The 230,686-nt window shown below is 47.1% G+C and carries 204 protein-coding genes, 1 tRNA gene and 3 riboswitches (1 of these 208 running past the window's edge); of the genes, 119 read left to right on the top strand and 86 right to left on the bottom strand.

Features of this window, described 5'->3' with window-relative positions; all coding sequences use genetic code 11:
- A protein-coding gene (locus E1919_RS04115; protein WP_162052060.1) for a class I SAM-dependent methyltransferase crosses the window boundary here: on the bottom strand, positions 1 to 528 show its 5' portion. It extends 390 nt beyond the left edge of the window; the window shows 528 of its 918 coding nt (coding positions 1-528); its start codon is at positions 526 to 528; the stop codon falls past the left edge of the window.
- A gap of 90 nt (positions 529 to 618) precedes the next feature.
- Positions 619 to 1,485: a DUF2911 domain-containing protein gene (locus E1919_RS04110; protein ID WP_162052059.1), complete on the bottom strand. Its 867-nt coding sequence runs from the start codon at positions 1,483 to 1,485 to the stop codon at positions 619 to 621.
- Positions 1,486 to 1,780: 295 nt separating this feature from the next.
- Positions 1,781 to 1,878, top strand: a riboswitch (TPP riboswitch).
- Positions 1,879 to 1,951: 73 nt separating this feature from the next.
- Between E1919_RS04110 and E1919_RS04105 the strand changes: the two genes are divergently transcribed.
- The 4 genes from E1919_RS04105 to E1919_RS04090 are packed head-to-tail and all read left to right on the top strand — an operon-like array spanning position 1,952 to position 4,654.
- A complete protein-coding gene (locus E1919_RS04105; RefSeq protein WP_162052058.1) occupies positions 1,952 to 2,677 on the top strand; it encodes a class I SAM-dependent methyltransferase in 726 nt (241 codons plus the stop codon).
- Positions 2,674 to 3,738, top strand: a complete 1,065-nt coding sequence (locus tag E1919_RS04100) for an AIR synthase-related protein (protein ID WP_162052057.1) — start codon at positions 2,674 to 2,676, stop codon at positions 3,736 to 3,738. Before E1919_RS04105 ends, E1919_RS04100 begins: the two co-directional genes overlap by 4 nt.
- A complete protein-coding gene (locus tag E1919_RS04095) occupies positions 3,735 to 4,391 on the top strand; it encodes a thiamine phosphate synthase (RefSeq protein ID WP_162052056.1) in 657 nt (218 codons plus the stop codon). Before E1919_RS04100 ends, E1919_RS04095 begins: the two co-directional genes overlap by 4 nt.
- On the top strand, positions 4,388 to 4,654 hold the full coding sequence (locus E1919_RS04090) for a Trm112 family protein (RefSeq protein ID WP_162052055.1): 267 nt from the start codon (positions 4,388 to 4,390) through the stop codon (positions 4,652 to 4,654). Before E1919_RS04095 ends, E1919_RS04090 begins: the two co-directional genes overlap by 4 nt.
- Before the next feature lie 23 nt (positions 4,655 to 4,677).
- Here E1919_RS04090 and E1919_RS04085 read toward each other — a convergent pair whose 3' ends face one another.
- From E1919_RS04085 to yihA, 15 genes are all read right to left on the bottom strand, one after another.
- Positions 4,678 to 5,205 carry a hypothetical protein gene (locus tag E1919_RS04085; protein ID WP_237143986.1) on the bottom strand — a complete coding sequence of 176 codons (528 nt, stop codon included), beginning with the start codon at positions 5,203 to 5,205 and terminating at the stop codon, positions 4,678 to 4,680.
- Positions 5,206 to 5,344: 139 nt separating this feature from the next.
- The gene (locus tag E1919_RS04080; protein WP_162052054.1) at positions 5,345 to 7,162 is read right to left on the bottom strand and encodes an ABC transporter ATP-binding protein; all 1,818 of its coding nucleotides are present in this window, start codon (positions 7,160 to 7,162) and stop codon (positions 5,345 to 5,347) included.
- Positions 7,163 to 7,363: 201 nt separating this feature from the next.
- Positions 7,364 to 8,287 (bottom strand): ribosome small subunit-dependent GTPase A, encoded by a 924-nt coding sequence (gene rsgA / locus E1919_RS04075; RefSeq protein WP_162052053.1) that lies wholly within the window; start codon positions 8,285 to 8,287, stop codon positions 7,364 to 7,366.
- Positions 8,288 to 8,292: 5 nt separating this feature from the next.
- Positions 8,293 to 9,534 (bottom strand): 3-deoxy-D-manno-octulosonic acid transferase, encoded by a 1,242-nt coding sequence (locus tag E1919_RS04070; RefSeq protein WP_162052052.1) that lies wholly within the window; start codon positions 9,532 to 9,534, stop codon positions 8,293 to 8,295.
- 343 nt (positions 9,535 to 9,877) lie between these two features.
- Entirely contained in the window at positions 9,878 to 10,558 is a 681-nt protein-coding gene (locus E1919_RS04065; protein ID WP_162052051.1) for a TetR/AcrR family transcriptional regulator, read from the bottom strand.
- A 16-nt stretch (positions 10,559 to 10,574) separates the two neighbouring features.
- Positions 10,575 to 11,207 carry a carbonic anhydrase family protein gene (locus E1919_RS04060; RefSeq protein ID WP_162052050.1) on the bottom strand — a complete coding sequence of 211 codons (633 nt, stop codon included), beginning with the start codon at positions 11,205 to 11,207 and terminating at the stop codon, positions 10,575 to 10,577.
- Between the two features lie 37 nt (positions 11,208 to 11,244).
- Complete coding sequence (locus E1919_RS04055) at positions 11,245 to 12,810, bottom strand: SulP family inorganic anion transporter (RefSeq protein ID WP_162052049.1); 1,566 nt, start codon at positions 12,808 to 12,810, stop codon at positions 11,245 to 11,247.
- Positions 12,811 to 13,105: 295 nt separating this feature from the next.
- Entirely contained in the window at positions 13,106 to 13,744 is a 639-nt protein-coding gene (locus E1919_RS04050) for a peroxiredoxin (protein ID WP_162052048.1), read from the bottom strand.
- Positions 13,745 to 13,776: 32 nt separating this feature from the next.
- Positions 13,777 to 14,244 (bottom strand): Fur family transcriptional regulator, encoded by a 468-nt coding sequence (locus E1919_RS04045; RefSeq protein ID WP_162052047.1) that lies wholly within the window; start codon positions 14,242 to 14,244, stop codon positions 13,777 to 13,779.
- 250 nt (positions 14,245 to 14,494) lie between these two features.
- Positions 14,495 to 14,725: a hypothetical protein gene (locus tag E1919_RS04040; protein WP_162052046.1), complete on the bottom strand. Its 231-nt coding sequence runs from the start codon at positions 14,723 to 14,725 to the stop codon at positions 14,495 to 14,497.
- A 126-nt stretch (positions 14,726 to 14,851) separates the two neighbouring features.
- Positions 14,852 to 16,126 (bottom strand): aspartate kinase, encoded by a 1,275-nt coding sequence (locus E1919_RS04035; RefSeq protein WP_162052045.1) that lies wholly within the window; start codon positions 16,124 to 16,126, stop codon positions 14,852 to 14,854.
- Positions 16,127 to 16,391: 265 nt separating this feature from the next.
- Positions 16,392 to 16,697: a hypothetical protein gene (locus E1919_RS04030; RefSeq protein WP_162052044.1), complete on the bottom strand. Its 306-nt coding sequence runs from the start codon at positions 16,695 to 16,697 to the stop codon at positions 16,392 to 16,394.
- A gap of 68 nt (positions 16,698 to 16,765) precedes the next feature.
- On the bottom strand, positions 16,766 to 17,227 hold the full coding sequence (locus E1919_RS04025; protein WP_162052043.1) for a DUF5606 family protein: 462 nt from the start codon (positions 17,225 to 17,227) through the stop codon (positions 16,766 to 16,768).
- A gap of 22 nt (positions 17,228 to 17,249) precedes the next feature.
- Positions 17,250 to 17,657, bottom strand: a complete 408-nt coding sequence (locus tag E1919_RS04020) for an energy transducer TonB (protein WP_162052042.1) — start codon at positions 17,655 to 17,657, stop codon at positions 17,250 to 17,252.
- 79 nt (positions 17,658 to 17,736) lie between these two features.
- Entirely contained in the window at positions 17,737 to 18,342 is a 606-nt protein-coding gene (gene yihA / locus E1919_RS04015; protein WP_162052041.1) for a ribosome biogenesis GTP-binding protein YihA/YsxC, read from the bottom strand.
- Positions 18,343 to 19,179: 837 nt separating this feature from the next.
- On the opposite strand from yihA, the gene E1919_RS04010 reads away from it, so the two are divergent.
- From E1919_RS04010 to E1919_RS03990, 5 genes are all read left to right on the top strand, one after another.
- Positions 19,180 to 21,165 (top strand): OmpA family protein, encoded by a 1,986-nt coding sequence (locus E1919_RS04010; RefSeq protein WP_162052040.1) that lies wholly within the window; start codon positions 19,180 to 19,182, stop codon positions 21,163 to 21,165.
- Between the two features lie 148 nt (positions 21,166 to 21,313).
- The gene (ubiE, locus tag E1919_RS04005; RefSeq protein ID WP_162052039.1) at positions 21,314 to 22,036 is read left to right on the top strand and encodes a bifunctional demethylmenaquinone methyltransferase/2-methoxy-6-polyprenyl-1,4-benzoquinol methylase UbiE; all 723 of its coding nucleotides are present in this window, start codon (positions 21,314 to 21,316) and stop codon (positions 22,034 to 22,036) included.
- Positions 22,037 to 22,050: 14 nt separating this feature from the next.
- Positions 22,051 to 22,755 (top strand): type IX secretion/gliding motility protein PorT/SprT, encoded by a 705-nt coding sequence (porT, locus tag E1919_RS04000; protein ID WP_237143985.1) that lies wholly within the window; start codon positions 22,051 to 22,053, stop codon positions 22,753 to 22,755.
- Between the two features lie 2 nt (positions 22,756 to 22,757).
- Entirely contained in the window at positions 22,758 to 23,507 is a 750-nt protein-coding gene (locus E1919_RS03995) for an SDR family NAD(P)-dependent oxidoreductase (protein WP_162052037.1), read from the top strand.
- 103 nt (positions 23,508 to 23,610) lie between these two features.
- The gene (locus E1919_RS03990) at positions 23,611 to 23,874 is read left to right on the top strand and encodes a hypothetical protein (protein WP_162052036.1); all 264 of its coding nucleotides are present in this window, start codon (positions 23,611 to 23,613) and stop codon (positions 23,872 to 23,874) included.
- A gap of 113 nt (positions 23,875 to 23,987) precedes the next feature.
- Here E1919_RS03990 and E1919_RS03985 read toward each other — a convergent pair whose 3' ends face one another.
- Complete coding sequence (locus E1919_RS03985) at positions 23,988 to 25,580, bottom strand: hypothetical protein (protein ID WP_162052035.1); 1,593 nt, start codon at positions 25,578 to 25,580, stop codon at positions 23,988 to 23,990.
- Between the two features lie 187 nt (positions 25,581 to 25,767).
- Positions 25,768 to 26,055 carry an OmpA family protein gene (locus E1919_RS03980; RefSeq protein WP_262888690.1) on the bottom strand — a complete coding sequence of 96 codons (288 nt, stop codon included), beginning with the start codon at positions 26,053 to 26,055 and terminating at the stop codon, positions 25,768 to 25,770.
- A 444-nt stretch (positions 26,056 to 26,499) separates the two neighbouring features.
- Between E1919_RS03980 and E1919_RS03975 the strand changes: the two genes are divergently transcribed.
- A complete protein-coding gene (locus E1919_RS03975) occupies positions 26,500 to 27,546 on the top strand; it encodes a hypothetical protein (RefSeq protein ID WP_162052033.1) in 1,047 nt (348 codons plus the stop codon).
- A gap of 92 nt (positions 27,547 to 27,638) precedes the next feature.
- Here E1919_RS03975 and typA read toward each other — a convergent pair whose 3' ends face one another.
- A complete protein-coding gene (gene typA, locus E1919_RS03970; protein ID WP_162052032.1) occupies positions 27,639 to 29,444 on the bottom strand; it encodes a translational GTPase TypA in 1,806 nt (601 codons plus the stop codon).
- 214 nt (positions 29,445 to 29,658) lie between these two features.
- On the opposite strand from typA, the gene msrB reads away from it, so the two are divergent.
- The 4 genes from msrB to E1919_RS03950 all read left to right on the top strand — a co-directional run bounded on the left by msrB (position 29,659) and on the right by E1919_RS03950 (position 32,327).
- Positions 29,659 to 30,207: a peptide-methionine (R)-S-oxide reductase MsrB gene (msrB, locus tag E1919_RS03965; protein WP_162052031.1), complete on the top strand. Its 549-nt coding sequence runs from the start codon at positions 29,659 to 29,661 to the stop codon at positions 30,205 to 30,207.
- A gap of 136 nt (positions 30,208 to 30,343) precedes the next feature.
- On the top strand, positions 30,344 to 31,120 hold the full coding sequence (locus tag E1919_RS03960; RefSeq protein ID WP_162052030.1) for a DUF3050 domain-containing protein: 777 nt from the start codon (positions 30,344 to 30,346) through the stop codon (positions 31,118 to 31,120).
- Positions 31,121 to 31,285: 165 nt separating this feature from the next.
- On the top strand, positions 31,286 to 31,552 hold the full coding sequence (locus E1919_RS03955; RefSeq protein ID WP_237143983.1) for a hypothetical protein: 267 nt from the start codon (positions 31,286 to 31,288) through the stop codon (positions 31,550 to 31,552).
- A 433-nt stretch (positions 31,553 to 31,985) separates the two neighbouring features.
- Positions 31,986 to 32,327 carry a hypothetical protein gene (locus E1919_RS03950; protein ID WP_162052029.1) on the top strand — a complete coding sequence of 114 codons (342 nt, stop codon included), beginning with the start codon at positions 31,986 to 31,988 and terminating at the stop codon, positions 32,325 to 32,327.
- A 73-nt stretch (positions 32,328 to 32,400) separates the two neighbouring features.
- Here the strand turns inward: E1919_RS03950 and E1919_RS03945 are convergent, their stop codons facing one another.
- Complete coding sequence (locus E1919_RS03945) at positions 32,401 to 32,619, bottom strand: hypothetical protein (RefSeq protein WP_162052028.1); 219 nt, start codon at positions 32,617 to 32,619, stop codon at positions 32,401 to 32,403.
- Positions 32,620 to 32,757: 138 nt separating this feature from the next.
- Between E1919_RS03945 and metG the strand changes: the two genes are divergently transcribed.
- Complete coding sequence (metG, locus tag E1919_RS03940; protein WP_162052027.1) at positions 32,758 to 34,797, top strand: methionine--tRNA ligase; 2,040 nt, start codon at positions 32,758 to 32,760, stop codon at positions 34,795 to 34,797.
- A 289-nt stretch (positions 34,798 to 35,086) separates the two neighbouring features.
- On the opposite strand, the gene E1919_RS03935 is transcribed toward metG, so the two are convergent.
- The 7 genes from E1919_RS03935 to purL all read right to left on the bottom strand — a co-directional run bounded on the left by E1919_RS03935 (position 35,087) and on the right by purL (position 42,210).
- Positions 35,087 to 35,488 (bottom strand): hypothetical protein, encoded by a 402-nt coding sequence (locus E1919_RS03935; RefSeq protein WP_162052026.1) that lies wholly within the window; start codon positions 35,486 to 35,488, stop codon positions 35,087 to 35,089.
- A 307-nt stretch (positions 35,489 to 35,795) separates the two neighbouring features.
- Positions 35,796 to 37,061: an MFS transporter gene (locus E1919_RS03930; protein ID WP_162052025.1), complete on the bottom strand. Its 1,266-nt coding sequence runs from the start codon at positions 37,059 to 37,061 to the stop codon at positions 35,796 to 35,798.
- A 59-nt stretch (positions 37,062 to 37,120) separates the two neighbouring features.
- Positions 37,121 to 37,684, bottom strand: coding sequence for an aminoacyl-tRNA hydrolase (gene pth, locus E1919_RS03925; RefSeq protein ID WP_162052126.1), 564 nt, complete (start codon positions 37,682 to 37,684; stop codon positions 37,121 to 37,123).
- A gap of 250 nt (positions 37,685 to 37,934) precedes the next feature.
- A complete protein-coding gene (locus E1919_RS03920; protein ID WP_162052024.1) occupies positions 37,935 to 38,522 on the bottom strand; it encodes a 50S ribosomal protein L25/general stress protein Ctc in 588 nt (195 codons plus the stop codon).
- Between the two features lie 192 nt (positions 38,523 to 38,714).
- Positions 38,715 to 39,644, bottom strand: coding sequence for a ribose-phosphate pyrophosphokinase (locus E1919_RS03915; RefSeq protein ID WP_162052023.1), 930 nt, complete (start codon positions 39,642 to 39,644; stop codon positions 38,715 to 38,717).
- Between the two features lie 161 nt (positions 39,645 to 39,805).
- A tRNA-Gln gene (locus E1919_RS03910) sits at positions 39,806 to 39,878 on the bottom strand.
- Positions 39,879 to 39,987: 109 nt separating this feature from the next.
- Positions 39,988 to 42,210 carry a phosphoribosylformylglycinamidine synthase subunit PurL gene (gene purL, locus E1919_RS03905; protein WP_394351745.1) on the bottom strand — a complete coding sequence of 741 codons (2,223 nt, stop codon included), beginning with the start codon at positions 42,208 to 42,210 and terminating at the stop codon, positions 39,988 to 39,990.
- Between the two features lie 244 nt (positions 42,211 to 42,454).
- Between purL and E1919_RS03900 the strand changes: the two genes are divergently transcribed.
- The 3 genes from E1919_RS03900 to atpC all read left to right on the top strand — a co-directional run bounded on the left by E1919_RS03900 (position 42,455) and on the right by atpC (position 44,963).
- Positions 42,455 to 42,679: a hypothetical protein gene (locus E1919_RS03900; RefSeq protein WP_162052021.1), complete on the top strand. Its 225-nt coding sequence runs from the start codon at positions 42,455 to 42,457 to the stop codon at positions 42,677 to 42,679.
- 433 nt (positions 42,680 to 43,112) lie between these two features.
- A complete protein-coding gene (gene atpD / locus E1919_RS03895) occupies positions 43,113 to 44,624 on the top strand; it encodes a F0F1 ATP synthase subunit beta (protein ID WP_162052020.1) in 1,512 nt (503 codons plus the stop codon).
- Between the two features lie 93 nt (positions 44,625 to 44,717).
- Positions 44,718 to 44,963: an ATP synthase F1 subunit epsilon gene (gene atpC / locus E1919_RS03890; RefSeq protein WP_162052019.1), complete on the top strand. Its 246-nt coding sequence runs from the start codon at positions 44,718 to 44,720 to the stop codon at positions 44,961 to 44,963.
- Between the two features lie 111 nt (positions 44,964 to 45,074).
- On the opposite strand, the gene E1919_RS03885 is transcribed toward atpC, so the two are convergent.
- Positions 45,075 to 45,386, bottom strand: a complete 312-nt coding sequence (locus E1919_RS03885) for a putative quinol monooxygenase (RefSeq protein ID WP_162052018.1) — start codon at positions 45,384 to 45,386, stop codon at positions 45,075 to 45,077.
- Positions 45,387 to 45,670: 284 nt separating this feature from the next.
- Between E1919_RS03885 and E1919_RS03880 the strand changes: the two genes are divergently transcribed.
- Positions 45,671 to 46,801, top strand: a complete 1,131-nt coding sequence (locus E1919_RS03880; RefSeq protein ID WP_162052017.1) for a trans-sulfuration enzyme family protein — start codon at positions 45,671 to 45,673, stop codon at positions 46,799 to 46,801.
- A gap of 62 nt (positions 46,802 to 46,863) precedes the next feature.
- On the opposite strand, the gene E1919_RS03875 is transcribed toward E1919_RS03880, so the two are convergent.
- Positions 46,864 to 47,997: a DegT/DnrJ/EryC1/StrS family aminotransferase gene (locus E1919_RS03875; protein WP_162052016.1), complete on the bottom strand. Its 1,134-nt coding sequence runs from the start codon at positions 47,995 to 47,997 to the stop codon at positions 46,864 to 46,866.
- Positions 47,998 to 48,371: 374 nt separating this feature from the next.
- On the opposite strand from E1919_RS03875, the gene ispE reads away from it, so the two are divergent.
- Positions 48,372 to 49,181, top strand: coding sequence for a 4-(cytidine 5'-diphospho)-2-C-methyl-D-erythritol kinase (gene ispE / locus E1919_RS03870; RefSeq protein ID WP_162052015.1), 810 nt, complete (start codon positions 48,372 to 48,374; stop codon positions 49,179 to 49,181).
- Here ispE and E1919_RS03865 read toward each other — a convergent pair.
- The 3 genes from E1919_RS03865 to tgt all read right to left on the bottom strand — a co-directional run bounded on the left by E1919_RS03865 (position 49,137) and on the right by tgt (position 52,379).
- Entirely contained in the window at positions 49,137 to 50,078 is a 942-nt protein-coding gene (locus E1919_RS03865; protein WP_162052014.1) for a DMT family transporter, read from the bottom strand. The two genes, ispE and E1919_RS03865, sit on opposite strands and share 45 nt — an antisense overlap.
- A 1-nt stretch (position 50,079) precedes the next feature.
- Entirely contained in the window at positions 50,080 to 51,156 is a 1,077-nt protein-coding gene (locus E1919_RS03860; protein ID WP_162052013.1) for an LptF/LptG family permease, read from the bottom strand.
- 92 nt (positions 51,157 to 51,248) lie between these two features.
- Positions 51,249 to 52,379: a tRNA guanosine(34) transglycosylase Tgt gene (tgt, locus tag E1919_RS03855; protein ID WP_162052012.1), complete on the bottom strand. Its 1,131-nt coding sequence runs from the start codon at positions 52,377 to 52,379 to the stop codon at positions 51,249 to 51,251.
- A gap of 266 nt (positions 52,380 to 52,645) precedes the next feature.
- Between tgt and E1919_RS03850 the strand changes: the two genes are divergently transcribed.
- The 4 genes from E1919_RS03850 (at position 52,646) to rsmG (ending at position 55,382) form a co-directional block, all read left to right on the top strand.
- The gene (locus E1919_RS03850) at positions 52,646 to 53,749 is read left to right on the top strand and encodes a glycosyltransferase (RefSeq protein ID WP_162052011.1); all 1,104 of its coding nucleotides are present in this window, start codon (positions 52,646 to 52,648) and stop codon (positions 53,747 to 53,749) included.
- Positions 53,740 to 54,348: an RNA polymerase sigma factor gene (locus E1919_RS03845; protein WP_115567331.1), complete on the top strand. Its 609-nt coding sequence runs from the start codon at positions 53,740 to 53,742 to the stop codon at positions 54,346 to 54,348. Before E1919_RS03850 ends, E1919_RS03845 begins: the two co-directional genes overlap by 10 nt.
- Positions 54,349 to 54,518: 170 nt before the next feature.
- Positions 54,519 to 54,716: a hypothetical protein gene (locus E1919_RS03840; RefSeq protein ID WP_162052010.1), complete on the top strand. Its 198-nt coding sequence runs from the start codon at positions 54,519 to 54,521 to the stop codon at positions 54,714 to 54,716.
- Positions 54,717 to 54,752: 36 nt separating this feature from the next.
- Positions 54,753 to 55,382, top strand: a complete 630-nt coding sequence (gene rsmG / locus E1919_RS03835) for a 16S rRNA (guanine(527)-N(7))-methyltransferase RsmG (protein ID WP_162052009.1) — start codon at positions 54,753 to 54,755, stop codon at positions 55,380 to 55,382.
- Between the two features lie 58 nt (positions 55,383 to 55,440).
- Here rsmG and E1919_RS03830 read toward each other — a convergent pair whose 3' ends face one another.
- Entirely contained in the window at positions 55,441 to 56,403 is a 963-nt protein-coding gene (locus tag E1919_RS03830; protein WP_162052008.1) for a YheT family hydrolase, read from the bottom strand.
- Between the two features lie 127 nt (positions 56,404 to 56,530).
- Between E1919_RS03830 and E1919_RS03825 the strand changes: the two genes are divergently transcribed.
- Together E1919_RS03825 and rpsT are read left to right on the top strand one after the other, a co-directional pair.
- A complete protein-coding gene (locus E1919_RS03825) occupies positions 56,531 to 56,950 on the top strand; it encodes a hypothetical protein (protein WP_162052007.1) in 420 nt (139 codons plus the stop codon).
- 169 nt (positions 56,951 to 57,119) lie between these two features.
- Positions 57,120 to 57,380 carry a 30S ribosomal protein S20 gene (gene rpsT / locus E1919_RS03820; protein WP_115567336.1) on the top strand — a complete coding sequence of 87 codons (261 nt, stop codon included), beginning with the start codon at positions 57,120 to 57,122 and terminating at the stop codon, positions 57,378 to 57,380.
- Here rpsT and E1919_RS03815 read toward each other — a convergent pair.
- The 3 genes from E1919_RS03815 to E1919_RS03805 form a co-directional block, all read right to left on the bottom strand.
- Positions 57,377 to 57,532, bottom strand: coding sequence for a hypothetical protein (locus tag E1919_RS03815; protein WP_162052006.1), 156 nt, complete (start codon positions 57,530 to 57,532; stop codon positions 57,377 to 57,379). The genes rpsT and E1919_RS03815 overlap by 4 nt on opposite strands.
- A gap of 83 nt (positions 57,533 to 57,615) precedes the next feature.
- Positions 57,616 to 59,046 (bottom strand): pyruvate kinase, encoded by a 1,431-nt coding sequence (pyk, locus tag E1919_RS03810; RefSeq protein WP_162052005.1) that lies wholly within the window; start codon positions 59,044 to 59,046, stop codon positions 57,616 to 57,618.
- Positions 59,047 to 59,048: 2 nt separating this feature from the next.
- Entirely contained in the window at positions 59,049 to 59,477 is a 429-nt protein-coding gene (locus E1919_RS03805) for an IPExxxVDY family protein (RefSeq protein ID WP_162052004.1), read from the bottom strand.
- 153 nt (positions 59,478 to 59,630) lie between these two features.
- Between E1919_RS03805 and E1919_RS03800 the strand changes: the two genes are divergently transcribed.
- From E1919_RS03800 to nadE, 4 genes are all read left to right on the top strand, one after another.
- Positions 59,631 to 59,867: an acyl carrier protein gene (locus E1919_RS03800; RefSeq protein ID WP_018477241.1), complete on the top strand. Its 237-nt coding sequence runs from the start codon at positions 59,631 to 59,633 to the stop codon at positions 59,865 to 59,867.
- Between the two features lie 70 nt (positions 59,868 to 59,937).
- Positions 59,938 to 61,191: a beta-ketoacyl-ACP synthase II gene (gene fabF / locus E1919_RS03795; RefSeq protein ID WP_162052003.1), complete on the top strand. Its 1,254-nt coding sequence runs from the start codon at positions 59,938 to 59,940 to the stop codon at positions 61,189 to 61,191.
- Between the two features lies 1 nt (position 61,192).
- Positions 61,193 to 61,933 (top strand): ribonuclease III, encoded by a 741-nt coding sequence (gene rnc, locus E1919_RS03790; RefSeq protein WP_162052002.1) that lies wholly within the window; start codon positions 61,193 to 61,195, stop codon positions 61,931 to 61,933.
- A gap of 219 nt (positions 61,934 to 62,152) precedes the next feature.
- Positions 62,153 to 64,039 carry an NAD(+) synthase gene (gene nadE / locus E1919_RS03785; RefSeq protein ID WP_162052001.1) on the top strand — a complete coding sequence of 629 codons (1,887 nt, stop codon included), beginning with the start codon at positions 62,153 to 62,155 and terminating at the stop codon, positions 64,037 to 64,039.
- Positions 64,040 to 64,114: 75 nt separating this feature from the next.
- On the opposite strand, the gene E1919_RS03780 is transcribed toward nadE, so the two are convergent.
- The gene (locus E1919_RS03780) at positions 64,115 to 64,444 is read right to left on the bottom strand and encodes an SdpI family protein (RefSeq protein ID WP_162052000.1); all 330 of its coding nucleotides are present in this window, start codon (positions 64,442 to 64,444) and stop codon (positions 64,115 to 64,117) included.
- A gap of 103 nt (positions 64,445 to 64,547) precedes the next feature.
- Between E1919_RS03780 and lgt the strand changes: the two genes are divergently transcribed.
- Positions 64,548 to 65,411 carry a prolipoprotein diacylglyceryl transferase gene (lgt, locus tag E1919_RS03775; RefSeq protein ID WP_162051999.1) on the top strand — a complete coding sequence of 288 codons (864 nt, stop codon included), beginning with the start codon at positions 64,548 to 64,550 and terminating at the stop codon, positions 65,409 to 65,411.
- A gap of 60 nt (positions 65,412 to 65,471) precedes the next feature.
- Here lgt and E1919_RS03770 read toward each other — a convergent pair whose 3' ends face one another.
- Positions 65,472 to 66,335, bottom strand: a complete 864-nt coding sequence (locus tag E1919_RS03770) for an SdiA-regulated domain-containing protein (RefSeq protein ID WP_162051998.1) — start codon at positions 66,333 to 66,335, stop codon at positions 65,472 to 65,474.
- A 126-nt stretch (positions 66,336 to 66,461) separates the two neighbouring features.
- Here E1919_RS03770 and E1919_RS03765 point away from each other — a divergent pair, with 126 nt between their 5' ends.
- Positions 66,462 to 66,857: a VOC family protein gene (locus tag E1919_RS03765; protein WP_162051997.1), complete on the top strand. Its 396-nt coding sequence runs from the start codon at positions 66,462 to 66,464 to the stop codon at positions 66,855 to 66,857.
- A 75-nt stretch (positions 66,858 to 66,932) separates the two neighbouring features.
- Here the strand turns inward: E1919_RS03765 and E1919_RS03760 are convergent, their stop codons facing one another.
- Together E1919_RS03760 and cdd are read right to left on the bottom strand one after the other, a co-directional pair.
- Positions 66,933 to 67,589, bottom strand: a complete 657-nt coding sequence (locus E1919_RS03760) for an alpha/beta hydrolase (protein WP_162051996.1) — start codon at positions 67,587 to 67,589, stop codon at positions 66,933 to 66,935.
- Between the two features lie 53 nt (positions 67,590 to 67,642).
- Entirely contained in the window at positions 67,643 to 68,125 is a 483-nt protein-coding gene (gene cdd, locus E1919_RS03755; RefSeq protein ID WP_162051995.1) for a cytidine deaminase, read from the bottom strand.
- A 127-nt stretch (positions 68,126 to 68,252) separates the two neighbouring features.
- Here cdd and E1919_RS03750 point away from each other — a divergent pair, with 127 nt between their 5' ends.
- Positions 68,253 to 69,599 carry a saccharopine dehydrogenase family protein gene (locus E1919_RS03750; protein ID WP_162051994.1) on the top strand — a complete coding sequence of 449 codons (1,347 nt, stop codon included), beginning with the start codon at positions 68,253 to 68,255 and terminating at the stop codon, positions 69,597 to 69,599.
- An 88-nt stretch (positions 69,600 to 69,687) separates the two neighbouring features.
- On the opposite strand, the gene E1919_RS03745 is transcribed toward E1919_RS03750, so the two are convergent.
- From E1919_RS03745 to aroQ, 5 genes are all read right to left on the bottom strand, one after another.
- Entirely contained in the window at positions 69,688 to 70,404 is a 717-nt protein-coding gene (locus tag E1919_RS03745; protein ID WP_162051993.1) for a tRNA1(Val) (adenine(37)-N6)-methyltransferase, read from the bottom strand.
- Between the two features lie 137 nt (positions 70,405 to 70,541).
- Entirely contained in the window at positions 70,542 to 71,006 is a 465-nt protein-coding gene (gene rnhA / locus E1919_RS03740) for a ribonuclease HI (RefSeq protein ID WP_162051992.1), read from the bottom strand.
- A gap of 64 nt (positions 71,007 to 71,070) precedes the next feature.
- On the bottom strand, positions 71,071 to 71,631 hold the full coding sequence (locus tag E1919_RS03735) for a MarC family protein (protein WP_162052125.1): 561 nt from the start codon (positions 71,629 to 71,631) through the stop codon (positions 71,071 to 71,073).
- A 148-nt stretch (positions 71,632 to 71,779) separates the two neighbouring features.
- Entirely contained in the window at positions 71,780 to 72,841 is a 1,062-nt protein-coding gene (locus E1919_RS03730; protein ID WP_162051991.1) for an aminotransferase class V-fold PLP-dependent enzyme, read from the bottom strand.
- A gap of 86 nt (positions 72,842 to 72,927) precedes the next feature.
- Positions 72,928 to 73,380 carry a type II 3-dehydroquinate dehydratase gene (gene aroQ, locus E1919_RS03725; protein WP_162051990.1) on the bottom strand — a complete coding sequence of 151 codons (453 nt, stop codon included), beginning with the start codon at positions 73,378 to 73,380 and terminating at the stop codon, positions 72,928 to 72,930.
- 178 nt (positions 73,381 to 73,558) lie between these two features.
- Here aroQ and xerD point away from each other — a divergent pair, with 178 nt between their 5' ends.
- The 4 genes from xerD (at position 73,559) to E1919_RS03705 (ending at position 79,007) form a co-directional block, all read left to right on the top strand.
- Positions 73,559 to 74,458, top strand: coding sequence for a site-specific tyrosine recombinase XerD (gene xerD / locus E1919_RS03720; RefSeq protein WP_162051989.1), 900 nt, complete (start codon positions 73,559 to 73,561; stop codon positions 74,456 to 74,458).
- A gap of 155 nt (positions 74,459 to 74,613) precedes the next feature.
- The gene (locus E1919_RS03715; RefSeq protein ID WP_162051988.1) at positions 74,614 to 75,645 is read left to right on the top strand and encodes a quinone-dependent dihydroorotate dehydrogenase; all 1,032 of its coding nucleotides are present in this window, start codon (positions 74,614 to 74,616) and stop codon (positions 75,643 to 75,645) included.
- A gap of 75 nt (positions 75,646 to 75,720) precedes the next feature.
- Positions 75,721 to 78,339, top strand: coding sequence for an FtsK/SpoIIIE family DNA translocase (locus E1919_RS03710; protein WP_162051987.1), 2,619 nt, complete (start codon positions 75,721 to 75,723; stop codon positions 78,337 to 78,339).
- Between the two features lie 23 nt (positions 78,340 to 78,362).
- On the top strand, positions 78,363 to 79,007 hold the full coding sequence (locus E1919_RS03705; protein WP_162051986.1) for an outer membrane lipoprotein periplasmic chaperone LolA1: 645 nt from the start codon (positions 78,363 to 78,365) through the stop codon (positions 79,005 to 79,007).
- A 156-nt stretch (positions 79,008 to 79,163) separates the two neighbouring features.
- On the opposite strand, the gene E1919_RS03700 is transcribed toward E1919_RS03705, so the two are convergent.
- A complete protein-coding gene (locus E1919_RS03700) occupies positions 79,164 to 79,556 on the bottom strand; it encodes a hypothetical protein (protein WP_162051985.1) in 393 nt (130 codons plus the stop codon).
- 126 nt (positions 79,557 to 79,682) lie between these two features.
- On the opposite strand from E1919_RS03700, the gene pyrF reads away from it, so the two are divergent.
- The 8 genes from pyrF to E1919_RS03660 all read left to right on the top strand — a co-directional run bounded on the left by pyrF (position 79,683) and on the right by E1919_RS03660 (position 86,918).
- Positions 79,683 to 80,510 (top strand): orotidine-5'-phosphate decarboxylase, encoded by an 828-nt coding sequence (gene pyrF, locus E1919_RS03695; protein ID WP_162051984.1) that lies wholly within the window; start codon positions 79,683 to 79,685, stop codon positions 80,508 to 80,510.
- Between the two features lie 77 nt (positions 80,511 to 80,587).
- Entirely contained in the window at positions 80,588 to 80,746 is a 159-nt protein-coding gene (locus tag E1919_RS03690; RefSeq protein ID WP_162051983.1) for a hypothetical protein, read from the top strand.
- A 148-nt stretch (positions 80,747 to 80,894) separates the two neighbouring features.
- Positions 80,895 to 81,362, top strand: a complete 468-nt coding sequence (locus E1919_RS03685; RefSeq protein ID WP_162051982.1) for a YehS family protein — start codon at positions 80,895 to 80,897, stop codon at positions 81,360 to 81,362.
- Between the two features lie 53 nt (positions 81,363 to 81,415).
- Positions 81,416 to 82,705, top strand: a complete 1,290-nt coding sequence (locus tag E1919_RS03680; RefSeq protein ID WP_162051981.1) for a DUF2851 family protein — start codon at positions 81,416 to 81,418, stop codon at positions 82,703 to 82,705.
- Positions 82,702 to 83,988 (top strand): hypothetical protein, encoded by a 1,287-nt coding sequence (locus E1919_RS03675; protein ID WP_162051980.1) that lies wholly within the window; start codon positions 82,702 to 82,704, stop codon positions 83,986 to 83,988. Before E1919_RS03680 ends, E1919_RS03675 begins: the two co-directional genes overlap by 4 nt.
- A gap of 59 nt (positions 83,989 to 84,047) precedes the next feature.
- The gene (locus E1919_RS03670; RefSeq protein ID WP_162051979.1) at positions 84,048 to 84,683 is read left to right on the top strand and encodes a NeuD/PglB/VioB family sugar acetyltransferase; all 636 of its coding nucleotides are present in this window, start codon (positions 84,048 to 84,050) and stop codon (positions 84,681 to 84,683) included.
- A gap of 227 nt (positions 84,684 to 84,910) precedes the next feature.
- On the top strand, positions 84,911 to 85,879 hold the full coding sequence (gene trhO, locus E1919_RS03665; RefSeq protein ID WP_162051978.1) for an oxygen-dependent tRNA uridine(34) hydroxylase TrhO: 969 nt from the start codon (positions 84,911 to 84,913) through the stop codon (positions 85,877 to 85,879).
- A gap of 181 nt (positions 85,880 to 86,060) precedes the next feature.
- Positions 86,061 to 86,918 carry a nucleoside phosphorylase gene (locus E1919_RS03660; RefSeq protein WP_162051977.1) on the top strand — a complete coding sequence of 286 codons (858 nt, stop codon included), beginning with the start codon at positions 86,061 to 86,063 and terminating at the stop codon, positions 86,916 to 86,918.
- A 118-nt stretch (positions 86,919 to 87,036) separates the two neighbouring features.
- On the opposite strand, the gene E1919_RS03655 is transcribed toward E1919_RS03660, so the two are convergent.
- Both E1919_RS03655 and E1919_RS03650 read right to left on the bottom strand, forming a co-directional pair.
- On the bottom strand, positions 87,037 to 87,336 hold the full coding sequence (locus E1919_RS03655; RefSeq protein WP_162051976.1) for a hypothetical protein: 300 nt from the start codon (positions 87,334 to 87,336) through the stop codon (positions 87,037 to 87,039).
- 84 nt (positions 87,337 to 87,420) lie between these two features.
- Positions 87,421 to 88,431, bottom strand: a complete 1,011-nt coding sequence (locus E1919_RS03650; RefSeq protein WP_162051975.1) for an acyl-CoA reductase — start codon at positions 88,429 to 88,431, stop codon at positions 87,421 to 87,423.
- A gap of 112 nt (positions 88,432 to 88,543) precedes the next feature.
- On the opposite strand from E1919_RS03650, the gene E1919_RS03645 reads away from it, so the two are divergent.
- Entirely contained in the window at positions 88,544 to 88,894 is a 351-nt protein-coding gene (locus tag E1919_RS03645; RefSeq protein WP_115564494.1) for a 4Fe-4S dicluster domain-containing protein, read from the top strand.
- Positions 88,895 to 89,144: 250 nt separating this feature from the next.
- Entirely contained in the window at positions 89,145 to 91,778 is a 2,634-nt protein-coding gene (locus E1919_RS03640) for a valine--tRNA ligase (protein WP_162051974.1), read from the top strand.
- 139 nt (positions 91,779 to 91,917) lie between these two features.
- Here E1919_RS03640 and E1919_RS03635 read toward each other — a convergent pair whose 3' ends face one another.
- Positions 91,918 to 92,529 (bottom strand): hypothetical protein, encoded by a 612-nt coding sequence (locus E1919_RS03635; RefSeq protein WP_237143981.1) that lies wholly within the window; start codon positions 92,527 to 92,529, stop codon positions 91,918 to 91,920.
- Between the two features lie 120 nt (positions 92,530 to 92,649).
- On the opposite strand from E1919_RS03635, the gene E1919_RS03630 reads away from it, so the two are divergent.
- Both E1919_RS03630 and tal read left to right on the top strand, forming a co-directional pair.
- Complete coding sequence (locus E1919_RS03630; protein WP_162051973.1) at positions 92,650 to 93,381, top strand: ROK family protein; 732 nt, start codon at positions 92,650 to 92,652, stop codon at positions 93,379 to 93,381.
- A 232-nt stretch (positions 93,382 to 93,613) separates the two neighbouring features.
- Positions 93,614 to 94,729 (top strand): transaldolase, encoded by a 1,116-nt coding sequence (tal, locus tag E1919_RS03625; RefSeq protein ID WP_162051972.1) that lies wholly within the window; start codon positions 93,614 to 93,616, stop codon positions 94,727 to 94,729.
- 222 nt (positions 94,730 to 94,951) lie between these two features.
- Here tal and E1919_RS03620 read toward each other — a convergent pair whose 3' ends face one another.
- The 3 genes from E1919_RS03620 to E1919_RS03610 all read right to left on the bottom strand — a co-directional run bounded on the left by E1919_RS03620 (position 94,952) and on the right by E1919_RS03610 (position 98,427).
- Positions 94,952 to 95,467 (bottom strand): CBS domain-containing protein, encoded by a 516-nt coding sequence (locus E1919_RS03620; protein ID WP_162051971.1) that lies wholly within the window; start codon positions 95,465 to 95,467, stop codon positions 94,952 to 94,954.
- 188 nt (positions 95,468 to 95,655) lie between these two features.
- Entirely contained in the window at positions 95,656 to 97,020 is a 1,365-nt protein-coding gene (locus E1919_RS03615; RefSeq protein WP_162051970.1) for a dihydrolipoamide acetyltransferase family protein, read from the bottom strand.
- A gap of 147 nt (positions 97,021 to 97,167) precedes the next feature.
- Positions 97,168 to 98,427: a competence/damage-inducible protein A gene (locus E1919_RS03610; protein ID WP_162051969.1), complete on the bottom strand. Its 1,260-nt coding sequence runs from the start codon at positions 98,425 to 98,427 to the stop codon at positions 97,168 to 97,170.
- A 67-nt stretch (positions 98,428 to 98,494) separates the two neighbouring features.
- Between E1919_RS03610 and E1919_RS03605 the strand changes: the two genes are divergently transcribed.
- Together E1919_RS03605 and E1919_RS03600 are read left to right on the top strand one after the other, a co-directional pair.
- Positions 98,495 to 99,226 carry a DUF4197 domain-containing protein gene (locus E1919_RS03605; RefSeq protein WP_162051968.1) on the top strand — a complete coding sequence of 244 codons (732 nt, stop codon included), beginning with the start codon at positions 98,495 to 98,497 and terminating at the stop codon, positions 99,224 to 99,226.
- 146 nt (positions 99,227 to 99,372) lie between these two features.
- Positions 99,373 to 100,653 (top strand): erythromycin esterase family protein, encoded by a 1,281-nt coding sequence (locus tag E1919_RS03600; RefSeq protein WP_162051967.1) that lies wholly within the window; start codon positions 99,373 to 99,375, stop codon positions 100,651 to 100,653.
- A gap of 141 nt (positions 100,654 to 100,794) precedes the next feature.
- On the opposite strand, the gene E1919_RS03595 is transcribed toward E1919_RS03600, so the two are convergent.
- From E1919_RS03595 to E1919_RS03565, 7 genes are all read right to left on the bottom strand, one after another.
- Complete coding sequence (locus tag E1919_RS03595; protein ID WP_162051966.1) at positions 100,795 to 101,763, bottom strand: calcium/sodium antiporter; 969 nt, start codon at positions 101,761 to 101,763, stop codon at positions 100,795 to 100,797.
- Between the two features lie 127 nt (positions 101,764 to 101,890).
- The gene (locus E1919_RS03590) at positions 101,891 to 102,598 is read right to left on the bottom strand and encodes a YebC/PmpR family DNA-binding transcriptional regulator (RefSeq protein ID WP_162051965.1); all 708 of its coding nucleotides are present in this window, start codon (positions 102,596 to 102,598) and stop codon (positions 101,891 to 101,893) included.
- Between the two features lie 196 nt (positions 102,599 to 102,794).
- A complete protein-coding gene (locus tag E1919_RS03585) occupies positions 102,795 to 103,427 on the bottom strand; it encodes an ABC transporter ATP-binding protein (RefSeq protein WP_162051964.1) in 633 nt (210 codons plus the stop codon).
- Positions 103,417 to 104,208 carry an acyl-ACP--UDP-N-acetylglucosamine O-acyltransferase gene (gene lpxA, locus E1919_RS03580; RefSeq protein ID WP_162051963.1) on the bottom strand — a complete coding sequence of 264 codons (792 nt, stop codon included), beginning with the start codon at positions 104,206 to 104,208 and terminating at the stop codon, positions 103,417 to 103,419. The genes E1919_RS03585 and lpxA overlap by 11 nt, the downstream gene beginning before the upstream one ends.
- Positions 104,205 to 105,599: a bifunctional UDP-3-O-[3-hydroxymyristoyl] N-acetylglucosamine deacetylase/3-hydroxyacyl-ACP dehydratase gene (locus E1919_RS03575; RefSeq protein ID WP_162051962.1), complete on the bottom strand. Its 1,395-nt coding sequence runs from the start codon at positions 105,597 to 105,599 to the stop codon at positions 104,205 to 104,207. Before E1919_RS03575 ends, lpxA begins: the two co-directional genes overlap by 4 nt.
- 178 nt (positions 105,600 to 105,777) lie before the next feature.
- The gene (gene lpxD, locus E1919_RS03570) at positions 105,778 to 106,806 is read right to left on the bottom strand and encodes a UDP-3-O-(3-hydroxymyristoyl)glucosamine N-acyltransferase (protein ID WP_162051961.1); all 1,029 of its coding nucleotides are present in this window, start codon (positions 106,804 to 106,806) and stop codon (positions 105,778 to 105,780) included.
- 219 nt (positions 106,807 to 107,025) lie between these two features.
- The gene (locus tag E1919_RS03565) at positions 107,026 to 108,258 is read right to left on the bottom strand and encodes an HD domain-containing protein (protein WP_162051960.1); all 1,233 of its coding nucleotides are present in this window, start codon (positions 108,256 to 108,258) and stop codon (positions 107,026 to 107,028) included.
- Positions 108,259 to 108,447: 189 nt separating this feature from the next.
- Here E1919_RS03565 and porX point away from each other — a divergent pair, with 189 nt between their 5' ends.
- The 3 genes from porX to E1919_RS03550 are packed head-to-tail and all read left to right on the top strand — an operon-like array spanning position 108,448 to position 111,677.
- Positions 108,448 to 110,010, top strand: a complete 1,563-nt coding sequence (gene porX, locus E1919_RS03560; RefSeq protein WP_162051959.1) for a T9SS response regulator signal transducer PorX — start codon at positions 108,448 to 108,450, stop codon at positions 110,008 to 110,010.
- Entirely contained in the window at positions 110,003 to 110,449 is a 447-nt protein-coding gene (tsaE, locus tag E1919_RS03555) for a tRNA (adenosine(37)-N6)-threonylcarbamoyltransferase complex ATPase subunit type 1 TsaE (protein ID WP_237143980.1), read from the top strand. Before porX ends, tsaE begins: the two co-directional genes overlap by 8 nt.
- A 1-nt stretch (position 110,450) precedes the next feature.
- Positions 110,451 to 111,677 carry an alanine dehydrogenase gene (locus tag E1919_RS03550; protein WP_162051958.1) on the top strand — a complete coding sequence of 409 codons (1,227 nt, stop codon included), beginning with the start codon at positions 110,451 to 110,453 and terminating at the stop codon, positions 111,675 to 111,677.
- 64 nt (positions 111,678 to 111,741) lie between these two features.
- On the opposite strand, the gene E1919_RS03545 is transcribed toward E1919_RS03550, so the two are convergent.
- Positions 111,742 to 112,971: a glycoside hydrolase family 2 TIM barrel-domain containing protein gene (locus E1919_RS03545; RefSeq protein ID WP_237143979.1), complete on the bottom strand. Its 1,230-nt coding sequence runs from the start codon at positions 112,969 to 112,971 to the stop codon at positions 111,742 to 111,744.
- A 693-nt stretch (positions 112,972 to 113,664) separates the two neighbouring features.
- Between E1919_RS03545 and E1919_RS03540 the strand changes: the two genes are divergently transcribed.
- The 35 genes from E1919_RS03540 (at position 113,665) to E1919_RS03375 (ending at position 152,662) form a co-directional block, all read left to right on the top strand.
- On the top strand, positions 113,665 to 114,357 hold the full coding sequence (locus tag E1919_RS03540) for a hypothetical protein (protein ID WP_162051956.1): 693 nt from the start codon (positions 113,665 to 113,667) through the stop codon (positions 114,355 to 114,357).
- 346 nt (positions 114,358 to 114,703) lie between these two features.
- The gene (locus E1919_RS03535; RefSeq protein ID WP_162051955.1) at positions 114,704 to 114,865 is read left to right on the top strand and encodes a hypothetical protein; all 162 of its coding nucleotides are present in this window, start codon (positions 114,704 to 114,706) and stop codon (positions 114,863 to 114,865) included.
- A gap of 176 nt (positions 114,866 to 115,041) precedes the next feature.
- Positions 115,042 to 115,836 (top strand): polysaccharide biosynthesis/export family protein, encoded by a 795-nt coding sequence (locus E1919_RS03530; protein WP_162051954.1) that lies wholly within the window; start codon positions 115,042 to 115,044, stop codon positions 115,834 to 115,836.
- A gap of 53 nt (positions 115,837 to 115,889) precedes the next feature.
- On the top strand, positions 115,890 to 118,223 hold the full coding sequence (locus E1919_RS03525; protein WP_162051953.1) for a GumC family protein: 2,334 nt from the start codon (positions 115,890 to 115,892) through the stop codon (positions 118,221 to 118,223).
- 88 nt (positions 118,224 to 118,311) lie between these two features.
- Complete coding sequence (locus E1919_RS03520; RefSeq protein WP_162051952.1) at positions 118,312 to 119,619, top strand: nucleotide sugar dehydrogenase; 1,308 nt, start codon at positions 118,312 to 118,314, stop codon at positions 119,617 to 119,619.
- Between the two features lie 65 nt (positions 119,620 to 119,684).
- A complete protein-coding gene (locus tag E1919_RS03515) occupies positions 119,685 to 120,689 on the top strand; it encodes an SDR family oxidoreductase (RefSeq protein ID WP_162051951.1) in 1,005 nt (334 codons plus the stop codon).
- Between the two features lie 69 nt (positions 120,690 to 120,758).
- On the top strand, positions 120,759 to 122,201 hold the full coding sequence (locus E1919_RS03510) for a lipopolysaccharide biosynthesis protein (protein ID WP_162051950.1): 1,443 nt from the start codon (positions 120,759 to 120,761) through the stop codon (positions 122,199 to 122,201).
- Positions 122,202 to 122,710: 509 nt separating this feature from the next.
- A complete protein-coding gene (locus tag E1919_RS03505; RefSeq protein WP_162051949.1) occupies positions 122,711 to 124,141 on the top strand; it encodes an NDP-hexose 2,3-dehydratase family protein in 1,431 nt (476 codons plus the stop codon).
- An 8-nt stretch (positions 124,142 to 124,149) separates the two neighbouring features.
- Positions 124,150 to 125,130, top strand: coding sequence for a Gfo/Idh/MocA family protein (locus tag E1919_RS03500; RefSeq protein WP_162051948.1), 981 nt, complete (start codon positions 124,150 to 124,152; stop codon positions 125,128 to 125,130).
- Positions 125,127 to 126,212: a DegT/DnrJ/EryC1/StrS family aminotransferase gene (locus E1919_RS03495; RefSeq protein WP_162051947.1), complete on the top strand. Its 1,086-nt coding sequence runs from the start codon at positions 125,127 to 125,129 to the stop codon at positions 126,210 to 126,212. Before E1919_RS03500 ends, E1919_RS03495 begins: the two co-directional genes overlap by 4 nt.
- Before the next feature lie 245 nt (positions 126,213 to 126,457).
- Positions 126,458 to 127,042 (top strand): acyltransferase, encoded by a 585-nt coding sequence (locus E1919_RS03490; protein ID WP_162051946.1) that lies wholly within the window; start codon positions 126,458 to 126,460, stop codon positions 127,040 to 127,042.
- A 38-nt stretch (positions 127,043 to 127,080) separates the two neighbouring features.
- Entirely contained in the window at positions 127,081 to 127,953 is an 873-nt protein-coding gene (locus E1919_RS03485; RefSeq protein ID WP_162051945.1) for a glycosyltransferase family 2 protein, read from the top strand.
- Between the two features lie 146 nt (positions 127,954 to 128,099).
- On the top strand, positions 128,100 to 128,501 hold the full coding sequence (locus tag E1919_RS03480; RefSeq protein WP_162051944.1) for a MaoC family dehydratase: 402 nt from the start codon (positions 128,100 to 128,102) through the stop codon (positions 128,499 to 128,501).
- 3 nt (positions 128,502 to 128,504) lie between these two features.
- Positions 128,505 to 129,071 carry an acyltransferase gene (locus E1919_RS03475; protein ID WP_162051943.1) on the top strand — a complete coding sequence of 189 codons (567 nt, stop codon included), beginning with the start codon at positions 128,505 to 128,507 and terminating at the stop codon, positions 129,069 to 129,071.
- 83 nt (positions 129,072 to 129,154) lie between these two features.
- Positions 129,155 to 130,063, top strand: coding sequence for a glycosyltransferase (locus E1919_RS03470; protein WP_237143978.1), 909 nt, complete (start codon positions 129,155 to 129,157; stop codon positions 130,061 to 130,063).
- Between the two features lie 292 nt (positions 130,064 to 130,355).
- Positions 130,356 to 131,018 (top strand): NeuD/PglB/VioB family sugar acetyltransferase, encoded by a 663-nt coding sequence (locus tag E1919_RS03465; RefSeq protein ID WP_162051941.1) that lies wholly within the window; start codon positions 130,356 to 130,358, stop codon positions 131,016 to 131,018.
- 429 nt (positions 131,019 to 131,447) lie between these two features.
- Positions 131,448 to 132,344, top strand: a complete 897-nt coding sequence (locus E1919_RS03460; RefSeq protein WP_162051940.1) for a polysaccharide deacetylase family protein — start codon at positions 131,448 to 131,450, stop codon at positions 132,342 to 132,344.
- Complete coding sequence (locus tag E1919_RS03455) at positions 132,341 to 133,483, top strand: glycosyltransferase family 4 protein (RefSeq protein WP_162051939.1); 1,143 nt, start codon at positions 132,341 to 132,343, stop codon at positions 133,481 to 133,483. The genes E1919_RS03460 and E1919_RS03455 overlap by 4 nt, the downstream gene beginning before the upstream one ends.
- Positions 133,483 to 134,361, top strand: a complete 879-nt coding sequence (locus tag E1919_RS03450) for a GNAT family N-acetyltransferase (protein WP_162051938.1) — start codon at positions 133,483 to 133,485, stop codon at positions 134,359 to 134,361. The genes E1919_RS03455 and E1919_RS03450 overlap by 1 nt, the downstream gene beginning before the upstream one ends.
- A gap of 272 nt (positions 134,362 to 134,633) precedes the next feature.
- The gene (locus E1919_RS03445; protein WP_162051937.1) at positions 134,634 to 135,512 is read left to right on the top strand and encodes a GNAT family N-acetyltransferase; all 879 of its coding nucleotides are present in this window, start codon (positions 134,634 to 134,636) and stop codon (positions 135,510 to 135,512) included.
- Positions 135,513 to 136,619: a glycosyltransferase gene (locus tag E1919_RS03440; RefSeq protein ID WP_162051936.1), complete on the top strand. Its 1,107-nt coding sequence runs from the start codon at positions 135,513 to 135,515 to the stop codon at positions 136,617 to 136,619.
- Between the two features lie 138 nt (positions 136,620 to 136,757).
- The gene (locus E1919_RS27880; protein ID WP_262888687.1) at positions 136,758 to 136,883 is read left to right on the top strand and encodes a hypothetical protein; all 126 of its coding nucleotides are present in this window, start codon (positions 136,758 to 136,760) and stop codon (positions 136,881 to 136,883) included.
- 18 nt (positions 136,884 to 136,901) lie between these two features.
- The gene (locus E1919_RS03435) at positions 136,902 to 137,078 is read left to right on the top strand and encodes a hypothetical protein (RefSeq protein ID WP_162051935.1); all 177 of its coding nucleotides are present in this window, start codon (positions 136,902 to 136,904) and stop codon (positions 137,076 to 137,078) included.
- A 186-nt stretch (positions 137,079 to 137,264) separates the two neighbouring features.
- Positions 137,265 to 138,509 carry a glycosyltransferase gene (locus tag E1919_RS03430; RefSeq protein ID WP_237143977.1) on the top strand — a complete coding sequence of 415 codons (1,245 nt, stop codon included), beginning with the start codon at positions 137,265 to 137,267 and terminating at the stop codon, positions 138,507 to 138,509.
- A gap of 205 nt (positions 138,510 to 138,714) precedes the next feature.
- Positions 138,715 to 139,677 carry a GNAT family N-acetyltransferase gene (locus tag E1919_RS03425; protein ID WP_162051934.1) on the top strand — a complete coding sequence of 321 codons (963 nt, stop codon included), beginning with the start codon at positions 138,715 to 138,717 and terminating at the stop codon, positions 139,675 to 139,677.
- A 100-nt stretch (positions 139,678 to 139,777) separates the two neighbouring features.
- Positions 139,778 to 140,908 (top strand): hypothetical protein, encoded by a 1,131-nt coding sequence (locus E1919_RS03420; RefSeq protein WP_162051933.1) that lies wholly within the window; start codon positions 139,778 to 139,780, stop codon positions 140,906 to 140,908.
- A 25-nt stretch (positions 140,909 to 140,933) separates the two neighbouring features.
- Positions 140,934 to 141,923: a polysaccharide deacetylase family protein gene (locus E1919_RS03415; protein WP_162051932.1), complete on the top strand. Its 990-nt coding sequence runs from the start codon at positions 140,934 to 140,936 to the stop codon at positions 141,921 to 141,923.
- On the top strand, positions 141,920 to 143,113 hold the full coding sequence (locus tag E1919_RS03410; protein WP_162051931.1) for a glycosyltransferase family 4 protein: 1,194 nt from the start codon (positions 141,920 to 141,922) through the stop codon (positions 143,111 to 143,113). Before E1919_RS03415 ends, E1919_RS03410 begins: the two co-directional genes overlap by 4 nt.
- Positions 143,073 to 143,687, top strand: coding sequence for a sugar transferase (locus E1919_RS03405; RefSeq protein ID WP_317168183.1), 615 nt, complete (start codon positions 143,073 to 143,075; stop codon positions 143,685 to 143,687). Before E1919_RS03410 ends, E1919_RS03405 begins: the two co-directional genes overlap by 41 nt.
- 168 nt (positions 143,688 to 143,855) lie before the next feature.
- Positions 143,856 to 145,007 (top strand): DegT/DnrJ/EryC1/StrS family aminotransferase, encoded by a 1,152-nt coding sequence (locus E1919_RS03400; RefSeq protein ID WP_162051929.1) that lies wholly within the window; start codon positions 143,856 to 143,858, stop codon positions 145,005 to 145,007.
- A gap of 35 nt (positions 145,008 to 145,042) precedes the next feature.
- The gene (locus E1919_RS03395; protein ID WP_162051928.1) at positions 145,043 to 146,053 is read left to right on the top strand and encodes a DUF2334 domain-containing protein; all 1,011 of its coding nucleotides are present in this window, start codon (positions 145,043 to 145,045) and stop codon (positions 146,051 to 146,053) included.
- A 10-nt stretch (positions 146,054 to 146,063) separates the two neighbouring features.
- Positions 146,064 to 146,987: a GNAT family protein gene (locus E1919_RS03390; RefSeq protein ID WP_162051927.1), complete on the top strand. Its 924-nt coding sequence runs from the start codon at positions 146,064 to 146,066 to the stop codon at positions 146,985 to 146,987.
- 800 nt (positions 146,988 to 147,787) lie between these two features.
- Positions 147,788 to 149,719: a polysaccharide biosynthesis protein gene (locus E1919_RS03385; RefSeq protein ID WP_162051926.1), complete on the top strand. Its 1,932-nt coding sequence runs from the start codon at positions 147,788 to 147,790 to the stop codon at positions 149,717 to 149,719.
- Between the two features lie 538 nt (positions 149,720 to 150,257).
- Positions 150,258 to 151,742, top strand: coding sequence for an MBOAT family O-acyltransferase (locus E1919_RS03380; RefSeq protein WP_162051925.1), 1,485 nt, complete (start codon positions 150,258 to 150,260; stop codon positions 151,740 to 151,742).
- Between the two features lie 5 nt (positions 151,743 to 151,747).
- Complete coding sequence (locus tag E1919_RS03375; RefSeq protein ID WP_162051924.1) at positions 151,748 to 152,662, top strand: DUF1574 family protein; 915 nt, start codon at positions 151,748 to 151,750, stop codon at positions 152,660 to 152,662.
- 63 nt (positions 152,663 to 152,725) lie between these two features.
- Here E1919_RS03375 and E1919_RS27875 read toward each other — a convergent pair whose 3' ends face one another.
- Positions 152,726 to 152,848, bottom strand: coding sequence for a hypothetical protein (locus tag E1919_RS27875; RefSeq protein ID WP_262888686.1), 123 nt, complete (start codon positions 152,846 to 152,848; stop codon positions 152,726 to 152,728).
- 273 nt (positions 152,849 to 153,121) lie between these two features.
- Between E1919_RS27875 and E1919_RS03370 the strand changes: the two genes are divergently transcribed.
- From E1919_RS03370 to E1919_RS03300, 15 genes are all read left to right on the top strand, one after another.
- A complete protein-coding gene (locus E1919_RS03370) occupies positions 153,122 to 154,300 on the top strand; it encodes a Pycsar system effector family protein (protein ID WP_162051923.1) in 1,179 nt (392 codons plus the stop codon).
- 702 nt (positions 154,301 to 155,002) lie between these two features.
- Entirely contained in the window at positions 155,003 to 159,142 is a 4,140-nt protein-coding gene (locus E1919_RS03365) for a hybrid sensor histidine kinase/response regulator transcription factor (protein ID WP_237143976.1), read from the top strand.
- A gap of 296 nt (positions 159,143 to 159,438) precedes the next feature.
- Positions 159,439 to 161,280 (top strand): 3-keto-alpha-glucoside-1,2-lyase-like domain-containing protein, encoded by a 1,842-nt coding sequence (locus E1919_RS03360; RefSeq protein ID WP_162051921.1) that lies wholly within the window; start codon positions 159,439 to 159,441, stop codon positions 161,278 to 161,280.
- Positions 161,281 to 161,298: 18 nt separating this feature from the next.
- Positions 161,299 to 163,266, top strand: coding sequence for a c-type cytochrome (locus E1919_RS03355; RefSeq protein ID WP_162051920.1), 1,968 nt, complete (start codon positions 161,299 to 161,301; stop codon positions 163,264 to 163,266).
- A gap of 111 nt (positions 163,267 to 163,377) precedes the next feature.
- On the top strand, positions 163,378 to 164,142 hold the full coding sequence (locus tag E1919_RS03350) for a 3-keto-disaccharide hydrolase (protein ID WP_162051919.1): 765 nt from the start codon (positions 163,378 to 163,380) through the stop codon (positions 164,140 to 164,142).
- Positions 164,143 to 164,244: 102 nt separating this feature from the next.
- The gene (locus E1919_RS03345) at positions 164,245 to 164,907 is read left to right on the top strand and encodes a GDSL-type esterase/lipase family protein (protein ID WP_162051918.1); all 663 of its coding nucleotides are present in this window, start codon (positions 164,245 to 164,247) and stop codon (positions 164,905 to 164,907) included.
- 1,057 nt (positions 164,908 to 165,964) lie between these two features.
- Positions 165,965 to 169,171, top strand: coding sequence for a SusC/RagA family TonB-linked outer membrane protein (locus tag E1919_RS03340; protein WP_237143975.1), 3,207 nt, complete (start codon positions 165,965 to 165,967; stop codon positions 169,169 to 169,171).
- Positions 169,172 to 169,190: 19 nt separating this feature from the next.
- Complete coding sequence (locus E1919_RS03335; RefSeq protein WP_162051917.1) at positions 169,191 to 170,852, top strand: RagB/SusD family nutrient uptake outer membrane protein; 1,662 nt, start codon at positions 169,191 to 169,193, stop codon at positions 170,850 to 170,852.
- Between the two features lie 33 nt (positions 170,853 to 170,885).
- Positions 170,886 to 172,052 (top strand): glycan-binding surface protein, encoded by a 1,167-nt coding sequence (locus tag E1919_RS03330; RefSeq protein ID WP_162051916.1) that lies wholly within the window; start codon positions 170,886 to 170,888, stop codon positions 172,050 to 172,052.
- A 25-nt stretch (positions 172,053 to 172,077) separates the two neighbouring features.
- Positions 172,078 to 174,129 carry an IPT/TIG domain-containing protein gene (locus tag E1919_RS03325; RefSeq protein WP_162051915.1) on the top strand — a complete coding sequence of 684 codons (2,052 nt, stop codon included), beginning with the start codon at positions 172,078 to 172,080 and terminating at the stop codon, positions 174,127 to 174,129.
- A gap of 291 nt (positions 174,130 to 174,420) precedes the next feature.
- Positions 174,421 to 176,037: a glycosyl hydrolase gene (locus E1919_RS03320; RefSeq protein WP_162051914.1), complete on the top strand. Its 1,617-nt coding sequence runs from the start codon at positions 174,421 to 174,423 to the stop codon at positions 176,035 to 176,037.
- 166 nt (positions 176,038 to 176,203) lie between these two features.
- The gene (locus E1919_RS03315; protein WP_162051913.1) at positions 176,204 to 178,615 is read left to right on the top strand and encodes a T9SS type A sorting domain-containing protein; all 2,412 of its coding nucleotides are present in this window, start codon (positions 176,204 to 176,206) and stop codon (positions 178,613 to 178,615) included.
- Positions 178,616 to 178,775: 160 nt separating this feature from the next.
- Entirely contained in the window at positions 178,776 to 182,135 is a 3,360-nt protein-coding gene (locus tag E1919_RS03310; RefSeq protein WP_162051912.1) for a VCBS repeat-containing protein, read from the top strand.
- Between the two features lie 2 nt (positions 182,136 to 182,137).
- A complete protein-coding gene (locus E1919_RS03305) occupies positions 182,138 to 183,487 on the top strand; it encodes a vanadium-dependent haloperoxidase (protein WP_162051911.1) in 1,350 nt (449 codons plus the stop codon).
- Between the two features lie 467 nt (positions 183,488 to 183,954).
- Positions 183,955 to 185,664, top strand: a complete 1,710-nt coding sequence (locus E1919_RS03300) for a glycoside hydrolase family 9 protein (RefSeq protein WP_162051910.1) — start codon at positions 183,955 to 183,957, stop codon at positions 185,662 to 185,664.
- An 83-nt stretch (positions 185,665 to 185,747) separates the two neighbouring features.
- Here E1919_RS03300 and E1919_RS03295 read toward each other — a convergent pair whose 3' ends face one another.
- The 9 genes from E1919_RS03295 to E1919_RS03255 form a co-directional block, all read right to left on the bottom strand.
- A complete protein-coding gene (locus tag E1919_RS03295; RefSeq protein ID WP_162051909.1) occupies positions 185,748 to 186,368 on the bottom strand; it encodes a DUF3347 domain-containing protein in 621 nt (206 codons plus the stop codon).
- 56 nt (positions 186,369 to 186,424) lie between these two features.
- Positions 186,425 to 186,607: a hypothetical protein gene (locus E1919_RS03290; RefSeq protein WP_162051908.1), complete on the bottom strand. Its 183-nt coding sequence runs from the start codon at positions 186,605 to 186,607 to the stop codon at positions 186,425 to 186,427.
- A gap of 114 nt (positions 186,608 to 186,721) precedes the next feature.
- Positions 186,722 to 187,927: an efflux RND transporter periplasmic adaptor subunit gene (locus tag E1919_RS03285; RefSeq protein WP_162051907.1), complete on the bottom strand. Its 1,206-nt coding sequence runs from the start codon at positions 187,925 to 187,927 to the stop codon at positions 186,722 to 186,724.
- A 76-nt stretch (positions 187,928 to 188,003) separates the two neighbouring features.
- Positions 188,004 to 189,311, bottom strand: coding sequence for a heavy metal-binding domain-containing protein (locus E1919_RS03280; protein WP_162051906.1), 1,308 nt, complete (start codon positions 189,309 to 189,311; stop codon positions 188,004 to 188,006).
- An 86-nt stretch (positions 189,312 to 189,397) separates the two neighbouring features.
- A complete protein-coding gene (locus E1919_RS03275; RefSeq protein WP_162051905.1) occupies positions 189,398 to 190,573 on the bottom strand; it encodes a TolC family protein in 1,176 nt (391 codons plus the stop codon).
- A 115-nt stretch (positions 190,574 to 190,688) separates the two neighbouring features.
- Positions 190,689 to 192,587, bottom strand: coding sequence for an efflux RND transporter permease subunit (locus tag E1919_RS03270; protein WP_162051904.1), 1,899 nt, complete (start codon positions 192,585 to 192,587; stop codon positions 190,689 to 190,691).
- 130 nt (positions 192,588 to 192,717) lie between these two features.
- Positions 192,718 to 194,004, bottom strand: a complete 1,287-nt coding sequence (locus tag E1919_RS03265; RefSeq protein WP_162051903.1) for an efflux RND transporter permease subunit — start codon at positions 194,002 to 194,004, stop codon at positions 192,718 to 192,720.
- A gap of 170 nt (positions 194,005 to 194,174) precedes the next feature.
- The gene (locus E1919_RS03260; RefSeq protein ID WP_162051902.1) at positions 194,175 to 194,612 is read right to left on the bottom strand and encodes an HYC_CC_PP family protein; all 438 of its coding nucleotides are present in this window, start codon (positions 194,610 to 194,612) and stop codon (positions 194,175 to 194,177) included.
- A 155-nt stretch (positions 194,613 to 194,767) separates the two neighbouring features.
- The gene (locus E1919_RS03255) at positions 194,768 to 195,586 is read right to left on the bottom strand and encodes an SDR family oxidoreductase (protein ID WP_162051901.1); all 819 of its coding nucleotides are present in this window, start codon (positions 195,584 to 195,586) and stop codon (positions 194,768 to 194,770) included.
- Between the two features lie 311 nt (positions 195,587 to 195,897).
- On the opposite strand from E1919_RS03255, the gene E1919_RS03250 reads away from it, so the two are divergent.
- Positions 195,898 to 196,566 (top strand): GDSL-type esterase/lipase family protein, encoded by a 669-nt coding sequence (locus E1919_RS03250; RefSeq protein ID WP_237143974.1) that lies wholly within the window; start codon positions 195,898 to 195,900, stop codon positions 196,564 to 196,566.
- Positions 196,567 to 196,703: 137 nt separating this feature from the next.
- Here E1919_RS03250 and E1919_RS03245 read toward each other — a convergent pair whose 3' ends face one another.
- The 6 genes from E1919_RS03245 to E1919_RS03220 all read right to left on the bottom strand — a co-directional run bounded on the left by E1919_RS03245 (position 196,704) and on the right by E1919_RS03220 (position 203,506).
- Positions 196,704 to 198,095 (bottom strand): alkaline phosphatase family protein, encoded by a 1,392-nt coding sequence (locus E1919_RS03245; protein ID WP_162051900.1) that lies wholly within the window; start codon positions 198,093 to 198,095, stop codon positions 196,704 to 196,706.
- On the bottom strand, positions 198,040 to 199,323 hold the full coding sequence (eboE, locus tag E1919_RS03240) for a metabolite traffic protein EboE (RefSeq protein ID WP_162051899.1): 1,284 nt from the start codon (positions 199,321 to 199,323) through the stop codon (positions 198,040 to 198,042). Before eboE ends, E1919_RS03245 begins: the two co-directional genes overlap by 56 nt.
- A gap of 76 nt (positions 199,324 to 199,399) precedes the next feature.
- Positions 199,400 to 200,590, bottom strand: a complete 1,191-nt coding sequence (locus tag E1919_RS03235; protein WP_394351743.1) for a 3-dehydroquinate synthase — start codon at positions 200,588 to 200,590, stop codon at positions 199,400 to 199,402.
- 128 nt (positions 200,591 to 200,718) lie between these two features.
- Positions 200,719 to 201,627 (bottom strand): UbiA-like protein EboC, encoded by a 909-nt coding sequence (gene eboC, locus E1919_RS03230; RefSeq protein ID WP_162051898.1) that lies wholly within the window; start codon positions 201,625 to 201,627, stop codon positions 200,719 to 200,721.
- Complete coding sequence (locus E1919_RS03225) at positions 201,627 to 202,571, bottom strand: TatD family hydrolase (RefSeq protein WP_202915832.1); 945 nt, start codon at positions 202,569 to 202,571, stop codon at positions 201,627 to 201,629. Before E1919_RS03225 ends, eboC begins: the two co-directional genes overlap by 1 nt.
- Positions 202,572 to 202,615: 44 nt before the next feature.
- Positions 202,616 to 203,506 carry an EboA domain-containing protein gene (locus E1919_RS03220; protein WP_162051897.1) on the bottom strand — a complete coding sequence of 297 codons (891 nt, stop codon included), beginning with the start codon at positions 203,504 to 203,506 and terminating at the stop codon, positions 202,616 to 202,618.
- A 261-nt stretch (positions 203,507 to 203,767) separates the two neighbouring features.
- Between E1919_RS03220 and mug the strand changes: the two genes are divergently transcribed.
- The 7 genes from mug to E1919_RS03185 all read left to right on the top strand — a co-directional run bounded on the left by mug (position 203,768) and on the right by E1919_RS03185 (position 212,976).
- On the top strand, positions 203,768 to 204,313 hold the full coding sequence (mug, locus tag E1919_RS03215) for a G/U mismatch-specific DNA glycosylase (protein ID WP_162051896.1): 546 nt from the start codon (positions 203,768 to 203,770) through the stop codon (positions 204,311 to 204,313).
- Positions 204,314 to 204,743: 430 nt separating this feature from the next.
- Positions 204,744 to 205,034 carry a hypothetical protein gene (locus E1919_RS03210; RefSeq protein ID WP_162051895.1) on the top strand — a complete coding sequence of 97 codons (291 nt, stop codon included), beginning with the start codon at positions 204,744 to 204,746 and terminating at the stop codon, positions 205,032 to 205,034.
- A 667-nt stretch (positions 205,035 to 205,701) separates the two neighbouring features.
- A riboswitch (SAM riboswitch) is annotated at positions 205,702 to 205,804 on the top strand.
- Between the two features lie 498 nt (positions 205,805 to 206,302).
- Entirely contained in the window at positions 206,303 to 208,435 is a 2,133-nt protein-coding gene (locus E1919_RS03205; protein WP_162051894.1) for a nitrite/sulfite reductase, read from the top strand.
- 156 nt (positions 208,436 to 208,591) lie between these two features.
- On the top strand, positions 208,592 to 209,425 hold the full coding sequence (gene cobA, locus E1919_RS03200) for a uroporphyrinogen-III C-methyltransferase (protein WP_162051893.1): 834 nt from the start codon (positions 208,592 to 208,594) through the stop codon (positions 209,423 to 209,425).
- A 29-nt stretch (positions 209,426 to 209,454) separates the two neighbouring features.
- Complete coding sequence (locus tag E1919_RS28015; protein WP_162051892.1) at positions 209,455 to 211,011, top strand: TSUP family transporter; 1,557 nt, start codon at positions 209,455 to 209,457, stop codon at positions 211,009 to 211,011.
- A 107-nt stretch (positions 211,012 to 211,118) separates the two neighbouring features.
- Positions 211,119 to 212,306, top strand: coding sequence for an O-succinylhomoserine sulfhydrylase (locus E1919_RS03190; protein ID WP_262888689.1), 1,188 nt, complete (start codon positions 211,119 to 211,121; stop codon positions 212,304 to 212,306).
- Between the two features lie 223 nt (positions 212,307 to 212,529).
- Positions 212,530 to 212,976 carry an OsmC family protein gene (locus E1919_RS03185; protein ID WP_162051890.1) on the top strand — a complete coding sequence of 149 codons (447 nt, stop codon included), beginning with the start codon at positions 212,530 to 212,532 and terminating at the stop codon, positions 212,974 to 212,976.
- Positions 212,977 to 213,207: 231 nt separating this feature from the next.
- Here E1919_RS03185 and E1919_RS03180 read toward each other — a convergent pair whose 3' ends face one another.
- The 7 genes from E1919_RS03180 to E1919_RS03155 all read right to left on the bottom strand — a co-directional run bounded on the left by E1919_RS03180 (position 213,208) and on the right by E1919_RS03155 (position 218,458).
- Positions 213,208 to 214,488, bottom strand: coding sequence for a sulfate adenylyltransferase subunit 1 (locus E1919_RS03180; RefSeq protein ID WP_162051889.1), 1,281 nt, complete (start codon positions 214,486 to 214,488; stop codon positions 213,208 to 213,210).
- Position 214,489: 1 nt separating this feature from the next.
- Entirely contained in the window at positions 214,490 to 215,398 is a 909-nt protein-coding gene (cysD, locus tag E1919_RS03175; protein ID WP_162051888.1) for a sulfate adenylyltransferase subunit CysD, read from the bottom strand.
- 145 nt (positions 215,399 to 215,543) lie between these two features.
- Positions 215,544 to 216,263, bottom strand: coding sequence for a phosphoadenylyl-sulfate reductase (locus tag E1919_RS03170; protein WP_162051887.1), 720 nt, complete (start codon positions 216,261 to 216,263; stop codon positions 215,544 to 215,546).
- A 348-nt stretch (positions 216,264 to 216,611) separates the two neighbouring features.
- Positions 216,612 to 216,715, bottom strand: a riboswitch (SAM riboswitch).
- Between the two features lie 146 nt (positions 216,716 to 216,861).
- Entirely contained in the window at positions 216,862 to 217,341 is a 480-nt protein-coding gene (locus tag E1919_RS03165; protein WP_237143973.1) for a hypothetical protein, read from the bottom strand.
- A complete protein-coding gene (locus E1919_RS27460; protein ID WP_237143972.1) occupies positions 217,292 to 217,585 on the bottom strand; it encodes a hypothetical protein in 294 nt (97 codons plus the stop codon). Before E1919_RS27460 ends, E1919_RS03165 begins: the two co-directional genes overlap by 50 nt.
- A gap of 114 nt (positions 217,586 to 217,699) precedes the next feature.
- Positions 217,700 to 218,251 (bottom strand): hypothetical protein, encoded by a 552-nt coding sequence (locus E1919_RS03160; RefSeq protein WP_162051886.1) that lies wholly within the window; start codon positions 218,249 to 218,251, stop codon positions 217,700 to 217,702.
- Between the two features lie 66 nt (positions 218,252 to 218,317).
- Complete coding sequence (locus E1919_RS03155; RefSeq protein ID WP_162051885.1) at positions 218,318 to 218,458, bottom strand: hypothetical protein; 141 nt, start codon at positions 218,456 to 218,458, stop codon at positions 218,318 to 218,320.
- 349 nt (positions 218,459 to 218,807) lie between these two features.
- On the opposite strand from E1919_RS03155, the gene E1919_RS03150 reads away from it, so the two are divergent.
- From E1919_RS03150 to E1919_RS03120, 7 genes are all read left to right on the top strand, one after another.
- Positions 218,808 to 222,236 (top strand): ThuA domain-containing protein, encoded by a 3,429-nt coding sequence (locus E1919_RS03150; RefSeq protein WP_162051884.1) that lies wholly within the window; start codon positions 218,808 to 218,810, stop codon positions 222,234 to 222,236.
- Positions 222,237 to 222,385: 149 nt separating this feature from the next.
- Positions 222,386 to 223,165 (top strand): glucose 1-dehydrogenase, encoded by a 780-nt coding sequence (locus tag E1919_RS03145; RefSeq protein WP_237143971.1) that lies wholly within the window; start codon positions 222,386 to 222,388, stop codon positions 223,163 to 223,165.
- 47 nt (positions 223,166 to 223,212) lie between these two features.
- Positions 223,213 to 223,857, top strand: a complete 645-nt coding sequence (locus E1919_RS03140; protein WP_237143970.1) for a DsbA family protein — start codon at positions 223,213 to 223,215, stop codon at positions 223,855 to 223,857.
- A gap of 193 nt (positions 223,858 to 224,050) precedes the next feature.
- Positions 224,051 to 224,410 carry a DUF1801 domain-containing protein gene (locus E1919_RS03135; protein ID WP_162051882.1) on the top strand — a complete coding sequence of 120 codons (360 nt, stop codon included), beginning with the start codon at positions 224,051 to 224,053 and terminating at the stop codon, positions 224,408 to 224,410.
- A gap of 360 nt (positions 224,411 to 224,770) precedes the next feature.
- Entirely contained in the window at positions 224,771 to 225,442 is a 672-nt protein-coding gene (locus E1919_RS03130) for a response regulator transcription factor (RefSeq protein ID WP_162051881.1), read from the top strand.
- Between the two features lie 9 nt (positions 225,443 to 225,451).
- A complete protein-coding gene (locus tag E1919_RS03125; protein ID WP_162051880.1) occupies positions 225,452 to 226,834 on the top strand; it encodes a HAMP domain-containing sensor histidine kinase in 1,383 nt (460 codons plus the stop codon).
- Positions 226,835 to 226,977: 143 nt separating this feature from the next.
- Positions 226,978 to 228,546, top strand: a complete 1,569-nt coding sequence (locus tag E1919_RS03120; RefSeq protein WP_237143969.1) for a SulP family inorganic anion transporter — start codon at positions 226,978 to 226,980, stop codon at positions 228,544 to 228,546.
- Positions 228,547 to 228,713: 167 nt separating this feature from the next.
- Here the strand turns inward: E1919_RS03120 and E1919_RS03115 are convergent, their stop codons facing one another.
- Complete coding sequence (locus tag E1919_RS03115) at positions 228,714 to 229,322, bottom strand: porin family protein (RefSeq protein ID WP_162051879.1); 609 nt, start codon at positions 229,320 to 229,322, stop codon at positions 228,714 to 228,716.
- Positions 229,323 to 229,550: 228 nt separating this feature from the next.
- The gene (locus E1919_RS03110) at positions 229,551 to 230,597 is read right to left on the bottom strand and encodes an SWFGD domain-containing protein (RefSeq protein WP_162051878.1); all 1,047 of its coding nucleotides are present in this window, start codon (positions 230,595 to 230,597) and stop codon (positions 229,551 to 229,553) included.
- Positions 230,598 to 230,686 lie beyond the last annotated feature (89 nt).

The raw sequence follows: 230,686 nt of genomic DNA, 5'->3' as shown, positions 1-230,686 counted from the left end.
GAGCTTTACTTCCAGCACGTCCAGCATGCCCTCCACGTTGAAGTCTGTTTCGCCGTAGCGGTCGAACATCAGGTTAGGTACCAGGTTATTGGGTTCCAGAGCCAGCACCCAGCCTCCTGGCTTCGTTACCCGAATCATTTCCTGTATCACGCGCTGCGGGTTTTTCACGTGAATCAGCAGCGTTTGGCAAAGTGTTACATCGGCGGTGTTGTCGGGTAAGGGAATTTCTGTGGCATTGCCTACTTTAAACTCGTAGTCGATACTGTTCGTTGAATACTGGCTTTGCGCCCTCTGCCGTGCCTCCTCAATGTACCCTGGCTCGTAATCCACGCCGTACACTTTGCCGCCGGAGGGCATGTACTTTGAGAACTTAAAGCCCATCATACCCTTGCCGCAGCCAATGTCCACGAGGGTGCCGCAGTACTCTATATACAGACGCTGTGCGAGCAGCTCCAGGTAGTCCTCGTTCCACCAGTATTCCCGGGCGGGTCCTAAATGCTCTTCTGAATGCTGTTTTTCCTCTTGCACGTTCTCTTTTCTCTAAAATATAAAGGATAAAAAAGCCTCCGGGAGTTATTTCTCCCGGAGGCTTTTTATACGGTAAAAGCGGTCTAAGCTTTACTTCTGCTTTTTCCAGTCAGCAATTGCTTTTTGGTTCAGCGCTACATAATCCTGGTTTTGAGCCTTTTGTGCCTCTGCCATGGATCTCTCAGCTGTTTTCACAGCACTCTTATAATCTTTGAGCTGCGCCTCAATTTTGGCCTGGGTGTGCAGGTTCCAGAATTTCGGTTCGTTTGCATTGGCTTTCTTCATCCAGTTCAGCGCCTGCTTCAGGTCACGGTTTGTCTGGAGGTAGTAGCTGGCAGCGGCTGCATACACGTTCGGGTCTGCGTTCGCATTGTCGATGGCCTCTTTCTTAATCTGACTCATCACCTGGCTGTCTATATCCGTTTTGATAGTGAAAGGCACGATGGTGTTGTCCCACAGTATCTCTACATCAGCTGCATCGGGCTGCAGGTTGGTGAAGTTGACGGTGAAAGACTCCACCTTGCGCGGGTTCTGCTGTGGTTTTACGGTGAAGCGCGCCTGGTCTTCCTCCTGCTTGTAAGCAGCCACATTTCCTCCCAATTTGGTGTTTTTAGAAAGGATAACTGTCCATTCATCCTTATTCGGGATTGTCAGGATAGCGTACTCACCGGCAGGAATCTGCTTGCCTTCAATGGTGACATCATCCGTAAATTTGATAACAGTAGATGCATTAGCACCGGTGCGCCATACTTTGCCGTAGGGTACCAGGTCACCGAAAACAGTGCGGCCTTTTACAGACGGGCGGGAGTAATCAACAGATACTGTAGAAAGGCCTACTGCCTGCTCTACTTTTTGAGATGGGCTTGCGGCTGGCATTTTGATGCCCTGCGCCTGCGTTGCTCCTGCACCTAACAGGAGGGCAGCAGAAAGTACAAAACCAATAAATGTTTTCTTCATGATAAACCTATTATAAATAAGGGTGTTTTGATGCTGTGAAATTACACATTAAATCATGATTTAGCCAATCTTATTTATTTACAGAAAAGCCTGCCCTTATCCTTGCACGAGAATAATAGAAGGATGTTGAACTCTTAGTTCGGAACATAAGGCTGTAAAATCATTCACACGGGTTAGCTTGCCTTGTTGTGTTGTTTTCCTGCATCAAGTAAAGCATGTGCCAAAGGTGTAGCCAAGCAGATTACCATAGTAAATAAAATGATTTCTCATTTCATATAAAGTTTTGTACCTTGGCCAGTATTACACGGGGTGCTCAACAAAATGTTGGGCTGAGAACATACCCGAAACCTGATCTGGATAATGCCAGCGTAGGAAATGTAAGTCTGCACAGCACAATATTCAGTGCTTTCCCGCTATTCCCTATCTGCTTTGTAAAGTCAGGATATTTTAATCTAAAATACCTGCTGTGAGCAATCTCGAAAAACAAAAATTTGATCTCGTAACGAAGGATTTACGAAAGTGGCAAGGCCGTGAGGAGTGGTTCTTTAACAGGGACCATACCGATACGTACGAACTTTGGTATGAAGGCCGGTACAAACGAGCCGAAGTATGGCAGAAAAAAGTAATCGGCCAGCTAATCACTAAAGATGCACGCGTAAAGACCTTGCTGGAGTTTGGCTGCGGAACCACCCGCTTCACCAGATGGTGGAAGGAAATAGGCATTGAAGCCAGCGGCGGCGACATCTCCCCCTTTATGCTGGGGCAGGGCGTGCATCTTTTCAACGGTGACCTTGTGTTAGCCGACTCCCACCACATGCCCTTCAAGGACCACACCTTTGATGCTCTGGCATTCATCACCACTTTTGAATACTATAAAGATCCTGTTAAGGTCATTCGTGAAGCTGCTCGTGTCGGTAAATACGGCATTGTATTCGGCATGATGAACAGGAACTCCCCGAAGGTTGCCAGAAGAAGGATTCAGGAAATGTTCGGGAAGAACCCTTTTTATGTGACTGCTACCTTTTATACTCCTAAAAAACTGATAGCACTCATTCAGGAAGCACTGCAGGGGAGGGAGTATACGATAGAATGGACGGCTACCGGCCTTCCGAAGTGGTTTCCTGTGCAGCAGTGGAACCAGCCCTATGGTGATTTTTTTGGTTTACATGTTCGGCTAAATGATGTACAATGAGCGCGTTTAAAGATAACTCAGGAAAAATAGCCGGTTCAACATTCAAGGATGTTTTGTTGCCGCACTGTGGTTACAGCCGGGAAGAAGTGCTGATTGGACCTGCTTTTGGCGTAGATACCGCCGTCATTGATTTAGGGAACAACATGGGAATGGCAGTCTCAAGCGACCCTCTTACGTTCATACCTTCCATAGGCCTCAAGGAATCAGCTTGGCTTTCTGTCCATCTGCTGACCAATGATATGGCCTCTACCGGCTTTGCGCCCATGTATGCGCAGTTTGTGCTGAACCTGCCGCCCAGCCTTTCTTTGCAGGCCTTTGAAGAATACTGGAAGTATATACATCTCTTCTGCAAGGACATTGGAGTAGCTATTACAGGTGGACATACCGGCCAGATAGAAGGCCAGAACTCAACCATATCAGGCGGAGGCACTATGTTTCTGACGGCCCCTTTGCAAAAAATCATAACGAGCAACAAAGCTGAACCCGGCGATATAATTGTGGCAACCAAGGAAACTGCTCTTGTAGCCTCTTCCATCCTGGCCATGAGCTTTCCGAAAACGCTGAAAAACGAGTTGGGGAAGGAAGTCTATGAAAAAGGATGTGAAAATTTTTACCAGACCTCTTCTCTGAAAGATGCTCTGTCCGCTACAGAAGTACTCCAGCGCAATGTAGAGTTAAAAGCTATGCATGACGTGACCGAAGGTGGCGTGGTAGGAGCCATTTGCGAGATGGCGAAGGCCTCTGGCTGTGGGTTCAGGATTGATGACAAGGCTATTCCTGTAGGAGAAGTTCAGCGCCAGATAACGAAGTATTTCGACATTGATCACCGTTTTTGTGTGGGTGCAGGCTCTATGATTATGGCGGTGAAAAGAGGCAGGGAAAGTGATCTAATCAGCCATCTTAACTCCAAATCAATAAAGGCAACTGTGGTAGGTGAAATGACGCCTAAGGAAGACGGCTTCAAAATCATTGAAAATGATGAAGAAAAAGACCTCATCTTCAACGGAAAGGACCCTTACTGGGAGGCATTTTTCAAAGGAATAAAAGCAGGGCTAAAATGAGAAGGGATTCACAGACAATCGGAGGAATATACCTTGTCCTGGATCCAGGTATGGAAAAGGAAACATTGCTGCACAAGCTAAAAGAAGCATTGGAAGGAGGAGTCAGTATCGTACAGGTGTGGAACAACTGGCCTGCTTCTTTTAATCTTTCAGCAAAACAGGATCTTATTCAGTCCATACTGCAAGTCGCTGCTGATTACCATGTACCTGTGCTGATAAATGAGGAGTGGGAACTGCTAAAAGGTACGGGGCTTGCTGGCGTTCATTTCGACAAGATTCCTGAAGATTATGAGGCCATTAAGGCGGACATCAAAAGAGACTTTATTTGCGGTATTACCTGTAGCAACAGTTTGGAAGTAGTCCGTTGGGCCGAGCATAACCAACTGGATTATGTTTCATTTTGCTCCATGTACCCATCAGGTTCAGTGGGCAGCTGCGAGATTGTAAGGCCTGAAACGGTAAAAAGAGCGCGAGATATCACCCACATGCCATTTTTCCTTTCAGGAGGGATAACAGCAGAAAACCTGGTTAGGCTCAAGGAACTCCATTTTGCCGGCGTTGCTGTTATTTCAGGGATTCTGAGTGCAGCGTCCCCAAAAGAATCCACTGCTGCTTATAAAAATGCTTTATCGAACTTGAATTCTAAAATATGAACACATCACTTCTAAAGAAACTATGTTGCCCCATAGATAAGCATGACCTTATATCTAAAGTCTTTGTGAAAGATGAAAATGAAGAGATAATCGAAGGCCTGCTTACATGCCCGGAATGCAAAAGATACTATCCCATTGTGTATGGAATACCAATTATGACTCCTGACGAATACAGAGAAAAAACACTGGAGGAGCCTATATTAAAAAAGTGGGAGATAAGTACAGAAAAAAAAGACACTACGTCTTTCTTATTAGAGGAATGAAATTCTTCAGCCTCTTATAAGAACTACCGGAAGCTTTTGCCCACGCTAAGGCCAAAGCGGGGTATTACCCCGACACCGGGTGTTCTGGAGTTGGGGTCGGGAGAGATGAAAGGAGTGAAAGCCACCCGTACTAACAAGCCTCCACGTGGCACCTGATACCGGAAACCCAGCCTGGCAAAATACATGCTTTGTAAGAGATCCGGGTCATCGGTTAGGCGGCGGGTGTAGCCCAGGCCACCCTCAAAGTGTTTACGCCTGTTGCCTACCATGGCCGTTACTTCCAAAGGCACCACAGGATATACACCTGCATCATCTTCCAGAAAGAAAAGGTTGGTGCCTAAACCTGCTCTAACTGCTGTTTTAAACTTTTCCCGCTGGTATATTATCCGGTCATAGTTAATGGAGTAGACGTCACTGTTGCCGCCCACTTCCACATACATGGCACTAAGCGCTCTGAAATTTTGAGTGAACTCCTGTGCATAGAGCTGGCACGGAAGCAAAAACAGTAGAAGACAAAGGATGTGGAGTGCCTTGGGGTTAACGTGTGGCATAATATAAATCAGGGCGAAACATCAATTTTAATAAGTTCTGGCTTCTCTACGTAAATTGCACAAAGTAAGAAGTAAAATCATGAAAATAAATAACCTGCCGGTGTGGGCCGGCAGGTTATTTATTTAGAAGGCCTTTCGCTTAGCTCAGTTCGAACTGGAGCTTCAGCAGATTTGCATAGATGCCTTCCGGGTTCATGGAGAGCATATCGTGGGAGCCTTCCTCTACAATCTCGCCATTATCAATTACCAGTATCTTATCTACTTTGCGAATCGTTGCCAGGCGGTGGGCAATCACAATGGTGGTGCGTTCCTGCATCAGTACGTCCATTGCCTGCTGCACCAGTTGCTCCGATTCGGAATCGAGGGCGCTGGTGGCTTCATCCAGTATAAGGATAGATGGGTTCTTCAGGATAGCCCGGGCAATGGCAATACGCTGCCGCTGCCCACCTGACAGTTTTATACCCCTCTCACCAACCAGCGTCTCAAACCCTTCCGGAAAGGACACGACAAAGTCATAGGCGTTGGCTTTACGGGCCGCCTCTATAATTTCTGCTTCTGTTGCCTCCGGCCGGCCATAGGCAATGTTTTCCCGGATGGTGCCGCCAAAAAGCAGCACCTCCTGGGGTACAATACCGATGTTGCCGCGCAGGGTGGTCAGGTTTATATCGCGGATGTCTTTTCCGTCCACGGCGATGCCGCCTCCGGATACATCGTAGTAGCGCACCAGCAACTGTGCAATGGTAGACTTACCGGCACCGCTTGGGCCGACAAGGGCAACCTTTTCACCGGCTTTCACACTAAAGCTAATGTCGTTGAGCACCTGCACATCGGTGCGGGTAGGGTAGGAGAAGGCCACTTGGTTGTACACAATATCCCCGTGCAGCCTTGGCACCTCGCTCAGCGCTTTCACGCTTTTATCAGTCGGCTCTTCCTGCTCCTGCAGTATCTCCAGTATACGCTCCGTAGAACCCAATGCAGACTGCACCTTGCCATAAATTTCACCCAGGCCACCTACGGAGGCACCAATAAAGACCGTATAAAGCACAAACGATATCAGGTCGCCCGGCTCAATCTCACCGTTGGCCACCAGCGTGGCACCATACCAGATCACGAGGATAATGCCGCCAAACAAGCCGATGATAATGAACGTGATAAAAGCACCCCGGTAATAGGCAGCAGATAAAGCCGTACTCACCGCTTTGCCCAGCGTAGTTCTGTAGCGGGCAACTTCATGCATCTCGTTCGTAAAAGCCTTCACTGTGTTAATCGCCTGCAGCGTTTCCTCCACAATCACGTTTGTGTTTGCCAGCTCGTCCTGTGTCTTTTTAGAAAGGGTTTTTATTTTGCGGCCAAACACCAGCGCCAGCGCCACCAGCACTGGAAAAGTAGCCAGCATAAACAGCGACAGTTTGATGGATACCCACATGATAATGATAACACCTACAAGTAAGGTAGTGGTTTGCCGGAAAAGCTCTGCCAGTGTAATAGACATGGCATCCTGCACCTGCGCCACATCTGTGGTGATGCGGCTGGTGATTTCACCCACGCGTCTTTTCTCGTAAAAGGAAATTGGGAGCAGCACAAACTTGCTGTAAAGGTCGCGCCGGATGTCGGCCACGGCGTTCTCGCTTACCTGCGCAAAAAAGTATACTCTGAAAAAGGAGAAGATGCCCTGCAGTATGATAATAGCGAAAAGCCCCATAGCTATCAGGTTAATGTCCTGCAGCAGGCCCTCTGCGTTGCCGATGGAAGAGTCCACGAGCTTGCCTACCAGGTACGGGAATGCCATAAAGGTCAGGCTCGAGAGTACCAGAAAAACAAGGCCAATAATGAATTTGTACTTGTAAGGAAGAACGTAGCCAAAAATTTGCAGGCTTCGCCGGAAGCTCTCTTTGCTAATCTTTACCCTGCCTTCTTTTTCCTGCTCTCCGCTTGGCCCGAATCTGCGTTTTGCCATTAATAAAAATCTGCTTTAAAATAGGTTATAGAACAGCTTTAGCCTGTTTAAGCCTCTGCTGTGCCGGTCTATCTGTGGTATAACAGTTAGTTGGCCTGAATGATGCCACAGTGCCGGGAAATCTTACAAAGGTAAGGATTCTGATGAATTTTGGTGAAGTCTGTTTAAAGGAAAGCAGGTGTTAATTAGCGGTATAAGGGCTTACCTTCTGTTATCCCCGCCGTGCATCATGCTGAGGTAGCTTTCGTAGCGGGTCAGGGATATTTCGTTCTGGCGCACGGCCTCTACCACAGCGCAACCCGGTTCGTTGAAGTGGGTACAGTTGTTAAAGCGGCACTGGTTCATCCGTTCGCGCATTTCAGGGAAAAAGTGGCTCAGTTCTGCAGCCGGAATGTCCACAATGCCCAGTTCTTTAATACCAGGCGTGTCGATGATATAGGTGTCGTCACTTACCTCAAACATTTCGGCGTATGTGGTGGTATGAACCCCTTTATCCGAAAAGTCTGAAATCTCAGATGTCTTCAGTTCCAGGTCCGGCACAATGAGGTTGATGAGGGTGGACTTTCCTACACCGGAGTGGCCGGAGAGGAGGGTGGTTTTACCCTGTAGCAGCGCCTGCATTTCTTCAATGCCCTCGTTGTCTTTGGCAGATACAGAAAGGCTCTGATAGCCCACCTGCTCGTACATGTGGCTGATCTGGCGCTGGTAATCCCGGACATCCTCATCATAGAGGTCCGTTTTATTGAACACGAGTGTAGCGGGAATATCGTAGGCTTCTGCTGTTACCAGGAAGCGGTCTATAAAACCAAAGGAGGTGCGCGGCGACACCAGCGTTACAATCAGCAGGGCCTGGTCGAGGTTGGAGGCGATGATGTGGGAGTAAGCGGTTTTGTGGGTAGACTGGCGGATGATGTAGTTTTCGCGGTCCTCTATCTTGTGAATTACAGCGGTGTCTTCGCCGGTTTGCTCTATATCAAACTCCACCCGGTCGCCCACAGCCAGTGGGTTGCTGACCTTTGAGTCTTTCTGCTTAAACTTACCGCGCAGGCGGGCACGGTGCATTTTGCCTTCTGCGTCGCGCACCAGGTACCAGGATCCTGTCGATTTTACTACTACTCCTTTCATGCCACCTACTTTAGCAGTTGCTGTATGTCTGTCATAATTTTGGCTGTAGCCCCTGCCTGCTGTTTTACGTATCGTTTTTCGTTCTCGGTTATTCTTTGCCTGAAAACAGGGGATGTACACACCTTTTCAAACGCCAGGAGCAGGTCCTCCGCATTACTTACCGGGAAAGCACAATTTAACTCCACCAGTTCCTTCGCCTCCTGAAACCTGCTGTAACGGGGGCCAAAGAACAAGGGCAGGCCAAACACAGCAGCCTCCAAAGTGTTATGCAGCCCTTTGCCAAAAGCTCCGCCTATATAGGCGTACGTGCCGTAGCTGTAGAGAGAAGAGAGCATGCCGACGTTATCAATCACCAGCACATTGTAGCCGGCCACATCTGCCGCTGTTGCTTTAGAAAAACGCACAGCACCCTCACCAATCTGCTGCATAATGGCGGTAATGCTGCTCTCGTATACCTCGTGCGGCGCAACGATAAACTTTATGCTGCTGCGGTATTTCCGGATAATGGGCTTCAGGACTTCCATGTCAGCGGGCCAGCTGCTGCCTATAATAAACACCTGCTGTTGCTGCACAAAAGCCTCCACCAGCGGCAGAATCTTAACAGCGGCAGCCGTTTGCAGCACTCTGTCAAAGCGGGTGTCGCCGGCGACGCTTGCCTGTGGCACGTTAATGCGCCGGAGCAGTTCCAGTGACTGCTTGTTTTGGGTATAAATATGGGTAAAGCGCTGCAGGATATGGCGGTAAAACTGGCCATATGGCTTAAAAAACAGCTGCTCTTTCCGGAAGATGGCTGAAATGGAAAGCACCGGAATCTGCTGCTCCTGCAGTTCTTGTAAATAATAATGCCAGAACTCATACTTCACAAACACAGCCAGCTTTGGCTGCACCAGCTGTATAAACCGAGCTGCATTATGTGCGCTGTCTAAGGGCAGGTACAGGACGTAATCTGCGCCACTGTAGTTTTTGCGAACCTCGTAACCGGAGGGGGAGAAGAAAGTCAGCAGGATTTTATACTCCGGGAAAGCTTCCCGAAACGCCTCTATTACCGGTCGCCCCTGCTCAAACTCGCCTAAAGAGGCGCAATGGAACCACACCACCGGCGACTTATTTCCCTGCAGGGCCTGCTCCAACCGCTCAAACTGTTGTTCGCGCCCCTGCTGCATCTGTTTCGCCTTTTCGTTAAAGGGCGTAGCCAGGGCAATGGCTGTTTTATAAGCCTTTAGGCCAATGTCGTAGAGTAGCTTCAATAGGTAAATTTGTAGTACAGGTGCTGTGGCGAAATGCCCACATGGACTCTGAAAGTGCGGACAGCCTTTGTCATATGGCTGCACGTTTCCTGCTGCAAATATAAGGTATTGGCTTGTCTTGTGGCAATTTAGTTTTAGGGAAGGCACTAGCTCAGCAGGCTATTGCTGCTTTATGTTCTGCACTGGTTACCACTTACACAGTTAGCCAGTATGTATGGCTGAAAAAACCTTCGTTTGTTAATGAGCGACTTCTAAAACAGTACTCCCTTGCATGCATGGTATCCATTAGCACATACAGCGTAATGATTAACTGAAGCAGCACGTAAAAAAATGGTAGCGAGTGTTATTTGCCAATGGTTTTAAACACCATTTCTGTCAGGAACTCCATCAACTGACTTTCTTTGTTATCTGAAATATTGGTGAGGGAGGGTAGGTGCAGCGAAAAGAATTTCTGGGAGTGGGCTGTTTCTGCTACTGTGGAAACCAATGAAGCAGGAAACTTATAGGCAGGGTTTATCTCTTTGATAATTTCTGCAACACGCTTACAAAAACGCTTATAGGAATAAAAAAATCCTTCTCTGTTGTTATCGTCCACCTCTTTTGTGAGGTAAACCTTTGCAGATTCTGCCACTACAATTTTTTGCAGTGCCACCTCATCCACATGTACAAAATTCATGTCAAGTTCTACCTTTCCTGACAGGATGCCAATGGCAATCTTTAATCTTTCTTCCGCAGACCGGATATTATTAGTAGCAAACACTAGCCGGTATTCCAGCCAACTCCAATACCAGGAGATCAGGTATGAGAGCAGCATATGCTTGCTCTCAAAATACCTGTATATAGTTGCCTCCGTTGTACCTATCTTCTCCGCCAGCTTTTTAAATGTGAAAGACTCTAGTCCGAGTTCATCTATGAGCAGTATACTTTGTTCCACGATGTGCCGCCCTTTCTCAGATGTATCCGGGTCTTTCAGGTAGACTTTCTCATCTACTTTTATTTTTAAGTTCGCCAGCAGATTTTTCATTCATGTAGGGCTCGCCTTATTGCAACGAATGATCATAGAAATTCACGACACCGGTTCCTACGTCATACATGCCTCCTGCAATTCCTATCTCTCCGTTCTGAATCATTTCCTTCAGTATACTACTTCTGTTCTGGATATCATCTATCGTTCTGTGAACATTTTCTTCAGCTACCTTGTCCACAAATTCTAAATTTTTAGAACTTCTATCTCCATCGTAATTAACACCTTCAACAGAAGGCTTTATTTTATCTAAAAGCACTGTCAGGTTGCCGAGTTCTACATTGTCGCAGGCACCTTTTACGGCCCCACAGCTTGTGTGCCCTAAAACTACAATCAACTTTGAGCCGGCTACCTTACAGGCAAACTCCATGCTTCCCAATATATCCTCATTCACAATGTTGCCGGCAACCCTGGCATTAAATATATCGCCCATGCCCTGGTCAAAAATAAGCTCTGACGAAGTTCGGGAGTCGATACAGCTCAATATAATAGCAAAAGGATTCTGACCTTTAGACGTTTCGTTTACCTGTTGCAAGAGGCCATGGTCAAGCTTCTGATTGCTAACGAACCGCTTGTTTCCCTCTTTCAGTCGCTCTAATCCTTTTTCCGGCGTTATCTTTTCTTGTTGTTCTTTTGTTAATGCTCTCATTTTCTATTTGGTTTTTATTAAAATGTAATGTTTCTATCTAGATTAGAACCTTACCTGCCTTAACATCTTCACCTTCCGCCACTTCTTTTATAGTTAGATTGATGTTCTTTCTCCGGGCATTATGTTTAAAGTCTTCGATAACCTCTTTCACGTCCGGGTCAACATAGGCTGACTTTGAATAATCAATTTCTAGGTCCACATTGTCGGGGAGCCTCCTTAGCGTCTGCAGGATGTTCCCCTTGTTCAGAAAAGATATCTCTTCTGCCAATATCATATGGTACTGTTCCCGGGCACCTTCAGTTTTGTTTTTGTACAGGTTATGTGAGACTTTGTAGTTATTGCGCAGGACATTAACAATTGCCACAGCCATACCTATACCTATTCCAGTAAGAAGATCTGTGAAAACAATGGCTACGATGGTTACAATGAATGGCAGAAACTGATTCCAGCCGCTTCTGTACATGCTTTTGAAGAGAGCGGGCTTTGCCAGCTTAAATCCAACAATTATAAGAATAGCTGCAAGGCTAGCCAGCGGGATCATGTTCAGAACACTTGGAAGAAGGATAACAGAGATCAGAATGAGCACCCCATGAATAAGGGAGGCAAGCTTTGTTCTTCCGCCGGATTGAATGTTGGCAGAACTCCTGACAATTACCTGTGTTACAGGTAAACCGCCGATAAAACCTGAAACCATGTTGCCTACACCCTGCGCTACTAACTCTCTGTTTGCAGGGCTTATGCGTTTGTAAGGGTCCAGTTTGTCTGTTGCTTCAAGGCACAGCAATGTTTCAAGACTTGCCACAATGGCTAAGGTGGCTGCCAGGAAGAGTACATCATAGTCGAGCACACGGCTAAAGTCAGGAGTGGTGAATTGCTGAAGGAAACCTGTAAAACTATCGGCAACTGGGAGCTCTACTAAATGGTTGATGCCCAGTGCCAGTTGCGGGTAGAAATCGCGGAAAACCACATTAAGTATAATGCCCAGCACCACAACAACCAGCGGCCCCTGTATAAGTTGAAACACTTTATGCTTCTTTGTGAGCACCTGATCCCATAAAATGAGAATAGCCAAAGACAGCACACTTATTATAACCGCCCCGGGCGTGATATAATTGAAAGCATTAAATAGTGAAGAGAATGTAGTGCCGCCATCAGGCTCAATGTAATGCACATTTCCCTCAAAATTAGAATCATAACCGAAGGAATGGGGAATCTGCTTTAGAATAATGATGACCCCGATACCCGCAAGCATTCCCTTGATGACAGAAGTAGGGAAGTAGTAGCCAATGCTCCCTGCTTTCAGGAAACCCAGTCCAAGCTGAATGGCACCTGCCAGCACAACGGCAGAAAGAAAAACTTCGAAGTTTCCGAGACTTTGTATCGCCTGCAACACGATAACAGCCAGTCCGGCCGCAGGCCCACTGACGCCCAGTTGCGAGCCACTGATAAGCGTTACCACTATACCACCTACAATACCGGCAATAATCCCGGAAAACAACGGTGCGCCCGAGGCCATGGCAATACCTAAGCACAGCGGAACTGCCACCAGGAAAACCACAATTCCTGCTGGCAAATCGTTTTTGATTTCTTTCAGGCTGATCATCTCTTTTAAGTTTAGGTCATTAAGCTATAGTATTACTATCGTTATTAAATGTATGCATAAATTTTCCATTTGGTTTACATTTTATGTGTTTTTTTTCCTGTTTTAAACCTGCACCCGGGCTTTGGGTATAAAGCTTTGTTTAACGCAGGGCTGTGGAAGAGACTAATCTTTGTGAAAATCTGACGTATAAAGGAGACTTATAAACGATAGGAAGCATGTTTCGCTAACCTTCCAAAAACAGAAAAGCCACTGCAAAGCAGTGGCTTTTCTGTTTTATTCTTAAATTTGGTTTAACTTAGTTTGCTCTGTTTGCAAGGTAAGCAGAAACCCCTTCTTTAGTCGCCTGCATAGCTTCTTCACCTTCTTCCCAGTTGGCTGGGCAAACTTCGCCTTTCTCTTCGAAATACTGCAGGGCATCTACCATACGCAACGCTTCATCGATGCTGCGGCCAAGCGGAAGGTCGTTTACTACCTGGTGGCGAACCACACCTTCTTTATCTATCAGGAACAGGCCACGGTAAGCAACAGGCTCACCTACAAAAGTAACCTCACCTTCTTCGTTATAGTCGTAGTGGCCGGCCAGTACGTCGAAGTTCTGAGAGATTGTTTTAGCTGCGTCAGCAACCAATGGGTATGTAACACCCTGAATTCCGCCTTGGTCCTGTGGTGTGTTTAACCAGGCGAAGTGCGATACATGCGTATCAGTGGAGCAGCCAACTACAGCCACGCCTTTACGCTCAAAATCAGCTATTCTGTCCTGGAATGCTAGAATCTCCGTTGGGCACACGAATGTGAAGTCCATTGGGTAAAAGAAGAACAGAACGTGCTTCTTACCGAGGTACTGCTCCAGCGAAAAGTTTTCTTCGAAATCTTCACCGTTTACAACGGCTGTTGCTTTAAATGAGGGAGCTTTTTTACCTACTAATACTGCCATTATTAAATCGTGTTAAAGTTTATGAATCTAATTTATTTACTTACTCTTGAAATACTTACTTGCTTTTCCGGCTCCACTTTATTTCCCGTTAACTGCACTGAAAAACTCCTGATTTCGAAGTTGGAGAGGCTTCTTTTCTGAAAGAACTCCTGTAGCAGTTGTTCCAACTCCTCGTCTTCGAAATCTATTATTTCTTTCGTGTTGCTACAGTAAATATGGCTGTGCGCCATGGTGTTGGCATCGAAACGTTTTCCGCCTTCTTCCGACAACACTTTATGAACAAGGTTTGTCTCTGCAAAAGTGTCGAGGGTTTTGTACACAGTGCCTAAGGAGATACTGGGATTAGCCGGTTTTAGGTGCAGAAACACTTCTTCTGCCATAGGGTGTTTTCCTTGCAACTCCATCAGTGCCTCATACACCACAATGCGCTGGTGCGTCGCCTTCAGGCCACTTTCCACAATGCGCTCTCGCAGAGTATGTCGGTTCGTAACGTGCTGCATCCTTTGTTAAGAAAACTTCTTATCTAGTAATATTTCTCACAAAGCTAAAGCATAAATGTTACGCCTGCAAATGGGGATTGTTATTTTAATGTTAAAACATAGTATAGGCGGAGGCAAAGCTGCCTCAAAGGGAAAGAAGGAGCCTGGAGAATAATCCTCAACTTACTCTTTCCTCTATATTGTTAACCTAACAGAGAAAAAAAAGCCCGCCTTTACAGGCGGGCGACATATTATTAAGATTAGATGTCTTTCAAAGAGCAGCAGACGTGGCTCCGAAATTGGCAACCCGAAAGTAATACCGCTGAATTTGCCGGGAAGAATCCGGTTCTGAAGCCAAAGCAGGAGGAGAAACCTTTAGGTTTTTTGCCTCTACTACTGCCACTGAATCGGGAGTTTTGAACACTACGCCTGTAATGAGAAGAACAAAGAGTAGCAGCAACTTAAAAAAAGTTTGGGTGGTAAACGTTTCAGCAGTTTGCATAGCGGTTAAGGCGGTAAATTTGTCTTCTGGAGAGACTTATATGTGTACAAATAAAGCACAAAGTTTCTATAAAAGAAAATAATATATTAAACTTTTAGTATAAATTAAAATAACGGAAAAATACAATTACCGGCTCACAAACTGGTAAGTTGTGCGGGTGCGCTGTTCTAAAAGGATTTCTTTGTTTTCTGTTAACTTGTTTACACTTTCTAAATCGTAATTTTTAACGGTGAAAAGAGACAAGGCTGTGTTATAATGGATGGTAAACTGGTCGTGCAATTTCTGAATGAGGCGGTGCAGGCGCTCTTCATGGTAGTCGGAACACACGGAAAAGGAGATGGCTGAGTTTTGCATCATGTTTATTTTAATGCGCAACTCTGACAGCGCATTAAAGATCGCTTCCAGGTTTTTCTCTGAGATGAACGTGAAATCCTTTACACTGAATGAAATGAGGCACTGGTTTTCTTTGATGATATAGGCAGGTGCTGGTTTATCAAAGCGGCAGTCGCATATCTTGGTTCCTTTGCCGGTGGGGTTTAGGAACGATTTTACATAGAGCGGGATTTGCTTGTTAGCCAGGGGTTTTATGGTTTTGGGGTGAATAACGGAGGCGCCGTAGTATGCCATTTCCACCGTCTCCTGATAAGATATTTCCGGGTAGCATACTGTGTCTCTAAAGTGTTTTGGGTCGGCGTTAAGCAGGCCTTCCACATCTTTCCAGATGCACATTTCTCCGGCATCAAGACTGTAGGCAAAAATGGCGGCACTAAAATCAGAGCCTTCACGGCCCAGCGTGGTAGTGAGGCCGGCCTTGGTGCCACCCAAAAAGCCTTGTGTAACCACAAACTGCTGTTCCAGTAGTGGCAGCAGGTCACGTTTTATCAGGTGCTCTGTGCTGGGCCAGTCTATCTTTGCCTCGCGCCAGGTATCGTCTGTTTGAATATACTTCCGGCTATCAACCCACGTGTTTGCCAGTTGCTGCTCCTGCAGGTAGTGGTGCAGAATGGTGGATGAAAGCAATTCCCCATAACTTACCATCTGGTCGTAAGCTTTGTCGTAGTTGTCAGTCGGGAGTAGCTGCTGGAGGTCGCTGTGCAGGTGCAGGAACAGTTCTTCCAAGCGGTGGTAAACAAGGCTGTCGGGTTCCGGGAACAGTTCCTGCACTACCTCCAAGTGATAGGCCTTGTTCTGCTGGAAAGCCGCCTCAAAATCCTCCTGTTTGTAGGCTTGGTCCATAACCAACTCTAACGCATTGGTCATTTTACCCATTGCGGACACAACCAGCAGCAGTTGCCGCTGGCCACCATGCGTTTTAACAATGTTTGCCAGGTTCCTGAATGCCTCAGCATTTTTTACAGAGGCGCCTCCGAATTTGTATATCTTAATACTGTCTGTAGTCATAGGGAGTAAAAATAGCTATTATTGCCTAAAGATGACATCCTTTGCTATATAGCTAACTTAGTTTTCAGTCTGTGCGGCTAACCCAAAGGATGGCGAGTATATTAAAACTGGTAGGAGAGTATAAGGCGCCGCGACTATGGGAGGAAGGTTCTATATGAAGAGTAGGTTCTGAGGTAACTGAGGCTATGGCTGGTGGAGGATGCGCTTTGTTTCTCTAATGGTAAGCATACTAGCCGGAAATGATAATTACTAAACAGAAATGAAATTACTGGCTGTACCTGAAGCGAATCTCTGCCTTTTGCAGTTCTCTTTTAATGATGAGGCGCGAGATGCGTTCAGCTATGATTTCAGGCTCTTCTGCCATCATGGCCTCTTTTACCTTTCTTTCATCCACATCAATCCGGTAGAGGATGTGCAACAGGCGGTTAAAGTCAGAATAAAGCAGCTTTTGTATGAGGTGGGCAAGCCTGTAGTGCAGTGTTTCTAGGTCTTTGGCAGGTAGGCTATCCACTTCAAAAACCTTTTGCAGGTGGTTTGTGGCGCTGGTGAGTATGGCGGGCGAGTACTGCATAGTAGGTTAAGGCCTTTACATCTTTTAATTAAACAAAGAAGCCCTCCATTGGTGGAGGGCTTCTTTGTTTAGGCTTTCTCTTCTTTACCTTCTTCGGTTTCTGCCTCTGATTCAGTGGTTGCTGTTTCTTCCACTTCTTTGAAGCCTACATAGTCTTTTACAATGTAGTACCAGTTCACCAGTTTTTTCATGTCTGACACATACACGCGCTCCTCATCGAACTCTGGTAGTACGTCGGCCATCAGGTTTTTATAGTCTTCGTTGACTGGCTTGTCACTGATAGGTAACTTATCCCCGTATTTCTGGTGCATCAGGTCAAAAACCTCCGAAAGTGGCACAGTGCCTTCCTCATCTGTTGTATAGATAGAGATCTCATCCAGCAGCGACATGCGGTGGCGCGCCTGTGCTACCAGGTTTTTAGGGTTCTCCTCAAGGCTTTCTACAATAACACCAGTGCGTGTTGGTTTCACTACACGGTACAGGCCGCTCATGCCAGAAATGGCTGCAACTTGTCTTAAATCAATAGGCATAATAAAAAAATAAGCTTACTTGTTATAGTTTAAACAAAATGGGCAGGCTTGCATTCAGACTGTAGCCCGGAGACTTAAACTTCAGCAGTTTAATTACCCGAGCGGCTTCCTCGCCTGTTCCGGCACCAGGGTTGCGCAACACTTTAATGTTAGAGGTAGAGCCATCTTCGTTTATGATGAAGGAAACAATACTTTCTCCCTGCACGCGGTTTCGTTTTGCCATTGCAGGATACTGAAGCTCCTCGTCAATAGCTTTATACAACTCTTCAATACCACCTTCATAATGCTCAGCCGCTGGGATTACCTGGTCCGGTACCCATACCTTTTTTTCTTGCTGTGCCTCATCAGGATTGCTTTCGCTGGTCTGAGCCGATGCCGTTAAGCTTGCGAAGGCAAAGAAAAGAAACAAAATTGAGATTCTGGTTTTCATAAGGGTAAACATTTAGAGTTTCAACTTCACTTGGTTCGCTCCGGCACGTGCTTCAATGCATACCTTCTGTGCAGGGTGATTACTGATTCTGTACTTGCGCGTTTACTTCTTCTATGAAGTTCAGAATCTCTTCACGGCCTGTTTTTAACTCTGCAGAGGTACGGAACATCTGCGGCAGCTCATCCCAAGTTTCACGCAGTTTACGCTGATAAGCAGCTATGGTTGAGTCTGTTTTTGTAGCCGATTGTTTGTCAAGTTTTGTAAATACAAGTACAAAAGGCACGCCTAAGGTTCCTAAGTGGTTGATAAAATCGAGATCCTGCTTCAGCGGCTCGTGCCTCGAGTCAATCAGGGCAAACACACAGGTCAGGTTTTCGCGCTTCTGGAAGTAGTAGTTTATCATCTTGCGCCAGCTCTCGCGCGAGTCTTTGCTTACTTTGGCATACCCGTAGCCCGGCAAGTCTACCAGATACCAGTTGTCGTTTATAAGGAAGTGGTTGATAAGCTGGGTTTTCCCCGGGGATGATGAGGTCTTGGCGAGGCCCTTCTGCTGCGTCAGCATATTTATAAGCGAAGATTTGCCTACATTTGACCTTCCGATAAAGGCGTATTCCGGCTTATCCGGCACCGGGCAGTCTTCTACCCGGGTGTTACTCATCAAAAATTTCGCTTCTTTTATATTCATGTTGCAGTTGTAGGTTTGCTGGCTCCATTCCAGATACCTAAATGTAAGTATAAGGATTTTATGCACAGAGCCGTAAATCCAAAGTTTGCCTCCGTTCCGGCAGGTCTTAATGGTGTACAAAGGTACAGATTTATTTTCCCAAACACGGATGAGGAGCGGACGAACCTTTGCTGATGCCAGCATTATTTGTAATATAACGGTTAAAAATAGTGAAGAGTATAAGCCTTTATCAGAGTTGCAGCAGCAGGATGATACCTTGCTTACCAGAAAATTGTGCATCTGCCTGATATCGAACATATAGGGTGGGTGGAGTAACAAGAGGGAGCGACCTCTACTGGTTATTGAAGTAGATTTCTCTGGTAAGCGGAGAGGCTTTTTAAAAGCGCATCTGGCTAAGAAGAAATAAACTAGATGTTAAAATTATGATTAGTAGTGAGTTGTGTTTTTTTTAAGCTTTTAATCAACCGGTTTTGCCAGACGCCTCCTATAGATTACCGGGTAAAATTTTAAAGATTTTCGGGGTTGTAGGAATTAAATAAAAACTTACAAAACATTTATTATTTTATATATTTGTACGTTCAAATTTTTGTTCTTAATATTATACTTAGGGTAGTACGCCGGATGAAGTCTTGAACACCAACATGGCTTTAAATTTTAGGATGTGCACTGTAAACAATTCAATAATAGTTTAGCGATGAGGCAGGAATTATATATACTAAATTTGATATCAAACGTAAAGAAGCGGAATCAAAGTTTATGGTAGACCCAACTTGCCCATCTGCTTATTCATAACAGTTCAAACCAAACTCAAGCAAAGTATAACAAACCCTTTTACACATGAACCAATTAGCCAAATCGTTCTCACGGTTTACTATGCTGCTGGCCTTTATCTGCCTACTGGCAGCTTCTGCGTCGGCACAAAGCACTAGAAAACAACTGCGGACAGCGAACAGATTTTTTGATAGAGAAAATTACAGAGCAGCAATTCCTATGTATGAGGAAGTGCTGGCCCAAAACCCCGATAATGCGACGGCACTTTACCGTGCCGGTATCAGCTATTTAACCTTTGATAAGGAAAGAGCGGCTGATTACCTTTATCGTGCACAGGCTTTGAAGCCTAACGTAGACCGGGATTTAAATTACTGGTTGGGAAGAGTGGACCACATTAACTATCGCTTCGATAGCGCAATTGAAAACTGGCAGAAGTACCAGCAGGAAATACCGAGACGGAATGAATATCGCCGCGAAGAGGTGGCACAGCTGATACAGCAAGCCCGTAACGCAAAGCGTGAGACTGCTAACCCCAAAGACGTTTTCGTGAAGAACCTTGGAGGAACTGTAAATACAGCTTACTCTGAGCACAGCCCGGTTATTTCATCAGATTACAATTACCTGCTTTTTACCTCGCGTAGCGAAGGAGCAGGTGGAGCCAAGGCAGCAGAGGACGGCGAGTATTACGAAGACATTTTTGAGACAACCCGTACAGGCGAGGATGAGTGGGCGCCGACACGCATTGTTTCGGGGGTTCTCAACAGCCCCGGTCACGACGCCTCTATTCAGCTTTTTGACAATGATACAAAGTTGTTGCTGTACCAATCTGTCAATAATGGTGACATCATGGTGTCAGAGCGCCAGGCAGATGGTACCTGGGGCGCGCCCCAAAGTATCAGTGACAAAGTGAACACGCCTGACTTTGAGTCTGATGCCTTTATCACGCCAGATAATCAAACATTATATTACTCCACCAGCCATAACTCAGAAAATGGTGACTTGGATATATACGTTGTCCAGCGTAATGCAAACGGCACATGGGGTACCCCTAGAAGCTTAGGCAGATCCATTAACACCCCTTATGATGATGACAGCCCTTACATAGACAGCGAGGGTTCGCTTTACTTTGCGTCACGAGGCCACAACTCAATGGGAGGGTATGATATCTTCTATGCTAAGTACGACTCTGTTGCCAGAAGATGGGCACGTCCTGTAAACCTTGGCTATCCAATTAACACTCCGGATGATGATACTTACTACCGGTTGGCTCCAGATGGTACTTATGCCTATCTGTCCTCTTACCGCATTGGTGGTTACGGCGAAAAAGATATCTACACCATCAACTACATTAAAAGTGCAGGAGTAGAAGGCCAGGTATTTACCCAGGCTGATAGCCTGCTTATTCCAGGTGTGGAGTTGGTGTTTAATGGCCTACAGGCTGATAAGCGTCCTATATCCTACCGCGATGTAACAAAACCTGATTCGGCTAATTATGATGTGCAGGTCCTTTCAGGCAGAACATACCAGGTGCAGCTATCGCTGGATAACCAGGTGATTGAAACGCAGGAAATTGAAATACCTGTGGTGCTGGATGATACCACTACTGTTAGACGAAACTTCTACATTGCTTTGTCTGACACGGCAACTGCTACGCTTATTGCAAGAGGTGGAACACGCGGCACCAGCAGTTCAACAGTTTTTGCGATGCAGCCGGTCTATTTTGATACCGACGAGTACGATCTGCGTCCTGAGTCAATCCAGGAGCTGGATAGCATTGCCCGTATCATGAACGCAAACCCAAACATCAACATTAGTATTGAAGGCCACACAGACTCACGTGCAACAGATTCGTATAACGAGACGCTGGGGCAGAACCGTGCGGGTGCAGCCTATGATTACCTTGTTAGACAGGGAATATCTCCACAACGCTTAGTAACTGTAACGTATGGTGAGCGCAGACCTGCTGTGCCGAACACATCCGCTGAAAACATGCAGTTGAACAGAAGAACAGAGTTTAAGGTGCTTCCTCGTCAGGACGATGTCGCACAGTAACTACAAGGCCATAAGGCCGCTGAGTAAATAATTTAGAAGCAGGCTGGGTATTTAATCCAGCCTGCTTTTTTTATATTTCGCAACATAAACCATGCTTTATAGTTTTAGTAGCAGTATTTTTGCCGAAACTATTATTTACAATCAACCCATGGCGGTAATACCTTACAAAGACCAGAACGACGACAAGAAGTCGCAGGTAGCCAAGATGTTTAACAACATTGCCGGCAAGTATGACTTCCTGAACCACTTTTTGAGTGCTGGCATTGATATTATCTGGAGAAAAAAGGCCGTTAGCCTCCTGGCTCCTGAAAAACCTAAACTAGTGCTGGATATTGCCACTGGTACCGCAGATTTTGCTATAGAGACGCTGCGCCTGAACCCGGATAAGATCATTGGGGTCGATATTTCAGAGGGCATGTTAGCCGTAGGACGTGAAAAGTTAGTTAAGAAAGGCCTGGCAGATAAGATAGAACTGCTGTATGGTGATTCAGAGAACCTGCCTTTCGAAGACAATACCTTCGATGCCATTACCGTGGCGTTCGGCGTGCGCAACTTTGAGAACCTGGAGAAAGGTCTGGCAGATATGTACAGAGTGCTGAAACCAGGTGGAACCGCGGTGGTACTGGAGTTTTCTAATCCCCGCAGCTTTCCGATGAAGCAACTGTATCATTTTTATTCCAGCAACATACTACCGATGGTAGGTAAACTCGTTTCTAAGGACAATGCTGCCTATACCTATCTGCCGGAATCGGTGCAGGCATTCCCGGATGGGCAGAACTTTCTTAATATTTATTCAAAAATAGGATTCAGAAACACGAAATGGCATTCACTCACATTTGGAATCAGCTCTATATATATAGGCATAAAATAACCTTAGCCGGAGTAATGGCCCTGCTGCTTATGGGGGGCAACACCGTGCAGGCGCAGAAGAAGGTACATGACCTGAATAAACCGGGCTACGATGAAAGGCCGGTGCATTATGGTTTCTACCTGTCGATGCCGCTCACCAGGTATGATGTGCAGCACTCTCAATCGTATGCCGACAGACTGGCGCAGGGTGGGGATGAAGCCGTAAATGCCAAGACCGACTTCGGTTTCTATACCGGCCTTGTACTTAATGTTCGCCTGGTTGACTATCTTGATGCCCGCTTTGTGCCTGGCGTTGGCTTTTACGGCCGTACGCTCGCTTTCAGCAATGTGGAGGTACCGGGACTGGAAACACAGCCAGTGATGAACGAAACGATTAGCAATGTGATGATAGAACTGCCGGTTCTGTTAAAATATAAAGCTAAACGCCGTTCCAACTTCAGGCCATATATCGTGGCAGGTGTAAAACCTGGAATAGATTTAGGAAAAGGCACAAACGGAACAATCGCAAATGATATAAAGCTTGAAGTGGAGAATTTTGACTTGGCTTTAGAGTATGGGATAGGTCTTGATATATTTTATCCTTACTTCAAATTTGCACCTGAACTGCGCTTTTCTCACGGCCTCATCAACCAGCACAGGCCAGTAGCCAACAGTGTGTACAGCAATTATATTCAGAAGCTGACAAACCATAACGTTTCATTGATTTTCTTTTTTGAGTAGAAATGACAAAAGTGGCATTTGTTACCGGAGCCACCTCCGGCATAGGTCGCGCTACGGCTTTTGAACTGGCCAGGCAAGGATACCGCATCATCGTTACTGGGCGCAGGGGCGAGCGATTGGAGGAACTGAAACAGGAACTGGAGGTGCCGGTGTATACTCTAGAGTTTGATGTGCGCGATAAAGAAGCGACACAGCAGGCGGTTAATTCCCTGCCAGAGGATTGGAGGCAGGTAGAGGTGCTGGTGAATAACGCGGGGAATGCTCATGGCCTATCCTCTATTCAGAATGGCTCCTTGGACGATTGGGATGCAATGATTGACATAAACGTAAAGGGCCTGCTATATGTGAGCCATGCAGTGCTGCCACTCATGCTGCAGCGGAAGAAGGGCCATATCGTGAACATTGGCTCTATTGCCGGCAAGGAAGTATACCCGAATGGTAACGTTTACTGCGCCTCCAAGTATGCAGTGGATGCTATTTCACAGGGTATGCGCATAGACCTTGTGCAGGAGGGAATACGGGTGTCTGAAGTAAACCCGGGTTTGGTGGAAACAGAGTTTTCAGAGGTGCGCTTTAAAGGTGATAAAGAGCGGGCTGCCTCTGTTTATAAGGGCTTTCAGGCACTGCAGGCGCAGGACATTGCAGAACTCATCAGCTTTATCGTAACAAGGCCTGCACATGTAAATTTGGCGGAGGTGCTGGTGCTGCCGACAGCACAGGCAGCCGCGACTATCTTACATAAGAAACAGTAGGTTTACTTCTTCCGGAACTCGCTTGCCGTAGCTTCGTAACAAATAGGGAGATGCTTGTAAAAAATGCAGGCCTTTAACTTTTACAAATAATAACGGAATAGCTATGGCAAACGATAAAGAAGCACAACACGAAAAGAAGAATGATGCCAAACCAGAAAGCAATGCTAATTCACAGCCCATGCCGGATGAGTACTCTAACACAGCCAATCATAAAGGCGCAGTAGACTTAGGTACGGATGGCACAAAGGCAACTGCAAGCCAGCAACAGGGGCAGGGAGCCTGGGACCCGAAGGATAACGATGATAACCGTAATGGCAGCAGGAAGAGTGGCAATGGCCAGGGTGGCAGTAACTCAACCGGTGAATAAACGAAAAGACTCAGTATAAACACAAAGCGGCGGCACCCAAGGGTGCCGCCGCTTTGTGTTTATGAAGCTGTGTGTCGTTCAATGTTACTGCGGTAGCTGGCAGCGCAGCAAAGTTAGAACCCCTCCCTGTCGAAGGCATGTACGCGTACATCGTTCGTCAGCTTGTCTTTTGTTTCCGGTCCTGCCTCCAGTTCAGTGCCGCGCTTGGTGTCGTATACCCAGGTTTTCTTGCCCCAGCCGCCTACTTTAGAGGTATCTTTTATCTCGTCTTCGCCGCGCCCGCCGTAAATCTCTATTTTAATTCCTTTGCCTACCTCGCCGCTCACTTCGAAGTCGTCGTCTGCAGCCAGGCCATGAAGGGTAATCAGGTCTGTTTCAGAGCGGTAAAAGATGCGGTGGTAGGTAATCTTGTCGTCAGACTTACGGCGTACAGTTACTTCCGTCTCCTCATCGTTCAGGCGCTTTACTTCAAACTCATCCTCCTGATCAGTCCCCACCACCAGCACTTCCTCAGCCAGTATCTCATAAAACTCTTCAGCGGCTTTCGGTAATTGGTTGCGTCGGGTAATGAGCCTATGCTTAGTGGTTTCTCCAATCAATTCGTACACAGAGTCAGGGTACTGCCGCACTGCCCGCTCTATCACCTCATCGGTAATGGCAGTTTGCAGTTCCTTTGCCAGGGAGTCAAATTGCTGCCGCGTCAACTCAGAGAGAGTACGCTTATCTATGAATTCTGAATTAACGGTAAGCGCTTTCACATCGTTGATTTCATCATCGAACGATTCAAACTTGCGGATACCCCAGTTGCGGCTGAAGAGCCAAGGGATAATACCATCCTGAAACCTATAGTAGGCATTGTCCCGGTCCTTCGGGATGGGACGGTAAATGCGCTCGCCGTCTTCAGCATACTGTGCCCATTCCCACTGCCCTTCATGACGGTCCCAGTCGTGAATAAGAATATCAAAAAGGCGGGCCTTGGCAAACGCCACCTGATCTATAAAGACATCGTCCTCGTTAAACCGATTGTTCAGCACAGTACCTGAGCCGTCAATATCCACAGCATCTCCCAAGGCAGGGGTGAGGGTATTCTTATCATCAAATTTCTCCTCCAGCATATAAAGCCTGTCGCTGAAGCGATCTTCGTACTCACCCAGGTTCTTGTAATTTGGGGGAATATAGTAAAGCTTCGGGGTGGAGTGCGGTATGCCTGCAGCGGCAGCCATGGGAGGCACTGTTAAAGCGGCATAGGGGTTGATGGCAGAAATCTGATCCCTGATAACATTAGTCACAAAAGTTTTTTGCCAAAACTTAGGCAGAATACCTATAGGGTCTTTGTCCAACGTGCGAAGCGCATAGGTAAAGCCGGTTGTGTCAACCAATGTCAGACTAGTGGTTTGCTGCCCGCCACCTAACTTTTCAAACTCCAGTCCACCCTTTAGCGTGTCCATGTCGAACAAAGGTACGGTAACAGGCGCGTTCCAGATAGGGCGGTGGTGTGTGCCCCAGAATATGCGGTGCAGAAAACCGCGTTTATAATGTTTTCCTGCTTTCACAGTAACACTATCAACTGGTTCAGGTGATACTTTTAGCTGCTCATATACAGCAGGGTCCACAACCGGGGTTTTAGCGAAGAAGTTTTTTTTAGCGCAGCCGGTTGAAAACAGTAGGAGTAGTACAAGTAAGCCTTGCACAGAGCGTATGTTCATAAAGAAATCTCGATATTTAATGCATCTATCTAACGTAAATCCGCAATAATGTTTTCACGTGATAGACGCTCATCCATTAGGCAAAGGTACATTTATGATAGGAGAGGGCATTAATAAAAAAGCTTGGTTGCAAACCAGGCTCTTCAAGAAAAGGTTATTTAAACTGTTGTGCTTATTTCAAACTTATCTAAAGCTTTACAATCTCTACCCGTCTGTTGTTAGATTTTGCCCCTGCGGTGGTGTTCTTGTCCAGAGGTTTTAATTCTCCCCATCCCTTCGATGAAAGGCGCTCGACTGTTATGCCCTGGCTTACAAGATAGGCTTTAACGGCTTCCGCCCTTTCCTGGCTCAGTTTCATGTTGGTGTTGTCATCGCCGTCACTATCTGTGTGACCCTCCACGCTGAATTTTAACGCTGACTGCTCCTGCAGCAGTTTCACAATGCTGTTAAGCGTGCCGATAGATTCCGGCTTTATGGAAGCTTAATTCACATTAAACCTAATACCATAGGAAACGATTTTTGCCGTCGGCCATTACCTGGTCGTACAGCTTTTTGCCTCCTTCAACTGTCAATACTAGCTATAGATTAGCCAAGATAAAGCTGTGAGTATCTGGAATTGCGAGAGTCTTAGCAACGTTAAAGTATGCTTTTAACATACATTTTGCCAGTTGTAGCCTTCAATGTGATGTGAATGTTCTTAAACCTGTTGTATAGTTTTTCTGAAGTGTCTTTATACCTGAATGTTCTCGTAGCCCGGATACTAACCACTAATCGAGGTCCCGGAAGCATATAATGGCATGTATATTATCCAATTTTGTGCCCGCATTTCTGGTTTATAAACCTCTGATTTAGCGGAAATTAAAACCTGCTGAAGCTATAGTCGTTATATAGTACATCAAAAATACAATTATATAAAGCTATGAAAGACGACTTACACAACGAAAGAGATTACAGAGCACCTTATGCAGGAGTAAGACCTGCTGCAGGGCTGAGTGCTATAAAAAGAATATCCTGGGGAGCTGTGTTCGCAGGACTTGTTGTGGCCCTGGTTGTACAACTTACATTAAGTTTGCTGGGACTTGGTATCGGTATAGGTTCTATTGATCCTGTAGAGGAGCAGAACCCTATGGCTGGTCTTGGTACAGGTACCCTAATCTGGTGGGTTGTTAGCATGCTGATTTCGCTGTTTGCAGGCGGATGGGTTGCAGGACGCCTTGCCGGTATGCCTACTTCATTTGATAGTATACTGCACGGTATCCTGACCTGGGGCCTGTTCACGTTACTTTCCTTTTACCTATTAACTACTGCTGTTGGAAGAATAGTGAGTGGTGTGGGAAGTGTGGTAGGAAACACGCTCTCTCTTGCCGGGCAAGGAGTGGCAGCAGTCGCTCCGCAAGCTGCGGATGCGATTCAATCAAGGCTGGAAGAGAGTGGAGTCAATTTCCAGTCACTGAAGCAGGAGGCGCGACAGATTCTGCAACAGACGGGCAAGCCAGAACTACAGCCTGAAAACATTGAGCAGCAGGCAAGGAGTGCTGGCAGTCAGGCACAAGGAGCAGCAGGAGAGGCTGCCGCAAATCCGCAATCGGCTGGTTCTACATTTGATGAGGTCATGAACAGGCTGTATGGCCAGGGAGCAGAGGTGGCAAGCGCTGCAGACCGCGAGGCGGCTGTAAACGTGATTATGGAGCGTACCGGCAAAAGCAGAGAAGAGGCCAATGAAATTGTTGACGGCTGGATTTCCACCTATGAGCAGGCGAAGGCGCAGTACAAAGAAACCAGAGCACAGGTTAGCCAACGTGCACAGCAGATTGGTGGGAACGTGGCTTCGGCAGTATCGAAGGCTGCCATTTATGCTTTTTTCGGACTTTTGCTTGGAGCAATTGCGGCAGCTGTTGGTGGCAAAGTAGGAGAACCGCATGACTTAGTTTCTACGGGCAATAATGCAGTAGTAGAAAGAGATTAAGTGTCTTTTATACTAAAACATTAAACAAAACGGCCAGCTGTAAATTTACAGCTGGCCGTTTTGTTTAATGTTAAGGATATTATCTCTATTAGTTAGTCCGACGCTCTTGACATACGGTTACGCTCGTTCTCGTCGAGGTAAATCTTGCGCATGCGGATGCTCTTCGGTGTTACCTCCAGGTACTCATCCTTCTGGATGTATTCCATGGCTTCTTCCAGAGAGAAGTTCTTGGCAGGAGCGATCTTCACGTTATTATCAGAACCGGAAGCACGCATGTTTGTCAGTTTCTTCCCTTTCTGAATGTTCACCGTGATATCGTTCTGGCGGCTATGCTCTCCGATTACCTGGCCCATGTATACATCAACGCCCGGGTCAACGAAGAAGAAACCGCGGTCCTGAAGTTTATCAATTGAATAAGCAGTACCAGGGCCTGTCTCCATCGAGATGATAGAACCGTTATTACGGCCAGGGATGGTGCCTTTGAAAGGCTCGTACTGCAGGAAGCGGTGGTTCATGATAGCCTCACCAGCAGTGGCAGTCAGTACGTTGTTACGCAGACCAATCAGGCCACGGGCCGGAATGTTGAATTCCAGGTGCTGCAGATCGCCTTTCGGCTCCATAATCGTCAGTTCACCTTTGCGCTGCGTTACCAGTTCAATTACCTTTCCGGAGGTTTCTTCCGGTACGTCCACTACCATGTGCTCAATCGGCTCATGACGGACACCGTCTATTTCCTTGAAAATTACCTGAGGCTGACCAACCTGCAGCTCGTATCCTTCACGGCGCATGGTTTCAATCAGTACAGACAAGTGCAGAATACCGCGGCCGAACACCAGGAAAGTATCTTCACGGTCTGTCTCCTGCACACGCAGGGCCAGGTTTTTCTCTGTTTCTTTAAATAAGCGGTCACGCAGGTGGCGTGATGTCACGAACTTGCCCTCTTTACCGAAGAAAGGAGAGTTGTTGATCGTGAAGAGCATGTTCATGGTAGGCTCATCTATAGAGATGCGCTTTAACGGCTCAGGGCTCACTGCATCAGCGATTGTGTCGCCAATGTCAAAACCTTCTATACCTGTTACCGCGCATATTTCGCCGGCTGATACCTCCTGAACACTCTTTCTGCCGAGTCCTTCAAATATCTGTATCTCGCCGATTTTGCCTTTCTTGATGGTACCGTCTGCTTTGCACAAGCTGATGGGCATACCTTCTTTCAGGGTGCCACGGTGCACACGCCCGATAGCGATACGACCTACGAAAGAAGAGTAGTCAAGCGATGTGATCTGCATCTGTGGAGTTCCTTCCAGATATGGAGCAGGAGGAATCACGTCAATGATAGCGTCCAGCAATGGCGTGATGTTATCTGTCGGCTGCTGCCAGTCCGTACTCATCCAGCCGTTTTTGGAAGAACCGTAAAGCGTTACGAAGTTCAGCTGGTCCTCAGAAGCATCCAGGTTAAACATCAGGTCAAACACCTGCTCGTGCACCTCATCCGGGCGGCAGTTTTCTTTGTCTACTTTGTTTACCACCACAATTGGCTTCAGGCCAAGTTGTATGGCTTTGCCCAACACGAAACGTGTCTGTGGCATGGCTCCTTCAAAAGCGTCTACCAGCAGGAGTACACCGTCGGCCATTTTCAGCACACGCTCTACCTCACCACCGAAGTCGGCGTGACCAGGAGTGTCGATGATGTTGATTTTAACTTCTTTATAACGAACCGATACGTTCTTTGAAACGATTGTGATGCCGCGCTCGCGCTCCAGGTCGTTGTTGTCCAGAATAAGGTCATCGAAGTGCTGGTGCTCAGCAAAAAGCTTAGAAGCGTGGATGATTTTGTCTACGAGCGTTGTTTTGCCGTGGTCTACGTGTGCGATAATCGCAATATTTCGAATGTTCTGCATTTAATTGGTTTTTCGAGCCGCAAAATTACTAAAAAGCGTTCATACTTTTAGTATGCTGCTCGAAATAAACATGTTATGTATGTAAATAAATTCCCGCAGCTCTAAAAAGCAGCGCTCAAGGGGCAAACATTATCGGCTTGAAGTTTGTTTCTTAAGCTGTTACAATTAAAAGGAGGCAGAAAGCCGAACGTGCGTTTGTCTCGTATCTATACTTATGAAAACTATATATTTGATTTTACTTACCGGCCTTTTTCAACTTGGAGCCTGTGCACAGCAGGAAAACTCTACTGACCGGGCAATTTCCACAGCCCTTGCCGGAGATGATCCACTACCAGATGAGGTGGTGAAAGAACTGAATGATCAGGAGCTGGGAGACACTATTGTGAAGACAGAAGAAGAGTGGCGACAGGAACTGACAACTGAAGAGTTCTTCGTGCTGCGGCAGGAGGGCACTGAGCGGGCATTTGAAAACGAATTTGACGCCAACAAAAGGAGAGGCGTGTATGTCTGCGCTGCCTGTGGCAACCCTATGTTTACATCTGATACAAAGTTTGATTCGGGCACCGGTTGGCCAAGTTTTTATGCGCCTATATCTGAGAAAAGAGTAAAGGAAGTTGACGACAGAGCCTTAGGCATGGTGCGAACAGAAGTAGAATGCGCCCGGTGTGGTTCCCATATTGGCCACGTTTTTCCTGACGGCCCCAAACCGACTGGCCTGCGTTACTGCCTTAATTCCATTGCTCTCGATTTTGAGGAGAGATAAATAAAACCACCTTCAGTATTTCTTTTTTTCTGATTTTTGTTGCCGAACAGGTAAAGGCTTGTTCGGCAATATTTGTTTTATTGTAGGCGATTTGCTTTTACTTAGCTTTTTGAAACCTGACTTAATAGCATACCTCATGAATAACCGTATAGAGGCGCTGCAGCAAGCGCTAAAAGAGCACAGGCAGCGCCTTCTGCTTCACAACGTATACCAGTCGTTAGAGACCCTCGACGATCTGAGGCTTTTTATGGAACACCATGTGTTTGCCGTTTGGGACTTTATGAGCCTGCTGAAGACCCTGCAGCGCGACCTGACCTGCGTGACGCTGCCTTGGGTGCCGAAAGGCAGCCCTAGCACCCGCCGCCTGATAAACGAAATTGTGCTGGAAGAGGAAACAGACGTGGACCAGGAAGGTAATCCCATTAGCCATTTTGAACTGTACCTGCGAGCTATGGACGAAGCCGGTGCTGACAAAAGCCTCATAGAGCAGTTGCTGCAAAGCATCAGTGAGGGTAAGAGCGTGAACAATGCCTTGGATCATATTCGGATCGATGCCAGTGTCAAATTCTTTGTGCGCAACACATTCAACATTATCAACTCTGGGAAACCACATGTTGTGGCCGCTGCCTTTACCTTTGGCAGAGAAGACCTGATTCCGGACATGTTCCGAAACCTCATCGAAGACCTGAACAAACGTTTCTCCGGCAAACTCGAAACGTTCATCTACTACCTCGACCGCCACGTGCAGTTGGATGAAGAGGTGCATACTCCTCTTGCCTTGCAGATGGTAGCGGAGCTTTGTGAGGATGACGATGAGAAATGGCAGGAGGCGTTAGAAGTGTCCCAGGCATGTATCGGGCAGCGCATAGAACTCTGGAACGGCATCCGTAATTTGCTGCCTTCAGAGGCGTAGTTTTAATTGTTAAATGTATGAAGGGTTAAATGGTGGTTGGATCACATGGAGCAAAATAAATATAACCGGTCATTATAAAACAGCCATTTAACAATTCAACAAGCAACAACTAACAATCCTCTACCGGCTGCCGTATCTTTTAACTCAACAATTAAAGACAGAATAATGGCAGAATTACATTCAGAAGCTGAAAACATAGAAAAAACCGCACAATGTATTATAGAAGCCTTTAAAGAGATGGATGTACGGGAGGGTAACGTGCTGCCTTACCAGCAACTGTACCCTTTCCTGCAGGACCGCTACCCACACTATAAAGATGTGCAGAAGGAAGCGGAGCATCATCTCGCCAAAGAAGGCTTTATTAACCCCGCCCCGGATGGCCTGATGCTGACCCAGGTTGGACATCAGCATGTGTATGGCGACAAGGCGTAGTGTAAAGAAGTATTGGTATCAATAGCATATACATAAGGGCAGAGGCAATAGCTTCTGCCCTTTTTACATAGATTATATGTAAAACTCCTAGTCAATTTTGAGGCCCAGCGGGACGTGCTGTTGATAGAAAACAGGTATAGTGTTTTTTAGCTCCAGCGGAGCGGCCTGCTTGTGTTATGTTGATAGTTCACTCCACAGGAGCTAGAGCTCCTGTGAACCTACAGGTTATAAACAGGGCGTCCCGCTGCGACTTTTGGGGAAACATCTATATCTGGGGAAACATCAGTTACAGTAAAAGAGAGGATTTTCTCTCCTTTTAATAACCTCTTTACTGCAAATACCCCCATTAAATCTCCATGCTCCAGTTTTCATCCGTATACAAGTATAAAGGCTCTGGAATGAGAGGAGCGTGTATAATAAGTGTATGAGGGAAATGGAGAGATATAAGATTTATATAATCGGAATAATATTTATTGGTGCGGCCAGCTGTACGTCGCTTTCGGAGGGGCAGGAAAGCTTGCCGCCCGATGTTGATTTAAGAAAGCGGGTGACGCTGCGGCCTACTCCTGTAGGTACGCTGGGAAGACAGATGGGAGGAATGGCCAGTGAAATTAACCGAAAAAGAAACATCGAACAGTTTGACAGAAATGGCCCGGCCATGACACCCAATGCCCTGCGCCCTCGCCAACTGCCATTTGCCCCCATTGATTCAACAAGGCATAATATTTATTGGCCCATCAGGCCTGTTATAAGGCCAATACAGGTGATCCAGTAAGTATGTGCAAAGCACAGAGGCCTCCGCTTTATCTAAAAGCGGAGGCCTCTGTGCTTTGCAGCAGTTAGCGGATTTAACTCTTCTCGTTTGCATCGTCTGCCTCTTCATCTTCGCCCAGATGCAACTCATCCGGCTCCAGGTTCACGTAAACTTCATTCTCCGGTGGAGTGTTTTCAGATTCACGGTCTACTTTTTTGGGTGCAGGGTTTTTAGACAACTCGTTCTCATGGTCCTTCTTTCCCAGGTTTTCTCCGTCGTCTCTTCTCGTTTTCTGACTATCGTTATGTCTCATATTTGAAAATACTTTAGGTGATGCCTTTTCTTACGGAAAAACGCCCTAGAGGTCAGGCATTGTCTCAGATTTTGGCATTTGCACCTTGTTTGCGGTGCAATACGTTCTCTATTTGTATATTTGTATTTTAGATAAGACATGACAACTACTCCAAAACGATATACTGTAACGGCTGCATTGCCGTATGCCAATGGCCCCGTGCATATTGGCCACCTGGCAGGCGTATATTTGCCTGCTGATATATATGTGCGCTACCTGCGTTCCCAGGAACGGGACGTGAAATTTGTATGCGGCTCTGATGAGCATGGCGTGCCGATTACCATCCGCGCCAAAAAAGAAGGTATTACACCGCAGCAGGCTGTAGATAAGTACCATGAGCTAATCAAAAAGTCCTTTGAGGATTTTAACGTCTCTTTTGATATATACCACCGCACCTCTTCGGAGGTGCACGCAGAAACTGCTGCTGACTTCTTTAAGAAACTGTACCAGGAGGGTAAGTTTATAGAGCAGACCACGCAACAGTATTTCGACGAGGGGGCGCAGCAGTTCCTTGCTGACCGTTACATCGTGGGCACCTGCCCCAAGTGCGGCAACGAGAACGCTTACGGCGACCAGTGTGAGAGCTGCGGCACTTCCCTGAATGCAACAGATTTGATTAACCCAAAAAGCACGCTGAGCGGCTTAAAGCCTGTAATGCGCGAAACAAAACACTGGTACCTGCCCCTGAACGAGTATGAGGCATGGCTGCGCGAGTGGATTGTGGAAGGCCACAAGCAGGACTGGAAGCCAAACGTGTATGGGCAGTGCAAAAGCTGGATTGACCAGGGGCTGCAGCCGCGTGCCGTAACCCGCGACCTCGATTGGGGCGTGCCAGTGCCAATAGAAGGCGCCGAAGGCAAAGTGCTGTACGTATGGTTCGATGCCCCCATCGGCTATATCTCTGCCACCAAAGCCCTGACAGATGAGTGGGAGAAGTATTGGAAGGACGAGGAGTCGAAGCTGGTGCACTTTATCGGCAAGGACAACATCGTGTTCCACTGCATCATTTTCCCGAGCATGTTGAAAGCGCATGGAGACTATGTGCTGCCGGATAATGTGCCTGCCAATGAGTTCCTAAACTTAGAAGGTGATAAAATCTCCACATCCCGCAACTGGGCCGTGTGGCTGCACGAGTACCTGCAGGACTTCCAGGGCAAAGGAGATGTGCTGCGCTATGTGCTGGCCGCCAATGCGCCGGAGACAAAAGACAACGATTTCACATGGAAAGACTTCCAGGCCCGTAATAACAACGAGCTACTGGCCATCCTGGGTAACTTCATCAACCGTGCGGTGGTGCTCACGCAGAAGTACTACGAAGGTGCTGTGCCCGCCCGTGGCGAACTGCAGGATATTGACAGGGAGACGCTGGAGCAACTGGCAAAGTACCCTGGAATTATAGCGGATTTGATAGAGCGCTACCGATTCCGGGAGGCGCTGAGCGAACTTATGAACCTGGCCCGCCTTGGTAATAAATACTTGGCGGATACAGAACCGTGGAAACTGATTAAAACAGATGCTGAGCGTGTAAAAACCATCCTGAATATTGCGCTGCAAATCTCTGCCAGCCTCAATATTCTGATGGAGCCTTTTCTGCCAACTTCATCTGCTAAACTGAGCAACATGCTGAACAAGCCGGTTGGCAAGTGGGCGGAAGCCGGTGCCGCAGATTTGCTGCAGGTTGGCCATACAATCGGCACGCCTGAACTGTTGTTCGAGAAAGTAGAAGACGCTGCTGTGGATGCGCAGGTGCAGAAACTGCTCGACACGAAAAAGGCGAACGAGATAGCCAACGCTGTGGCCGAACCAGCTAAAGAGGACATTACTTTTGAAGATTTCACAAAGATGGATATCCGCATCGGTACCATACTGGAAGCAGAGAAAGTAGCCAAAACCAAGAAGCTTCTGAAGCTGAAGATAGACACGGGTATAGACCAACGCACTGTAGTAAGCGGCATTGCGGAGTACTATAACCCGGAGGACATCATTGGGCAGCAGGTAAGTATACTGGTGAATCTGGCTCCGCGAGACATCAAAGGCATCATCAGCCAGGGCATGATGCTGATGGCTGAGAACGCTGACGGTTCTTTAGCCTTTGTGCAGCCAAGCAAGCAGATTGTGAACGGGGGTGGGGTTAGCTAAACGCTTCGGTAGAGAAAGATCTTCTGAAACGTCCAGGATTTCTAAAGTTCTGGACGTTTCTTTTGATACAGTCATCCTCGTTATACCGAACTTCCTAATGTAGGGCATAACGCCTGTCCCTATGTAAAGGATTCGCTAGGTTTACTGGACTGGCTTTTTGCTCAAAAGCGTAATTAAGTAAAACAGGCAGAAGTGAATGGGCAGGCGGAAGTCTCATAGTTCACGAAAAGACTTTCTAGTCCTTAAAACTATTGATAAAAAGCTAACCATCTGAATCAGGACAACCTATCTATAGCTTTTTTACCCCCATAAGCTCATAAACTGCAGAATCAAGACCATACGTTATGTTTAATATGTCTTTTTCAAATACTACAACAGTTGCGAGAGCAACATAAACAGGGCGAGCTTCGTTGCCATTATGATATTTAACTTCTGGCATTTGAACATTTTGCAGGTTATTTATGGCCAGCTTATCTTCACCAAGTTTTACTACTTCTATTGTATCTGTATAAGAACCAAGAAGAACCTTCGCCTGATAATTAGTTTTCTTTACTTCACAAATATATTGGCCTACATATAGATCCCTTATATCTACATCAGCCTGAGGAGGTTGTTCGTCTTTCTGGCATGCTATAAAAAAGATGGCTGCAGAACAAAAGGCCAGGATGACTTTATTCCGAAATCTTTTCATGTCGTTAAATTTATTATTACTGATTAGCCACCATTCTAATAATCGGTAAGCTGCGCTAAGAAATAAACCTATAGTTACTCTACGAGAGTCTAAAATAAGTATAGCTAATATTTCTTAATAATTATTAGAAAAGTTAAATTATATTCTGAAGATAGCTATAAACTCTTTTTTAGTTCTTATACTAGCTAAAGATTTTCAAAGTATAGAAACAGATGATATGCTGTCTCTGAACAAACTGAACATAGACTTTATTTTCAGAATTTTAAAGAAAAGGTATACAATGAATACTAAGTTGAGAAACAGCTTTTCACTTTGCTACCATACTTCCGCCTGCAGCTACAGTGAGCTGTGACTCTTTCCGCTCATTCTCTATTTTCTGCACTACCCAGTAAAGTCCGATTGCTGTGATAACAGCCATGACACCTATTACCCACCAGAGTGTGGCAAAGCTGTAGGTGGAAATAATGGTGGTGCCTAAAAGTGGCGCTATAACGTGCGCCGCAGCATAAGAGATGGTATAAAGTCCCATATAAGCCCCACGGTTAGCAATGTTAGAGCGCTCCACTGTGATGGTGGCCATATAGGGCATCGCAAAGATTTCAGAGATGCTTAGCAGCAGCATAGAGAGGTAGAGCACACTCAGGTGCTGCATCATGTTCAGGACAATAAAGGCAACGCCCAGAATAAGAAGACCAACTAAAATCAGTACCTGCTTCTTGATGCGTTCGCCAATCAGGTACACCAGCATCATCTCCAGTAGAAAAACAATTACACCATTGAGTGCCATCAGCAGGCCAATCTGGCTTTCAGGCAGTGCATATTCTCCCCGCCAATACAAAGGCATCGTGGTGAAGAGCTGGAAGAACATCACGGCAAAGCTGCAGCAAAACAGCACGAACAGCAGAAAGTAGCCATCACGGTATGGCGAGCGGGCAGTTGCTACCTTTACAGCTAATGTAACCTGCTGCTGTGGTGCCGGCCGGTGCCCCTGCTGGTTGCGGAAGTATAAAAAGAAGAAAATACCTGCTGCTATACAAGTGGCCCCATCGGCAATAAAGAGCCATTGGTAGGACAACGCCGCCAGCATACCGCCAATAGCCGGACCCACAGAAAAACCGAGGTTAATGGCCATGCGGTTCAGCGAAAATGCGCGCGTCATGTTTTCCGGCTTGGCATAATGCGCAATAGAGGCCGAATTAGCGGGGCGCAGGCAGTCATTTACCAGGCTCAGGATAAAGACACCGGCCGCGAGGTACTCGAATTGCCGCAGGTTGAGCAGCAGAAAGTACAGGCTGCCACCCAATGTGAGGCTCACAAACTGCACCTTAAAATGCCCGATCTTATCTGTAAGCCAGCCTCCTAAAAAAGACCCGCATACCGAGCCCATGCCATAGATGCTGAGAATGATACCCGCTTCGCGCAGGTTATACCCCAGCATGTCGGTCACGTAAAGGCTCAGGAAAGGCGTTACCATAGAGCCACTGCGGTTTATCAGCATCACCACAGACATCATCCAGGCAGGCTTCGAGAGCCCGCCGAAGGCGTTGCGATAGAGGAGGAGGACCCGTTTCATTGTAAACGTAAAAGACGCAAAAATTTGCGTCTCTACAAATCACAGATGACGCAGCTTTTTTACTTTGTATTGAACTGGTTCATTGTGCGCTCCAGACCAATCGTGCCAAAAGCAACAGTAGCTTCCGCCGCTTTTTCTATCAGCGTCTGAAGTTCAATTTGTTCATCTTCGCTGAAGGTGCTCAACACATAATCAACCTGTTTTCCTTTAGAAAAAGCATCGCCGACACCAAAGCGGAGGCGGGGGTAGTTGTTGTTTCCAAGTGTCTGCTCTATGTGCTTGAGACCGTTGTGGCCGCCGGCGCTGCCTTTGGCCCGGATACGTATTTTGCTGAAAGGCAGGGCAAGGTCGTCCGTGATTACCAGCATCTGCTCCGGCGACAGTTTGAGGCTGTTAAGGTAATGGCCAACAGCTTTGCCGCTCAGGTTCATATAAGTGGTAGGCTTTACCAGCACAAAAGTGCGGCCTTTCGTTTTTATCTCTGTCACAAAGGCGTGGCGGCTTACGTCAAAGTTGCCTTCATACTTCTTCGCCAGGTAGTCGAGCACCATAAAGCCGATGTTGTGACGCGTGTCAGCATATTCGGGGCCTATGTTGCCCAGGCCCACTATCAGGTATTTCATACTTGTATCTTCATCAGGAGTAGCGGGAGCAAGGCCCAGCCACTGTTTTATGCTTTCAATTGTTGAATGGCTCAATTGATAAGTAGTTTAAGGAATGAATTGCAAATGATTTGTTTGCGTCATGGTAACAGCACCATCTAACAAAGCAGCAATTTAGCCATTTAAGAGGTTAACCATCCAGCCAAAACACAAAATCCTGCCCCGCTTAAAGGCAGGACAGGATCTTGTGCTATAAAGCTGTATGAGCTTATTACTTCTTGCCTCCGCGGGCTTCTTCCATTTGCGCGCTCTTCAGGGCACGTGGAACAGTTACAGTCGCGATTGGGGCACTTGGGTTGTTCAGGATCTCGTAGTTATCAGGTTTCACCCTTGCTACCTTAATTGACTTACCAAGTTCCAGGTCAGAGATGTTAACCTCTACGTAATCCGGCAGGTTAGCAGGAAGCGCTTTCACTTTCATCTTACGCAGGTTTGTTACCAGTTTACCACCAGCAATCACACCAGGAGAAGTTCCAACAAACTTCACAGGAATTTCAATTTTCACTGGCTTGTCGTCCTGCAGCTGAAGAAAGTCTACGTGCAACAGCATCTCGTTCACTGGGTGAAACTGTGCATCCTGCAGTACAGAACGGTAGTGTGTGCCTTCAATGTTAAGATCTACTTCGTATACTTCTGGCGAATAGATTAAGTCTCTGAACAGGATAGCTGGCGCATAGAAGTGCACTTGCTCTCCGTTGCCATACAACACACCTGGTACAAAAGACTGATTGCGCAGGTCTTTTGCCTGCTGCTTACCGAGATTTGCTCTTTTAAACCCTATAATCTCTAAAGTTTTCATAAAATGAATTAATTAAAATATATATCGCTACAAAAGTATAGCCTTGGTTAATTGTTAAATTGTTGATGGTTGAATTGTTGGTTCTGATAATTTTAAAATTAACCATCAAACAATTTAACCATACAGCCATTTAACAGTGATGTTGTTCGCTGGATGAAGTCTGAAAAACAATCGACAACCAGCAAGCAACAATTAAATAAACAGCGAGCTTATCGACTCGTGGGTGACCACGTTGTTGATTGCCCGGGCGAACAGGTCTGAAAAAGACAGCACCTTGATCTTGGAAGACTCCTGCTTTAGCGGAATCGTGTCCGATACAACAAGTTCTTCCAGCACAGAGTTCTCTATACGCTCATAAGCCGGACCCGAGAGTATCGGGTGTGTGGCAATAGCGCGTACTGATTTTGCACCTTTTTCTATTAACAGTCCGGCTGCTTTTGTGATGGTACCTGCTGTATCCACCATATCATCCACCAGTACTACATCCATACCTTCCACGTCACCGATTACCTGCATCGAAGCAATTTCGTTAGCACGCTTCCGGTACTTATCGCAGACTACCATCTCAGCGCCAAAGTTTTTAGCGAAGGAGCGGGTTCTTACCACACCTCCCACGTCAGGAGAAGCGAAGATAAGGTCGGCACCCAGGTTCAGGCTGCGCAGGTAGGGTACGAAGATGGCCGAGCCATCCAGGTGATCTACCGGGATATCAAAGAAGCCCTGTATCTGGCCTGCATGCAGGTCGCAGGTCATCAGGCGGTCAGCTCCGCATGACTGTATGGCGTTTGCCACTACTTTAGAGCCTATAGATACACGCGGCTTGTCCTTCCTGTCCTGGCGTGCATAGCCATAGTACGGCATCACCACAATCACCTTATGTGCCGAGGCGCGCTTGGCAGCATCCACCAGCAGCATGAGTTCCATTAGGTTATCAGTCGGCGGAAACGTAGACTGTACAATAAACACCTCTGCTCCACGGACTGACTCGTTATAGTGAACGCCTATTTCGCCATCGCTGAAACGGGAAATAGTTACATCACCTAGCTTGGTGCCATATGCGGCAGCTACTTTCTCAGCTAAATATTGAGATGCAGATCCGGAAAAAATTTTAACCTGTGGCATAACGGGGACTGAATACTATCTATTAGGTTTCGTTTATTATGCCTGCAAAGCTACCAAAATTTCAGATGGCTCCCATCACCTGGTGCTGATTTTAAATTACTTACGGCTGCTCCATAAGCAAAAAAGAACAACACCCAATGCGAGTGTTGTTCTTTTGATTGTTGTCCGACCAGGGCTCGAACCTGGACTCTTCTGAACCAAAATCAGACGTGTTGCCAGTTACACCATCGGACAATCTCCCTACTTAACTTCAGAACTTTCGTCCCTTTGTTGTTTGGTGATGCAAAGATAGAGAGACGATTTTAAACTGCAAACTATTGCTGCAAAAAATTTTTAGAAAACTTTAGTCTAAAATCTGCTCCAGCGCTGTGTCATAGTGCTTTTTGGCCACTGTAATGCCGCCGAACAGGTCACCGTCTATATGGCAGTCATGCGCTGTTACCTTACCTAATTTAGTGAAATTCACTCCTTTATTTTGTAGCGCTTTCTCAAATTCCGCCTGCTGCCCTGGTGCAACAGAGGCCACTACGCGGCCCTGGCTCTCGCCGAATAAAAAGGCGTCTTTTCTGAAATTTTTATCTGTATCGATATCAAAGCCTAGTTCTTTCGGCATGGCAGACTCCAGTAACGCGATGTATAAACCACCGTCTGCCACGTCGTGAGCCGACTTTATAAGCTTTTGCTCGATAACGGCCTTCACGGCTGCATGCAGCTTCAGTTCCTCGTCCATATTAAAGTATGGGGAAGGGGAGAGCTTTATTTTATGGTAGGAGTATACATACTCCGAAGAGGCAATATCGTTCTGCGCATTACCAATCAGATAAATAAGGTCGCCGGGGTTCTGGAAAGCCAGCGTCATCTTATTGTTCTTATCCTCTAGTATACCCAGCATACCAATGGTCGGCGTCGGGAAAACCGGGCCTTCGTCAGAAGACTGGTTGTAGAAGCTCACGTTACCGCCTGTTACCGGAGTACCGAACGCCTCGCAGGCTTTGCCCATACCTTTAATGGCGCCTACAAAGTGCCAGTATACTTCCGGCACATAAGGATTGCCGAAGTTGAGGCAGTTGGTAATAGCCACGGGCTCAGCGCCAGAACAAACAATATTGCGGGCAGCCTCTGCCACCGCAATCGCTGTTCCTTCCTCAGGGTCAGAGTACACGTAGCGGCTGTTGCAGTCTACTGTTACGGCAATGGACTTGTCCGTTCCTTTCACTTTCACGATGGCCGCATCAGAAGGGGCATTCGTTGTCATAGTGGCTGTGCCTACCATCGAATCGTACTGGCGGTACACCCAGCGCTTAGAGGCGATGTTCGGGTGCGTGGTCAGGAATTCGGCTACGGCCTGGTAGTCTTCCGGCTCCTGTACCTGGTCTATGTTGAATTTCTTTGACTCTGCAAAGTAGGCAGGCTCACGGTACTCGCGGTGATAGACCGGTGCGCCGCCTCCCAGTACTAAGTCTTCGGCAGGTACCTCGGCTGCCAATTCGCCATTCATATAGTAGCGTAGCGTACCGCCTTCCGTTACCACGCCAATCTGCTCGCAGTACAGGTCCCACTTGTCGCAAATGGCCTTTATGGTCTGCTCAGATCCTTTCTTCATCACAATCAGCATCCGTTCCTGGCTCTCTGACAGCAGAATCTCGAACGGTACCATGTTTTTCTGACGCGTTGGCACTTTGTCCAGCCAGATGTCCATGCCGTGTTCGCCTTTGGCACTCATTTCAGAAGTAGAGCAGGTGATACCCGCGGCACCCATATCCTGCATCCCAATCACCTCACCCGATTGGATTACCTCCAGTGTCGCCTCCAGCAAAAGTTTTTCCTGGAACGGGTCACCCACTTGTACGGATGGCAGGTCGTTGGCTGAGTCTTCAGTTATATCTTTAGAGGCGAAGGCAGCACCGCCCATACCATCTTTACCTGTGGCAGAACCTACGATAAATACCGGGTTGCCTACTCCATAAGAGGTGGCAGAGGCTGTTTCGCCCACTCTTACGATACCTGCTGAGAAGGCATTTACCAGCGGGTTTATATTGTAACACTCGTCAAAGAAAAGTTCGCCACCCACGGTAGGTATACCGAAAGCGTTGCCGTAGTCGCCGATACCTTTTACTACACCGCGTAACAAGCGCTGTGTTTTTTCTGACTTTATGTTGCCAAAGCGAAGCGAGTTCAGCTGCGCGATAGGGCGGGCGCCCATCGTGAAAATATCCCTGTTGATACCACCTACACCTGTAGCAGCGCCCTGGTAAGGCTCAATGGCAGAAGGGTGGTTATGTGACTCTATTTTGAAGCTGCAGGCATAGCCGTCGCCAATGTCTACTAGCCCGGCGTTTTCTTCACCAGCCTCGGCCAGTATGCGCGGCGACGACTTCGGAAGTTTTTTAAGCCAAACGATGGAGTTCTTATAAGAGCAGTGCTCCGACCACATCACTGAGAAAATACTCAGTTCCGTAAAGTTAGGCGTGCGTCCTAGTATTTGCTTTATTTTTTCGAATTCCTCTTCCAGAAGGCCGAGCTTCTGGGCTGTTTCTACTGTTGTCAGTTCTTGTTCCACGTGTATCTGGTTTGTAACGGATTAGCAAAAGTAGGAACTTATAGCGTAAGAGTACAGCAGAACTTCAGCCTTTTTATATTGATGCCCTGTTCACAAAGCCTTAACCTCTCTGGAAGTGTATGGCTGCCTCTCTTGTAACACAATTTGCTACACAAAAAAACACGGTTTATGAATTTTTGGTGTCACATGTATTCTGTTTATGCGTAAAGAATTTTGCAGTATCCATTTACCCTCTGTTTCCCACTTTACTATGATGACCATTAATCCCGAAGTTGTTGTTACCACCTGTGGACGTGAGTTAAATTTAAGTAACACTGAACTGGTGATAGAGCGGTCTAACAGTCTGTTCAGTTACAACATCCACAAATTACAGTCCGGTGAATACATAATTGCCGAGAAGTTTTACGCCAACCCCTTTAACAACAGGTATATCCTCCTCAACGACGAGCAGATAGAGTTGCTGAAGAACCTATAGGTGCTGTCTGAGATTCTCTGAGTTGATTTGCCAGAATAGCCGTTGCAGGTATACAAGTGTTCGGCGGCATTAGGCCTATATATAAAAGAGCTGATTCACTAAAAAACATCCATATCTTGGCTTTAGTCCCAGCGGGACGACCTGTTGATAGAAAACAATTCTCATAGCTTCTTTAGCTCTAGAGGAACGACCTGTACTGTGAATGTGAACAGGTCGTCCCGCCGGGACTTTTCTTATGCCTGATAGAAACGAACTTATTGGGTATTATGCTTGTCCGCGCTTTTTGAAGCTCTTGTGATTCCTGTGTTTGTGCATAATATATAAATGTGCGCTCAAAGTTTTTAAAGCCTCGTATGGTTTTAACCTTTTTATGCATTAGTTTTGCAGCTTGAAATAACTCCATAACAATAGTTAGTTAATTTAACAAAGTCAAATGGCGAATATTGGCAGAATTACCCAGGTTATCGGTCCGGTAGTGGACGTTAGCTTTGTGGGTGACAACATTAAGCTACCAAATATTTTGGATGCCCTGCAAGTGACCAAAGAGAACGGTCAGGTAATCGTGCTGGAAGTGCAGAACCACCTTGGGGAAGATCGTGTGCGTACCATCGCCATGGACTCTACCGAAGGTCTTAGCCGTGGTATTGAGGTAATTGACCTGGGTTCTCCTATTCAAATGCCGACAGGTGAAGGCATTAAAGGGCGTCTTTTCAACGTGATCGGCGAAGCCATTGATGGTATTCCGCAGCCTGTAAGTACGGGTGGTTTGTCAATTCACAGACCTGCCCCTCGTTTCGAAGACCTGGCTACTTCTTCTGAAGTGCTTTTCACAGGTATCAAGGTAATCGACCTGATTGAGCCTTATGCAAAAGGTGGTAAAATCGGTTTGTTCGGTGGTGCCGGTGTAGGTAAAACAGTTCTTATCCAGGAATTGATTAACAACATCGCGAAAGCACACGGTGGTCTTTCTGTATTTGCCGGTGTGGGTGAGCGTACGCGTGAAGGAAATGACCTGCTGCGTGAGATGATTGAAGCCGGTATCGTGCGTTACGGTGCAAACTTTATGGAGTCGCTGGAGCACGGCGGATGGGACCTTTCGAAGGTAGACCCTGAAGAACTGAAAGAGTCGAAGGCTACATTCGTGTTTGGCCAGATGAACGAGCCTCCTGGGGCACGTGCCCGTGTGGCGCTTTCCGGTTTGACAATGGCGGAGTATTACCGCGATGGTGAGCCTGGTTCAAGCGATGCTGGTCGTGATATCCTATTCTTCGTTGACAACATCTTCCGCTTTACGCAGGCAGGTTCTGAGGTATCGGCTCTCTTAGGTCGTATGCCATCAGCGGTAGGTTATCAGCCAACGCTGGCAACGGAAATGGGTGCCATGCAGGAGCGTATCACGTCTACCAAGCGTGGTTCTATTACGTCTGTGCAGGCCGTTTACGTACCTGCTGATGACTTGACTGACCCGGCTCCGGCAACAACGTTTGCCCACCTGGATGCTACAACTGTACTTTCCCGTAAAATATCCGAGCTTGGTATCTACCCTGCGGTAGACCCACTGGACTCTACTTCCCGTATTCTTTCAGCGGACGTTGTGGGCGAAGAGCATTACAATACTGCGCAGCGTGTGAAAGAGATTTTGCAGCGTTACAAAGAACTTCAGGATATCATCGCCATCCTTGGTATGGACGAGCTTTCTGAAGAAGACAAGCAGGTTGTACACCGTGCGCGCCGCGTGCAGCGTTTCCTGTCTCAGCCGTTCCACGTAGCAGAGCAGTTTACAGGTCTGAAAGGTGTGTTGGTTGATATCAAAGACACCATCAGAGGCTTCAACGAAATTATGGATGGCAAGCATGACCACCTTCCTGAATCAGCTTTCAACCTTGTAGGCACCATCGAAGATGCAGTTGCCAAAGGTGAGAAAATGATGGCCGAAGCAAGATAGATTTAAATTAGTTCTGAGTCTCGAATTCTGAGTTCCGAGTTGTTCTACAGCTGTGACTCAGAATCCGAGACTCAGAACTCAGAACTAATATAGATGTATTTAGAAATAATCACGCCTGATAAAAAGGTTTTTGCCGGTGAGGTAGAAGCAGCAAAATTCCCCGGAACGAATGGTTCTTTCGAGGTGCTTGACCTGCATGCGCCGCTCATCAGCACACTGGATACAGGGCAAATCCGCATCACAACCAACGCAGGACAAGAATTCTTTACTGTGGATGGTGGTGTGGTGGAAGTGCTCAATAACCGAATCATCGTACTCGCTGAGTCTGTTTTAGCATAGCCTAAGACTTTTTAAAGTATAACAGCAGCGCCTTCTGTTCTTTTGAGCAGAAGGCGCTGCTGTTTACCAGGAGTTTTAATGTTGTATAGTTAGAAAACAAGCAGGTTTAGCTTATTCCAGACCTGCTCCACCCTGAATTTCAAGTTCTTGCCCTGGTTCAGGTCTCCCACTAAGAATTGGCATTGCCTGCGCTATCAGCTCTCTTACTCCCTCAACATTCAAGGAATTGTCGTGGTCTTCCTTACTGTCCCATACTTCAGTCACCCACACAGCATTTCTATCGCTTTTGTCTTTGCTGACCATGTATAAGTGGCAGCCTTTTGCTGTTGAAACCAATTCAGATGCCTGAAGCAGGATAGAGGAAAGCTTTTCTCCGTTTCCTTCTGTTGCCATTAATTTGCCATGGAGGCCGTATCTATTCATATAGTTTTATTGTTGGTTTCTGTTCTAATCCTGCTGCTATCTTCTTGGCTAAGATACGTTTAAACTTCCTTCTTTTCGTGACGCTCAATCAATTTCTACTGTAGTTGGCAAGTTGTGACTTTACAGGAGTCAAGACATACATAACAAACTGAAACTTCAAGCTAAAGCAGCAGCTTGTTTTAACCTGAACATTGTGAGAGGAAGCAACATCCTATCCTGTTGCAGATTAATTTCAGATAAGTATAAATCCTGCTTAACTTTAAGCTAAAATCTTATATCAAGTCATGCCGCACATCCATCCGAAAACCACTCCTATATACCAAACCTCTGTGTTTACTTTCGATGACCTGAATGCTTTGGAACAGTATTTCGAGCAGCAGGACCAAAGTTACATGTACACGCGCTACAGCAATCCGAACTCGGATGAACTGGCAGAGCAGGTGAATAAGCTGGAAGGTGGGGCAGGTGCCGTGATAACCTCATCGGGAATGTCGGCTATATTGGCGGCGGTGCTGGGGCTTTGCGAAGCCGGAGACCACGTGCTGTGCGCGGAGGAAATATATGGCGGCTCATCTGCTTTGCTGACAAAAGAGCTGACGCGCATCGGCATTGAAGTAACGCTGGTGCCTACAGCCGACATATACACGCTACAGCCTTATGTGCAGCCTAACACACGCCTGCTGTTGTTAGAAACCATGAGTAACCCGCTGCTGCAGGTGTTTGATATAGCGCAGCTGGTGAAGCAAACGCAGCAGCACCAGATTAAATTGGTGGTTGATAATACATTCGCTACCCCCATCATCACGAAGCCGCTTTCTTTGGGAGCTGATATTGTCATGCACAGCGTAACGAAATACCTCTCAGGCCATAGCGATGTAACGGCAGGAGTAGTGGTTTGCAAGCAGCAGGAAGACTTACAGCGCGTAAAGCAGGTGATGATGGTGTATGGCCTGAACCTAAGCCCTTTCGAGAGCTGGCTGGCGGCACGCGGGCTTAAAACGCTCCGGCTGCGCATGCGGGAGCACAGCAGCAATGCCTTAGCTGTAGCCCAATTCCTGCAGTCGCACCCAAAGGTGGAGAAGGTATGGTACCCAGGACTGGAGGAACATCCACAGTATGAACTGGCGAAGAAGCAGGGCCGTGGAATGTTTGGCGGCATGCTCAGCTTCCGCATTCAGGACGATAAGGAGGCGGTAAACCGTTTTATGCGGGCGCTGCAGCATATTCCTTTTGCTCCATCGCTGGCAGGAGTGGCCACCTCTATTTCTTATCCGCTGGGCACATCCCATCGATCATTGAGCCCGGAGCAACAGCAGCGGATGAACATAACGGCGGGTGTGATTCGCTTGTCGGTTGGCATTGAAGAGCCGGAAGAGCTCATTGCCGACATTGACCAGGCACTATCGCAGGTGTAGGGGTGAATACAACATACGGCATTGCTTAAATACACCGAAGCAGGTGCTTTTGCAACGTCGTTCTAAACGTAATCCAGAATTCGCTTCAGGTGTTTCACCACCTTGTCCAGCTCTTCTTCAGTTAAGCTGCTGCTGCTTGGTAAGCATAAACCCCGCTCAAATAAGTTGGCGCTCAGGTTATTGCCATAGTATGGATAATGTGCGAACAATGGCTGCAGGTGCAGCGGTTTGTAGAGGGGGCGCGTCTCAATATTCTCCTCTTCCAGCGCCAGCCTTACCTTTTCAGGGTGGTGGCTCTCCGGTAGCAGTACTGTCGTGAGCCAGCGGTTGGAGAAGCAGGTTTTAGGTTCCTGCAGAAACTGGAGCCCCTCTATGTGCTGTAATTGATTTTTATAGTATGTGAATATCTCACGGCGCTGCTTGACACGCATCTCGAGCATCTCTATCTGGCCACGGCCAATTCCTGCGCTGATATTACTGAGGCGGTAGTTGTAGCCCATCTGTGAGTGCTGATAAAACGGGGCCGCATCTCTGGCATGCGTCGCTAAAAACAGGGCCTGCTCCGCCAACTGCTGGTCTTCTGTTACCAGTGCACCGCCGCCTGAGGTCGTAATTATCTTGTTGCCATCAAAGGAGAATACCCCGATGCGCCCCAGCGTGCCAACCTGATGACCGCTATAACGGGAGCCAAGTGATTCCGCCGCGTCTTCCACCACAGGTATGCCGAATTCATCAGCCACCGCCATTATGTTACTTAACTTTGCAGGCATACCGTAGAGGTGCACCAATACAATAGCTGCCGGTCGTTTACCTGCTTTTAAGCGGGCTGTAATTGTTTCGTGTAAAGTGTCCGGGCACATGTTCCAGGTCTCTTCTTCGCTCTCCACAAACACAGGTGTAGCACCCAGGTACAATATGGGGTTAGCCGAGGCTACAAACGTGAAGGTAGAGCAGAGTACTTCGTCGCCGGCTTTTACGCCTACCAGGCGCAGCGCAAGATGGAGAGCCGCAGTACCCGTGTTAAGGGCTACTGCATGGCGCGCATTGGTATGCTGGCAGATGTCATGCTCAAATCCGGGCAGGTTCGGGCCAGTAGAGGTGACCCAGTTGTCTTCCAGTGCTTTCTGCACATAGTTTTTCTCATGCCCGCCCAAGTGCGGCACCGAAAGAAAGATTCGTCCTGGCCTGTAGTTCATGTTGCTTCTAAATCTGTGCTGAATCCCGGTGAGTGTGTACCCCAACGGCAATAATTTTGTAGAACGGCATTTACCCGAATTGGGTGCTATACACGTTTACCTTCCAGGTAATTGGTCTGATAAATATACACTTTATATCTACCACCACGTCAACGTATAGTGCCGGATGCGAAAAAAAATATGCCATCTTGTTCTCTTGAAGTGCATGAGTTTGCGTTGAAAGTAAGTGCAATTCTCAGTCGTCTCGATTTACAATTTTCACCCTTCCCTTAATAGCCATAGTATGTACGAAATTTAGAAATGCAAATAGCTACAGCAGCTGTTTCCTAACAATTTTATAGATTGCATTCCATCAATTAGCACAATTGCCTTTTATGCTCGACTTCCCAAACGCGAAAATCAACCTAGGTTTGTACGTTACCGAAAAACGCCCTGACGGATTCCACAATCTGTTGTCGTGCTTTTACCCGGTGAAGTGGACAGATGCGCTGGAGATTTTGCCTGCACCGGAAATGCGGTTTGACATGACTGGATTACCCGTGCCCGGTGACCCGGAAACGAACCTGTGCCTGAAGGCTTATTATTTGCTGCAGCAGAATCATGATTTGCCGCCCGTGCACATGCACCTGCACAAGGTGCTTCCGATGGGCGCTGGCCTGGGCGGAGGTTCAGCGGATGCCGCTTTTACGCTGCGTATTCTCAACAAGCTGTTTGAACTGAACCTGACGGCGGCGGAACTAGAAAACTATGCGCGCCAGTTAGGTAGCGACTGTGCCTTCTTTGTAAGGAACAAACCCGTGATTGCCACCGAAAAAGGGGATGTATTTGAGCCGCTTACCTTGGACCTGAGCGGCTATATGTGCGTAATCGTGTACCCTAACATACACATTACAACAGCGGAAGCATATGGAAGCATTACTCCGAAAGAGCCGACTTGTACCATGAACCTGCTGCTGAAGCAGGATGTGAAGGTATGGAAAGAGGTACTAGTGAATGATTTCGAGGCCGCGCTGTTCCCGAAGTATCCGGAACTGCCCCAGGTAAAAGAGAAACTATATGCCGCAGGGGCAGACTATGCTTCCATGACGGGCTCCGGCGCTGCCATATACGGTTTGTTTGAAGGAGGGGCTCCGGATAACTTAGTCTTTCCCGGCCATTACCTCATCTGGAAAGGTTTGCTTTAGCTTTTTGCGGCGCTCCGCATAGGCATCTATAATCGGGTAGATGAAAACGCTCATCAGGATAATAGCCGCACCATAGTAGAAGCCTGCAGACATCTGTTCGCCCTCGTTAAAAATAAACCAAGCCAGCACAATGCCATACACCGGCTCCAGATTCACGGTCAGGTTCATGGAGTAGGCGGAAATGCGCTTCATCAGGCGTACGCCGGCAGTGTAGGCATAAACGGTACATGCCAGCGATAGCACCAGCAGGTATGTCCAATCCATCGCCGACAAAGTAAAGTCAAGCGCACCTCCTTCAGCAAAAACCGCTGTATAGACAGGGAAAAACAGTACCGTGCCCAGGCAGGCGCCAGCCATTTCGTAGCAAGTGATGGTGGTAGAAGGTACTTTCTTTACCAGCTTCGCGTTGATGATGGTGAAGACAGAAGCCAGCAACGCAGACCCTATGGCCATGCTGATGCCAAGGATGCTGTTGAACTCTGTTTCATGTTGAAAAATGACGTATAGCCCCATAATAATGAGCAGGGCCAGTAAAATTTCGTGCGGCTTTACCCTTGTTTTTGAAAACAGTGGCTCTAGGAAAGCAGTCCAGAGGCTGCAGGTGGCCATACCTATCAGGCAGATAGATACGGAGGCTACCCGTGCCGCTGCAAAGAATAGTATCCAGTGCGCCGCAATCAGGAAACCTACGCCCACAATTTTCAGCACCATCTGGCGGCCCAGCCAAAAGGCGGTGCGGCGTCTGTAAATAATAAAGCCCAGGGCCACGGCTGTTATAAGAGTGCGCAAGGCCACCAGTTCCACAGCCGGTATGCTGATAAGCTTTCCGAGGATGGCAGTGAAGCCCCAAAGGAAAATAACAAAATGAAGCTCCAGGAAATCTTTAAGACGTGGCATGTTAGCGCGGAACGTAACGGTATAGTATGAGGCCTATTCCAGTGAAGATAGTGGTGGGAATCCAGGCGGCAACCTGCGGCGGTATATCACCCACCTGGGCCAAACTCCGGCTGGCAATCACAAAGATGATGAAAATGAACGCTAAGAAAAAGCCTATCGCTATCTGCAGACCTACGCCGCCACGCGCTTTCCGCGCACTCATAATTACCCCGATAACAGTTAAGATGATGATGGCAAAAGGGTAGCTGAACCGCTCATACTTCTCGATGAGGTATATCTCAATGTCATCGGCACCACGCTCTCTTTTTTCATTGATGTACTCGTTCAGCCTCGTAAGGGTCATTGTCTGCTCCAGTTTATAGGTGCTTTCAAAGTCTCTGGGCCACATGTTCAGGGTAGTATCCAGGGAGGAGCCTTTATCAATCGTTTCCTCTTCCCCGTTAAAGGTGCGAAGCGTATAGTTGTCTATGCGCCACTTTTCTGCTTCAGCGTTCCAGGAGATGCTGTTAGAGGTAAGTTTGCGTTTCAGGGTAGTGCCCTCTATGTTTTCCAGGGCAAAGTTATAACCTACGTTAGCGATGTTGTTATAGCTCTCCATATACACATAGGTTTCCGGGGCTATTTTAATGTGAATATTGCGGCTGTCGTAGGTGAAAGGGCTTTTAATGTACTTCACCTGGAACGCCACACTTTCTTTGTTCGCATTTGGGATCACCCAGCCAATCAGCACAAAAATAACCACAGCAATCAGCGAGGAGCCCATCAGGTAGGGAACCAGCATTCTTCTGAAGCTCACGCCGCTGCTCAGGATAGCCACAATCTCTGTGTGCGCTGCCAGTTTCGCCGTTACAAAAACCGTGGCGATAAACACCGTAATCGGGCTGAGCAGGTTAGCGTAGAACGGGATCAGGTTCAGGTAATAGTCGAAAATAATCTCGCCTACGCTGGGGTTTGTTTTGATAAAGTCGTCATTCTTCTCCGTGAAGTCAATCACCAGAATAACAGACACCAGAATCAGCACCGTAAACACAAAGGTGGTCAGGAACTTCTTTAATATGTATTTATCGAGGAGCTTCACTTATGTAAGTTAGAGAGTTTGGGAGTTAGAGAGTTTGGGAGTTAGAAAGATAATAACTCTTTAACTTTCTAACTCCCAAACTCTCTAACTCTTTACAACCTTGTCATCAGTTTCTTTACCATTAAATCTTTCCAGTCACGGAAAGTTCCGTTTATGATTTGCTGGCGTGCCTGCTTTACCAGCCAAAGGTAAAATGTAAGATTATGTATACTTGATATTTGGGCTCCCAGCATCTCGTTAGCGCGCACGAGGTGGCGCAGGTATGCCTTGCTGTAAAAGGTGCTGGCATAGCCTCCAAGTTCCGCATCAATCGGGTTGTGATCGTTCGCCCACCTTTCGTTCCGGATGTTCACGATGCCCTGCGTAGTGAATAGCATGCCGTTTCGGGCGTTGCGGGTTGGCAGCACACAATCGAACATGTCCACACCGAGCGCAATGTTCTCTAAGATGTTTGCCGGCGTACCCACTCCCATCAGATAACGGGGCTTGTCTGCCGGCAGTATATCACACACCAGGTCGGTCATCTCATACATCATTTCGGCTGGCTCACCCACCGATAAACCGCCAATGGCATTTCCCTCGCGTCCGAAGCTGGCAATGGTCTCTGCCGACTTCACCCGCAGGTCTTTGTAGGTGCTGCCCTGCACAATAGGGAAAAGTGTTTGAGAGTAGCCGTACTTCGGTTCGGTGCTGTCAAAGCGATCCACGCAGCGCTGCAGCCAGCGGTGCGTGCGCTCCATCGAGTTTTTGGCGTAGGTATAGTCGCAAGGGTAGGGGGTGCACTCGTCGAATGCCATAATAATGTCAGCACCAATAATGCGCTGCGTATCCATGACATTTTCCGGAGTAAAATCCAGTGGGGAACCGTCAATGTGCGATCTGAATTTTACACCTTCCTCCTTGATTTTGCGTGTGCCAGCCAGGGAGAAAACCTGGTAGCCACCGCTGTCTGTTAGGATGGGGCGGTCCCAGCCATTGAATTTGTGAAGGCCACCTGCCTGCTCCAGCACATTCAGGCCCGGGCGCAGGTATAAATGGTAGGTGTTGCCCAGGATGATCTCCGCTTTCACATCTTCTTTCAACTCGCGCTGGTGCACTGCTTTTACAGTTCCGGCCGTGCCAACAGGCATAAAAATAGGTGTTTCTATGGCGCCGTGGTCGGTTTGCACTACGCCGGCGCGCGCTTTTGATTGTGCGTCTTTTGCTATAAGGTTAAACTGCATGATCTTCGTATGGCCGGTGCATCAACTATAAAAAACAACACCAATGTGCCGGCTTTGCCGCGAGGGTTTGTAGTTCTTTAAGTTCTTAAAAAAATATAACCTGCAAAGATACAAACTGCCGTGGCACAAACCATAAACATTGAATAAATCGTGGGGTGCTTCGGAAATGCCTATAGTTTAACTAATTTTGAAGGCGAAACGATCGTGGTGACTCTGTTTCGGGAATTGCCCACACAACATTTCAACCCTTAACCAAAACAATTAATTTGATTACAATTGTACTCCTAGTGCTGCTGGCGTTGTGTGTGCTGGTGCAGCTTTATTTTTCTTTCATTTATTTTCTGCCCCTTTCCAGGTATGAAGATCCTGAAGCCGGGGCCGGGTGGCCGGTTTCCGTTGTAGTGGCTGCGCACGATGAGTTGGAGAACCTCATGGAACTGTTGCCCATGCTGCTGGACCAGGAGTATCCGGAGTTTGAAATAATAGTAGTGAACGACCGTTCTGAAGATGATACCGAGTTTTACTTGTATGAGTTGGAGAAGCAGTTTCCACATTTTCGGATAGTTACTATAAAAAAGACGCCGGAATACCTGAATCCGAAAAAATATGCGCTGGCTTTGGGCATAAGAGCGGCAAAATATGAGCACCTGCTGTTAACAGATGCAGACTGCCGGCCATTAAGTAAAAATTGGATAGAAAAAATGCAGAGTGGCTACAAAAGTGGCTCTGAAGTGGTACTGGGCTATTCTCCGTATGCACAATTAAAAGGATTTTTAAATCACTTGGTGCGTTATGAAACCTTACTCACCGGAATTCAGTATTTGTCTCATGCAAACAAGGGTAATGCCTATATGGGTGTTGGCCGAAACTTATCTTATACGAAAGGGTGTTTCTTTAAAAACAAGGGGTTTGCATCGCATATCAAAACTATAGGCGGCGACGATGATCTTTTTGTTCGGGACGCCGCGAACAATAGTAACATTAGCATTGTTATCGACAAGGAAGGACAGACGGTCAGCATTCCAAAAAAAACGTTTCGGGAATGGATAGTTCAGAAACGAAGACACATGTCTGTTGGCGGACGTTACAAAGCGTCGGATAGAAGAAGAATTGGAATTTTTGTAGTATCAAATATACTTTTTTACATTATTTCCATTATTATTCTTGTTCTGAATACCCATTTAGCTATCTTAGGAGCGCTTGTTGGTGTTCGGTATCTGTCGGTTTTCCCGGTTTATATGATGGTCGCCCGACGACTAAACGACACGATATCCTTGCTGATGCTACCTTTACTAGACGTAGTTTATTTTTTAAACTACTTGTTCCTTGGGATATCTGTAATACTGTTTAAAAAATTCAGATGGAAGTAAACAAACAATTCTCTGCGAAAGCAAAGCACGACTTCAAACTTATTCAGGCTGCAGTTGAGGAGAACGACGAAAAAGCGTACGCCGAACTGATGAGCATCTATAAGAAGCCCGTATATCACGTGGTTCTGAAGATGGTGCGCAACGCCGATGATGCAGAGGACCTAACGATAGAAGCTTTCGCGAAAGCTTTTCGTAACCTGCACAAGTTTAATCCAGAGTATGCCTTCAGTACCTGGCTTTTCCGGATTGCCACAAACAACTGTATCGACTTCATCCGTAAGAACCGGATTAAAACAATGTCTATCGATTCGGCCATCAAGATTGATAATGGCGATGAGATTACAATCGACTTCAAAGACAAAAATTTGAATCCGCAGGAAGAGGCGATTAAGAACCAGAAGATCGAGATCATGCAGTACGTGGTGGCGAAGCTACCAGATAAGTACCAGCGCCTGGTAACGCTCCGTTACTTCAACGAACTGAGCTACGAGGAAATCGCGACAGAGCTAAACGCACCGCTTGGTACCGTTAAAGCCCAACTGCACCGCGCCCGTGAGTTGCTCTATGACATGGTGAAAAACAAAAAGCACCTCATTTAAAGAAGAGATTAGATTAAGGTTAATGATTGATTACGTTCAAAGCCCCTGCTGCCTGAGTGCAGCAGGGGCTTTATACATTAAAGCTATTCCCGTTCTTATTTTATACTTTTGCAAAAGCAACTATGGCTACAATTTAGCTTTTACAATAACAGCGTTTTATTAAGTGATGTATGCTTTCCTTTTTAGGTAGAAGTTATCTGTATCTCCGCTTCAGAAATACAGAAAAGGTGCAGCAGGAGCTTACCAGGAAGTATGAAGGGCAGTTTAAAAATGCGGGACTTGTGCTGCTGGCTGACATCCTTATGGCCCTGGCCGTAGTAACTGTAGTAGCCTTGATAGCCGCTGTTTTATACTTGCTTGTCGCTTGATAACCCATTAATAATTTTTATAATTCGTAATTAAATATGACTGCCATACGCACTTTACTGTCTGGTTACTTTCCGAAACTTACCGAAGACCAATTGCAAAAGTATGAACGGATGGGCGAGCTGTACGAAGAGTGGAACCAGAAAATCAATGTCATCTCCAGGAAAGATATGGAACAGCTGGGCATGCACCACATCCTGCACTCGCTGGGCATTGCCAAAGTAGTTCAGTTCCCGGAGCATACGTCGGTGCTGGATGTGGGCACAGGAGGTGGCCTGCCGGGGCTTCCGCTGGCGGTGATGTTTCCGGAGGTGAAATTCCACCTGGTGGATTCTATCGGCAAGAAAATACACGTGGTGCAGGAGATTGTGCGTGAACTGCACCTGCAAAACGTGACAGCCTCCCATGTGCGTGCGGAGCAGGTTCGGGAGAAGTTTGATTTTGTAGTAAGCCGCGCCGTTACCCGCCTCGCCAACTTCTATCCCTGGGTTGCAAGCAGCTTCAAGAAATCAAGCGTACCCGCCAAAGGCTTATATTATCTGAAAGGTGGCGACTTAGCCGAAGAAATTGCCGAATCCGGTCTTATCACCCAGGTGTATGACCTGAAAGACTACTTCAATGAAGAGTTTTTTGAGACGAAGAAGGTTGTATACGTGCCGTTTAAATAAACAAGAGCAAACTGACGAATTGCTTCATCTGAATTTGTTTAAGCTTTGTAGCGAAGGTTCATCCAGCATCCTTATCCCCTAATAGAAAATTAATCGCTCTTGCCTCTGAGTAATACAGGTCTTTCCTGAAGTCTTCGGCGAAGCCTACATGACCGCCCTGTTCAGGCATTTCCAGGAAAAAATTAGTGTTCTCCTGCGCTTCCTGCACCGGGTAGCATTCCTCAGACAGAAACGGGTCGTTCTTCGCATTCACCAGCAGCGTCGGGAGCTGTATGTTTGGTATGAACTGCTTTGAGCTTACACGGGCGTAGTAATCTTCTGCATCTTTGAAACCATGCAGTGGAGCCGTATACTTATCATCAAACTCTGGAAAAGACCAGAGTACGTTGTAATCGGTAAGGTCTACCTCACTGGCATACACTTGCTGCTTCTGCTCCAGTTTAAGCTTCAGCGATTTCATAAAGCGCCGGGTGTAGATCTTCGAAATTTTCTGGGCAGAACCTTTCAAGTCTACGGGGGTAGAAAACACTGCAGTGCGCTTTACCTGCGGTGGTACCTGCTCAGGGGCTTCGCCCAGGTATTTTAGGGTGATGTTGCCGCCCGCACTAAACCCGACAAGATATACCTTACTGTAGCTGTTATGCTGTAGGGCATGCCGTAGCACAAAGTCCAGGTCATCGGATGCGCCCAGGTGGTAGGAGCGGAGAAGCTTGTTAGGCTCGCCGCTGCAACTGCGGTAGTTCCAGGCCATGGCATCAATTCCCCGCGTATTAAAGGCTTTCACCATACCCGTAATGTAAGGTCTGGCGGTGTCTCCCTCCAGCCCATGCGACAGGATGATTAGTGAATCAGATCCAACCCTGGACCAATCCACATCAATAAAGTCTTCGTCAAGTGTAACAAGTCGCTCCCGCTGATACTGCACGCCCGCTACCTGTCGAAATAGGCTGGGGACAATAGTTTGCAGGTGGCCGTTGAAAAGGTAGAACGGAGCTTTATGTTCGGAAGGAATGATAGGCATAGTATGAGGTAAATCAGGAGCTACTGCTCTTTAGTGCATATAGCGTGCTACACTTTGTTTAAAGTGCTCCTGAACCATTAATATTTTCTTTTGCGTATATACTCGGACAAACCAACAAAATAACAAAATGAATTTTAGATCAACATATAAATCAATTGCATTTGCATCTCTGTTGGGTACCTTCACAGCTGCCTGTAGTCAGGAAACGGCGAACGACGTGAACCAGGGTATTAACGAGGCGCAAACGGAGGTTACAAATGAGTCGGTGGAGGCCAACCGTGACATAGAGGAATTTGAGGCTTGGGTGCAGGACAGGTCAGGTCGTGCAGAGACAGCCACAAAAGAGGAGTGGGCTGAGACAAGAGCCGAATACCGCCGCCGCGAAGCAGAGCTGGAGGCGGAGAGTGCTGATTGGGACCAGGAGACAAGGCAGGCATGGGATGAGCTGAAGGCTGACTGGAATGAAACTGAGAACACAGTGAGAGAACGTTTAGGTGAAATTGATGATGTGGAAGTGGATGTAGACGTGGAGCGACAGAATAATTAGCGCGCTCCCTTTGCCGAAACTAGTGAAGAGGGCAATGTTTTGCTATATTTGTGCTGCTCAGGCGTAAAACAATATTTTTATTATCTGACTTTGGAAATTATATGTAAAGGTTATACCTTTGCAAACTCATTCTAAGAACAGATCAAAAGATTTAAATACATAAGATAATATGGCTAATCACAAGTCGGCATTAAAGAGAATCAGAGCGAACAACGCTAAACGTCTTCGTAACAGGTATCAAGCGAAAACTACTCGTACTTTCATCAAGAAATTAGAGAAAACAACTGATCAGGCAGAGGCGCAAGAGCTTTACAAGACAGTTTCTTCTATGCTTGACCGTCTGGCTAAGAAAAACATCATCCACAAAAACAAAGCTGCCAACAACAAGTCAAGACTGGCTAAGCTTGTAAACGGCCTGGCTGCAGCTTAATTTTTTTGCTGGAAAAGCGCTTCAAAAGCCTTGCACATAACGTGTAAGGCTTTTTGTGTTTTATAAATTTCTAACCCGGGTTCGGGAGTGTTCTGCTTTACCGCAATGTAAAGCACCAGCGTTGTGATGGAGTGTTTTATCTTGTCAGCCAACCATACTTCATACCGGTTTAAAAACAGGAAGGCCCCTGCAGAAGCTTCTGCAGGGGCCTTCCTGTTTAAGATAGAGGAGAACGCTAAGCTATGCTTAACTTAATCATGTTGGTGCGTTTCTGCTCGTTTATCGGCATGCTGGCTGTGTTGATAAACACATCACCTTTCTCAATATAGCCACCATCTAACAATGTGTTTTTGATATCCTCAATAGTAGCGTCCGTTGACTCAAACTTATCATAGTGGAAGCCACGTACGCCCCACACCAGGTTCAGTGTATTCAGCAGTTCATGGTTTTCAGTAAAGATAAAAATGTTTGCTTTCGGGCGGTACTTTGCCAGCTGGAATGCCGTGTATCCTGACTTTGTCATACCTATTACTGCCTTGGCATGAGTGTCATGGGCAAGGCTGCAGGCGTTGGCTACAAGGCTGTCGCTATAGAACGTCTTGGTCTGTGGGTTCAGCACATAGCTCTTGTCAAATATGTTGGTAGCGTTGGCCTCTACCGTACGGATAGTAAGGCTCATGCTGCGGATTGTCTCGATAGGGTAGGCTCCAACAGCCGTCTCGGCACTTAACATCACGGTATCAGCACCGTCAATCACTGCGTTTGCTACGTCATTTGTCTCGGCACGGGTCGGTCGTGGGTTCGTGATCATGCTCTCCATCATCTGAGTGGCCACAATCACAGGCTTGCCTGCTCTGTTGCACTTCTCCACCAGCATTTTCTGGATCATCGGCACTTTCTCCATACCCACTTCAACACCGAGGTCACCACGCGCCACCATAATGGCGTCTGTCGCTTCTATAATTTCATCGATGTTTTCGATGGCCTCAGGCTTTTCGATTTTAGCGATCACACGGGTCCTTTTTCCCCGCTCTTTGATCATTTGTTTGATTTCTTGGATGTCCTCTGCTTTGCGTACAAAAGAAAGCGCTACCCACTCCACATTGTTATCTAAGCCAAACTGCAGGTCTTCTATATCTTTTTCGGTCATGGAGGGAGCGGACACCTTAGAGTCAGGTAGGTTAATTCCTTTACGTGGCTTAACTGTGCCACCGTAAATAACTTCTGCCTCCACTTCCATGTGGTGGTCTGTGCTGATAACTTTAACTTCCAACTTGCCGTCATCCAGAAGAATAGCATCGCCTGGTTTAACGTCTCTAGCCAGATTCTCATAAATAGTGGAAAGCCTTCCTTCCGTTGTGAGAGAGCCGTCACAAACAAGTTTGATTACCTGGCCTTCTCTTATCTCAATCGCACCGTTTTCTACATCGCCCAGTCGAATCTTAGGTCCCTGAAGGTCCTGCACCAGGCAAAGGTTTCTGTTGTGTTTCTTATTTAAATCACGAACGTAATCAATTACTTTCTGATGTTCTGAATAGGCACCATGTGAGAAGTTAAGGCGAAAAGCGTTTACACCTGCATCAGCTAAAGCCAAAAGGCGCTCAGGGGTATTGCTTGCGGGGCCAACGGTAGCCAGAATTTTTGTTTTGTTGAAGGATAAGTCCATACTTAGAATATCAGGTTATCTTTTAGTTTAAGTGTAAGTGGGTCAAATTGTTTCACATACTGTACCAGCGGAATACGGAGAAGCCTCTGTATAAACTCCTTCGGGTACAATTGGCGCAGAGGACCATTTATCTGCAGTACGTAGTCATACTCTTTTATTTCAGGCAGTAAGAACGGATCTTTTGCCGGGGCAGTACCAACTGCCTTGTTCTTCAGAAGGCGTACTATACTATAGTCGGTAAGATACTCATAATTAGATATAATTATGTGATCCTGCCCAACTAAGTCGTAACAAAGGTCCTTCTGCTTGATGAGGCGGAAGCCCAGTAACTTGTTCAGAGCCCAGGCTAATTTGTGCTCTTTTACCGTCGACACCAAGCCATACAGATCAAAGTCGTACTCATACGCTATGTCCAGCCGGAGTGTCTTCATGATTTTAGTTCAGCGCCAAAAATAGCAAGGGATCTTGGTATAATGGCAATTGCAGGGTAAAACTTTTGCAAAAGAGGGAATAGAGTAATTTTTTTTGACATTGTCTGCCTAATTACATTTCTTTGCACAGTGTTTTAATTAACTATAAGAAAAATGTCAGAAATCGCAGAAAAAGTAAAGGCTATCATTATCGATAAGCTTGGTGTGGAAGAGTCAGAGGTTACACCGGAGGCTTCCTTCACGAATGACCTTGGCGCTGATTCATTAGATACTGTTGAGCTTATCATGGAATTCGAAAAAGAATTCAACGTATCTATTCCAGATGATCAGGCTGAAAATATCGCTACTGTAGGTCAGGCTGTAAGCTACCTTGAAGAGCACGCGAAGTAATTTTCCTCTCTTTTTATTTAGTATCCCTATCAGAACAAATTTTCTACTATCTATCCTCTACTAGTAGCTTATGGAGCTTAAGAGAGTTGTAGTTACTGGGTTAGGCGCACTCACGCCACTTGGCAACACTGTTTCAGAATATTGGAACGGGTTAAAAAATGGCGTGAGTGGTGCTGCCCCAATCACGCGCTTTGATGCGAGTAAGTTTAAGACACAGTTTGCCTGTGAAATAAAAGGATACGATCCTGAGAACTACTTTGACCGTAAAGAGGCCCGTAAAATGGACCTGTTTTCTCAGTTCGCTATGGTAGTGGCCGATGAGGCCGTTAAAGACGCCAGGCTGGTAGAAGATAATATTGATCTTGACCGTATTGGGGTTATCTGGGGTTCGGGCATTGGTGGCCTGCGTACCTTTCAGGAAGAGTGCGTTAACTTCGCCAATGGCGACGGCACCCCACGCTTCAATCCTTTCTTTATCCCGAAGATGATTGCCGATATCAGCGCAGGCCATATCTCTATTAAGCATGGCTTCCGCGGTCCTAATTTTGTCACTGTATCTGCTTGTGCATCTGCTACAAACGCCTTGATCGATTCTTACAACTATATCCGTCTGGGTATGGCTGATGTGATTGTTTCCGGTGGTTCAGAGGCAGCTGTAACAGAGGCAGGTGTCGGTGGCTTTAATGCTTTAAAAGCCCTTTCAGAGCGCAATGATTCTCCAGAAACAGCCTCCAGGCCTTTTGACGCGGACCGTGACGGTTTTGTGTTGGGTGAAGGAGCAGGAGCCATCATTCTGGAAGAATATGAGCATGCCAAAGCACGCGGCGCAAAAATTTATGCTGAACTCATCAGTGGTGCCATGTCTGCTGACGCTTATCATATCACGGCGCCACACCCGGAAGGCCGTGGTGCATTTATGGTGATGAAGAATGTGCTGGAGCAATCTGGTATTAACCCGGAGGAGGTTGATTACATCAACGTGCACGGAACATCCACTCCCCTTGGTGACTTGAGTGAGGTAAAAGCAATTAAGCAGGTGTTCGGCGAACACGCCTACAACCTGAATATCAGCTCGACTAAATCCATGACCGGGCACTTACTGGGTGCTGCTGGTGCCATCGAGGCCATTGCTTCTATTCTGGCTATTCAGCATAATGTGGTGCCACCTACTATCAACCACTTCACTGACGATGAGAACCTTGACAGCCGTCTGAACCTGACGTTTAACAAGGCGCAGGAGCGTGAAGTAAAGGTTGCCCTGAGCAATACATTTGGATTTGGTGGTCATAATACCTCCGTTTTATTCCGTCAACTGAAAGATTAGTGTGTTTGGGCCTATAAAACCAGTTCGGCGCGTATACCACAGGCTATTTAATAAAGACAGGGTATTAGTACGCGCTCTTGCTGGAGTTATTGGCAGTACACCGGATAACATCCGACTGTACAAGCTTGCTCTTACGCATACCTCTTTTGCACGCCAGACAGCGGCGGGCAAACACGAGACAAATGAGCGCCTAGAGTTTTTAGGCGATGCTGTATTGGGTGCTGTTGTGGCAGAGCATCTTTTTAGAAAGTTTCCATATGAAGATGAGGGCTTCCTGACTGAAATCCGTTCACGCATCGTGAACCGGGAGTCGCTGAACTTCATTGCCGTTAGAATTGGTTTAAACCTGCTGGTGAAAGTAGATACCGGCAGCCACGGGACCCACCATAAATCTGTGAATGGCAATGCTCTGGAGGCGCTGGTGGGTGCCATATACCTGGATAAAGGCTACGATAACACCCGTCGCTTTATCCTCTCCAAACTGATTAAGCCGCACGTAGACCTGCACAGCCTGACTACTACTACCGCCAACTTCAAAAGCAAACTGATTGAGTGGGCGCAGAGTCAGAACATGGATATCCGCTTTGAGATTGTGAAGCGGAAGCAACAGGGCAACACTACCGAATTCACCTCTGAGGTAACCATCGACGGCAAAGCCATTGCCGTAGGCGTAGGTCTTTCCAAGAAAAAAGCCGATCAGGCCGCCGCCGAAAAAGGACTCACTTTCCTTAAAATCTCCTAAGTCTAATTATTTATTGTTGGTTGGTAATAGTTCGGAGCCGATACAATTAAGTTATTGTATAGCTGTGTTACTACATCCTTTTTTCAAGGCTGAACATGCCTATAAAAAGCGTACAACAATCAACAATTAACAGTCAACAACAAACAAGCGGCAATTCACACTGCCAAAACTGCTCATCATCCCTTAACTTGCCTCCACAATGTTGCGTTAAACAACTCTATGGAAGAAACAAGATTAATGCTTGCCGCCGCTGCCCTTAACCAAACCCCAATGGATTGGGATGGCAACATGCAAAATATAAAGGACGCTATTGAAGAAGCGATTTCAAACAAGACCCACCTGCTGCTGCTGCCAGAACTTTGCATTACCGGTTATGGTTGTGAGGACATGTTCCTGAGCCCCTGGCTGTCTGAGGTGGCATTTGAGAAACTGCTCCAGGTAAAGGAGTGGTGTGATAACATAACAGTAGCCGTTGGTTTGCCGGTTTTCCTTGACAAAAAAGTGTATAACACTGCCTGCGTCATCAAAAACAAAGAAATTATTGGTATCACGGCAAAGCAGTTTATGGCCAACGACGGCGTGCACTACGAGCCACGTTGGTTTACACCCTGGCCTGCTGATGTGGTACAGGAGTTCGAGAAGTTTGGCCAGACCTACCGCATCGGCGACATTATTTATGAGGAGCAGGGTGTAAAGTATGCCTTTGAAATATGCGAGGATGCCTGGCGGCCGAACAGGCCCGCCGAACGGCACATGCCGAAAGGCGTGCAACTCATCCTGAACCCGAGCGCCAGCCACTTTGCCCTTAGCAAGACCGATGTACGGCACCGCTTGGTGGTGGATGCCTCTAAAAAATACCAGTGTGCCTATGTGTATGCTAACCTGCTGGGCAATGAGGCAGGACGCATGACGTATGATGGTGAGGTGTTGATTGCCCAGAACGGTAAACTTATCCGCAGAAATGAACTGCTATGCTTTAAGAATGTGGATATGGAGTGTGCAGAAGTCTGCTTCTCCAAGAGTCCTACTATAGAGGAAGTGATAGAGTACCTGCCCCCGATAGATGAGAACAAAGAGGTGATAGATGCCCTGAGCCTTGCCTTGTTCGATTATATGCGCAAGAGCCGCAGCCGTGGCTTTGTGCTGTCGCTAAGCGGGGGTGCCGATTCGTCATTATGTGCTGTGGCTGTAGCGGAAATGGTGCGGAAAGGGATTGAAAGCCTGGGAGTTGTGCTGTTTGCAGCCAAAACCCAGATGTTCCCGATGAAAGATGTCGCCTATTTTGAGTCTCTGCCTCCCGAACAGGCTCAAAAGGAACTGGTAGGCAGACTACTTACCTGTGCTTACCAAGGAACTGTAAACTCGTCCGACGAAACATATAACTCAGCGAAAGGACTTGCAGATTCAATAGGAGCCAAATTCTTTAACTGGACGATAGACGATGAGGTGAGGGGCTACATTTCAAAAATTGAAGATGCGTTGCAGCGCCCGTTAACATGGGAACAGGATGACCTGACGCTTCAGAATATTCAGGCACGGGTACGCGCCCCCGGCATCTGGATGCTGGCGAACATCAACAACGCACTGCTCATGGCTACCTCAAACCGAAGCGAAGGCTCTGTGGGCTATGCCACCATGGATGGCGACACCGCAGGCGGTATTTCACCCATAGCAGGTATAGACAAAGCCTTTATCAGGCAGCTGTTAATCTGGATGCAATTAGAGTTGGGTTACGAGGGGCTACAGTATGTAAACAAACTGCAGCCAAGTGCCGAGTTGCGCCCATCAGAGGACGAGCAGACAGACGAGAAGGACCTGATGCCGTACGAGGTGCTGAACCAGATCGAGCGCCTGGCCTTTCACGACCGCTTTGCACCACTTGAGGTATACAACATCCTGCTGGAGCAGCAGGTGGCGGAGCCAGAGATGCTGAAGTCCTGGGTGAACAAGTTCTATACACTGTGGTCAAGGAACCAGTGGAAACGTGAGCGGTACGCCCCGTCTTTCCACCTCGACGATTATAACATAGATCCACGCAGCTGGCTTCGTTTCCCTATTTTAAGCGGAGGCTTCCAGGCAGAACTTGCCAAGGTTAATGAAGCCTGACAGGCTTTTAGTAAATTAATGTAGACCGGCAGGCGTTACTTTATACAGTTTTATACAGTAGCGCCTGCCGCTTTTTTACCAGTCACCGTACTTGCGTTTCAGGTGTTCGTTTGTGAGCACAATGCTGCCCATGAAGAACAAAAGCATGAAACCGAGGGGCACCAGCAGGCTCGCAAAATAAGGCAGCGTATAATAACAGACAAGGCTGATGAAAAGCGAGACAAAGCCTATTCCGAGGATTGATCGGGCATAAAAACGATTGCCTTCGTGCCAGTTTTCCTCATTCCGCATAGAGTAGTGGGTACGGAAGCCGTAAAACCAGTTCACCTTTTTAGGTGGCCAGTGTTGTAGCACAAAGCCAATGAGAATTACCAGCAGGGCAGGCAATAAGTGTAGGAAAAGCATTTGGTTCAGTTAAGTTTCACGCTATAGTAACACGCGCAGTAATCTTCTTTCGTTTTTTCCGTTCCTGATTTATCGTAACTTTGGCAAGAACTGAAACACCTGTATGAGCTTTTTAAATTACATTCCCTGGAATGTCGACCCAGACATATTCAGCATAGGCCCCTTAACCATTCGTTGGTACGGCCTGCTCTTTGCCTTAGGTTTTGTGATAGGGCAGCGCATCCTCACCAAAATTTACGTAGCCGAAGGCCGCACAGAAGGCGATGTGGATGTTATTACCCTCTACATGATCATTGGTACAGTAGTAGGTGCCCGTTTAGGCCATACCCTGTTCTACGCCCCTGACTATTATCTGAGCAACCCCATCGAAATTTTGAAGATATGGGAAGGCGGTTTAGCCAGCCATGGCGCCACCGTCGGTATTCTTTTTGCGCTGTGGCTGTTCAGCCGCCGCCAGAAATTTGACTATATGTGGGTGCTGGACCGCATCGTAATAGTGGTGGCTTTGGGTGGAGCGCTTATCCGGCTGGGCAACCTGATGAACTCAGAGATATTCGGCCGACCAACTGATGTGCCGTGGGCATTTATCTTCTACCAGAACAATCAATATTCCCACGTGCCACGTCATCCAACACAGTTATACGAGTCGCTGAGCGTTTTCTTGCTCTTTGTGGTGCTGTACTGGCTGTGGAACAAGTATAAAGCTGCGCTGCCACGCGGATTGCTTTTCGGCCTTTTTGTGACATTCCTCTTCAGTTTCCGCTTTCTAGTAGAGTTCCTGAAAGAGAACCAGGAGGCCTTCGAAGATGAAATGACTTTGAACATGGGGCAAATCTTAAGTATACCGCTTATCCTGGTTGGCCTGTTTATCCTATTTAGGGTATGGCAAAATCCAAAGCCTGCTCTGCCCGGAGGTAGACTGGTGGATGATACAAAAGCTGATACAAGAAAAGTACGAAAAGGATAAGAATGAAGCAGGCCTTTCTCTAACGGAGAAAGGCCTGCTTCATTCTTATCCTATAGGATGCTATAAGCTGTAACGGTAGAGGTTGCCGCCCTCACTTGTAATTATCAACGTGTTGTTGCTTTCAAAGGCGATGCCTTCTGTCTGTCCAGCCCCTTTGATGTTAACCTTGTCATAATCTCCTTCAAAAAAAGTGTCTGGCGAATCAAAGTTTCGGAACAGGTGTATCTTCTCTTCACTTAATAGTGCCACGGTATTCCTGTCCGGGCTGATATCAGCACCTGTTATTTCTGTTTCTGTTTTGTAACTGCCAATCAACCTGGCCTTGTGATTCCCTGCCTTAGCAGGTATCTGGTACACATTGGCTGTTTTGCCCTGGCCCCTGTCTTTAGTGATAATGTAGAGGTTGTCATTGTGCCAGAAAAGCGCCTCAGAATCAAAATTACGTTCTTTTTTAGAGGGCGGAAATTTCTTCTGGTCCTCAAAAGTAAAGTGGATAGCCTCCGGCTGTTGCGGGCTTTGCAGGTCCAGTTTGTACACTGTCAAATCACGGCGTCTGTTGTTGTTGTTGCCTGTGTCTGCAATGTAAATGTTGCCGGCGGCGTCCTGCGCCAGGTCTTCCCAATCTACATTTTTTATATCCAGCTTTAGTGTCTCCACCAGTTCCCCTTGTTTGTTTAATATATAGAGGTGTGGTCTGTTACCTGCATCGTTGTGCGTGAGGTAATGGCCTTCTTGTGGTAGTACAGCAACACCTGAGCTTTCTCCGACAGCACCGGGCAGGCGGGCCAGTTTTTCAAAAGAGGCTGCTGTTGCAGGAGGTGCTTCCGATGTGGTTGGCGCTTCCAATAATGTGTCGCGCATAAAGAAGAACAGCAGTGCCGTTACAGCCAAAAAAACTGCTGCTACTTTTATCGTCAGGTTCATTTGTTTTGGATTGAAAATATTGTAGTGTAATTCTTATTTAACGAGAAGACCCTACCCGACGTTAACAATGAAGGTGAATAAATATTTTGACAGTATGTGTTATGCCTCCCGCGAGAAAGACAAAAGATGAACATCAAAAAAATAAAAGAAACCTGCCTTTACGTCGCAGATTTAAAAGAGAGCAAGGCCTTTTACGCAGGCAAACTGGGGTTTAAGCAAATCGGTGAAGTGAAGGACCGTCACGTTTTCTTCCGGGCGGGAGCTTCAGTACTTTTATGCTTTATAGCAGAAGCATCTAAACAGGGAGGTAACTTACCTCCGCATTATGGTACAGGGCAGTTGCACCTCGCGTTTGAAGTAGAGCAGGAGCAGTATGAAGCGTGGAAGGAGAAAGTAAAAAGCGCCGGCATACCCATTGAGCAAGAGTATGACTGGGGCGGAGGCTTCCTGTCGTTCTACTTCCGTGACCCCGACCAGCACCTGCTTGAAATCGTGATGGAAGGAATGTGGGAGAGAAGTTAATACTGAATAACTAAAATTTATATGACTGAATCTTTATGTGGTGTACGCCCACTTTATAGTTATTAAGCTTTCCGCTTACTTTGAAAGAAGCCTTTTGTTTACCTTTGATAGCGTTTCCGGATGTATAGTATGTCCGCCATCAAAGGTGTACACCTGCGGAACAATTCCCAGTTGTGACATCAGCTGCTTCTTTTGCTCCAACTTCTCTGCAGTGATGAACTCATCCTGCGTGCCATAGACAACAGCCACAGGCAAATCCTGAAAGGCAGCTTTGCCTGCTTCAAAGGCTATATCCTCCGGAAAGGAAGCGGCCCATAGTACAAGCCGCTGCACAGGCACCTGCCCGGTGGCTAACCAACGGCAAACGGTAGCGCCGCCCTGTGAAAAGCCCAGTACCGTTACCTGCACATCCTGCGGTAGCTGCCTGAGTTGTTCGGTTAGCAGTAAGCTCAGGTAAGCCGCCTGGTCCTCAATCTCCGAAAGCCTGTCCTCTTTTGTCATCCAGGTAGCGCCGACACGCCCCGAGAAGCCATCCAGGTAAAACCGCGACAGCGCCTCCGGTGCCACCACTAGGGTTTTGCCATCATCCAAGCCGCTGAAGTGGCGCAGAAAAAAGCGACCCAACTGCCCGTACCCATGGCACACTATCCAAAGATGTTGGATGTCATCAGAAGGAGTACCCAAGGTATAATAGCGGGCAGTGCGCGGCACAATAAGTTGATGTTCAGTCAAAATTTAATGTATATCTAAACAGTTTATCGTTAAAGAAGTACAACTCTAACTCTCTACAGGCTGTCTTTGGTAAACTGGAAAGGAAGCAAGTCCGCTACTCTCTGGAAACGATAAAACTTACCATCCGGCGCCTGTAGCAGCACCGGTATGTCCTCCTGCTGTTTGTGCTCGTATTCTCCCATTACCTGGCGACAGGCGCCGCAGGGCATAGCTGGCAGAAATGCAGTATCTTTTCTGCGGCGGGCGGTTACAGCCAAAAGCATTATCTTTTTGTTTGGATAATGGGCACTCAGGGCGAATAGCGCTGTGCGTTCGGCACAGAGTCCAGAGGGGTAAGCAGCGTTTTCCTGATTGCTGCCCTTAAACATACTGCCATCTTCTAGCAGCAGGGCAGCACCTACTAAAAAGTTAGAGTAGGGAGCATAAGCATCATTGGCGGCTTCCTGCGCCAGTTGCATGGCCTGCCGCTCCTGCTCAGTCAGTTCTGCAGGCTCAAGTACGTCTACACTAATATTTATATCTAATTTACTTGCCATTTCGTCTGGAGTAATTCAAAAATTAGAAAAGGGCTATAAATTTAAGTTTATTATCTGACAAAACCATCTAAAGGGTTTTCCTTACAGATACGATTGTCTAAATTAAACCTGAACCATACCTATCACTATGAAAAGAATCCTCCTTCTTGGTGCCGGTCGCTCGGCGGCTTCTCTTGTAAAATATTTGTGTGATAACGCTGCGGCAGAAATGTGGCGCATCAGAATCGGCGATATTTCGGTTGCCAACCTGCAGCCTTTAATGCAGTCAGTTACCTGTGTAGATATTATGAATTTTGATGTGCATAACGAGCGACAGCGGGCGGAGGAAGTGCAACAGGCAGACCTGGTTATTTCGCTGCTGCCAGCGGCGTTTCACATAGTTGTAGCGCAGGAATGCCTGAAACAAAACAAAAGCCTGATTACAGCCAGCTATGTGACTCCTGCTTTCAAGGCACTGCACCAGGAGGCAAAGGAGAAAAACCTGACTATCCTGATGGAATCCGGCCTGGATCCGGGTATTGACCATATGTCGGCAATGGCGGTGATACAGCATATTAAAAATGCTGGCGGCAACATCACCTCCTTTAAGTCTTTTACCGGTGGATTAGTGGCGCCTGAATCTGATACCAATCCGTGGCAATACAAATTTACCTGGAACCCGCGCAACGTGGTGCTGGCAGGGCAGGGCACTGCAAAGTATATTAACAACGGAGCTTATAAGTATATCCCATACCACCAGTTGTTCAAGCGCACCGATGAATTTTTTGTGGAAGGCTACGGGCATTTTGAAGGATACGCCAACCGTGACTCCCTGAGCTACCGCGAACCCTATGGTCTGGCTAACATCCCAACAATGCTGCGCGGTACGCTGCGCCGTCCGGGCTACTGTGCCGCCTGGGACGTGTTTGTGCAACTGGGCTTAACAGACGACAGCTACACACTGGAAGACGCTGAAAACATGACTCACCGTAGCTTTATAGAAGCCTTTCTGCCGTCTGCCACTATGGAAGGCCAGAGCTTAATGGAACGTCTGGCGGCTTATGCAGGCATTCCGGCGGATGGAACTATAATGGAGAAAATAACTTGGCTGGGGCTGTTCGAGGAGAAACCAATAGAAATGACAGGAGCCACACCAGCGCAGGTGCTGGAGAAAATTCTGAAAGATAAATGGACGCTAAGCCCAGGCGACAAGGATATGATTGTGATGCAGCACCTGTTCGAGTACGAGCAGGATGGGAAAAAGCGCGTAATTTCCTCTACTTTAGTGACATTAGGTGATGATGAAATACACACTGCCATGGCCAAGACAGTAGGTTTACCTGTGGGCATATTAGCGAAACTGCTGCTGCAGGGCAGAATCAATCGGCGCGGCGTTGTTATCCCAATATACCCAGAGTTGTACGAGCCTGTGCTGGATGAGCTGAAGCAGTATGGAATTGACTTTGTGGAGACGGATAGAGTACTGCAGGAATAGGCGTGCAAAAACCTGCTTGCTCCTGGTTAGCTTCTGCTACAAAGTCCTCGCAGCGTGCGCAGCTCCTGCGAGCGTCTGCACCAGTAGCTTAAAACTGTAAATAATACTCCCGCAGCAACGCGGCAAACTCATTGGTATAAGTCGCCTTATCTTCCTCCCGAATATAAAACTGCTTTGTAACGTGAGCTGATGGTGCAGAAAAAGTATAGCGCTGTATATGCCGAATGCACTTGCCGCCCCTATACGTGAAAACTTCTGTTGTTTCTGCCAAGCTAAAACCATGTGCCAAGGCTGATTCCTCAAACAAAGCTGCCTCGGCGGGAGGAAGGAGCAGGTACAGCTTTCCATTCTGAGTAAGATGCTGTTGTGCAAAAAGGAGTAAATCCTGGAACAACAGCTCTCCCGTGTGCTTGGCTGCGTTCTTTGCTGCATCAGGAGACTTTAAGGAGGAGAGAAAGAAAGGCGGGTTCGACAGGATGATGTCATAGGGCACCTGGCAGCTTTCTGCATACGTTTGCAAGGAAACAGGATGCAGGTGAAGCCGCTCCCTCCACGGACTTATAGCAAAGTTCTCCGCTGCCTGTACCTGTGCATCCTGGTTGATCTCTACCGCATCTATGGTGGCATTGCTCCGCTGCGCCACCATGAGCGAAAGTAAACCAGTGCCTGCCCCGATATCCAGTATCCGCTGTGCGCCTGCTACTTCTACTGCAGCCCCAAAGACGCAGGAATCAGTGCACACTTTCATTGCGCACTTGTCCTGCTCTACCCGGAACTGCTTAAATTGGAAGTAAGTGTTAGGCATGTATTAATTTTGAATGATTGAATAACTGAATAATTGAATGGGAATTTTAGAATTACTCAGAATACTAGTGTCATAGTAACACAGCAACTTTGCTTATTTATTTAGTCATTCATAAGTCAGTTATTCAAAATTACAACCTAACTCGGCTGCGAGGCTCCGGACTCAAACCCCTCATCGATGAGGAGGTTAGGTGAAAGCGCACTGGCTACTGCCAGCTCATCGCAGCGTTCGTTTTCGGCGTGGCCGGCGTGGCCTTTCACCCATACAAATTTTACCTGGTGCTTGGGGTAAATGCGCAGAAAACGTGCCCAAAGGTCGGCGTTTGCTTTACCTTTGTAGCCTTTCTTCTGCCAGCCAAATACCCACCGCTTCTCCACCGCGTCCACCACATATTTAGAGTCGGAGTAGACGGTAACGGGCATGCCTGGTTTGGTAATAGTCTCCAGCCCCACAATCACGGCCAGCAGTTCCATGCGGTTATTGGTTGTTTTGCGGTAGCCCTGGCTTAGCTCTTTTACATGCTGCTTCCAGCGCAGTATCGTTCCATAGCCACCAGGACCAGGATTTCCACGCGAAGCACCATCTGTGAACAGTTCGATCATATTTTAGATTTAAAGAGCTGGAAATGTGGAGATTTAGAAATGGATCTTCAAATTTCGTAGTTTATTAGAGATTAGTTTTGAAAAGCTTAATGGCGATAGCCAGCAGAATAACACCGAATATCTTGCGGAGCACGTTGGCACCATCCTTCCCTAGCTTTTCCTCTATCCAGGCCGACGACTTCAGCACTATAAACACAAATGACAGATTCAATACAATGCCTACGAGCACATTAGGGAGGGAGTAAGCGGCGCGTAACGAGAGGAGCGTGGTCATAGTGCCTGCACCTACAATCAACGGAAACGCCAGCGGCACGATAGAGCCTGTTCTGACTTCAGGATCAGTATGGAAAAAGTCTTTTCCCAATATCATTTCCAGACCAATCAGGAAGATGATAATGGCACCGGCCATAGCAAAGGATTGGAAATCGATGCCAAACAAGCTTAGGATAGACTGGCCCAGAAAAAGGAACGCAATCATCAGGATTCCGGAAACTATTGTTGCCTTACCGGATTCAATCTTGCCTTCCCGTTTGCGGAGGTCAATAATGATAGGAATAGAACCGACGATGTCGATGACGGCAAAGAGCGTGAGCGTAACAGAGGCTATTTCTTTAAAGCTGAATATAGAGTTTAAGTCCACTTCTTTTCTTAAGGTCAGATGCTGTGGTGGTACAGCAGAAGATACGGCTGATAAGGTACGGAATGTACATCCATCCTGCTCTGGAAAGCTGGATGCGCCCATAACGCTTAATCAGGCTGCAAAGGTAGCAGACTTAAGCGTAATAGTGCAGGAAAAAGCGCTTCAGTTCTTCGTATTCCTCATCAGTGATGGCAGGGAAGTTCGCGATGCGGAAGGTAGTACGCGCCCAGGGACCATAGCCGTTGCCGAGGCGCATGTTGTGGTGCAGTGCACGCTTCTTGATGTCCTCTACCAGTTTTTCGCTTGCCTGCAGCGCCAGAACTGTTTTAGAACGCACTTCCTCGTTCTCGACCAGCAGCTTAAAATCATTAAATTGCCCGAAGAAGTTGTACAGGCTCTGTGCCCGCGCCGTTAGCTCTAAATCGATTGTCTTGATGAAAGGGCGGTCTTCCAGCACACGTTTTAGGAGGTAAATATTGACTACGTTGGGCGTATGTGTGGTCTGGTAATTCAGCATTTTTTCATACATCGACACCATGCTGTTATAGTGATTCTTTTCCCCAATCTGTTTTGCCCGGAAAATGGCACGAGGGGAACAAGCCATCACGGCTAGTCCGGCTGGCAGTCCAAAGTTCTTTTGTACAGAGGAAAACCAGATATCAGCCTTAATCATTTTCAGGTTCAGCCCGGCCATAGAAGACGTCGCGTCCACGGCAATCAGCGTGTCGCGGAAACGGTTGTGCAGGTTCAGGATGCAGGCAGGAGATACCTGTGTGCCGTTAGAGGTCTCGTTATGGGTGAAGCAGATCAGTTCTGTATCCTTACTGATGTCCAGCTCGCTCACCGGCATCGGGTTGTTCAAATCAAACTGAAAGCCCTCCGATTTAGGACGCAGCTTCTGCGCATACTGGCACCACTTCTCGCCAAACGAGCCATTGTAAATGTGATAGCTCTTGTGTTTGGTAAGGCTCTGAATAAGCACCTCCCAACATTCTGTGGCCGACGATGTGAAGAAGATATGATAATCCTGCGGAATATTGAGCCGGCGCTTTATGGAGCCCACCACCGCACGTGATAGCTGCACGAATTGCTCTCCTCTATGCGGCGTGCTCAGTATACCCTCATCATACGCATCTACCAGGTAGTTGCGCACATCAGGGTATAGTTTTGACGGGCCGGGAAAGAAGTTGAGCATACGTGTAATAATACAGAAAATATAGTATATATACTATATAACAGTAATTTTAATAGTAGACGAATATATAACGCCCCTTGTTACGGTTACTTTATACCAAATCCGATTTGTTTTGGCTTCATGCGCTCAAAGTATTGGAGAGCAAGGCGATAGCTTTCCAAGCCAAAACCTGTTATCACACCGGTGCAGTAGGCGGCTAGCATGCTTTTGTGGCGAAAGGCTTCACGCTTATACACATTAGAGATATGCACCTCTACCACCGGTGTGTCAATGGCTTTAATGGCGTCAGAAATAGCCACAGAAGTATGCGTATAAGCACCAGCATTAAATACAATTCCTTTGTAGTCGCTGAATCCCACTTCATGCAGTTTATCAATGAGCGTGCCTTCGGTATTCGACTGAAAATAGGAAAGTTCCAGCGCCGGGAATGCCTCTTTCAGCTCTTCAAAGTAGTCTTCGAAGGAGCGGCTGCCATAAACGGATTTTTCACGGGTACCTAACAGGTTGAGGTTAGGGCCATTGAGGATGATGATCTTCATAGTATGGTCTTGTTATGTGTTCTTGCAAATTTCCGAGGATACAAAGGTACAGATTAACTATCTTTGCTTGTGAAAAATTGTTTAATTGTTGGATGGTCAAATTGTTGTTTGTTGGTTAGTTTTTGTTGTAAACGCCACTCTCTAACTTTCTAACTCTCTAAATCTCTAACTTACAAAAATGAACTGGCCCATCTGTATTAAACAATTCGAAGAGTACCTGAAGCTGGAGAAGTCGCTTTCGCGCCACTCTGTGGAAGCCTATCGCCGCGATATCCGAAAGCTGACGGAATTCCTGGATATAGAAATGCTACAGGTGGCTCCGGAGAACATAACACCTGCAATCCTTCGTGACTTTCTGGAGTGGATAGGAGAACTGGGTATGACGGCACATTCACAGGCCCGCACTTTGTCCGGCATCCGGGCCTTCTATAAGTTTCTGATTATGGAGGATATGGTGCATGCGGACCCTACTGATACTATTGAGGCTCCGAAGCTGTCCCGGAAGCTGCCTGACACCTTGCATTTTCACGAGATAGAGCAGCTGCTGGATGCCATTGACCTCTCCACGCCCGAAGGCACCCGTAACCGCGCCATGCTGGAGACGCTGTATTCCTCTGGGCTGCGTGTGTCAGAGTTGCTCGACCTGAAAGTCAGCCACCTGTACGAAGACATGGGCTTTCTAAAAGTGGCAGGTAAGGGAGATAAGGAGCGCCTGGTGCCAGTTGGGCGCGATGCGCTGAAGCACATCAAACTGTACCGCGAGGGTATACGCTGCCACCTGACCATTAAAAAAGGCCACGAAGACATTCTGTTCCTCAACCGTCGCGGAGCTAGAATGACACGCGTAATGGTGTTCACCATTATCAAAGATTTAACTGCCAAAGCAGGCATCCAAAAGACCGTCAGCCCCCACACGTTCCGTCACTCCTTCGCCACACACCTCATAGAAGGCGGTGCCGATCTGCGTGCCGTGCAGGAGATGCTGGGCCACGAGTCCATCACCACCACCGAAATCTACACCCACCTCGACCGCGATTACCTGAAGCAGGTGATTAAGGATTACCATCCGAGGAGTTAGTCTATTTTAAAGACCTCGCAGCGTGCGCAGCTCCTGTGAGTGCCTGACCGCTGGTGCTAAAGCCTACAATATACATTTCCCGAGCATGGTATAGTTACACTTTCTATCTTTGCTGACATCAAGTACAACCAATCCAACCATCAACTATAGCTGCTGTGTACAAAAGTCTCCTGCGCCCGCTCCTTTTCCAGTTTGATCCAGAAAATGTTCATTACCTGACAACAGGTGCGTTGCGTGCATCTATGAAGTTGCCTTACGCAAAAGAAACCACCAAAAACATGTTTCAGGTGCAAGACCCGCGGCTGGAGCGTGAGTTGTTTGGCTTGAAATTTCCAAACCCAGTGGGCTTGGCCGCTGGGTTCGATAAGGATGCCATGCTGGTGGATGAAATGGGAGACCTCGGCTTTGGTTTTGTGGAGATTGGTACACTCACGCCTAAACCGCAGTCCGGTAACGAGAAGCCGCGCCTGTTCCGGCTCCCGAAAGACCAAGCCATCATTAACCGCATGGGTTTTAACAACAAGGGCGTGGACGCGGCAGTGAAACGGTTAAGAAAGCGCAAAAGCAACGTCATCGTGGGCGGCAACATCGGCAAGAACAAAGTGACGCCGAACGAGGAAGCGCTGAACGACTACATCTACTGCTTCAAGGCGCTATATGATGTAGTGGATTACTTTGTGGTGAACGTAAGCTCGCCCAACACTCCGGACCTGCGGGCGCTGCAGGATAAAGAGCCCCTGAAAAGGCTGCTGCTGGCGGTACAGGAGCAAAACGCTAAAATGCCGAAGCCCAAACCGCTGCTGCTGAAAATAGCGCCGGATTTAAATATGGCTCAGCTCAACGACATCATAGAAATTGCTGTGGAGGCAAAGCTGAGCGGTATTATTGCCACCAATACAACAGTTAGCCGCAAAGGACTGAAAACACCAGAGCAAGACGTGACAGAAATGGGCATGGGAGGCCTAAGCGGTAAACCTCTTCGGCAGCACGCCACGCAGATTATCCGGCACCTACGCACTTTCCTGCCGCCCGAAATTCGCATTATTGGCGTAGGCGGCATCATGACGGCAGACGATGCGGTGGAGAAGCTGCAGGCGGGGGCAGACCTGGTGCAGCTGTATACTGGCTTCATCTATGAGGGACCGGATTTGATAAGTAAAATCAATAAAAAGCTGCTCGCCAGATAATTTACAATGCCTCCAGATTTACACACGCAATGATGCGAAAAATTGTAAATTTGGAAATCAACTTTAGTCAAGGGTATGGCGAAGAACACTTACAGAGAAGATACGCTGCAAGCAGCGCGGAAGAATGAGGTGCGGGGTAAGAACGAGCCACGCGGAGCAAATGTGCCGAAAGGAGCAAAGTCGAAGAAAGAGAAGCGGAACTGGTCTTTCAAACTGCCTACGATGCCCAGTTTCAGGATTGGGTTTCTGCATGACCCACGCTTAAAGCTGGCCGTTGGCTTTACTTTTCTGCTGCTTTCCTTATTCCTGACGATTGCTTTTGTTTCTTACCTCTTCACGGGTAATGCTGACCAGAGCGTGGTGGAAACCGTCAATGGCACCGGATTAAAGGAGTCGGGGCAGGAAGCGGAGAACTGGCTCGGTTTGTTTGGAGCCTGGCTGTCGCACATTTTTATATATGACTGGGTAGGACTTGGTGCCTTCTTTTTTATACCTGTTCTCTTTTTTGCAGGCCTGGGCATTGTGTTCAAGCGTGTGAACATCTCCATGACCTATGTGCTGGGGCTCTGCAGTTTCTCTATGTTGTGGACCAGCCTGATGCTGGGCTATATCGTTTTCGCCGCTGATGCCATCGGTGAATTAGGTTTTCTGGGCGGTGGCATTGGCATTGAGGCAGCCATCTGGCTTAACAGCCTCATTGGCTGGGGTTCCTGGCTGTTGCTGGGTTTCCTGCTGCTACTCTTCCTGGTGAGTTTCTTTAACATCACAAGTTTAAGTTGGAGCACGGAGTCTGCTGCAGTGACGGAGGATACGGATGCTGCCCCGGAAAGAAACCATGCTTCTTCTTTAGGCGATGTGCTTGGTACCGATGCGCGTGGCATCAACCACAACGCTGACCCAACTGCTTCACTGGAAATGGAGGAGGAAGAAGAGGAGGTGCCTTTTGAAGAAGATGACGCTGATGAAATAGAACGTGCGCTGGAAATGGAGCTGAATTCCATTCCGCCAAAAAAAGAAACACCACCTGCACCTGCCAAACCCGCTGCACCTTCCCTTGAACTGGACATAGAGCCGAGTGAGGAGGTAGAACTGGAGGAGAGCTTTGCTGAGGAGCCAGCAGAAGACGAAATGCAGTTGCAGATTGCGGAAGCGCCTGAAGAGGAAGAGGTAGAAGTAGTTGCAGGCGAAAACTATGACCCAACCCTGGACCTGGCCCGCTATCAATATCCACATATCGACTTATTGACGGATTACGGCATCAATAAAATACAGGTAAGCAAAGAAGAACTGGAGGCGAATAAAGACAAAATTGTAGAGACACTTGGGCATTACAACATCAGTATTGCCAGCATCAAGGCTACTATCGGCCCTACAGTTACCCTCTATGAAATTGTGCCGGACGCGGGGGTGCGCATCTCTAAAATCAAGAACCTGGAGGATGATATTGCACTTAGCTTAGCGGCTTTGGGTATCCGTATTATTGCTCCGATTCCGGGTAAGGGCACGATTGGTATTGAAGTGCCAAACACGAAGAAGGAGATGGTGTCCATTAAGTCTATTCTGGCCACCGAGAAGTTCATGAAAAGCGACATGGACTTGCCGATTGCCTTTGGTAAGACCATCACCAACGAAGTATTCATCACGGATTTAGCGAAGATGCCGCACTTGCTCATGGCTGGTGCTACTGGTCAGGGTAAATCAGTTGGTTTGAACGCTATCCTGACTTCATTGCTATACAAGCGCCATCCATCGCAGCTTAAGTTTGTATTGGTCGATCCGAAGAAGGTGGAATTGTCCCTTTTTAATAAGATTGAGCGCCACTTCCTGGCTAAGTTGCCGGACAGCGAAGAAGCCATTATCACTGACACAAAAAAGGTGGTGAACACGCTGAACTCGCTTTGTATGGAAATGGATATGCGCTACGACCTCTTGAAGGACGCCGGATGCCGTAACCTGAAGGAGTATAACCGTAAGTTTGTAGAGCGTAAGCTGAATCCGAAAAAGGGACACCGCTTTATGCCGTTCATCGTGCTGGTGATAGATGAGTTGGCCGACTTAATGATGACAGCGGGCAAAGAGGTGGAAACGCCAATTGCGCGTCTGGCGCAGCTGGCCCGAGCTATTGGTATTCACCTGGTAGTAGCAACGCAGCGTCCGTCTGTAAACGTGATTACAGGTATCATCAAAGCCAACTTCCCAGCGCGTATTTCCTTCAAGGTGACCTCCAAAATCGACTCCCGCACCATTTTGGATGCCGGTGGAGCGGACCAGTTGATTGGACAGGGGGATATGCTGTTCTCCATCGGCTCTGATATGATCCGTATCCAGTGCGCCTTTGTGGACACGCCGGAAGTAGACCGCATCTGCGAATTCATTGGGGACCAGCAAGGTTACGATGATGCATACTTGCTGCCGGAATTTGTGGGCGACGAGAGCGGCAACGAGAAAGCGGACTTCGACCCGTCTAACCGTGACCCGTTGTTTGAGGAAGCAGCCCGTATTATTGTGCAGCACCAGCAGGGAAGTACCTCGCTGTTGCAGCGCCGCCTGAAGCTGGGGTATAATCGTGCAGGCCGTCTGATTGACCAGTTAGAGTCTGCGGGTGTAGTTGGAGCGTTTGAGGGAAGCAAGGCCCGGGAAGTTTTGATTCCGGACGAATACAGTTTGGAACAGTTATTGAATACACTCGGGTAGAACTTTAAACGAGTACCTAAGAAATGAAAAAATTACTATCTCTATTAGTTGTTGCCCTGCTGTTCGTTAACCTGGCACAGGCACAGCAAGACCCTAAGGCAAGCAAGATTCTGGATTCTATGAGTCAGAAATACAGAACGATGAAAGCTTTTAAAGCTGACTTCGCTCAGACACTGGAGAACCCATCTGCCAAAGTAAAAGAAACAATGGCCGGTAACATTCTGGTGAGTGGCGAAAAGTACCGCCTGGGTGTGAGCGGACAGGAAATTATCAATGATGGTAAACTAATGTGGACTTTTCTGAAGGATGCGAACGAAGTAACCATCATGGAAAGTGACGAAGAAGCTGAGTCTATGTCGCCGAGCAAGATTTTCGACATGTATAAGAAGGGTTACAAGTACTCTTATGCCGGAACCGAGACAAAGGAAGGTGCTACATACGATGTGATTGAGCTAGCGCCGGAAGACCGTAAGAACCCGATTTACAAAGTGCGCCTGTTCATCAACCAGAAAGATAAGAGCCTGAAGAGTTGGGAAATGTTCCGTAACAACGGCAACCGTTATACCTATACCATCCAGAACTTCCAGGCGAACCCAGCACTTGCCTCTGATGCCTTTATTTTCAATAAAGCGAAATATAAAGGTGTTCAGGTGGTAGATTTAAGATAATGTAACTATACTTCCCTATATATATAAGCGGCTGTTCTGGATAAGAACAGCCGCTTTTCTTTTGATAATTTTTATCGGCTATAATGATAAATCAAGTTTATATAAAAGGGGCGCAGTTCAGGCAAACAGGTTGTGGCTTTGCCATTAAGCCTTTGTCTATTCTATTACAATAGTCTTGGTGATGAACTGGTCCTCGCCTGCCCAGAATTTAAACGTATACGTGCCTGCTTCTTCAGGTTTGTAGGTATAAATGACTTCGCGGGTCTCCAAAGCCTGCGTGCAGAAGCCTTCCCGATAATGAGGGTAAACCTCCACGGTAATTGTATTCCCGCTTCTGGTGGCTTCGAAACTGCCAAACTCTCCACAACCGTTATTCACCAAAAAGTAAACGGTCACGGTCACATTTTCTCCAAAGGAGGCAGTTTCCGGCGCATCCACCTGCACTACCGGAGCAGGACGTGCGTTCAAAGGCGAAACAGTTTGCTCCTCTTTAGAGCAACTCATTAGGATAAATCCTATCAGGGCAAATAGAACAGGTATAGTTTTCATCGGCATGTCTTTCTATTATGACCCTATTTGGGCAAAATTAGTTGCAAAGGCACGAAAGCAGAATTATATTTTACTGCCTGCCGCAAATTCATACTTTTGTATGAACCTTTACCTCATCCCAAGCCTATGACGAGAGAGCAGCTTTTCGAGCAGATTTTACAGAAGAAATCTTACCTGTGCGTCGGCCTCGACACTGACCCCAAAAAACTGCCGCAGCACCTGCTGGACACAGAAGACCCCGTGTTTGAATTTAACCGCCAGATAATAGAGGCAACTGCTGATTTATGTGTGGCCTATAAACCAAACATTGCTTTTTATGAGGCACAGGGACCACAAGGTTGGATTAGCTTACAGAAAACACTGCAGGTAATCCCAAGAAATATATTCACCATTGCTGATGCCAAACGCGGGGACATTGGCAACACCTCGGAGCTTTATGCCCGTGCTTTTTTCGACACAATGCAGTTTGATTCCGTAACGGTGGCACCTTACATGGGAGCCGATTCGGTGAAGCCGTTTCTGGTGCAGGAAGGTAAATGGGTGATTCTGCTGGCCCTCACCTCCAATGCCGGGAGCCAGGATTTCCAGATGCTGCGCCTCAAGGACGGAAACGAAGAATACCTGTTTGAGCAGGTGCTGCGTACCAGTGCCACCTGGGCCACCGCCGACCAGATGATGTATGTGGTAGGCGCAACGCAAGCAGAGTATGTGCAGCGGGTAAGAAAACTGGTGCCGAACCATTTCCTGCTGGTGCCGGGCGTAGGAGCACAGGGCGGAAGTTTAGAGGACATTTCCAGGTTAGGTATGAATCAGCAGTGCGGCCTGCTCGTAAACTCCGCCCGGGGCATTATCTACGCCTCCTCCGGCCGCGACTTTGCAGAAAAAGCCAGAGAGGCAGCTCTCGCCGTACAACGCGAGATGGAGGCACTGCTGGAAGAACTTGTAGTAAAGTAAGGAATTTAGAATTTCTTATTCCTGTTAGCAACTGGATGAGGGAGCATAGCAGGAATATCACCCCTGCTACATGATAGTTGGCAGCAAGAAAAATTATAGAAGAAATGGTAATGATTGATAAAAATGGAGTCTGTGCACCTCATAAATTACTGGCAAAGGTTAAATTCTTTGACCAAATCGATAGCTATGACTTAAATGAATTTGCCAACAGCCCTCTTATCACCAAAATGGTATAGATAATTTTAACGCATCCTGCCACGCAATATCTCAATCTTCTGCTTTTTTTAAGCCTTTAAGCTCATAAACTGCACTGTCACGACCGTAAGTAATGTTCACTAAATCTTTTCAAAAATTTATTCATCAACAGCACGAATAAAAACCACGATGAACAACAACGATATTATCCGCCGGATCAGGTATACCTTCAACTTCAACGACTCAAAAATGATAGAGCTGTTTGGTTTGGCAGGGTATCAGGTAACGCGGGCCCAGATCAGTGACTGGTTGAAGAAAGAGGACGACCCGGAGTGTCAGGCACTGGATGATGAGCACTTAGCTGTCTTCCTGAACGGGCTGATAAATGACAGGCGGGGTAAAAAAGATGGACCACAACCTGAGCCGGAAAAACAGCTGAACAACAACATTATTCTACGGAAGTTAAAGATAGCCCTCAACCTGAAGGACGAGGATATCCTAAGTATACTTGAACTGGCGAGATTCCGGCTGAGCAAGCCTGAGCTTAGCGCTTTTTTTCGTAACCCAGGCCACAACCATTACCGCGAATGCAAGGACCAGATCCTGCGTAATTTCCTGCACGGCATGCAGCTGAAATACAGCGAAAGCCAGAATTAAAAAACTTCACGAAGCGTTTCACCGGCAAAATCATCAGCTCAAAACCCTAACAAGTGAAAGAAGACTTTTTACACTACATCTGGCAGCACCAGTACTTCAGCAAGGTAAATCTGGCAACTACAGAGGGAGAGCCCTTACAGGTGTTGCGTATTGGCTACTACAATACAGATGCCGGTCCTGATTTTAAAGAGGCGCTGCTGAGAATTGGGGAGGTGGAGTGGTCAGGAAGTGTTGAAGTACATTTGCAGTCCTCTGATTGGCACCGCCACCAGCATCAGCTCGACGAGAAGTACGACCAGGTTGTGCTTCACGTGGTATGGGAGGCGGATGTTCCTGTTTACCGGATTGATGGCACACTGGTGCCGGTGTTGGCGCTGAAAGGGCGGGTAGATTTGGCGCTGTTGCAGACCTACGAGCGGCTGCTACAGGCAAAAGATGCCGTGCCCTGCGCTGCTTTCTGGCCTGCTGTGCCCCACATCACAAAAATGCTAATGCTAGAGCGGGCGCTGGTAGAACGGCTGGAGGCAAAAGGAGATGAGGTGCTGCAAACCCTACAGCGCTACAGTAACGATTGGGAACAAACCGCTTACCATACATTACTGCGCGGCTTTGGCTTTAAGGTTAATCAGCAGGCATTTGAGGAATTGGCCAAAGCACTTCCGCTGTCGGTGGTGCGGCGGCACCAGCAGAGCATACTGCAACTGGAGGCGCTGCTGTTTGGGCAGGCTGGGTTTTTAGAGAAAGCTCAGGATGCCTACGCAGCACAACTGCTGAAGGAGTACGGCTTCTTGAGTCATAAATATCATATAGCACCGAAGGCTATGCCGCGCCACCGGTGGAATTTCCTGCGCATGCGCCCAGCCAATTTTCCGACAGTACGGCTTGCCCAACTGGCAGCAGTCCTGCAACAGCAGCAGGCCTTTTTCTCAAAATTATTAGAAGCACATACCGTAAAGCAGTATGAGGTTCTGTTTCAGGCACCGGTATCAGAGTACTGGCAAGCGCATTACCTCTTAGGGAAGCCGGGCAAGGGCCTTCAGAAAAGCATGGGCAAAAGCAGTGTGCAAAATCTCATCATCAATGTAGCTGTACCGCTACTGGCTGCTTATGCCAACTACAGCGATAACCGACTGTACCTGGAAAAAGCAGTTTCTCTGCTGGAAGGATTAAAAGAAGGAAGCAATAAAATTACGCGCCACTACGAGAACCTGGGCTGGCAGGCGAAATCAGCTGCCGACAATCAGGCTGCACTTAGCCTGTACAAGCGTTATTGCGCGCCGGTAAATTGCATGCACTGCGCCATCGGAAATAAAGTGATGAAGCAAAGCAGTTCTGCCGCGTGAGTATACTAGTTTACGTGCTGAACTTCCTGCTGATAGGAGGACTTGTGTGGTGGATGCAACGGCAGGAGTGGGCAAAAACACTGAGGCCATATTTCTTTCCCGCACTTGGTTTAAAGATGATATGCGGCGTACTGCTGGGACTGCTATACACCTATTATTACGCTGGTGGTGACACTACAACCTACCATAGTGCCTCTCTTATACTCACAGCATATGCCAGGCAGGATGTAGCGGGGTACCTCAGGCTTTTGTTCTTTAATGAATTTGAAAGTGATGCATTCCGGGCAACACTGCCTTTTACAACCTACGCAGATTTCTCGAATTCTTTTTACTTTATCAAACTGCTGAGTGTCCTCAATTTAATCACCTCCGGCTTCTATTACCTGAATGCGCTTTACCTGTCGCTTTTTAGCTTTTGGGGTGCTGCACGGTTAACGGCTGTGTTATGCCGGCTGTTCCCGCAGTGGCGTTCGGCAGCGGCAGTTGCTTTTCTTTTTTTTCCCTCTGTTGCCTTCTGGAGTGCGGGTTTGTCCAAAGATGCGTTGATGTTCGGGAGTATGTGCTGGGTTATTTCCTTTGCGCTTTCCGTGGCACATGGGGAGCGCATTTCTTTCTGGCAACTCCTCCTATTGCCTTTGATGCTGTACATCTTCATCAAAGTGAAGCTTTTTTACAGCGCCGCTATCATACCCCTGCTGCTTTTATATATCACGATTAAGAGTGCCGCAGAGAAGGTAAACGTGCTGAAGCAGCAGCCGGGACAGGTGGGCGCTTTTGTGTTTGCTGTTGCAGGTGGGCTACTGCTGGCCGTGCTGCTGCAGGATTTTTTGCCAATAGATTTCCTCCTGGAACACAGCACACGAAGCTACTATGCCTTGCTGGAGATGTCGGTGCACGGGCCGCACATGGTGCTTGAAAGCATGGAGCCCTCCATCAGAGGCATTGTATATAGTTTTCCTGAGGCTATGGCAAGTGCTGTTTACCGGCCTTTCATAGGTGAGGCCCGGGAGCCGTTATATGTGCTTCTCGGGTTGGAGAACCTGCTGCTACTGCTATTGTCTGTCATAGTTTTGGCTTCTCTTATAAAAGGAACTGGCTTGAGAATAGAGTTGATACATGTCCTTTTCCTGCTGTTCGTGCTGTTACTTGGAGGGATTGTAGGGCTCACTACGCCAAACTTCGGCACCCTAAGCCGCTACCGCATCGTGTTTTTACCTTTCCTGGTGTACTTGCTGCTTCAGAACAGGTTTGCGCAGCGCCTGTTAGCATATTTCAGGCTGTAACCGATACTTTTAAACTCTCTTACAAATTCGTACCTTTGCGCCTTATTTAAGATGGAGCTATGCAAAATCCAGTAATCATATTAGGCGCCCAGAAATTGGGTACAGCCGCTTTAGATATCTTTAACAGCAACAGCGTTGTAGTATACTGCTTCCTCGACGACAGCGGGAAACTACAGCAGGAGGAGGTGAACAACGTGTCGGTGATGAGCAGCACGGAAGACAATGAGTTTCTAAAACTCATCGGAAACAAGTGCGATGTGTTTGTGGCTGTAGAAGACGCTGCTGCCCGTAAAGGCCTTATCAAGATGCTGAAGGAGGAATACAAGGTAGTGCCGGTAAATGCCATCCACCGCTTCAGCTCTGTATCGGAGTATGCGTGGCTGGGGCATGGGAACATGATTGCCGCAGGTGCAGTGGTAAACAACAATGCTAAACTCGGAAACTATTGCGTAATCCAATCGCGGGCTGTAGTAGACACCTATGCCGAAATCAGTGATTTTGCTCAGATTGGGGCCGGGGCCATTATCAACTCTGAAGTAGAAGTAGAAGAAGGTGCTTTTATCGGTTCAGGTGCTGTAGTGGTTTCTGGCGTTAAAATCGGAAAGAATGCCCGTGTAGGTGCAGGCTCTGTAGTGGTAGCCGATGTACCGGCGAAAGCCACTGTATTCGGTAACCCGGCTGCGCCTGTAAAGTAAACTTTTCTGTTTACCAAAGCTGTTACGATACTGATAAAAATCATTTTTAGGCTGGAAAGCAGTTGTTTCCTTTGCCGCCTGAATGGTTAAATGGCTAAACTATTTGACTATTAGAAAAGGATGAACAACGCAGTCAAGTAATAATCTAAAGCAGCAATTAATTAATTTAACAATAGCTCCAGAGGAGCGAACAATTAAATCAAACACTTAGCTGAAACTAAGCCGTTATGAGCAAACCATACAATATCCTTCTTTATTACTGCTATTCCCCGATAGCAGACCCGGAAACGTTCCGCGAGGAGCATCACCTGCTGTGCCTGGAGCTGAACATGCTCGGCCGCATTATTGTGTCCAACGAGGGCCTTAATGGCACGGTATCAGGCTCAAAAGAAAACTGCGAGAAATATATGCAGGCTTTGAAGTCAGACCCGCGCTTCGCTAAAATCGACTTCAAGGTGGATGAGTCAGACATCCATGCTTTTACAAAGCTGCACGTACGCACCAAAACTGAAATCGTGCATTCCGGTATGCTGCACATCGACCCAAATGCGAGCACGGGTGTGCATCTGTCGCCGAAGGAGTTTAAAGACATGAAAGACCGCGAGGACGTGGTGGTGCTGGATGTGCGCTCTGATTACGAGCACAGCGTGGGCCGCTTCAAGAACGCGGTGACGCTGGACATCGAGAATTTCCGTGAGTTTCCGGAGAAGGTGGAGGAGCTGAAGGAAAAGTATAAGGACAAAAAGATTCTGACGTACTGCACCGGCGGCATCAAGTGCGAGAAAGCCAGTGCTTTCCTGCTGGAGAAGGGTTTCGAGAACGTGTACCAGCTGCATGGAGGCATCATCAAGTATGGCATGGAAGCCGGCGGAGAGGACTTCGAAGGCAAGTGCTATGTTTTTGATAACCGTATAGCCGTAGATGTGAACCACGTGAACCCAACGGTGGTGTCGGAGTGCCATATATGCAGCACCAAAAGCGACCGTATGGTGAATTGTGCAAACCCAAGTTGTAACCTGCACGTGCCTATCTGCGAAAAGTGTGGCTGGGAGATGGATGGCGCCTGCTCTACGGAGTGTAAAGAGCACCCGGAGAAGCGCCCTTACGATGGCACCGGGTACTACCAGAAAGCTACAAATGGCTATAATCCCCTGAAAGGATTCAACCGTCGGAAGAATACTGATGTACAGCTATAAAGTATTCTCTAAAGCTAAGAAGGAGCGTGTGGCAAAAAAGCCCACGCTCTTTCGCTTTCTTATACCTTTGTAAAAAAAACACCTAAGACATATAATATAGCTCCGAAGGCAGGTATTATTAAGTTTATTTTTTAAGTCCTTTGTCTTAAGTCAAATGTCTTTTGTCCTGATAAATTAAATTATGGCTGCAATTCCAGAATCAGAGTTGATTATAAACCCCGACGGCACCATCTATCACCTGAACCTTTTGCCGGAACATATTTCAGACACCATCATCACGGTCGGTGACCCTGAGCGCGTGGCCAAAGTCAGCAAGTATTTTGATGAGATAGAGGTGGCCATTGCGAAACGTGAATTTGTGACGCACACGGGCTACTACAAAGGTAAACGTCTGACGGTTATTTCTACGGGTATGGGTACCGACAATATTGACATCCTGATGAATGAACTGGATGCGCTGGTTAACATCGATTTCCAGTCGCGGGAACCTAATGAGGAGAAGATTAAACTGAATATTATCCGAGTCGGTACCTCTGGTGCCTTGCAGGAAACGGTACCGCTGGGAAGCCACCTGGCTTCTCACACCGCAGTAGGATTAGATACGCTGATGGAGTTTTACCAGCTGGAGCAAAGTGAAGAAGAACTAACGCTTGTGAAGGCACTGCAGGAAGCGCTTGGAATAGGCTTCAGGCCTTATTGCGTAACCGGCTCTCAAATGCTGATTAAGAAAGTGGCCTATGATATGATTTCCGGAAACACGCTTACCTGCCCTGGTTTTTATGCGCCGCAGGGCCGCGTGCTCCGTGCTGGTTTGAGCAACCCTAACCTGCTGCAGCGCTACCATGACTTCCGATTAAACAACTTTAAGTTTACAAACTTCGAAATGGAAACTGCCGGCTATTACAGTATGGGGCGCCTGCTGGGGCACGAGGTGCTGTCGTTGAATGCGATGGTGGCCAACCGTGTAGCACATACTTTTGCTGCTAATGCAGATGAGGTCATTGATGATTTGATTGTGAAAGTGCTGGAGAGGGTGTAGCAAATAAACTTGTAGGCTTCTAATAAAGCAGATAGCCCCGGCAATTGTGTTGCCGGGGCTATCTGCTTTATTAGAAGCCTACCATGCTTTGTAAGATTCTCCTAAATTGATGAGGTTATTAAAAAAACTCCACTCCTAAAACTGAATTAATCGGGATATATCTACCCGCTTTCAGTACCATAAACTGATCATCTACAGTCCAAACGGTGGTGTCCACTCTCTTCTTCTCTCCATCAGCGGTTTGAAAGGTAATCTCAACTTTCCCGCGGTATGCGTTACCAAGAGAGGTCGCTCTGCTTAAATCCCACCGGCGCTTATTGCGTGCTGCCAAGTCAGCGAGCACATCTTCCTGCGCAAAACTAAAAGAAGGTAGTTGTTCTTTCTCTACCAGTGGAATCGGGTTTGTCATGGTGTTCATATATTTGTTAAGTTGTTTGAAGTGATTAAACACTCAACTAATATATGTTTTTTATGAGTAATAGTAAAGGGTAAAGTGTGTTTTTTACAGTTTCTGCAAAAAAGCCAGCGTATCCACGCCATCTGCATAATCCCAAACCATCGGCCGCTGTGCTTCGCCAAATGGGATGCTGCCCTCCAGCCAGCCATGTGCCGACGCAACTACCTGCGTTTTATCTTTTATTACCTTTAGCTTCTGCCGCAGGTCCTTCAATGAGCTGAAGGTGTCGTAGAAAAGCACGCAAATAGGAGACACCAATGCCTCGCTCTTTTGTACCAGCATAAAGCCATTATCAAAGTGCGGCACACGGTTTATCAGCAGGATAGACTTGTTGTAGTCGTAGTTGTTATGGTATTTGTGGTGGTCCAGCAGGCTAACCCGGTGAGCGTTTGCTTCGAAAAACTTATCAAAAGTATATCCCTCCGGCACAAATACTTTGGAAACATTGCGGCAGCCGAGACCATAGTAGCGGAACACATCTTCTCCCAGCGCCTGCAGGTCGTCTTTTTCTTCGTGGCCGGTGAGCACGCCGATGCTGCTGCGGTTTTTGCGGATAATGTGCGGACGCTTTGTAAAGTAGTACTCAAAGTAACGGGCAGTGTTATCAGAGCCAGTGGCTATGATGGCATCAGCTTCCTTCAGCATATCAACAAATTCAAACTGGTTGGCAAAAGCGGGTTCGATGCCTACCAGCATGTTGGCGAGCCGTTTCATAAGCAGTTCGTCACCTGAACTTAGTTTCGCGAGGAGAAAATGCCCGCTCAGCAGCACCGACAGAAAATCGTGGAAGCCCACCATCGGAATGTTGCCTGCCATCACCACGCCAACCTTTTTAGGTTTAACCTGTTTAAGGTGGTAAGGGTAAAGCCATTCACGGAGGTACTGTTCCTCCAGCATCTGTATAATGCCGTTTAAGGCACAGGAGACATTCTCTTCGGTGAACCAGTTGTTGCGTGACATAGCTGCCTGAGACCACTCTTGCCGGTCTTCCGACGACAATTTTCGCAGCTGTTTCCCAAGTTCTACGAAAGCTTCAATCCTGTTCTCTAAAGTCATGGCAAATACGTGCGTTGAAAATTTATTTGATAGGAATACTTAATGTTCCTAATTTTGTTGTTGAATAGACTAGGAAATACAAAAGTAAAGAAAATATACAGGAGATACGACTATGGCGATAATGATAACCGATGAGTGCATAAACTGCGGCGCCTGCGAGCCCGAATGCCCAAACACTGCCATCTACGAAGGTGGCATGGACTGGACATGGGGCGGCGGTACCGAACTGAAAGAGGTGGAGATTGATGGAGGAGAAGTCATTCCGGGTGATGCACCGCAACAACCTATTTCAGATGAGTTCTACTACATCGTTTCAGATAAGTGTACGGAGTGTATGGGCTTCCATGAGGAGCCGCAGTGCGCTGCCGTGTGCCCTGTGGATTGCTGCGTCGATGACCCGGACTACCGCGAGACAGAGGAGGAACTGTTGGCTAAAAAAGACTGGCTGCACCAGGTGGCCTAAATTTTAGCTGCTAAAGCTGAAAGCCTGCCTCTCCCGGCAGGCTTTTTTTGTTGTCTGAATCAGGATTTACAGGATGAGAGAGATGAACCGGAGCTAAAATCTCATCAATGAAATAAATTAACATCTGTCAACAGTTCTGACAAATAAATCCTGTGTATTCTCCAAATCCTGTAAATCCTGATTCAGACAGGCAACAATTGACACAAATTTCCTAATTTTGTGTTCCCAATTCACAGGAAAACAGTATACGATGTCGATTTCAACGAAATATAACCCCAAAGAAATAGAGCAGAAGTGGTACGACAGCTGGATGCAGCACGGCTTCTTCCACTCTGAGCCTAATCCCAATAAAGAGCCTTATACTATCGTGATTCCGCCGCCAAACGTAACCGGCGTGCTGCACATGGGCCACATGCTCAACAACACCATACAGGATGTGCTGATACGGCGCGCACGTATGCAGGGTAAAGAGGCCTGCTGGGTACCGGGTACTGACCACGCTTCCATTGCCACAGAGGCCAAGGTGGTAGCCATGTTGAAAGAACGCGGCATCAGCAAAAAAGACCTTACACGGGAGGAGTTTCTGACCTACGCTTGGGAGTGGAAAGAGAAGTATGGCGGCATTATCCTGGACCAGCTGAAGAAACTGGGCGCTTCCTGCGACTGGGACCGCACCCGTTTCACGATGGAAGACGACATGAGCGCTGCCGTAACAGAAGTGTTTGTGGACCTGTACCGCAAAGGCCTGATATATCGCGGCGTACGCATGGTAAACTGGGACCCGCAGGGAGGCACTGCGCTGTCTGATGAAGAAGTGGTTCCGAAAGACACTATGGCTAAAATGTACCACCTGCAGTACGAGGTGGTAGATGGTGCAACCTCAGAACCGACCTATATAACAGTTGCCACATCCCGACCAGAAACAATTATGGCCGATGTGGCTGTGGCTGTTAACCCGAATGATAAGCGCTACACGCACCTGCACGGCAAAAGTGTACGCATTCCACTTTTGGGCAAAGAGATTCCGGTTATCCTGGATGAGTACGTGTCGATTGATTTTGGTACCGGCGCCTTAAAGGTAACACCGGCTCACGACCTGAACGACTATGAACTGGGGCAGAAGCACCGACTGCCGACCATCGACATACTGAACAACGATGGAACACTAAACGAGCAGGCGCAGCTGTATGTGGGCCAGGATCGGTTTGCCGCCCGCCGGAACATTGTGAAAGACTTGCAGGAAGCTGATCTGCTGGTAAAGATAGAAGAATACCAGAGCGTGCTTCAGACATCGGAGCGTACGGGTGCCGTGATTGAGCCGCGCCTGTCCATGCAGTGGTTCTGCAAAATGGACGCTATGGCGAAGCCGGCGCTGGAGGCGGTAATGAACGATGATATTCGCCTGCACCCGCCGAAGTTCAAGAACATGTACCGCTCCTGGATGGAAGGCATCCGCGACTGGTGTATTTCGCGCCAACTGTGGTGGGGCCAGCGCATTCCGGCCTTCTACCTGCCGGACGGAACGCACGTGGTGGCTACTACGGCTGAAGAGGCTTTAGTACTTGCCCGCAAAGAAAGCGGGAATGACAAGTTGCAGGCCTCTGACCTGCGCCAGGATGAGGATGTGCTGGACACATGGTTTTCGTCGTGGCTGTGGCCAATCTCTGTCTTTGACGGCTTCAAAGACCCGGATAATAAGGATATCCTGTACTACTATCCAACAAACGACCTGGTAACGGCTCCGGAGATTCTCTTCTTCTGGGTGGCGCGTATGATCATGGCCGGTTATGAGTTCCGCAAGGAGATGCCGTTCAAGAACGTGTACCTGACAGGCATTGTGCGGGATGCGCAGGGCCGTAAAATGTCAAAGTCGCTGGGTAACTCCCCCGATCCGCTGGATTTGATGGAGCAGTTTGGCGCCGACGGTGTGCGTGCCGGTATGTTATTCAGTTCACCAGCGGGTAACGACTTGCTGTACGATGAGAAGCTGGTAGAGCAGGGGCGTAACTTCACGAACAAAATCTGGAATGCCTTCCGGCTCATCAAAGGCTGGGAGGTAGATGAAAGCCTGCCTTGCCCGAACGAAACGGCTATCAACTGGTTTGAGTCCCGGTTTAATGAGGCTTTTGTGCAGATAGAGGATCACTTCAGCAAGTTCCGTATTTCAGATGCACTGCTGGCGGTATACAAGCTGGTGTGGGATGATTTCTGCTCGAATTACCTGGAGATGATAAAGCCTGCCTACCAACAGCCCATCGACAAGCAAACGATAGATGCGACGGTGAAGCTGCTGGAAAGCATACTGAAGGTGCTGCACCCCTTCATGCCATTCATCAGTGAAGAGATCTGGCATGAACTGAAGGAGCGTAAGAAGAAGGAGTACCTGATTGTGGCAGCTTGGCCAAAGAAGAATAAGTTCGACAAGGATATTATTCCGAAAATGGATAACGTGCTGCATGTAGTAGGTGCAGTTCGCAACATTCGCAACTCCAAAAATATCCCAAACAACAAGCAGCTGGATCTATACATGAAAGTGGCGAACCAGGAAAGCTATAGTGCCTTCATGGTCATCCTGCGCAAACTGGCTAATCTCAACGAGATTAAGTTTGTAGAAGAACCTTTGGAGGGTGCTATCAGCTTTATTGTGGGCAGCGACGAGTTCTTCATTCCGATGGAAGGCAGCATCGACGTGGCCGCTGAGCACGAGCGCCTGACAAAAGAGCTGGAGTATACCAAAGGTTTCCTCAATTCAGTGGATAAAAAGCTGAGTAACGAACGTTTTGTAAACGGTGCCCCGGAGGCTGTGATTGCAGGCGAGCGCAAGAAAAAAGCTGACGCTGAAGCCAGGATAAGTGCCATTGAGCAAAGCCTGGCAGCATTATAATCCTTGTGTTAAAGTACAAGGATACTAAAAGCTGAAGGTTTAGACATATAAAACAGCAACGGCCGCTCTCTGTCAGGGAGCGGCCGTTGCTGTTTACATCGTTTCGCAGTTTTGAGGCTGCTATATTTTACGGGTTATCTCACTCTGACTTCAGGTGCGTTGTCAGCAACTGATTTATTTCTTTTCTATACCCCGGCAGCACATCAGCAAGGCCTTCTTTAGTGGCGGCATACGTTATCTTTACCTGTTTATCCCCCAGATGGTAAGACAGCAGTCCCTGGTCTTCCTCCGTCAGGTAATAAAATTTAAGTGGGGTAGAGGCTGTTGAAATAGCATAGCTCCTGAAGGTGAAGCCGTTAGCGATGCGCTGCTGCGTGGGCGAGCGGTTGTCGAGGTAGCGCTGCGTTACAACGGTGTCCAGCTGTATGCGGCTTTCAATCTGATAGATGCTTTTTACATCTCCTTCGGCGAATTGCCATACATCCACCTGGTGCTTCCCAATGGTATTGCCGCTATAGGTCGCTTTTGAAAGATCGAGGCTGGCAGCAAGATGGAAAAGTTGCAGGTCATTGGCCACTGTCTGTACCGATGGAGTTAGAGTGCTGTTGTCGCTGATAAAGTAGCGGCTGTCCTTCATGAGCTGGTCTAGGTCCTGTTCAAGGTCCTGCTGCAAGCGCAGGGTTGGCGCAAGCGTTAGCATATAGGTAAATAAAAGCGGAAACAGGAGAAATAAAAGATTTAACATAGCCATAGTGTTTGCTTCTACTACTCAAATGTTATGCCTATTGTTATTTCTGGCTTAAAGCGGTTGTGCTGTGGCTATAAGTGGCATTATATTTATCCTTACTTTGCTCTTCCCGTAAGTAATTTTATGAAAGAAATTATAAGCGAACTCAGCATTTTAACTATTGATATTGGTGGCTCGCGCATCAAAGCAACTGTTCTTAACCAGGCAGGGCAACTTCAAACAAGCTACATTAAAACGAACACCCCTTCACCGGCATCACCGGAAAACGTAATGGATGCTATCAAAAATCTGGTAAAGGAATTCTCTGATTATGATCGGGTATCGGTTGGATTTCCGGGGTACGTGAAAGATGGCATTGTGATGACTGCCCCGAATTTGGGCACAGACAGCTGGAGGGGATTCGACCTGCGCCAGCAATTGATAAGCTTGCTTGAGAGACCGGTTAGAGTGGTAAATGATGCTGACCTGCAGGGCCTGGGGGTAGTGGGTGGAAAAGGGCTGGAAGTAGTAATTACCTTAGGAACTGGCTTTGGTACTGCTTTGCTACATAACGGCTATCTGTTGCCCCATCTTGAGCTAGCCCACCATCCTGTAACCAAGAGCAAAGACTATGACCAGTACATTGGTGACAAAGCGAAGAAAAAAGCCGGGTTAGAAAAGTGGAATACCCGGATGCAGCATGTGCTGCAAATCCTGCAAACTGTTTTCAACTACGACCATCTATACATCAGCGGGGGAAATGCCGATGAGATTACCTTCAAGCTTGATGAGAATATCACGGTTGTAACCAATGTAGATGGTATTAAAGGAGGGGCCATGCTATGGCAGGACGAATTTGTTATATCAGCTAATTAAACTAAAAGATCTTACTGGTACAGTCATACTCTCCAATAATGCGAACAAAAGGCAGAAACAGAAAGAGTGGTCAAAACCATTTTTTTGATGCACTAGTACGTAAAGGTGTTGACATGACTTGAAGTAACGTAATGAGTTAAAAGCTGCTGAAGAACTGATTTCTGTTTTCATACAAGCACAGTTCGCAGACGCAGAAAGCATATCGAATTTAAATCAACTAAAATATCAAACTATGGAAAAGAATAATGTAAAGCGAATCCATGATTTCAAGCAAAGTATATGGCTTGACTTCATAGATCGTAAAATAATGGATACCGGTGATCTGCAGAAGCTGATTGACGAGGATGGCGTACGGGGGGTTACCTCTAATCCGGCCATTTTCGAAAAAGCCATCAGCAGCAGCTCCGACTACGATGCGGATATAAAAGAGCTGAGCCGGCAGGAAATGAGCAACGAAGACATTTTTTACGGCCTGGCAGTGCGTGACATCAAGCGTGCAGCAGATCTGTTCAAACCAGTGTATGAGGAAGAAGTGAAGGGAGCCGACGGCTACATCAGCTTAGAAGTGTCGCCGCACCTGGCCCGTGACACAGAAGGAACTATCAGTCAGGCGCGGGAGCTATGGAAGGCTGTTGACCGGAAGAATGTGATGATCAAGATACCCGGTACGGCAGAAGGCCTGGCTGCGATCCGTACCTGCATCAGCGAAGGTATAAATATCAACGTCACCCTGCTTTTCAGCCTGGATCGCTACGAAACTGTGGCGAACGCCTACATCTCCGGATTAGAGGACCGCGTGAGAACCAATAAGCCGATTGATCATATCGCTTCGGTGGCAAGCTTCTTCCTGAGCCGCATTGATGTGATGGTCGACCCGGTGCTGAAAGAAAAAGGACTGGACCAGCTATACGGTGAAGTAGCGATTGCTTCCGCCAAAAAGGCTTATGAAATCTATAAGAGAGTTTTCAGCAGCGATCGCTTTAAAAAGTTGGAAATTGATGGGGCGAAACCGCAACGCCTGCTATGGGCCAGCACCAGTAGCAAAAACCCTGATTTCCCTGACACCAAGTATGTAGAAGCACTGATAGGACCTAACACAGTAAACACTGTGCCGATGGAAACCTTGGAAGCGTTCCGTGATCATGGGCAGGCGGAGAACACGCTGGAAGATGGTCTGGGCAAAGCTTCCAACACTTTATCGCAGTTAAAAGAAGCCGGAATTGATCTGGATGAGATGACGCAGAAGCTGGAGGAAGAAGGAATTGAGAAGTTTAACCAGCCTTACGATAAGCTGCTTGATGCGATAGGACAGCAAAAGAAAAAAGCACTGGCTTCAGGCAACTCCTGACAGTAGTTGCAAATAAGAAGCAGTTGAAGTTACCCAATGATAATACTGCCTTAACAGGTAGTTTATTTTGAGTGATTGTGCAGGGTATTATAAAATGCTTTTTTGTCATTTCGAACGCAGTGAGAAATCTGGGTTATTTCATGGCCCCGGAATATTTCAGATTTCTCACTGCGTTCGAAATGACATTTTTTTTAATATATGCTTTCCGCAGCCACAACAGGATTACAAGCGAGAGTTATCTACTACTGTCCAGTTGATGTTGCCGTTGTTAACAGTATATTTCAAAATCATGTACCCGCCGGTGTGTCCGTCTTCATAGTAGGCCATGGCATAGCGGTCGTTCAGGATACGGGTATCGCGGATAGCCATGGTACCGCCTAAAGTGCCTTCTGCAGAGATTAGTTGGCGCTGCTTACGCTGCAGGTCGTTCATGAGGTCTGTTTCGGGGTTTTCAAGTCCTTTTTGCTTTAGCCGCCGGACATCAGATTCGCTCAGCGTGCCCAATTCATCCACAAAAGCAGCACCGCCCGGAGGCACCATTCCCATGGTGTCAGGAGGTAGCATATAATCTTCTAAAGAGTCCATAGCCTGAGCCTTCTGCTCCAGTTCTGAATCAACTTCTTCCAGCTGATTATCGGCGATGGCTAAGCGGCTTTCAGCTTCATTCTTCTGCCAGTAAAAATGTATGGCCAGAAACAGGAAAACGGCTATTAATATCCAGGGAAGAATAGCTTTCATGTATTTGATGTAAAATGCTGCTCAATAGTTTGAGTTGTGAAGATAGGCAAATGTACACACTGTAGGGTGTAGTGGTGCTGAATTTTGCTTTTGCCTGGAAAACAAAACCGCCTGCCTCTTTGCGGAGGCAGGCGGTTAAGCTTATGTCAGAAGTCCTTTACTCTTTGTCGATATATCTTTTGTCTCAACTAGATCGTCTGATCCACGTCGAAGTTCTCCAGGTAATCAGCAACACGGCGTACGAACATGCCTCCCAGCGAACCGTCTACCACGCGGTGGTCGTAGGAGTGCGACAGGAACATGAAATGGCGGATACCGATCAAATCACCTTGCGGTGTTTCAATAACGGCTGGCTTCTTCGTGATTGCACCCAGGGCCATAATGGCTACTTGCGGCTGCATGATGATTGGCGTGCCCATTACGTTTCCGAAAGAACCTACATTAGACACCGTATAAGTGCCGCCCGACAAATCGTCTGGCGTCAGTTTGTTGATGCGGCCACGGTTTGCCAGGTCATTCACCTTCTTCGTCAGGCCGTTGAGGTTCATCTGGTCTGCATTCTTGATGTTTGGCACGATCAGGTTACCACTTGGCAACGCTACTGCCATACCAACGTTGATGTCCTTGTGGCGGATAATTCTATTTCCGTCTACTGACACATTGATCATAGGGAAGTCTTTAATTGCCTTCACCACCGCCTCGATCATGATGGGGGTGAACGTCAGGTTTTCGCCTTCACGTTTTTTATACTCATTCTTCCACTTGTTGCGCCAGTTTACAATGTTGGTTACATCGGCTTCCACAAAAGAGGTAACGTGCGGGGAAGTCTGCTTGCTTTCCACCATGCGGTCGGCAATCATCTTGCGCATGCGGTCCATTTCTATTATCTCCACGTTTCCGCTGTAGGAGGCAGCGGGCTTCACGGAAGCCGCCTGAGGCTGTGGTGCTGCGGCAGGTTTTGGTGCTGCAGGAGCGTGTGTCTGCGCTTGCTGAGGGGCATTGTTAACCTGTTCGGTGGCTTGCTGTGGCGCTTCGGAACGATTATCTACGTACGCCATGATGTCTTTTTTAGATACCCGCCCTTCTTTGCCTGTACCCGGAATATACTCCAGCTCCTGCATAGAAATGCCTTCTTCGCGAGCTATATTCAGTACCAGCGGAGAATAAAAGCGGCCCGATGCAGGCTGGTCTAGTTTTGCTACAGCACTTTCAGTTTGTGCAGAAGCAGCAACGGTTTGCTGTGGAATCTCCTCCTCAGTAGCAGTAGCAGGGGCTTCAGTGGTAGCAGGATCAGAAGAGCCAGTGTCCTCTCCGTTAGTGGAGATAATGGCTATAGGAGCACCAACGGCTACTACATCTCCTTCCTGTACCAGAATTTCTTTCAGTACGCCAGCCTCTAAGGCCGGTACCTCGGTGTCCACTTTATCTGTAGCTACTTCCAGCACCGATTCATCCTGCTCAATGGTGTCACCCACGCTTTTAAGCCATTTCAGAACGGTACCTTCCATGATACTCTCGCCCATCTTGGGCATAACCATTTCTACAAGTGCCATATTTGTCGTTATTCGTTGTGCGTTATCTGTTAGTGGGCATAAAGCATAAAATACAGCAACAAAGGCTTTTAAGTTAAAAAGAGTGAGTCTTCACTTTTTTTAACATATCTTTTCGCTCAATACCCGGACAAAGTTATGAAATTTAGCCTATTCCTCAACGGCGGCCGTCAAACTTTGGCGTACCAGGTTCAATACAGCCGTGGCAGTATACTCAATGTTGAGCAGCCTGTCTTTGTTATAGTTCAACAGCCTTGCCACTGTTCTGTCCTTATCGGCATAGGCAATCCAGATGGTGCCTATCGGCTTTTCTGCTGTGCCTCCGTCAGGTCCGGTGATGCCGCTGGTAGCTACACCAATATCAGTACTGAACTTTTGGCGCACGTTTTCTGCCATCTCCCTCACTGTGGCTTCACTTACGGCGCCATGCTGCTGCAGGGTTTCCTGATTCACGTTTAGCTCTCTTGTTTTTACCTCGTTGTGGTAGGCGATTACACTACCCTGGTAATAAGCAGAGCTGCCGCTGATGCTCGTGATTTTGTGCGCCAGGTATCCGCCAGTGCAGCTTTCGGCGGTGGCAATCGTCAGCCCCCGTTCTTTTAACAGCTGCCCAATGGCTTCTTCTAACTTCACCTCTCCAAATGCGAAAATGTGGTTCGGGATAATGTGCGGCAGCTTTTCCACTTCCGCCTGCAGTTCCTGCTCAAGCTTTGTAGCATCGCTGCCGGTGCCTGTCAGGCGCAGGCGAACGCCTCCCAGGTTCGGGAGGTAAGCCAACTTCAGGTGCTCCGGCAGGTTGGTTTCCCATGCTTCTAACCTGTCTGCCAGTATAGATTCTGGCATGCCCACGGTCTGTACTACTTTATGTATGATTTCAGGTGTTTTATAATAGGTTTTCAACTGGGGCAGCACAATGTCCGTCATCATGCGCTTCATCTCAAACGGCACCCCCGGCATCGATACAAACACTTTACCCTCCTGCTCAAACCACATGCCCGGTGCAGTGCCCAGCACATTCCGGACAGCTGTACAGGCCTCGGGCAGAAATGCCTGCTGCCGGTTCAGCTCTGTTACTTCAATGCCCCTTTTTTTAAAGATTTCTGCAATATCATCCAGCGATGGTTCATGCAACTTTAAGGTGGTATTAAAATACTCTGCCAGCACGTGCTTGGTCAGGTCGTCTTTGGTGGGGCCGAGGCCGCCGGTTATCAGGATAATGTCTGCTCTTGTTCTGGCATCGTCCAGGGCCTTTACAATATGGTCAGCGCTGTCGGAGATGGAGGTAATCTGCTTTACCCGTACCCCTATCTTTGTAAGCTCTGTCCCCATCCAGGCAGAATTGGTATCCACAATCTGGCCGTACAGAATCTCGTCGCCTATGGTGATGATTTCAGCAATAACTGCTTTCATATATATTTTTGGTCTGATTTATGTTTAAGTTTGGAAAACCGTTTTAAGTTAAAGATGTTCTGTTGATATGAAAAAACTACTCTACACTTCTCTTTTCGCCCTCACCCTGGGGGCCTCTGCCTGCACCGTGGCGGATGTTCAACGCACTATGGACGGCGTGTTGGCCGGCACAGCGGGTGCTCCTGTCACTCAATCTGAAGTTGCCTCAGGCCTGAAGCAGGCGCTGGAAGTAGGAATCAGAAAAGGTTCTAACCAGGCTTCTCAAACAGACGGCTACTACAGAAATCCACTTATCCGGATTCCTTTTCCGGAGGATGTGCAGCGTGTAGAGAATACGTTGCGCCAGGTAGGCTTGGGTAACGAAGTAGATAAATTTATACTTCAGCTGAATCGTGGCGCTGAAGATGCTGCCAAAAGTGCAGTGCCTATTTTTGTGAACGCCATTAAGCAACTGACCATTGCGGATGCCTGGGCTATTCTGCGGGGCGATAAAGATGCGGCCACTCAATACCTGAAGCGCACCACCTCACAGCAGTTGTACAATACATTCAACCCGATCATGGTAACCTCGCTGGAGAAGACCAACGCTACCAGGTATTACACTGATATTGTGAACCAGTATAACAAGATTCCTCTGACACAGAAGGTGAACCCTGACTTGGATGATTACGCGACTCAAAAGGCCATTGACGGACTTTTTGTGATGATTGCGCAGGAAGAGGCGGAGATACGTGAAAACCCGGTTGCCCGCACCACCGAACTGCTACGCAGGGTGTTTGCGAAAGAAAACCAATCGTAGGCCAAATATATATGGTCCTGTGAAATCACCCGCTCTACATATAAGTAGGGCGGGTGATTTTTTTTGTGGAACATAAACCTCTGAACGAAAGTACAATACAGCAAGCTGCAAAAAGCAGGCACAGCGCCCCTTAAAGCGGACATAAAATGGAAGACAGACGATTCAATTATACGAAACTCACAAAAGAGAAGGACTTAGATGTGTTGATGGAGGAGATAGGAGCTGCCCGGGTAGTGATGCTGGGGGAAGCCTCCCACGGCACCTCTGAATACTACACTTGGCGCACCGCCATCTCAAGAAGGCTGATACAGGAAAAAGGCTTCAGCTTTGTAGCCGTGGAAGGCGACTGGCCGGAGTGTTACGCGGTAAACCGGCTTATAAAAGCTTACCCTAATGCGGGTAGCAAAATTGCCGATGTGCTGCAGGTTTACAGGCGCTGGCCAACCTGGATGTGGGCCAACTGGGAAGTAGCGGCTTTGGTAGAGTGGCTACGCGATCATAATCATCTGAAAAGCGGCAAAGAGAAAGCCGGTTTCTATGGTCTGGATGTGTATAGCCTATGGGAGTCACTGGACCAGATCGTGAATTACCTGGAAAGCACCGACGGACAAGCTGCAGAAGCTGCCCGTAACGCTATTAATTGTTTTGAGCCTTTCAAACGCGACCCGCAGGAGTATGCGCGAGCTACTGCTTTTGTACCCACAGACTGTGAAAATGAAGTAATTGAGATGCTTCAGCGGGTACAGTCGCGGAGAGTCTACTCCGAGGATCCAGAAGGCGAGTTCAACACAAAGCAGAATGCGCTGGTGGCGGTAAATGCAGAGAAGTATTACCGGGCTATGATGCGGGGAGGCGGGGAATCCTGGAACGTGCGCGATAGCCATATGATGAAAACATTGGAACGTCTACTTGAGTTTCATGGGCCGGAGTCGAAAGCTATTGTCTGGGAGCATAACACGCACATAGGTGATGCCAGCTATACAGATATGGCGGATGATGGGATGTTTAACATTGGGCAGCTGGCCCGTGAGCGATATGGCCGGGATCAGGTGAAGCTGGTAGGCTTCGGAACCTACCAGGGCACCGTAATTGCGGGAAAGGCCTGGGGTGCCCCGATGCAGAAAATGGACGTGCCGCCAGCTGTGGAAGGCAGTTGGGAAGACATGCTTCACCGCATGAGCACCGACGATAAGATTATTATCTCCAGTGACATGCGCTACGTGCCGGAGCTACAGCAGCGCATCGGGCACAGAGCCATAGGAGTAGTTTATGAGCCAAAGTATGAAGCGTTTGGCAACTATGTGCCCACCGTTATCCCGGAACGCTATGATGCTTTTATTTACTTTGACGAAACAGAAGCCGTTCACCCACTACGCATGAAGTCACGCGGCGCCAAAGAACCTGACCTCTATCCATGGAACTACTGAGCGCGCAGCTTTCCATTATGAATGATGAATTTAGAATCATGAATCGGAATGAGGATAGGTGAATGAGAAAAAGATACTTTCTGGGTTTGTGTAGAATTATATTAATTGCATGAGAACTTTTCATTAATAATTCTAAATTAATCATCCTCTCATTACCAGAAAAGTAATATAGCTGACGTAGACTATCAGGAAAAAGACGCCGTTCCAGCGGTCGATGGCGTTTCTTTTGCCGATGGGCATTGCCACAATAAGCAATGTGCTGGCAAAAATCATCATCACGATATCAGAGTTGCTCACCACATCAAAAGGCAGGGGATTGATGAGGGCACTGATGCCTAAAATCCAGACGAGGTTAAAGATATTCGAACCCACCACGTTGCCTACTGCTATGTCGATGTTGCGGCGGAAAGCAGCCATGGCAGAGGTAACGAGTTCAGGCAAGGAAGTGCCGATGGCTACTACTGTAAGTCCGATAAATGACTCGCTCAGCCCAAACGACTGCGCGATGTGCACTGCTCCGTCCACCACCCATTTTCCCCCCAGAAATAATCCAACAACTCCCAGCAGTATAAGCAGCACCGATTTCTTTACCGACAGAAGCGGGGCATCGCCCTCGGCATGCGGTATCACCTCATCTTTGTTTGTCTTGGCAATGTTGTAGATGTAGACCATAAACAGCACGAAGAAGAAGAGTAGAATGGCGCCATCCAGCCGGCTGATATATAGTTCGTCCGTCTTATTCAGCAGCGTGGCATTGGCAAGAAAACCAACCAGCAGGGTAGCTATCAGCGAAAAGGGAATTTCGGTAAGGATGGTGTTACGCCTGATAGGTAAGGGGCAGATAATAGCTGTTACTCCTAGTATAAGCAGCAGGTTTGCTACATTACTGCCAAACACGTTCCCGATTGCCAGCTCCGACTGCCCCTGTAAACTCGACAGCACGTTGATGATGAGCTCCGGGAGTGAAGTGCCAAAGGAGACAATCGTAAGCCCAACTATCATATCTGAAAGACCGAAGCGCTTGGCAATAGAGGTGGAACCTTTGACCAGCACATCGGCACCTTTTATGAGCAAGAAGAAGCCTATTACAAATAAGAAGTATAAAAACATGAATGGGGAGACGTGTTTGTCTGTTTTCTTGCTACTTGATGGCAAGTATTCAGACGAAGGTTAAAAAAAGATGGCTGCTCATAGCCTCTGAAGCTTTGAGCAGCCATTGATGCTGATGTACGCAGGATTATTGCATGTTGTGGTAAACCGCCTGTATGTCGTCGTCTTCCTCGAAACGCTCAATCAGGTTCATCACCTCTTCTTCCTGCTCCTCCGTCAGTTCGGTTCTAGTGGTCGGGATGCGCTGCACATCGGCACTTACTACCTCCAGCCCTTTTTCCTCCAGCCCTTTCTGCATATTACCGAATTCAGTAAAAGGTGTTTCAATAATGATTTCCCCCTCATGCTCGTATATCTCCTCGGCGCCAAAATCAATCAGTTCCAGCTCCAGTTCCTCCAGGTCAACGCCTTCTGCGGAGATTTTAAAGATGCCTTTGCGCTCAAACAAAAAGTCAAGGGAGCCGGTCTTTCCTAAAGTGCCGTTTCCTTTTGAAAAATGCATGCGCACGTTCGCAACGGTACGGTTCAGGTTATCGGTGGCGCACTCCACTACCACAGCAATGCCATGTGGGGCGTAGCCTTCGTATACTACTTCTTCATAATCTTTCTCTTCTTTAGAAGAAGCCCGTTTAATAGCTGCCTCAATACGGTCTTTCGGCATGTTCACGCCTTTGGCGTTCTGAATAGCCGTGCGCAGGCGTGAGTTGGTGTCAGGGCTCGGACCGCTTTCTTTCACGGCCATTACTATCTCTTTGCCGAGGCGCGTAAAGGCCTTCGACATTTTATCCCATCGTTTAAACTTTCGGGCTTTTCGGAATTCAAATGCTCTTCCCATGGTATGAGTTAAGTGTATACTACAAAGTTAGGCAGCTTACACGTAAATTGGTAGTTGTTTGATTGCTTAATTGTTGGATGTTGGTTTAATGATTAGCTTATATGGTTACAATGCCAGATGGCTGCCGCTTCTGTTAAAATACTATACATACATGGGTATACTGCTAACAATAAACAATCAATTATCAACAATAAACTCATTTTCTTGAAGCGGGGTGATAGTCCGAGATGCGGAGGTGGTGTTGGCAGAAGCTGTACTCGTGCTGAATGTTGGAAGCTACGATGATCAGGCGGCCCTCCTGGTTCTGTGACACATGCTCCTGGTACCAGGCGACGCCTTCCTGATCGAGGTTGGTGGTTGGTTCGTCTAACAGCAGGAGGGGAGTGTCAGAGTATATTGCCAGACCTAACTTCAGGCGCTGCTTCATGCCGGAGGAGAAATCCTTCACAAACTTGTTTTTTGCTCTCTGCAGCTCCAGGCGGTCTATGAGTTCCAGGTGGGAGAGCTGGTGGCGCAGGGGCTTAAAGTGGGTGTGGAACTGGAGCATCTCCAGCAGCGTAAACTCCTCCACCAGTTCCAGGTAAGGGGCTGTAAGCGACAGCTGCCGGTAAGCCTGGTCAGGGGCTAGCCTATTATCTTTTAAAGTATAAGTGATTTCTCCCTCGCTGTGCAGGTTGTACCCGGCAATGGTTGTAAGAAGAGTGGATTTCCCGGACCCGTTACGCCCCAGTATGGCATAAGAGCTCCCCGACTCAAATGTATAAGTCAGGTTCCGGAAAATCCACTCGTAATTATAGCGTTTACCTAATTTGCTTAGGTTAATTTGCATCTTTGGCAAAATAGCTCTTGATGATACCGCGACCCGAATTCCGCACAAAGTTCAGTATCTCATCGCGCTCATTGCTAGGTGCCAGTTCTAGCTCAATCTTATCCAGCGCCTCAGTATAGTTCATGCCACTCATAAAAAGGAGCCTGTACACATGCTGTATATCATTGATTTGCTCGCTGCTAAAGCCCCTGCGGCGCAGGCCAATCGAGTTGATGCCTGCATACGTAAGCGGCTCGCGCGCTGCTTTCACGTAAGGAGGAACATCTTTCCGCACCAGAGAGCCGCCGGAAATCATGGCGTGTGCGCCAATCTTCACGAATTGGTGTGCTGCACTGGAGCCGCCGATGATGGCGTATTCGCCCATCTCCACGTGCCCACCTAGCTGCACGGCATTCACCAGGATACAGTTATTGCCAATAATGCAGTCGTGGGCAATATGGGCGTAAGACATTACCAGGCAGTTGCTGCCCACTACGGTCTTCATTTTATCAATCGTGCCCCGGCTAACGGTTACACATTCCCGGATTACGGTATTGTCACCGATAACGGCGGTCGTGTCTTCGCCGGCAAACTTCAGGTCTTGGGGAACAGAGGAAATAACCGCACCCGGGAAAATTTTACAATTTTTGCCGATGCGGGCGCCTTCCATAATAGTTACGTTGGGGCCTATCCAGGTGCCTTCGCCAATCTCAACGTTTTTGTAGATAGTTGAAAAAGGCTCTACTACTACGTTCTGCGCGATTTTAGCCTCTGGGTGGATGTATGCTAATGGCTGGTTCATGCGTCTTTTTTTACTATGCTTGCCGACATTTCAGCTTCCATTACCAGCTGCCCGGCTACGAAAGCCTGGCCAGACATTTTGGCAATACCGCGCTTTATAGGCGCCAGCAGTTCACATTTAAATATTATAGTATCGCCCGGAATTACTTTGCGCTTAAAGCGGCACCTATCTACTCCGAGAAAGTATGTCCAGTATTCCTCCGGGTTATCTACTGTACTTAAAACAAGAATACCGCCGGTCTGTGCCATAGCCTCTATTTGTATAATACCTGGCAGCACCGGATTTCCGGGGAAGTGGCCCTGAAAGAAGGGCTCATTCATGGTGATGTTCTTCACACCTGTAACAGTGGTCTCGTCTAAATGTATGATTTTGTCAATCAGCAGGAACGGGTACCTGTGTGGCAAGGTGGCCGCAATCTGGTTGATATCCATTACCGGCTTCTTCTTTGGGTCGTAAGTAGGCACGTTCTTGATGGCCGCTTCGCGGATCATTTTCTTTACCTTTTTAGCGAAAGCCACGTTGGCGGCATGGCCTGGGCGAGCCGCTAATATCTGGCCCTTAATTGGCCGGCCGATCAAAGCGAGGTCGCCCATCAGGTCGAGTAGCTTGTGGCGGGCTGGCTCGTTTTTGAAGCGCAGGTCGGTGTTGTTGAGCACCCCTTCTGCTTTTACCTGCACCTTTGGCTTTTTAAGCAAGTCCGATAAGTAAGAAAGCTCTTCATCCTTCACTACCCGATCCACAATCACAATGGCATTATCTAAATCACCTCCCTTGATCAGGTTCTGCTTATACAGTGCCTCCAGTTCATGCAGGAATACAAACGTGCGGCATGGCGCTATCTCCCCTTCAAACTGGGAGAGGTTTGTGATGGAAGCGTGCTGGCTGCCCAAAACAGGGGAGTTATAGTCCACCATTGCTGTCAGGCGGTAGTCATCCAGTGGCAAGGCAACAATTTCTACGCCCCGGCTTTCATCTTTGTAGGTGATACCTGAGGGTATTTCAAAGTAATTACGGAGAGCATTCTGTTCCTGAAACCCAACACTTAGCAGCGCCTTCACAAACTCAATAGAGGAACCATCCATTATCGGTGGCTCTGGTCCGTCTAGCTCTATCAGTACATTGTCGAGCTGAAGGCCGACCAGTGCCGCAAGGGTATGCTCCACGGTGTTTATGCGTGCGCCGTTCTGCTCAAGGGTAGTGCCACGCGACAGGTCTACCACATTGTCGGCATCGGCGTCTACCACCGGTTGGTCAGGCAGATCGATGCGCTGAAACTTATAGCCATGGTTAATAGGTGCTGGCTTAAAGGTCATGTTGGAAACCACGCCTGTGTGCAGCCCAATGCCCGATACAGTTACCGGTGCGTTAATAGTATGCTGTTTATCGTTCATTCACGTATCTTAGTCGTGTTAGGTGCTTGCTATAAGAGCAAGAGCGCTAGCCTTTTGCTGCTCTTGTTAGGAGGCAGGGTGGGCCTATTAATATCTTTTGCCATTGCAAACTTAAGATATTATATAAGCTATTACCACTTTTTATTCTGAAAGTAGCAGGAGCATAAGCTGCTTGCTTCTAAATAGCCGTTTTCTCTTTCAGAAGTTCGAGTTCCCGTTGCAGCTCAGGTAATTTACGGAATACTGCCATGGCGCGCAGGTTCTGTTTATAGTCGAAAGCAGGGGAGCCTTGTATAATCGTGCCTATATCTTTCACAGACTTGGATACACCTGACTGGGCGCCGATGGTTGTTTTGTCGGCGATACTGATATGCCCTACAATGCCCACCTGGCCCGCAACAACACAGTTATTGCCTATTTTAGCAGAGCCGGAAATTCCAGTCTGTGAAGCGACAACAGTGTTAGCGCCAATCTCCACATTGTGTGCAATCTGCACGAGGTTATCTATTTTAGTGCCCCTGCGGATAATGGTAGAACCCATAGTGGCGCAATCGATGGTGGTGTTGGCTCCGATGGATATATCGTCCTCCAACACGACATTCCCAATTTGGGGTATTGTCTTGTAGGTGCCGTCAGGCTGAGGCGCAAAGCCGAAACCATCGCTGCCGATTACAGCTCCTGAATGAATGGTACAGTTACTTCCTACAACTGTATTGGCGTACAGCTTAACCCCTGCAAAAATAGTGGTGTTGTCGCCTATCTGCACATTATCCCCAATGTATGCCTGCGGGAAGATGCGCACATTGTCTCCTATTTTACAGTTGTGGCCAATATAAGAGAAGGCGCCACGGTAATGATTGTCGCCTATCTGGCTGTTCTTTCCCAGAAAACAAGGCTCTTCTACGCCTGTCTTAGCGGCAATCAAGGCTTGCTGGTAGTACTGTAACAGAGAGGAGAAACTGGAATAAGGATCAGCAACACGTATAAGAGCAGCAGAAACAGCTTTTTTTATTTCCAGCTTATCAGATACAATAACAGCGCTCGCGTTCGTGGAATATAGGTATGCTTCGTATTTCGGGTTTGCTAAAAATGCCAGAGCGCCTGTGTTGGCCTCTTCTATTTTAGCTAATGTGTTGACTTTCGCTGACTTGTCTCCTTCTACCGTGCCCTGCAGCAGGTCAGCTATCTGTTGAACAGTAAATTCCATTTTGTAAAATTAGAGCAAAAACTTAAAAAGGCTAATGCCTGGGGGGTGCAAACTTAATAAAAAAACACGTTGGCCTTTATCAGGAAGAGAACATTTATACCCATAAGGTTGCACGCGCAGCATTTAAAAGAAATAGCACCTTAGGAAGTAAAATTCAGTCTGGATTTATAAAGCATTGATTTCTTGCACCAACCACTTCCTTTGGTGCTGAACAGGATTTTACAGTGTAGCCACTTCCTTCGGATAACACACGTAGTATTTCTCTACCTTCGTGCTCAGGGCCCGGATGCTAGGCAGGTCGGAGGCATCGGCTACGTCAACCACATAACCAGATTTGGTGAGCATGTTAATGGTCTGGCCCTCTACATCGTAGGCGTTATTGCTTATTTTGCCCGATATCATCAGGTACTTTACCTCGTCCTCACTCACGTCAAACTTTTCCTGCACCAGTTCGCTTATCCCCAGCAGCATGTCCTCTTCAATAGGTTTGCTCGAGATAATTACTTTAAAGAGCCGGCGGCTCAGGATGCTGTTAGACAGGAAGGAGAGGACCTTGTCCGGGTGTGCAGCCCACACTTTAATGCCGCCCCATACGTCGTGATCATCCAGACTCACGAAACGCTCTAAAATGGTGATGTCCTCCTTAAAATCCTGCATCGTGAGGTCGGAGGCCAGAAAGAACTTGAGGCTGGGGCTGGCAGGCACTTCCACGCCCTGCTGCATGAGTTCACGCGCCCGCTGCACCACGCGCAGCACCATGTATTCAGCGCTTATCACTGTTTTATGCAGGTATACCTGCCAGTACATCAAGCGGCGGCTCACTAGGAAGTTCTCTATGCTGTAGATGGCTTTTTCCTCTACCACCAGCTGGTCATTGGCCACATCCAGCATTTTTATGATGCGGTCGGCACCGATTTTCCCTTCATACACGCCCGTATAAAAGCTGTCTCGGTTCAGGTAGTCGAGGCGGTCCACATCCAGCTGGCTCGACACCAACTGGTGAAAGAATCTGCGCTCGTACTTGTCTTGGAAGATATCGATCGCCAAGCTCAGTCTCCCATCAAAAGCCTCGTTCAGCATCTGCATGATGTGCAGGGAGAGGTCCTCGTGGTGTACATTTTTGAAGATAGCCGTTTCCAAGGCATGTGAAAAAGGACCATGCCCGATATCGTGCAGCAAAATGGCAATCAGTGACGCTTCAAGCTCTTTATCATTTATTTCGTTATTTTTACTTTTTAACGTTTGCAGCGCCGTGTCCATCAGGTGCATGGCACCCAGCGCGTGGTGAAAGCGTGTGTGGAGCGCGCCCGGATATACCATCTCCGTCAGCCCCAGTTGCTTAATGCGGCGCAGGCGCTGAAAGTAGGGATGGTTGATGATATCGAAGAGAAGGTCAGAGGGAACGGTGATAAATCCGTATACAGGGTCGTTGAGTATTTTTTTCTTGTTCACCTATTAAATTGCTGATTGTTCAATGGCTTGATTGTTGGTATCGTCATGCAATGCTTGCTGTAAATTAACTCGATTATAGATTGGTTCCTTTTTTTCGTAAGTATCAAGTATAACCATGTAGCAATTCAACCATTTAACAACACTGATAAAACAGTCAACTATTACCAATTAACAACCAAAGAGAAAACTATGCAAAGATACGATATTTTATGGGCTGATGATGAGATTGATTTACTCAAGCCGCACATTCTGTTCTTAGAGGAACGGGGCTATAACATCACACCAGTGAACAGTGGCACTGATGCCATTGAGGTTTTTCAGGAGAGAACGTTTGATATTGTATTTCTCGATGAGAACATGCCCGGGATCAGTGGCCTCGAAACTCTGACAGAGCTGAAGAACATACGTCCGATGGTGCCGGTAATCATGATTACCAAAAGTGAAGAAGAGCACATAATGGAGGAGGCCATTGGGTCCCGCATTACAGATTACCTGATTAAGCCCCTCAACCCAAACCAGATCCTGCTGTCAGTAAAGAAAGTGCTCGATAACAAGCGGCTGGTGTCAGAGAAGACGAATATGAGTTACCAGCGAGATTTCAGGCAACTGGGTATGGCTTTTGGCGAGCGCCTGAGTTCGCAGGAGTGGGCTGATATCTATAAAAAGCTAGTCTACTGGGAGCTGGAGATAGACGAGACAGAGAACAAAAGCATGGCCGATGTCATCAATATGCAGAAGGATGAGGCCAATTCCAACTTCGCCAGGTTCGTGATGGAGAACTACGAAGACTGGATAAACCAGGACTCAGACGATACGCCGCTAATGTCGCACCGCTTGTTTAAGGAGCGGGTATTCCCAATCATGAAACAGACGGATCGCCCGGTATACTTTCTGCTGATAGACAACCTACGCTATGACCAGTGGAAGGTGCTGGAACCGCTTATCTCTGATTATTTCAGCGTAGACCAGGAGGAGATGTTCTATTCCATTCTCCCGACCACTACAGCTTATGCCCGCAACGCCATTTTCTCGGGCATGCTGCCAACCGAAATAGTCAAAAAATACCCCAACATGTGGGTGGGCGATGATGAGGAGGAAGGCAAAAACCTGCACGAATCCGATTTCCTGGATATTCAGTTTCAGCAAAACAAGGTAACGGACAAGCACAGCTACCACAAAATAACCAATGTGGCGGCGGGCCGTGATCTGCTCAGCAAATTCAGCAACTTAGACAATAATAAGCTCAACGTTATTGTGTATAACTTTGTGGACATGCTCTCGCACGCCCGCACCGACAGTAACATGGTGCGCGAACTAGCTCCTGACGAGTCGGCTTACAGATCCATTACAAAATCCTGGTTCATGCACTCGCCACTTTACGACACGTTGCGGATGATTGCGGAGAAAAAAGGCAAGCTTATTATCACCACCGACCACGGCACCATCCGGGTAAAGCGCCCTTTCAAGATTATAGGAGACCGTAACACGAACACCAACCTGCGCTATAAACACGGTAAAAACCTGGGCTACACAGATAAAGATGTGTTCACGGTGCGCAAACCCGAACGATTTTTCTTGCCTAAAGCCAATGTTTCTACTACGTTTGTGTTCGCAATAGGGGATTCCTTCTTCGCGTACCCGAATAACTATAATTACTACGTAAACTTCTATAAAGACACTTTCCAGCATGGGGGCGTGTCGCTGGAGGAGGTTATCATACCATTTGTTACGCTTTCGCCTAAGAATGTATAAAACAGGAGCTCATAAAGCACAAATCCGGATGTCGTCGTTGGCTGATTTGCCAGCGGCGGCTTCTGTGCTTATAGAGGCAGCCGGCCAGGAGCCGATTATTCTTTTTGAAGGGCCGATGAGCGCCGGAAAAACAACTTTGATAAAAGAAATTTGTTCTCAGCTGGGTGTACAGGAGAACGTTAGCAGCCCTACCTTTGCGCTTGTAAACGAGTATGAAGCCGCTGAAGGGAACCTTATTTACCATTTTGATTTTTATAGGATAAATGAGGAGCGTGAGGCGCTGGATATAGGTGCACTCGAATATTTAGAATCGGGCAGGCTGTGCCTGATTGAGTGGCCCTCGATGATACCGAATTTGTTGCCGGAGCACTATTTGCTCGTAGAGCTGCAACCTGCTGCTGATGGCGAGGTGCGCACCATGACCATAAACCAAGTATAGTATGACGGATAAGTTCGCCGTAGCATTAGAGAAGTTAGCAAACAATCCTGCTCTTTACCCAAAAGAGTCGATGCTGGCAATAGAGGAGAGGCGCCGCAGCTTATTTATCGGCATTCCAAAAGAGTCTTCGTTTCAGGAGAACAGGATTGGGCTTACCCCCGATGCTGTAAAACAGCTCACCGACCAGGGGCATCGCATCTGGGTGGAGACCGGGGCCGGAAGCCCCTCCAAATACTCTGACCATGAGTACTCCGAGGCAGGCGCCAAAATTGTTTACTCTACACAGGAGGTATACGAGGCGAATATTATCCTGAAGATAGCACCGCCTACTTACGATGAGATTGAGTACCTGCGTCCAGCCCAGACGCTGATCTCAGCCCTCCAGTTCGGTAACCTGACAGCCGATTATATCAATGCGCTTCTGGCAAAAAAAATAAACGCTATTTCTTTTGAGCTGATCCGTGATAAATCGGAAGCCAAGCCGGTGGTGCGTGCCATGAGCGAGATTGCGGGCAGTACGGTGATGCTAGTGGCGGCAGAGTACCTGAGCAGCAGCAACGATGGCAAAGGAGTTATCTTAGGCGGAATAACCGGGGTGCAACCCAGCAAGGTGGTCATACTTGGCGCCGGTACCGTGGCAGAGCATGCGGCACGCGCTGCGTTTGGCTTGGGCGCCGAAGTAAAGGTGTTCGACAATCATATCTATAAATTGCGCCGCCTGAAGCAGAATGTTGGTACACAGCTGTTTACCTCCACCTTAGATAAAACAGTGCTTTACAATGAAATAAAGCAAGCCGATGTCGTGATTGGTGCATTGGTGGCAGAAGAGGGGCGTATTACCTGCATGGTAGAGGAAAGCATTATTGCCCAGATGAACCCGGGGTCTGTTATCATAGACGTATGCATCGATCAGGGAGGCTGTTTTGAAACGTCAGAGTTAACCTCCCATTCCCGCCCGGTCTACCGTAAATACGATGTGATTCATTATTGTGTGCCAAACATCCCATCCAGGGTGCCACGCACGGCTTCGCAGGCGCTAAGCAATATCTTTACACCCATTTTTACAGAGTTCTCAAAATATGGCGGCATAAACGAAGTGCTGTTTACCTATGAGCATTACCGCAGTGGCGTTTATATTTATAAAGGCAGCCTGACGAATGGCCACATTGCCAAAAGATTCGGAATGCGATACAAGGAGTTGGGGTTGATGATTGCGGTAAGAAACTAAAAAGTATCAGAAGGCATTCATTTCTGTTTCTATCTCCACGCTCTATCAGATTGATTTAAAGTACTCAGTGCAGCGGGTTCTTCGACACATAAAAAGGAATGTTGCCGGTGGCAACATGGCCCTGCCCATCGTATATGTAGGCGTATAGCCGGTAAGGACCTGTCTTTTGTGGTGCGCGCAGGCTTATGTTGTTCCCTGATGCTTCACCAAGCACGTTGGGAACAGGATCGGGTTTCTCTGCATTTACGTTGCCGCTGAGTTCTGTGAACGTCTCCGGCAACATCTCCCACTCAACACGGAGGGAATCCCCGTCGGGGTCGAAGGCATAAACAGCAGCATTGTATTCCTGCTGGGGTTTTAGGTAAGCATTTTGGTAGTCAAAGACGCCATTCAGCTTCACATAAGCTACATAGGGGGCCTTGTTTGTGCTGGTGTTACCAGTCCATAGCTCACGCATTACTCCCACGGTTTCAGTTTCTTCACCTGTTTCTAGTATAAGGCTGAACCAGGTTGGGGTAGCCTCATGCTTTTCACCCCAGTAAAAGACATACCCCCCAAGGCTCCTGTCTCTGTCAAAGGTCACGATGCTACTATAACGATCCCTTGTGTACAAAGCCTTCATAGAACTTGTCTGTTCCAGGGGGGCATTCCACCAGGTGGTATACACCTCCCAGTAACCCTGTGCGCCGAATTCCGAGATAATATAAGGGCCTTCCCAATCTATATTTCTTAACTTCTCATCCATATTATCCTTGCCGCCGAACGTGTTAAAGGAAAGTACATCAATGGCGGGGCATTTTTTCAGCACTAATTTAATGATGTCGTCGGGAACTCCTATCAACGTCGTGGTGGTAGGGTGATCCGGATCGACCTCATGTATCATTTCGGCAATTTCATTCACCGCATCCCACACCTCTACGTTGGTACCACCATTATTTACCTCGTTGCCCACTCCCCACATGAGCAGTGCGGGATGGTCCTTGTACCTGTGCACAACCTTCCGGAGCCTCTCCAGTTGCTGTGCCACCTGCTTTTTGTCGTAGTAGTTAAATCCTTCCTTTTCGCGGGTCACCCACAATCCAAGCGTCACAGATAAACCGTTCTCATGTGCCTCGTCCAGAATCCGCTGGGCATCCTCCTCATGCCACACCCGGACTGAGTTTCCTCCGTTTTCTTTTATTTTTTCGAAATGCGTATAGCCACCTGCTCCTTTAATAAAGTAAGGTTCCCCGTTGCGCAGCAGGGTATATTGACCGTTTTGCCAAACAACTTCAACCTTTCTTCCCTTGGGCATATACTTTTCCTTTGCATTGGTGCGCTCACCACAGCTGTTTAGCATCCAACACATAGCAACTAAAGAAACGGAAATTATATAAAGAATACATTTATTAAAGATGGGCATGTCAATCTTTTAGGTAAAGACTACTTCTGGGTAGAAAATTTGAGCTAAAACGGACTAATTTTTAGCAGCTTATTATAAACTAAACTTTCGAAGCAAGGTACGGGTAAATCAGCAAGCATGTTCTTATCAATAAGGTTCCCAACACCACTTAAGGCTTTAACGGTTCTGTACCTGTCGCACAAACGAATTAGCCCATGCCTCTCCTTCTGTAGGATAAACTTATTCGCTAAAGTGGTTAATTGTACAACCACTTAACCGGCCACCCACCATTCTGCCTTTCAGTCAATAGTTCCATCACATGGCGGTAGAAGGCTATCCTTTGTTTTGAAACAAGGCTTATCCAGAAAAAAATATAGTCAAGAGCTAATGTATTATTGGGGAGCAATCTAATAATAAAAAAAATAGATTAAATATTACTACTGTTAAGTAACCTCGCTCCCATCATTCCGTTCTAAGTTTTATGCAAATGTTATATTTCTATTACTAGATTGTTATTATATGATAAAGTATCTATACAATTACCAAAAAAAAGAATACAGGGAAAAAGCAGAACAGTATCCTCGAGCTCTTTATATTTTGTACGCTTTGTTCCTGGTTGACATCTTCTTTGTTGTTCTTCACTTTTATAGCCTCACACTGCCTTTAACAGAAAGCACAGGCTATCTCCGCCTTGATAAGGATGGAGGATATGCAGAGGTGTTTCAGTATGCCCAATATGTGCTAATTGCTGGATTTCTGACTGTGTTGTTCTTTAAGCAGAAGAAGGGAGTTTACTTGATATGGGCACTGCTGTTTCTCTATTTTTATGTCGATGATGCTTTTAGCATTCACGAGTCATACGGAAAGGCGGTTGTTATCTATTTTAGCATTCAGAACTTTATGGGGCTGCGGGGGCAAGACTTCGGAGAACTAGCTGTTTCAGCAGTAACGGGTTTGTTCTTTCTATTGCCTATTGCTAATTATGCTGTGCGCGGCTCCTCTGAGTCCAGGCACTTTTCTATTCAGTTCCTGCTCCTGCTAGGTGTTTTCGTGTTTTTTGGTGTCGGTGTGGATATGCTGCACAGCTTGTTAAACTTTCTGCCTGGCAGCGGCATACTGACAGTTATAGAAGACAGTGGGGAGATGTTTTCCATGAGTGCGATGGTATGGTATGCTTTAACGTACACTTTGTCACTTTTTGGGGTAAAGAAACCTGAAGCATCTATAGTGCAGCACCAGGGAGAAAGCCTAATCATTGAAAAACGACTGATACCTAAGTCAGAGGGGCAGCGTGCATAGTAACAATTGAGCAGGTAAACAGAAGGTGTCTAAGAAGGTAAACGACCCCACCTGAAAATTGAATATTTGAATTTGCTAGGTAGGGAGGTACGAATAAATTAATAAAAAGAGGCTGTTCCGACTTTTCGGACAGCCTCTTTTTACCTGCGTTTTGCTTAAACTAAGAACAGCAGACAGAAGCCCTTTAGGTTATGTCAGGATAGCTTCTGGCGAATAGGTGGATTGGTATTTTCCGTATCTAGGACTGCAATTGTGTATAATGCCTGAAGTTTTGGCTCCTTAACAACTTAGGTGTCAGGAATGTTTTAAAAGACAAGTAACAAAACCAGTTTAAAGGGAGTAAGAAGTGAAGGCATATGACCAGTTAGGGAATAGCATTAAAAAAGAAGGGAGCAGTGTCCCTTTGGCTGCTGCAAAAAGAAGAACACAAAGTTGTCTTTGTTATTTTGTCGCTTTTGAACAACAAAAATTAAATCAGATTGACAATGCTGGAGAAAGTCAGGTGTAGCTTTCAGATAATACCAAAACCTATTATTCGCTAAGCGGGTGAATAGTTTGATAATGTTTAAATAGAATTGCCGTTAAACCTTTCTATAGCACTTAGAGCAAATTCCTTTATATCTTTTTTTGAAAATTTGCGTCTAAATGTTCTGAAATATTAGCCCTTATACCAATTAAATCATAATGAGAATCAGTATTTATTGCATTATTCTATTGTTTATGACAGCCTCATGTGGCTTTTTAAGAACAAGAAATATTGTCTATTTCAGTGACCTCCCAAAAGATAAACCTATCATAACAGAAAAGATAGAGCAAGATAAAGGTCCGGTGATAAAACCTGAAGATCTGCTGAGCATCACAGTAATAACCCTTAATCCGGAGTCTAACATGTTGTTTAACATGGGTATTCTTCAGCCGCTTGGTGGTAGTGGCAACTCCAACGTGAGACAACAGCAACAAGGAAACAATGAGGCTGGCCAGGGATACCTGGTAGATGATCAAGGATATATAGAGTTTCCTGTTTTAGGTAGAGTGAAGTTAGCTGGTTTAACCCGGGAAGAAGCCAACAACAAGTTAACAGCTGACCTTAAGGAATATTTGCAGGACCCCATCGTTAAAGTTAGATACTTGAACTTTCGTGTTACTGTAATTGGTGAAGTTGGAAGCCCTACCATTATAACAGCAATGGATGATAATCTGAATGTAATAGAGGCACTGGGAATGGCGGGTGACATGACACTTTACGGCAAAAGAGAGGATGTGCTTATTATACGGGAAGAAAACGGTATAAGGACGATGGCCAGGCTAAACCTCAATGACAGCAAATCACTTGAATCTCCCTTCTTCCATCTTCATCAAAACGATGTTGTCTATGTAGAGCCCGATAAGGCCAAAGTGGCTGGAACGGGTTTCATAAGACGAAATTGGGGATTTGCAGTCGGAATCATATCCACTGCGTTGCTACTATTTACCCGGTAATACGTTTTTTTAATACTTACTTACCTAAACTTATTTAAAAAGGACTAAAAAGAATGTCTGAATCTGAATTTGATCTTTCGGAAAACGAATCTGAGCCAATTAATATTAAAAGTATTTTATCTAAATACTTGCGCTACTGGTATTTGTTTGTACTGAGCATTATCCTTTTTTTAACGGCGGCCTATATCTACGTGCGTTATACCACCCCTCTTTATGATATTAGCAGCACCTTGTTAGTGAAAGACAACAAACAAGGTCCTAATGTGGCTTTGGACGATATGGGTGTGTTTAAGACAACAGAGGGTATTGAAGACGAGATTATCATCCTACAGTCAAAGAGCCTGATGCAGCGGGCGTTGTCTGAACTGTCTTTGAACACCACGTACTACATGGAAGGAAGAGTGAAAACCGTTGAGGTTTATGGAGATGATCTACCAATTAAGGTGTTAGTCAATCAATTAGACTCAGCGGCATTTGGTAAAATGCTTACTATCCATATTGAAGATAATAACACCTTCGGTCTGGAAGATGGCGAGGGTAATGCTAATAAGTATAAATTCGGGCAGCAAATTATAAAGCCGTATGGGACTTTTACAGTAACGGCGGCTCCCGGAGCCTCCGGCAGTGAAAAAACGATTATGGTTATTCTTCATGATATCCGCAAACTTGCTGACAGTTACAATAACAAACTGAGTGTGGCACCTTATGGTAGTAGCGGACGTGTACTGTATTTAAGTCTGACTGATCCTGTGCCAGAAAAAGGAGTGGACATTATAAATAAAGTAACAGAAGTATACAGCAAGGAAATCGTAGATGAGAAAAAAGTATTGGCTACCAATACTATAAAGTTTATAGATGATCGTCTGGCATATCTCACGGAAGAGCTTTCCGAGGTGGAGAAGGATGTGGAAAGTTATAAGCGGGAAAATGTAATAGCTGACGTTACCACCGCTGGTGGGATGTATACTGCCAACCAGGATGCTTATAACAAGCGCCTGGCTGAACTGGCGATTGAAATCGATATACTGGAATCGATAGAGTCATACTTAAGCAAGGAGGAGAATGAGTATGGAGTGGTACCTACCACCCTTAGTATAACTGATCCTACTTTAACGGGTTTGATAGCGAGCTTCAATCAACTACAAATGGAGCGCGAGCGCATAATGCGTACTGTAACGCCAAGTAACCCTATCGTCGGAAATACAGACGAACAGTTGGAGAACCTGCGAAGCAACATTCTTGAAAACATTCGGAATATCAGCAGAGGGCTTTCCATTTCTCAGGAGAACTTACAGGCCAGTGTTTCTCAATCCAGGGCAAATATTCAGCAGGTGCCTACCATGGAGCGGGAACTGCTGGAAATTAACAGGGACCAGGCCATCAAGACAAACGTTTACCTGTACCTCTTGCACAAGAGAGAGGAGGCCGCCATATCGCTTGCTGGCACAGTGTCTAACTCGCGGGTTATAGATGCTGCAACTGCACATGGGCCGGTGCATCCACAAACAGAAATGGTGTACCTGATAGCCTTATTGGCAGGTATCGCGGTGCCTTTTGCAGGAATCACGATCAAGAATGCCATGAACGATAAAATAGAAGCGACACGTGATGTAGAACAGGCTACTTCTACTCCTATACTGGGAGAACTTAATAACAGCGGCCTGAACGACACACTTGTTGTCACGAAAGACAGCAGAAGCCCGATAGCGGAGCAATTCAGGTTAATTCGTTCAAACCTGCAGTTTGCCACCGCAGGAAAAGAAAACAAGGTCATTATGGTTACCTCCAGCATGAGCGGGGAGGGGAAGACCTTTTTCAGTATTAACCTGGCAGCCAGCTTAGTGCTTACCGGTAAAAAGGTAGTGGTGCTGGGCTTTGACCTCAGAAGGCCGGCCCTGACGGGAAGGGTAGACCTACCAAATACCACCGGAATAACGAATTACCTTATGTCGGAAACGATGCCTGTAGAAGATATTCTACAACCATTACCAGAGGTGCCGGGGCTGTTTGTTATAGGTGTGGGACCTGTTCCGCCAAACCCCGGAGAATTCATTATGCTGCCGGAAGTAGGAAAGTTGATAAATGAGCTAAAGGAGAGGTTTGATTACATCATTGTGGATACAGCGCCTGTGGGGCAGGTGGCCGACGCACTGGCACTGGCACCTTATAGCGATTCATGTATTTATCTGGTCCGGTACAATTATACCAGCAAAGGGCAATTAGCGATTGTGGATGACCTTTATAAGAATAAGAAGGTGAAGCACCCTATGATTGTGCTGAATGACGCTAAAAAAGAAAACGGCAGCTACGGATACGGTTATGGGTACGGTTACGGAGAGGTAAAGGAAAATAAGAGCTGGCGGAATAAGTTTGCAAAAATGTCTTAAAGCTGAAACTTCTTCATAAGTGTTCGTAATTTGGAGCCGTTTATTGAACTGAAAATATTGTTGTCCGAAATATAAATCTAAATATAGAATGTCGTTAGTCAAAACCGAATCAGAAGATACTATTATAGCAGTTATTGGCCTGGGATACGTTGGCCTACCACTTGCAGTTGAATTTGCAAAAAAATACAAAACATTTGGCTTTGATATTAATGCACAACGTGTAGCAGAACTCACCAAGGGGCATGATCAGACACTGGAAGTATCGGAGGAAGAACTTCAGAAAGTTATAGCAAACGACGGCGCTGCTGATAAGGGACTGCTTTGCACAGACAGGTTAGCAGATATTGAAGAAGCAAATTTCTTTATTATCACAGTGCCTACTCCGGTAGACAAACATAACCGGCCAGACCTCACGCCCCTATATAAAGCCAGTGAAACAGTAGGCAAGGTGCTGAAACGTGGCGATATCGTAGTTTATGAATCTACGGTATACCCAGGCGTAACGGAAGAGGAGTGTGTGCCAGTACTGGAGAGAGTATCCGGTCTGGAATTTAATGTTGACTTTTTTGCCGGTTATTCACCAGAACGCATCAATCCGGGCGACAAAGAGCATACGGTTGCCAAGATACTGAAAGTAACCTCGGGCTCTACACCTGAAGCGGCAGAAAAAGTCGACAAGCTGTACAATTCTGTGATTGTTGCCGGCACATACAAAGCAACATGCATAAAAGTAGCAGAGGCTGCTAAAGTAATTGAAAACGCCCAACGCGACATCAATATCGCTTTCGTGAACGAATTGGCTAAAATCTTCAACCGTATAGGTATTGATACGGAGGAAGTATTAGCGGCGGCAGGCACCAAATGGAACTTCCTCAATTTCAAGCCAGGGCTGGTTGGGGGGCATTGCATCGGCGTAGACCCCTATTACCTGGCGCAGAAAGCACAGGAAGTAGGCTATCACCCGGAGATTATACTGGCAGGTCGTCGGTTAAACGATGGCATGGGTGCTTATGTGGCGCATGAAGTAATTAAACTCATGGTGAAAAAAGACATACCGGTAAAAGGAGCAAAAATTCTTGTACTTGGTGTTACTTTTAAAGAGAACTGCCCTGATGTGCGAAATACTAAAGTAGTTGATATCCTGCGTACCTTAAAAGAGTACGATACCAATATCACGATCTATGACCCATGGGCTGATCCTGCTGAAGTAAAGCATGAGTATGGCTGGGAATCAGTAAGAGAGCTTGGCAGTGTGTCAGATTGTGACGCCATCATTCTTGCTGTTTCTCATAATGAGTTCAGGCAACTTGATCTGAAGAAACTGTGTAAGGAAAGCGCGGTTATTTACGATGTAAAGGGTGTCTTACCCAAAGAACTCGCAGCTTCCAGGCTGTAGCAAACAAGGAAGCCGGGGGCATCACTAAAAAGTAATTTTCATCACACAATATATTTTAACATATAATGTACGACGTACCATACCATACCAAAGTTTTAAATAAATACACCTTCTTAGTAACAGGAGGAGCTGGTTTTATAGGCTCTAACATAGTGGGGTATCTTCTGAAGTATGGCGCAAAAAAAGTACGTGTCCTGGATAATTTTTCTACCGGTTCTCTGGAAAACATAAAAGAATTTAATAACAATCCTGCTTTCGAACTTATAGAAGGAGATATCAGAGACTTAGAAACATGCCATAAAGCTATAGCGGGAGTTGATTACGTTACCCACCAGGCGGCCTTGGGGTCTGTGCCTCGTTCTATCAACGATCCGGTTACCAGCAATGAAGTGAACATCAGCGGCTTTCTGAACATGTTGTTGGCTGCCCGTGATGCCGGAGTGAAGCGTATGATATACGCCGCCAGTTCAAGCACCTACGGCGACCACCCCGGCTTACCGAAGGTGGAAGATGAAATCGGGAATCCGCTGTCGCCTTATGCAGTCACCAAATATGTGAATGAGTTGTACGCCAGTGTTTTTTCAAAAACCTACGATTTTCATACCATTGGTTTGCGCTACTTTAATGTGTTTGGACCTAAGCAAAACCCAGAAGGGCCTTATGCCGCTGTCATTCCCTTGTTCATAGAGGCTGCGCTTAAAAGAGAGGCTCCTTATATAAATGGCGATGGAGAGACCAGCCGCGACTTTACCTTTGTGGAAAATGCAGTTCAGGCTAATGTAAAAGCCATGCTTGCAGGTGAAATAAAGCAACACGAAGTAATAAACATTGCTTACGGGGAACGCACGACATTAAATCAGCTTTGGAAAAAGATCTGTAGCATCACAAACGTAGACATAGCGCCAGAATACCGCGAGGAGCGCAAAGGGGATGTAAAACACAGCCTGGCGGATATCAGTAAGGCAAAAGAACTGGTTGGCTATAACCCACGTTTCTCTGCATTAGAAGGCTTGTACCTGGCCGTTGAATGGTACTCTGAAAATCTGAAGACTGCAACAGGGCAGGCATAGGCTGATAGCATACTGCCCTGCCATAACAGAGTACAAATCTATGTTCCAGCAAGGGCCGCAAACGTGTAGATGAGTCTAAAACAAAAAACACTGTCTGGTCTGATCTGGACCTTTAGTCAGCAATTTGGAGTACAGTTTATAAACTTTATTGTGTCCATCGTGCTGGCCAGACTCCTGATGCCATCAGACTTTGGCCTGATAGGTATGCTTGCTGTATTTATCAGTATAGGCACTACGCTCATGGACAGCGGCCTTACTTCTTCTTTGATCCGTACCACAGAACCAGACCAGAAGGACTATTCAACAGTGTTCTTCATCAATTTGATAGGCAGTGTTGTTGTTTGCCTGATTCTGTTCTTCTGTGCCCCTCTCATCGCATCGTTCTACGATCAGGAAATTCTGACAAGCCTGATCAGGGTTTATACCTTATCTTTCATTATAAATGCTTTTGCCGGTGTGCAGAAGGCAAAGCTAACGAAAGAGATGAACTTCAAAATGCAGATGACGATCCAGATCCCGTCTATTATATGTGGGGGGCTGCTGGGCGTTGCGATGGCTTATATGGGGTATGGGGTGTGGAGTCTGGTCTGGATGAACATCTGCCAGTCTTTTATAGCATCAGCGCAATTGTGGGTTCGGTCAGGCTGGGCTCCAAGCTTCGTTTTTGATATGGAACGACTGAAGTACCATTTTAACTTCGGGTATAAGCTCACGCTGTCAGGCTTGCTGAACTCCATCTTTAACAATGCATACAAACTGGTTATCGGAAAGTATTTTTCTGCTGCGCAACTAGGTTATTACACTAGGGCCGACTCTTTAAAGCAGTTACCGGTTCAGAACATTTCAACTGCACTGAATAAGGTTACTTACCCTTTGTTTTCTTCTATTCAGGATGACGAAGTGAAGCTTAAAGCAGCTTACCGGCGGCTAATGCAGCAGATTATTTTCTGGCTGGCTCCTGCCATGATTGTGTTGGCTGTGGTAGCAGAACCGCTTTTCCGGTTTCTTCTGGGAGAAAAATGGTTACCTGCGGTTCCCTTCTTTCAGATACTATGTGTTGTAGGTATTATGTACCCCTTAAACTCTTACAACCTGAACATTTTAAAGGTAAAGGGGAGGAGTGATTTATTTCTTAGGTTAGAAGTTATAAAAAAGGTTTTTATAACCGTAGGTATAATAGTTTCTGTGCCTTTTGGCATCTATGGCCTATTATACTTTCAGCTTATTTTCTCTATTGTAGCTTTTTTCATCAACAGCTGGTACAGCGGCAGAATGATAAACTACACGGTGTCAGAGCAACTGAAAGATATCGTGCCTGAGATGATGCTAGCCGTTCTGGTTGGTGCTGTAGGATGGGGACTGGACACTTACTTGTTTGCGTACGCCTTGCCATACGACGTAGTAAGAGTAATACTGGTGGGTGTCATATCCTTTGTACTTTACCTGGGAGTTAGCTATATGTCAAAGATGCCTGCCATTTTAGATTTCAGACAGTTAGTTTTTAAAAAATAGTCAAATAAGAGATCCCCCTTCTCGCTAGACTAGTTCAGCGGTGGGTTCTCTTCTGCTGCTCTAACAGGAACAGCCTTAAGTTATTCCTGTTATGATTCATGCTTTAGTGTAAAATGAGCTTTTTCCGCGCCCTAAGCAATAAAAGTTTAACAGGGCTTAAGTCAGTGCAATGACACTATAGTTTTATGTGCTAATCTGACGCTATTAGACTTGGCATATTATAGTATTATTTTTGGAGGCTTATCAAAAATAATACCAGTTGCAAAACCTCCTCTTTCGAACATGGTACGGGAATATTGTTTTCTCTGGCGTCTGCACTGTTCAGGAGGTACTTGCCGATTTAGACTTTAAGTAGTTGTGCTTTATACAGAAAAGCACCAGCAGGTGAAACTTTTTTTTAGCAATCCATGAATACAATGGTCAGATACTTCGTACTTCCTACAAGCAGTGGTTTACAGGCCAGGTCAAGCTACTAACTGAGCGGGGTAGGCCATTCACAAAACAAATCTATGAAAGAGCAGAATTTAAATTTAAAATTTATTAAAAGTGCTTTATCTGTAAATAACCCTTTCAATGATATAACTCAGGTAAGAGAATGGGTTAAAGAACAAAACTCGAAGGTATCAGTCAATATAAAGCGAATAACATTCGACCAGCTGGAGCAGTGGCATTTCTCAGAGAACGGTGCAAACCTGCAACACGATAGTGGTAAGTTCTTCTCTATTGACGGCATCAAAGTCCACACAAACTGGGGAGGTGTAAGCGAATGGGAGCAACCTATTATTAACCAGCCTGAAATAGGTTATTTAGGCTTTGTAACAAAAGAGTTTGATGGTGTCTTACATTTTCTGCTGCAGGCAAAAATAGAACCCGGTAATGTAAATAATGTGCAGCTGTCTCCTACGCTGCAGGCAACAAAGAGCAACTATACCCAGGTGCATAAAGGGAAGGCACCGGCTTATTTAGACTTGTTCGTGAACGCCAGGCCAGAGCAAGTGCTTCTCGACCAGCTTCAGTCGGAGCAGGGGGCCAGGTTCCTGAAAAAAAGAAACAGAAACATCGTTATCAAGGTAGACCATGATATCCCGCTCTACGACAACTTTATCTGGCTTACGCTGGCGCAAATAAAGCTTTTGATGGTAGAGGACAACCTGGTGAACATGGATACCAGAACTGTAATCTCAGGGATTCCTTTTGGTGACTTAGAGGAAGATATTGTTGACTTTTATAACGATACAAATCCCTCTATCAAGGAAAACCGGATCGCCTCAAAGCTGTTAAAGTCCACGCTGGTGCAGGACAAAGCACTGCATACTTCCGACGATATAATTAGTTTTATCACAAAGCAGAAAAGCTTCTTTGAACTGCATGTTGAAAGAGTCCCGTTATCATCGATTAGTGACTGGAAGATTGAAGCCGACAGCATCAGGCATGTTGATGACAAGTACTTTAAAGTGATTGCTACAAAGGTGGAGATTGAGAACCGGGAGGTGGTGAGCTGGTGCCAGCCCATGGTGGAGCCTGCTCAGGAAGGCATATGTGCATTTGTATGCAAGGAAATAGACGGCATGCTGCACTTTGCAGTACAAACAAAGTTAGAGGCTGGGAATTTCGACATCATCGAGTTTGCTCCAACCGTGCAATGCCTGACAGGTAACTATAGGACATCAGGTATAGAAAGCCTTCCGTTTCTGGCTTATGTGTTAGATGCAAAGCCCGATCAAATTATTTTTGACACGATTCAATCTGAAGAAGGGGGAAGATTTTATAAAGAGCAGAATAGAAACATGCTGGTGTTGGCAGGCGACGATGTGGAACTGCAACTTCCGGAAAACTACATCTGGATGACGCTGAATCAACTGCAAACCTTCATCAAGTTTAATAACTACGTAAATATTCAGGCCCGAAGCCTGATTGCAGCTGTTTCTTTTATGAACTAAAAAGTGAAATGAACGAAAACAAAGTAAAAATAGGTGTTCTTAGTACAGCCAACATTGCAGTCAGATCCATCATCCCCGCGATTATAGAACTACCAGATCAATTTGAGCTGGTAGGTATCGCAAGCAGGACCCTCCAGAAGTCTGAAGAAGTTGCCAGAACATTTAACACGAAAGCTTTCGGTGATTATGATGCTATTCTGAAGCCAGAGCTGCTTGACGCGGTTTATATCCCGCTACCCAATTCTATGCATTATGAGTGGGTGAAAAAAGCGTTGGATGCAGGTATTCATGTACTGGTCGAAAAATCGCTGGGCTGTAATCTGCAGGAAGTGCAGGAGTTAAACGAGTTAGCTGAATCTAAGGGCTTGGTGTTGCTGGAGAACTTCCAGTTTCGCTTTCACAGTCAGTTAGAGTTTATCAAAGAACAGGTCGAATCAGGTAAAATCGGGGCCATGCGTTGCTTGAGAAGCTCCTTTGGCTTTCCTCCGTTTGCGGATAAAGATAATATCCGGTATCAGGCCGAACTAGGAGGAGGAGCCTTGTTAGATGCCGCGGCTTATCCGACAAAGATAGTCCAGCTTTTTTTAGGAGAGGAACTGGAGGTGGCTGCTTCTAACCTAAATCATGAAGCAGACTCATCCGTTGATATATGGGGAGGAGCTTATCTGAAGCAGAAGAAAGGAAATCTGTTTGCCGAAATAGCCTTCGGTTTTGACCACTTTTACCAGTGCAACATTGAATTGTGGGGAAGCGAAGGCAAGATTTATACTAATAGAATCTTTACCGCGCCTCCCGGGTATAAACCCGAAGTCATTATAGAAACAAAGGAGGGCAAAGAAACAATAGAGTTGGAGCCAGACCACCACTTTAAGAAGATGCTGCTGAATTTTTCCCGTTTAATGCAATCTCCTGGGGCAAAATCCTCAGAATACAGGGGCAACATCAATCAAGCAAGACTACTAGAACAAATCAAAGCAAAGGCTAAATGAGCAATAAAAAGATATTTGTGACGCAACCGTCACTGGCACCGCTGGAAGAGTATGTGGAGATTCTGAGAGGAGTGTGGGAGAGGGGAATACTGACACATAACGGGCCTTTGGTTCAACAGCTGGAAAAAGACTTAGAGTCTAAATTAGGACTTGATTATTTTACAGTGGTTTCTAACGGCACCATTGCTATACAAATGGCAATCAAAGCCTTGGAGCTGAAAGGTGAGATCATTACAACACCATTTACTTGGGTAGCGACAGTAAGTGCTATAAAGTGGGAAGAATGTACCCCCGTGTTTTGTGATATCGATCCGGATACGCTAAACATGGATCCGGCAAAGATTGAGGCGCTGATTACAGATAAAACAGTGGCGATTATGCCGGTACATGTGTTCGGAAACCCCTGCGATGTAGAGGCGATAGCTGCCATTGCTCAAAAGCATGGTCTTAAAGTAATTTATGATGCAGCACATGCCATAGGTTCCACTTACAAAGGCAACAGCTTGTTAACTTATGGTGATATATCGGCAACAAGCCTGCATGCTACCAAGCTATTGAACACAGCCGAGGGAGGAGGATGCATCACCACCGATGCTGCGCTGGATGCCAGGCTAAAAAGAATCAGGTTCTTTGGCCACGATGAGAACAAAGACATCGTGGAAGATGGGTTTAACGGCAAATTAACAGAAGTGCACGCTGCCCTTGGTCTTGCCAACCTCAAGTATTACGATGAGGTTTTAGAGGACCGAAAGAATAAATACCAGTATTACATAGAGCGACTACAGGAGGTAGAAGGAGTGCGGTTTCAGGAGGTTAAAGGCGGTGAGACCAACTACTCCTATTTCCCTATCATTTTTGAAAGCGAGGAACAACTGCTGCAGGTTGAGAAAGCGCTGAATGCAGCCGACATATTTCCCCGCAGGTACTTCTACCCCTCAGTCAACACTTACACTAAGGTTGTGGCATACCAGGCGTGCCCTGTGTCGGAGGACATATCGGAGCGTATCCTGTGCCTGCCGCTGTACCTGAACCTGAAAGAGGGGGAGCAGGATAAAATATGTGAAATTATAAACACCTTGTAATGTATTTCCTCTTCATATCCTCAGGAGCTTCCTCCTGAGGATATGAAGAAATTTAGCAAACAGACAAGCGCCAAACCGGTACACATAGACGTGCGCTTAATTAGCGTATAATATATCTTGCACAGCATTTTTGTAGGTGTATGTTATGAGCGCCAGGCACGCTGGGGATTACTTCGCCTGGTGCATAAACGCTTCAGGCATGGTAATTACAAACAACAGTTAAATTATTAAATTTTATAAAAAATATGGGTTTTCTATCGGAAGAAGAACTACAGAAAATTGGCTTCAAGCACTTGGGCAAAGACGTGCAGCTGTCGGACAAATGTTCGATCTACAACCCCGGTAACATCGAGATAGGAGACAACTCCCGAATCGACGATTTCTCTTTTCTGTCGGCAGGCACCGGAGGTATTAAGATAGGGAATTACGTGCACATTGCCACTTACTGTTCTATAGTTGGCAAGGAACTGATAGAGTTTAAGGACTTCTCCGGCCTTGCGTCAAAAGGTTCAGTCTATTCCAGTAATGATGACTACAGCGGTGAGTTTATGACTAACCCCCGCGTACCTCAGGAATTTACAAACGTAACACATGGTAAGGTGATATTCGAAAAGCACGTAATTGTTGGTGCAGATTGTGTTATTCTGCCAAATGTCACCATCGGGTATGGTGCTGCAGTGGCAGCCTTTTCTCTCGTTTCAAGGGATGTGGAGGAGATGGCAATTGTGTCAGGGGTGCCGGCAAAGTTCCTTAAAAAGCGAAAAGACGGGTTTGCTCAAAAGGAAAAGGAGTTCATGAGTAAGTATAACCTGAAATTCGATAACCAGTAGTTCAATTGATGCATCGTATTCCTTTCGTAAGTGTATGCATGATCACCTACAACCACGAAAACTATATTCAGGATGCTATCGAAGGTGTTCTGATGCAGGAAACAAGTTTTCCGTTTGAGGTGATTATTCATGATGATGCTTCAACAGACAGAACCGCTGACATCATAAGGAAGTATGCTGCAGATGACGCACGTATTAAAACGATTTATCAAACCGAAAATCAGTATTCTAAAGGTATAAGGGCCTTTCCGCATTATGTGTGGCCTGAAGCTAGGGGCAAGTACGTCGCAGTGTGTGAAGGAGACGATTACTGGACAGACCCGCATAAACTTCAGAAGCAGGTGGATTTCCTGGAAAAAAATCCTGACTGCTCCCTTTGTTTCCATGCCATTGAAGTAAAGTCCTGCAGTGGAAAGGTTGAGCAGAGCCGGGTGATGCGGTATGCGGCTGCGCAGGGAACCGGCAAGTTTAACCCGCAGAAACTGCTAAAAACAGGGGCACCTGTTGCAAAGTTAGCTTCTTTTGTCTTGCCCTCCGAAATAGTGAAAAACTTGCCGAAGTGGTACTATGATGCCCCCATCGGAGACATTCCTTTAAAGTTTATCTGCGCCAGCAAAGGCGACTTCGGCTATATAGATGAGCCCATGGGGGTGTACCGGGCAATGGTGCCAGGTTCCTTTACTTCTAAAAAGGCTACGATGCCATATAGGCATATAGTGAAGCACTATCATGACACTGCTGACTATGTCAACTCGTTCAATGTGTATTCTGGCGGAAGGTATAAGCAGGAGGCCGATTCTTTTTTGAGAAGCAAGAAAAAGGGAAGTGCAGCCGCTATTATGAAACGGTTTGGACCGGTTAAAACACTAAAGTTTTTGTGGGAGAGCAGAAACAACTATATTCAATTATAAGTAGGATGTATGGATTGCTGTGTTCAGTGCTTTTTTATGTGCACTGCAGGTTCAGTTCGTGCTTCTGTACAGCTCAGGCCTGGATCAGCACAACAATCATAACCCAACATAGATAAATAACAGCATAATCATAAACAAAATATACTATGAAAGAACTACCCGTAACAGGACAGGAAGCCGAAAGTACAAGAACCTACTCTTCAGAGGATGTCACGGCCTTTGCCAATATTTCAGGCGATAAGAACCCTGTGCACCTGGATGAGGAATTTGCTGCGGGCTCTATTTTTAAGCAACGCATTGTACACGGCATGTTTGTGGCTTCCCAGATATCGGAACTTGTGGCTGCTAAGTTACCGGGGCCCGGCTCCATTTACCTGAACCAGACGCTTTCCTTTAAGCATCCTGTTTACCACGGAGACGAGATTAGGTGTGTGGCTAAAGTTGTAAACGTGAAGGAGGAGAAACGTATCGTGGAGCTTTCTACCCAATGTTTCAATACATCAGGTACTATTGTAATAGATGGTACAGCAATCATAAAACTTCTATAGACTATGGCTTTTTTATCAGAAGAAGACCTGCATAAAGTTGGTTTCAAAAGCGTTGGCAAGAACGTTCGCATATCAGACAAATGCTCCATATTCAATGCCGCCAACATCGAGATAGGAGATAACTCCCGGATAGATGATTTCTGCCTGCTTTCAGCTGGAAGCGAAGGAATCAGAATCGGACGGTATGTTCACATTGCACCCTACTGCTCCCTGATAGGAGAGGCCCTCATAGAGTTGCAGGATTTCTCCGGCCTCTCGTCTAAGGTAGCCATATATTCCAGCAGTGACGACTACAGTGGCGCGTCGATGACAAACCCATGTGTGCCGAAAAAGTTTACAGACGTACACAGTGGTAAGGTAACACTTGAAAAACATGTCATTGTGGGTGTAGGCAGCGCTATTTTGCCAGATGTAACAATAGGGTATGGTTCGGCAGTTGCAGCTTTCTCGCTTGTCTCAAGAAACGTGGAGGAGATGAAGATTGTGTCCGGCGTGCCGGCGAAACCGATGAAGGATCGAAAAGATGGGTTTATAGAAAAAGAAAAGGAGCTCCTGCGGGAGTCTCAGTAGTGCCTCATAACCTGTTAAAAAAGGAAAAAACCAACTATAAACAAAGATTTCGAATGCGGAGTAGTTTACTAGTGAGCGTATGTATGATCACTTATAACCACGAAAATTATATTCGTGATGCAGTAGAGGGGGTGCTTATGCAGGAGACTGACTTCGGGTACGAACTGGTAATAGCGAATGACTGCTCCCCTGATAATACAGATAGCGTTGTAGAAGACTACCTTCAGAATCACCCGAAAGGGAACAGCATCAGGTACTTCAGCCATAAAGGCAACTTAGGAATGATGCCTAACTTCCAGTTTGCCGTGCAGCAGTGCACCGGCAAGTATATTGCCCTCTGCGAGGGAGATGATTACTGGACAGACTCCCGCAAACTGCAAATGCAGGTAGACTTTATGGAAGCCAATCCCGACTGCTCCCTTTGTTTTCATGCCGCTGAGATTGTGCAGGAAGGTTCAGACGCTCCTATAAGTGTTAGGCGATGTGACATTGGGTCAGAGAAAGGCAGAGTGAATGCGCGGGAACTGTTAGACACAGGAGCTTCTGATGTGAGAACACCTGCCATCCTGGTGCGTGCCGATATACTGAAGGCTTTGCCGCAATGGTACTACCAGGCTCCCATCGGGGATATTTTCTTGAAATTTATCTGCGCCAGCAAGGGCGATTTTGGCTATATAGACGAACCCATGTGCGTATACCGGACCATGGTGCCCAACTCCTTTACCACCTCAAAAACCAAAATGGGCTACGAGAAAGTAGCGAACCACTACTACGAGACAGCTAAATTCATTGGTTTATTCAATGCATATTCTCAGAACAAATTTAAGCAAGAAACCTCCGCTTTCCTGAAGAAGAAGCGAAACGGAAGCGCCTCTGTTATCAGGAAACGCTTTGGATTGCTGAAAGCTTTGCAGTTCATGTTTGAAAGCAGATCAGGAGCTAAATTCAAAGAACCTTACATTGGGTCTAAGAGCATAAAAGCCATTGGATAAAGCGGAAGAGGTTTTTGTAAAAACGGAGATACCTTCCATGTCATTTACTGAACCTGCGCGTGGAGAATACGAAGCAAAGGCGCAATGAATTATTCCAGAAGTTTTTACAAACTTTTTTACCGCGCAAAAGCCCGTGCCACTGCTACACCTGGCAAACAGGCAAATCCATTGCAGCTGCCTTATAAGGCGGAACCATCCGGAGAAGTACCTTAACTGGGTTCAGTGCCATTGCAGTACAGGAGTATAGAAAAACAAGTACCTGCATGTATCAAAGACCTTAAAGAACAGGACGATGACTGATATATTTTTATGGGGGGCTTCCTCGCATGCACAGTGTGTTATCAACATTATACATAAAGAGAAGAAGTATAACATTAAATTTCTATTCGACCCAACGCTGCCTGAAAGAACCTCTGTTTGCGGGTATGATGTGTTCTGCGAACTGGAAGAGCTTAAGAGCGAGATTGCCAGCCAAAAAATCAAAGGCTATATCATAGCGATAGGAGATAACTATGTAAGGCGGAAAATGCACGATCAGCACAGGGACATTCTCGCAGACCTGGAATTTGTCACGACAGTAGATCCTACTGCACACATTCAGGCTGATGTAAAATTAGGGAAGGGAGTGGTAGTAATGGGAGGCGCGTATCTCGAGCCGAGTGCAGTGATGGAAGATGGCGCTTGGATTGGCATCTATGCCGTGCTGGGGCATGACTGCCAGGTCGGGAGCTTTTCCAGTGTGGCCATGAACTCCGCACTCGGTGGAAAAGTAGTGGTTGGCAATACCACGGCAATAAGTATGTCAGTCACTATCGTAAATAAACTACACATTGGTCATAACACCCTCGTAGGCGCTGGGAGCCTTGTTACCCGCTCTATAGGAGATGGCGTACTGGCGTTTGGCTCTCCGGCAAAAGTTATCAGAGAAAGAGCTTTAAATGAAGTGTACCTCTAAGAGCATGTTTAAATTTTGTTTTTGTAAGCGAAAATTGACCATAAAGGGTTCTGTCGAAACGGTTTTGGAGCTTCATAGCAGCGCTATGGAGCGAGAAAACTATGAAGTCATGTTCCTTTAGGGGCGGCTTGCAGCGCAAAGGATGAATTTTAAACATGCTCTAAGGGAGGCGCCAGCAAGAGATGGCACCGGAACAGCTATAGCGACCAAAAGCTGACAGAGAGCCAAAGGAGCAGGAACAACCATAAGCTGCCATAAGTCGTTACGTGCATTAGAAGGCCAGGAAGCATATGCCAGGCGCTGTATTAAAATACACGCCCCTGAAAACGCAAAGTGCTGGCCTGTATGATCTGTTCTTACACCTGCCTTAAAAGAGAGGAAGGTGCTTAAACTACCTGATCAGTTCTGAATATTGTTCCACATCATTAAATGAGATTGAATAAAGAAGCGATTAGAAATAGCCTGTATGGTACACTCAATGTACTGCAACCACTTTTCAGAAGGTTTTATAAGCGCGATAACCTTAGGGTATTAGCCTATCACACTATTCCAGACCCAGCTGCCTTTGAAAAGCAACTGGTTTACTTAAAGCGCCACTATAACCTTATCTCTGTTTATGACCTGATTGATCATATGGAGAAAGGCAAAAAGCTGCCAGACCGCCCCTTGCTGATTACTTTCGATGACGGCGACATGTCTATGTACACCCATGGCCTGCCGCTCTTTAAGAAATACAAGGTACCAGCGTTGCTGTTTATCATCACTGGACTAATCGGCACGGACACCCCTTTTTGGTGGAACACGGTGCAGGAGTATTATGGCAGCAGGGGTGAGGCAAACATTAGCTTAGCTAAGAAAAATGAGCTGAAGCGCATCCCCAACAAGGAGCGGCTGGCGGCCCTGGATAAGATGCAGGAGCACATTCCTGGGTTTCGGCAGGAGCAGCTAAGCAGGAAACAACTTGAAGAACTGAGTGGGCACCACATCACGATGGGAAATCATAGCCACACGCACCCTATGTTCGATCAGCTAACCGACGAGGAATGGGAGAAGGAGTTTGAACTGACAGAGGCTTTCTTTAAGATGGAGAACCTCCCGGGCTATCAGTGGTTTGCCTACCCTAACGGGAACTATGATGCCACCCGCGAGCATATTCTAAAAGAGCATCAGATCAAAGCGGCTTTTCTTTTCGATCATCATATAAATGATGCCTCCATTTCGCCACTTAGAATATCCAGAATAAAAGTAAACACCTACGATCCGTTGGCGGAGTTCAAAGTCAAGGTTTCAGGGTTACATGGTTATATCTCAAGAACACGTTCATGAAAATTTTTTATCTCATAAATACGCTTGGCGCAGGAGGGGCAGAGCGCTCTACAGCAGAAACTGCAAAGTATGCGCTGAAGCACGGGCACCAGGTTACTATCATCTACCTGCACAAAAAGCCTATCAGCATAGAGGAGGAGATAAAAGATGCTGGTATAAGGGTTATCCATTTAAGAGCCTCCAATTTTGTAAAGAGGGTATTTGCGCTCAGAAAGCTGCTCAAAGCAGAACGGCCTGACATTGTGCATTCCGTTCTCTTTGATTCCAATGTACTGATAAGAGTCGTGAAGTTCTTCTTGCCCCGGCAAAAGGTGATCCAGAGCTTGGTGAACACTCCCTATTCTGAAATAAGGATAAAGCATGCGGGCCTGCCCAGGTACAAGTTCAAGATCGTGCAGTTGGCAGATATGCTGACTGCCCGCCTGTCGCAGTCTCACTACCATGCCATTACCACAACGGTGCTGGAGCATTACAGACCCATGTTCAACATAAAGAAAGACCAAAGCTTTCTAGTGTACAGGGGCCGTGGCGAGAACAGGCACAGGGATTCCAGAGCGGCCATCAGGGAAAGGCTGAAGTTTGGAAATGACTTTGTGTTTGTCTCGGTTGGCAGGCAGGAGTTTGCCAAAGGGCATATCCTGCTGCTGCAGGCAATAAATAAGCTTGTGAAGGAAAGTAATGGCCCTGTGGCGGCAAAACTTATTTTTTTAGGGCGGGAGGGCTCCAAAAGCAATGAACTGAAGCGGTTTGTACAAGCGCATGATCTTTCGGCCTATGTTAGCTTCCTGGGTTTCAGGAGCGATGTGGAAGAAATACTGGTAGCCGCAGATGCCTTTGCCTTTCCATCTTATTATGAAGGTTTGGGCGGGGCACTGGTAGAAGCTTTAGCAGCTGGTTTGCCAGTCATATGCTCTGATCTGCCCGTGCTCAAAGAGGTGATAGGAAGCGAAGAGGGGGCTTTGTTTGTGGAAACAGGCAATAGTCAGGATCTAGCGAAGGCCATGCAGCGAATGATGGCGGATGAGACTTTAAGGGCCCGACTTTCACAGTATAGTATTGCCAGGTACCTTGAAGCGTTCCGGCAGGAAGATATCTACAGCCAAATGTTGTCCATGTATTCATCTGTTAGCGCATACTGATGGAAATAAGAGCACTAGAAAAGGAGAAAGACCTGGATGAGGTACTGGAGCTCCTCGCCCTGTCGTTAACAAACCCCGGCGATAAAGACTGGTATTATTGGAAGCACGTCGAGAACCCTTTTGGAGAATCTCCTGGCTTTGTGGCGGTGGATGAAGGAAAAGTGGTGGGGGTAAGGCTGTTCCTGAGGTGGAACCTGAACTATAATGGGAAAAAGATAAAAGCCCTACGGCCTGTAGACACAGCCACGCACCCTGATGCCCGCGGTAAAGGCATATTTAAGAAGCTGACACTGCATGGGCTCTCTGTTGCCAACGCAGATAACACCCATCTCATTTTTAACACGCCCAACAGTAACAGCTTACCCGGATACCTCAAAATGGGATGGCAACAGCTGCATGAGCCCATCCCGCATAGCTATTTTTTAGTAAATCATTTCAGAACCTGTTTACAGGTAAGACAGCACAATAACTTTGATTCATTCCAGTTTGCCTCAACCGACAGCAGCAGCTTTGTAGAGACAGAAAAGACACAGGAATTCTACAAGTGGCGGTACAAAGATAAAAGGTACGAAATAGCCAGCCTGGTGGATAACCACAATACCTTCATCGTCTATCAGATGCTGAAAGTGAAAGGAGTAAGAGTTTTATCAGTGACAGACTTTTACGGTGATGCAGCTTTATTTCAAATCTTGATCAGGTCCTTGGCTAAAAAGCTAAATGTATACATATGTCATTGCCTGGAGTACCCAACAGTGTTCTCAACGGCAGGCATAACAAAAGTTAAAAGAGGAAGTAGCCTGGTGGTTTACAAAGGGCCAACAGTTTATCTGGAATCACCCTGGAAGTTCTCGCCCGGAGATCTCGAGGGAGTATTGTAGTTAAAGCAGAAATCCAGAAGCTGATGAAAGTGTTATAAGACAATTAAACTTAATTATTTCATATTCTTATAGAGGTATAGTTGTTATATTTTATACTTTTTATTATTTTCGTCATAATACTAAGTGGCGAAGACAATCCTGTACCCTTCTAGCTATAATACTGTTTTATCGGAAAGCAAACGAGAGTAGAAGCTGCTCTGGCAAAGGATGTAATGTAAACAGGCGCTAACGCTACATTAGTGAAATTCATTCGTGCATCTAAATGAGGAGCTATGGAAATTCGAGCATTTGAATTAGAAAAAGATTTGGAGGGAGTATTGCAGCTTTTATCCATTTCACTTAAAAACCCGAAAGGTGAAGAATGGTTCCGGTGGAAACACCTTGACAATCCCTTTGGAAAGTCGCGTGGCTATGTAGCCATAGACAAAGAAAGAGTAGCTGGGATCAGGCTCTTTATGAATTGGAAGCTTACGTATGAAGGGAAAGCCGTAAAAGCACTTAGACCGGTTGATACGGCAACCCACCCGGAACATCGCCTGAAAGGGGTTTTCAAACAATTGACTGCTTTTGGTTTGTCAGATGCTAATGCAGATGATTCACACGCCATTTTTAATACGCCAAATAACAACAGCCTGCCCGGCTTGCTGAAAATGGGATGGCAGCAACTGCACAAGCCTATCCCGCACAGCTATTTTTTGATAAACCATTATAGAATTAGTTTACAGGTAAGGCAGCACAATAACTTCGATTCGTTCTTATTTGCCCCTGCCGGTAACCATAAACTGGTTGAGACAGACAAGACAGAAGAGTTCTATAAGTGGCGGTACAAAGACAAAAAGTACGAAATAGTGAGCCTGGTAGATGACAACAGTACCTTCATCGTCTACCAGATGCTGAAAGTGAAAGGGGTGAAGATAATAGCTGTTGCAGACTTCTATGGTCACCTTGACGTATTTCCTATCCTGCTCAGGTCTCTGGCCAAAAAGATGAACGTGTTCATTTGCCATTGTACAGAGTATCCTACGGTGTTTTCAACGGCAGGCATCACAAAAATTAACCGAGGAAGTAGTTTCGTCGTTTACAAAGGGCCGGAAGCTTTTCGGGAAGTACCCTGGAAGTTCTCCCCCGGCGACTTGGAAGCTATAATATAGATGAAAATATTACAACTTGTTACAAAGCGCCAGTACCGTGGCGCAGAGGTTTTTGCGGCCAATCTTAGTAAAGAATTAATAAGAAATAATGTTGAAGTAGTGTTTGCAGGCCTTTACAATGCCCCTGAAAACCCGCTTGAGGTTTCAGGGGCAAAGAACGTGGATTTAAACGGGAAGAAAGTCTTGTTCTCGCTGCAAACCCTAAAGCGCCTGAAAGAACTTGTGAAGCGTGAAAAGCCCGCAGTGGTACAGGCCAATGGCTCTGACACACTCAAATATGCTGTAGCCCTGCGGGTATACTTTCCTGGTTTACCAATCGTGTATCGTAACATCAGTATTGTAAGCACCTGGTTTGGGAACAGCCAGCTGAAGCTTATGCTCTACAAAAAGCTTTTTACCCAGGTGCAACACGTCAGTTCTGTCGGAGAAGAAGCCAAAAACGACTTTGTACACACTTTGGCGTATCCGGCAAAGCAGGCCTCTGTAACGAGAAGGGGTATACCCATGGAGCAGGTAGACAAACAGGAAGCCAAGCAAGCACTGTGCGCCATGTTCAACTTGCCCCTGGAGAGTCATATCATCATGCATGTGGGAAACTTCTCGCCGGAAAAAAATCACCGCTTCTTACTGGAGGTACTTAAAATGCTAAAGAGGCAGGACCCAAAGATAAAGCTTGTAATGGTAGGGGAGGGTGTTTTAGCTGAAACCATTCAAAAAGAGGCTGTGCAGGCTGGCCTTGATGACACGGTCTATTTTGCGGGCTTCAGGAGCCAAGTGCAGCAGATGTTGGCGGCGGCAGACCTGTTTGTGCTGAGCAGTACAGTAGAAGGGGTTCCAGGCGTTATTTTAGAAGCGGGAGCACAGAAAGTGCCAGCGGTAGCCGTAAACGTTGGCGGTGTGGGCGAAGTAGTGGTAGACGGTGAAACAGGAGTTCTGGTGCCGGAGCACGATGTACAACTTTTTGCAGAAAAAATTAGCAGCCTCTTAAATGACCAAGCTGAGCGGGAGAGGCTGGGGAATGGAGCTTACCGTCTGGTAACCTCAGAATATAACCCGGACAAGAACGCCAAGAGCTTTATCGACCTGTACCACTCTTTGTCTAAGTAAACATAAGCAAGGGTACAGCGCCACCTGTAACCTGCATAAGCTTTTCAGTTATTGATGTCCAGTATTGCAGAGTTGTTTCCCCCTAAATTTATTTTCTGAGAAATGGCCGCATCTTGCTGCATAGATTGTAACTGGTTAATGGACGATGTTCTTACCCCCTTCGACTCCAGCCGGAAGACGCTTATGCATGCTAAAGATGCGCAAACCGTTGCTCTCCCTTACCTGAGACGCAAAGCCTTCGCGCCCCACAACCAACCCGGGTAGTGGGGCGTACTAGTTCCTATGGCTGTTGTTCATGATGTGGACTACCTTGTGAAAGAGTTCTCCTTTGCCGGAGGACGCAGATTACTTTCAGGCCCGGACATGGCAAGTTCAACTATAGCAGTACTTATACACCGGTTGCCAAAGGAGTATACTCTACTGAATGTAAAGCGAACGCCTACAGCCACAGCGCAATAAAATGAGAACAGGAATGGAACCTATAGGCGCATGTTAGTATAGAAGCGCACCAGGTCCAGCATATAAAAGCTCCTGAAGGGTTGGGTGCAATTGGCAGTAAGTACATTAAATTAAAGTAAAATGCTGCCAGGTTGCTGCGCTAGACCTGACAAGGCATAAAAAAATCAAGTAAAACGATAGACTCACATGCAGGATAAACTAAAAGTCCTACACCTTATTAAGTCACTTGGCAGAGGTGGTGCAGAAATGCTGCTGCCGGAAACCCTAAAACTGCACAACCAGTCAGAATTCGAATTTCATTATGCTTACTTCCTGCCCTGGAAAGACCAGATGGTGCCAGCCCTGAAGGCGCAGGGCGTGAAGACGGTTTGCTTCGAAGCGAATGGTACCCTGCAGATGCTGACAAAGATAAGGAGCATCTGCCAATACGTGCGGCAGCACCAGATACAGATGATCCACAGCCATCTGCCCTGGGCTGGCATTGTGGCCAGAATAGTGGGGCGGCTCACAAATGTACCCGTAGTATATACAGAGCATAACAAGTGGGAACGCTATCATAAGATAACATTTTGGTTAAACAAGCTGACTTTTAAGTGGCAAAATGTGGCGATAGCCGTTTCCGGAGATGTAGAAGAGTCCATCAGGAAAAATGCCCCTGACATTGATTTTACGTCCCTTTCTTTAGATAGCTCCCAAGGAGAGACTGTAGAGGACGGTGGAATAATGGTGCAGGAAAGGGTGTCGACGCTTAAACTGAGTCGTTCACAAGTTTACCTCACAACCATATTAAATGGGGTAAACACCACGTTCTTTACAAGAGACATAGCAGGAGGCTTAGAGATAAGAGAAGAACTGGGTATACCAGCGAATGCCCCGGTAGTTGGAACAGTGGCAGTATTCCGGTTTCAAAAGCGGCTGGATCTCTGGCTGGAGATTGCCGCTGAAATTTTGAAACAGGTTCCGGAAGCACATTTCATAATCGTAGGTGACGGTCTTTTAAGAGAAGAGCTTGTTCAGAAAAGAAACGCATTGGGCTTAGAAGGACGTGTGCATATGCCAGGCCTAATAACAAAAGTAAAGCCTTACTTCAGCGCAATGGATGTTTATATGATGTCTTCTATTTTCGAGGGGCTGCCTATTGCCCTTTTGGAAGCCATGAGTTGCTCCTGTGCTGTAATAAGTACTACAGCCGGCGGTATAAATGAGTTAGTGGAGCATGACAAGAGCGGATATCTCTGCGAAGTAGATGACTATATGGTCTTGGCAGGTTTCGCGGTAGAGCTTTTTCAGAATCCATCCAAGCGGCAGTTACTGTCAGAAGGCGCGAGGTGGCGAGTACAGCAGGATTTTAGCATTGATAAGATGGTGGGGCAGTTGGAACAACTTTACATGGCCCTGCGTAGCCCTAACGAAAACCAGCAAACAGTTTAAAACGATTTTCCTCCAAAGTTTGGGTGGTTTGAAAATTTTCATTTCTGATTTAAAAGGCAAAGTGAGGGATGTCAGTTTCTGGTATTACTCATTTTGAGTTAAAACAGAGTTTTAGCAGAAATCTCTGAAAGCATGCTCAAAGGAAATAATTTATTATAAGCTCTGTAGTAAAGGGCTGCAAAAAAATAGCATACATACTTTACATATGAAGATACGAAAAGGACAAGAGGCAGATTTACCTGCTGTCGTTGATCTTTTAAAAGCATCCTTAGGTGATAGCCTGGTTCCGAAATCAGTAGAACTGTGGAAATGGAAACATGTTGACAATCCGCATGGCGCTTCTCCTGTCCTGGTGGCAGAGGAAGATGGGCGGATAGTAGGGGTAAGGGCCTTCCTGAAATGGCAATGGCTGCACAATGGTGTGCAGCATGAGGCGGTTAGGGCTGTGGATACGTCCACCCATCCTGATTTCCAGGGCAAAGGCATCTTTAAAAAGCTAACGCTTCAGAGTGTGGAGGATGCAAAGGCCGCAGGGGTAAGTTTTGTGTACAACACACCAAACGAGAACAGTAAACCCGGCTACTTAAAAATGGGTTGGGTGGAGAAAGGGCGCATGCCTTTAAAGCTGAAGATAAACCCACTGGCTTATAAAAACACCAAACTGCCCGGCATACCGGCACAGGATTGGGAAAAGCTAGACGAGCTGCTACCGCACCTGCGCAACCCCGTGGCTTCGTCGGGCCGTCTGCACACCGTGCTCAGCCCGGAGTATATCCGGTGGCGGTACAAGGATATTCCCCTTTTTGATAACTACTTCCTGACTGACTATGCTTCCTATGCTTTGTTTTACCGCTTCAAGGAGCACAGCTTTGGCCTTGAGTTCAGAATATTAGACCTTCTTACCAAACCCTGGGATTTCGATGGCGCGGCGCGGGCACAGTTGCAGGACCAACTGCAGGACGCTTCTAAAGGCTGCTTCCTTGTGTCTGCATCAGGCCGGCAATATGAGCTGCTGCGCGATACTTTCCCGGGCATGGGGTTGCTGCCAGTTGTTGCCAGAGGGCCCATCGTTACGCTCCGCAACCTGACATTACCCGAGGCAGCGTTCAAAGACCTGCAGAACGTGAACAGCTGGGGATATTCGATAGGGGACATGGAGTTATTTTAGTATGGCAGCAGCAATATTTCTATTAATCGTATTATACTTCGTTAACCAACCGATCATCAGGTACTTTAAGAATAAGCACCGGGTTCTGTCAACTAGTTTGATGAACTGGCTTTATCTGTACCACATGCTGTTTTGGATGATATATTATATTGTCGCTTCCTTCAACCCCTCTGACTCAAAAAAGTATTTCGGCGTATCTTCTACCTATACCCAGTCCTGGTTCAGTCTTTTTGAGGCTGGTACCAGTTTCATGTATTTTCTGGCGTACCCGTTTACCAACGTCTTAGGCCTTAACTATGCAGTGGCGATGGTGCTGTTTGCATGGTTTGGGTACATAGGCTTTCTGTACTTCTATGCTTTTTTCGAGGAAAACTTAAAAGTTCCTGTAAAAATAATGGGCTACAAGCTGGTCACGCTGCTTCTCTTCCTACCTAACATGCACTACTGGACATCCTCGCTGGGTAAGGGAGCTGTTGTCTTTGTAGGTATAGCGATGTTTGCTTACGCTTTGAAAGAACCTCAGAAGCGACTGCTGACATTGCTTGCTGGTTCTTTTATTGTTTACTTCGTCAGGCCGCACGTGTTCCTGTTTTTAGCGTTAGGTGCTGCCGTCGGTTATTTTACCGGACGAAAAAACGTGCCCTTCTATCAGAAAGCTGTTGTTTGTGTAGGCTTTATAATAGGAGGTGTGGTGCTTTATGATCAGGTGGTAGCCTTTGCGGGTCTTAATGAAGACAACGTATTGAGCAGCTTTGAGACCTATACCTCAGAACAGTCAGACCGCCTGGAAGAGGGTGGCTCAGGGGTAGACATTGACAGTTACCCGCTACCACTCAAGCTTTTCACGTTCTGGTTCCGCCCCTTGTTTTTCGATGTGGGTAACCCGCTGGGCTTTTATGTCTCTATCGAGAACGTTTTCTACCTGTACCTGACCGCACAACTACTTGACAAAGACTTTATCCCGTTTCTGAAGAGATCTTCCTCATTGGTTAAAATGAGTTTGGTAACGTTTCTTTCCTCGTCTGTAGCCCTGTCTTTTGTAATGGGTAACCTGGGTATTGTGATCCGGCAGAAAAGCCAGGTAATGTATTTCCTCTTCTTTGTGATTATTTCTTTTATGGAGTATAAGAGGCGGAAAATGATATATAAACGAAAGATGTTAAAGGAGAAGAAATTACAAGAGATGAAGCTACAAGAGCAACTAGCCCTAAATGAGCAACAGGTAGCGTAGTGCTCCGTATACAACATCAGCAAAGATGAAAGATATACCTGTATTTACCATTTCCCTTGATTTTGAGCTTTACTGGGGGATTTTTGATAAAGTACCCTTAGAAAGCCGTTACACATATTTCGATAATACACGGCAGGTTATCCCACAGATCCTGTCGCTGTTTAAGCAGAACAACGTACATGCAAGCTGGGCAACTGTAGGCATGCTGATGGCAGCAGACTGGGATGACTGGCGTTCTTTTACACCGGCAGCGCTCCCAGACTATACAAACAAGAAGCTCTCTGCTTACCGGCTTGACAAGGACTTTGCGATGGAGAACGGCCAAGTGAGCCGCTACTTCTTTGCCCCGGACCTGGTGAAGGCTATCCGCGACACGCCCTGCCAGGAAGTAGGGACACATACCTTCAGCCACTATTACTGCCGTGAAGAAGGGCAGACAGTGGCGCAGTTCAAAAGTGACCTGCAAGCTGCCAAACGTATCGCCGAAAGAGATAACATCTCGCTTCAGTCTCTTGTGTTTCCCAGAAACCAGTATAACGAGCCGTATTTAAGCGTATGTTTTGAAGAAGGCGTAAAAACAGTTCGCGCGAACCCCGTAGACTGGTGGTGGAAGCAGGGTGTTAAAGATAACCTGCTGCGAAAAGTGTTCCGCGCCGGGGATTGCTATACCCCTCTAAGCCAAAAGACCTCTTTTAAGCTGTCATCCCTGGTTTTACAAGATGGGATGCCGCTGTCGATTCCGGCCAGCAGGTTGCTGCGGCCCGTGCATTCGGGAAATTTCCTGAACCAGCTACGCCTTAAAAGGGTGCTGAACGAAATGACAGTTGCAGCTAAAACCAATTCATGCTACCATCTGTGGTGGCATCCGCACAACTTTGGTGATAACCCGGAAAGGAGTATGGCGGACCTGAAAACCATAGTAGCACATTTTAAAATACTTGAAAAGCAGTATAAGATGGAGAGCATGCATATGACAGACATCTACACCTATACAAAAGAACAGGCAGCTTCATGATAAAATTATTCCGTGTAACAACCATACCGGCCTCTTTACAAAAGCTTATAACAGGACAGTTGCCGTATATGAAGTCCCATGGGTTTCAGCCGCTGATGATATCGGCTGGAGGCCCGGAAGTAGAGGCACTGAAAGCAGAGCAGGACTCCCCGCATGTAGCGCTGCCTCTTACCAGAAAAGTATCCCCTGTAAAAGACTTGTTGGCTTTGTGGCAGTTCTATAAACTATGCCGGCAGCACCGGCCTACCATCATACATTCGCATACACCCAAAGCAGGTATCGTAGCTATGCTGGGCGGCTGGCTGGCTGGCGTTCCGATCCGTTTGCACACGGTAGCCGGTATGCCCCTGATGGAAATGAAAGGGGGCATGTATTTCTTGATGGAGCAGGTGGAAAAGCTAACATATGCCTGTGCCACCAAAGTGTATCCCAACTCGCTTGTTCTGAAAGATTTTATTATAAAAAAAGGCTTCTGTGAGCCCGACAAGGTGAAGGTGATCGGGAACGGGAGCAGCAACGGGATAGATACTGAATACTTTAGCTATGAGCAGATGGACCCAACCCAATTGCAGGCTACGAGAGAGGAACTAGGTCTCAATTCTGACGACTTCGTCTTTGTCTTTATCGGGCGTCTTGTAAAAGACAAGGGAATACGCGAGCTTGTTACTGCTTTCAAACAGATGCAAGCGAAACACCCGAACGTAAAGCTGTTGCTGGTTGGGCCCTTGGAGCAGGACCTGGACCCCTTGCCGGAGAGTACCCTGCAGGAGATCGCGCAGAACCCCGGTATTCTGTCGGTGGGCTGGCAGGATGATGTGCGGGTGTACCTGGCGCTGAGCCATGCCCTGGCTTTCCCGTCTTACCGCGAAGGTTTGCCAAACGTGCCCATGCAGGCTGGCTGCTTTGAGCTGCCCAGCGTCGTGACAGACATAAACGGCTGCAACGAGGTTATACTGCAGGGGCAGAATGGCCTGATCGTGCCGCCTAAAAAGACAGCAGAGCTGCAGGAGGCGATGGAGCGTTTGGTAGAAGACAAGGAATTGTACAGTAACCTGAAGGCGAATGCCCGACGTATGATTAAGGAGCGCTATAATCAGCGGGCATTATGGAAATTATTATTAAAAGAATATCAAGAGCACCTGAAAGAGCATGAGGTTGTTGTATCAAAACTTTCTGAAGCGCGTGTTTGATTTGATTGTAAGCACAGTGGCTTTTATCCTGCTGCTGCCTGTCTTTCTGGTGATCGCACTGCTGTTGTTTATCGTTAACCGAGGCAACCCAATTTTTGTGCAGCCACGGCCGGGCAAACACGGCAAAGTGTTCAGGGTAATCAAGTTTAAGACTATGAATGACCGTACAGACGCGCAAGGCAACCTGCTGTCTGACGAGAAGCGCTTAACTACTGTCGGCAAGTTCCTGCGCAAGACTTCCCTGGATGAGATCCCTCAGCTGCTTAACGTTATAAAAGGAGATATGTCGCTGGTGGGGCCACGCCCTCTAGTGGTGGCGTATCTGCCACTGTATAACAGGGAGCAGCGCAGAAGGCACGATGTAAAGCCGGGCATAACAGGATGGACACAAGTGAAGGGCCGGAACTCCCTCAGTTGGAGTGAGAAGTTCAGTTATGATGTGTGGTATGTGGATAATATATCTTTTCTGCTGGATTTGAAAATACTTTTCCTGACTGTTTATAAAGTGGTTAAGTCAGAAGGTATAAGTGCCGAAGGGACTGCAACAATGCAACCGTTCACAGGGAACTCCTAAGCTGTGTAAGGATTACCTATTTTCTGTGGCAGCGCCTTACATATATAGCTTATAAGCTAAACCTAAAAAGCGGCACGAGTAGCACACGTACCCCTTCTGCCTCTGCCGTGCCTTCTAACCGCTGGCTGTTTAGCTTCATCGCATAGTAGTATCCATAAATAATTTTATATGAGTGAGAAAATATGGCTCTCTTCGCCGCACATGGGCGAAAGTGAATTTAAATATGTAAAAGAGGCTTTCGATACAAACTGGATAGCGCCGCTTGGCCCACATGTAAATGGCTTTGAAAAAGACTTAGCCTCTTATTTGGGCGAGGATGTACACGTAGCAGCCCTGAGTGCTGGTACTGCTGCGCTGCATTTAGCGCTGATCATACTCGGCGTACAGGCCGGTGACGAGGTGATCTGCCAGTCGATGACCTTCTCCGCCTCTGCCAATCCCATTGCTTACCAGGGAGCCACACCCGTGTTTGTGGACAGCGAAGAGCAAACCTGGAACATGTCGCCCAGGTACCTGGAGGCCGCTATCTTAGACCGGATTGAGGAGACGGGTAAAAAGCCGAAAGCCATCATCGTAGTGCACCTTTACGGTATGCCTGCCCAGATGGACCGCATCATGGAAATTGCGAACCGCTACGAGATACCTGTAGTGGAAGATGCCGCAGAAGCCTTAGGGGCTTCTTATAAGGGGCAAAAGTTAGGCACCTTTGGCGCAATGAGCATCCTATCATTTAACGGGAACAAAATTATTACTACTTCAGGTGGCGGTGCTTTGGTATCTCATAACGAAGAGTGGATCAGTAAAGCCCGCTTTCTTGCCACACAGGCACGTGACCCGGCTCCGCACTACCAGCACTCGCAGATTGGCTATAATTATAGAATGAGTAATGTGTGTGCTGCCATTGGCCGTGGGCAGATGGAGGTATTGCCGGCACGCGTAGAGAAAAGGCGGAGTAACTATATGTTCTATCAGAAGGCACTTGCTGCTTATCCCTTTATCCGTTTCATTGCAGAGCCCGACTCAGATTATGTAACGAACCGATGGTTAAGCACGGTGCTGATAGATGACGAGGCAGAAGGTGGTGTCTCCAGGGAAACTATCCTGCTGGGGCTGGAAAAAGACAACATTGAGTCGAGGCCCCTCTGGAAACCGATGCACTTACAGCCCGTATTCGAGGGAGCTCCTTTTTATGGAGACGGCACAAGTGAGAAGTTGTTCGAAAACGGCCTGTGCCTGCCTTCCGGTTCCAATCTAACAGATGAAGATCTGGAGCGGGTGGTGCAGCAACTTCAGGAGACTGTGCGGGTGGCCGCTTCTTAAACCACCAATAACCCCGAAAGCTGTCTTGCCGTTTGATGCATAAACAGACAGCTGAAATCAATATCAATAGAAGCATGATAGATTTAGTGCCTGAAATAAAGGAAACTGCAAAAGGAAACATACTAGACTGGTTGCCGGAAGGAAAGAAAGCTGCAGTGTGTTTCACGATAGATGATATCCACCCCGCTAAAAGTTCAGATGGCTATGAGGCTGGCGGCGATTTAGAGAAAGGAAGCTTGGGTTTAGTAAAATGGCTGCTCGACCGGCACCCGAAGCTAAAAGTAACGCTTTTTACCACGGCAGACTGGAGAGAGCTGTCTCCCGTTCCGACCCGAAAATTTCTTGCTTCCATACCTTATGTCAGAAACAAGGTCTTTCTTGCCGAGCGATGGAAAAAGGGTACCATGCAGCTCGACCGTCATCCGGAATTTGTTAACTTCCTGAATAGCACAGAGCGGATGGAGATAGCCCTGCATGGCTTGTACCACTGCCACAAGGGCCCCATCATACCCGTTGAATTCCAAAATCAGTCAGAGAAGGAGTTCAGGAAGATCCTGAGTGAAATGATCTCCATATTTGATAAGTCGAACATAAAGTACGTAAAAGGAATTTGCCCACCCGGCTGGAACGCCCCTGATAACCTCCTCAACCAGTTAATAGCGCACGATATTAAGTTCGTAGCATCTGCCAGGGATATTTTCACGGATATTTCAAAGGATGCCGTAACCAACATGAGTGGGATAAAAGGTGTTCCCTTACTGTACCCTGCTCTGATAAAAGATAACCGGCTGGTGCATATCCCCTCCAACTTTCAGGCTACATCAAAGTTCGAAAGAGCTACACAGATCATAGAAAATGGTGGATTACTGTCAATCAAAGCGCATATCATCAAGTCTGCTTTTGGCCATGTGGCCCTAGATGGGGTTGACCAGACGTATATGAACTACCTCGATGTACTGCTCACTTCCCTTGAACAGAAATACGGGGATGATTTGTGGTGGACATCAATGGGAGAAATAACAAATCATATTACTACCAAAAATTAAGTAAACGTAAATGGAGAATGTTATAGTAAACCCTGAGAACTATCAGTCTGAGTATATAAAGTATTTAAACGAGTGCTTTAATCATTGGGGGCAGGAGGAACTGTATAACTGGGTTTTTAACCGACAAGTAGGAGACAATGCCTCAGACATCATGATCCTGAAGAACGAGGAGGACGAAGTTATTGCAGGCTCAGGGGTTACGTACAGAAAGTTGTCAACTCCAAGTGGCAAGTCCATAGATATCGCTATCATGACAGGCTCCTGGACATTGCCAAAAGCAAGAGGTAAAGGATGCTTCAGTAAAATAATAGCTTTATCACAGGAGATTGCCCATACGAAGAACGTCCCGTACCTCACTGCTTTTGTGACGGAGCAAAATGCCAGTTTCAGAAGGCTGGCTAGTGCAGGATCCATGCTTGTGCCTACCAGCCATTTGTTCTCTCCGGAGGAACCTTATGCTAAGGCCGATACCTCTGCAATAGAGGTGATAAAAGATGAGGATAAGGAAACAATAGCTGCTATATACAACAGATTTAAAACTCTGCAGAAGGGCAGTATTAGTTTTGATTATACAAAGGAGGAGTTTAACCAACAGTATATAAATAGCCCTAAGAAACCTGAGATTCTGAAAATAGGAGCTAACTATGCGCTTATAGAGGAAACATACAATGCAGTGAAGGTCTTACTTTTAACCTATGAGAATTTAGGCGAATTCGAACACCTTGTGAAAGCATTAACCAATTGGGCTTTAAAGGACAGGTCTAAGAAGCTGTTTCTTTTCTCTACAGAAAAAGAAACGATAGATGTATGTGAAAATCTTGGGTTTGAAAACATGAAAGGGTATTTTACCATTCTGGCTACGGCTCCCGCGGCAGGTACTGAGATTGATGCTCAGCTGATGCAGGTAAACATTCGTATGGGAGACAAAATGTAGGAGACTCTTAAAGTACATTGCTCCGTACAGATCTATTAAATCAATGCTTGCTGTTGGAGCAGCATAAATGTAAGTTCAGGCAAAATCAACTGAAGCTATAACAGATTTAATTTAAACTGACAAAGAAACATCCGCTCTGTATGTAAACAATGCGATTATATTATAGGATATTTTCGTGTGTCCTGGTAATTAGTGTGCTTATTCTAATTTCTGTTAGAGACAATAAGAGTATAGAGTTGCAAAGCAGCAGAAGCAGCTATTTATGTCGTTTACTTTTTAAACAACTCGCGACGCCACCCCAAAAGCTCCACCTAAGCAGTCTTAACTGGTTAATTCAAGACAGGTGCTGTTGGCTAATATTGCATTTGCTTCCTCTAAAGCAGAGTTGATTAGCTTCTCTTTTAAAACTGAAAGATAAAACGCTTTCATCTTCATTTTTCGACTAAGTCAATGAAAGTGAGTTGCCATTGATTTGTAAAGGCATTCATTATGCTAACGCTTCTTTTTGTTATACATAAACAGATAAAAAGTGCGTGTATTATAATAAAATCAATATTCTGTGAAATCAGTATAACCATTTGTTTTTCCTGTCGTTCTAACTATCACGGCTCCAGAAGCTGAAATAATTGATATTTGTAAAATCATATAGAGTTATTCCACTTTATATTAAAAACGGTTACAATTGTACATATATAAGCTTAGCTTTTACTATAGCAGTTCTTTCTGCTGAGAAGTTAGTAATCCTTATATGGTGATTTTATACTAAAACATAGTAGTATAAAATGAGATGAGATGGTGTTATGAAGATATTACTTAATAAGTTCCTCCCTAAGTGGATGGTTTTAATAATTGACCAGCTGATAATGAGCTGGTCTTTTGCCTTGTCTTTTTTTGTAGTCAGGCAATTTGAGTTTACAGAAATTCTAAGAGGCCATTTCTTAGTTTACATAGGTCTTTTCTTTGTTATTTCTCTGACTACCTTTTACTCAATGCGCGTGCATACCGGGCTGATCAGGTATTCCAGCATACATGACATTTACCGTATTTTCTCAGCGGTCCTTATTTGTAGCGTTGCGTATGCCGTGTTTGTGGCACTTTGGCTTGCGCCGGTGCATAACATCGATTCCGTTAATATTTACCTGGTGTTGCTGCTGAACTTCTTTATTGCCTCTACCTTGCTTATTTTGGTGAGATTAGGAGCGAAGGCGCTGTTTTTATACATCAGGAAAGGCACTGCCGGACGCAAAGAGACAGTACTCATATACGGTGCAGACGGTTACTCTATTTTGCTAAAGCAGGCACTGGAGGCAAGCACTTCCGGCTGTTTCACTATTGTTGGTTTCGTGGATGACGACCCGCACAAAATAGACAAAGACATTCACCAGAAAAGGGTGTACCATGTGAATGACATTGAGAACCTGCAGAACAAGTTTAACATAGATAAGCTCTTTGTCTTTAATGAAGACCTGAAGTCAGAGTTCCGGAAGAAGTCGATTGAAAAGTGCGTTGAATTGGGTATAAAAGTAATGACCGTTCCACCCACAGAGCAATGGATGTCCGGTAACCTGAGCATGAAGCAGATCAAAAACCTTAAAATCGAGGACTTGCTGCAGCGCCCACCAATTGTTATTGAGAACAAGCAAGTAGCCAGCGACCTGATTGGCAAGCGTGTGCTCATTACAGGTGGCGCGGGCTCTATCGGCTCTGAGATTGTGCGGCAGGTGCTAAACTATAATCCTGAGTTGGTGGTAATATGCGACCAGGCAGAATCTCCGCTGCATGAGCTGCAACTGGAGGTGAAAGAACTTTTCCCTGACGCAAACCTGGCAGTTTGTATCTGCGATGTAACCAACTTTAACCGCATGTATTCGCTCTTCAAAGACTATGCGCCTGATATAGTGTATCATGCGGCAGCTTACAAGCATGTACCGATGATGGAGAATAACCCTTGCGAAGCTGTTTTAACAAATATATTAGGCACAAAGAATGTGGCTGATCTATCGCTTACTTTTGATGTGGAGAAGTTTGTCATGGTCTCTACAGATAAAGCGGTAAACCCGACCAACATAATGGGTACATCCAAGCGCATTGCCGAGATCTACATACAGTCGCTGAATAACATTAGCGGCAGCAAGATTAATGGCAACAAGCCAGGTCGCCGTACAGAACCACAAACAAAGTTTATTACGACCCGCTTTGGTAATGTACTGGGGTCTAACGGATCTGTTATTCCACGTTTCCGTGCGCAGATTGAGAAGGGCGGGCCGGTTACAGTAACGCACCCCGATATTACCCGTTATTTCATGACCATACCGGAGGCTGTACAGCTGGTGCTGGAAGCAGGAACAATGGGTAAAGGAGGCGAGATATTTGTCTTCGACATGGGTGAGCCTGTTAAGATCGTGGACCTGGCCACGAAGATGATCAAGCTGGCAGGACTGGTGCCGAATGTAGATGTTAATGTCATCTTCACAGGCCTGCGGCCAGGAGAGAAGCTGTATGAAGAACTGCTGAATGAAGAAGAAATGACGATTCCGACACATCATTCCAAGATCAAGATTTCTAAAGTAAGGGATTATTCGTATGATGATGTGGTGAGCGATATTGAAGAGTTGCTGAAGCTGAACAAGAACAAAGAAGAGCTGAAAGTGGTGAAGAAGATGAAGCAAATTGTTCCAGAGTATATTAGCAACAACTCCCGGTTTGAGCAGCTGGATATGCAAATAAATTAAAAGTTTACCAGTTTACATATTACCTGCTAAAGCAAAAGAACCGCCAATTATGCGGTTCTTTTGCTTTAGCAGGTAATAGACATTTGGAGGTTCTGCTTTCCTTTTTCTGTCTGCAAATTGTGTAGACGAAGGGACGCAGCCTTACATATTTGAGTTCTGGCTAAAACTTACTTCATTTAAGAAACTGTTTTAAAACTTATACAAGCGGGAAAAGCAAGTTCAGAATACTGGTTAAATGCTGTGGAAATGGCCTTCATGACTATAACTTCTGGCTCTCAAATGAGTTTTAAAACAGCTTCTAAAGCATGATTAATTTTTTTTTGAGCTGTAGAAATGAGCTGAAAGAAGCTGACGATAGTTTTTCTGATAAAATCAAAATGCTTATTGTTACATAATAGTGATTTTATTACATTTAATTAAATCATTGTTATAAATTTATTACTTACTTTACTTTAAAGGTCAAAGTTTAAATATGTATTTATAAAAGTATAGCTTATGATATTGCTTATAAACTGGTTGTATCTAATGCTGAGAAGCGATGCTGTTTAACTCCTTTGAGTTCCTGGTCTTTTTCCCGACGGTGTTTTTGCTTTACTTCCTGCTGCCGTATCGCTTCCGATGGGTGCTGCTGCTGATAGCCAGCTACATTTTCTACATGTTCTGGCGAATAGATTACACTATTATTATCATTATCTCCACGCTGATAGACTACGGATGCGGCCGGATGATGGACCGTTACCCAGACGAAGAGAGAGGCAAACGTAAGTATTGGCTGTGGCTAAGCCTTCTGTCTAACCTGGGAATACTATTCACCTTTAAATATTATAACTTCTTCAGCTCTGCTGCAGAAGACTTGGCTAACCTGTTGGGGGTGAGTTATGCAGCACCGGCTTTTCAGCTCCTGCTGCCTATGGGTATATCCTTTTACACTTTCCAAACCATGAGCTATAGTATAGATGTATACTATGGCCGGACTAAGGCAGAGCGGCATCTGGGTATCTTCGCTCTTTTCGTAACCTTTTTCCCGCAACTGGTAGCCGGGCCGATTGAGCGGGCTGAGAACCTCTTAAACCAACTGAAGCAGAAACACGATTTCGAATACCAGCGTGTAACAAACGGACTCAGGCTCATGGCGTGGGGCCTGTTCAAAAAAATGGTAATTGCTGACCGGCTAGCCCCGATGGTGAACGAGGTGTACAGCACACCTGAAGAGTATGCAGGAATACCGCTTATTCTGGCCACAGTGTTCTTCGCCTTTCAAATCTACTGCGACTTTTCCGGGTACTCTGACATTGCCATTGGCTCAGCAAATGTAATGGGTTTTAAGCTGATGGAAAATTTCCGAACGCCCTACCATGCCAGGTCCATCAAGGAGTTCTGGGGCCGCTGGCATATCTCGCTCTCGACCTGGTTTCGTGATTATCTTTATATCCCGCTTGGGGGCAACCGTGTTCTTAAGTGGCGGTGGTATTATAATATCTTCATCACATTTGTAGTAAGTGGCCTGTGGCATGGGGCAAACTGGACCTTTATTGTATGGGGAGCGCTGCACGGGGTCTACCTTGTATTCGCGGAGGTAAGTAGGGAGCAACGTAACAGTTTGGTGGAGACACTGGGGCTGAAGAGGCTGCCGTGGCTACATAAGGCGCTGCAGGTTGGCACAACCTTTTCTCTGGTATGCCTGGCCTGGGTGTTCTTCCGGGCGAATACAATAAACGATGCCTGGTACATTAGTACGCATATGCTATCCGGGTTGAGTGAGTCGGTTAACGTAATTACATATAATATTGATGGTTTGAGAACAGAGTGGCTGTACTTAGGGCAATCCCTACCAAAGTTGTTAGCGGCTTTCTTCGTTATAGGCATACTTGAACTGGTACAACTTCAACAAAAAAGCAAAGGCTTGCAGCTCATGTTCTCCCATAACCCTCTAATCCGCTGGAGTGGCTATTACATACTAGTCGCTCTCATCATTTTTATGGGCGTTTTTGGTCAGAATGAGTTCATTTACTTTCAATTCTAGGTGCGATGATTAAATTGTTTAAGAAGCTCTTGCTACTTACTTTTCCTTTTGCAGTCATTTACTTTTATTCCGAGTACAGGCTTTCTTCTCTCGATAACAGTTATAAGTTTAGGAGAAGAGCTTTAGAAAGGCAGATTGCTGGATGTGAAATCCTATTACTAGGAAGCTCCCATGGGGTTAGTGGAATCAATCCGGAATATCTGACAAAGAGTGCCTTCAACGCTGCAAACGTGAGTCAGACAGTTTTTTATGATAAGGAAATACTGCTCAAGTACATAGGTTCTGCCAAAGAGTTGGAAACGGTTGTTTTGCCAGTGTCTTATTTCACGCTCTGGAGTGATAGCCATACTTCTAAAGAAGCCTGGCGTGAATATTTCTACTATAGGTTCAGTGATATTAAGCATCCTGATTTAAATCCCTTTGAACCGGCTGCTTTCAGTTTTGTAGCTCTTTACACCCCAGGAAAAGTAAAATCATACCTTCTGAGGAATTTTGATGTCAACTTAGTTGCAAACGAAAGAGAGGACGGGTGGAGAGGATACCCGGCAGGTGAAATCAAAAGAATCAATTATGTAACAGGCAAAAGGAGAGTTGCACTGCACCACAGCAATATGCTGGCAAGTAGTTACACGAAGAATATGGAATATTTAGAGGAGATACTGGCCGCTGCGGAAAAAAGAGGAATAGAAGTAGTGCTCGTTGCAACGCCTGTTTACAGAACGTACAGTAAATTCACAAAGGAGAAGTATAAACTCGCAAACATGAAAGCTTTGAAAGCTTTGAGAAAAGAGTTTGATATGACTTACCTGGATTACAGTAACGACAAACGCTTCACCATTAATGACTTCTACGACAATGATCATCTGAACTATAAAGGCGCTGCAAAGTTCACCAGAATCTTGAACGAAAAGTTGATGTAGTGCATGAGGCTGATTGTTTGATTACCTGATTTTGTATAGGAAGAACCTTCCTGTCTAATTCTTTCATGTAGTGGCATTGTTGCCACCTGCACCTGGAAGCTTGTTCTTAAAGGGATTGTGGTCATAGTTCTTTACTTGTGCCTGAGAAGGAAGTTCGGCCATCCAACCTGACAGGTCGGAATACATCTGTTATTTTCCCTGTTCTGCTATTATAGTAGGGCCTTGTTAGCTAAGCTTAGACTATTTTACTTCTGGTATTCTATTATTTTATTCTAATTCCACATCTTAAATGTATTAGATTGAGAATGATATAATTTTATATTATATTTAATTCATACAGTTTTGCCTGCGTATAACAAGGTTAATTGTAAAAGAAGCTTGTTGCAAGTGTAGGAACTGCTGCAAGTTCTGAAAGCAAACTTAAAGCATCATCGGGAGGTTAAATGTAAAGGGATGGAAATGGTTGATAATAAAATCCTTGAAAGAACGCATTCTTACGTTGAGCATCAGTTACTGGCAGCTGGTGAGACGATAGGCTTTGATTTAAAGCACACAAAAGAGCTGGTTGCCGTAGCGGAAGAGGTGGGTAGGTCCAGTACACTGCAGGAGGAGGAAATGGAAATACTGCTCTTGGCAGCCTGGCTCCATGATATCAGTTATGCTACATCAGGAGAACCTATAGACGGTGCTGCCTCTTTACCGGTAACAGAATACCTGGAAAATAGTGGGCTGTCTCATACTGAGATTCAGAAAGTAAAGCAGTGCATAGCCGCCACCCATTACCCGCAGTGCCCACAGGATACGCTGGAGGAGGCGCTTTGTGATGCTGTAGCAAGCTTCCTGGCCGCACCCGATTACCTGACGCAGGAGGAGAAACAGGCAAAAGCCAAATCGCGGAAGAAACGGGACCTGTATGAATGGATGAACAAACAGGTCTCGCTGTTTAAGAAACACGCCTTTTTTACAAGATACGCCATAAGCGCCTTCTCTGACGGCAAGGAGAAGAACCTCAAGCTACTGAAAAAGAAGTTGAAGGAACTGAGCAAAGATAACGCTGAACTGGAAGCGGTTTGGGAGGAAAATAAAAAGCTGAAGAAAGACCTGGTAAAGGAGAAAGAACAGAAGGTAAGTAAAGGGATAGAGACGATGTTCAGAACCACCATGGCCAGTCACCTGCAATTAAGCGTGATGGCAGATGGCAAAGCGAACCTGATGATATCTATCAACGCTATTGTTGCCTCCATTCTAATTTCCACTTTCGTCAGGAAGTTTGAAGAAGTGCCCCACCTGATGATCCCGTCCATCATGCTTACCCTAGTTTGTCTTTTAACCATCATTTTTGCAGTACTATCTACCCGCCCGAACATCAAGAAAACAACTGTGCCGGAAGACAGCAGAGACCTGCTCTTTTTTGGGGACTTTGTGCAGCTTAGCTCTGACACGTATAAGAACGGTATCCGAAACATCATGCGCGACCATGACAAACTGTACAACAGCATGATTGATAATATCTACCTGCAGGGGAAGGTATTAGCCAGAAAATACCGACTGCTGAAAATTGCTTACACTATTTTCATGGTCGGTTTTGCCGTGGTTTTAGCAAGCTATGCTATCGCCTGGTTTTTATTTGGGCAATAGTCTGCGTTCAGGAAAAGCAACGCTACCAAGAGAGGTATAGCTGAAGATAGGTGGAACTGTAGCGTTTGACTGGAGGAATTTTACCAGCCAACCAGTATGTTTTTCAGATGTGAACGCTCATGCTGGCGTGGTGTAGCCAAGACTTAAACGCCTTCTCTTCCTATTGTAGAAAATATCCATACAGCCGAAAGCAGACCTCCTCGACTGTGAGCAAGACAGGTGATAGATAATCGTTATGGTTTTAAAGAAGCTCTCTGCCACTTCTCGTGCGGCTTCCAGGGCATCTGCATAATGCGTTCGACAAACATACCATTGCTATATAACTTCAATTTAGCTTTCAACAGAAGCTACCTGCCTTTCCTCCGCTAAACAAATGCTACAACTCAATTGGACCATTAGGGAACTTTAAGCCTTGCCTCTTACTTTCCCTCATGCGGTATCACATCACGTAGCAGTATAATTTCAGGGTAGAATGGAATTAATTTAGGTGCAACTTCCTTCTGAAGAAGATGAATGTGCCAGCTGGCTTTATAGCTAAAGAAACCCGATTTTCAATTTGGATGGCACGTGTTTTCAAACCTGCGCCTTTGGGTTCAGGTAACAAAAATGGAGGGTTTCTAAAGAATTTTGTCTAATTTAGAAACTGCGATAATCTTATTCTTTACTGCAATCATGCATTTAAACAGGTTATTAGTATTCATTTTGCTTCTAGCAGGGAATTTAAACGCTGTACTTGCTGCTATACCAGAGCACTACAGGTTTTCTCTCTTAGATATCAACAACGGGTTATCAGATAACCAGATTAAGAGCTTTCTGAAAGATAGCAGAGGGTTTCTTTGGGTTGGTACCTCCTCCGGGCTCAACCGCTATGATGGCTATAAGTTTAAAGTTTTCAAGTACAACTCCAACGATAGTTCTTCCCTGGTAAATAACGACGTTTTGAAGTTATTTGAAGGACCGGAAGGTAAAATATGGATACAAACCAGTAATGGAGCCTGTATTTATGATCCTGCAACAGAAAGATTCTCCAGGCAGCACGAAGGCATACTGAAGAAGTACGGTTTACCTGATGCCATTGTTGAAGATGCTGTGAAAGACGCAGCGGGCAATTACTGGTTTATAAGTACAGGAAAGGGCATTACCAGGTACAATCCTGCCGATGGCAGCTCCGCAAGGCTTACGCATGCCTTCAACAGCAAAAACACGCTCAGCACCAACGATGTATCTGCCATCCGGCAGGACTCTGAAGGCAATCTGTGGGTTATCCACAGGAACGGCATCCTGGATAAGATAAACTCTCAGACGCTGCAGGTAATGGAGCGTAATGATGAAATTTACAAAAGTTTTAACCAGGAGCAGCTGAACTATTCCCTAACTGTTGATAGTGACGATGACCTTTGGGTACACCTGCAAAATGTACCGGGAGGGGTTTTCTTTTACGACAATAAAAGTAAGTCACTCTCTCATTTCCATAAAAAAGCCGCAAAGCTGCAGCTTAACAACAATATGGTAAGAGGCGTAGTGGAAGGTGCCAAAGGGAAGATCTGGATTGGTACTGACCACGGCGGCATCAACGAAATAGACAAGAAAGATTTCTCTGTACACTATATCCGCCATAACCCTGAGGTGGAGAAAAGCCTTTCGCATAACAGCATCAATACACTTTATAAAGATGATGAAGGCATTGTCTGGATTGGAACCTTTAAGAAAGGCGTCAACTATTACCACCCGAACAATATCCGCTTCCCGCACATAAAGCACCAGTCCTCTGTCAGCACCAGCCTTCCGTATGATGATGTGAATTCTTTTGTTGAAGATGCGAAGGGGAACCTATGGATTGGCACCAACGGCGAAGGTTTGTTATACTGGGATAGGGCCGCTGGAACGTACACCCGCTATCGGCACGATGTAAACAACCCGAACAGCCTGAGCAGCGATGTAGTCGTAAGCCTGCTGATAGACAAAAATAACACCTTATGGGTAGGGACTTACCTTGGCGGATTAAATAAGTTCGATGGTACAGGCTTCACCCACTATAGAAATGATCCGCGGGATCCGCATAGCCTGTCTGATGATAGCATCTGGGAGCTTTATGAAGACTCCAAGGGAGACCTATGGGTCGCTACGCTTCGGGGTGGGCTGGAGCTGTTTGATCGCCAGCAAAACGTGTTTCGCCATTCCCGGTTAGGAGAAGGAGAGTTTCCGGTGCATTGTGACTATCTTTCCTCTATTGCGGAAGACAGCAAAGGCAATCTATGGGTTGGAGGAGGCTATGGTATAGATGTATTCAACCGGGAAACCGGCAAGAGCACCTACTTTTCCCATGATCCGAAAGATCCCCATAGCCTTGTCAGTAACAACATCACCTACATCCTGAGAGACAGTGAGCAAAACATCTGGATAGGAACTTCGGAAGGCCTTGATCTTTACAATGAGAAGACAAATTCCTTCCGACACTATACCGTAGCAGATGGACTACCCAGCAATACGATTGTCGCCATAGTAGAAGATAAGGCTAAGAACATCTGGTTATCCACTCCTAGTGGTATATCGAACATGCTATTGGACAGAAAGAATGCAATGGTGGCTACCTTCAGGAATTTTGATGAACTGGATGGCCTGCAAAGTAAAGCTTTCAACGAAAACGCTGCTTATGTAACAAGTAAAGGAGAAATCGTGTTTGGCGGGCCAAACGGCCTGAATATTTTCCTGCCTGAGCGTATAGGAGAAAACAGCTTATCGCCCCGCATTGTGTTCACCGATTTTCAGCTGTTTAACAAGAGTGTGGAGGCTGGGAAAGCGGTGAATGGCCGTGTGCTGCTGCCTAAAGCAATTTCTGAGACACAGGCTGTTTCTTTAAAGCACGACGAAAACGTTTTCTCTATAGAGTTCGCTGCGCTTAACTTCTTTCATCCTGAAAAGACAAAGTATCGCTATATGCTGGAGGGCTTCGACAAAGAATGGCATACGACAAACAATACCAACAGGAGAGTTACCTATACTAACCTTGATCCGGGAGAGTATGAACTAAAGGTGATGGCCTCCAATAACGATGGTATCTGGAACGAGGAAGGAATCAGCATGCAAGTTACGGTGCTTGCTCCCTTCTGGCTGACAACAGAGGCATTTGCCCTGTATGGTGTGCTGGCTTTTGTCCTGTTGATTTTTGCCCGGAAGGTGCTGCTGCAAAGGGCAAGGGCAAATTTCCTGATAGAGCAGGAGAGAAGAGAGGCCCATCAGCTGCACGAACTTGACCTCATGAAAATCAAGTTCCTGACAAACGTGAGCCACGAGTTCAAGACACCGCTTACCCTGATTCTGGCTCCGATTGAGAGCCTGCTGAAAACCACGAAGAACCCGGACCAGTTGCAGCAGTTCGAGATGATAAACCGGAATGCCAAGCGACTGCTTAACCTTGTGAACCAACTGCTTGACTTCCGGAAGATCGAGGTAGAGGAAATTAGCCTATACCCATCCGAAGGCAACGTGGTGAAGTTTGTGGAAGCAACGGTTAATTCCTTCTCCGCCCTGTCGGAAAAGAAAAACATTACCTTAACCTTTAAGGCGAATGTACCGGAGCTGCAGGCGTCTTTTGATATGGATAAACTGGAGAAAATCCTGTTTAACCTGCTGTCTAACGCCTTCAAGTTCACGCCTGACTATGGTTTTATTAATGTAGAGCTGAACTGCTACGACAACGATTCCTCTTCTACGGGCATTAAGATTCTGGAACTGAAAGTAAGGGACAGTGGCATTGGAATTGCCAAAGAGAATCATAAGAAGGTGTTCGAGCGATTCTTCCAGGATGTAGTGCCGGGGAACATGGTGAACCAGGGCAGTGGTATCGGCTTATCTATTACAAAAGAATTCGTGAAAATACATGGGGGTATCATCACCCTGGATAGTGCTCCGGGGCAGGGCAGTTGCTTTACTGTTACTATTCCTGTAAAGGAAATAATGCAGCTGCATGCACTGGAAGCCGAAGAGGTGAAGGAAAAGGATGCAAATGCTTCGAAAGAAAGAGAAGCAGCTACGCCGGACAAGCTGCAGGTTTCCAGTTACCTCGATAATGCCCCTGTGGTGTTGTTGGTAGAGGACAATGAAGATTTCAGGTTTTACCTAAAGGACAACCTGAAGGAGCACTTCACCATCATTGAGGCGAAAGACGGTAGAGAGGGATGGCAGAAGGCGCTGGCGCATATGCCCGACCTGATTGTGAGTGATTTGATGATGCCGGAAGTAAACGGAATTGACCTTTGTAAAAAGATAAAAGCTGACTCCCGCACCTCCCATATCCCGTTTGTGCTGCTTACAGCGCATGCCTCAGAGGATAAGAAGCTGGATGGCCTGAATATCGGAGCCAACGACTATATAACCAAGCCCTTCAGTTTCGAGCTGCTGCTATCGCGTATTAAAAACCTGATTACGCAGCGTGAACTGCTGCAGAAAGTGTTTGAAAAGAAAATCAGTGTACAGTCAAGTGAGGAGAAAGTTGTTTCCCTGGACGATAAGCTGGTGCAGAATGCTATAAAAACGGTGGAAGAGAACCTCTCTAATGCTGATTTCTCAGTAGAGATACTGAGTAAAGAGCTGGGCGTGAGTAGGGTACACCTCTATAAAAAGCTGCTAGCGATAACCGGGCAGTCGCCGGTAGAGTTTATCCGGAAGATCAGGCTGCAGCATGCGGCACAGATCCTCGAGAAGAGCCAGTTGACGGTGGCAGAGGTGGCCTATAAAGTAGGCTTCAATAACAGGAAGTACTTCACAAAGTATTTTAAAGAAGAGTACAAAATCCTGCCGTCGCAGTATGCTGAAAGCAGGCAAAAGGAAACGCAGGCATAAAATTGCTTAGCGCATAGAGAAAAGTTGAGGGAAAACCTCAGCTTTTTTGTGACTTTTCCTGCCATAGGAACAAAGTCAGGAAAGAAGGCAATGCAGCACCTGCAAAGCGAAATCGGAAACAAAAGGAACCATTTTATTCACAAAAAGGTGCTTCTGTGGCTGTTTCATTAACATGTTAACACGTTGTTCTCTTATCTGAAACATTTTATACCCCCTCTATCCAGCGCAATTATGTAATTTCGAAGCTGTAATTACTTACTCACTCTTGAAGGATAGATTCATTATTCTAAAGTAAAATGTATAAAGCCCCAAAAATTTCTATTAAAAGGTTAGTTGCAGCCTGTGCTTTTATAGTCTGTGCGGCAACAACGCAGGAGGCAAGCAGCCAACCCAACAGACTTGAGTTAAAGGATCTGTCGGCTTTCCAGAATCCTGGCAAAAGCTGGCAGGTTGTGGGAGACGTAACAGCTATCCTGGACAAGGAGAACAAACTCAACACAAGCACCGGCACCGGTGTGCTGGTGAACCTGCCACGCAGGAAAGGCGCTGGCAAAGACCTGCTCACCACATTTGAGCACGGAGATGTGGATGTGGAGCTGGATTATATGATGGCCAAAGGCTCTAACTCCGGTATTTATTTGCAGGGGCGCTACGAACTGCAGCTGGAAGACAGCTGGGGAAAAACGAGCCGCTCTGCCAGCAACAACGGCGGCATATACGAACGCTGGGACACAAGCCGTCCGAAGGGGCAGGAGGGGTACCAGGGCTATGCTCCCCGCCAGAACGTAGGTCGTGCGCCGGGCCTGTGGCAGCACCTGAAAATCTCTTTCCAGGCACCTCGTTTTGATGCGAATGGCAATAAAATAGAGAATGCTAAAATGCTGCTCGTAGAGTTAAACGGTGTGCCGATACACGAGAACGTAGAGCTGTTCGGACCTACCAGAGGCGCTATCAGTAACGAAGAGGTAGCCAGTGGGCCGCTCCGCATCCAGGGTGATCATGGTGCCGTAGCTTTCAAAAACATGGTGGTCACACATTTTGTGAAACCTCGCCTGGAGCTAACAGACTTGAAGTATGCCATATACCCGGGCAGGCATGAGAAGGAGCCGTTCTATAAAGACATTCCGCCGGAAGCTGAAGGACCATCTGGCATTCTGACTTCCAACTTGAATACGGAGGCAAGGCAATTCCTGCTCCGCTATACTGGTTCCATCATTGTAAAAGAGCCTGGGGAGTATACTTTCGACCTCACCACACCCGGAGGGGCAGGTTTGGTGAGAATAAATAATGAAGAGGTAGTGCCAATGAAGTACTGGAACGGCACCGGCTCTGTAAAACTGCCAGCGGGAAAGATGCCAATTGAAGTAGTCTACTCTAAGTACTTGGATTGGGCGCAGCCAGAGATGGCCCTTTACGTATCTGGTCCAGACCTGCGCAAGTTCCTGATCAGCGATAAAGAAGTGGGGCTGGAAAGTTTGGTAGATCCGATTTTGGTAGACCCACAGGAGAAGCCAATCCTCCGCAGCTTTATTGACATACAGGGTGGCCATCGCGTAACACATGCCGTATCAGTGGGCAGCCCGGAAGAACTCCACTATACCTACGACATGGACCACGGCTCGCTCGTGCAACTATGGCGCGGTGGCTTCCTCGATGCAACCCCAATGTGGCATGACCGTGGTGACGGCTCCTCCCTAGCGATTGGTTCTATTCAGCATTTCGGGAAACCAACACTCTCCATTGCCAAACTTGCCTCAGAGCAGGCTGCATGGGCAACAGACACAACTGGCAGCGCATACCGCCAGCGTGGCTACAGGTTAAATGAGAAAGAAGAGCCTACGTTTATGTACAGTGTGTATGGCGCCAACGTGGAGGACGCTATTAGCGTGCTTCAGAATGGGAAGGGAATTCAGCGGCACATAAGCCTCCAGAACCCGACAAATAATTTATATGTGCGCCTGGTAGAAGGAGAGAAAATTGAAGAGGTGGCAAAAGGTATGTACCTCGTGGATGGCAAGTCCTACTATGTGCGGTTGGATGATGCCGGAGGGGCCAAGCCTGTGGTAAGGAATATGGCAGGTCGCCAGGAACTAATCATTCCTGTGCGCGAGAAACTGACCTATTCCGTTCTTTTTTAGTTTATTTAAGTACGAAGCATGAAGAATAGAAGTAAAAATATACTGCGAAGTATGCTGCTGGCAACAGGCCTGATAGCTTGCCTTGGCACACAAGTGCAGGCGCAGGAGTCGCCGATGGAAGAAGACTTTTTCAAGATAATGAGAATCAGTTCTCCAGAGGGCACGCTGCTGGAAGTAGGTGGCCTGACGGTGCTACCAAATGGAAACCTGGGCGTTTCCACCCGTAGAGGGGATATTTTCATCGTGGAGAACCCTACCTCTGCACAGCCCTTTTTTCGCAAATTTGCCTCTGGTTTGCACGAGGTGCTTGGCCTGGCTTACAAGGATGGGGCGCTATATGCTGCCCAGCGCGGGGAACTGACAAAAATGACGGACACGAACAATGATGGCAAGGCAGATTTGTTTGAGACGGTGTATGCCTGGCCTTTATCAGGGAACTACCATGAGTATAGCTTCGGCCCAAAAATAGCGCCGGATGGCTCCTTCTTTGTTTCGGCCAACTTAGGCTTCCCAAACCCATGGTGGCACGCCAAGAGCTTGGTGCCGATGCGTGGCTGGATGATGCGCATCACTGAAGATGGCAAGATGGAGCCATGGGCCACAGGGCTTCGCTCACCCGCAGGACTGGGTATGATAGACGGAGAGATGTTCTACTCCGAAAACCAAGGCGACTGGGTAGGCTCCGGTGGCATCTGGCACGTAAAGAAAGGTGCTTTCACGGTGCACCCGGGCGGCTTGCGCTGGGCAGACAGGCTAGATTCACCTGTAAAGCTGAAGCAGGAGCAGATCTTCTCCAAAATAAAACCGCGCGAAGAGTTTGACGACAGTGGAGAGCCTGTGAAGCCGGAGAACGTTCAGAACGAGGATTTCGTGACGATGTATGATATGAAGGAGGAGCTACCGGGGCTGCAGACACCTGCGGTCTGGTTACCGCACGGAATACTGGGCATCTCAAACTCTGAAATAGTGAAAATTCCGGAGGAAAACTTTGGCCCATTCGGTGGGCAGTTGCTGGTTGGAGACCAGGGGCAAAGCAAAATTATGCGCGTGGTGATGGAGAAGGTGAACGGCGAGTACCAAGGAGTTGCCTTCGATTTCCGTGGCGGTTTCCAATCAGGTGTGTTACGTATGGCCTGGGCTCCGGACGGCTCTCTTTTTGTGGGGGAGACAAGTCGTGGCTGGGGTGCTGCCGGCGATGCCAACCAAGGGCTGCAGCGCTTGGTTTGGAACAACAAACTTCCGTTCGAGATGCGCACCGTAAAGGCGATGCCGGACGGTTTTGAGATAGAATTCACCAAACCCGTGGATAGAAAGTCGGCAGCGGATATTGCCTCTTACGGCGTCGAAAGCTTCATTTATAAGTACCATGCAGTGTATGGCAGCCCTCCTGTAAACATGGCAACACTTCCTATAAAAGGAGTGAAAGTATCAGAGGATGGTATGAAGGCACGCCTCATTGTGGATAATCTGCGCAAGGGTTACATCCATCATATTAAGCTGGATGGTGTGCGTGCGAAGGACAATTATTACTCACTAGTACACCCCACTGGCTACTACACGCTGAACAACGTCCCGGAAGGGCAGAAACTGAGTATGAGCGAGGTGAGCACCATTAATTCAGCCACTGCACAGCAGAAAGCCGGCACAGCAAAGACTGCACAAAAGTCAGCAGCTAGCGCTACTAATGGTGCACAAATTGCCAAACAGGCTCAGGCAAAATCCGTTGTACTTGATTTTGACAAGGATATCAAGCCGCTCCTGGCAAAAAATACTTGTTTGGCTTGCCATAGTACAGACAAAAAGCAAGTAGGGCCGGCATTCAGGGAAGTAGCCAAGCGAAAGTACTCTGACAAGCAAATTGTACAGCTGATTCATGAGCCCAAACCTGAAAATTGGCCAAGCTATGCCACACCAATGCCACCGATGCCGCAGGTGCCAGAGGCGGAGGCGCTCAAAATAGCTTCCTGGATCAATTCTCTGAAATAATTTGTAGATTGTAAGCCAGACGACATCACAAAATTAGTTTATGCTTCTCACTAGTTAAAAACATGTGGCAAGACAGAGCTAAAAACAGAAACCAAAAGAACCCTTACACATATGAAATCTATTCTTTCAAAGAAAGCTACTTTCGCCGCTATAGCCCTTGGTTTGCTGGCCTATACCAACACAAAAGCACAGGAAACACCGAAGCCGCCGAAGATGGTACCGGAGATGACCGAGTTCTGGGAACCCGCAGTGCGTGTAGTAACGCCGGCGGCAAACAATGCTGCTCCGTCTGATGCCATTGTGCTGTTTGATGACAAGGACCTTTCACAATGGAAAGCCAAGGACGGAAGTGGTGAGGCCAAATGGCAGGTAAAGAACAATGTGTTCACAGTAGGCAAAGGCGATATCTCTACTAAAAAGGAGTTCGAAGATTTTCAGCTGCACATAGAATGGAGTGCACCGGACGAAGTGAAAGGTGAAAGCCAGGGCCGCGGCAACAGCGGCATCTTTCTGCAGGACCGTTATGAAGTGCAGGTACTGGATAACTACAACAACAGAACGTATTCCAATGGCCAGGCAGGCAGTATATACAAGCAGCACCGCCCGCTAGTAAACGCCATGCGCCAACCTACTGATTGGAACGTTTACGACATCATCTATACTGCCCCGCGCTTCAAAGAAGATGGCACTCTGTTTACTCCCGCTCGCGTAACGGTGCTTCATAACGGCATACTGGTACAAAATAACACGGAAGTGAAGGGACCAACAGAGTATATCGGCCTTCCTGAGTACAAAGCCCATGGCAAGGCGCCTATCAGCCTGCAGGACCACGGCAATCCTGTACAGTACCGCAATGTCTGGATCAGAGAGTTATAATAATATAGAAGTATAAACAGGGCAGCCGCTTCAAGGCCGTGCTCTGTTTATACTTTTACGACCTGTTCACCTGACTCTATAACAGCATTTTAAATTTACAAGATGAAAAAACAGATTACCTTTCTGGCTTTCGCTATTGTCTTCCTGCTCTTTCATAACATCGCTGTACAGGCGCAGTCCAAAGTTAAAGTGGCCTGTGTAGGCAACAGTATAACAGAGGGTGCAGGGTTAAAGCAAACATACCCTGACGTGCTGCAGATACTTCTTGGGGAGCAGTATGAAGTAAAGAACTATGGCATTGGTGGTCGAACGCTGCTGAAGAAAGGCGATTTTCCGTACTGGAATGAGGAAAAGTATGGCGAAGTGCTGGCCTGGAATCCGGATATAGTTGTTATCAAGTTGGGTACTAATGATTCGAAGCCACAGAATTGGCAGCACAAAAAAGATTTTATAAAGGATTATAAAGCCTTGGTAAAGTCTTTCCAAAAGCTGCCTTCCAATCCGCAGGTATACCTGGCATACCCTGTTCCTGTTTTCGAGGATAAGTGGGGCATAAATGAAAATGTGGTAAAGAACGAGGTGTTACCTGCCATAGAGAAAATCGCCCGACAAACTAATGCGAAAACAATAGATCTGTATACGCCTTTCCTGGGCAAAGCCGCCCTTACCTACGATGGCGTTCACCCAAATGATGCCGGAGCCGCACTTATAGCCAATGAAGTGTATGAAGCCATTAAACCATTAAAAGCAGTATCGGCTAAGTAACATAAAGCAACTCCTGCGCACGATGCAAAGCCTGTTCTCTATGCTGTGCTGGTTCTGTAATACTGGGATGGGTGTTGTTTTTGAACTTCCCTTTAACATAAAGTAAACTGAAAAGAGTAATGCAAAACAAGTGTTTCAAAACTAGCAAATATCTCATTGAGGAAATTTCACTATTTTTTTGACGAAATTTGATTATCTCCTGCAAGCTTTATGAAACGGTAAAGATCAACAGTGTCAAAAGCACGCTTTAGGCCTATTACTAGTTGAATACGCTCTAGTTAACAGTTGGGGTACACATTAGAAACATTTGATACCCCTGCAGCAATGAATATATTCGTACTTTAGTAGCGTTAAAAGTGACAAATCACCTGTCGCAGTTGAGTATAGGCTCACTGATTTTTGCACCAGGTAAGGAAATTATTCTTTTTGTAAAACAATATATGTAGCTTCGTGTGCTACAATCTTCACCTAGTAATATCTTGTTGTATTTCTTAAGAGCTGCTGCTTTATCCAATTTAAGGTTGTTTTAAAACAAGAAAATGAGTTATAATAATGCTACGCCAGAGTTTTGCAACCGATTTCAGGAAATAATTGCAGCAAAATTTTAACTTTAAAAGTTAAGTCTGATGCAAGGTTTGTTAAAGTAGTATCATAGACAAGGCTGTAGAACGTCTAAATTTACTATATCGGCATGTGTCAGAAGCCAGAGTGAATGAAAATGCGTGTTTTGTGCTGTTTGAGAGATTAAATTTTTTAACAATCCCAAGGTAAATGAAAGGTTTATGCGGAATTTATACTATAAGGTTCATGTTCAGCGGAAGTACGGCAGTTATGTAACCATAATTTTTTGGAAGGCTTCTTCCTGATTTAGACGGAATTCGATGATTTATTCTACGCATTTAGATGATTGACTAATCACTTGTAAACCAAAAGCGTGCAGCCTGCTAGTAAGTTAAATTTAAAACTTAAGAGAGATGCTTGAGGAGAACGATTTTCAATTTTTTTGACCAACAATAATCTGTACAAATAATAATCTACACAAATTTTATATTTAATCATGATGAAACACATGTACTTCTACAGGGGTTATTTATTTAATCATCCTGTTAGTGACTCGCTAAAAGCATGGAGGCTGGCCCCAGTGATGTTGGCTTTCCTTCTGCTGCAAAGCGTTTTTAGCTTTGCACAGACAACTCAGCCAGTGAGTGGTAGAGTTGTGTCATCGGAAGATAACTCACCGTTACCAGGCGTAAGTATTGGGGTGAAGGGAACATCTGCTGGTGCTATTACAGATGCTCAGGGACAGTTCCAGCTTCAGGCTGCTAGTGACGCTGTTCTGATGGTATCTTACATAGGTTTTACTTCGCAAGAGGTTCCTGTAAACGGCCGTTCTAACATCACCATCACTTTGAGACCAGATGAGAAATTGCTGGAAGAGGTAGTGATTACCGGTTACGGTGAGGTTAGGAAAAGTGAGGTAACAGGAGCTCAGACTACCATTACTTCAGAATCAATCGAAAAGACTGTTAACACTACGATTGAGCAGGCCATTCAGGGGCGTGCCGCCGGCGTTTACGTGACACAAAACACAGGTGCGCCAGGTGGCGGTATATCTGTGAACATCAGAGGGGTTAACTCTATCGGTGGAACAAATGAGCCGCTATATGTGATTGACGGTGTGCAGATTGAAGGTGCTATTTCTCCTTCTGGCTCGAACCCACTTTCTACCCTGAACCCAGCGGATATTGAAAGCATGGAGATTCTTCAAGGACCTTCTGCTACAGCTCTTTATGGTTCAAGAGCTACGAACGGTGTAGTTCTGATTACAACCAAGCGTGGTAAAGCCGGTGATATACGTATTAACTATGCCTACCTGTACAGCTTACAGACGGCTCCTGAAAAGTTGGAGGTAATGAACCTGCGCCAGTATGCCCAAATGGACAACGAATTCAAAGCTATTGCAGGCGGAAATGTTCGCGAGGACTTTTTGGATCCAGCGTTGTTAGGTGAAGGAACTGATTGGCAGGAAGAGCTATTTAAAAGTGCTCCTATGCAAAAGCACCAGCTGAGCTTAAGTGGCGGTAGCGAGAAAACAACTTACTACCTTTCAGGTGAATACCTTAATCAGGATGGTGTTGCCTTAGGGTCTGGCTTCAACCGAGCTTCGGTACGACTAAACTTAGATAACCAGGCGAAAGACTGGCTTTCTATCAAAGCTAATCTTAATTATGCGCAAACAGATGAAAGTATCTCATCAACACAGTCTGATGTGATCACGAGAGCTATACAGCTGGCGCCACACATCCCAGTAAGAAATCTGGATGGAACATGGGGAGGAGGAAACGTAACGAATAATTCTGCTGAGCAGTTTACACCGCCAAACCCAATCGGGCTTGCTGCACTGACACGAAATGACCTGCAAAAGCGCCAGTTGCTGGGTGGCCTGACGTTAGGGGTCAAAATCACTGATGATCTTAACTTCAGCACATCCTTTAACGGAAACGTTGGTTTTTCAAACTCAACTTACTTTCTTCCAACTTACCAGTTTGGTTATCAGCAAAATACAGTAGCCATTCTGAATAACAACAACAGTTTAAACACCTCCTATAACTGGAACCAGATGCTTCAATACCAAAAGCAATTTGGGAAGCATGGCATCAACCTGATGGCAACGCACGAGGTGAATGAATCTAACTGGAAAAACCTGTTTGGCGAGAGACGTGGCTTTCAGACGAACGACGTAATAGATCTGAATGCTGGAGATGAGGCAACAAGTGTTGCAAGAGGCGGGCAAGGTGAGTGGGCAATGAGGTCTTATCTGGGTAGAGCTATTTATAACTACGATGAGCGATATATCATTACAGGTGCCTTCCGTGCGGATGGTTCTGTAAACTTCGGTCCGGAAAACAGATGGGGTTATTTCCCATCCGTATCAGCTGCCTGGAGAGTGTCTGAGGAAGATTTCTTCAATGTCCCTTTTGTAAGTGACTTAAGACTGCGTTATGAAATCGGTCTGACCGGTAACCAGGGAAACAGCGGCGCCATCTTCGGTACGCTTGCTGCTGGTCCAACACCATGGGGCACTGGTTTTATAGCAAGCAGATATCCTAACCCGAACTTCCAGTGGGAAGAAACGAAGACAAACAACTTTGGTATAAACTTAGGCTTGTTTGATAACAGAGTGCAGTTAGAAGCAGATTACTATATTAAAGACACCGATAACCTGATTTTAGGTAGCGCATTGCCATGGTACATGGGTACAAACGGAAACGGTGCTATTGCGCCTCCTACAGTGAACATTGGTTCCCTGCAAAATAAAGGCTGGAGCTTTACCTTGAACACCATTAACATCGACAATACAGCCTTCAGATGGTCAACAAACTTTAACTTGTCTCACTTCAAAACAGAAGTGACTGGTCTGACCACTGAAACCAGCCAGATAGACCGCATCAACTGGTGGATGAATAACTGGACACAGCGTACGGTGGTGGGCCAGGCTCCCTGGTTGTTCTACGGCTACATCGAAGAAGGCATCTTTGGGTCTGTTGAGGAAATTCAGAACAGCGCTTTACCAGCCGACAACAATGGTGTAGAGTTCCCGATTGCTGAAAACAGCATATGGGTTGGTGATGTGAAGTACCGTGATATAAATGGTGATGGCATCATCACGGGTGAGGACCAGACATTCATCGGTAATCCCTGGCCAAAATACTATGCTGGTTTCACCAACGATTTCTCTTACAAAGGCTTTGACCTGAGTGTGCTGATCACCAGTACGATTGGAAATGACATCTACAACTACCTTCGTAATGAGAACACGAACCCGAACAACATTAACATTGGTAGAAACTTGTTTATTGGCGCATTTGATTATGCCAGAGTGGAACTAGACGCAGAGGGTAACCCGTACCTCGCAAACCCTGGTACCACTGTAGCCAGAATGTCAGGAGGTAATAAGAACAATAACTTCCAGCGTCACACTGACAAGTTTGTAGAGGATGGTTCCTTTGTAAGACTTAAAAACGTGACCTTAAACTACAACCTGCCTTCTTCAATGCTGGAAAAACTGAAGTTCATTCAAGGAGCGAGAATTGGCGTAAGCGCACAAAACGTTTACACCATCACAGGTTACTCCGGATATGATCCTGAAGTTGGTTCTTATGTAGGACCTAACGCAAACGCAGGAAATGCCGCCATCGGTGTAGATTATGGCCGCTACCCGCTAACACCGGTTTACTCAGTAAACGTTGGTATTAATTTTTAATTAAAACACAAAGAGCAAAATGAAAAATAGATTCTTATACATAGGTGGACTTCTGGCCCTGTCCGTTTTTTCGGGCTGCGAGAAGGATTTCCTGGAAAGGCCACCGCAAGACACTTTAGTGGATGCCAACTTCTTTAAAACTGATGCACAATTATTGGCAGCGTCAGCACCGCTCTACAGCGTGGTGTGGAAGGATTATGTAGACAAAGCATCCTGGGCATTAGGAGACCTTAGAGCCGGAACAACGATGCGTGCCTGGGGATACAGAGACGATGTGTTGTTTAACACCACAGAAGTTTCTACATCAAATAGCGAAGCTTACCGCGCATTCTGGATTGTAGTCGGCCAGGCCAACACCCTGATTCAAAACGTAGAGCGCTACGCAGGGCCTGAAGTATCTGATGAGATAAAGAGGCACGTGATTGCCGAAGCACGCTTTATGCGCGCCACCGCTTATTCTTTACTGGTGATGAACTATGGTCCAGTGCCGATTATAGAAAATAACCTGACATTACTGAATGATCCGGCTGTAAAGCGCAACACAGTAGAAAGTGTTTGGGAGTTTATCACCAGAGACTACCAGTATGCGGCTGAAAATCTCCCGGCCAATGCTGTTGCACCCGGAAGAGTGTCACAATGGTCGGCAGAAGGTATGCTAGCCCGAACGTACCTGATCAGGGCCGGAGTAGGTGGCAGCATGAACCAGGAATACCTGGATCTGGCAAAGCAGTATGCAGAAAGAGTGATCACCATGAGTGGCCATGCCCTGCTTCCTGATTATGCTGACCTGTTCCGTTATCCTTATGACAATAACATAGAGTCGCTGTTTGAGCAGCAGTGGGTGTTTACAACCAACTACGGATATGCTAACACCATGGTGTCTCAGATTACTTACAGCAACGACATCGCCAATGGTGATGGCTGGGGGGGCGATTTAGGTGCTACATGGTGGCAACTGAGCCTCTACGATGGCTTGTTTGAAGATGGATTCACCAATGATACGCGTCTGAAAGCTACTTACATGCTGCCAGGCTTCCATTACCCTGAGATAACGCAGACTGTGCGGGATGCAGAAGGTAACGCAACTGAGCAGGAGTTAGTTTTCCCTGCACCAGGTGCCGACGCACAAAGCAGCTTTGCCAACATCAAGAAGTATGTAGTAGGTAAAGCTGCTGACGTAGGAGGCCAGGCTGCGCAGCAACGCTATCCAAACGACACCTACATGTTGCGATTAGCCGAGATGTACCTGATCTATGCGGATGCAGTTCTCGGTAGCAGCGAATCTACCACGGATGCGAAAGCGCTGGAATATGTAAATGTGATTAGAAACAGGGCTCGTGTGGCTCCTATTGAGGATGTGCTTACCTGGGAGGACGTTTTTGAAGAGCGTATGAAAGAGTTTGCCATGGAAGGGTTGGCGTGGTATGACCTGGTTCGAATCCACTACTATGATCCTCAAAGGGCCTATGATATTATCAACAGCCAGGATCGAGGATTATTTGTGGCTCATCCAAACCGTATGCCGCACCCAACTTCATGGGAGTTTGAGAAAACGGAGTGGTTTACTGAAAGAACAGCTACAGCTAGTTCCGGAAACTTCCTGCTTCCAATACCAGCATCTGAGGCAAGTCAGGCACCATGGCTGAGAGATGAGCCGGTTCCTTATGAGTTTGGAGGATAATGTTGTTATCACTAAATGTAGAAAAAGCATATTATGAAATTAAATTATAAATCATTGTTATTCCTCTTCTTCGCTTTAGCGATGACAGGAATGTTTTCGTCCTGTTCTGATGATGATGAAAATGGCCCGAGCGGTGGTACACCCAGGATTGATTACATCAGGGTTACAAGACCCGATGCATCAGACTCTCTCATTGCGATGGCAGGGCAGGGCAGTATGATTGCCATTGTAGGACAGAATCTTCAGGATGCGCGCGAAATTTGGTTCAACGATCAGCGAGGAATACTGTCTCCTACGTTCATCTCCAGTACGTCCATTATCACCCGAGTTCCTGCTGAAATACCGCTGGAGATCTCAAACCAAATGAAAATCATATTTGCGGATGGTGATTCTTTATTACATGATTTTGTGGTAGATATTAGCGAGCCGGTGCTTTTAGGAATGATGAATGAGTATGTGAACACTGGTGATGTAGCTAGTATATTCGGCAATTATTTCTACGCACCTGTTACGGTAACCTTTACAGGAGGAGTAGAAGGGGAAATAGTTCTGGTATCAGAAGATGCCGATAGGATAGAGGTGAGAGTGCCGGAGGGAGCGGAGCCAGGTCCAATTACTGTAGCAACCAACTTTGGTGAGACAGAGTCTGAATTCTGGTTCCGTGATAACAGAAACATCATTGCAAGTTTTGATGAAACCACTGCAGGGTTGTGGCATGGACCAGCCTATATCAAAGCATCTGATCCGGATATTCAAAACATCAACGGGAATTTTATCCGCGTTAACCGACAGTTGGGTGCCTGGGCATGGTTTGAAATGTATGTTGGTGGTGCAGACAGCGATGTAGCCAAAGAAACCAAAAACATTCCTCAGGCAGCTTTTGCAAATCCATCGGATTATGTGCTGAAGTTTGAAGTAAACACACTAGCTCCTCTAACAGGTGCAGAGATCAGAATGTACATGGGCCAGGACGTAGGCGGCGAGCGAGGAGAAACCTATTATATATGGAAGCCTAATGTGAACACGAATGGTGATTGGGAAACAGTGACCATTCCATGGGAGGATTTCTATGCTGACAACAATGAGTTTGCATACAACCCGAACGGCTATGGCGTGTCTTTCCACTTTAGCGGCCCGCTCCCAGTAGAAGCGAATTTTGCAATTGATAATATGAGGGTAGTACCTATAGCGAATAATTAGTTCTTATAAAAAGATATATATAAGTATGAAGAATTTTTATAACACAAGGCTACTCTTGCTTATCTGCCTGGTGCTTTCATTCGGCTTCATCACATCTTGCGATGACGACGATGATGTAGATCCAACATCAGGAGATGTGCAGTTGTTAAGCTTTGGTCCGACCGGAGTGCGACACGGAGACGAAATTCGGTTTTTTGGTCGAAATATGGACCGTGTAGAGGCTATTGAACTGGCTGGAGCTACCGTTACAAAAGCGGATTTTATTGAGCAGACGACAGACCTCATCAGGCTCATGGTACCCAATGAGGCAATGGCAGGATTAGTGACACTCAGGCTTGCGGACGGCGGGGAAGTTGTTTCCAAAACCATTTTGAGTTTTAATGTTCCGATTACCATCACTTCCGTAACCGAAGAAGCAAGACCTGGCGCTAACATTACTATAACCGGTACCAGACTTAACTGGGTGGAAGGTGTAGTGTTTGACAGCGACACAGTAGACGAGTTTGTAAGCCAGACAGCATCTGAGCTGGTACTACAGGTGCCGATGACTGCCAAAACCGGAACATTGTTCCTTTTAGGTGGCGGGACAGAGCCTATGTCTATTGAAACGGAGAACGAACTGGTAGTAACGTTGCCACAAGTAACGGCTTTACCTACAACGCCTTTCAATACCGGTTCAAATGTTACCATTACAGGTACCAATCTGGATCTTGTAAAAGCAATCATGTTTACAGGTGTAGGCGAAGCTGTAGTAACTGAGTTTGTAAGCCAAACACCTACTCAGATTGTTGCGCAAATACCAGCCAATGCGGCTACGGGTCCTCTTACGCTAGTGGCGATGTCTGATGTGGAGGTCGAAACGACGCAATATTTAATTGTTGTGTTACCTGCGGTAACTGCATTGTCTCCTAATGCTGTCCGACATGGACAGAACCTGACAATAACGGGTACAAACCTTAACCTTGTAGAGGAGATCCAATTTACAGGTGTAGGAGAAGCTAATGTAAGTGAGTTTGTAGATCAGTCTGCCACACAAATTGTGGTTGAAGTGCCAGGAAATGCATCAACTGGCACGTTAACGATGGTGGCAAGTTCAGGTGTAGAGGTTGAAACTACGCAACAGGTGAACATTGTTTTACCTGTTATCACATCGCTGTCTCCAAGCCCGGTAGATCCGGGGCAGAACCTGACCATCAACGGTACCAACCTTGATCTTGTAGAGAGCATCGAATTCCAGGGCGGTACTGAGGTAACTTCTTTTGTTAGCCAGTCGGCTACACGAATTGTTGTGCAGGTACCGATGAATGCTAAGAGAGGGGCTTTGACTCTGACGACTACAAGCGGTTATGTGATAGAAACAGATAACCGTGTAAGCATCATCTTACCTGCTATTACAACTGTTACGCCAGAGCCGGTTGTTCCAGGAAATTACCTTACCATCAGTGGAACAAACCTGGATCTCGTTCAGACCGTTGAGTTTACAGGTGGTGCCAGAGTTTCTACTTTCGTGGCTAAAAATGCCAACCAGATTGTTTTAACTGTCCCTGCTGATGCAGAGACCGGTATATTGAAACTTATCACTACTACTGGTTTTGAAGTTACCACCGATAAGCGAGCTGTGATTGGTACGGCAGCACCAAACATCGACTATTACATCTACCAGGAGGCATTGGCCACAGGATGGGCAAAGTGGAATGGCTGGAGCACGGCATCTCAGGATATGGCTAACAAGGAACAGCCACATAGAGGTGAGAACGCGATAAAGGTCGTTTATGATGGATATGGTGCCTTACAGTTCGCAAACACGAATGCGAATGTTCTTTCTGGTAGAACACACCTTATACTTTATGTATATGGAGACTCAGGAAATACAAGAATAGCAATACAAGGTAAAAATGCAGCTGGTGCAAACTTAAATGAAGTACCTGTTAACGTAGTTGGCGGAAGGTATACAACGATCGAGATTCCATTGACTGCTTTAGGAAATCCTGCAAATGGGATATCGGAGCTTTGGATCAAGAACATAGATCCTAAAGCCGATAATACCGTTTATATAGATGATATTGGGTTACGTTAATAGAACGTAATTCTAAAAAAGGAAGAGCAGCATTGTTCTTCCTTTTTTTTTACCTTTTTGGTGCTGCATTATCTGCCAAAGCATGAGCTAATTTTAGTTAATTACGTGCTTGAAACGCATTTATATGCAAGTCATCATAGTGCATACGTTTAGTGAGGTTATTCATAATCTAATAGTGAATAAAGGGTAATGCGCGCCCAATTTTTGTCTTTGAAATTGTGAATGATGCGGATGAATAAAGTTTTTACAATACTCTTTTGCTTACTGTTTGTAAACCTGCTCACTTCAGAAGTGCAAGCCCAGAAATATGAAGCTGAAAATGCGACACTTGCCGGAGGAGCATCGAAAATAGCATGTGCAAATTGCTCTGGAGGTAGTGCCGTGGCGCAGGGAGAAGGTAACCTTACTTTCACGGTAACCATTCCTGTAGAAGGTTTTTACAACATCTACATCAGAGCGGCAGCTCCATCGGGAGACAAAATAAATAAGTTTGAAATAGGAGGGAATACTTTAGATTTCTCGCTGAAACAGAACAACCAGTATACCACCCTCAAACTTGTCAGCGCACAAAAGCTAGCTGCCGGCCAGCACCAGGTAAAAATTTCTAAATCCTGGGGGTGGATTGACATCGACTACATCGAGTTTGAAAGTGTGGACGCAACAGGCAGGTTTGATTTGAACCAGACCCTCGTCACCCCAAACCCCACCAAAGAGGCAACCGCTCTGTATGATTTTCTGCTGGACAATTATGGAGACAAGATCATCTCTGGAGTGATGACACTGAATAGTTTTGATGAATCAGAATGGCTAAAGGAGAATACCGGTAAAGAACCCGCTTTGTTAGGGATTGACTTCATGCACAGTGGCCGCGATTATAACTGGTACAATGATGAAACGCCTATCAACGATGCTAAAACCTGGTACAGCAGAAACGGCATACCTGCCTTAATGTGGCACTGGCGTGATCCTTCCCGCACAACAGAGCAATTTTATACCAGAACTAACGATAAGCCAGAAGGTACTGCATTTGATATTTCCAGAATCTCTGACCCGACCTCAGCAGAATATACTGCCATGCTGGCTGACATTGATTATGTAGCGGGCATGCTCAAAAAACTGCAGGACCAGCATGTTCCGGTAATATGGAGGCCTTTGCATGAAGCGGCAGGTGGCTGGTTCTGGTGGGGTGCCAAAGGCCCTGAGCCATTGAAAGCGCTGTGGCACCTGATGTACGACCGTATGGTAAATCACCATGGCTTGCGCAACCTTATTTGGGTGTGGACAAGGGAGCCGGACGACGATGCCTGGTACCCCGGTGACGAGTATGTAGATATAGTGGGGCGAGACATATACAAAGACGGAGACCACGGCTCGCAGACGCTGGAGTTCAGTGACATGAACAGCCGGTATGGCGGCAAAAAAATGCTTACACTAAGCGAGGTGGGCTCTTTCCCGGATGTTGACAATCTTGTGAGCGACGGAGCCGCCTGGTCATGGTATATGCCCTGGTACGGTGGGTATACCCGTGATAGCAAGTATAATTCCCTTGCCCTATGGAGAAAGATGTTTGCGCATGAGTATGTGATTACGCTCGATGAAATGCCGCAGCTAAGCACATACGAAAGGCAAGACTCAGTAGCTGAACCAATAGAACCGACGGGCCTGTGGAATAACCAAAAGGAGAAACCGGCTTTTATAGCTTATCCAACTATGGTGGTGAGAGATTTAGCCATCAGCAGCGAGCGGAGAATGGAGACTATCACCATTTACAATGCACAGGGCAAGTTGGTGAAGCAGCAGAAAGCAGGCGGAACAACAGCTATCGTATCTTTCACGGGCCTCGTTCCAGGGTTATACCTGGTGAAAACAGACTTAAATGGAGCAGCAGTAAGAATCATAAAAATATAGCCGCAGCTAAGAATCTGCAGAAGGCGCAGCTATCAACTATTTTCAACAGCATGAAATAGTATAAAAAGGGCAGTGCCCTCTCTAGTGCCACCCCCGACTTGGAAAGTGACTACTTTTTGGTGCAGCCCGAACTGAATATTACTCTGATTTCCTAACAATGCTTTATATGAAGAAACGCTACTCTCTTGTTTTACTTTTATTTTTTGCCTGTAATATATTGCAACAGAATGCCTGGGCACAGGCTTCTGGGGAATATACCTGGAAGAATGTGCAGATACAGGGAGGAGGTTTTGTAACGGGTATCATATACAACCCGTCAGAAAGAAATCTAGTGTATGCCCGAACGGATGTAGGGGGCGCCTATCGGTGGGACGAAGCAAACAAAACCTGGATACCACTCACAGATCATCTGGGGCGGGAAGAAGAAAACTACACGGGTATACTTAGTTTGGCAACTGACCCTTCAGACCCAAACAATGTCTACCTGGCCACCGGACTCTATACCCAATCGTGGGCGGGTACAGGAGCAATACTAGCCTCAGCCGATAAAGGAAATACCTGGACAAGGACTGAACTGCCTATCAAGCTGGGCGGCAACGAAGATGGCCGGTCGGCAGGAGAACGGCTGATGGTAGACCCGAACCTGGGCAGTGTGCTTTACCTGGGGTCCAGCACCGATGGCCTCTGGAAAAGCACCGACAGCGGAGCGAACTGGAGCAAGGTGAACAGTTTTCCGATAGAAAGCTCTCCCATAGCATCAGGTGGAATTTCATTTGTGATGTTTGATAAAGGCAGCGGAACAACAGGAGAACCTACGCCTACCATATATGTAGGAGTGCTGCAAACAGGAACCAACCTCTATAAAAGCACAGACGGAGGCAGTACCTGGCAAGCAATGGCGGATGCTCCAATGGACTACATGCCGCACCAGGCTGCCTTGGCTGCAGATGGCACGTTATACATTACCTACTCAAACGGGCCGGGGCCTAACAATATAACGGCAGGAGCAGTCTGGAAGCTGGATACGGCAACAGGCCAATGGACCAATATCAACCCACCAGCAGGCCAGGGTGGTTATGCCGGTCTGTCGCTCGACCCACAGCAGCCAGGTACACTTATCGTTTCGACGATAGGCAGGTGGTGGCCCCGTGACGAAGTGTTTTATTCCAGCGATGGCGGAGCAAATTGGATACCTCTTTTGAACGAAGCAGTTTTCGACCATTCGCAAGCTCCTTATGCTGCCGCTTCCACACCGCACTGGATAGGTGACGTTGAAATCGACCCCTTCCAATCAGACAATGCCTGGTTCACAACAGGGTACGGCGTGTATAACAGTAACAACTTGTCTGCCGCCGAAAGCAACAGCCCAACCCGGTGGGTGTTTCAAAACCAGGGGCTGGAGGAAACAGTACCGCTACAGCTTATCAGCCCGCCTTCCGGTGCTCCTTTAGTGAGTGCTTTAGGCGACATAGATGGTTTTCGGCACGACAATTTGAATGTTTCGCCTGCAGCCGGCCGGTTAGCTCCTCTTTATGGTACCAACACAAGCATTGATTTTGCAGAGAACAAGCCTGCCTTTATGGCGCGAACACACTATAACGCGGATGGCAGGTTCGGAGCATACTCCACCGATGGCGGCAGCACCTGGACAGCCTTTGCAAGTGCTCCGGCAGGCACTACCGGAGGGGGCACGATTGCTGTTTCTGCGGATGGCACCACACTTGTTTGGGCTCCTGGCGGAGCATCAGGTGTATTCTACTCCCGCAATAATGGCGGCAGTTGGACCAGCGCAACTGGCATATCAAAAGGAGGTCTGAGGCCTGTGGCAGACCGTGTGAATGCTAAAAAGTTTTATGCATATGATGCGGAGGCAGGTCGGGTTATGCTGAGTACCAACGGCGGAACATCCTTTTCCGCAGCAGCTACAGGGCTACCTACCGTACCAAGCTGGCAGCTTTGGGCCGCAAACCTGGAAGCCGTATTTGGCGTGGAAGGGGAGCTTTGGCTGACGAACCCAAACGGCGGGCTTTACCGCTCCACCAACTCCGGAGGCACTTTTCTTAAACAGTTCAATGTGCGGGAAGCAGTAAAAGTAGGTTTTGGCAAAGCGGCACCCGGCCAAACCTATCCGGCAGTATACATAGCTGGCAACGTTAATGATGAAAGCGGTTTCTTCCGCTCCGACGATGCCGGTGCTACCTGGGTGAGAGTGAATGATGAGCAGCACCAATTTGGTGGCGTGAACGACATAACCGGAGACCCCCGCGTGTTCGGACGGGTGTATGTAGCCACAAGTGGCAGAGGCATCGTGTATGGAGATATTCCGGGTATTGTGAATGGGATAGAAGATGAACAGAAAATCTCCTTTACTTACTCTCCAAACCCTTTCAGTACGACTTTACAACTAGAAGCTGATGCGCCCTTTACTTATACCATTGTGAACATGCTGGGGGTGCAGGTAGCCAAAGGGCAATGCAGCGGCAAATGTGCTATTGGCACCAACCTGGAGGCTGGAATCTATGTTCTGACGATTAGACAAAGAGAAAAAGTGCAGTCTGTAAAGATTATGAAGTATTAAAGATGCGGGGGCATGTATTTGACCTGTACATGAGTTATTACTTGCAGTGGATTTAATATCTGGCTTTCTGTGTTAGAGTGCTTAGAACATAAAGGCTCAAATGCATGCTTGTTGCAGGTATGTACAAGTTTACTTAATTTAGTTGCCATCATATAACAGAATGCAGTTTTTAAAAAAGTCCCGTCTTTTTCATCTTTTCATGCTTACCGCTTTTTTTGCAGGTTGTAAGGAGAAAGATGCTAAAGTTGAAACTGGTGCACCACAGGAAAAGCAGGCTCCCGCCGAAACGCTCTTTTCCTTGTTGCCAGCAGCGCAAACCAACATCAGTTTCAGCAACACCATACAGGAAAACCCTTACGGAAATATTTTAGCTTACCAGTATTTTTACAACGGGGGCGGTGTTGCTGTTGGTGATATCAACAACGATGGCCTGCAGGATATCTATTTCTCAGGAAATATGGTGGCCAACCGCCTGTATTTGAACAAGGGCAACATGCAGTTCGAAGATATCACGGTGCCGGCTGGCGTGGCAGGCAGGCCGAATAACTGGAAAACAGGTGTATCCATGGCCGATGTTAATGGCGATGGCCTCTTGGACATGTATCTCTGCTATTCAGGTAACATGCCTCCTGAGGCCCGGGCCAATCAGCTCTTCATTAACCAGGGGCCAGATGCCAACGGAGTTCCAAAGTTTGCGGAGCAGGCACAGGAGTATGGGCTGGCCGATGCCTCTTTCAGCACAAGCGCCACTTTCTTTGATTACGACCGGGATGGCGACCTGGATATGTTCCTGCTCAACCACAATCCTGTTACTTTCAGCAACCTTGATGATATTGCTATAAAAGAAATCCAGAAAAAGACGGAGCCGGAAATGCGGGTGAAGCTGTTCCGGAATGATGATGGTAAGTTCGTTGATGTGTCTGATAAAGCAGGTTTTGCTGGCTCTGCATTTACCTATGGCCTGGGTGCTGGTATAGCGGATATAAACAACGACGGCTGGCTGGATATATACATCTCAAACGATTACTCTGCGCCGGACTATCTCTATATCAACAACGGTAACGGCACCTTCACGGATAAAATCAACCAAAGCGTCGGGCACATCTCATTATATTCTATGGGAAATGATGTAGCAGACATCAACAACGATGGCCTGCTGGATGTGTATACCCTAGATATGCTGCCGGAGGATAACCGGAGGCAGAAGCTGCTGTTCTCCCCGGATAACTATGAGTACTTCGACCTTTTTGTAAATGCCGGATTCAGCCCCCAGTACATGCGCAACATGTTGCATGTTAATAACGGAGATGGCACCTTCAGTGAAGTAGGGCAGTTAGCAGGTATCTCGAATACCGACTGGAGCTGGGCCCCGCTGTTTGCCGATTACGATAACGACGGCTGGAAAGACCTTTTTGTATCGAATGGTTTCCTACGCGATTTTACTAACCTTGACTTTATAAAGTATAGAAGCTCTTATTTCCAGGGGGTAGGTAACAAGATGAACCGGCAGAGTATTTTAGACCTGGTGAATAAAATACCCGCCTCTAACATTAATAATTACATTTATAAAAATAACGGTGACTTGACCTTCACCAATAAAGGCGTGGACTGGGGAGTGAATGTTGCCTCAAACAGCAACGGCGCATCCTACGCTGACCTGGATAACGACGGCGACTTGGACCTGGTGGTCAACAACATCAACAAGCCTGCTTTTATCTACCAGAACAAGGCAGATAAGCAACTGAACCACAAGTACCTCCAGGTAAAACTGCAGGGAAGCGGTAAAAACACACTTGGTGTTGGGGCGAAAGTGATGCTGTATAAAGATGGTATGCAGCAGTACCAGGAGCAAATGCCTTCACGAGGGTATCAGTCTAACGTATCGCCGGTGCTGCACTTCGGTGTAGGCGAAGCGGCTACAGTCGACTCGCTGCGTGTAGTGTGGCAGAGCGGGAAACAGCAGGTGCTGCGTGATGTAAAGGCAAACCAGGTGCTCGTGCTGGAGGAAAAGGAGGCCACTTCCACATACCGCTACCCTAAAGCTAAAACGAGTTCTGCTTTAGAGCCTATCAAATCGCCGGTATCGTTTACGCATCAGAAAAGTGCTGTGAATGATTTTAAGCGTCAGCCACTGCTGGTGAACCCGATGTCGTTCTCTGGACCGGCGCTTGTGAAAGCCGATGTAAACAGCGATGGCCTGGAGGATGTATTTGCCGGTGGTGGAGCAGGACAGGCAGGAGCACTCTACTTGCAGCAAAAGGGCGGCCGGTTTGCGGCGAAGGCTACAGCAGCTTTTGAGGCTGATAAGTTGAGTGAAGATGTAGATGCCGTTTTCTTTGATGCGAACGGTGACGGTAACGTAGACTTGTACGTCAGCAGCGGCGGCTACGGCAACTTTGCCCCGGAAGATGCTTTGCTGCAGGACCGCCTATACCTGAACGATGGCAAAGGCAACTTCACAAAAACAACCGATGCTTTACCTAAGATGCTGACCAGCACCAGCAGCGCCCGTTCCGCAGATATCAATGGCGATGGGCACCAGGATTTGTTCGTTGGTGGCCGCGTGATTCCGGGCCGTTATCCGGAGCTGCCAAGAAGCTATGTGCTGCTGAACGACGGCACCGGTCGGTTCAAAGATGCGACCGCCTCCGTAGCACCCGCTTTACAGCAGATAGGCATGGTGTCTGATGCTGCCTGGCACGACTTGGACGGCGACAACAAGGCTGAACTAATACTAGTAGGAGAGTGGATGCCGGTAAGTGTGTTCAAAAACACCAATGGAAAATTAAGTAATGCCACTGATACTTATTTTAGCAAAAACTACAGTGGCTGGTGGAATAAACTACTAATAGAGGATTTTAACCAGGACGGAAAACCGGACCTGATGGTAGGAAACATGGGGCTGAATTCACAGGTAAAAGCTTCCGAAAATCAGCTGGCAGAGCTATATTATAAAGATTTCGACGACAATGGTTCTGTAGACCCTATCCTGACGTTCCACATCAAAGGGCAGCGTTACCCCTATGTAACCCGCGACGAACTGCAGGAGCAGGTGAGCATGATGCGGACGCGTTTCGCAAGCTACGAGAGCTATGCTGATGCAACCCTGCAGGATATCTTTACGCCGGAGGAACTTAATGGGGCAAAGCAACTGTCTGCTAATTACTTAGAGACAACTTACTTTGAGAGCAGTGCAGGTGGAAAGTTCGTTCTAAGGCCCCTGCCGATAGAAGCACAGTTTGCACCTGTCTACGCCATCAGCCCGCTCGATTTTAACAAAGACGGGAAACTGGATGTGCTTCTGGCCGGAAATATGAACCAGGCTCGTCTGCGGTTCGGGAAGTATGATGCCAGCTATGGTTTGCTATTGCAAGGCGACGGTAAGGGCGACTTTACGTATGTGCCGCAGTATCAATCGGGCCTGCAGCTAAAGGGGGATGTCAGAAGTATACTTACATTTGATAATTCGATATTGTTCGGAGTAAATCAGCAGGATATAAAGGCATACAAAATCAAGTAACTATGAGAGAACTACTGCCCTTCATTTTTATTATGATGCTGGTGTTTGGTTGTAAAGAGCGGGAGGAGCAACCGCTTTCCTTCAGCAGCCAACATATCAGTGAGGTTATCGCTGAAATGACGGACCTGATGGTAAATGATGTTACCAATCCACCGCTGGCGGCCCGTTTTTTCTCTTATGCCACACTGGCGGGGTATGAGGTCATGTCGCAAAACGACAGCAGCCGCCAAAGCATGTACGGTATCCTGAATGAATATCCTAAAATAGAAAAGCCTGCTGGGCTAACAGGATATTCTCCTGAGCTAAGTGCACTATTGGCGATGATGGAGACAGCCAAAAAAATGCAGCCTTCCGGCGCACTGCTAGATGCCTACGAGCAGCAGTTTCTTGATTCTTTGCGGAACGCAGGTGTTTCTGAGGAGTTAGTCACAAATTCGCTTGCCTATGCGCAGGCGGTAAGCAAAGACATTCTGGCCTATGCCAAAGCCGATAAGTACAACCGCATCAGCAACTACGCCCGCTACTCTCCTTCAGAGGTAGAAGGCACCTGGCATCCGACGCCTCCTGGATTTTTTGCGCCTGTGGAGCCTTATTTCAACACTGTGCGCTCTTTCACCCTCGACACCTGCAGCCAGTTCCAGCCAGCCCCTCCTGTTGCTTTCTCAAAAGATAAGAACTCTGAGTTTTATACCATGCTGCAGCAGTGCCAACAAAAAGGAGCAAATAATCTGACAGAAGAGGAAAAAGCCATCGCTGCTTTCTGGGACTGTAATCCCTTTGCCTTGCAGGATAACGGGCACCTGATGGTGGGCATGAAAAAGATATCACCCGGTGCACACTGGCTGGGCATCACGGGCATTGCCTGTAAGCAGGCAAACAAAAGCTTTTCTGAGGCCATGGAAATTAACACCATGGTATCCGTGTCCTTGATGGACGGCTTTATCTCCTGCTGGGACGAGAAATTCAGAAGCAACCGTATCCGCCCTGAAACAGCCATCAGAAAATACATGGATACCTCCTGGAAGCCTTTTCTGCAAACACCTCCTTTCCCGGAATACCTGAGTGGCCACTCTACTATCTCTGCAGCTTCGGCCGTGGTGCTAACGCACTACTTCGGCGAAGATTTTAAGTATTCCGATACAGTAGAAGTGCGCTATGGATTACCGGAGCGTGCATTCGAGTCCTTCCAGCAGGCGGCCATTGAAGCCGGCCTCTCCCGATTTTATGGCGGCATCCACTTCATGGATGCTATCGACAACGGACGTACCCAGGGGCTTCAGGTAGGGGAGTGGGTTTTAGATAAAACAGGAAAAGCTATCGCTGCGGAAAAGGAAGCTATTGTTCAGAAGTAGCTAATAGAAGTAACCTGCAACAATAAGCTGCTTACTACTACTGCTCTTTTGGACATATGTCTCCGAAAGCAATCTGCCGGGAAACTTCCTAATCCTCGTATATTACCCATCCGAGTATGCGGACATGGAAGTCTTGGCTAGCTTTGACTTCCGTTGAAATGTGCAGCAAGGGCGGGCATGTCTAAGTCTAAGTAGTTGTCCTTCCAAAGGTTTTACAACCAAGTTCCCTGCCGGCAACCCTTGTTTTCTGTAGCAAATGCAGCATTTTAACGCGGCAGGTATGCATCTGAAACATTCTATGCCCTTTAGAGCCGCGTACTATGCTTACCTTAGCAGTGTAACAAGTAAGCAATCACACTTATCTGAAAAATATGAACTCAACAACTTTTACAAAATTAGTATGTGGAGTATCTGCGGCGTTTCTTTTTTCATGTTCAACGGCGCAACAGGAAACAGGTACAGTAGCTATGGAGCAGCAACTGTCAGAAAACATACGCCTGAACCAGGTCGGCTATTACCCTAATGCGCCGAAAATGGCTGTGGTGGTAGGCGAAATGGAGGATGGTGAATTCTATGTGAAAACGCCCGACCTGCAGGAAACGGTGTACACAGGCCAGTTAACAGCCACCAAGGCCGGTGAATTCTCTAACAGACCGACACGAGTAGCTGATTTTTCTAATTACAAAGAGCCGGGAAGCTATGTACTGGTCATACCGGGAATAGGACACTCTTATGAATTTGAGATAGACAGAGACGTGCACAAAGATGTGGCGGCAGCCTCTATCAAAGGGTTTTATTACCAGCGCATGTCTACAGACCTCCCGGAGCAATATGCCGGTAAATGGGCCCGTGCGGCAGGTCACCCCGATAACGAGGTGCTAATTCATCCTTCTGCAGTTTCTACGCAGCGTCCGGCTGGCTCAGTGATTTCTGCCCCACGCGGTTGGTATGATGCCGGCGACTACAACAAATATATTGTGAACTCCGGCATCAGCATGGGTACTTTACTCTCTGCCTACGAAGACTTCCCAGGTTTTTATAAGAACCTGGAACTGAACATCCCTGAAAGTGGCAACAACGTGCCTGACATTCTGGATGAGGCGCTTTGGAACCTGCGCTGGATGATGGCCATGCAGGACCCGGAGGACGGGGGTGTGTACAATAAGCTCACAAATCCTTCTTTCGAAGGCATGATAATGCCTGCAGAGGCTTCCAAGCCGCGTTATGTGGTGCAGAAAGGTACTGCCGCTACCCTCGATTTTGCCGCTGTAATGGCACAGGCAAGCCGCATTTTCAGTAACTACGAGAGTGAATTTCCTGGGCTGGCGGATTCTGCGCTGGTGGCCGCGGTGAAAGCCTGGAGCTGGGCACAGCGCAACCCGAACGTTGACTATGACCAGAATGCCATGAACAAGCAGTTCAAGCCGGAGGTTTCTACGGGAGGCTACGGAGACAAGGATTACAGCGATGAGTTTATCTGGGCTGCTGCGGAGTTGTATGTGACCACAAAGCAGGACACGTATTACAATGAAGTGAACATGTTACCGGACAATAAGATGCCGCTGCCGTCATGGCCACAGGTGCGCCTGCTGGGCTATTATACCCTGAACCGCTTCAGCAGTGAACTTACGCCTGCTGCACAGAAGGACCTGCCGGAGATTCAGAAGCGCCTCGTGTCTTTTGCTGATGAACTTATAGATGGAGCAGACACGCGTACCTACAGAACAGTGATGGGAAAAACGGAAGGAGACTATATTTGGGGAAGCAGCTCTGTAGCCGCCAACCAGGGCATCGTCCTGATTCAGGCATACCAGTTGACAGATAACAAAAAGTACCTGAAAGCAGCACTTTCCAACCTGGATTATCTCTTAGGCCGTAACGCTACCGGTTATTCTTTTCTGACTGGTTTTGGTGAGAAGTCAGTGATGAAGCCACACCACAGACCATCTGTAGCCGACGGCATTGAAGAGCCTGTTCCAGGCTTACTCTCTGGGGGACCGAACGCCAGAGCCGACAAGCAGGACAACTGCACGACCTACCAGTCCTCTTTCGCGGATGAGATGTTTACAGATGATGATTGCTCCTACGCCTCCAACGAAATAGCCATCAACTGGAATGCGCCTTTTGTTTACCTGGCGGGTGCCATAGAGGCGCTGCAGGACAGGGCAGCCTTGTAAAAATAAGTAGTAAGAGCACAACAAAAAGGCCTCCTCCCAAATCTTTGGGAGGAGGCCTTTTTGTTGAAGGAAAAGCCGTTGTGTTAGTCTACGTACACTTCTTCCGTACTTCCGCACTTTAGCATTTTCTCGCCAAAGTAAGGGTTACGGATTTCTTCGTTTGAGCTTAGCCAGTAAGCTCCCTGGTTGTTTAGGGCCATCGGGCAATGCTGGTAGTACAGTGTTTGATCGGCAGCATCAAAAGCTTTGGTCATAGCGAAGACAGACTCTGACAACTGCTCAAAGTTCTCACGCTGCGCCTCCACGTCATTTGCCTGCGCAATCTGAGTGGCGCTATTCACTACCGCTTCTCTTTTCTCCTCGGCGTAAGCTTTTTCATCGCCAGTAAGTGTTGCCACTGGCATTGCACGGGCAATTTCCAGCACTTCATTGGCAGATGCTTTGGCGGCACTGGCATCAGAAGCTACTAAAGCGTCTTTCATGATCATATACTGACTTACCAGCTGTGAAATCTGCGTTTTCATCGACTCTGCTACATTGGCATAATCAGGAGTTTCCACCACTACATTAGTTGTCTGGGCAGCATCTGCCTGTATCACTTCTGTGTTTTCCACTGTTGTTTCTACATTTTCAGATGTGTTTTCAGAACAAGAAGTAAATGTGAAAGCAGCTACAACGGCTGCTGCAAAAAGTGTCTTTTTCATTTTGTCGTTTTATAATTATCCATTTATTTATTCAGCTTTCATTTGATTGAAGACTCCTAGTGAGCCATCTTCTCCTCATGCACCTCTTCATCATGCATTTCTTCTGAGTCCATTTCATCACTATGCACCTCTTCATCATGCATTTCTTCATGGTGCTCTGTGTTTGCTATGTTATCTTCGGAACATGCCGAAAAGGAGAAAGCAATTACAGCGGCTGCTACAAAAAGGGTCTTTTTCATGATATAAATTTTATTAAATTAGTTATTGACTTTAGTTTTAAATTAAGGTTAGTGATGAACTGTCTTCTGAAGAGACGTTAGTCAGCCATTCAAAATTTAGTTATTCAGAATTGTTTAATGATTATGTTCTGCCATAGGGTTTGCCCCCTTCTTGAGCACAAATTCGCTGTACAATAAGTATGCGCCGGAGGTAACGACCCTGTCATTTTCTTCCACTCCGCTTAGAATAGCAACGTTGTCAGCGCTTTCTTCTCCCAGTGTCACCATGCGGGCCTGAAAAGTATTACCACCTGTCTGTACCCATACATGGCTGCCGCCTTCATCCCGGATAACGGCATCAGTAGGTACTGCCAGTGTAGAGCCGTTTTTGCCGGGGAGCATGACGCTGGCCTGCATACCCGGCATGTACTGGTCATCCACGTTGGGCAACTCTGCCCGAAGCACTGTCACCTGGCTCCCTTGCTTTAACTCGGGGCTGATGAAAGTAACATTTGCCGTAACCGCTTCGCCTGCAAAGCCCTGCACCGCCACCTGTACTACATCACCCGCCTGCACACTTGCCACCTCTTGCGGGTATAGCTCAGCCTCCACCCATATTTTGTCAAGCTTACCCAGCCTGTAAAGTACAGCTCCTTCTGATACATACTGCCCCTCCGCTGCGGCCACATCAGTTATCACACCCGAGGTTGGCGCCACAAAGGTAACACGGGCATCTAAATTTTCGCTCTTTCCCAGGTTCCTGATCTGAGCCTCCGTCAGGCCATAGAGCAGGAGCCTTTTTCTAGCAGACTCAAGAATTGAGGCGAAGCGAGGATTCTCTGCGCCAAGTTCCTGGTTTTGTCTTAAGGCCAGCAGGTACTCCCGTTGTAAGGTCAGGAGTTCTTCAGAGTAAATGTCGTACAGAGGCTGGCCTTTTTGCACCTGCTCACCTGTTTCTTTGATGTACAAGCGCTCAATTCGTCCTGTTACCCTGCTGCTGACAATGTCTGTCTGCGTTTCATCAATAACCAGCTTCCCTGTCAGGATAGAATTGCTGGACACATCGCCGTAAACAATGGGGCTCGTTTTGATGTTGCCAAGGGCTATCTGGTTCTCGCTCAACATCAGTTCTCCGGTGTCCTTTCCGGATTGTGACACAGGCACAAGGTCCATGTGGCAAATCGGACAAATGCCCGCTTCATCCTGCACCACCTGCGGGTGCATGGGGCAGGTATAAGTAGTTCCATCTACCTCGGCATGCTCGTGTGCTTCATCAGTTTGGCAAGCAACCGCCGTCAGCACAAAGAGCAGCAGGAAGAATATGTTCAGGTATCGTTTCATGTTCTTCTAATTTTGAATAACTGAATTCTGAATGACTGAATGTTTGTTTTCATGTTCAAATTCTTTATTCGCTTATTCAGTCATTTATTTTTACAAAGCTTTCACTGTCTATCAGGAACTGGGCATCGGAGGCAATTTTGTCCGTCTGATCCAGCCCTTCCACTACCTGTACCTGGTTTCCTTCTATGGTTCCGACTGTAACGGCTACCGGCTTATAGACGCCGTTTACCTGCTTAAAAGCAACAGACCTGGTTCCGATATCCAGCACCGCCGTACGCGGCACCCACAGGGCAGGGGCAGTGGTGTAGCTGGCCTCTGCCGATACTAATTGCCCTACACGGGCTATCTTTTGCTCTCCCGGCAGGTACACTCTTACCTTTGCAAAATTCTCACCAGCTTCGTAAAACGGTTGCAGGAAATCTACCTGTGCCTCCAGCTTCTCGCCAGGCAGCTGCGGGAAAGTAATTTGTACAGGAGCGCCCTTGGCAATGGCGCTTACCTCCCCGGCAGGTATGTTAAACTCAGCCCACAGCTGGTTCGGATTTACCACGCGCAGCAGCGGCTGCCCTGCGCCCACATACATTCCCTCACGCAGTTGTATCTCCTCGCCGGCAGCTGGCATTCTCCGTTGAGAGGCTGACCCTGCATCACCGCCGCCCATACCATTCATTCCTCCGCCTGTATTGGCCTGCCTGATAGGTATCTCGCTAGGTATGGCAGACGGCGCAGTGGTGTTCAAACCTATTGCGTAGCCATCGTAAGGGCTATAGATGGCAAATGTATAACTGGCCTCCCCCGTGCGGATCAGGCGGTTGATTTGTGCATCGGTGGCTCCCAAGAGCTGTAACCGCTGTTTGGCTGCTGCTATAAGGGCTTCATCTTCAGGAGCAGACTGCACGAGGTAGAGTAGTTCCTTCTGTGCAGTAACTAAATCCGGACTATACACCTCCATCAGCTTCTGGCCTTTCTGGACAGGCTGGAAATTGTACTTCACGTACAGGTTCTCGATACGGCCACCTACGCGTGCAGGTATGGAATACACTCTCCTTTCATCATAGGTAATTATTCCCTCCATCTCAACGGAAGCCTCTACCACCTTCTGTTCCGGGGTAACAGCAGGTACACTCGAAATCACTGTTTCGTTCGTTGGCTGTAACAGAAAGGTGAGTTCATCTGTCATCACCACTGCCTCCCCCTCAACCGACTGAGGCACGAGATCCATGCCGCAGATGGGACAGGTGCCGGGTTCGTCCTGCACTACCTGCGGGTGCATGGGGCAGGTATAGGTCGTTCCTTCCGCGTGCTCGTGCGCTTCGTCACCTTGGCAAGCCGCCGCTGTCAGCACAAAGAGCAGCAGCAGGATTATGTTCAGGTATTGTTTCATGTTTGTTTATTTTTGAATAAATGAATTCTGAATGACTGAATGTTTGTTTTCCAGATTCAAAATTCATTTATTCAATCATTGATAATTTATTTCTCTATCTCGCGCTCATAATCTACAGCCAGCAGGTAAAGCTCCTGGAGGTTATTCAGGTACTCCATGTGGGCCATGTTTAGTGCTTCCCAGGCATCGATCACCTCCGATAGCTGGGCGTTGTTTTCTTCATAGGCGATCATGGTCACGTCGTAGTTCTTTTTCAGTGCAGGTATAATCTTCGTGTTGTAATTCTCTACCTGCTCCCGCTTCGCATTTAGCTCCATTGCCATCGTGCGGACCATTCCCTCTGCTTCATTCAGCATGGATTCACGCTCCCGCTGCATGGCCTCAATCTCCAGGTTCATAGCTTTTGTGTTGGCTTTATACATTTTAGACGACCAGGGGGCGATAGGAATACTAACCATACCCATGGCGGTATACATGTTTGGCATCATGCTGTTACGGGGCGTCATATGATTAAAGCTCACCCGGAAATCAGGTTTGCGCTCCAGCCGTTCCTGCTCCACATTGAGCCGCATCGACTGAATGGTTCTGTCTAGCTGGCTGATATCGCTGCGGTTGTCGTTGAGGTAAGCAGTGTCTACTGCCAGTGCCACAGGTTCTGGTATGCTGGTGACCGTGTCGATGGGGAAGGTCTGCTCTTTTGGCAGGTTCATCAGGATGTTGAGCTGCACGTTTTTCTGTGCAATCTCGTTTCGCGTCATCAGCTGCATGTTCTCCACCTCGTGCAGGCGCGCCTCTGCTTTGTATATGCTGCCTAACTTACCCTGGCTGTAAGGGTAGCGGATGCGGGCAAGTTTCAGCATGAATTCCATGATACGCTCACTATCCTGCAACACATCCAGTTTCTTCTCCAACACCACCCAGCTGTAATAGGTAGCTTTTGCCTGAGCCTTTAACTGGTTGTACAGAACATCGGCTTTGGCCTGCTCAATGGCGGCCCGGGAGTTCATATACTCTTGCTTAGCACGCTGTTTGGCAGGATTCGGAATTGCCTGCTCCGCAGAGATCATGTAAGAACCTTCCCGTTCATCACGCTCCACATCCTGGCCGGGGTAAGGCAGCATAAATACGCCTGCCCCCACCATCGGGGCCATCCAGCCTGTTGCACCTTCTGCATAGGCATCCATTGCCTTCGCCCGATAACCGTACTGCTGCAGCATAGGGTTATCCCTTTGTATCGTCTGCAGCATGTTGTCTAATGACATTGGCTGTTGCTGGGCTGAGGCAGATGTGCTCCCTAACAGCAACAGCAACAAGCCAGCAGCAGATGTAAACCATCTCCCGGCACCCTTGAAAATGAGAATTGATAAAGTATGTTTCTTAATGCTTAACATCGTATATCTCCAGTTTTCCGTGTTTCTTCAATTCATACTCTTTCGTCATCTCAAACACCACCGGTGTTACCAGCAGAATGTGAATGGATGATGTAAACACACCGCCAATCATCGGCAGCACAATAGGAATCATTACATCAGTACCAACACCTGTCGCCCACAGTACCGGAATTAAACCAAACAATGCTACCGACACTGTCATAATTTTAGGACGCAGGCGTTTGGCAGCTCCCATGAATACATAATCCCGGATATCCTGTTTAGTGATCGTTTCGGAGGAGTTGCCTTTGGTTTCAACCAGCTCTTTCATCGCCTCGTTCAGATATACCACCATCACCATGGCTGTTTCGATAGCCAACCCGAACAGTGCAATGAAACCCACTGCAACGGCTACAGACAAGTTCACACCATAGAAGTACACGATGAACACGCCGCCCACCAAGGCAAAAGGGATGGTTATAAGGTTTAGCAGCGCCTCTTTGATGGACTTGAAAGAGATGTAAAGGATCAGGAAGATGATGGCCAGCACCAGCGGTATGATGAGCTGAAGCGTCTGCGTGGCACGTACCTGATTTTCCCACTGGCCGCTCCACTCGAGGTAATACCCCTCAGGTATTCCCTCCACCTCCGCATTGATTCGCTCCATCGCCTCCTCTACTGTGCTGCCCACGTCACGGTCCCGGACATTAAAGAGAACGGCCCCACGCAATTGGGCATTTTCAGAATTTATCATCGGGGGGCCATCTGTGAAGCGCATGTCTGCCACCGACGACAAAGGAATAGTGCCGGCAGCACCCGTCTGCAGCGGGATGCGCTGGATCCGCTCGATGCTGTTGCGGTATTCCTGCGCCAGCCTTACGTTAATAGAAAAGCGCTCACGGCCTTCGATGGTGTTGCCGATGCTGGCTCCACCCAGCGCAGATTCAATGGTCATGTTCACATCATCCACCGTAAGACCATAGCGTCCGAGGGCTTCTCTGTTGATGTCAATCTCGAGGTACTTGCCACCTGTAATCGGCTCCACATACAGGTCTTTCACACCTGGTACTGTTTCCAGTGCCGACTTTACCTTTTCAGACACGGCATAAATAGAGTCCAGATCCTGGCCATATACCTTCACTCCCACATCAGTACGGATACCAGTGGCCAGCATGTTAATGCGGTTGATGATAGGTTGCGTCCAGCCGTTAACCACGCCCGGAATCTGCAATTTGGTATCAAGTTCCTGCACGATGTCCTGTTTCGTGATGCCCTCGCGCCACTCCGACTGTGGTTTCAGCATGATGATGGTTTCAATCATACTAATAGGGGAGTTGTCAGTGGCCGTGCTGGCGCGACCAGCTTTCCCCAACACCTGGTCTACCTCCGGCACAGATTTAATTATCTTGTCCTGCACCTGCAGGATGCGTTTTGCCTCGGCATTAGATATATCGGGCAGCGTGACAGGCATAAACAGGATAGAGCCCTCGTTCAGGGGCGGCATAAACTCTGTTCCGAGGCTAAACAGCATCGGGATAGAGACAAGCAGCGCCAGAATATTAATGCCGATGGTGGTCTTACGCCACTTCAGGCACCACTTCAGCAATGGTCCGTACACCCGTTCCATGCCCCGGTTAATGGGGTTGGCGTTATCCTCCTTCAGCTTGCCTTTAAGGAAGAACGAAATAAGCACTGGTGTAAGCGTAATAGCCACAATGGCATCCACTATAAGTATAAATGTCTTCGTCCAGGCCAGCGGGCTAAAGAGCTTCCCTTCCTGCCCTGTCAGTAAGAAAACCGGAAGGAAGGAGGTGATTACGATGACCGTGCTCCAGAACACGCTGGGCCCTACCTGCTTTGAGGCCTTTTCTATGATGCTGAGTCTTGTTTCTTTATCTAAAATCATCTCTTCAATTTTGAATGAGCTCCTGTTTTGTCATCTCGACAATAGGAGAGATCTGTTCAGTCAATTTTTGTTATTTACCAGATTTCTCCCTTTGGTCGAAATGACATTCTAGATTTTCCTATCGCTCTCTTTACTCTTCTTCTATCGGCTTCTTCACTTTCGCTGCCTCTGCCAGGTGCCTATAGGAGTTCTCCACCATCACAATGGCATCGTCCACAATCACACCTATGGAAAGCGCAATACCCGTTAAGGACATGATATTGGAGGAGATGTCGAACGCGTTGAGCAGGATGAAGCCTATGGCAATCGAAAGCGGCAACTGAATCATGATGATGAGGGCACTGCGCCAGTGGAAGAGGAAGAGGAATACGACCACTGCAGCCACAATCATCTCTTCGATTAATGTATTTCTGACAGAGGCTATACTTTCATTTATCAGGCCGCTGCGGTCGTAGACGATGTTGAAATCAACACCCTCTGGCAAGCCTTTGGCGACCTCCGCCATTTTCTCCTTCACGTTCTCAATCACTTCCTCAGCATTCTCCCCATAGCGCATCACCACAATGCCGCCCACAGCCTCACCTTCACCATTCAGATCAAAGATGCCCAGACGGCTTTCACCTGTCATCTGCACGGTGGCTACGTCTCTTATCCTAACAGGAATCGTGTTGTTCGTGGTAACAGCAATGTTCTCTATCTCTTCTGCTGATTTTAAATAGCCGGTGGTTTTGATGATATAGCCGATGTCGGAGCGCTCGAATTTGCGGCCACCCGCCTCGTTGTTGTTGGCCCGAACAGCCTGTATCACCTGCGGAACAGTGAGGTTATAGTAAGTGAGTTTGTTTGGGTCTACCGTGACCTGGTACTGCTTCTGGAAGCCTCCAAAAGAAGCCACCTCGCTCACGCCATCCACGTTTTGCAAGGCAAATTTTACGTACCAATCCTGCACAGCCCGTTGCTCCCCTAAGTCCATGTCAGGGGCATCGAGTGTATACCATAAAATATGTCCTACACCCGTTCCGTCGGGGCCAAGGGTTGGAGTGGCACCCTCCGGCAGTATATTGCCGACAGAATTCAGACGCTCCAGCACCCGGGAGCGAGCCCAGTACACATCGGTATCGTCCTCAAAAATGATGTAGATAAAGCTCATGCCGAACATGGAGGAGCCACGTACATACTTCACATCAGGCAGGCCCTGCAGGTTTGTGACCAGCGGGTAAGTTACCTGGTCCTCGATGATTTGCGGGCTACGGCCCATCCACTCCGTGAAAACGATGACCTGATTCTCGGACAAATCCGGAATGGCGTCTATTTTATTTGTTTGCATGGAGTACACGCCCCAGCCAAACAGGAAAGCCGACAGCAACAGCACAATGACGCGGTTGCGGAGCGAAAAAGAAATTAACTTCTCAATCATGGAAATGGTGTTCTAAACCTATACAGAATGCATTGCAGCCACAGAAAATCGGGCTTTAGAGGGTGGTGCCTAGAGAGCGTCTTAAATGACAGGTAAGGCAAAGCTGTTGCTTGCGGCAATAAAGAGATAAAGCAAGACAGCGCGCCAAACAGGCACCTAAACTGTAAGGTTTATAGAAGGAAAGACTGCACCAGCACAGGAATGTCGCGGGCGAGTGGGGGAGACGCGTATTGTGCGTAAGTCGGTTGTAGAAGGGCCTCAGGTGCAAACAGTTGTAAGATAACGGCTTGTACTGCGGCAATAAAATTAATGTCCAGAGTTTTGATGAGCGTGATGGCATCATGCTCAGAAGTGGCATCTGTGCGCTCTACTACTACCTGATGGTCTTCGCAGCAGGTGCCATCATTTGCCTTTGTATCTTTCGACGCATGGCAAGGCGGCTGCTTTTTCTGTTGCTTTTGCTCCATTGGGCAATCTGCCGTGGCGCCAAAGAAGGTCACATCACGTAATTCACCGCCACATATATGCATACCCACTGCCATGCCAGTCGAGGAGACGAGCACCAGCAGTGTGAGGGTAAGCATAATAATCTGGCGGTACAGTTTCATGTTTTTATACTTAGTACAAAGGTACTACAGAAGCGGAGAGGTTTGTTACACAATTTAAGAAAAGATTTACAGAAATTCTCTTTGGCGGTGCTAAACCGATGATTCTAAGTATAACACGATACACCGGGAATAGTTCTGTTTTTACACTATTCTCATCAGCCCTTGTCGCTGAAGGCCGGATAGAGTGTCATGCCACCATCCACGTAAATGGTGGTGCCGGTAATATAGTCCGCCTCATCCGTTGCCAGCCATACAGCCACTTTCGCGATGTCTTCGGGTTCCCCGATGCGGCCGTAGGGTATAAGTGAAAGCATGTCCTTGCGACCCTCCTCCGTACTCCAGACATCTTCATTGATGGCCGTTTTGATTGCGCCGGGAGAGATGCCGTTTACTCTTATTTTTTCGGAGGCAAGCTCCTGAGCCAGCGTTTTCATCAGCATCTGCACGCCGCCTTTGGCCGTGGCATAGTTTACATGGCCGGCCCAGGGAATGATATCATGCACCGAACTGATGAAGATGATGTGGCCCGCTGCGCGTTTTTCCTCCTGCTTTACCTCTCGCTTCACAAATTCTTTTGCCGCTGCCTGCGCGCACAGAAAATTCCCGGTCAGGTTGGTGCTGATAACCTTGTTCCAATCATCAAGCGACATGTCCAGGAAACTATCGTCACGTTGTATGCCTGCGTTGCTTACCAGTATATCTACGGTGCCAAAGTTGTCTGTCGCTGCCTTGAATAGCTTCTCCACGTCATCAGGATTGGCAACATCTGCCTGCACAACCACTGCCTTGCTGCCAACCTTTTCTATCTGGTCTTTTAGCTCCTGCGCGGACTCCTCATTAGAGTGATAGTTAATGACGACATTGGCACCCTCACGGCCCATTGCCATCGCAATGCCTTCTCCAATGCCAGAGCTCGACCCGGTTACAATGGCTACTTTGCCTTGCAGTCGTTTGTTTTCTGTTGTGTTACCCATGATAGCTTTTTAAGGTGCCGATGATAAATAGATCATACCCAAACTTAAATACTCCACCTGCCTTTCGGTTAATAACAGTATACCTCTATTTGCTGAAGAGGTTATACGGCTATTTTAATGGGTGCAGCTGACTATCTGCAGAAGCTATAGGTAAGGCAATTACTGACGACACATTGTGGCTTCGAAGCTTGTTCATAACCACCATGATTGTACAGAAAAACATGATAAAGCCGCTAACTTTGAATGTTTCTGATCACTATTATAGCTGTTACGTTATAATATTTCTTAACTTAAAAAAAGCTAATTTATATATGATGAGCAGATTATGGATTACCTTGTTCCTGATGGCATGGCTGGTGCTTCCAGCGGCGCGGGCACAGGAAAACACGCCGCCTTTCTGGAGTGAGATACAGGACTTCAAGCAGCAGGACAGCGTGCTGATGCCGCCTGAAAACGCTATCCTTTTTGTCGGGAGCTCCTCCTTAAGGATGTGGGACAACATGCAGGAGATGTTTCCAGGCAATACCGTCATCAACCGCGGCTTCGGTGGTTCGAATCTGCTGGATCTGAAACGTTACCTCAACGATATTGTACTCCCGTACCAGCCGAAGCAGATCGTAATTTACTCCGGTGAAAACGACATCGCCGCTGCCACCGTGCAGGCCCCGGAGGTGCTGGCACGGTTCAAAGACGTGTTTCAGGGTATCCGGCAAGAGATGCCAGAGGTGCCCATAGTGTTTATTTCCATCAAACCAAGTCCCTCCCGTGCCCAATACCTCCCTATAATGCAGGAATCAAACCAGCTGATCGAAGCTTATCTTAAAACGCAGCCAAAGACGCAGTACGTGGATGTATACTCCCTGATGCTGGACAATAAAGGGAAGCCGATGCAGGATATATTCCTGGGAGACAGTTTGCACATGAACAATAAAGGGTATGAGATATGGCAAAAGGCGCTCAAGCCTCACTTGCTCAGGTAGAAGATGAGAATAGGAAGATACAGCCTTGCATAAGATGGATTCAATCTATTTGTCATGCATGGTGTGGCGTCAAACAAACTATATAAATAAGAGTGGCCGCAATCTTGCGGCCACTCTTATTTATAGAGGAGTTGATGCTATACTACTGTTTCCTGCTGTGGCACCTGCAGATGGGAGAGGATGACATTGAACACGTCCACCGCCTGCAGTTCCTGTGGCAAAGCTTGCTTGTTTTTGGTGAGCAGCACCGGCCACTCGGCTATGTCTTCCGGTATGCGACCGTGCGAGCCTTTAATCAAGGTGGCATCCAGCGGAATAATGTCCATCACCATTCGAAAGCCAAGTTTTTTCTTCAACACTTTGCTCGCTACTTTTGGGATAAGGAACTTGATTTCTGGATCAGCGAACATTTCTACAGGGTCGAAGCCCGGCTTTTTATGGATGTCCACCATGCGGGCATAGTCTGGTGCTTTCGTGTCGTCGAGCCAGAAGTAGTAGGTGAACCAGGAGTTCTGGTCAGCCACCACTACCAATTCGCCGCAACGTTCGTGGGCCAGCTTATATTTATTGCGCTCTTCGCCAGCTAACACCTCCTGCACACCCGGTACCTGCTGCAACAGCTTTTGCACCGATTCTATGTCGGCAGGTTTTTGAACATAAACGTGCGCCACCTGGTGGTCGGCTACGGCAAAGGCCTTGCTCATGGCCATGTCCAGCAGTTCAGTGCCTCGCTCGTTGCGTACGGCAATGTAGCCATGCTTGCGCAGCACACGGTTCAGGTGCACTGGCTGGTTTACGTCCGATATTCCGTATTCCGACAGCACGATAACCTGCGCGCCTTTTGCCTCATAAAATTGGATCAGGTCGCCCACTACGGCATCAATTTCCTGAAGATCCTTGGCAACGCGTGTGTCGCTGGGGCCGAGGCGCTGCAGGTTGTAGTCGAGGTGCGGCAGGTAAATGAGCGTGAGCGTGGGGTCGTATAGGTCGTCCGTTATCTTGCTCGCGTCCGCTATCCATTTGCTCGACTTAATGGAGGTTTTTGGCCCCCAGTAGTTGAACAGGGGGAATGTTCCCAGTTTTGCCTGCAGCGTGTCCCGCAGGTCAGCAGGCTGGGTATAGCAATCGGGCATTTTGCGGCCATCGGCCAGGTATTGCGGGCGCGGTGTCAGGGTATAGTCGGCGGTAGTATTCATGTTATACCACCAGCCCATGTTGGCGACGGTAAAGTTGGGATCTGTGGAACGGGCTACTTCCCACACTTTTGGTGACTGTACCAGTTTATTCGACTGGCGCCACAGCTTCACTTCATCCTCATCCCGGAAATACCAGCCGTTGGCTACAATACCATGTTCTTCCGGCCATTTGCCCGTGAGGTAGGTTGATTGTGCCGTGCAGGTAACAGCCGGCAACACCGGGTGCACCACTGTGTTTTGAGCATCCGCCGCCCATTTCGACAAAAAAGGTGTGTTTTTACCGAGGAGTGATTGCGTGAGCCCGACTACGTCCAGCACTACCGTCTTCTGCATTTTGAGTGTTTTTTATAGTTGCAAGAACCCACTCCAGCTCCCGCTGTATGGATTCTGAAAGGTCTTTTTTTAAATCCTCCGGCAGCACTTCCCAAGTATAGGTTTCTACCTCCAAGTGTGTTGTCAGTTGCTTTTGCTGTATAAGCTTTAGCACTTCCACAATATCTTCCTGAGTAGACTGCAAACCACTGTATTCCTGCGTGAAAAGCGGCACGTGGAAATGCATGCGCCATTCAACGGCATTGGGCTTACGGATATGCTGCAGCGCAAAGGTCAGGTCAGGGTACTGGCATAGTTCTCCATCATCGTTCAGTTCTACCACCTGGTGAAGGTAGGTTGATTCGGCAAAACAGGCGAACGTTTCAGCCAGTTTACCGCGGGTGACCACATCATTTTTTGGGAGACTTGTTTTAAGGGCAGCACTGAGTTGTATCTTGCCTATTTTAATACCGGCATGTGTTAGCTTGGCAAAGGCCTCGGCTGGTTTCTCGTAGGCTAGCGCAAAGTGGCATACGTCGTAGCAAACCTGGATATGATGCAAAATAGCCTCCCGTGCTTCTTCCTTCGTTAGCCCCAGCGACTCCTGCAGCACCTTCACCCCCTCAGGTATGAGCCATTGCTGGTAATAGTTGATAACCTCTTTGCTGTTTTCCAGCAGCCCGTCCGGCTCCGGCTCTATATCGATATGGATGGTTTTGCCTGTTCCCTGCTTTAGTTCTAATAAGCTTGCTACCAAAGAAACCAGGTTTTCTGTTGATTGGTTAAAAACAGATTTGATTTTGGAATCATCCTCCTCTAAAAACCATGGTTTATAAGAGAGAGGAGAGGTGGAGATACCGCCCTCCATGCCCTCTGGCAAAAGTTCGGCTAAGATTCTTGCCAGGCGTACAGTATAAGTTAGCCGTTCGTCAGTAGTCCAGTCCGGCTTGTGCACATCGTCTTTCACGGCCTGGTGATGGAAGCCACCGTATGGGAAGCCGTTCATGGTGAACACATATAAACCCTGCTCCTGCAGCCATCGCTTAAAGTTGTTCAGGTGTTCCCCATCCAGTATTTGCTCACTGGCTTTGTTTGAGAGGCGCAAGCCAATTCCGAAAGGCTGGTCAGGGGATACTTTTCTCTTAAGTGAAGGGAGGTAAGTTTGAAGCTGATGAAATACATCTTCCCATGTTTCGCCGGGGTGTATGTTGGTGCAGTACGTAAGGTGATGCCCTGTATTCAGATACATATTTAGCTATAATTAAGTAAGAAAACAGCAGCCTGTAAAAACTTCACAGCGCTGTAGCCTTCTTGAACAAGGGTGCTTAAGCAGCTGGCTGAGGTTGGTGGCGCTTTTTTAATTCTTCTACGGCCTGTAGCAAGAGCGGTTCGTCCATATGATGTACTTCCACGCCTTCGCCTATTTTGTTGAGCAGCATAATCGTAAGCTTTCCGCCCAGGTGCTCTCTGAATTCCTGAAGTCCTTTGATAACACTGAGTTGCTCAGAACCTGCCTCTAGCTGTGATAGGGCTGGCACATACAGCTCAAAGCCCAATTCCTGCAGCAGTGTCAGCACGTCTTCGTGCTCTTCCTTCGTAAGCATGCCTTTCAGCATAGAATAGGTTGTATCCAAAGCAATACCGATGGCCACTGCTTCGCCGTGGCGCAACTCGTAGTTGGTGAGTTGCTCCAGTTTATGTGCTGCCCAATGGCCAAAGTCGAGTGGGCGCGAAGAACCGGTCTCAAAGGGATCGGCTCCGCCAATATGCTCCACATGCATTTCCGCACAACGGTGAATCAGCCGTTGCATGGCCGGCATGTCGCGCTGCGCCAGCTTGATGGCATCTTTCTTTATTTCCTGGTAAAAGGCCGCATCTTTTATCAACGCCACTTTGATGGCTTCTGAAATGCCGGAACGCCAGTCGCGGTCGTGCAGGGTGAGCAGGAAATCGCTGTCGTTGATAACGGCGAAAGGAGGAGCGAAGGTGCCAAGGAAGTTCTTCTTGTCAAAGAAGTTGAAGCTGTTCTTTACACCCACTGCAGAATCGTCCTGCGACAAAACAGTTGTGGGGATACGGATATGACGGATGCCTCGGTGGGCAATGGCCGCGGCAAAACCAGCCATATCCAGCACAGCGCCGCCGCCGACGGCTATAAAGTAGGAGTGGCGGTCGATTCTAAAGTTGTTTACCGCCTCCAGCAGTTTCTGCAGCAGTTCGGTGCTGTTCTTTACTTCCTCACCGCCTGTTATCAGCATCGGCTCAGCCAGGAGCTTCATCACCTCTTTGTGTCTGGAAGTATAAAGTTTTATGTCTTCTACTAAACCAGGATGAGCAGCGGCCACGCCGCTGTCTATCACAAAAAATACTTTGCGCGGAGCAGTGCCTTTGTCCTGCTGCAGCACCTCGGCAAGCAAACTATTTTTAGAATCGAAGAGCCCTTGTGTAAAGTACACACCATACCTGAATTGCACTGAAAACGATTGCTCAATAGCCTTCATATCTTTTTGAAGCATCTAATCTGGGGTTGAAGAACTCTTCTGTTGTATATCCAGCAGGAGATTTCGGTTCTGTTTATTGGCCTAAATGATATGCTATTTATGCCTTTCATAATTGTATAACAAAGTATAGCGGCTAACAATTCTCAGGTAACGGCAAATTTCTTTGCTACATAGATAGAAACCGGCAAAAGCAGCAGCACCAGCAGCCCATACTGCCAACCGGCAAAGCCAGCGGCCATACTGGCGTTCATCACAATAAGAGCCAGAATACCCGCTTTTACCGCTTTAATAATGAGCTTTGGCTCTTTGGAAGGCATGGCTTTGAACAGTGGCGGAAAGATAAGGTACGCAAACAGCAGCAGAAACGGAATGCTGTACCATAAATTGAAGTGCGGCAACAGCGAAAGGCTAAGTATACCCGCAAACACCAGAGCATACATGAGCACAGCTCCTTTTAAAGCCGCTGTATTACCACCGTGCACCTCCCCGCGGCTCACCATCGTGATAGCCGCAATGTACACAATCGGGATAAGCGCCATGAACCACAGTTGTTCCACGGCAGCAGGCACGGCGCTTACCCCAAGCAGTAGGTTACCGCCCCGGCAGGCGCCCATGTTAACGGGGCCCAGCAAAGTGTTGTGCTTGCCCTGATAGTCATAGAGCAAGGCAAGGCCCGCCACTGCCAACGCAATAACAGCACTAACCACCGATACCTGCCAGGCTGCCAGCACACCACCTAGCAACAAGATGGCACCTAAAGTAGCAGCTCCTGTTGGGGAAGCCTTTCCACTGGGTATGGGACGCTCCGGGCGCTCTACCCGGTCCAGGTCCGCGTCAAACACATCGTTGAACACCACACCACCGCCATACAAGCCGATTGTAGCCAGCACGAGCCAGCCCAGCGGCTGCAGCGTTTCAGCGTTCAAGCTTCCTTCCCAGAACGGGCGGTACAGTATAGCGCCGGAAGCCGCAAAACCCATCATGATATCTGCTATGGCCGTAATAATGTTGGCCGGGCGCATGAGCCGCAGGTAAGCGCCAATTTGCGACATTAGCGTACGATGTTAGAACCCAACTCTCCCTCATCAGCGTCCGGGCCGCCGATTACGGGTGTTTGTCCTCCTCTTAAAACGGAATTGTCTGAGAATTTTTCGCGCTGGTCTACAGCGGCAGGGGTAAGCCAGTCAGATTCGGACATCTGGCCGCTCTTGCTAAAGGCTTCGAGGGCGTTTTGATAACAAACCTTGCGGACATCTTCTAAAGAAATGCCACGCTCCAGCATCAGGGAAGCAGTTTTAGGCACAGAGAGCGGGTCGCTGATGCCCCAGTCGGCTGCACTGTTTATCATAATGCGCTCCGTACCGTATTTCTTCACAACCTCTACCATGCGCTCATTGCCCATCTTAGAATTCGGGTAAATGGTAAAGGCAGCCCAGAAGCCTCTGTCGAGTACATCTTTCACGGTTTCCTCGTTGTTGTGGTCCACAATTACCATGTCCGGGGCAATGCCGTGCTCCAGGCTCACTTCCATGCTTCGGATGGTGCCGGACTTCTTGTCGCGGTGTGGCGTGTGTATCTGCACCGGCATACTGGTTTCTTTGGCCAGTTCCAGTTGCAACCGGTAATATTTGTCTTCTGCTTTGGTCTGGTCGTCATACCCGATTTCGCCAACGCCTACCACACCTTCTTTGTAAATGAAAAGCGGCAGCAGCTCCATTACCTGCTCTGCCAGTGCCTCGTTGTTCGCTTCTTTAGAGTTAAGGCCGATAGTACAGTAGTGCTTGATACCAAACTGGCTCGCCCGGAAGCGCTCCCAACCTACCAAACTGCTATAGTAATCTTTGAAAGAGCCGACCTCTGTGCGGGGCTGGCCCAGCCAGAAAGCAGGTTCGATAATGGCCACGATTCCCGCTTGGCGCATACGCTCATAATCGTCGGTGGTGCGGGACGTCATGTGTATGTGCGGGTCAATGAGCATGAGGTTCTGGGTGTTCATAAGTTATATCTTTTAGGATGATGTCTATCTGTTAATTTTTAACGCTATGCCAGGGCTTTGCTGCCAATCAGGCTCCAGTTTAGTACGCCACTTTCCACTTTCTGCTTTAAATCAGGGTGTGCCTCCAGCAGTTCTGTAGCTGGTTTATAGCTGCTCTGCGCACAGGCAAGTGCAGCAGCTTCGCGCTCAATCTCGTTTGGCTGCGAGAACAATTTCTCTATGTCCTGGATGTTAGTCTCATTTATAAATGGGCCAACGGGGCGCCACAGTTCCGGCGATACCGGGCGGCCAGCGGCCCAGCGCTCATGGGCATAATCGGTGAGCATGCGGGCCAGTTCAGCATTGCTGCGGGCCTCAATGCCATAAATGCGGTAAAGCGGCTTAGCTACAAACAGAGTCTTCAGCAGCAGCTGGTTCCAGGCTTTTTCCTCCATGTAATCGGCAGGGTAGGGGTTTTCCAAAGCCACGGCTTCGTACACGTCACCCATGTTAGTGCGGACGCCCTCAGCCGCTCTTTTCTTAAACGCTTCAGGGTGAGGCAGCAGCGGCAGACTGCCATACAGTGCTACCAGTTCCCCCATGTCGGCGGTACTGAATAGCGTCTCCAGCTTCTTTGCAAACGCATCCGCGTCTTGAGCAGGAAGCGAGAGGAGGAGCAAAGTGCGGGCGGCCTGGTCAGCAGTCCATCGGCTTGGGTTAAAGCCTTTCCGGATTTTATTGGCCTGCTCGAGGTCTTCGTCAGTTATGCGCAGCTTCTCTTTCCCGACAAAGCGCGGGGCAGCGCTGAAAGCCAGGTACAAGTCCTTGTCTTTGGCGTCTTCGGAAGCCAGCTGGTTCATTTTTTTTGTAAGCCATTCAATTCCCTGAACCGTTGTGTTGCGCTCCAGAAGCTCTTTCAGAAATGTTTTACTTGTGTTTATGTCTGCCTGATACACGAGCGTATAGTTTAAGATAAACAATGAATAAACGTGTTCTATGGGTGCTGAACTTTATCCGTTAAGATAGTAATGTTTTCTCGTTTCTTCCATGCTTTAGGAACCTTTCATCCGGATTCAGAAGTACTGGATGATAGTATTGCTGAACCAATATGAAGTTTAAACACTATTCCTGCTGTACAAGAAAAAATATGCTGCTACAGGTGCGGCACCAGCCGCTCTGCTGCAACATAGCACGCTCAGGTAAAGGTAAAAAGAAAGATGCATATATATAAACCCACGAAAGAGGAAATATTAGCCGCAGCAGGAAAGACTGTACATGATGTAATAGCCCCGGACTTAAAGGTGTTGTTCTGTGGTATTAACCCTGGACTTTACACTGCTGCCACCGGGTATAATTTTGCCCGCCCCGGCAACAGGTTTTGGCCCACCTTGTATGCGGCAGGCTTTACACCGCGCCTGTTAAAGCCACATGAACAGCAGGAACTGCTTACCTATGGTTGTGGCATCACAAACTTTGTGGAGCGGGCTACAGGGGCAGCGGCAGAACTCAGCAGAGCAGAGTTGATGGAAGGAGGAAAGCTGTTGAAAGAAAAGGTACTGCAGTACAAGCCGCAGGTGGTTGCCTTTCTTGGCGTTACGGCTTATCGTACTGCCTTTGGTATGCCTAAGGCAGTGCTGGGGCTGCGGCCAGAAACAATAGGAGAAACCCAGCTTTGGGTGCTTCCCAATCCCAGCGGCTTAAACGCGCATTATCCCCCGGCTGCACTGGCGCAGGTATTCCGGGAACTGCGGGTAAGCTATTGACTTGGGCTCAGATATATAGGAGCCTGGGCTGAAGTATTGCGCTGTTTTATACTGCTGCTGCTTATAAAATAGCACAGGAAATGATTGCAGTGAATTTCTGTTTTTTCACAGGCAAAATATATTTCTTGAAAGCAAAACCTTATGAGTGGAAAAAGGGTATAAAGGGTGCAATTTACTTATATAGTTAAAAATTAATATTTTAGTTTTAACGTAAGAAGCTAATATTTAGGAGGAAAAGGAATAAAATTTTAAATGTAGCTACATAAAAATGCCATTTACCCTTAAAATAGTACCGTTCACTGTGTTGTTGTAACTTATAGTAATTATGTACTATGCATTTGAACTATAATGCTTTTTGAAATGTCGTCCAAATAGAACTGAAAACCATAATCAAATTCAAACTTAAAAACTTAGTATCATAAAAAACGCTATGAAGAATTATTTAGAGAGACTAGAAAACGGACTTAATAAAAGCAAAACTTTACTTTACAAGCCTGATCAATCAGGCTTAGCGTGTTCTTTTGTGAGTGGTGGATTGGTAGTAGATACCTTTGTTATAGAAGATGAGGTAATTGCCGATGCACTCTCAAAAAAAGGATTGAACGGTGTGGTTGAAGGTTCTAACTTCGAGATGCTGAAAAGCAATTATTCGTGGTTTTCGTTGCATGTTAAAACCAAGCAGGTTTACCGTGAACTTGAAAAAGAGACAGTACTCCAATAATAAATACCAGTAGCCTTACATACAACCTCTCCATACAGCCTGAAAAGGGCAGGTATGGAGAGGTTTCTTTTTTACGTAGGATTATCTGTTAGTGAGAAATTAAAAAGTTCACTGCACACCACTGGCACCGTTGCCGTCACCTTGCCTGGCGTCGTCGTTGCAGATGCTTTTCCTGCGCTTAGGCGCTTTCTTCAGGTCTTATACCATTATCAAGTGATTTCTGCGCCTTCAGAAATGTAGCGAAAGAGAATTAGCTACTTTCCCGGCTCATCCTTACGCACGTTCACCGGCCGTTCTGTCTTGGGCTTGAACAACTCCTCTGCCTGCTGCCGGATTTGCGCAGTGCCTTCTTTAAGAAGGTGAAGGAAACGCACCCGGTCCTACTTTTGCTCTGTTTCTAACTTGAGCAGTTCTACGACCTCTTCTTTGATAAATGTAAACTTGCTGCCATACTTTTAAAGTTAAGCCATGCGTAACAATCACATGGTAATGGTATAACCTTTAAACAAATTTTAGAGGGAAAGCAATTAAATTCCTGATTGTGTAGCATTTGAACTTTAGCGGCGGGACTGTTGTATAGAAAATAATTACATATTTTTGGCAATATGGTATACTATGTGGGATTTGTTTTCTATTTTTGCAAAGAATACTATTGCTGTACGCAAGAAATTTATAGACGAAGAGGCGAGAGAACAGGCTCCCAGACCCTCTGGCAACCATCCATTTTGGAAAGGTGCCAAGTCCTGCCCAACGAAGGGGAAATATAAATTAGAAAAACCATGAACAAGACATCAGGCATATCCCAACTCACCAGTTTAGTAACTCCCTCTAACCTCGTTGCCTCATCCCTGCCTGTGATGTGCTGTTGTTGCTGTTGCTGTTGCTGTTGTTCCTGTTAAAGGATCCTCCCATTTTATCCCTTCAGCCAGAACTGGCTTATTAGTTTGCCGGTTGTGAAGGAACTTATCACTCTTTTTGATCTTTAACAAAATGCAGGCTGCTGCACATCAGGTGTATATGCGGTTCGCGCAGCGCAAAAAGTTTATGCTATATACCATTTTTCCGCTTATATACTATAAGGCCATTTGGCCTTTGACTGACACCTTTACTGCGTGCTTTCCTACTGGCAGGAGGCGCATGCGCTGTTGTTGAGCCCCAACCTTTGCAACTTTCCCTGCCTTGTGCAGCAAGTTGTTAATACTTTAAAAATACATCACCTAAAATTTGAGCAGAAGCCTTTACCGGCTCATTTATAAAAAGAACATTTTATGCAAAGCTTTAGATCTGAAATAGAGAACCCGATAGTAGAAAAGGATATCATCGACCTGGAAAAGAAAATCCGGTTATACCGTGAGGGTAAGTTACAGGAAGATAAATTTAAGAGCCTGCGCCTGGCCCGCGGCGTGTACGGTCAGCGCCAACTGGGGGTGCAGATGGTGCGCATCAAGCTGCCCTTCGGCAGAATGACCACGCAGCAACTGGTACGCATTGCTTCTATTTCTGACGAGTACTCCACCGGGAACCTGCACCTGACCACGCGCCAGGACATCCAGATACACTATGTGAGCTTGGACAGAACGCCGGAGTTGTGGGCAAACCTGGAGAAGGATGACGTCACTTTACGCGAAGCTTGTGGTAACACGGTGCGTAATGTAACGGCATCGCCAGAGGCGGGCATCGACCCGGAAGAGCCATTTGACGTGTCGCCTTATGCGGATGCTGCTTTCCGCTACTTCCTGCGCAACCCGATTTGCCAGGACATGGGCCGCAAGTTCAAGATGTCTTTCTCCTCCAGCGACTCTGACACTGCTTTGTCTTACATGCACGACCTTGGGTTTATAGCGAAGGTGAAAGAGGAGAATGGACAAACCATCCGTGGCTTTAAAGTGATGATTGGGGGCGGACTTGGTGCGCAGCCGGCACTGGCACACACAGCATATGAGTTTCTTCCAGAGGACAGGGTGATTCCACTTATTGAAGGTGTCCTCCGCATTTTTGACCGTTACGGCGAACGCAACAACCGCAACAAAGCCCGTTTCAAGTATCTGATTGGGAAGATGGGGCAGGAAGAGGTGATGCGCTTGGTAAACGAAGAGTATAAGGCCTTGAAGTCTCATTCATTCGAGATAGACAAAGCGGCTAACTTCGACCCGGCTTTGCCTGAGGTAAAGGAAATTCCTGATTTTGTTGTCGAGAACACAGACAAGTATAACACCTGGCTGAAAACGAATGTATTTCAGCAGAAGCAGCAGGATTATTACGGAGTATATATCAAAGTGCTCATCGGGGATATCAGCAGCGACACCGCAAGAGCGTTGGCGCCTTTGGTGTGGGCGTATGCTGCCGATGAAATCAGAGTAACACAGGGGCAGAACCTGTTGCTGAAGTATGTGCGCAAAGAGGCGCTGCCTTATTTCTTCTCGAAGCTGGATGAACTTGGGCTGGCAGAGCCGGGCTATAACAGTGTGGCGGACATCACCACCTGCCCTGGTACCGATACCTGTAACCTCGGTATATCCAACAGTATGACCACTGCCAAGGTGATGGAAAACGTGATCATCAGCGAGTATCCTGAATTGCTCTTCAACACAGACATCAAAATTAAGATAAGTGGTTGCATGAACTCCTGCGGCCAGCACGGTATGGCTAACCTCGGTTTCCATGGCTCTTCCCTTAAGAGCGGCAAGAATGTTATACCAGCCCTGCAGGTGCTATTGGGTGGTGGCACAGTGGTGAACGGAGAAGGCCGCATTGCACAGAAAGTGCTGAAAGTACCGAGCAAGCGTGGTCTGGAAGTGGTGCGTTCTGTTATCAACGATTACCAGGCTAACAAAGAGGAAAACGAGCGCTTTAACGAGTACTACGACAGAAACGGGAAAGACTACTTTTACCAGATGCTCAAGCCGCTTGCTGACTTATCTACGCTAACCCCGGACGAGCATATTGACTGGGGGCATCAGGAGCAGTTTGAGACTGCTATTGGTGTGGGAGAGTGTGCCGGTGTTATGATCGACCTGGTGGCTACGTTGCTGTATGAGTCTGATGAGAAACTGGAGTGGGCTGCCGAAGCACTGGAAGATAAGCGCTTCGCCGATGCCATCTACTACGGCTATGCCTCTTTTGTAAGCACTGCCAAAGCGCTTCTTCTGGACAAAAACGTGAAGTGCAACACACAGGCAGGTATCATCCAGGATTTTGACACGAACTTTGTGGCAGAAGGCATTTTCAACTTTGCTCCTGACTTTACAACTGAAGTGATGCAGATAAACAAGCATAAGCCGGGCGAGGCATTTGCAAAAGAGTACCTGAACAAAGCCCTGCTGTTCCTGCAGGAAGCCACCCGCTACCGAAAAGAACAGCGCGATTTAATAGCACCTGCCTCAATAAAGAATGAGGCGTAGGAAAGGGATTTTGAATAACTGAATCTTGAATAATTGAATAAGTATGATAGTGCGACCGGCAAGTAAGCCAAAAGCTGCTCTTGCCAGATAAACTTGCTCTTATACTTAAATCATATTCATCATTCAGTTACTCAACCATTCAAAATTGAATCACTGATGGCATCAAGAAATAAACAAACGAAGCAGGAAAGCAGTTATGTGTTGGCAGATACGGCAGCACATAAGCAGCCGAGGCTGACGCTGGTTGGCGCAGGGCCCGGTGACGTGGACCTGATTACGCTGAAGGCGATAAAGGCGCTGCAGCAGGCTGACGTGGTGCTGTATGATGCCCTGGTAAATCCGGAGCTACTGCAGCATGCCCCTGCCGATGCGCCTAAACTTTTTGTAGGTAAGCGTGCCGGAGTTCACAGCTTGAAGCAGGAGGAGATAAACGAACTGATAGTAGAGTCTGCCCTTGCTTACGGACACGTGGTGCGCCTGAAAGGCGGCGACCCTTTTGTGTTTGGCCGAGGGTATGAAGAACTGGCGCATGCCGATAAGTTTCATATGCCTACGCAGGTAGTGCCGGGTATATCCAGTGCTATCGCGGTGCCTGAACTGCAGCAGATTCCGTTGACCATACGTGGCGTGAACGAAAGCTTCTGGGTGATAACAGGTACAACAAGGTCGGGTGAGATTTCCGCAGATATTCATCTGGCGGCTCAATCCAGTGCAAGTGTCATCATCCTGATGGGAATGGGTAAACTAGCGCAGATTACTCAAATATTTAGCGCAGCCGGTAAGGCCGATACACCTGTGGCTATTATCCAAAACGGTTCGCTGCCCGACGAGAAGATAGTATTTGGCAACGTTTACAACATCGTGGAGCGCGTGGAAGCAACAGGCGTGGGTGCTCCAGCCATTATTATTGTTGGTGAGGTGGTGGCTTACCACCCGTCACTGCGCTACAACCTGGACCTGGAAAAGGTGCAGGAACTGGTGAAAGCGTAGTTAAATATTCCTGAAGTATAGCAAAATAAATGAGTAGCTCCCCAAACACAACTATCGTTCCTCCTGCTGCTGCTGCTGCTGCTCCAACGGCTACTAATCCGCTATTCCCGGTTTTTCTGAAGCTGGAGCAATTGCAGACACTGGTAGTAGGTGGAGGCTATGTGGGCCATGAAAAGCTTTCTGCCGTCTTAGCCAACAGCCCGCAGGCGCAGGTGGTGTTGGTTGCCCCAGAAATACGCCCCGAAATAGAAGAACTCGCGGCCAACCACCCCTATATAACCCTGGTGAAGCGGGAGTTCCGCGAGGAAGACCTGACAGGAAAAGACATTGTGTTGGTCGCCACCAACGACAATGTTCTGAACATCACCATACGGGACCTGGCAAAATCGCACAAGATACTCACTAACGTAGCCGACACACCGCTGCAGTGCGACTTTTACCTCGGCTCCATTGTACAGAAAGGCAGTCTGAAACTGGCTATCTCCACTAATGGCAAGTCGCCGACCGTTGCAAAGCGCCTGAAGCAGGTGCTGAACGAGGGGCTGCCTGATGAGATGGAGCAGGTGCTGGACAAAATGACGCAGCTTCGGGCCACGCTCAAAGGCGACTTTGCCTATAAGGTAAAGCGCCTGAACGAGGCAACCGAAGTACTAGTGGAGCCAGCTGTTACCCCTTCATTAGCTACTGTTAAAAAGAAAAATCAGTCGAAGTATAGCCTGAAGGTGGTGCTGATGCTCGTTTTCGCCGCGCTCTCCCTGATGGTAACCGGCCACCTGCTCTTCAGCTATATCCCTTTCAGCACTATTGGTGCGATGGCAATGGATGTGGCCACACAGGTGGATAGGGAGATTCTTATCTTTATACTGGCAGGTTTTGTTGCGCAGCTGATTGATGGCGCTTTGGGCATGGCTTACGGTGTGAGTGCCACTACTTTCCTGCTTAGCTTTGGCGTGTCGCCGGTGGCGGCGAGTGCGAGTGTGCATGCCTCCGAGATTTTCACCTCCGGCGTGTCCGGCTGGATGCACCTGAAATTCGGCAACGTTAACAGCAAGCTATTTAAAACGATTGTGTTCCCCGGTGTTTTAGGAGCCATTGTGGGCGCTTTCCTGCTTTATGCACTGGAGGAATACATCTACCTCATTAAGCCCCTGGTGGCCTGCTATACCTTGTTCCTTGGCATCCTGATTATCCGGAAAGTACTCAAGAAGAACGTCAAGAAAAGCCCTGTAAAGCGGCTGGGCATGCTGGGAGCTGTCGGTGGTTTCATGGATTCCATTGGCGGCGGCGGCTGGGGCCCTATCGTGTCCTCTACGCTTATCGCCAAGGGCAGGCACCCCATGTATACCGTGGGTTCGGTGAACCTGGCGGAGTTCTTTGTGTCGTTTGCAAGCTCCGTTGCTTTCATTTCTTTGATTGGTATTACGCACTGGCAGATTATCATTGGATTGATATTAGGAGGCACAATTGCAGCACCCTTAGGGGCCTTGCTGGCCAGGAAGCTGCCTGTAAAAACCATGATGATTATTGTCGGTATTGTGGTCATCATCGTCAGCCTTCGCCTTATCTTTATGGCCTTCTTCATGTAGTTTGATTAGGGAAGAATACCTGCTTAACTTTACTTCAGAAAATACTTAAATTATAAGTGGTTGTGAAGCTTACAGCGCTTTTGCTGTCCGCTGAAGAACCATTTATCATACAGGAATCAACAAACAACATGTCTGATATAGAAACAAAGGCTATCCGGTTACAGGCCAAACGCAGCCACAACCGGGAGCACTCGGTGCCGCTTTACCTTACATCCAGCTTCACTTACGAAAGTGCCGAACAGGCCCGTGCGGTGTTTGCCGACGAGGAGCCCGGCAATATTTATTCCCGGTTCTCTAACCCGAACGTGGATGAGTTGGTGGAGAAAATGTGCTATTTAGAAAAAGCAGAAGACGGTTTTGCATTTGCCACAGGCATGTCGGCGGTGTTTACCAGTATGGCTTCATTGCTAAGTGCCGGAGACCACGTGCTGGCAGGTCGCGCTGTGTTTGGCTCTACACACCAGTTGCTTACAAGCATCCTGCCGCGTTGGGGCATCACCCATTCCTATGCTGATGCCAGCAAACCAGAGGATTGGGAAGCGCTTATCACACCGCAAACCAAAATGATTCTGGTAGAAACGCCTTCTAACCCAGGTCTGGAACTCATTGACCTGGAGTTTTTAGGAGAGCTAAAACGGAAGCATAACCTGCTTCTGGTAGTAGATAATTGCTTTGCCACACCCATTCTGCAAACGCCTATTGACTTCGGTGCTGACCTCGTAGTACACTCTGCCACAAAATATATCGATGGACAAGGCCGTGTGTTAGGTGGTATGGTGGTAGGCAAAGCAGAACTGATCAAGGAAATTCGCTTCTTCTCACGCCATACCGGACCTGCTTTGTCGCCGTTCAATGCCTGGGTGCTTTCCAAGAGCCTGGAAACACTGTCGTTGCGCATAGACAAACACTGTGAAAATGCACTGAAGCTGGCACAAACGCTGGAAGGCAACCCGGCACTGGAGGTGGTGAATTACCCTTTCCTGCCGTCTTTTGCGCAGTATGAGCTGGCCAAAAAGCAGATGAAGCAGGGAGGAGGAATTGTCACCTTTGTAGTAAAAGGCGGTTATGAAGCGGCAACGCGTTTTATCGATAGCCTGAAGATGGCAACCATCACCTCTAACTTAGGCGATACCCGCACCATCGTTACGCACCCTGCTTCCACCACACACTCTAAGTTGTCAGCCGAAGAAAAGGCCGCTACAGGCATTTCTGAAGGCCTCATTCGGGTCTCTGTTGGCTTAGAAAGTCTGCAGGACATCATTGAAGATATAGAGCAGGCACTGGCGAAGGTGTAGAGTTGTCTACAGTGCGGGCGTCTTCGCTCGTGCTGACTATGCTAAGGCCTCTGGCCTGGAAAGTTATGAGATAGAAGCAAATTTCAAAGCTCACGATAGAAGATCCAAAGCTTGAAAACAGGAGTCATTTAGAAAGTTAGCTATACATATCGTTTTTTATCATTATACCTTGCAGCTACAGTATCACGTTTAGATTCAGCTGTAGTAGATAAAATATAAACACATGGAAGTAAATTTAACACGCGTAGATCAGGATTTTCATTTTGCAGCGAAAGGTTCCTCCGGCGTGGAGTTGCATATGGATGGCTCCCCGGAAATTGGTGGCCACAACGCAGGCGCACGCCCTATGGAAATGCTGCTCATGGGCTTAGGCGGTTGCAGTGCCATTGACGTTATTCAGATTCTAAAGAAGCAACGCCAGCAGATTGATACCTTTGATATAAAAGTAACCGCGGAACGGACGCCAGGAGAGGTGCCATCTTTGTTTAAGCACATCAACGTGCACTTTATGCTGGGTGGCCCATTAGATGAGGAGAAGGTACAGAAAGCCATTAACCTTTCTATGGACAAGTACTGCTCTGTCGCAGCTATATTATACAAAACTGCCACCATCAGCCATACCTTTGAGGTGACTGCCGGGAAATTGGGTATGCCTGGGGAATTGGTTTAAGACGGTTAATATGCTTTTGACTTTTTTAAAATATATAGCTGTCGTACAAGCGCGTCTGGAGACTCGCACCCATAACACTTCACGGGGTGGAATCTCGCGCCAGAATAGTCTAGGATAGACAACAAATAGAAACAGCCGCTGCAGGTATACCCGCAGCGGCTGTTTCTATTTGTTGTCTATTACAATAGTAGTAGAAAGTCCGTTATCTTTCGTCTTACTACTTCTGTCCTTTTAAATCATGTAATTCAGTTCACTCTCGTGCGTGATGCTTTCTACCATGCCAGCGCCAACTGTTGTAAAGGAGGTCTCATCAATTAAAATAAAACCACCGTTTGCGCGGTTGTTCTCATACTTGTCCAGCAGGAGAGGAGTAGCCGTTTTAATCTGCACACGGCAGATGTCGTTCAGCTGTACCTGGTCGGCATCCATGATGTTGTCAAGTGAGTTCACGTCGACTTTGTACTGGATCTGCCTTACAACAGCACGCGTTTCGGTGGAGTTGTGGCGCAGCAACAATTTAGCACCAGCCCTAAGTGGTTTGTTGTTCATCCAGCAAACAAGTGCTTCAAACTCCTTCGATACATCCAGGTTTTCTTCCTGCTTCACGATCACATCGCCCCGGCTGATGTCTACATCATCCTCTAATTGAAGAACGACAGACATAGGAGCAAATGCTTCTTCCAGCTCTTTGCCACCCAACTCTACTGATTTAATGGTAGAAGTCTGTCCGGAAGGCAACACTGTAATTTTATCGCCTTTGCTATACGTGCCACTGATTATCTTACCGGCATAGCCTCTGTAGTCGTGGTGCTCATGAGTGTGCGGGCGGATAACATACTGCACTGGAAAACGTGCATCGTCCAGGTTAAAGTCATTTGACACCGGAACCTTCTCTAAGTGCTCTAACAGATTTGGGCCTTCATACCAGGGCATATTTTCAGAGCGGTCTACCACGTTGTCTCCTCTCAAGGCACTGATTGGAATAAAGGTGATGTCTTTGGCAGCTAGCTTTGAAGCGGCAAACTGCTTGTAATCCTCTACAATCTGGTTATACACGTTCTCATCAAAACCGACTAAGTCCATTTTGTTGATGCAGATAACCAGGTGCGGTATACCCAGCAGCGAGGAGATGATAGAGTGACGACGCGTTTGCTCCTGCACCCCATTACGGGCATCTACCAAAATAATGGACAAGTTAGAGTTGGAGGCACCCGTTACCATGTTGCGGGTATACTGGATATGACCGGGGGCATCGGCAATAATAAACTTGCGCTTTGGCGTGCTGAAGTACTTGTAGGCCACGTCAATCGTAATACCCTGCTCACGCTCCGCCTTCAGGCCGTCTGTCAGCAGCGACAGGTCAACCTGTCCGTCTTCATTAACTCTGCCGGAGCTTTCTATCGCTTCCAACTGGTCTATGTAAATCTGGTTGGTGTCGTACAGCAGGCGGCCGATTAGAGTGCTTTTACCATCGTCTACGCTACCTGCCGTTATAAATCTTAATATATCCATGTTAAAAATATCCTCCTTTTTTGCGGTCTTCCATCGCAGTTTCCGATAATTTATCGTCGATGCGGGTAGCGCCGCGCTCACTTATTTTTGACTCTATAATTTCAGCAATCACAGTGTCTATGTCGTATGCTACCGACTCTACAGCAGCTGTACAGGTCATGTCGCCTACGGTGCGGAAGCGTATTTTGCGGGTCACAATTTCATCTTCCGGGTCGCGGTAGATAAAGTCTGAAGTGGCCATCAGCTTTCCATCGCGGATGAGGCACTCGCGTTCGTGTGTAAAGTATATGTTCGGAAGCACGATTTCTTCCCGCTTAATATAGTTCCATACATCCAACTCCGTCCAGTTACTGATAGGGAAGGCGCGCACATTTTCACCTAGAGAAATGCGTCCATTGTAGGTATTCCATAACTCAGGGCGCTGGCGTTTTGGATCCCACTGCCCGAACTCGTCTCTTACAGAAAAGATCCTTTCTTTTGCACGGGCTTTTTCTTCGTCGCGGCGGGCGCCACCGATGCAGCAGTCAAAGCCGAACTCTTCTATTGATTCCAGCAAAGTATATGTCTGCAGGCCATTGCGGCTGGCATAGCGGCCAGTTGGCTCCGAAAGGTTCTGCTTCTTAATTGTGTCTTCTACGTTACGCACAATTAGCTTCTCACCCAGTCGCTCCGCCAGTTCATCGCGGTACTGGATAGCCTCCGGAAAGTTATGGCCGGTATCGATGTGCACCAGCGGGAACGGGAACTTGCCTGGTCGGAAAGCCTTTTCCGCTAAACGTACCAGGGTAATGGAATCTTTACCGCCCGAAAACAGTAAGGCCGGCTTTTGAAACTGGCCTGCTACCTCGCGCATAATATGAATGGCTTCCGCCTCCAGCTGGTCGAGGTAATCAAGGTATCTCTTATTCATTTCTTGTATTGTTTTTCGAAATCGTGTTTCAGCGAAACGACTTTAATTTGGATGCAAAATTAATGGAACTTAAAACGGAAAGCATGCTTTGACTCAATTCTTTGCAGCGCAAAGGGCAAATTTAAAACCTACACCCGTCGTTTTCTTACCTGGCGTGCAGTCCGCACTCTTTTTTAGAGTTGCTTTCCCACCACCAGCGGCCAGCTCTGAAGTCTTCGCCTTCGGCAATAGCGCGGGTACAAGGGGCACAGCCAATGCTGACGAATCCTTTGTCGTGCAGCGGATTGTAAGGGATGTTGAGCTGGCGAACGGCCTCGCGCACCGCATCCAGCGACCAGTTCTTGAGTGGGTTGTACTTAATCACCTGGAAGGCAGGATCCCATTCGATCAGCTGTAAATTCTGACGCGCATCAGACTGCTCTGCCCGGATGCCTGTAATCCAGAGTTGTACGCCCTGCAGTGCCCGCTTCAGAGGCTCCACCTTGCGCACAAAGCAGCACTGCTTGCGGTCTTCCACAGAGTTATAGAAGCTTAAGGTGCCCTTCTCTGTCACCATTTGCTCTACAGCCTCATGCTTCGGGAAGAGCACTTCTATTTTCTTGCCATAGTGCTGATTGGTTTTATGTAGCAGGTTATAGGTTTCGTTGAAAAGGCGGCCTGTATCCAGCGAGAAAACACGGATTGGCAGGTTACTCTCAAATATGTAGTGTGTAACAAGCTGATCTTCGATGCCAAGGCTAGTTGAAAAGGCAATTTGCCCCTCAAACTGCGCAGCCAGCAGCGCCAGGCTCTCTTCAATGCCTTTACCCTCCAGCAGGGCAAGCAATGCCGGCACCTTGGTTTCTAAAGCAGATATATCGTTCATGTGTTGTAAATTAAAATCTTGGGAAGATGAAATTTGGTTGTTTGTCATTGCTCCCGGGTTATAACTATTCTGCTTCTGTTTTTGTGCCCTTCGCAACAGATAAATTATCTGAGGCACGGGCACATGGTGCCTGAAAAGATGAAATGCAGAAGGAGGTAACGGGTGTGCCTGACACGGCAAAAGTGCTGAAGGAGATAAATCCAGAGTAACAGATTTATCCTAGCACAGGGTACAGCAACAACAACAACAGCAACATGCTGCAATGGGGTAAGCAGGAGCTGTGGCAGCAGAATAGCTACCAGAAAAAGAGAGCGATGTGTTGTGAACTGTTGTTTGCATTGTGTTTTAAATTTATATGTCCCGAACAATCGGGATAGGACTTGGCACCTTCCCAAAAAAGGTGGTTGCCAGAGGGTCATAGAGCCTATTCTCTCGCCTCTTCTTTATAAATTTTTCCTGTGACGGTTAAGTCAGCTGGTACTAAGTATACAAATTTACAGCAAAAAATGTTTAACTGCCTACTGTTTAGTCTAAAAAATATTTGCAGAGCAGCAAAAATTTGTTGTAAGCTGCTCCTATATTCATAATGTATTCGTGATTATGCTGCCAGATTCGTTACAAACTTAACAAGAGAGCGTTTTGCAATAGGCAGCAGCGAGTGCTCCAGCGGCACCGGAATCCGGGACACGACGGCAAAGGTAGCGGGGTTCGGCAACTCCTGCCGCTCCCGTAGGAGTTGCACCTTCAGGTGTTCATGCGTCAGGGCAAGTCCGCGCCGCACGGTCTGCAGGTGCTTTGTGTTTATACCCCTGTATTTTTCGTAGGTGTTCTCAAACACCGTGATGCGGTACACATATACTTGTGTCTCTTTGCCGTGGAAAGCCTCCAGGAACAGGTATCCCTCGTTGTGATACATAGGCGTAATGCCGACGGGATTTATCTCAAGGTGTCGCTCCACAAAATCGTAGAGTTCTTTGCCCTCAGCCAACGCTTCGTTGAAAAGGGGTGCGGCATACCGGATGATCTCCTCAATCTGCTGCATGGTTTCGTCGTCCTGCGCAATTTTCTCGTAGACCAACCAGCTCCAACTTCTCAAAATCGGCGCGGCTGATGCGCTCCGGAAACGATTCGTACACCAGTTGCTTGTGGGCCTTTACCTGCTGCAGGTTACGGTAATGCATAATCAGGTCAGAGAAGACAGGGTAGAGGCGCTGCTTTCCAAACTCTGTTTTGGCGGCTTTCAGGTAAGCCAGCAGCAGATACTTTTTATACTCAAAGTCCAGAAGCCCTTCGGTAAGCCAGTTTGCGGGTAGGGTGTACATAAGCCTTTAGTTTTTAAAGTTTGCACAGTAAGATAACGCTTTATCACTTTTCCTGTTGATGCCTGTGAGAGGAAAATGCAGAATATTTTCAGGTTCGGAATACAGTTCGTGGAGTCAGGACGGCCACTCTCTGGGCAGCTTCGCTTTCTGTGCCTGAATAGGAGCCACTTTCTGGTGTAGCTGCTGCAGGACGTAATTAACATCAGCTTCATACTCTACATACAAGTCCTCATGCAACTTACTCAGCTTTTGCAGCACCACCTGCATGCGTTTTACAAGGTAATCCTGCAGGGTATCGGCTCGGTAAAGGTATGCCATTATAAAGTCCAGGTGCTCTTCGAGGTAGCGGCGAAGCAGGAGCAGCGTAAGCTGTATTTCACCTTCCTTATCTTTGGTATACTTCACGTGTCGGGTAATGTCTCCGCTCAGGGAGCGCATGTCCATCATCAAGTAGCCGGGGGAATAAGCCTCATATTTTACCTGCTGCGCTATCAGCTTTGCCACTGCCTCCCGTCGCTCCTGCAAAGTCTCGCCCTGCTCTACCAGTTCAAACTGCAGGCGCTGGCACAGGTCGGGGTCCTTTTTTAGCAGGCGGAACAGCAGTTTGTCTTTCTCCTTGTGGGGTAGCTGGGAGATCGCTTCCTTAAACTCTGAAGTTAATTGCATGGAGCAAATGGTTTTTAAGCCTTAAACATTTATTTCTCAAAAATAATTAAAGAGGTGAAGGTGAATTCAGCCTATAGAAACTCCAGCATTCACTTTGTCTTCAAGACGTGTGGGGTGCTTCATGATATATAGGTACAAAACGCCACACACCTGGAAGTACTGCTTTTGCTGCTGAAGCAAGGTAGAATGATCTAATTTTATAGCCATTGCTTCATTGCTTTCTCTGTCTTTAATTACTTAAAACTAAATGAATTTTTGTAATAGTAGCGGGTGTACTTTCCCTTATTGCGTTACCTGCAGCAGATCCATTGTTGGCACTTCAAGATTATTTCCTTAAACTTATAGGCTGTTTCACATTGAACTAAGGCACGATGTTTTGTGGTTAAGGAAGTGATTACTCAGGTAAATTATATAAACTGTTGTGCTAAAGGATTTTAAATCTTGTAACGCCAGGTGAAATAAACTCTCAGCACCTCGCGTTTTAAGTTCGCATTGTTTTGTCATTGCGTCATAAGAACACATTTGAACATATTATAACATCCATACAAATAAATAAATGATAAAGAAGGTCTCTCTCCAACAGGTCTTTTGCTTATTTATAATAAGCAGTTTTACGCTCTTTTCCTGCAGCGACAAACGCTCGGGTGATCCCCGGGTGCTTGTCTTCAGCAAGACCAGTGGCTTCCATCATTCCTCTATTGCGGCTGGTAACAATGCCCTGATGCAATTAGGTGAGGAGAATGGATTTATAGTAGACACAACCACCAACGCAGCTGTTTTCACTGAAGATTCACTGAAGCAGTATTCAGCTGTTGTGTTCCTGAACACGACCGGCGATGTGCTGAACAATTACCAGGAAGCTGATTTTGAGCGCTACATACAAGCTGGTGGCGGCTTTGTGGGTATACACGCCGCTACAGACACCGAGTATGACTGGGGCTGGTACGGCAGGTTGGTAGGCGGCTACTTCAATGGCCACCCTGAACCGCAGAAGGCAGTGTTGAACGTGGTGAATAACGACCATCCTGCTACAGAGCACCTATCTAAGGAATGGGAACGAGCCGATGAGTGGTATTCCTTTAAAAATCTGAACACCAACGCCAACGTGCTGCTCACTATAGATGAGACAACATATGAAGGCGGCACAAACGGTGATAATCACCCCATGGCCTGGTTCCATGAGTATGATGGCGGACGTGCTTTTTATACCGGCTTAGGACACACAGACGAATCTTTCAGAGACCCGCAGTACTTAAAGCACGTTCTGGGAGGTATACAGTATGCCATCGGCGAAAACCAGGAGCTTGATTATGAAAAAGTCACTTCGCAGCGTGTGCCGGAAGAAGATCGCTTTGTAAAGGTGCAACTAACGCAGGGGCAATTCTTTGAGCCTACAGAAATGGCCGTTCTCCCGAACCTAGACATCCTGGTGGCTCAGCGTCGTGGCGAACTGATGCTGTATAACCAGGAAACTGGTAACGTAAAGCAGGTGGGCGCATTGAATGTGTACCATAAAACAACGGTGCCTGATGTAAATGCAGAAGAAGGCCTGATGGGCCTGGCAGCTGACCCTAACTTCAGCAAGAACAACTACATCTACATGTTCTACAGCCCGGTGGATACTTCTGTAAACCGTCTGTCACGGTTCGTCTACAAGAACGGCCAACTGGACAATAGCTCTGAAAAAGTGATGCTGGAGTTCTACTCCCAGCGCGATATCTGCTGCCATACCGGTGGCTCTATCGCCTTCGGTCCGGGCAACATCCTGTACGTATCTACAGGGGATAACTCTACACCGTTTAACGAGAAGGGGCAGCCTTATGTAAACCATGGCTTTGCACCTTTGGATGATCGTCCGGGTCATGAGCAGTATGATGCCCGCAGATCTTCCTCCAACACAAATGACCTGAGAGGTAAAATCCTTCGCATCAAAATAAACGAGGACGGCACGTATACCATACCAGAAGGTAACCTGTTCCCGGGTAACACCCCAAATACGCATCCTGAAATTTATACCATGGGCCACCGTAACCCGTACCGCATTTCAGTAGACCAGAAAAACAGCGCTCTTTACTGGGGTGAAGTGGGACCGGATGCCGGCGCAGACAGCCTGGAGGTGCGTGGCCCGAGAGGGTATGACGAGGTAAACCAGGCCCGCGAAGCCGGTAACTATGGCTGGCCTTTGTTTATAGGTGATAATTACGCTTACAACAGGTACGATTATGGCAAAGGTGAAACAGGGCCTCTTTTTGACCCTGAAAATCCTGTCAACAACTCTCCTAATAACACAGGCTTGCAGGAACTGCCTGCAGCTCAGCCAGCTTTCATCTGGTATCCTTACGCAGAATCACCGGACTTCCCGCAACTGGGCTCCGGCGGGCGTAATGCCATGACAGGCCCTGTATATTATTCAGACATGTTCCCGGAAGCTACCCGCTACTCATCCTACTACGATGGGAAGCTGTTTATTTACGACTGGATGCGTGGCTGGATAAAAGCTGTTACAATGGATGAGAATGGTAATTTTGAGAAGATGGAGCCATTTATGTCCACTATAGACCTGAATGCACCAATTGACATGGAGGTAGGCCCTGACGGTAAGCTCTATATTCTGGAGTACGGCTCCGGCTGGTTTGCGAAAAATGAAGATTCCGGACTGGCGAGAATAGACTATTTAGCAGGTAACCGACCTCCGAAAATAGCAGGCTTAACTGTAGATAAAATGAGCGGGAAAACACCGCTTACAGTGACTGCCCAGGTTGAAGCCACAGATCCTGAGAATGACAGATTAAGGTATGTTTGGATAATAGATGATAAAAAACAGGAAACTTCGGAGCCGAAGCTTAACTATACATTTACTGGCAAGGGTGACCATAACATTAGCGTAGAAGTGCTTGATCAGAATAACGCTTCCTCTAAGAGCAATGTGGTGTCGGTGTACGCCGGAAACGAGCAGCCAAAGGTTAATGTAGCCGTACAGGGCAACAGCAGTTTCTATTTTGAAGGGCAGCCTGTAAACTACCAGGTGAAAGTAACCGATGAGGACGGTATAGTAGATGAGAGCAATCTCTTCGTTTCTGCGGACTATGTAGAAGGCACAGACATGGCGGGTGCCTCTATGGGCCACCAGGTGGTGTCGGCGGAGATGCTGGGTAAAAACCTGATGCTGAGCTCCGACTGTAAAGCGTGCCATGCGATAAATGATAAGTCTATCGGGCCGACCTATATGCAGGTAGCACAGAAATACGAGAAAGACAGGGATGCCATACAGCACCTGACAAACAAGATCATCAAAGGCGGAAGCGGTGTGTGGGGCGAGGCAGCCATGCCGGCTCACCCGAACATGGCTCCATCAGATGCAAAGCAGATTGTGCAGTGGATACTGTCATTGGGTAACACCGCAAATGCACGCAAGTCGCTGCCTGCAAGCGGGGAGGTAGTGCCAAAGCTAGACCCGCAGCAGAAAGACAATACTGTGCTGAAACTTGTTGCTACTTACACCGACCAGGGTGGTGCAGGCATCAAGCCATTGGCCGGTACTGACGCTATCTACCTCAGAAACAGTGCAATGGACGCAGCTGACTTCGCTTCTGTTAACGGGTTCAACAAAGTAACTTTTGAAGGTGCTACCTACCTGATCTTCCCGGGTACTACAGGCTGGGTGAAAGGAGAGCAGTTAGACCTGACAAATATCGGCAGCGTTGAACTGACAGCCATCGGCAACGGCGAGGCAAGCCAATACACTGTTGAAGTGAGGTTGGGCACGCCGGACGGTACAAAGATAGGAGAAGGAAAAATCAGCCTGGCCGGTGAACGACAGGTAACTCCTGCCACCATATCCTTACAAAATGTACCTGCTAACAAGCAGCAGGATGTGTACGTTGTGGTGAAACATGCCGGTGGTGAAACAGGTCAGAATCATGTGCTGAAGACGGTAAAGTTTGTACCTAAGTCAGGTACAGAAACCTCCATGAGCAAAAAATAGATTTCTTGCACTACCATATTTTAAAGAGGCTCCCTGATCAAGGGAGCCTCTTTTTTTTGTTAAATCGGCCCAGGTACAAAGGTGGTTTCGCACCTGAAAGGGTAACAGGTAAGGTGCTTCTGCCCGTATTCATAAGAAACTTTATGATTATGAAAGATTATTATACTTCTAAAGTAGTGCTTATCACCGGTGGCGGGCAGGGCATTGGACTTGGCATGGCGCAGGCTTTCGCTGAGGCAGGCGCAAAAGTTATTATAGCAGACGCAGATGCGGAAGCAGGGCAGGAGGCGCTGGCCCGACTGAAGGAACAGGACTTGCAGGCAACGTTCATTTCCTGCGATGTAGCCCGGGAAGATCAGGTGCAGGACCTGATGAAGCAGGTGAGTGAAGAACATGGCGTGTTGAATGCACTGATTAATAACGCAGGTATCGCTGATCCTTTTGTGAAGCCACTGCAGGAAATGCCAGTAGATGTCTTTGACCGGGTATTGGCCGTGAACCTGCGGGGGCCGCTACTATGTAGCAAATATGCTCTGCCCCTGCTGCAAAAAGCAGCGCATCCGGCTATTCTGAATATCTCCAGCACACGTGCCTTTATGTCAGAGCCCAACACCTTTCCATATTCCGCGTCCAAAGGCGGGCTGGAGGCACTAACGCATTCCTTGGCTGTAAGCTTAACAGCGGAGCGCGTTCGGGTAAATGCTATTGCGCCGGGATGGATTGAAGTGGGAGTGTGGGAAAAAGAAAATCAGCGGTATACGCCGCAGCATAGCAAAGAAGACAAAGAGCAGCATCCGGTCGGGCGCGTGGGCATGCCCGAAGACATAGCCGAAGCCGCTCTGTTTCTCTGCTCCGACAAAGCCGGGTTTATTACAGGCCAAAGCCTCACCGTAGATGGCGGCATGACGGTAAAGATGGTCTATAAGTAATTTAAAACTCTTAGTTGGCCCCTGCGGTAAAAGAAGAGTCAGTAATTATGCCTATGGTACACGCTCCACATGCTCCTGTTTTATTTTATGTAACTAACCCTATGTGCCCCTGGTGCTATGGCTTTACACCTGTTGTGCGCCGCCTGCGTGCCCTCTGGCATGGCAGACTTAACGTGAAGGTGCTGCTGGGCGACATGTGGGCCCATACCACTGAACCGCTGCTGCAGGAAGAGAAGAGCAAGCTTGCAGTAAGCTGGCACCAGATACAGGAACACACATTTCAGCCTTTCGATTATCGCTTTTTCAGGCAGCAAAACTTTGTATACAACACAGAGCCTGCCTGCCGCGCGCTGCTGTGCGTGCGCTTGTTGCGGCCAGCACTCCTGCTGGAAGTGCTGCGGGCCTTTCACTCTGCCTTTTTCGTAGATGGCCTGGACCTGAAAGACACGGGAATTTTGGTGCGTCTTGTCGGCCTGTTTGGGGTAAGGGAGAACCTGTTTCTAGCCCTTTTTGAGTCAGAGGAAATTATGCAGCAGATGGAGGAGGAGTTCAGCTATGTGGATAGCATTGGAGCTACTACTTTCCCGAGCGCTCTGGTGCAGACAGAGCTGGGGGTAGAGAAAATTGCGCACGGTTATATGCCTTTGGATCAGTTGGAGCAGCGCCTGTTGCAGGTGCTGGAGCAAGTTTGACCGATTTTGCTGCCTTATCAGGTGTAATGAATGTACTGTTCTATAGCTTGATGAGGATTTTGTGTTCGGAAAATTTATCTGAATATTCTAATAAAAAAATATACAAAAGCTAAACTTTACAGGAGGTTGTGCTGTATATATTAAAATATTAGTATATTTAAGATATTACCTCCTACAAGAGACATACACCTTTATGAGAAGCAGAGCGACAACCAACCAAGTAGACGAGTACATCGATTCCCTGACACCTGAAAAACAAGAATTGGCAAAAGAAGTCCGGCGCATTATCACTGCCTCTGTCGCCCATCTGGAGGAGGCTGTACGGTGGGATTGTGCCTGTTATTTTTTCTATGGTCCTGTTTGTTACATAGTCTCCTCCCGCAGCGGTATCCATTTCGGTTTTTTCCGTGGCAAAGAGCTTTCTGATCCTAAACGTCGCCTTGTCAGCCGCAATGGCCAGCACCCACACATAAAAGTGCGCTCTTTACAGGATATTGACGAGACATATTTTGGTGACCTGATCCGCGAGGCAGTGCTCCTAAACCGACATTAACCTTTTTACTACCTCTTCTAGCTTAAAACGGTTTATCAGAATAGCAGTGCTGTCTTTCATTGGGTAGCGCTGCTATTTTGTTTTAAATAAAATTGCCAGAACCTCATGCCACTTCTTTTTACTTATATAAATTCCTTCTGACTTTCCGCTTGCTGCTTTTCGATGAACGGGTAAATGCACAAGTAAAGTATTGTCCTCTATCAGCAGAGTTTCCCCGGGATTTCTTAAAAAGTGAATGAATACCGCAGTACTACTTTGCTGCAGTTGTATTGATGTTGTGACGTACCTTTGGGTATAGCGTTAATGTCGTTTTACTTTTGTAACATAACACTCAGAATAAATTCCGTTTTACACTTGGCTATGAGAATACTGCTGATAGAAGACGAACCCAAAGTAGCCTCCTTCATAAAGAAGGGCCTCGAAGAGCAGACGTATGAGGTAGACCAGGCTTATGACGGTACTTTTGGCGTAAAGCTGGCATTGCAGAATGAGTACGACCTGGTGATACTGGACATTATCCTGCCTAACATGAACGGGCTTGACGTGTGCCGTGAGATTCGGAAACACAATAGAGGCGTCTGCATTTTAATGCTGACAGCATTAGGAAGCACTGATGATAAAATTGATGGCCTGGATGCCGGTGCGGATGATTACCTGACCAAGCCATTTGAGTTTAAGGAACTACTGGCCCGCGTCAGGGCACTGTCCCGCCGTGGTACAGAAAGCGTATCCGGTGAAAAACTGAACATAGCGGACCTGGAGATGGATATCGTGAAGAAGACGGTGCACCGGGCCGGAAAGCCTGTAAGCCTGACGGCACGTGAATTTTCGCTGCTGTATTACATGTTGCGCAACCAGGGAAGGGTGGTGTCGCGGGTAGATATAACTGAGCAGGTGTGGGAAACGTCCTTTGAAACAGGCAGCAACGTAATTGACGTGTACGTTAACTTTTTGCGTAAGAAGATAGACAAAGGCCACCCTACCAAACTGATCCACACCCTGGTGGGCATGGGGTATGTGCTGAAGGAATAGGACGATCAAATGAAAATCAGAACCAAGCTTACCCTGCAGTTTGCCGGTATCTTAGCCTTGATACTGCTCCTGTTCTCGCTGGTTGTCTTTTATTTTACATCACTGTACCGGCAAGATGATTTCTACAACCGCATCGACCGCAGGGCTGTTATTGTGGCCAACCACCTTCTGGAGGCAGATGAAGTAGACGGCAGGCAGCGCCGCAGCAATGAGATTAACTATTACCAGGAGCTTCCTTACGAGGCTGTCCGTATTTTCAGGGCTAACGGAGACCCGGTATTTGCAAAGGGAGGCGGCTACCTTGGGGTAAACCCGGAGCTGCTGGGAAAAATAAAGCAGCAGAAGAGGGTACAGTATGAGCAGGGAGTGCGGCAGGTGGTAGGAGTTTATTATCCAGATAACCAGGGTGAGTTTATTGTGCTGGCTTCGTCTGTGGATGCTTATAGCCTGCGCATGTTGGAACACCTGGAGGTGATCCTGATTGTGGGCTTCTTCGGTGCGATGGTGCTGGTGCTGGTGGCAGGCTGGGCCTTCTCGAAACAGGCCATGCACCCCATTACAGAAATAGTAAGGGAGGTAGAGCGGGTGAGTGTAAAAGACCTGTACCTGCGCCTGAGCAAAGCAGACGGTAAAGATGAGATATCGGAGCTGGCACAGACATTTAATAAAATGCTGGACCGCCTGGAGCTTGCTTTTGAGATGCAGCGCACTTTTGTGTCCAACGCCTCTCATGAACTACGCACCCCCCTTACTGTGATGATAGGGGAGCTGGAGGTAGCCCTGATGAAGCCCCGGGGGCAGCAGGAGTACCAGCGCGTGCTACAGTCTGCCCTGGAAGATGCACGCCTGCTAGCCGAACTCCTGAACGGGCTGCTGCACATTGCACAGGCGAGTGTAGATCCCTCCAAAATAGAGAAAACTTACCTTCGCTTTGATGAACTGGTTTGGATGGCCCGGGACCAAGCCCTGAAGCGGCAGCCTGATGCCCACATTGAGATTGATTTCGCTAACTTCCCTGATGAAGAGGACCGTCTTCTGGTAAAAGGAAACGAAGCACTCCTGCTCATAGCTGTACTGAACGTGCTGGAAAACGCCATAAAGTTTAGCCCATCAGGTAAAGCGGCCAAAGGTCGTATTATAGTGCAGAAGCAGGAGGTGTGGCTGGAGGTGAGGGACCGGGGTATCGGTATTTCTGAAGAAGACCTGAAACACGTTTTCGTTCCTTTCTTCCGGGCCGAGAATGTACGCAGTATCACAGGGCACGGGATCGGGCTGCCACTGGCAGAGCGGATTTTAAAGCTACACCACGGTACCATCACCGTAGATTCAAAAGTGAACGAGGGCACCGAGGTAATTATAAAGCTCCCGCAGGCATACCTGTTTATTCCTTAGCACTCCGTTTTAATCTCGTTTTAATCTCGTTTTAATTTTAGTTTAATGTTAAAACTGTACGTTTACTAATTCTTCAGGTGAGGTGTAGGTAGTGCCCCACCCCTGGTGTGAAACAGATTTAAGATGTAGAATTTTTCGAGCTTATGATGAAAAGAGACCCTAATGATTTAACAGCCAACTTAAGTAAAGATATACCGGCAGGCTTAGTTGTATTTCTTGTTGCACTCCCGCTTTGTCTAGGTATAGCCCTGGCTTCGGGTGCGCCACTTTTCTCTGGCCTTATTACTGGTATTGTAGGTGGCATTGTGGTGGCCTGGCTGAGTGGTTCTCAATTAAGTGTTAGCGGGCCCGCTGCCGGTCTGACGGTTATCGTATTGAATGGGCTTGAGACTTTGGGCACGTTTGAGGCTTTCTTGCTGGCAGTAGTAATTGCGGGTATTCTGCAACTGGTATTAGGGTTTGTGAAAGCAGGCGTAATTGGCCTTTACTTTCCTTCCTCTGTTATCAAAGGTATGCTTGCTGCCATCGGTGTAATCCTGATTCTGAAGCAGATTCCTCATTTTATGGGTGCCGACGAAGACTTTTTTGGAGAGATGTCGTTCTTTCAGCCGGATGGCCGTAACACCTTTTCTGAAATTGGATATGCTTTCTCTTCCATCCAGTTAGGTGCGTTGATAGTAGGGGTTATATCTCTGACTATACTGATTGCATGGGATACCGATAGACTCAAGCGCTATAAGTTCTTCAAATTAGTGCCAGGTGCATTGATTGTAGTGTTGCTTTCTATTGCCCTGAATATCCTTTTTGCAAATTACTTCCCTCAGCTTACCATTGCAGACTCGCACTTGGTGACTATACCTATCATCGGAAACGTTCAGGAACTTGGTAACGTGCTGATGCTGCCGGACTTTGGGTCTTTCGGAAACATTGATGTGTACATTGTGGCTTTCACAATAGGCATTGTTGCCAGCCTTGAAACCTTATTAAGCGTGGAAGCTGTGGATAAACTGGACCCACATAAGCGCCGAAGCGATACCAACCGTGAGCTGAAAGCACAGGGTGTGGGTAATATAGTGGCGGGTATGCTGGGTGGTTTGCCGATGACTGCTGTGATTGTGCGTAGCTCGGCAAACGTTGCTTCTGGTGGCCAGACAAGAGTGTCAGCCTTTGTGCATGGCGTGTTCCTTGTTTTATCTGTGTTTTTCCTTGCAACATTTCTTAACCTGATACCACTCTCTGCCCTTGCCGCCATACTGCTTATAGTAGGATTCAAGCTTACCAAACCTGCTCTGTACAAGAGCCAGTTCAAACTGGGCCATGAGCAGTACGTGCCATTCATTGTTACCATACTTGCTATCCTTTTCACTGACCTGCTGATTGGTATTTGTATAGGTCTGGCAGTGGGTATATTCTACATTCTGAAGGCAAACTACAATTCTCCATACTTTTTCCACAAGGAAGAATCCGCGAACCGTGATATCATCCGCATCAAGTTGAGCGAGCACGTGTCATTCCTGAATAAAGCCAGCATAATCATGACGCTGGATCAATTGCCTCACAACTGTCATGTCATCATTGATGGTGAGAAAACAGAGTACATTGATTATGATGTGCTGGAGGCAATTCAGGAGTTTAAAAAGACAGCGCATGAGCGTGACATTGTTGTAGAGGTATTCAATATTGAAGAGGTGAGTGTGATGGAGATGCACTAATTGGAGGTTGAAGCAAACTCCTTTGAGCGCTATGAACACATTAATAGTCTGATGCCGGAGCTTGTGGAGGCAAAAACATTTTAGAACATAACCAAGTTAGCCTATAAAACAAGAGACCCCTGCCATAAGCAGGGGTCTCTTGTTTTATAGGCTAACCAGACAAAAAATTAGCGGCCTACAAAGTAGCTCAACATCAGGCCGAAGCCAGCGTTACGACGTTCCCTGCCGGCAAACGGACCTTCATCATCAACTTTTTTAAGCCCTCCGTTGTATCTTAGCTCCAGGCCAAGCCCGTTGTCTGCACGATAACCGATACCTGCTGCATATCCAAAATCAATTGTATAAGGATGATCCGTGATGTCTGTTTTAGAGGAAGTGGTTGTGCTTCCGGAAATAACTTCACGCACCTGGCTAGCTTTAGCGATAAAAGACGCCTGTGGGCCTAAGTCAAAAAATAAACCACCGGCAGAAACGTGAAATAAAACAGGCACATCAACATAGTTCAGCCGGAAAGACTCTTCTACCTCATTGCTGCCGGATTGGGATGATGTTTTCGCACCTTTCGCTGTATACAGGGCCTCTAACTGGACGCCAATCAAGTCGGTGATGTGCCGCTGCAGCATCAGACCTGCCGTATATCCCACACGATAATCATAATCCCGGGTATCGTTGCCTGTAAACGTTGTATAGGTTGCTCCCGCTTTTACGCCAAGACTTTGCGTGTATCCTGTGGTTGCAGCCAGCGCCAATACGAAAAGCAGCATTATCTTTTTCATTGTATTCAAATTTATTTGTTATTTAATCAGGTTGATTTAATTTATGACTGGAAAAGGGAGAAGTTCTATACATGGCTGCTAATATAGAAAACATTGCTTAAGTTCTAACACAAAATAAAAACCCCACTGCAACTAGCAGCGGGGTTTTTATTTTGTGAAGTTACATCCACTATCCTCAAGTAGTACTAACATTAGTAGCCGTAAGAATGCGGCTGCCTATAGGAGTTTCTACCACTCATAGTCTCTGCGCGAAGACGATCCGTAAGAGTAGGGAGGTCCATTATAGGTGTTTCTTTTTGTAGAGCTCCTGTATCTGTCGTTGTCGTAGTCACGGTTACCGTAACGGTTTCTGCCACGGTTGTCATCTTCGTCACCAAACCAGGACTTTACTTTATCACTGGCTTTGTCAAAAAAACCACGGTCTTCATCGTTGTCCCTGTTTCTGCCGTAGTCAGAAGAATACCGGCCTCTGTCGGAGTCAGAAGAATAGCGGTTTCTGTTATTGTCTGATGAAGAGCGGTCTCTGTCAGAAGAGCCGTAATTAGATGTGGTATACCCTGTGCCATAGGTTGAGTTGCCATAGCCTGAGTTACCTCTATCTGAATTGGAACCTCTGGAAGAACCATACCCTGTAGCACCGGAACCTAAAGAACCATGACCATAGTTGTCTGATGATCCTGAACGGTAGCTGTTTGAAGATTCAAAGTCATTATCGGAACCGTAACGTCCTGAATAGCTTGAACCTGAATCGTATCCTCTGTCAGAGTTATATCTACCAGAAGAGCCGTAGTTACGGTTTCTGTTATCGTTATCATCGTCGCCTGTTATTCTGTCCCAGGCGTTAGATGCTTTGTTCTTGGTATTCTCCCAGAAGTTGTCATTGTCCTGGCGGTTTCTGTCGCTGCCATAGCGGTTGCCCGAACCGTAGTTAGAAGATCCTCCGTAGTTACTAGAAGAACCGTAACGGTCTCTGTCGCTGCCATAGCGGTTGTTCGAACTGTTGTCAGACGACCCGTAATTATAGTTATCGTCAGAGGTGCCGTATCCACCTGAACGGCCGAAGTTGGAGGAAGACCCTGAGTAGCCTGAGTTAGAAAAAGAGTCACGGCCTGAGCCACCTCTATTTAAGCGAGACATTCTTCTTTCTCTATCCTCTGGACCATAGTCTCCGGCATAGATATCTCTGTCATATCCCCCTGTCTGTCCTCTGTCATTGCTGTTGTAAGGGTTATTGGCTGTCGTTTTATAGCCCCCCGAATTTTCATAGCTTGTCATAGTGTTTATAGGTTTTAGTTAAAAAATCAATTTAGATATAGAATGCTCTGAATGGCATCATTCTATATAATTTTTTACGACTATAACTG

This window comes from Pontibacter pamirensis (assembly GCF_010015475.1).
GTDB classification, from domain to species: Bacteria; Bacteroidota; Bacteroidia; order Cytophagales; family Hymenobacteraceae; genus Pontibacter; species Pontibacter pamirensis.
The sequence above is the reverse complement of the archived record's forward strand: the minus strand, read 5'-3'. Positions and strand labels throughout refer to the sequence as shown.

Excerpts from the sequence above, each read along its gene's own strand:
- E1919_RS04110 (WP_162052059.1), bottom strand. The coding sequence starts at position 1,485 with ATGAAGAAAACATTTATTGGTTTTGTACTTTCTGCTGCCCTCCTGTTA.
- E1919_RS04100 (WP_162052057.1), top strand. The coding sequence starts at position 2,674 with ATGAGCGCGTTTAAAGATAACTCAGGAAAAATAGCCGGTTCAACATTC.
- E1919_RS04095 (WP_162052056.1), top strand. The coding sequence starts at position 3,735 with ATGAGAAGGGATTCACAGACAATCGGAGGAATATACCTTGTCCTGGAT.
- E1919_RS04090 (WP_162052055.1), top strand. The coding sequence starts at position 4,388 with ATGAACACATCACTTCTAAAGAAACTATGTTGCCCCATAGATAAGCAT.
- E1919_RS04085 (WP_237143986.1), bottom strand. The coding sequence starts at position 5,205 with ATGCCACACGTTAACCCCAAGGCACTCCACATCCTTTGTCTTCTACTG.
- E1919_RS04080 (WP_162052054.1), bottom strand. The coding sequence starts at position 7,162 with ATGGCAAAACGCAGATTCGGGCCAAGCGGAGAGCAGGAAAAAGAAGGC.
- rsgA (WP_162052053.1), bottom strand. The coding sequence starts at position 8,287 with ATGAAAGGAGTAGTAGTAAAATCGACAGGATCCTGGTACCTGGTGCGC.
- E1919_RS04065 (WP_162052051.1), bottom strand. The coding sequence starts at position 10,558 with ATGAAAAATCTGCTGGCGAACTTAAAAATAAAAGTAGATGAGAAAGTC.
- E1919_RS04060 (WP_162052050.1), bottom strand. The coding sequence starts at position 11,207 with ATGAGAGCATTAACAAAAGAACAACAAGAAAAGATAACGCCGGAAAAA.
- E1919_RS04055 (WP_162052049.1), bottom strand. The coding sequence starts at position 12,810 with ATGATCAGCCTGAAAGAAATCAAAAACGATTTGCCAGCAGGAATTGTG.
- E1919_RS04050 (WP_162052048.1), bottom strand. The coding sequence starts at position 13,744 with ATGGCAGTATTAGTAGGTAAAAAAGCTCCCTCATTTAAAGCAACAGCC.
- E1919_RS04045 (WP_162052047.1), bottom strand. The coding sequence starts at position 14,244 with ATGCAGCACGTTACGAACCGACATACTCTGCGAGAGCGCATTGTGGAA.
- E1919_RS04040 (WP_162052046.1), bottom strand. The coding sequence starts at position 14,725 with ATGCAAACTGCTGAAACGTTTACCACCCAAACTTTTTTTAAGTTGCTG.
- E1919_RS04035 (WP_162052045.1), bottom strand. The coding sequence starts at position 16,126 with ATGACTACAGACAGTATTAAGATATACAAATTCGGAGGCGCCTCTGTA.
- E1919_RS04030 (WP_162052044.1), bottom strand. The coding sequence starts at position 16,697 with ATGCAGTACTCGCCCGCCATACTCACCAGCGCCACAAACCACCTGCAA.
- E1919_RS04025 (WP_162052043.1), bottom strand. The coding sequence starts at position 17,227 with ATGCCTATTGATTTAAGACAAGTTGCAGCCATTTCTGGCATGAGCGGC.
- E1919_RS04020 (WP_162052042.1), bottom strand. The coding sequence starts at position 17,657 with ATGAAAACCAGAATCTCAATTTTGTTTCTTTTCTTTGCCTTCGCAAGC.
- yihA (WP_162052041.1), bottom strand. The coding sequence starts at position 18,342 with ATGAATATAAAAGAAGCGAAATTTTTGATGAGTAACACCCGGGTAGAA.
- E1919_RS04010 (WP_162052040.1), top strand. The coding sequence starts at position 19,180 with ATGAACCAATTAGCCAAATCGTTCTCACGGTTTACTATGCTGCTGGCC.
- ubiE (WP_162052039.1), top strand. The coding sequence starts at position 21,314 with ATGGCGGTAATACCTTACAAAGACCAGAACGACGACAAGAAGTCGCAG.
- porT (WP_237143985.1), top strand. The coding sequence starts at position 22,051 with ATGGCCCTGCTGCTTATGGGGGGCAACACCGTGCAGGCGCAGAAGAAG.
- E1919_RS03995 (WP_162052037.1), top strand. The coding sequence starts at position 22,758 with ATGACAAAAGTGGCATTTGTTACCGGAGCCACCTCCGGCATAGGTCGC.
- E1919_RS03990 (WP_162052036.1), top strand. The coding sequence starts at position 23,611 with ATGGCAAACGATAAAGAAGCACAACACGAAAAGAAGAATGATGCCAAA.
- E1919_RS03985 (WP_162052035.1), bottom strand. The coding sequence starts at position 25,580 with ATGAACATACGCTCTGTGCAAGGCTTACTTGTACTACTCCTACTGTTT.
- E1919_RS03975 (WP_162052033.1), top strand. The coding sequence starts at position 26,500 with ATGAAAGACGACTTACACAACGAAAGAGATTACAGAGCACCTTATGCA.
- typA (WP_162052032.1), bottom strand. The coding sequence starts at position 29,444 with ATGCAGAACATTCGAAATATTGCGATTATCGCACACGTAGACCACGGC.
- msrB (WP_162052031.1), top strand. The coding sequence starts at position 29,659 with ATGAAAACTATATATTTGATTTTACTTACCGGCCTTTTTCAACTTGGA.
- E1919_RS03960 (WP_162052030.1), top strand. The coding sequence starts at position 30,344 with ATGAATAACCGTATAGAGGCGCTGCAGCAAGCGCTAAAAGAGCACAGG.
- E1919_RS03955 (WP_237143983.1), top strand. The coding sequence starts at position 31,286 with ATGGCAGAATTACATTCAGAAGCTGAAAACATAGAAAAAACCGCACAA.
- E1919_RS03950 (WP_162052029.1), top strand. The coding sequence starts at position 31,986 with ATGGAGAGATATAAGATTTATATAATCGGAATAATATTTATTGGTGCG.
- E1919_RS03945 (WP_162052028.1), bottom strand. The coding sequence starts at position 32,619 with ATGAGACATAACGATAGTCAGAAAACGAGAAGAGACGACGGAGAAAAC.
- metG (WP_162052027.1), top strand. The coding sequence starts at position 32,758 with ATGACAACTACTCCAAAACGATATACTGTAACGGCTGCATTGCCGTAT.
- E1919_RS03935 (WP_162052026.1), bottom strand. The coding sequence starts at position 35,488 with ATGAAAAGATTTCGGAATAAAGTCATCCTGGCCTTTTGTTCTGCAGCC.
- E1919_RS03930 (WP_162052025.1), bottom strand. The coding sequence starts at position 37,061 with ATGAAACGGGTCCTCCTCCTCTATCGCAACGCCTTCGGCGGGCTCTCG.
- pth (WP_162052126.1), bottom strand. The coding sequence starts at position 37,684 with ATGAAATACCTGATAGTGGGCCTGGGCAACATAGGCCCCGAATATGCT.
- E1919_RS03920 (WP_162052024.1), bottom strand. The coding sequence starts at position 38,522 with ATGAAAACTTTAGAGATTATAGGGTTTAAAAGAGCAAATCTCGGTAAG.
- E1919_RS03915 (WP_162052023.1), bottom strand. The coding sequence starts at position 39,644 with ATGCCACAGGTTAAAATTTTTTCCGGATCTGCATCTCAATATTTAGCT.
- E1919_RS03900 (WP_162052021.1), top strand. The coding sequence starts at position 42,455 with ATGATGACCATTAATCCCGAAGTTGTTGTTACCACCTGTGGACGTGAG.
- atpD (WP_162052020.1), top strand. The coding sequence starts at position 43,113 with ATGGCGAATATTGGCAGAATTACCCAGGTTATCGGTCCGGTAGTGGAC.
- atpC (WP_162052019.1), top strand. The coding sequence starts at position 44,718 with ATGTATTTAGAAATAATCACGCCTGATAAAAAGGTTTTTGCCGGTGAG.
- E1919_RS03885 (WP_162052018.1), bottom strand. The coding sequence starts at position 45,386 with ATGAATAGATACGGCCTCCATGGCAAATTAATGGCAACAGAAGGAAAC.
- E1919_RS03880 (WP_162052017.1), top strand. The coding sequence starts at position 45,671 with ATGCCGCACATCCATCCGAAAACCACTCCTATATACCAAACCTCTGTG.
- E1919_RS03875 (WP_162052016.1), bottom strand. The coding sequence starts at position 47,997 with ATGAACTACAGGCCAGGACGAATCTTTCTTTCGGTGCCGCACTTGGGC.
- ispE (WP_162052015.1), top strand. The coding sequence starts at position 48,372 with ATGCTCGACTTCCCAAACGCGAAAATCAACCTAGGTTTGTACGTTACC.
- E1919_RS03865 (WP_162052014.1), bottom strand. The coding sequence starts at position 50,078 with ATGCCACGTCTTAAAGATTTCCTGGAGCTTCATTTTGTTATTTTCCTT.
- tgt (WP_162052012.1), bottom strand. The coding sequence starts at position 52,379 with ATGCAGTTTAACCTTATAGCAAAAGACGCACAATCAAAAGCGCGCGCC.
- E1919_RS03845 (WP_115567331.1), top strand. The coding sequence starts at position 53,740 with ATGGAAGTAAACAAACAATTCTCTGCGAAAGCAAAGCACGACTTCAAA.
- E1919_RS03840 (WP_162052010.1), top strand. The coding sequence starts at position 54,519 with ATGCTTTCCTTTTTAGGTAGAAGTTATCTGTATCTCCGCTTCAGAAAT.
- rsmG (WP_162052009.1), top strand. The coding sequence starts at position 54,753 with ATGACTGCCATACGCACTTTACTGTCTGGTTACTTTCCGAAACTTACC.
- E1919_RS03830 (WP_162052008.1), bottom strand. The coding sequence starts at position 56,403 with ATGCCTATCATTCCTTCCGAACATAAAGCTCCGTTCTACCTTTTCAAC.
- E1919_RS03825 (WP_162052007.1), top strand. The coding sequence starts at position 56,531 with ATGAATTTTAGATCAACATATAAATCAATTGCATTTGCATCTCTGTTG.
- rpsT (WP_115567336.1), top strand. The coding sequence starts at position 57,120 with ATGGCTAATCACAAGTCGGCATTAAAGAGAATCAGAGCGAACAACGCT.
- pyk (WP_162052005.1), bottom strand. The coding sequence starts at position 59,046 with ATGGACTTATCCTTCAACAAAACAAAAATTCTGGCTACCGTTGGCCCC.
- E1919_RS03805 (WP_162052004.1), bottom strand. The coding sequence starts at position 59,477 with ATGAAGACACTCCGGCTGGACATAGCGTATGAGTACGACTTTGATCTG.
- E1919_RS03800 (WP_018477241.1), top strand. The coding sequence starts at position 59,631 with ATGTCAGAAATCGCAGAAAAAGTAAAGGCTATCATTATCGATAAGCTT.
- fabF (WP_162052003.1), top strand. The coding sequence starts at position 59,938 with ATGGAGCTTAAGAGAGTTGTAGTTACTGGGTTAGGCGCACTCACGCCA.
- nadE (WP_162052001.1), top strand. The coding sequence starts at position 62,153 with ATGGAAGAAACAAGATTAATGCTTGCCGCCGCTGCCCTTAACCAAACC.
- E1919_RS03780 (WP_162052000.1), bottom strand. The coding sequence starts at position 64,444 with ATGCTTTTCCTACACTTATTGCCTGCCCTGCTGGTAATTCTCATTGGC.
- lgt (WP_162051999.1), top strand. The coding sequence starts at position 64,548 with ATGAGCTTTTTAAATTACATTCCCTGGAATGTCGACCCAGACATATTC.
- E1919_RS03770 (WP_162051998.1), bottom strand. The coding sequence starts at position 66,335 with ATGAACCTGACGATAAAAGTAGCAGCAGTTTTTTTGGCTGTAACGGCA.
- E1919_RS03765 (WP_162051997.1), top strand. The coding sequence starts at position 66,462 with ATGAACATCAAAAAAATAAAAGAAACCTGCCTTTACGTCGCAGATTTA.
- cdd (WP_162051995.1), bottom strand. The coding sequence starts at position 68,125 with ATGGCAAGTAAATTAGATATAAATATTAGTGTAGACGTACTTGAGCCT.
- E1919_RS03750 (WP_162051994.1), top strand. The coding sequence starts at position 68,253 with ATGAAAAGAATCCTCCTTCTTGGTGCCGGTCGCTCGGCGGCTTCTCTT.
- E1919_RS03745 (WP_162051993.1), bottom strand. The coding sequence starts at position 70,404 with ATGCCTAACACTTACTTCCAATTTAAGCAGTTCCGGGTAGAGCAGGAC.
- rnhA (WP_162051992.1), bottom strand. The coding sequence starts at position 71,006 with ATGATCGAACTGTTCACAGATGGTGCTTCGCGTGGAAATCCTGGTCCT.
- E1919_RS03730 (WP_162051991.1), bottom strand. The coding sequence starts at position 72,841 with ATGCTCAACTTCTTTCCCGGCCCGTCAAAACTATACCCTGATGTGCGC.
- aroQ (WP_162051990.1), bottom strand. The coding sequence starts at position 73,380 with ATGAAGATCATCATCCTCAATGGCCCTAACCTCAACCTGTTAGGTACC.
- xerD (WP_162051989.1), top strand. The coding sequence starts at position 73,559 with ATGAACTGGCCCATCTGTATTAAACAATTCGAAGAGTACCTGAAGCTG.
- E1919_RS03710 (WP_162051987.1), top strand. The coding sequence starts at position 75,721 with ATGGCGAAGAACACTTACAGAGAAGATACGCTGCAAGCAGCGCGGAAG.
- E1919_RS03705 (WP_162051986.1), top strand. The coding sequence starts at position 78,363 with ATGAAAAAATTACTATCTCTATTAGTTGTTGCCCTGCTGTTCGTTAAC.
- E1919_RS03700 (WP_162051985.1), bottom strand. The coding sequence starts at position 79,556 with ATGAAAACTATACCTGTTCTATTTGCCCTGATAGGATTTATCCTAATG.
- pyrF (WP_162051984.1), top strand. The coding sequence starts at position 79,683 with ATGACGAGAGAGCAGCTTTTCGAGCAGATTTTACAGAAGAAATCTTAC.
- E1919_RS03685 (WP_162051982.1), top strand. The coding sequence starts at position 80,895 with ATGAACAACAACGATATTATCCGCCGGATCAGGTATACCTTCAACTTC.
- E1919_RS03670 (WP_162051979.1), top strand. The coding sequence starts at position 84,048 with ATGCAAAATCCAGTAATCATATTAGGCGCCCAGAAATTGGGTACAGCC.
- trhO (WP_162051978.1), top strand. The coding sequence starts at position 84,911 with ATGAGCAAACCATACAATATCCTTCTTTATTACTGCTATTCCCCGATA.
- E1919_RS03660 (WP_162051977.1), top strand. The coding sequence starts at position 86,061 with ATGGCTGCAATTCCAGAATCAGAGTTGATTATAAACCCCGACGGCACC.
- E1919_RS03655 (WP_162051976.1), bottom strand. The coding sequence starts at position 87,336 with ATGAACACCATGACAAACCCGATTCCACTGGTAGAGAAAGAACAACTA.
- E1919_RS03650 (WP_162051975.1), bottom strand. The coding sequence starts at position 88,431 with ATGACTTTAGAGAACAGGATTGAAGCTTTCGTAGAACTTGGGAAACAG.
- E1919_RS03645 (WP_115564494.1), top strand. The coding sequence starts at position 88,544 with ATGGCGATAATGATAACCGATGAGTGCATAAACTGCGGCGCCTGCGAG.
- E1919_RS03640 (WP_162051974.1), top strand. The coding sequence starts at position 89,145 with ATGTCGATTTCAACGAAATATAACCCCAAAGAAATAGAGCAGAAGTGG.
- E1919_RS03635 (WP_237143981.1), bottom strand. The coding sequence starts at position 92,529 with ATGGCTATGTTAAATCTTTTATTTCTCCTGTTTCCGCTTTTATTTACC.
- E1919_RS03630 (WP_162051973.1), top strand. The coding sequence starts at position 92,650 with ATGAAAGAAATTATAAGCGAACTCAGCATTTTAACTATTGATATTGGT.
- tal (WP_162051972.1), top strand. The coding sequence starts at position 93,614 with ATGGAAAAGAATAATGTAAAGCGAATCCATGATTTCAAGCAAAGTATA.
- E1919_RS03620 (WP_162051971.1), bottom strand. The coding sequence starts at position 95,467 with ATGAAAGCTATTCTTCCCTGGATATTAATAGCCGTTTTCCTGTTTCTG.
- E1919_RS03615 (WP_162051970.1), bottom strand. The coding sequence starts at position 97,020 with ATGGCACTTGTAGAAATGGTTATGCCCAAGATGGGCGAGAGTATCATG.
- E1919_RS03610 (WP_162051969.1), bottom strand. The coding sequence starts at position 98,427 with ATGAAAGCAGTTATTGCTGAAATCATCACCATAGGCGACGAGATTCTG.
- E1919_RS03605 (WP_162051968.1), top strand. The coding sequence starts at position 98,495 with ATGAAAAAACTACTCTACACTTCTCTTTTCGCCCTCACCCTGGGGGCC.
- E1919_RS03600 (WP_162051967.1), top strand. The coding sequence starts at position 99,373 with ATGGAAGACAGACGATTCAATTATACGAAACTCACAAAAGAGAAGGAC.
- E1919_RS03595 (WP_162051966.1), bottom strand. The coding sequence starts at position 101,763 with ATGTTTTTATACTTCTTATTTGTAATAGGCTTCTTCTTGCTCATAAAA.
- E1919_RS03590 (WP_162051965.1), bottom strand. The coding sequence starts at position 102,598 with ATGGGAAGAGCATTTGAATTCCGAAAAGCCCGAAAGTTTAAACGATGG.
- E1919_RS03585 (WP_162051964.1), bottom strand. The coding sequence starts at position 103,427 with ATGCAAATTAACCTAAGCAAATTAGGTAAACGCTATAATTACGAGTGG.
- lpxA (WP_162051963.1), bottom strand. The coding sequence starts at position 104,208 with ATGAACCAGCCATTAGCATACATCCACCCAGAGGCTAAAATCGCGCAG.
- E1919_RS03575 (WP_162051962.1), bottom strand. The coding sequence starts at position 105,599 with ATGAACGATAAACAGCATACTATTAACGCACCGGTAACTGTATCGGGC.
- lpxD (WP_162051961.1), bottom strand. The coding sequence starts at position 106,806 with ATGGAATTTACTGTTCAACAGATAGCTGACCTGCTGCAGGGCACGGTA.
- porX (WP_162051959.1), top strand. The coding sequence starts at position 108,448 with ATGCAAAGATACGATATTTTATGGGCTGATGATGAGATTGATTTACTC.
- tsaE (WP_237143980.1), top strand. The coding sequence starts at position 110,003 with ATGTATAAAACAGGAGCTCATAAAGCACAAATCCGGATGTCGTCGTTG.
- E1919_RS03550 (WP_162051958.1), top strand. The coding sequence starts at position 110,451 with ATGACGGATAAGTTCGCCGTAGCATTAGAGAAGTTAGCAAACAATCCT.
- E1919_RS03545 (WP_237143979.1), bottom strand. The coding sequence starts at position 112,971 with ATGCCCAAGGGAAGAAAGGTTGAAGTTGTTTGGCAAAACGGTCAATAT.
- E1919_RS03530 (WP_162051954.1), top strand. The coding sequence starts at position 115,042 with ATGAGAATCAGTATTTATTGCATTATTCTATTGTTTATGACAGCCTCA.
- E1919_RS03525 (WP_162051953.1), top strand. The coding sequence starts at position 115,890 with ATGTCTGAATCTGAATTTGATCTTTCGGAAAACGAATCTGAGCCAATT.
- E1919_RS03520 (WP_162051952.1), top strand. The coding sequence starts at position 118,312 with ATGTCGTTAGTCAAAACCGAATCAGAAGATACTATTATAGCAGTTATT.
- E1919_RS03515 (WP_162051951.1), top strand. The coding sequence starts at position 119,685 with ATGTACGACGTACCATACCATACCAAAGTTTTAAATAAATACACCTTC.
- E1919_RS03510 (WP_162051950.1), top strand. The coding sequence starts at position 120,759 with ATGAGTCTAAAACAAAAAACACTGTCTGGTCTGATCTGGACCTTTAGT.
- E1919_RS03505 (WP_162051949.1), top strand. The coding sequence starts at position 122,711 with ATGAAAGAGCAGAATTTAAATTTAAAATTTATTAAAAGTGCTTTATCT.
- E1919_RS03500 (WP_162051948.1), top strand. The coding sequence starts at position 124,150 with ATGAACGAAAACAAAGTAAAAATAGGTGTTCTTAGTACAGCCAACATT.
- E1919_RS03495 (WP_162051947.1), top strand. The coding sequence starts at position 125,127 with ATGAGCAATAAAAAGATATTTGTGACGCAACCGTCACTGGCACCGCTG.
- E1919_RS03490 (WP_162051946.1), top strand. The coding sequence starts at position 126,458 with ATGGGTTTTCTATCGGAAGAAGAACTACAGAAAATTGGCTTCAAGCAC.
- E1919_RS03485 (WP_162051945.1), top strand. The coding sequence starts at position 127,081 with ATGATCACCTACAACCACGAAAACTATATTCAGGATGCTATCGAAGGT.
- E1919_RS03480 (WP_162051944.1), top strand. The coding sequence starts at position 128,100 with ATGAAAGAACTACCCGTAACAGGACAGGAAGCCGAAAGTACAAGAACC.
- E1919_RS03475 (WP_162051943.1), top strand. The coding sequence starts at position 128,505 with ATGGCTTTTTTATCAGAAGAAGACCTGCATAAAGTTGGTTTCAAAAGC.
- E1919_RS03470 (WP_237143978.1), top strand. The coding sequence starts at position 129,155 with ATGATCACTTATAACCACGAAAATTATATTCGTGATGCAGTAGAGGGG.
- E1919_RS03465 (WP_162051941.1), top strand. The coding sequence starts at position 130,356 with ATGACTGATATATTTTTATGGGGGGCTTCCTCGCATGCACAGTGTGTT.
- E1919_RS03460 (WP_162051940.1), top strand. The coding sequence starts at position 131,448 with ATGAGATTGAATAAAGAAGCGATTAGAAATAGCCTGTATGGTACACTC.
- E1919_RS03455 (WP_162051939.1), top strand. The coding sequence starts at position 132,341 with ATGAAAATTTTTTATCTCATAAATACGCTTGGCGCAGGAGGGGCAGAG.
- E1919_RS03450 (WP_162051938.1), top strand. The coding sequence starts at position 133,483 with ATGGAAATAAGAGCACTAGAAAAGGAGAAAGACCTGGATGAGGTACTG.
- E1919_RS03445 (WP_162051937.1), top strand. The coding sequence starts at position 134,634 with ATGGAAATTCGAGCATTTGAATTAGAAAAAGATTTGGAGGGAGTATTG.
- E1919_RS03440 (WP_162051936.1), top strand. The coding sequence starts at position 135,513 with ATGAAAATATTACAACTTGTTACAAAGCGCCAGTACCGTGGCGCAGAG.
- E1919_RS27880 (WP_262888687.1), top strand. The coding sequence starts at position 136,758 with ATGGACGATGTTCTTACCCCCTTCGACTCCAGCCGGAAGACGCTTATG.
- E1919_RS03435 (WP_162051935.1), top strand. The coding sequence starts at position 136,902 with ATGGCTGTTGTTCATGATGTGGACTACCTTGTGAAAGAGTTCTCCTTT.
- E1919_RS03430 (WP_237143977.1), top strand. The coding sequence starts at position 137,265 with ATGCAGGATAAACTAAAAGTCCTACACCTTATTAAGTCACTTGGCAGA.
- E1919_RS03425 (WP_162051934.1), top strand. The coding sequence starts at position 138,715 with ATGAAGATACGAAAAGGACAAGAGGCAGATTTACCTGCTGTCGTTGAT.
- E1919_RS03420 (WP_162051933.1), top strand. The coding sequence starts at position 139,778 with ATGAACTGGCTTTATCTGTACCACATGCTGTTTTGGATGATATATTAT.
- E1919_RS03415 (WP_162051932.1), top strand. The coding sequence starts at position 140,934 with ATGAAAGATATACCTGTATTTACCATTTCCCTTGATTTTGAGCTTTAC.
- E1919_RS03410 (WP_162051931.1), top strand. The coding sequence starts at position 141,920 with ATGATAAAATTATTCCGTGTAACAACCATACCGGCCTCTTTACAAAAG.
- E1919_RS03405 (WP_317168183.1), top strand. The coding sequence starts at position 143,073 with ATGAGGTTGTTGTATCAAAACTTTCTGAAGCGCGTGTTTGATTTGATT.
- E1919_RS03400 (WP_162051929.1), top strand. The coding sequence starts at position 143,856 with ATGAGTGAGAAAATATGGCTCTCTTCGCCGCACATGGGCGAAAGTGAA.
- E1919_RS03395 (WP_162051928.1), top strand. The coding sequence starts at position 145,043 with ATGCATAAACAGACAGCTGAAATCAATATCAATAGAAGCATGATAGAT.
- E1919_RS03390 (WP_162051927.1), top strand. The coding sequence starts at position 146,064 with ATGGAGAATGTTATAGTAAACCCTGAGAACTATCAGTCTGAGTATATA.
- E1919_RS03385 (WP_162051926.1), top strand. The coding sequence starts at position 147,788 with ATGAAGATATTACTTAATAAGTTCCTCCCTAAGTGGATGGTTTTAATA.
- E1919_RS03380 (WP_162051925.1), top strand. The coding sequence starts at position 150,258 with ATGCTGTTTAACTCCTTTGAGTTCCTGGTCTTTTTCCCGACGGTGTTT.
- E1919_RS03375 (WP_162051924.1), top strand. The coding sequence starts at position 151,748 with ATGATTAAATTGTTTAAGAAGCTCTTGCTACTTACTTTTCCTTTTGCA.
- E1919_RS27875 (WP_262888686.1), bottom strand. The coding sequence starts at position 152,848 with ATGTATTCCGACCTGTCAGGTTGGATGGCCGAACTTCCTTCTCAGGCA.
- E1919_RS03370 (WP_162051923.1), top strand. The coding sequence starts at position 153,122 with ATGGTTGATAATAAAATCCTTGAAAGAACGCATTCTTACGTTGAGCAT.
- E1919_RS03360 (WP_162051921.1), top strand. The coding sequence starts at position 159,439 with ATGTATAAAGCCCCAAAAATTTCTATTAAAAGGTTAGTTGCAGCCTGT.
- E1919_RS03355 (WP_162051920.1), top strand. The coding sequence starts at position 161,299 with ATGAAGAATAGAAGTAAAAATATACTGCGAAGTATGCTGCTGGCAACA.
- E1919_RS03350 (WP_162051919.1), top strand. The coding sequence starts at position 163,378 with ATGAAATCTATTCTTTCAAAGAAAGCTACTTTCGCCGCTATAGCCCTT.
- E1919_RS03345 (WP_162051918.1), top strand. The coding sequence starts at position 164,245 with ATGAAAAAACAGATTACCTTTCTGGCTTTCGCTATTGTCTTCCTGCTC.
- E1919_RS03340 (WP_237143975.1), top strand. The coding sequence starts at position 165,965 with ATGATGAAACACATGTACTTCTACAGGGGTTATTTATTTAATCATCCT.
- E1919_RS03335 (WP_162051917.1), top strand. The coding sequence starts at position 169,191 with ATGAAAAATAGATTCTTATACATAGGTGGACTTCTGGCCCTGTCCGTT.
- E1919_RS03330 (WP_162051916.1), top strand. The coding sequence starts at position 170,886 with ATGAAATTAAATTATAAATCATTGTTATTCCTCTTCTTCGCTTTAGCG.
- E1919_RS03325 (WP_162051915.1), top strand. The coding sequence starts at position 172,078 with ATGAAGAATTTTTATAACACAAGGCTACTCTTGCTTATCTGCCTGGTG.
- E1919_RS03315 (WP_162051913.1), top strand. The coding sequence starts at position 176,204 with ATGAAGAAACGCTACTCTCTTGTTTTACTTTTATTTTTTGCCTGTAAT.
- E1919_RS03310 (WP_162051912.1), top strand. The coding sequence starts at position 178,776 with ATGCAGTTTTTAAAAAAGTCCCGTCTTTTTCATCTTTTCATGCTTACC.
- E1919_RS03305 (WP_162051911.1), top strand. The coding sequence starts at position 182,138 with ATGAGAGAACTACTGCCCTTCATTTTTATTATGATGCTGGTGTTTGGT.
- E1919_RS03300 (WP_162051910.1), top strand. The coding sequence starts at position 183,955 with ATGGAGCAGCAACTGTCAGAAAACATACGCCTGAACCAGGTCGGCTAT.
- E1919_RS03295 (WP_162051909.1), bottom strand. The coding sequence starts at position 186,368 with ATGAAAAAGACACTTTTTGCAGCAGCCGTTGTAGCTGCTTTCACATTT.
- E1919_RS03290 (WP_162051908.1), bottom strand. The coding sequence starts at position 186,607 with ATGAAAAAGACCCTTTTTGTAGCAGCCGCTGTAATTGCTTTCTCCTTT.
- E1919_RS03285 (WP_162051907.1), bottom strand. The coding sequence starts at position 187,927 with ATGAAACGATACCTGAACATATTCTTCCTGCTGCTCTTTGTGCTGACG.
- E1919_RS03280 (WP_162051906.1), bottom strand. The coding sequence starts at position 189,311 with ATGAAACAATACCTGAACATAATCCTGCTGCTGCTCTTTGTGCTGACA.
- E1919_RS03275 (WP_162051905.1), bottom strand. The coding sequence starts at position 190,573 with ATGTCATTAGACAACATGCTGCAGACGATACAAAGGGATAACCCTATG.
- E1919_RS03270 (WP_162051904.1), bottom strand. The coding sequence starts at position 192,587 with ATGATTTTAGATAAAGAAACAAGACTCAGCATCATAGAAAAGGCCTCA.
- E1919_RS03265 (WP_162051903.1), bottom strand. The coding sequence starts at position 194,004 with ATGATTGAGAAGTTAATTTCTTTTTCGCTCCGCAACCGCGTCATTGTG.
- E1919_RS03260 (WP_162051902.1), bottom strand. The coding sequence starts at position 194,612 with ATGAAACTGTACCGCCAGATTATTATGCTTACCCTCACACTGCTGGTG.
- E1919_RS03255 (WP_162051901.1), bottom strand. The coding sequence starts at position 195,586 with ATGGGTAACACAACAGAAAACAAACGACTGCAAGGCAAAGTAGCCATT.
- E1919_RS03250 (WP_237143974.1), top strand. The coding sequence starts at position 195,898 with ATGATGAGCAGATTATGGATTACCTTGTTCCTGATGGCATGGCTGGTG.
- E1919_RS03245 (WP_162051900.1), bottom strand. The coding sequence starts at position 198,095 with ATGCAGAAGACGGTAGTGCTGGACGTAGTCGGGCTCACGCAATCACTC.
- eboE (WP_162051899.1), bottom strand. The coding sequence starts at position 199,323 with ATGTATCTGAATACAGGGCATCACCTTACGTACTGCACCAACATACAC.
- E1919_RS03235 (WP_394351743.1), bottom strand. The coding sequence starts at position 200,590 with ATGCTTCAAAAAGATATGAAGGCTATTGAGCAATCGTTTTCAGTGCAA.
- eboC (WP_162051898.1), bottom strand. The coding sequence starts at position 201,627 with ATGTCGCAAATTGGCGCTTACCTGCGGCTCATGCGCCCGGCCAACATT.
- E1919_RS03225 (WP_202915832.1), bottom strand. The coding sequence starts at position 202,571 with ATGAACACCCAGAACCTCATGCTCATTGACCCGCACATACACATGACG.
- mug (WP_162051896.1), top strand. The coding sequence starts at position 203,768 with ATGCATATATATAAACCCACGAAAGAGGAAATATTAGCCGCAGCAGGA.
- E1919_RS03210 (WP_162051895.1), top strand. The coding sequence starts at position 204,744 with ATGAAGAATTATTTAGAGAGACTAGAAAACGGACTTAATAAAAGCAAA.
- E1919_RS03205 (WP_162051894.1), top strand. The coding sequence starts at position 206,303 with ATGCAAAGCTTTAGATCTGAAATAGAGAACCCGATAGTAGAAAAGGAT.
- cobA (WP_162051893.1), top strand. The coding sequence starts at position 208,592 with ATGGCATCAAGAAATAAACAAACGAAGCAGGAAAGCAGTTATGTGTTG.
- E1919_RS28015 (WP_162051892.1), top strand. The coding sequence starts at position 209,455 with ATGAGTAGCTCCCCAAACACAACTATCGTTCCTCCTGCTGCTGCTGCT.
- E1919_RS03185 (WP_162051890.1), top strand. The coding sequence starts at position 212,530 with ATGGAAGTAAATTTAACACGCGTAGATCAGGATTTTCATTTTGCAGCG.
- E1919_RS03180 (WP_162051889.1), bottom strand. The coding sequence starts at position 214,488 with ATGGATATATTAAGATTTATAACGGCAGGTAGCGTAGACGATGGTAAA.
- cysD (WP_162051888.1), bottom strand. The coding sequence starts at position 215,398 with ATGAATAAGAGATACCTTGATTACCTCGACCAGCTGGAGGCGGAAGCC.
- E1919_RS03170 (WP_162051887.1), bottom strand. The coding sequence starts at position 216,263 with ATGAACGATATATCTGCTTTAGAAACCAAGGTGCCGGCATTGCTTGCC.
- E1919_RS27460 (WP_237143972.1), bottom strand. The coding sequence starts at position 217,585 with ATGTACACCCTACCCGCAAACTGGCTTACCGAAGGGCTTCTGGACTTT.
- E1919_RS03160 (WP_162051886.1), bottom strand. The coding sequence starts at position 218,251 with ATGCAATTAACTTCAGAGTTTAAGGAAGCGATCTCCCAGCTACCCCAC.
- E1919_RS03155 (WP_162051885.1), bottom strand. The coding sequence starts at position 218,458 with ATGGCTATAAAATTAGATCATTCTACCTTGCTTCAGCAGCAAAAGCAG.
- E1919_RS03150 (WP_162051884.1), top strand. The coding sequence starts at position 218,808 with ATGATAAAGAAGGTCTCTCTCCAACAGGTCTTTTGCTTATTTATAATA.
- E1919_RS03145 (WP_237143971.1), top strand. The coding sequence starts at position 222,386 with ATGAAAGATTATTATACTTCTAAAGTAGTGCTTATCACCGGTGGCGGG.
- E1919_RS03140 (WP_237143970.1), top strand. The coding sequence starts at position 223,213 with ATGCCTATGGTACACGCTCCACATGCTCCTGTTTTATTTTATGTAACT.
- E1919_RS03135 (WP_162051882.1), top strand. The coding sequence starts at position 224,051 with ATGAGAAGCAGAGCGACAACCAACCAAGTAGACGAGTACATCGATTCC.
- E1919_RS03130 (WP_162051881.1), top strand. The coding sequence starts at position 224,771 with ATGAGAATACTGCTGATAGAAGACGAACCCAAAGTAGCCTCCTTCATA.
- E1919_RS03125 (WP_162051880.1), top strand. The coding sequence starts at position 225,452 with ATGAAAATCAGAACCAAGCTTACCCTGCAGTTTGCCGGTATCTTAGCC.
- E1919_RS03120 (WP_237143969.1), top strand. The coding sequence starts at position 226,978 with ATGATGAAAAGAGACCCTAATGATTTAACAGCCAACTTAAGTAAAGAT.
- E1919_RS03115 (WP_162051879.1), bottom strand. The coding sequence starts at position 229,322 with ATGAAAAAGATAATGCTGCTTTTCGTATTGGCGCTGGCTGCAACCACA.
- E1919_RS03110 (WP_162051878.1), bottom strand. The coding sequence starts at position 230,597 with ATGACAAGCTATGAAAATTCGGGGGGCTATAAAACGACAGCCAATAAC.